This is a genomic window from Mucilaginibacter sp. (genome assembly GCF_965277465.1).
GTDB lineage: Bacteria > Bacteroidota > Bacteroidia > Sphingobacteriales > Sphingobacteriaceae > Mucilaginibacter.
The window spans coordinates 230685-461370 of record NZ_CBDICW010000001.1; the positions used below are offsets into that span (position 1 = coordinate 230685).

Here is a 230686-nt window from a genome sequence, read left to right on the forward strand (position 1 = left end):
CAGCAGCCTTCATCATTACTTTTGCAAACAATGGATTTTAGCAATGAACTGGTACAATGGTATCAAAAAAATAAACGTGATCTGCCATGGCGTAAAACTTATGACGCTTATGTGATATGGCTTTCTGAAATAATTTTGCAGCAAACAAGGGTTGAGCAGGGCATGCCTTATTTTAACCGCTTTGTTGAAAAATATCCTACCGTAAGCAGCTTTGCCGCTGCTGATGAGGATGATATACTTAAACTATGGCAGGGTCTGGGTTATTATTCAAGAGGGCGCAACATGCTTAAAACGGCACGAATGGTGCAGGAGGTTTATGATGGAAGGTTTCCGCAAAGCTATGAGCAGCTAATTAAACTAAAAGGGATTGGCGAGTACACAGCTGCGGCCATATCCTCGTTTTCGGCAAACGAGGCAAGGGCCGTAGTTGATGGTAACGTGTACCGCGTTATAGCCCGCTATTTTGGTATTGATGAGCCCATAAACAGCACCAAAGGCAAAAAGATGTTTCAGCAAACTGCCAATGAGTTGCTTAACACACAAAACCCCGGCCTCCACAACCAGGCAATGATGGAGTTTGGCGCCATGCTTTGCAAGCCCAAAAACCCGGCCTGCGGCATTTGCCCGGTGCGGCAGGGGTGTTATGCCTTTTTAAACAATGCCATAAACAGCCTGCCCGTAAAGCTAAACAAGGTAAAAGTACGCGAACGGTATTTTAACTATTTTTTAGTGGCCGATGAGCAGAGTATATTAATGAACAAAAGGGATGATAAAGATATATGGGCAAACATGTATGATTTGCCGATGCTGGAAACCCCATCACTGCTCACACCTGAAGAATTACTTTTATCGCCTGAGTTAAAAGAATTTCTTGGTGATGAAATTATTATAAAAGAAATATCAGAGGTAAAAAAACATGTTCTGACGCACCAGAAGCTATATGTACGCCTTATAACACTGCAAAACCGCCCTGTTAAACTAAAAGAAATGTGGCATTATGTGCCAGTTGAAAATCTGAAAAAATTAGCAATACCAAAAATCATTTTTATATTTATAAAAAATATTTTTAATTTGTAATACAATTTTTGTTGATTTAAAATATATGTCAGGCGTAAATAAGGTAATATTAGTGGGCCATTTGGGAAAAGATCCTGAAGCACGCTCCTTAGAAGGTGGTGTGTCTGTGGTGAGTTTCCCATTAGCTACTTCAGAATCATTTAATAAAGATGGCCGCAAGGTTGAACAAACCGAATGGCACAACATTGTAATGTGGAGGGGGCTTGCTGATGTTGCCGCCAAATTTTTACAAAAGGGAAAGCTTGTTTACATTGAAGGTAAATTACGCACACGATCATTTGAAGATAAAGAAGGAGTTAAAAAATATACAACCGAAGTGGTTGCCGAAAACTTTACCCTGCTTGGCCGCAAAACTGATTTTGAAAATGACGGCGCACCGCTTAGATCTTCATCAAAAGCTACTACCGATGGTACTGATCTAATGTCTTACTAAACCAATTATAAACCTATAAACAGAAGCCACGCAGAGATCATCTGGTGGCTTTTTTGCTTTTTATATCTATTGCTAAAGCCCTGCAACCAGGTATTTTAAACAACCTGCAAAATCCTTTCAATCAATAGCTTTCAAGCCTTTAATTATCAGAAAAATGTCAGCCAGTAGTGGTTTAAACACATGTTTGTAAAATATAGATGTTTCAACGCTTATAGCTCACGCTTTCCAATAATTGAGCTTATTTTTGTGGCGGATTCAAACATACCACTACCGTCATGAGCATACATAACCTCATCCCCGAAAAAATAATAAGCAAAGCGCCGCATGCCCTTGGATGGGTTATGCAATCATTAATTGCCGCTGCCCTGCCGGAGATATATGAGAAAATGCCCAGGAATTCAATATGGATGTATATTGGCTTAACTCCCGAAAACCTGAGCAGGCTAAAATACTTTACCCCAGCCTTGTTGGCTACATTGGTTTATTATATAGAACAATTGCCAGCTAAGTTCAGTACCGGCGCTTTAAAAAACCAAAACGAAATGAATTGCTGCCCTTGCAGTTAATATTACATAGTTACTATAAACAAAAAAGGTGCTTACCAAATGGTAAGCACCTTTTTTGTTTAGGTATAAGCCTATCTGCCTCCCGGAGGGCAATGATCTTTTAAATACTGGGTATATAATGTACGTAAGTGCAGGCTTGTACCAGGCCCCTCGTAAATACCATGCGACCTGTTAGGGTATGACATTAGCTGGAACTGCCTGTTATACTTCACCAACTCGTTGATCAGCATTTCGGCATTTTTATAGTGTACGTTATCATCGCCTGTACCATGTACATAAAGCAAATTACCTTTCAAGTTTTTTGCATAGGTAATTGGCGATCCTTTTATAAATACGGCGCGGCTTGCATCATCAATAGGTACGCCCATGTAACGCTCCTGGTAAATGTTATCATACGTTAACTGCCAGCCTACAGCGGCCACCGCAATACCTGTTTTATAAATTTCAGGATGCTGGAACATCAGGTTAAGCGTACATGAGCCGCCGCCGCTCCATCCCCATACTGCTACGCGGGTTGAATCAACAAAAGACCATTTCATTATTTCTTTGGCTCCCATTGCCTGGTCTTCAATGTTTACTATCCCTATTTTTTTGTAAATAGATTTACGCCACTCGCTGCCCTTGGGTGCAGGTGTGCCGCGGTTATCTAAAGAGATATAGATATAACCATCATTAGCCATATTACCTACATATTCGCCGTTCATGCCTGTGCCGTAGCTATCCGTAACGGTTGCACCTGCAGGTTCGCTATAAACATAAAATACAACAGGGTATTTTTTAGCCGGGTCAAAATTGGTTGGTTTTACCATCCATCCGTCCATCTCAACACCATCAACCGTTTTTACTTTAAAAAACTCAGGTTTATTTTTGGCATCTTCTTTTACCTTTATCTCTGTTCCGCTCAGATGCTTATGATCCGGCAGGCTGATAACCTCACTTTGATAAGGTGTGTAGATGTTTGAAAAGTTATGCAGCGCTATCTTCCCGTTAGGAGAAATCTCGTAACCATGCGTTCCGGGTTCATCGGCTGGCGTAACACGCTCAGCCTTGCCACCGCTGATTTTTATGCGGTAAAGGTATTTTTGTGTAGCATTATCCGGCGAAGCCATAAAATAAAGATAGCCGCTGGCCTCATCAATCAAATCTAAAGTGATCACATCATAATTCCCTTTGGTTATCAGGGTTTCTTTACCATCACGGTCTATTTTATAAATATGCCTCCAGCCGTCTTTTTCACTTACCCAAATAAAGTCTTTTCCTTTATTTATCCATTCCCAACCGGTAGGGTCGCCGCCGTTCCAGCGGGACTTGCCATCAATCCATGCCTTGTCCTGTTCTTCGTGGATCACCCTTGCTGTACCGTTTGATACATTCCCAACAAAAATCTTGCTCTCATTTTGGGCCCGGTTTAACTGCTCTAAAATAATTTCGTTTGAGTTGGCTGCCCACTCCATACGTGGTATATAATGTTGTTTAGTATCGCCAGGAACATTTATCCAGGTAATTTTACCGGTGCTAACGTCAACCACGGCAATTTTGCAGGCGCTTGGATCTTCGCCCGCAACAGGGTACTCAACCGGCACTACATAAGGATATATAGAATCGGTAGTGTTGAGCATTAAATATTTTTTGGTGTTAGCCGCATTGATCTGCCAGTAGGCTATGCTATGGCTATCAGGCGACCAGCGGAAGCCATCGCGGCAATCAAACTCTTCTTCATAAGCCCAGTCAAACGTGCCGTTAATAAGCGTTGTGCTGCCATCGTTTGTTAACTGTTTAACAGTACCTGTAGCTAAATCCTCGGTAAAAACATTATGCTCGCTTACGTAAGCCGCCTTTGTACCATCCGGCGATAGTTTTGCAAACATTAATGATGATGCAGGCCTGTCTTTTCCTATTTGCTTTAAGGTTTTGGCTGTAAGGTCATACACCCAATAATCGCCTTTGGTATTGTAGCGCCACACCCTTTTGGTATTGGTAAAGATCAGGATCTTTGTACCATCGTCAGATATAAAGAAGTTGGCTACACTAAGTGGCTGCTTGCCTGCTGGGGTAAGCATCTCTTTGGTAACCAACACCGTTTTTTTGCTAGCATCGCGGGTATCCAGCTCATCAATTTCTGCACCACCGGAGCGGTAGTACTGGTATCCGTCTGTAGCCCAGTGAGTTCGCCTGCCCTGGGCATTCGTTGCCTGGTGCGAAAACATCAACAGCAAAAACAAGGTCGGTATGAATGCTGATCGGTAAATTTTAATGTTCATTGCTTAAGTTTTATAGTTTTCCTTTTTATTTTTCCTTTAGATATTCCTGCTGTAAATTTTCCGTTAAATTAGCATTTTAAAGCCTTTTAAAAACCCCAGTAATGAAAAAAATACTTCTTGTTTTAGTTTGCTTTTTTTTATGCGTTACACTAAGCCATGCGCAGCATATTGACAGAAGTAAATTTGTTAAGGATAGTATTGACTTTTATATAAATAAAGCACTTACCAACTGGCGCATTCCGGGTGCGGCTGTATGTATTGTTAAGGACGGCAAGGTAGTAATGATGAAGGCCTACGGCATAAAAGAGCTTGGCCTGCCCGCAAAGGTTGATATTAATACCTTGTTTATGATTGGCAGCAATACCAAGGCTTTTACTGCTACTGCTTTAGCTATGCTGCAGGCCGATAAAAAGCTATCGTTAGATGATAAGGTGACCAAGTACCTGCCCCAGTTTAAATTGGAGAACCGCCCTGCCGGCGAAATGGCCATAGTGCGCGACCTGCTTTGCCACCGTTTGGGCTTGCAGACCTTTCAGGGCGATTTTACTTTTTATAATACCAACTTAACCCGTGGCGATATTATTGAAAGGCTTGGCCAGGTTAAAGCTGCCTACCCTTTCCGTACCAAATGGGGTTATACCAATGCGGCATTTTTAACCGCCGGCCAAATTATACCCGTAGTTACTGGCAAACCCTGGGAGCAGTACCTTAAAGAAAACATATTTGCACCGCTTGGCATGAGCAATACACTGGCTTTAACCGCCGATATGCCAAAATCATTAAACAGAACGGTACCGCATACTTTGATTGACGGGCGCCTGTCGGCCATTCCGTATTGCCAGATAGATGCCCTTGCCCCGGCTGGTGGTATTTCATCATCCATAAATGATATGAGCAAATGGGTAATGGCCCTGCTTAATGATGGTAAGGTGGGCACAAGGCAGGTTATCCCTGCCGCAGCTATCAAAGCCACACGCGAGGCACAGGATATTGTAGGCAGCGTAAAACATTTAAACGGCGAGCTTAATTTTGAGCTTTACGGCCTGGGCTGGTTTATACAGGATTATGATAACCGCCGCTTAATAATGCACGATGGTGGCGTTAACGGTTATGTATCATCAGTTACATTAGTGCCGCAGGAGCATTTGGGTATTGTGATATTGACCAATACCGATCAGAACGAATTTTTTGAGGCCCTTAGATGGGAGATAATGGATGCCTACTTTAAAATGCAGTACCGCGATTACAGCGAGGTTTACCTGGCCAATTACAAAACAGAGGCCACTGCAGAACAGGCAGCCGACAGGAAACTGCGCGACACGGTAGCCCTTAACCGCATCCCTGCATTAAGCCCGGTAAATTATACCGGCAAATATATAAATGACCTTTATGGCAGCATGACCGTTACCCAGGGCGAAAACAACGATCTTGAAATGCGCTTTGAACATCATCCGCGTATGTATGCACATTTACAGCCATTGGGCGGTAACCGCTTTTATGTAACCTTTAGCGATGCTACATTGGGCAAAGCTGTTTTTCCGTTTGCGGTACAAAATGGTAAGGTAACCGGCGTAAGGGTTAAGGTAGCCGACTTTGTTGAATACAATCCTTACGATTTTAGAAAGGTGCAATAGCTTTAAAGCATTAAAAAAGCCCCGGGCACTACTCCGGGGCTAAACTAAAATTAAACTATAAAACTGAACACAAAACGCCAATTTATTTGAGTTATCAGGTTATTGTCCCATAGTCATAATCTATACCTTTTAACTCTTTACCCGCAATATTACTTTAGCTGCAGCCCATTAAATTACCGCACTTGAGGCATTATAGCATGTACCCGAACTGATGGTTGTATAAACCATCGGCAAGGCGAAAACCTGCCTTGCGGAAATATTTTTGTGCTAAACGTCAAAAACACTGATCCCATTTTTGGTAAAATGCATTTTAACCTTTAATCGCGCTTATTTTTTGAAGGTGTTTTTTGTAGATATCTTTTTCCATATCAATACATTATAGTAAAATTAATAAGGCGGTTAAAAAAAATAACAGTGGGTATTACTCAAATCTATTATTCGTAATTATGGATTTCAATTCAGAGTTTTCCACACCAGGCGCGCAAGCAGCGGCATATACGCCAACAGGCTCCAATTAATTAGTTTACAATGGCTTAATACTGTTGATAACGTGTTTTTTAGTTCATTTTGGCATATTAAAATTTTCAACCAAATAAACCGTGTAATTGCTACATTTATGTTCTTAAATATATATCCATGAAAAAACTATTGTTCATAGCATCATTTGTTATTATAGGCTTTGGCGCAAAGGCCCAAACCGCAGCTGTTAAGTTAACTGATACGGCCAAACTGTATAACCCTGCTGCTGATGCAAAAGAAGAGATTGCCGGCGCCGTTAAACAGGCAGCGGCATTGCATAAAAATGTACTGTTGCAAATTGGCGGTAACTGGTGCATCTGGTGTATCCGTTTTAATAACTTGGTAACACAGGATCCGGAGCTGAACAAATACGCGCGCGATAATTATGTAATAGTGCATGTTAATTACAGCAAAGAAAACACCAACGAGAAGTTACTTGCGCAGTTGGGTTATCCGCAACGTTTTGGTTTCCCGGTTTTTATTGTGTTAGATGATAAAGGCAACCGCCTGCATACCCAAAACTCAAGTTACCTTGAGGATGGTAAAGGCCATAGCAAAGAAAAAGTGATGGGCTTTTTTAAAGATTGGGCCCCGGCAGCTATTGACCCTAAAAGCTATGAGAAAGCTAAATAACCTGTTAAATAAACAGCACCGCAATACTTATGGCGCTTAAATTATTTTTGATAATAAATTAAACTATTGTTTCGTTATCATAGTCCAAATAGAGTATAACAAAAAAGTTACAATATGAAAACGCTAAGGATTTATTGGGACTACTACTTTACCAGCCTTGACAATTTAATTGAAAAGGTTTGCCTGGCCGAAGTATATTAAGGGTTCCGGAAAGAGTTGTTGTTAAATAAAAAAGGTTTTAATGGCTGTGCGGGTATTTCACCTCATCAGCCATTAAAACCTTTTTAAATTTATAAGCTTTCAGCTATTATTCAATAACTGTAACCTTAAGCATATTTGTTTTAGCTTGTTTTGAAATTGGAACCGAAGCGGTATTAATTACAACATCGCCGGGCAATACAAGGTTTTGAGCCTTTAAAATACTGTTTACATCGCTAATGGTTTGGTCAGTACTCTCTAACTTATCGTAATAAAAAGTACGTACGCCCCATAGTAAGCTCAATGCATTTAACAAATGCTTGTTTGATGTAAATATATAAGTACTGGCTTTAGGCCTGTAACTTGATATTTCAAAAGCTGTGTAGCCTGATGTTGTCATAGAAACGATCCCGACAGCATTGGTATGTTCAGCTAAATATACAGCTGAACCGCAAACAGCATCACTTAAATAATCAGGAGATGTGGTATCGCTGTTAGCTTCTTTATTGGCGTTGAACGGATAACCTAAATCTTCAACATTACGCACAATTTTAGCCATAGTTTCAATAACAATAACCGGGAAATCACCAACTGATGTTTCGCCGCTTAGCATTACCGCATCGGCACCATCCAATACAGAGTTAGCAACATCATTAACCTCGGCACGCGTTGGGCGCGGTGTAGTGATCATTGATTCAAGCATCTGTGTAGCTACAATTACAGGTTTTGAAGCTTCGCGGCATTTGCGGGCAATCATTTTCTGTAATAAAGGCACTTCTTCTAATGGCATTTCAACACCCAGATCGCCACGGGCAACCATTACGCCATCGGTAGCGGCAATAATTTCGTCAATGTTATCAATAGCCTCTGGCTTTTCAACCTTGGCAATTACTTTGGCAGCTTTACCGCTTGCAGCAATAATGCGTTTCAGATCCATAATATCCTGCCCGGTACGAACAAAAGAAAGACCGATCCAATCTACATCCCAATCCAAAGCATATTTAAGGTTCTCTAAATCTTCTTCGGTTAAGCTTGGGATGGATACCTTGGTATTTGGCAGGTTAACGCCCTTGCGCGAGGTTAAGATACCACCATGCATAATTTCACAAACAACGGTATCAACACGGTTGGTTTCAATAACGCGCATCTGGATCTTTCCGTCATCCAGCAAAATAATTTCATTTGGCTCAACATCCTGCGGAAAAGTTTCATAAGTGATGTAAATCTGGTTATCATCACCAATTAGCTCATGCGTAGTTATATTAATGCGGGTACCGTTTATTAAATGGATACCACCATCTTTCACTAAACCAATACGGATTTTTGGTCCCTGAAGATCGGCCAGGATTCCTACATTGGTTTTATATTCTTCATTTATTTCGCGGATAGTATCAATCACTGCTTTGTGATCCTGTGGTTTTCCGTGTGAAAAATTTAGGCGGCAAATATTTACGCCAGCTCTAATCATAGCTAACAAAACATCTTTTTTTGCCGATGCAGGGCCCATTGTGGCAACAATCTTAGTCCGGTTATAATTTAATTTCATACTTATCTGGTTAATACAGGCTGGAATTTGTTACAATAGTGTAACATTTACGCTTAAAAATTTGCGCTAAAATAATAGATTTTCGCGTGATTTTATTTTTTTAGGATCAATCTTTACTGCGGCAACAATTTCAGGTATCTTATTTATAGCTGAAACAAGGCTGTCAAGGTCATTCTCGTCTATATAATTTTTTATCAACAAAAAATAATCGGCCTTTTTCATTTCGGGTATTAAGTACCCGTCAGAGCCTTTATTAGCTATAAAATAAAAATTTGTTTCGGTAGATTCCCACTGATACTGGTATAAAGAGAATAAAACGGGCGCTTCGCCCTGGTTTATATCCACTGAAAGATCGTCACTTTTTATAAAATTAAAGTTTAAAGATTTGTTGATAAGATAACAAACCCGGTAATCTTTTAGTGACGTTGTTACTGCTATAAGTACAAAATCGAGGTCGATCTCAAACTTTAAATATTTCCTGTTCAAAAATTACTACTTTTGCGGCGGTAAAAATACAAATCGAAACTCTTGCAATAAAATATTGTTGAACATAATGCAAAAGTATTTAGATTTGATATTTAACAGAATTTATTTTTCTTTGCACAGAATTTCTATTAATCATTAAAACTATAAAACTATGTCTGATATCGCTTCAAGAGTAAAAGCTATTATCGTAGAAAAATTAGGTGTTGACGAAAGTGAAGTAACACCGGAAGCAAGTTTCACCAACGATCTTGGTGCTGACTCGTTAGACACCGTGGAATTAATCATGGAGTTTGAAAAAGAATTTAACGTAGCTATTCCTGATGATCAGGCTGAAACTATCGGCACTGTAGGTCAGGCTGTTGCTTACCTTGAAAAAAACGTTAAATAAGAACTCCCCCAAAACTATTAAATGGAGTTTAAAAGAGTTGTAGTAACCGGGCTTGGAGCACTCACCCCAATTGGCAATACCGTTCCTGAATATTGGGAATCATTGATAAATGGTGTGAGTGGCGCTGCCTTGATCAAGAGTTTTGATACTGAGAAGTTCAAAACCAAATTCGCATGCGAAGTGAAAGGCTTTGATGCAGATGGCTTTTTGGGCAGAAAGGACGCAAGAAAACTTGATCCTTTTGTTCAATATGCGCTGTTTTCGACCGAAGAAGCGGTAAAAGATGCAGGATTAGACTTTTCCAAGCTGGATACCAGCAGGATAGGTGTTATCTGGGGATCAGGTATTGGTGGTTTAAAAACGTTTTTAGACGAGGTTGTGAACTTTGCCAAAGGCGATGGCACACCACGTTTTAACCCGTTCTTTATCCCTAAGATGATTGCGGACATTGCGCCGGGCCATATTTCAATTAAATACGGCTTGCGCGGACCAAATTTTTCAACCGTATCTGCCTGTGCATCATCAAACAATTCGCTTATTGATTCATTTAACTATATCCGTTTGGGTAAAGCTAAAATGTTTATAAGCGGAGGGTCTGAAGCTATTATTAATGAAGCCGGTATTGGTGGATTTAATGCTATGCACGCTTTATCAACCCGTAACGAAGATCCTGCAACGGCCTCACGTCCGTTTGATCTGGACCGTGATGGATTTGTAGCCGGTGAAGGTGCAGGAACCATAATTTTAGAAGAGCTGGAGCACGCAAAGGCCCGTGGCGCTAAAATTTATGCTGAAATGATTGGCGGCGGCATGAGTGCCGATGCTTACCACATGACAGCCCCACACCCCGATGGGCTTGGTGCCGCATTAGTAATGCGCCATGCTTTGGAAGATGCCGGTTTAACACCTGCTGATATTGATTATGTTAACGTACACGGTACATCAACCCCAATTGGTGACCCGCAGGAAATAAAAGCAATTCAGGATGTTTACGGTGATGAGATTTACCGTATAAATATCAGTTCAACCAAATCAATGACCGGGCACTTATTAGGTGCTGCTGGTGCAGTTGAGGCAATTGCTGCTATTTTAGCGCTGCAAAACGATATTGTTCCACCAACTATTAACCATTTTACTGACGATCCGGCATTTGATCCTAAAATTAATTTTACGTTCAATAAGGCACAGAAAAAAGTAGTAAGAATAGCTCAAAGCAATGGCTTTGGCTTTGGAGGGCACAATGCTTCTGTGATATTTAAAAAGTACGAAGAATAATTATACTGGATGCCCATAAGTCGTTTTTATAAGCTATACATATCCCCTAACAGAAAATACGTAAAGGTTTTAAAAAATTTGCTCGGTTTTGTACCGGGCAATTTGTCGTTATACAAACTGGCATTCCGTCATAAATCAGTAGCCCAAAACATAAAAAAAGGAGTAAAGAACAGCAACGAACGCCTGGAGTTTTTAGGCGATGCTGTTTTAGGCAGCGTTGTTGCAGAAGTTCTTTTTAAACTATACCCTTATGAAGATGAGGGCTTTTTAACCGAGCTGCGCTCAAAAATAGTAAGCCGTGTAAACCTTAACCAGCTGGCACGCAAGCTGGGCTTTGATAAGCTTATTGAGTACGATAGCCGCATGCTTAACTCATCAAGGCAGGGCTCATTATTGGGTGATGCCTTTGAAGCTTTGATTGGCGCAGTTTACCTGGATAAGGGCTATGATTTTACCCGCAACTTTTTGGTGAACCACATCATCAAATCGCACGTTGATATTCATACCCTGGAGCAAACCGAAACTAACTTTAAAAGTAAACTAATTGAATGGTGCCAGCGCCACAGCAGGGATATTGCCTTTGATTTGGTTGCTAACCAGGAAGGCGAAAACACCAAGCTATTTACCGTACAAGCCCTTATTGATGGCGAAGTAATGGGACTTGGAAAAGAATACAGCAAGAAAAATGCTGAAAAATTAGCTGCCGAAAAAGCCTGCGAGAGCTTAGGCATTTAAGCCACCCGATTAATTATCACCCTTTATCGTATCCCTTTTAGGATCAACAAACGTTGGGGCATTTATGCTTTGCAGCTTTTGCTTATCGTCTGATTTATCGTAGTAGGCATACGATGCCCGGATATGCTTGATCAGCTCATAATCATTCCAGCCCTTTAAATCTTCAAAGGATGGGGTATAATATTCCATAAACTTTTTGGCAACTGTATCGGTCGTATTGGTTACCCGTTTTACAATGTTAATGTTATAGCGTCTGCGAACTTCGGCATACTCAAGCTCACTTTTTGTATCCCTTGCAAAGCGGCGTGCCTGCCCCGGTGTTTTTCCAAATAGCTCATAGATACCTGTAAGCGGCGATGTTAAAAAGGACAATACCGGTGGCTTACCATCATAAAAAGTTCCTTTTTTACGATAATCGCCCATAATCTCGTTCAGTTCCTGTTTTTTTGATTGCCCGTTAACCCTTACTTCGTTAAGTGTGATAACCGGTGTCATGTAAACGGGGATGTCCTGTTTGGCGTTTATAGTGATCCGCAGATCTGCATAATCCCGCTTTTTGAAAAGGATGGTATCGCCAACGGCAGCTTTAATGGTAAACCATCCCAACTGATCGCTCATCATTATATCCTTGCTGCGTAAGTTGGTTATAATTACCTGTGCTAATCTTTCAGTACTGATATTGCGCGAGATCACACCCTGCAAAGTAAATGTTTCCTGAGCTGATGCCTTAAAAGTAACACAAAGGCAAACTATAAATAATGTATAACACCAATACCGCATTGTTCACAAATTTAAAGATTGTATTTTACAGTAGATGTAAAAAAATGTTAAAGCTTATAGCCCTACTGTTTTAAACAAGGAGATGAGCTGCTATTGACCCGATTATAGCCCCGGTATTAGCTGCCTCGCATTTTCGGACAAAAAACCTATCTTTGCGCATGATAAAATCAATGACAGGCTATGGAATTGCCAGTTTCGATTCCGAAAGCGCAAAATATACTGTTGAAATAAAATCCCTTAACAGTAAATTTTTGGAGCTATCCTTACGCCTGCCAAAACCCTTTGCCGAAAAAGAATTTCAACTACGTAATGATTGCAGCAAGCAAATTGAACGCGGCAAAGTAAGCCTGTCTATCAATGTTGAAAAGGCCAGCACCCGGGTTAGTGCCGCAGGTATTGATAAGGACCTGCTAAAGCATTACTATGAGCAGCTAAAGGCCGTTAGCATTGATCTTAATGAACCAACCGGTAACTTATTGCAATTAGCCCTGGGCTTGCCCGAAGTGGTTAAATACGATGAGGAAACCGTATCAGAAGAGGAATGGAAGGTTGCCGAAAAAACATATCAGCACGCACTTGCCGCATTCCAAAAATTCAGGAGCGATGAGGGTAATGTATTAGAGCAGGATGTTAAATTCCGCATTGGTATCATCATGCAAAACCTTGCCTTGATCGAGATAGAAGAACCTAAACGTGTACCGCTGATAAGAGAAAGGCTGAACCAGTTTTTAAGCGAGGCCGCCGGTCGCGAAGCCATTGATCAGAACCGTTTTGAGCAGGAACTGATCTACTATATTGACAAGCTGGATATTACTGAAGAAAAGATCCGCCTAAAAACCCATTGCGATTATTTTATTGAAACCCTTAAAAATGCCGATGCCAATGGCAAAAAGTTAGGTTTTATTTCGCAGGAGATCGGTCGTGAAATAAATACATTAGGTTCAAAGGCCAATGATGCCAGCATCCAGAAACTGGTGGTAGGCATGAAAGAAGAGCTTGAAAAAATAAAAGAACAACTGTTAAACGTATTATAGCCAATAGCCATTGGTAGATGCTCATTTTGCTTGGCGTAATGAACAACTACTAATGACCAATGACAAAATGGAAGGTAAACTCATCATATTTTCAGCCCCATCAGGCGCCGGTAAAACTACCATAGTACATCACTTGCTTTCAAAAATACCTGATCTCGAGTTTTCTATTTCGGCAACTACCCGCCAGGCGCGTGGCGATGAACAGCATGGAAAAGACTATTACTTTATCAGTACGGAGGAGTTTTTGCACCGCATTGCCAAAAAACAGTTTGTTGAGTTTGAAGAAGTATACACCGGTACTTTTTACGGTACCCTGCGCACCGAGATTGAGCGCATCTGGAAAAAAGGCAAAACCGTAATATTTGATATTGATGTTGAAGGCGGCCTGCACCTTAAACGCAAGTATGAAGACCAGGCATTAGCCATATTTGTGCAACCCCCATCCCTGGAGGTACTTATTGAGCGTTTAACCGGCCGTGGCACCGATAGTGAAGAAAAACTAAAGGAACGGTTTGCAAAAGCCGAAAAAGAATTGAATTATGCGCCTCAATTTGATATTATCCTTAAAAATTACGATCTTCAAACGGCATGTGATGAGGCAGAAGAATTAGTAAGCACTTTTATTGCTAAAAAGCAATAGCTTGCCGAGCGCTAAACACCCAAACACAACAGCTACTGACACTGCTAATTGCGAAATGAAATGAAAATAGGACTTCTATTCGGTTCATTTAATCCCATACATATAGGTCATTTAATTATAGCCAACTACATGGCTAACCATACTGCGCTTGATAAGGTATGGCTGGTAGTATCGCCCCAAAATCCACTAAAAAAATATGGCGACCTGATCAATACTTACGACAGGCTGGAGATGGCTAAACTGGCTACCGATAACTCTACCCATATTGAAGTGAGCGATGTAGAGCTGAAGTTGCCGCAGCCATCGTACACTATTGATACTCTTGCCCATTTAAAAGAAAAATACCCGCAGCATGAGTTTGTTTTAATAATGGGATCAGATAACCTGGTATCTCTGCCTAAATGGAAAAACTATAAGCTGATACTGCGCGATTACCATATATACGTTTATCCTCGCCCGGGATACGAAAACACTGACCTTGCTACCCATCCATCAGTAACCATAACCATGACGCCGCTGATGGAGCTGTCGGCTACCTTTATACGGCAGTCGTTAGCTAAAAAGAAAAACATCCAGTACTTTGTGCCCGATGCTGTTTTGCAGTTTATTGAGAACAAGAATCTGTACAGGTAAATAATTTAGGGCAACTGCTTAAACAGTGTTGCTATGCATTAATCCTAATAACATTTATCTTTGCTCCCGTGAGCGAAAAAACCATCCTGAAACTGCAATTGCCTACCGACCCGCTTTGGGTTAAAAACGTTGTTGAAAGCAATATTGAAGAGCTTTTAACCGATCATGCTTATTGCGAGCAAAAAGCGGCTACCAATGGCATCACCTTAATTATCCAGAACCCTAATCTTTCAGACCTGGTGCAGGAAATGATCATGCTGGTGCAGGAGGAGATGGATCACTTTAAGCGTGTTTATGAAATTATATTGGAGCGCGGCTATGTATTAGGTAAAGAACGCAGGGATAATTACGTGAACGAACTGCGTAAATTTATTATTGTTGGCGGCAGCCGAACAGATCAGTTAGTGGACCGCTTACTGCTTTCGGCTATGATAGAGGCCCGCAGCTGCGAGCGCTTTAAAGTACTGTCTGAAAACATTAACGACGAAAAACTATCTGCCTTTTATCATGAGCTGATGATCAGCGAGGCTACCCATTACGCGATGTTTATCCGCCTGGCAAAAAAACACGCAGGCGATATTGATGTTGATAAGCGCTGGGCAGCGTTCCTGGCATATGAAGCACAGGTGGTGCAAAACTACGGCAAGGGAGAAACCATCCACGGTTAATTACTACTATCAAGCTGATTTACAAACAACTTATCCCAAACCCCAATTATTTATCGGCACATAAGTACCATTCGCCGACACCCTTTTTAATAAGCTGTACAACCAACATAAATTTACATCAGTTAATAGAATTATTAAGCCTGATTAATTTTTGTGTTTATGGAACGGAAAAACTTTTTAAGAACCTTTGCCTTAGCGGCAGCCGCCGGGCCAATGATTCTGGATGGTTGTAAAAAGGAGGCATCAACCAAAAGCAGTACAAGCACAACTACCACAACCACCGGAACAACTACTACAATCGCCGGAAGCTGCGTGGTAACACCAACCGAAGAAGAAGGCCCGTATCCATACGTAGGCGGCGAAATAACCAACCCCCTTAACCGCAGCAATGTAATTGACAGCCAACAAGGCGTACCGCTTGCTGTGAGCTTTGTAGTGGTTAATACCAATGATAACTGCAACGTGGTTGAAAACGTACGGGTTGATATATGGCACTGCAATAATAATGGCTACTATTCTGGCTATGCCAGTCAACCGGGCATTTTAGGCACAAAAAGCTATACCGGCGAAACCTGGCTAAGAGGCTACCAGGTTACCGACTCATCAGGTGTGGTAAAGTTCAGCACTGTTTACCCGGGGTGGTACAGTGGCCGCGCAACCCATATCCATATTGAAGTATTTATAAACAGTGTTTTGAAAAAAACCGGGCAGATCGCTTTTTCAGAAACCATATCTGATGCGGTGAATGTTTCAACCCTTTACGTAGCGCATGGGATAAACCCGACAAGAAATGCCAGTGACAGCGTTTTTGGCAATTCAACTACAGACCTGGCTAACGAAACCATATCATTGGTTGGCAGTATTGCGGCAGGGTATTCGGGAACTTATACCATTGGTCTGGTATTATAACTCACCTAAAGAAAACACATTATGCATAAAGCAAAAATAAAGCTGGTTTTTAAACAGGTGATAGATGCAAGCGCCGACAGCGGTTTTGAAAAGGCCATTTTAAACGCATCGTACCAGGAGTTTCTGCTGAAATCACAGGCTTATAATCTTAACTGTGCGTTTAAAACCTTTAGTGATATTAAGGCAAATGATGGCCGGTCTAATTCGCTGCATTATAAACTGGGTTTTTCGGTAGGTCATTTCATATCCCGCTTAAATAATAATATACCACTGTTAAAAGATAACCTTGGCAATAAAATCAGCTTTGAAACCATGAGGTTTGAGCTGATAGAATCGCACATGGAAGATATTGCCCAGCACAAGGTAGCATTGAACTACGAAACCGGATTTTTTACCCTGGTTGAAGTAATGGGCGAATATATGCTGCTAACAAAATCTGACCTGAATGAGTACACGCTAGCCGAAACATTTATCCTGCGGATGCAGCCAGATCTTTCAATAATCAGCTACCACGAAGTAGCACAGCCACAATTAGTTTAAAATTTAATGTATTGCCCAGGCCATACAGCACGATCCCCTTTTCATAAATAAATGTTTAATTAAAGCGCCGGCATAGTAATGTGCGGGCGCTTGGTTAGTAAAGTAAATAACCCTGATGCTAAGCCTTTACCCCGGCAAAATATTTCTGATTGGTGCCATTACCGCGCTGTCAATTACACTCACTATCCAAACAGGCCATGCACAAAGCTTAGGTGATCCTGTTGTGCATATTACTTTTGGCTCAGGGACTACTACCCATGCCGGGGCCCTGCCCGTGGATTCAGGAACAACGAGCTATAGTTATACCTCGGCAGATTTCCCTAACGATGGCTCCTATACCATTGAAACCACTACCAACACACCAAATACCTGGTGGACTACTACTGACCATACAGGCAATACCGGTGGCTACATGATGGTGGTAAACGCAAGCCTTTCAAAAACAGATTATTTTTACAAACGCGAGGTTGATAATTTATGCGGCGGCACTACTTACCAGTTTTCGGCGTGGATAGGCAACCTGCTCCGTTATAATGACATCAGCCCGCCTAATATTACCTTCTCTATCGAAACTACAGATGGCACGGTGATACAGAGTTACACAACCGGCTCAATAGCCCGGCAAACCAGCGGCTTTAAATGGATCCAGTTTCCGTTCAATTTTACTTTGCCTGCAACGGTGTCAAACATCATCATAAAAATGACCAATAACAGCAGTGGCGGTGCCCCGGCTAATGACCTGGCTTTGGATGATATTACCTTCAGCCCTTACGGGCCATCATTAGTGGCTACTTTTAGCTCCATATCGGGCTCCACATCCGAAGTGGAATGTGCCGGGCAAAACAAAGCTTATACCTTAAATGTGGCCAAACCTACAGGTTACACTAACCCGGCCTATCAATGGCAGTTAAATACGGGCAGCGGCTGGGCAGATATTACCGGAGCTACCGCATTAACTTACACAGCAAACCCAACTACAGCCGGCACTTACCAATACCGTTTGGTTACTGCCGAAGCTGCTAATATCAGTTCGGCAAGCTGCCGGATAGCCTCGAATATATTAACGCTTACCGTGAGCACAGCCCCGTCATCAACAGTAACGGCTAATACTCCGCTCTGCATGGGCAACACTTTAAATCTTGCAGCATCAAGCGGCACAACCTATAGCTGGACCGGGCCAAACGGCTTTACATCAACTGTTCAAAGCCCATCAATTACCAATATAAAGGCAGCTGCGGCCGGAGATTATACTGTGACGGTTACCACGGATAATTGCTCGGCAACGGCATCTGTGACAGTAAATGTATACGCACAGCCCGTAGCAAATGCAGGCAAGGATGTTACCATTTGCGAGGACGATAATACTACCCTAAGCGCATCCGGCGGAACAAGCTACAGGTGGTTACCCACAACCGGCTTATCTGACGCAACCATTGCTAACCCTGTTGCCAGCCCTACTGATACTACCGCTTATATAGTTACCGTTAGCAACAGCAATGCCTGTACCGCCACTGATACCGTAATGGTAAATGTGCTTAAAAAGCCTACCGCTAAAGCCGGGGCCAATAAAGAAATTACCCAAGGGCAAAGCATAACCCTTAATGGTAAAGCCAGCGGTACGGGTATAACTTATTACTGGACACCCAATACCAATTTAAGCAGCGATACGGTTTTAAACCCAGTTGCCAGTCCATTGGAGGATATTACCTATACACTGCACGTAGTATCGGGCGTGGGCTGCGGTACCGAAGCAACAGATGATGTATTTGTGCGGGTTTACAAAGCTATAAGTATCCCCAACACCTTTACCCCAAACAGCGATGGCATAAACGACACCTGGGATGTTAAGGCACTGGATACTTACCCCACCTCATTAACACAGGTGTTTGATCGTTATGGCAGTTTGGTATTTAAAAGTACAGGCTATACCACCGCGTGGGATGGGCGGTATAATAACAAAGAAGTACCTACCGGCACCTATTATTACCTGATAGATCTTAAAAACGGCAAGAAATTTTCGGGATGGTTATTGGTTGTCCGTTGAGTTACCGGGTGCTGGCGGGCCGTAAACTTTAGTAAAAGCCATTTCGGGATCAACAGGAGGTGGATCATTAACCACGAATGGCGCCACCGGGCTGATTATACCTGCTACGTTTTTTAAATAATTATCCATCAGCACCATATCAACCTTATCATTTACAAAGCCTATATACATATCTGGCCTTACAATTAATGATTTTCCCTGATCCTTACCCACCTCAAAGGCATCAAACACATGCTGGTTTTTTGCTGATTTTGGCAGATAAAAGAAATTAAGCACAACCGGGTAGTTTTGGGTGATCCATTTGGCAAGTGAAAACAGATCAAGCTCTGATAGTTTGCCTAATACAATGAGTGTAAAACCTGGCTTGCTGCACCATTCGTGCAGGTCGGTTTCTGCTTGTTTCTTTTCGTCAAAAACCTTCAGGTAAGGGAGCCTGTCGCCTGCCTTTATTTTTGTTGCTGAGCTGATATGCAGGTTAATTGCACTATCGCGATAGTTGATATTGATCTGCGAAACCCGTTTAAAAAACTCCTCTCTCCAGGTTTTTTTACTCCATATAAATTTAAGCAGAGCAGGCATTACCCATTTTTTGAATAAGGCGGTATACCATCTGTCTGACATGATGATGCTGAAAACCTTATCTGTAGTGCTCAACAGATCCTTAGCAACCGGCATCCGCTCGGCGGCATAGCTATCCAATATTTTTTCGCTAAGCTGCCCGTTGGCTACGCCGGCTAATTTCCAGGCAAGATTATAGGCATCCTGCAGCCCGGTATTCATCCCCTGCCCACCAACCGGCGAATGGATATGCGCGGCATCACCCACTAAAAAGCAGCGCTGCTGCCTGAAACTATCTGCCATGCGGTGGTGCAGCCTGTAATTAGTGAACCAATAAGTTTGTACTATTTTTATGGATAGGCCGCTTGTTTTTTCAAGCCCGGGTAAAATATCTTCAACCTTAAGGTCATCTTTATTACTCAGCTCATCAGGCAGGTTGCCTAATGCGCGATAGCGGTTTGCCTCGGGCATTGGGAAAAACGCGGCAAAGCCTTTTTTGGCTAAATATAAATGTACCTGGTCATCATTCAACTCGGCATTTGCCAGCTCAATATCAGCCAGGTAAAAATTATGTCCGTACGTTTCGCCTTTAAAGGGAATCTGCAATTGCTTACGAACGGTGCTGTGCGCACCATCGGCACCCACAAGCCAGTTGCAGTTAAGCGTTGATAGATGAGTGCCTTTTTGCAATTGCACCGTAACCTGCCCCGCCGTTTGCGTTAGTGACACTAAATTGGTTTCCCAATATACAGGGCAGCAGTTAAAGGTTAAAAAATCAAGCAGCAAGCGCTCATTCTTACTTTGCTGGTATAGCAGGATATACGGGAATGGCGTTTGCCCCTCGCCTACGCTGGCTAATGATAAGGCAGCTATCTCCTGCTGATCCTCGTTAAAAATAACACCGCCTGCCTGTTTACCGTTTTCAATAACCTTATCTATCACCCCCATCTGGCGATAGATCTCCAGCGAACGGGCCTGCACTGCCAATGCTTTTGAATGGCTGGTTGGCCCCTGCCTGCTATCAATAATTATTGGCTGAAAGCCATACCGTAATAACTGGGCAGCTAACATTAACCCGGATGGGCCTGCACCAACTATCAGTACTTTGGTATGCGTTTCAGTAATTACCATTTACTACGGATGAAAAAGTAAAAATATGGTTGGCCGTTTATGCAGTTCGGGTACTTTCTTTTGCCATTCGGCTATGCTTTTGGTTTGCACAAACTCGGTAGCAGCTGTTAGGTCTGTTGCTATGCAAAGCCTTGTTTTTGAATTGGCTGTTTTTAGTATCTCTTCCAGCATTGGGTTATTGCGGAAAGGCGTTTCAATAAATATCTGTGTCTGGTCGTTCTTTTCTGCCAGGCCTTCCAGTTCTTTGATCTTTTTGCTGCGCAATATTTTATCTATGGGCAGGTAGCCATAAAAGGTAAAGCTTTGCCCGCTAAAGCCGGATGCCATAAGCGCCAGTAAAATAGAACTTGGCCCAACCAAGGGCACTACCTTTATACCCATACGATGGGCTTTCTCCACAATCTCGGCACCCGGGTCGGCAATGCCCGGGCAACCTGCTTCGCTCATCAGGCCAACATCATTACCGGCTTGCAGTCCTTTAAAAAACTCGGCAGTGCCGTCGCTGCGGTTATGTTTACCATAATCATGCATCAGCAATTCGCTTTGCGGGGTTTTAAGCCCGGCCTCTTTTAAAAACCTGCGGGCGGTTTTTTCATTCTCAACAATATATTCCTTAATGCTGTTAATGGTATCAACCAAATAAGGGGTGAATGACTTTGCCGCGGCTTCGTCGGCAAGGGGTACGGGTATCAAATAAAGGGTTCCTAAAGGCATATTGCAAAATTGCGGTTTTTTGTTTAATTTAAGCTATCGAAAGGAGCTTGAAAAATGAAGGAATTAGGGATTAACTGGTTTATTGAGGGTTCAATTGATTTTGAATATAAAAAATACGTTCTGCTCGACTATCTGCAGGAGATAAACCGCCATTTTGACAAGAGCAAGCTCTACCCCAATCTTGCCGACCTGATCTTCCATTTCAACAATCTTTTATATTTTAAAAAAAATAAAAGTATGATGCAGCAGGCGTTTCCGCAGCGCCTTACTAAGGCCGATGTGGAAGCCGTAAAGCTCACCTACCAAAAAATAGTAGATGATGACCCGTCGATGCAGCAAATTGAGCAGATAATTAGCTATGCCCTGCAAAAAATGGACCCGGCAATACAAACTGGTAAAGAGATTTATGATTTTGTGGAAAGCCGCCTAAATATTGACCCGGTTGGTATAGTGCCCCTAATGCCGTATCAGGGCTATTTTTCCCTGCGTAACGGCAAGGATCGAACTAATTGGATTTACGAGTACCAGATCACTATTTTTGAGAACAAGGACGACAGATACCGGGGCATCAACATTAATTTTATAGAAACTTACGAGCAAAGCATTACAAAAACGCCCGAATCTGTAAAGTTAGAACTGATCCGCAGGAATAAATACATGCCAAACCCGGCCGTTTATTATGTACATAGCGATATTAACTTCCCATTAGAACAAACACTGTTGCCGGTGGCTAAAAGAAGCCTGGTTAAATATATTTCGAGCGCAGCCTGATAACCTGTTTATATTAAAGCTTATTAACTATTTTCTTCCCAAATCATGCAAAGGTGCAAAATGGTTTCAACCGCTTTTTGCATATCCTGTACCGATACCCATTCCTGCTTGCTGTGAAAAGCATGCTCGCCAGCAAAAATATTGGGGCAAGGTAATCCCATAAATGAAAGGCGCGAGCCATCAGTACCACCGCGTATACTACAAAGCTTTGCGTTTAAGCCCGCCCGTTTCATGGCCTCCATAGCATAAGCAACAATTTGCGGTTGTTTATCCAGTACGCTTTTCATATTACGGTATTGCGGCTTAACCGCTAACTGGTAGGATGAGTTTTGGAAATTGATCATTACCTGATCAGCTATTTTACGGATAGCGTCAGCATGATCGGATAACTTTTCATCTACAAAATCACGGATAATAAACTCAATACTGGCGGTTTCTACATGACCTTCAATAGCTACTGGGTGCACAAAGCCTTGCATACCGGCAGTACCCTCGGGCGATAGCTCATCAGGTAATGCGGCTACTATTTGCCCGGCTATTTTGATAGCGCTTTCCATTTTTCCTTTGGCAAAACCCGGGTGCGAGCTTACACCACTAATGGTAAGTTTAGCGCCATCGGCACTAAAGGTTTCATTTTCCATATTGCCAGCGCTTTCGCCATCCATGGTGTACCCTACATAAGCGCCCAATTTTTTAATATCAACTTTATCTACTCCCCGGCCAATTTCTTCATCGGGGGTAAACAATATCCGGATAGTGCCATGTTTTATTTCGGGATGATTGATCAGCTGGTAACAGGCATCCATAATTTCGGCAACGCCTGCTTTATTATCTGCACCCAGCAAAGTGGTGCCACTGGCGGTAATTAAATCATTACCCAATTGGTTTTTTAAATCGGCATGCTCACTCAATTTAATAATTTGCGAACTATCATCAGGCAAAATAAGATCGGCACCGTTGTAATTTTTATGCACTAAAGGTTTAACGCCTGTTCCGCTGCAATCAGGCGCGGTATCCATGTGCGAGCAAAAACAAATAACCGGTACATCATTTTTACCGGTGTTTGCAGGTATAGTTGCATAGATATAGCCATACTCATCAAGCTCAGCATCAGTAATCCCAATGGCCTGTAATTCACTTATCAACACTTTGCCAAGATCTTTTTGCTTCTCTGTTGATGGAAAAGACAACGATAATGGGTCTGATTGCGTATCAATGGTAACATAGCGCAAAAAGCGTTCGGTAACGGTATGGTGGAGTGTGGAATTAATTGTCATGTATAATATCAGTAAATTTTCTATTTTTGGAAGAGCTGGTAAACGCTGCCCCTAAAATTGTAATTATTGATCAACTTTTAGCATTGAGAAAGTATATTTTATTTTTTGCTGTACTATTTGCAGCAATCGGTGCAAAAGCACAAGCCGGATACAACTATTATGAAATGGGAGTTGGTACAGATGTCAGCTACGTTCGCGGCTTTACAAACATACCACGACAGGATAATCACTTGGCTGTAGCTTTAAATTTTATTTATAACTACAATCCCTACTTACCTATAGAAGCCGAAATTCAAAAAGGAACTTTATCGGGCGGTGACACAACCGTTGCTGTAGACAGGTATGGCCGCAAGTTTAAAAATAATTATTTAGCATTTGCTTTACATGCCGATGTACAGTTAGGTGCCGCTATTGATTATGAAGGCAGCTGGTTTTTAAGTGCCGTAAAAAACTTTTATGTAGGTACAGGTGTAGGCTTTATATCAAACAGCAATAAGGTTCAGCGCACCAACCTAATACTTGCAAATGGGCCACTCACCTATGTTTTTCCGGGGAAAGATAACAGTATAAACTTAATGATCCCCATTAGGGTTGGTTACGAGTTCAGGATATTTGACTATTATAATGAACCAAGCTTCGCCATTGACATTGGTTATATCCATAACATTGTATTTGGCGAAGGACTTGACGGTTACAACGACCCTACCAACAAATTCAAAAACAATGCGGTTGATCAATACAGGCAGTTTGTAGTTGGCTTTAAATACTATTTCGGTAACACGGTTTCGTACAACAAACTGGTTAGAGATTTCAGATAATTAAATTGAACTTAGAAGAACTACGCGATTATTGCCTCAAAAAGCCCGGCGCTACCGAGGGTTTACCCTTTGGCGAGGATACGCTTGTTTTTAAAGTTGGCGGTAAAATATTTTTATTAACCGGCATTGAAACAGGAGACAGGTTCAATGTAAAGTGTGACCCTGAACTGGCCATTGAGCTACGCGAACAATTTACCGAGGTGCAGCCCGGTTTCCACATGAATAAAAAAATGTGGAACACCGTTTTTATGAATGGCTCGCTTTCCTATAAACAGCTGTTTGACATGGTTGACCACTCCTATAATCTGATAGTGGCCAGCCTTCCAAAAAAACTTCGCGACGAGATAACACAGGGTAACTAATAAGATACATTTTTATTTACCCGGCATAATTATATTTGTCAAAACCCTATTAGCATGAAACTACTTTTATCAGCATGGTTAACCTGTTTTGTTTTTTTTACCGCGCAGGCACAGCTAACGCCTTTTGAACTAAATAAGGATAAAAACTATACCGCCAACTATAGCGAAATTATAGCCTACTACCAAAAGCTGAGCAAAACAGAACCGCAGATGAAGCTATTCAACTACGGTATTACGGATGCTGGTAAACCGCTTACGCTTATTGTACTGTCGCGCGATAAAGTTTTTGATCCGGCGATGATCAAAAAGCAGAACAAAAGGGTATTGCTGATCAACAATGGCATTCACCCCGGCGAGCCGGAGGGTATTGATGCTAGCATGATGTTTGTGCGCGATCTGCTTAAAAAAAATGCGCTGCCTAAAAACATAGTGATATGTTTGGTGGCCGTTTATAATATTGATGGCTGCCTTAACCGAGGCCTAAGCCGGGTGAGCCAGAACGGGCCGCGTGCCTATGGCTTTAGGGGTAATTACCGTAACCTTGACCTTAACCGTGATTTTATTAAGGCCGACAGCAAAAACGCGCTGGCTTTTGAGCAGATAGTGAACACCTGGAAACCCGAAGTATTTTTGGATAACCATACAAGCGATGGCGCCGACTACCAGTACGTAATGACGCTGATTGAAACGCAAAAAGACAAACAGAACCCTATCCTTGCCGATTATACTTCCAAAACCTTAACGCCCGAGCTTTATAAAAGAATGAAGAAAAGTGGGTACGAAATGATCCCTTATGGTGCAGGCGAAAGGGGCTTACCGGACTCGGGTATTGTGAGCTTTTTAGAAACACCGCGTTTTGCAACCGGTTATACCGCGCAGCGCAACATCATCAGCTATATTACTGAAACGCACATGCTGAAATCATTTGATAAAAGGGTTTACGCCACTTATGATTTTATGCAGCACCTGGTCGATATTTATGAGCGCGATGCCCGGCTGATAGGCAAGCTAAAGCATAAAGCCGATGAAGAAGTGATCAACCAAAAAACTTTTGCACTAAACTGGGATGTGGCTTATGATAAGGTTGATACCATCACCTTTAAAGGCTACGCCGCCATGTACAAAACCAGCGAGGTGAGCGGCTTAAAACGTTTGTATTACGACCGCGAAAAGCCTTATACCAAGGTTATAAAATACCTGAACACGTATAAGCCTACCGAAAGTATTGATAAACCCATTGCTTATGTAATACCACAGGCATGGGGTAAAATTATTGAGTTGTTTAAACTTAACAGTGTTGTAATGCACCGCCTAACTCATGATACCACGCTCAATTTGCAAATGTATTATTTAGGCGATTTTCAAACTCCGCAAAAACCGTTTGAGGGCCATTACTTGCACAGCAACGTAAAGCTTAACCCGGTTGATATGAAGGTTAAATTTTACGAAGGCGATTATGTGGTATACACCAACCAGGCCCTTAACCGTTATATTGTTGAAACACTGGAACCACAGGGCGTTGATTCGTTTTTTGCATGGAACTTTTTTGATTCGGTATTGGGCGAAAAGGAATATTTTTCGAACTATGTGTTTGAAGATATTGCCGCCGACCTGTTAAAGAAAACACCGGAACTAAGGAAGAAGCTGGAAGATGAGAAACTGAAAGACCATAAACTGGCTAACAGCGCCAATGCGCAATTAAACTTTGTTTACCGCAATTCTATCTATTTCGAAAAAACATATCTTCGCTACCCTGTTGGCAGAATATTAACCGATACTAAATTAGATCTGAAATGATGGAATTTCTGATGGTAGCACCTGTTGCGTCTGCCATATTTTTATTAACTGTACTTACCTCTGTTTGGGCGTTTTATAACGATAACGCTTACAGCAATATGATACTGCACCCGTATAGCGTTTCGCGGGGGCAGCGCGTTTATACGGTTATTACAAGCGGCCTGATCCATAACGACTGGATGCACTTGTTTTTTAACATGCTATCCTATTACTTTTTCGCATTCAGGTTAGAAACCTATTTAGGGCACTGGCAATTTGGCTTGCTGTACTTAGTGAGCTTAATACTGAGCGACCTGCCAACAGTTTATAAACATAAAAACGACGACTGGTATCATAGCCTTGGTGCATCGGGGGCGGTGAGTGCGGTAATATTCAGCTTTATTTTATTTAACCCGATTGATAAAATGTACATTATGCCTATCCCGTTTGGAATACCGGCGGTATTGTTTGGCGTACTGTACCTGGTTTATTGTAACTATGCGTCAAAATACTCGCGCGATAATATTAACCACGATGCGCACCTGTTTGGTGCACTGAGCGGGTTGCTGATCACCATTGCATTAAATCCACACATTGTAAACCTGTTTATTTTACAGGTTACCGGGGGAGTTCAATCGTTGATTCACTGATCAGGCTGCCGTCATCATTAAATAAAAAGCTCATCGGTTTTTCAGGGTTCTTGATGATCTCGAGCAATAGGAAGCCCCAGTTTTTCCAAAAGCTTTCCAGTACCTGGCCAAAGGTTTTGTTCATCCAATCATCAAATAAAGGCTTGCTGCTCAAACCACGCAGTGGCATGGCTTCTATGTATATATCATCCCCAACAGGTAAAATATTATATTCGGGCAGGCGGTTAAACAGGTAGGCTGAGTAAAATACCCTGCCGCTAAATTCCTCGAACTGAATAGGGTGTAAAAGCTCGTTCTCTATTTTTTGGAATATCTCCTGGTGGTATCTTTTGTTTGAGCCATTATCCTGCAAACAAATAATCAATCCAAAATCCCTGATGCGCAGCGAAAATGTTAAGGTATTGATCTCATCGCGGTAGCCAAACTCCTCCTGGTTATTATCTACCTTAAATAAAAAAACGCTGTAAGGTTTAAAATCTTCAAAGTTTACCGACAAATTAAGGCTCTGCAACATCAGGTGCAGGTTGCTGAACTTATGGATAATGGAATTGGAGATATTAAATTCCTCGCCTTGCGAATGCTGGAGCTTTATCCCGCTTTGGATCTCATTAAAAATAATACCGTACAGCAGTTTACCTGCCCATTGAAATAATTTTAAATCGTCAAGCTCTTTTATGGCATCGTAGCCTTTTTCAAAAGCGGCGGCTATTTCCAGCTCAAGGGGCTCCAGATATTTCTCGTTAACAACTGCACTGCAAGGGATTTTAAGATCCTTGTAGGTAGCCATGCTTTCGTCAAGCAATTTAAAGGGCTTGTCTTCCAAAGCGTAACGGCTCATAAGCCATTGTGGGAAAACCTGGATCTTTTCTTCTTCGGTAGTGAGGGCCTGGCCGGTTAAAAAGCAATTGCGGTTACTGAAATTGAAGGCTTCGAAAGGAGAATAAATTTGTTCCGGCATGGCGCAAAGATAAGCATCATTTTCTGCGAGAAAATTTTAGCTTTGAATTTAACATGAAGCTGACTTATCAACCCTTTGAACTTTTGCTCAGGCATACTTTTACTATCGCTAAATTTTCGCGTACCTCAACCCCTGTAATGCTTATCCAGGTTGAGCACGAAGGAAAAGTTGGCTATGGGGAAGCATCAATGGTGCCTTATATGGGCGAAAGTTTTGAAACAGCCAACGCATTTTTGAGCAAAGTAGATGCCGGTGAGTTCCAGTACCCTTTTGATTTTGAAATGATAATAGCTTACCTGGATAGCATAGCACCCGGCAACCCGGCCATAAAAGCCGGAATTGATATTGCCCTGCATGATTTAGACGGCAAGCTGCAAAACAAGCCCTGCTGGCAATTGCTGTGCAGCGATATTACCAAAATGCCGGCAACCAGTTTTACCATTGGGATTGATACAACGGAAGTGATTATCCAAAAAGTAAAAGAAGCGCCGGATTGCCAGATTATAAAAGTAAAATTAGGCCGCGACAGCGACAGGGAACTGATAAAAACAATTCGATCAGTAACCGATAAGCCGCTGTTTGTGGATGCCAACCAAGGCTGGACAGATCTTGAACAAAGCCTTGATCTTACCTACTGGCTGCATGAGCAGGGTGTTTTATTGATTGAACAACCTATGTTAAAAACCGATATTGACAGCAATGCCTGGCTTACCGAACGCAGCCCCATCCCCATTATTGGCGACGAGGCCGTGCAGCGTTTGCCTGATGTGGCGAAGGCAAAAGGCGTATATCATGGTATCAATATAAAGCTGATGAAATCGGCAGGCATATATGAGGCTCACCAGATGATATTAAAGGCCCGTGAGCTTGATTTAAAGCTGATGATTGGCTGCATGAGCGAAACCAGTTGTGCTACCCTGGCGGGAATTGCCTTTGCCCCGCAATGCGATTGGGCCGATCTTGACGGTCCGTTTTTAACCAGTAATAATCCTTATAAAATGCCGGCCTTTGCCAATGGCCGCTGGATATTGAATAATGATGCCGGGTTAGGGATAAAGCTTGAGTAATAATAATTGAGCTGATTAATACAAATACACTTACATAAAAAGCCCCCTTAAACGCAAGCTTAAAGGGGCTGATTTTTTTGAGCAGATAGAAGAATACTATTTATCGCTCAGCATGATGGGGTTACCACCTTTGCCACCCATTATAATAATTTTTGTATTTGGCGATAAGGCAATGTCCTTTTGTGCAAGGATAGATTGGTACTGAAGCTGTTTATCCGTTAACCCTGTTGAAAGGATTTTTTGATAATCGGCTATACCTTGTGCCTCTACGCGTTTACGGTCGGCTTCCTGGCGTTCTTTTTGTAAAACAAACTGCATTTTTTGTGCATCCTGCTCGGCCTGGATCTTTGATTCAATACTTGCACGCACGGTAGCAGGTAAGGTTATGTTACGAACCAGGATCTGCTGAACCTGTAATCCGTTCTTTGCAAAGTTATCGGTAATGGATTTATTGATCTTGAATTGAAATTCTTCGCGTTTGGTTGAATACAGATCAACGGCCTGGTAATTTACTGCATTATCACGAATTGCGGTACGTGTAACCGGGCGAACGATCTTATCCTCATAGTTTACACCTATATTTTGGAATATGAACGGCGCCCTTAATGGGTTTACCTTGTACAATACCGAAAGATCAATGGTAACTTCCAATCCATCCGAAGATAAAACACGGATAGCATCATCACCTGTAACTTGCCCTTCGCCGCTTTTGGCGCTCATGGTATAGTTTTCAGTTTGTACGCTAAAGGTGGTTACATCAACAAACGGGTCGATGATGTGCAGGCCGCTTTCTAAAACTTCATCCTGTACCTTACCAAAAAGTGTTTGCACACCTACTTTACCTGGGTCAATAACTTTTACCGCCGAAAGCAGCATACCAACCAATGTGGCGGCAATACCTATTTTACTAAGTAAATTACCATAACGGCTCTCCGGGCCGGGAGAACGCCTGAGCATTATACCTGCTACGAGGATAATGATACCTAAAACTACAATAAGCATGTTGTGTGGGGTTATTTTTTATAATTGTTCTTTATGTCCTTTAAGATCCTGATCTTAAGAACAATAAAGATAGCAATCATTACCAAAGCCCCGAAAAGAAATCCATACTGCTTTTGCACAATACCATACTGATAACCGGTTATCAGGCATAGAAAGATCCCAATGTTATATAAAACGTTGGGTAATACCTTTTTCCACATAATTAATAAACATTAATGGTAGGGTCAATTGCATCAACCCAGGCTAAAATACCGCCCTTAAGGTTATAAAGGTTGGTATAGCCATGCTGCTCTAGCTGCATAATAGCTGCTGCGCTGCGTTTTCCGCTGCGGCACATTACTACAACAGGCTTGGTTTTATCTACTTTATCGGCTTCAATTAAAATGCCGCCCAATGGGATTGATAAACCACCCAGGTTTGACATTTCGTACTCAAAATCTTCTCTAACATCAATTAATTGAAAATCTTCGCCTTTATCCTTTTTGTCTTTTAGTTCCTGTACGCTAATTTCTTTCATAATAAATATAAATATGAGGTAAAGGTATATTTTTCATCATAATTATTTGTTGTTTAAGGGTAAGGAATACATCAATGCTAAATTATTTAATATGCTGATTACTTTGCCACGATGGTTAGTAGCAAATATTTAGGCCTATTTTTTGTAACAATCACTATCTAAGTGCGTTTATTATATGTTTGCAGTTAGTTATATAAATATTAATGAAAAAAGTAACCCGTTTTTTTTGGTTCTGCTCGGGAGCACATATAGGTACATTAAAGAAATATCCCCTTGAACATAATAAATATGTAGGTATTGGGGCCACCATATTTTTCACCGCATTATTTGCCTCGCTATCTGGCGGTTACGCCATGTATTTTGTTTTTGCAGGTAATGATCTTGCCGCTGTTTTTGCCATCCTTTTTGGGTTGATATGGGGTACCGCCATATTTAATATGGACCGCTACATTGTTTCAAGTATTGATAAACAGGGCTCAACCAATCAGCAGATATTACAGGCATCGCCCCGTATCCTGCTGGCTATAATGATAGGTATTGTTATATCAAGGCCGCTTGAATTAAAAATATTTGACAAAGAGATCCGCCAGAAATTAAAGACAGCCTACCTTAAAGGGCAGCACCGCAAAATAGATACCCTCGAGAAAACATACAACGATAAGTATGCGATGGAACTGGGTAAAAACAAAGATCTTAAGCTTGAAAAAGATTCGCTCGAAAAAGACATTAACCGTTCACGCTTCCAGCTGAACCAGGAGGTTTTTGGTGATAAGAGCAATCAAACATCGGGCATTTCGGGCTATGGCACTTATGCCAAACAAAAACAAGCCGTATTGCAGGAAAAGGAAGACCGCCTGAAAGCCGTTACCGATAACCAGGCAAAAATGGACCAATACCTGAGCGCCCGTAAAAATTATGAGGGGGTGAATGATATCCGCTTATTCAGCGATCATCAGTTAGATAGCTTATCGAATGTGGCAGGATTCTCTGACCGTAACTGGGCATTGGGGCAGCTATCATATAACGAGAATGGTACCCGCGATCTGGATACTTACCTGGCCGAATCATTTATCAGCTACCTGTTTATTTTGTTTGAGTGTTTACCGGTATTTGTAAAACTGATGTCGCCCAAAGGGGCCTATGATGTTGCCGTTGGAAAAACCAACGAAGCAGATATTCACTTTGCCGAAAGGGACAAGGACCGCCATATACAAGTAACCGACAGCGTTTACGACCACCAGTTAGAGCGCGATATTGACAAGCAGAAAAAGATCATCACCGCCCAGTCGGACTATGATATTGAGCGGCATAGTTATGATTAATGGGCTCGTGTAATTTTAATTTTATAAAACCTTTTATTGAAAACTATAAAGTTTTGATATATGAAAGGTAGGCTTGCCATTAACACTACTCCGTAATAACATTGATATGCTACAATTGCCAATTTTATAGTAATTTGAGCGCTGTAATTGATATCAATGAAAAAACTATTTTTATTTGCGGCGGCATCATTTTTGGCATCGGCTGTTATTGCCCAGGATGTTAAACAAAAGGCAATTTATTATACCATCTCATTTCCTAATGCTGTTCACCATGAGGCAGATATAGTGATGACCATACCACAGGCCCCTGATGGGAACTTTAAGGTACGCATGAGCCGATCATCAGCCGGGCGATATGCTACCCATGAGTTTGGTAAAAACATTTATAACGTACAAGCTACCGATGCCGGCGGAAAAACACTCCCTTTAAAACAACTTGAAGGCGATGTTTACGAGGTTGGCATGCACACCGAAACCGTAATTATAAAATATACCCTTTTTGCTAACTGGACAGATGGCACTTATGCCAGTATTGATGGCAGCCATGCGCACCTCAATATGCCCGCCGTTTTTATGTGGGCACCGGGCCTTGAAAAAAGGGCTATCAAATTCCAGTTTGATGACATTGATAAATACGGATGGAAAATTGCCACACAGCTAAAGCATATTGATAAAAACGTTTACAGCGCACCCGATATGCAATACATGATGGATAGCCCAACCGAGCTATCTGAATACAAGGTAAACAGCTGGGAAGTGGTAAATACAGATGGTAAAAAAGAGACGATTAATTTAACCATACATTCGGACGATAACCAGCAGGTGATTGATAATTTCAGTAAGATGGTTCAGAAAATGGTGCTGGAAGAAAAGGCCGTTTTTGGTGAACTGCCAACCTATGATTATGGCGAATATACTTTTTTAGATGATGTTTACCCAACCGTATCAGGCGATGGTATGGAACACCGCAACTCAACCTGCATTGTGCAGCCGGCTAATAAAGTTGAAGGCAATGAATCAGACTTGCTGGGTACTTTTGCACACGAGTATTTCCACAGCTGGAATGTAAAGCGCATCCGCCCAAAATCATTGGAGCCCTTTAATTTTGAGCATGCCAATATGAGCAGCGAACTTTGGTTTGCCGAGGGCTTTACCCAATACTATGGTGAATTAGTGCTGGCACGCGCCGGTTACCGCCCGCTGGATGAATATACAGGCACCTTAGGCGGCCTTATCAACGCAGTGCTTAACAAACCTGCATCTGCAAAGTATCCACCTACGCAAATGAGCCGCTATTCGGTGTTTGCCGATGCCGGGGTATCTATCGATCCAAACAATAATAACAATGTTTTTACCAGCTATTACTATTATGGCGGTGCAACAGCATTAGCGCTCGACCTGCGTTTACGCAGCGAGTTTAACCTGACGCTTGATGATTACATGCGCGAAGTTTGGCTTAACCGCGGCAAGGTGATGAAACCTTATACCATTCCTGACTTGCAAAGTGATTTGGCTAAAGTAACCAAGAACTCCAAATTTGCCGCTGAGTTTTTTGACAAGTATATATACGGAACCGATAAAAACAATTACGAAGCATTGCTTGCCAAAGCCGGTTTATTGTTGCGTAAGGCACAGCCGGGTAAAGCATGGGCAGGCCCGCTGTCTGTTACGCAAAACAGGGGAAAAGCAGGACAAGCACGCACTACCGGCAACGATGGTGGCATCCCTATATTGGCAAGTACCGTACAGGGAACCCCCGTTTATAAAGCAGGCTTAGATGCCGGCGATATTATTGTTAAGGCCGATGGCAAAGAGGTAAATGATATTAAAGCACTTACTGAAATTGTAGCCGGAAAAAGCATTGGCGATAAGCTAACCATCAGCTATAAAAACCGCACCGGCAACCACGAAACAACCGTAATACTTGAAGAAAGCCCTTACCTTGAAGTGGTACCCTACGAAAAGGCAGGGAAAGAATTAACAAAAGATCAGCAAACGTTCCGCAACAACTGGTTATCATCAAAAGTTCAGCAATAATTATATGAAAAAGATCATCGCATCAATTGCCCTACTGGCGGCATCGTTTTACAGTTTTGCGCAGGATGTAAATAAACTTATTAAGCAGGACGAGGTAGAACGCGTTATTAAAACCCTGGCTGCCGATGATATGCAGGGCCGTGCTACCTTTACCCCCGGCATTGAAAAAGCTGCTAAATTTATTGAGGGCGAATATAAACAGGCTGGCCTTGTACCCCTAACCGGCAATACTGGCTATCGCCAAAACTTTACCATGACCCGCATTTTGCCGGGCAAAACACTGGTAAACATTAACGGCAAGCTCATCCCGCAGGATAGCGTTTTTACCAATACAAGCGCAGGCGCTTTAAACTGGACTAATAACAGCGACGTACAGATCGTTAAATTAAGTGTAGATAAAAACTTCCGTAAAGAATATTCGGGCTATAGCAAAAGTGGCAAAAAAATGCTGATACTGGTTGATCCGCAATTTACGGCCATTTTTGGTCAGCTTAAAGAGCGCATAAGCAAAGGTATTATTGCCAATAAAAGCAATGATGAGCAGCAGCTGGTATTTGTATTGGGCAACCATGATGACATTAAATCGTTTGATGTGAGCTATACGGGTAAAAAAGAAGAGCTGCCCCTGTTTAACGTAGCCGGAATGATCCCCGGTAAAACCAAGCCAAACGAGTATGTGATCTTCTCTGGTCATTATGATCATTTAGGGATTTTAAAACCTGTAAAAGGCGATAGTATAGCTAATGGTGCCGATGATGATGCATCGGGTACTACAGCGGTAATTACATTGGCTAAATATTATAAAAAGCTTAACGACAACGCCCGTACGCTGATATTTGTAGCCTTTACTGCCGAAGAAATAGGCGAATATGGTTCAAAGCATTTTGCAACCACAATGGATCCTGATAAGGTAGTGGCAATGTTTAACATCGAGATGATTGGCAAGGCGTCAAAATTTGGTGAGAACTCTGCCTTTATTACAGGTTTTGAGCGGTCTGATTTTGGAACTATCCTACAAAAGAATTTACAGGGTACAGTGTTTAAATTCTATCCCGATCCATATCCGCAACAAGACCTATTTTACAGGAGCGATAATGCTTCACTTGCAGAGGTAGGTGTGCCCGCGCATACCATATCAACCGATCAGATAGATATTGACAAGCTTTACCATACCGTTGGCGATGAGTTCAGCACGCTGGATGTAGCCAATATTACGTCAACCATCAGGGCTATTGCCCTAAGCTCGCGCACCATAGTATCCGGACAGGATACACCTAAACGTGTGCCTAAACTAGAGAAATAAGTTTTAAAAAAAAGCAGTCACCCATTTAGGGATGGCTGCTTTTTTACGTTTGCGTTGCTGTTAACCTAACCCCATGAACAATACACATCCCCTAATACCAGCCACTGCCGTTAAAGGAATTGCAAGCGGAATGGTTATGATGGCCGCTTTTACCACTATATGGGCCATACTGGCTTATAATGGCTTAAGCAATAACCCTGCAAGATTTGCCCTTGTTATATTCCCAATACTTAGTTTAGTTTTTTTGATTAATGCTTTAAAGCTATTTCGTATGGCTAAGTATTATCCGCCTTTAACATCAGAGGCCGATATTGCCGAAGAAAAGCGGGTAGGCAAATGGTTCGGGATCATTTTTGGAGCCGAAGGTTTGGGCATATTTATAGCCATAAATATTGTGATCAATTTGGGGCACCCTGAACTTACCATGCCAGTAATAGCATTAGTAGTGGGGCTGCACTTTTACCCGCTGGCTAAAGTATTTAAACGCACTATTGATTATTACCTGGCCACATGGAGTACCCTGATAGCTGTTTTAGCGATCGTTTTTTCGCTGAATAAAACCCTTACACAAAATGGCGTGTTCACACTTTTAGGAGTTGGCATTGCCTTAGCTACCGCAAGTTACGGTACTTATATGATGCTGAGCGGATGGAAGATTCCAAAAACTGCGGAGCAATTATAGCTGCTTGCGCATTACATAATCATTCATCCAGTATTTGCCAATGGCTATATCCTCTTCGTAAGCTACTGCAAAGCCCATTTTTTCGTAAAAGCTTTTGGCTTTGTTATAACGGTTCACGTTCAGGTCAAGCGTGTGTTTGCCGGCTGCTATGGCTTTATTGGCCACCTCATTGATCAGTACTTTTCCATAACCTTTTCCCTGGGTTTCGGGCAGACAATAGAGTTTGTGCAGCTTATAAATTTCGGGGTCTTCTTCGCGGGGCGAGTAGGCAGCAAAGGCCACAGGCTTGTCGTCCTCAATTAATAATAAATAGGTTTGGGTGTTGTTTTCTAATTGAGAAGTGATCTTTTCTACCGAATAGATCTCACCTAACATATAGCTGATCTGTTCCTTCTCAAGTATCGGCGAATAAGCGTTCCACCATGTTTCATCGGCTATTGCGCGGATGGTTTCTACATCCGCAGGGCTTGCTGTCCTAATAAAATACATGGCCAAATATATGTATTACAACAAAAAATCCGGCAGGGCCGGATCAAGATAACAAGCAGTCGAAATAATATTTACTAAAACACCCTGATGGTAAATTAGATGAAAAGGGTGCTAAGGTAAACAGAGATTACCGCTCGCAGTACAGTAATTTGCATTATGCTATTTGTCCTACACCAAAATATTCTTCCAGTTCTTTCAGGGTTGATGAATTGGTAGCCATATCTTTTATGATCACCCCTTTTTCCATCAGCAATATCCGGTCGCACACATCGGTAATGTGGTTAAGGTCATGGCTGGAGATCAGGGTGGTTACGCCTTTGTTTTTATTCAGATCTTTGATAATACTTTTTAAACGGAACTGGGTGCTTGGGTCAATATTGGCAAAAGGCTCATCCAGCATCAGCAACTCGGGGCTTTGCAATAAGCAGGAAGCTACGCCAACCTTACATTGGTTACCTTTAGACAGGTCGCGGATATATTTTCCTTTTTTCAGGATCTCTCCATTAAAAAACTCCGATAGTCCTGATAAAAAATCATCCACATGCGCGCTGCTTTGCTGGTGCAGGCCGCCAATGAAATAAAAATATTCTTCGGGTGTAAGGTAATCTATCAAAAACCCCTCATCTAAGTATGATGCGGTATAGTTTTTCCAGTTCTCGTGACCGGCAACCGGTTCGCCGTTCGATAATACTTCTCCTTTTTCGGGCCTGATCAAATCAAGCATCATGCGGAACAGGGTAGTTTTACCTGCACCATTATTGCCCACAAGGCCAATACTTTCGCCCTTTTTTATTTCAAGGCTGGGCACATTTACTACGGTAGCACCACCGTATATTTTTTTCAGGTCTGTAATTGCTATCATGTTATTTGTTTCTGAAGCCTTCGGCTATGGTGTAACGTTTGGTATAAAAATCGGCCTCCAGTTTTTTGATCCAGAAGCTGCGGGTAAAAATAAATGTCAAGCTAACTACCGCTAATAAGGCAATGCCAATATTAGCATGGTGCAATAGCGAAAAAGGGCCGTAAATTAAAAATGGCGCTATCATTAAAGGCAATGAAAGTATCCACTGGTTACCACTCATGCCCTCCCAGTTAAAGGCGGCCCCTTTTGAAAGATCCATGCGCTTATAGTTCCTGTTGGCAAAATACAACACCAGCGTGGTATTTATCCCAATGTTCCACAGGTACATCACCGTCTGGATCATCAGTACCCGCCAGCCGAAGTACACATAAGGAATGGTAAGTACAAAAAACACGGTTGATATAATGGTGAACAGCAGGTATTTTGCCTTTATAAAATCGGTAAAGCTAATTTTACTTACCAACAGGCCATCAAAATGCGAGGCCTGCCAGCTGAACATAAACTGCCCGTAATTGATAATGAAGATACCTGTCATAAACATGCTTGCAAATACCTTATAGCCTTCCATTTTTTTAAATGCTGGGTTGGTATAAAATATAAGCCCGTAAAACAGGATGAACATACCCATTATTAAGGCCGACCGCGAGCGTTTATTGCGCAGTATCAGCTTAATTTCGTTAGCGGCAAGGTCGCCAATGCTGCCAAAACGGTTAAGGAAAGGGTACTCCGTACTGTTTTTATAAGATGCTGCCTTGTGCGAACCTAATTCTTCAAGGTAAAGGTTTTGTTTAAGGTATAAGAAGTTGAGGTAATACATCAGCACTCCTAAAAAAAGCGGGACCAATGCTAATAACGGGTGGCTAATTAACCGCCCGAAAAACATATAGGATATTGCCCTTACAGAGAACAAGTGCCAGTAAAAATCGCCAAGGCCTATTAATATCAGTACTGCTGCCGCCACCAAAAATATCCACCCGTTTAAGTTTGATTTCCGTTTGATATACAGCGCCAGGTAATTGTTAAATACGGCAAGCCCCGCTATGGAGATTATAAATGCAAATGCTACTGCAGCACCCGAATCAGTTGCTATTACTTTAACAACAAATGGCACAAAAAGTATAAAAGGCCATAAATTAAATACAGAGAACAAGCCTGTAAAGGTAAGGTACCTGATAAGCGAATTGCGTTTTACCGGTAATTGCAGATAAGGCTGAATGCGTAAGGTAGGCAGCTCCTGCAACTGTAAACGCATAAACAAGTCGAACAGGTAATAAAACAGGATAATGCCGCAATAGGAGATAACCAGATCATCCTTTGGGAAAATGGCTTCTAAAAGTTTATCTAAAAAGATGCCTAAAATGAACAGGTTAGCTAACATATACAGGATGAGCAAACCCATTACTATACGAATGGCAATACTTTTACCTGTATTTTTTGATCGCCAGAAAGCTTTTAACTCATGCTGAAGGAAAGTTATGGTCATGTTTAGGCATTAATTTATTTAGAGTAATGATACTCAAAAAATTACATTTTAGGGTAACATTAGTATTTATACCTGCTGCCCCAAAGTTTTTTTAACTTCTCTTTTGATTCATTTTCGCGGGCATTGTTACCGGGCTCGTATAATTTTGTCCCTTTAATTGCATCGGGTAAAAAATCAAGATCAGCAAAATTACCTTCATAGCTGTGGGCATACTTATAATCCTTACCGTAACCTAAGTTTTTCATAAATTTGGTTGGGGCATTGCGCAGGTGCAGCGGCACAGGTAAATCGCCGGTAGCCCTAACCATTGCTATTGCCGCACCAATTGCCGTAGTAGCCGAATTACTTTTAGCCGATGTTGCCAGATAAATGGCCGTTTGCGATAAAATAAGCTGCGATTCGGGCATCCCTATTTTGTTAACCGCCTCAAAGCAGCTTTGTGCCAGCAACAGGGCATTAGGGTTGGCATTGCCAATATCATCCGATGCCAGGATCAGCATGCGTCGGGCTATAAAAAGCGGGTCTTCGCCGCCAACTATCATGCGCGCCAGCCAGTAAACTGCGCCATTAGGGTCGCTGCCCCGCATTGATTTTATAAATGCCGAAATAATATCATAATGCTGCTCCCCGGTTTTATCATACAGCGCCATGTTTTGCTGCACATGCTGCAGCACGGCATCATTGGTGATCACTATCTTTTTACCATCAAAAGCATTTACCAGCAGCTCAAAAATATTGAGCAGCTTGCGGGCATCCCCACCCGAAAGGCGCAGCAGGGCTTCATTCTCTTTGATGTTGATCGGCCGTTTTTTTAATACCTCATCCTCCTTCATCGCCTTGTTAAGCAGGCTCACCAAATCATCCTCACTTAATGGCTGCAGGATATAAACCTGGCAGCGCGACAGCAAAGCCGAGATCACCTCGAAGGATGGATTTTCGGTAGTGGCACCTATCAGCGTAACTATGCCACGCTCAACAGCACCCAATAAAGAGTCTTGCTGCGATTTGGAGAAACGATGGATCTCATCAATAAATAAAACCGGCAGTGTCTGGCCTTCGGCCTTTAATATGGCAGCCTTTTCAATAACCTCGCGCACATCCTTTACACCCGAATTGATGGCACTGAGCGAAAAGAAAGGCCTGTCCAACGATTGAGAAATGATATAGGCCAGCGTAGTTTTGCCCACACCCGGCGGCCCCCAAAATATCATGGATGGCAATGAACCCGACTCAATGGCCTTACGCAATACCGCGCCCGGGCCAACCAAATGTTTTTGCCCCACATAATCATCCAGTGTTTTTGGGCGCATGCGTTCGGCTAATGGGGGCAGGTTGTTCATAACAGTAAAATTGAGAAAAGAAAATTCTAAATCCTAAAAATATTAGTAAGTTTAAAACAACAAAATGACCAATAAGTTTAACCGGAGTTTATTGCATCTTGTTAAGACTAAACCACCTAAGAAAGATGATTTACCGCCATCGAAAGAAGATAAGTAATTTGCTATTTGTAAATAAGGTTATATATTTATAATAACCTTATAGCGCAATAATGAGCAGAAGCCAAGGCACCCGTCACCACCAACAACCTAAAAGCCACACGCCACCACCTATTAATATCGGGGATGCAGAAACAAATCCAAGTATACAGGAAAGCGAGTCCCGATATAATAGCGCTAATACCCCCAAGCCAAAACCAAATATTTTTAAAAGGGGCATAGCTTTCATGTCCAAAAAGGATAATCAACCCATTATAGCAAACGGCTTGACTTTGCTTATGTTCGTGTCCACGGCTTTTTTGGTTCTTTATACAATAGGTCTTTACAATTCCTCTATAAATGCTAATATAACCACTTCTGACGCACTTAAACATCAAATCACTAAAGATAGTAATGATAATGAGATAAGAATTCGAAAGGATACTGTTGATTCTATTGCAGAGAGTAAAAAACTTAAAAGAGATACAGATTTTATTAATAAACAAAAGATAGGGATAGATGCCCAAATAAAAGCTATTGGTGTAAACCAAAACGAGTTTGAAATTGAAAATAGACCATTTATCGCTGTTGGTAATATGAATACAGATTTGCCGACAGTAGGTAAGAAAATGACCTTTTCTGCTCTTATAGGAAATGCCGGAAAACAACCTGCTTTTATTATTGATGCTAAATATGAATTTGTTACGTCTTTTGACAGTCTTTATAATGATACAACCCACATAAAAATACAAGATGGGCTTAAGAATGACTATATCCCTAATAACAGTACTGTACCAGTCTTTGGTGAGGGAAGAGAGGTTATTTCTAAAGCAGATTCCACCTATCTGAAAAAAAATAACTATTATCTTTATTTTAGAATGATAATAAATTATAGAGGCCTCGACAAAAAAAAGAAATACCACATAGCACTCATTTACAGGGAGAGTATTGACGAAAAAAAAGAAGGTAAAACAGTTCTTTATAAAATCGATTAAAAAATACTTAGTATAACATTGTATATTAATGCCATTGAAAAAAGAAAATTCTAAATCCTAAAAATATTAGTGCGTATAAAACTACAAAATGACCAATAAGTTTAACCGCGCCAATTATCATAGCATTTGCGATACCCTGGCGAGCGTTGATCCTGACCTTGCCGCCATTATCGAAGCATATGGATATCCGCCGTTATGGTCGAGGCCCAATACGTTCGAAACTTTGGTACATATTATTTTGGAGCAGCAGGTTTCGCTGGCATCGGCGCTATCAGCCTTAAACAAATTAAAGGAGCGGGTGCAGGAGCTTAGCCCGGCAAGGATTCTGTTACTAACCAACGAAGAAATGAAGGCTTGTTATTGCAGCCGCCAAAAAACCAGCTATATTAAATATTTGGCAGAGGCCCTGCTAAGCGGCCAGCTAAATTTAGCCGAATTGGAGGATGAATCCGATGAGGTGATCCGGACAAAATTATCAGCACTGAAAGGGATTGGCAACTGGACGGTTGATTTATATGTAATGTTTGTATTACAGCATGCCGATATATTCCCGGCGGGCGATCTGGCAGCTGTTAATGCGCTAAAACGGGTAAAGAATTTACCTACTAACACCCCAAAAGAAGTGGTAATAGCCATAGCCGAACAATGGAAGCCTTACCGAACGGTTGCTACCATGTTATTGTGGCACTATTATTTATCGGCACCCAAAAAGAAGTAATTGGCTTAAGGTTGCTGGCTGTTTGCCAGAACATTTTCCCAGCCCATAATTCCCAGCATTTTTAAAAATTCACTTTGCAGCGGCGCCTCAATATGAACAGCTGCATTTGTAACCGGATGGGTAAATGATAATTGCGAAGCGTGGAGCAGCATGGTATCAAACTCCCAGCGCTCTTTAAACATTTTGTTCTGCTTATTGCAGCCATGTGTACGGTCGCCAATTATGGGGTGAAATATATGTGCAAAGTGCTTGCGCAACTGGTGCATGCGCCCGGTAGAGGGATGCGCCTCAACCAATGAATACCTGGATGTAGGGTGACTGCCCAGCGGTATCTCAAGCTCGGCGCGGGCAAGCGTTCTGTATTCGGTAAATGCTTCCTGCAGGGTTCCATTCTCTTTGCGTAGGGGATAATCTATCGCCTGTTCGTCAGCGGTATGGCCGCGCACGATGGCCAGGTATTTTTTGTCGACCTTGTTATCCGAGAACTGTTGCTGCATCAGCTTCTCTACATCTTTACTCAAAGCAAACAACAGCACACCACCTGTTTTACGATCAAGCCGGTGAGCCGGGAAAACATGTCGGTTAAGCTGGTCGCGCAGTAATTGCAGGGCAAACTCCTCCGCATCCATAGCAATAGACGACCGGTGAACCAATAAGCCATGCGGTTTATTAATGGCTACAAGGTCATCATCCTGAAATACAATATCAAGTAAGGGCATATTGCCGCAAAGGTACACTTTTAGGCAAAAGCATTTTTATTGGTGAATATGATGTTAAGCTGTAAGCTTAACAATGCAGCCCACGGGTTAAAAACCCGCGGGCTGCATTTAGTATGGTTAATATTTATCTCAGTTACACATTAAATGTGCCGTTTCTTTCCTGTTCCTGGTAGTTTTGTACCGTTTCAATGGCGTTATCAATAACATCGCTGAGAGCTACAATAAAGGTACCGGGGCGGGCAAGGCTCATGGAGTGTTTAATAGCATCAACCTCGTTCGGGATGATCTCATATTTCTGCTCCATATCAACCGATTCTATCCCTTCAATCAACAGGGTAAGGATATTTTCGGCAGTACGGCCGCGCAGGTGCTTTTCCTGGCGGAGGATGATATAATCAAACATCTCTGCCGATAGTTTACCTAATTCGCGAATATCTTCATCGCGCCTGTCGCCGGTTCCGGCTATGATACCAATTTTTAGCGGCGAATCAATATGCCTTAAAAACTCTTTGATCCCCTGAAAGCCTGCCGGGTTATGGGCAAAATCAATCATAAAGCGGAAATCTTTAAAGTTAAAGATGTTCATCCTTCCCGGCGTTTGCGCTGCCGATGGGATAAAGGTTTCCAGTGCCATTTTAATATCTTCCGTTTTCAGGTCGTAAAGAAAAGTTGCCAGCGTTGCAGCCAAAACATTCTCAATCATAAACGGCACAGTACCGCCAAAAGTAATAGGGATCATAGTGGTGCGCTGCACCCTTATCTTCCAATCGCCTTTTTGTATGGTGATAAAACCATTTTCGTAGATACAGGCAATCCCGCCTTTTTTGCAATGCGATTTAATGATCGGGTTATTCTCGTTCCGGCTAAAATAGGCAACCTTGCAGGATGCACTTTTACCCATCTGCACACAATATTCGTTATCGGCATTTAATACCGCCCAGCCATCTTTTTTAATGGAATCAACCACTACGTTTTTAACGCGTTTAAGGTCATCCAGTGTATGGATGTCAGCCAAACCAAGGTGATCTTCCTGGATGTTGGTTACTACACCAATATCACAAAAGCCAAAGCCTAAACCCGCGCGTAAAATACCGCCGCGGGCAGTTTCAAGCACGGCAAAATCAACCGTTGGGTCTTTTAAAATAAACTCAGAACTTACCGGGCCGGTAGTATCGCCCTTCAGCATCATGTGGTTTTGCACGTAGATACCATCGGATGTGGTGAAGCCTACGCGGTAGCCATTGTTTTTTACAATATGTGCTATTAAACGGGTGGTAGTGGTTTTACCATTAGTACCCGTAACCGCTATAATAGGGATCCTTGCCGATTTGCCCGGAGGATAAAGCATATCAATCACATGCCCGGCCACGTTGCGCGGCAAACCTTCGCTTGGCGCAATGTGCATCCGGAAGCCCGGTGCGGCATTTACTTCCAGCACCACACCACCATTTTCGGTAAGCGGTTCAGAAAGGTTCTCGGCCATAATATCAATGCCGCAAATATCCAGACCGATGATCTTGGAGATCCTTTCGCAGATGAACACATTTTGCGGGTGCACATGGTCCGTCACATCAACTGATGTTCCGCCTGTACTCAGGTTGGCGGTTGATTTTACAAACACCTTTTCGCCTTTGGCAGGTACGGTTTCTAAAGTATAGCCTTTCTTTTCCAGCAGGTCGAGCGTATCACGGTCTATGGAGATCAGGGTCAGCACATTTTCGTGCCCGTATCCGCGGCGCGGGTCTTCATTCTCTTTATCAATCAGCTGTTGTATGGTCAATACACCATCGCCTTTAACATGTGCCGGATCGCGCAGGGCGGCGGCCACCATTTTATTATCAATTACCAGCACACGGAAATCATACCCGGTAATAAAGCGCTCCACAATTACCCGGCGTGAAATTTTCGCGGCAAACTCATAAGCGGCAACCGCATCTTCATAATTCCTGATATTGATGGATATACCACGCCCGTGGTTACCGTCCAATGGTTTAAACACCAGCGGAAAGCCTACTCTGCTGATGGCTTCTTCAACCCCTTCAAGTGATGATATGGTAATTCCCTTTGCAACTGGGATAGCCTGCTCCTGCAACAATCGTTTGGTTTCGTCTTTATTACTGGCAATATCAACGGCAATGCTGCTGGTTTTCTCGGTCATGGTGGCACGGAAACGTACCTGGTTTTTACCGTAACCTAATTGAACCAATGATTGGTTGTTCAGCCTGATCCACGGAATATCCCTTGCTATGGCTTCTTCAACAATTGATCCGGTACTTGGGCCCAGGCGGGTATTTTCGCGGATCTCGCGCATTTTCTGAATATCATATTCCAGGTCGTAATCAGTCCCGTTTATCAGTGCCTCGGCAATTTTTACTGATGCTTCAGCAGCAAATACGCCTACCTTTTCTTCTAAATAAGTAAAAACTACATTATAGGTACCTGGTGTTTTTGTTTCGCGGGTACGGCCAAAACCGGTTTCCATACCGGCCAGGGATTGGATCTCTAAAGCAATATGTTCAATTACATGGCCCATCCAGGTACCGGCAACTACCCTTTGAAAAAAGCCCCCCGGTACACCAGGCGAACAACGGTGACTGTACAAGCTCGGCATCAGTTTCTCCAGCCGCTCGTAAAAGCCTTCAATAGTGTTGGTTGGCCTGCCTTCCATGTCCTCTAAGTTCAGGCGCATCTGGATCAGTTTTTTCCGGCTAACACTCCAAATGTTCGGGCCGCGCAGTACTTGTATATTTTCTATCTTCATTTGGGATAATCTGTTATTGGGGGTAATTTCTTCTAAAACTAAAAAACTTAATACGCTAATGAAATTTTTAACGCATTATTATTTATAACAGCCTGCCTTTATGGTGGTTTTTATTTTAATTTGTATTGTGTTAGGTTAATTGGGCCTTTAAGTTAATGGAACGTGTAGTTATTAAGGCTATAATTCATAAACTTAACAGTTGTTCAGGCAGCCGGCTCTAATTTAATTAAAAAAAGATGAGTGTCCCTAAAGGTAAATTGATAATAATTGGTGGTGCTGTTGATATGAACACCAATTTAGGCAGCCAGGAAAATATTGTAAAACCTGATCATCTTAAATTTTTTGAACAAGGCATTTTAAAACGGATCATTACCGAATCTGCAAAGCAGGCAGGCTCAATTGTTGAAGTAATTACTACTGCATCACAAATTCCAGACCTGGTTGGCGTTGAATATATCGAAGCTTTTAATTATTTAGATGTAAAGCATATTGGTGTATTGGATATCAGGAAGCGTGAAGACGCCTCAAACCCGGAGTACCTTGAACGTATCCGCAAAGCCGATGTAGTCATGTTTAGCGGTGGCGATCAATTGCGCTTAAGCTCCATTTTTGGTGGCACTGAATTTTTGCAGATCCTGAAAACGCGTTACGAGAATGAGAATTTTGTTATAGCAGGCACATCAGCCGGTGCGGCGGCGGCATCAACCAACATGATCTATCGCGGGCAAAGTAACAAAGCGCTGATAAAGGGCGAAGTGCAGATCACTGCCGGCCTTGGTTTTATTGATTCGGTTATTATTGATACCCACTTTGTGCAGCGCGGCCGTATTGGCAGGCTGTTATATGCTGTAGCCAGCAACCCCGGTATGTTAGGCATTGGCCTGGGCGAAGATGCTGGCTTGCTGATTACCGAAGGCACCACCATGGAAGCCATAGGATCGGGATTGACCATTTTGGTAAATGGCCGCAAAATGGCCGAAACCAATATTTACGATGTGGAAATGGGTTCGCCGGTATCTATAAAAAATATGCGGGTAAGCGTTATGTCTATTTTTGATAAATATGATCTGTTGCAAAACCAGTTGGCCATTAAAAAAACTGTAAAGGTTGAAGACGGCGTATTTATAACCGCCCCGGGAAGCTGATCTTATATAGTCAATATCCTGCATTTTCAATATGCAGACTCAATAAATCCATCTAAAATGAAACTAATCATCCACGGAGGTTTTTTTAGCGAATCGCTGACTAACCAGGAAATAAAAAAAGCTAAGCAAGATGCCCTTGCAGAAATAGTAACGCTTGGCCATAAATACCTGCAAAGCCATACCGCTGTTGAAACCGTGGTTTATACTGTAAGCTTACTGGAAGACTGCGACCTGTTTAACGCAGGCACCGGCTCACAAATACAAAGTGACGGTAAAATACGCCTCAGCGCTTCGTTAATGGATGGTAAAACACAAAAGTTTTCGGGCGTTATCAATATTGAAGATGTGAAGAACCCTATTTGCATAGCCGAAAAGCTAATGCCCTTTGACGACCGCGTACTTAGCGGCAAGGGCGCACAGGATTTTGCCCGCGAAAACGGCTTTAACCACTACAGCCCCGAAACACCGCAACGCCGCAAAGAATATGATCAAAAACTAAGCGATTCCATTCGCTTAGGTACTGTTGGCTGTGTGGCGCTGGATGTTTTCGGTAACCTGGCCGCCGCTACCTCAACAGGCGGTAAAGGTTTTGAAATCCCCGGCAGGGTGAGTGACTCGGCAACTACGGCCGGTAATTTTGCCAATGCATTTGCAGGTATTTCATGTACAGGTGTAGGCGAGGATATTGTAAGCGGTGCAGTTGCTTCGACGATAGTGATCCGTGTTACTGATGCCATGCCCTTAGCTTTGGCTACTGAAAAAACCCTTAACGAGTTAAAACCCTTTGATGGCTTTGCAGGCATCATCGGCATATCTGCCGCAGGCGAAGTTTACCATGCCGACACACATCCCTACATGGTTTGGGCCTTGTATGATGATGGCGTAGAAGTATTTGCCTGATAACGAGTTTTTGCCCTCTAAAAATTTCTTTAAACAATAAATTTTTAATTACGTAAAAGCCATTATCATCAACATAAAATTGAAAATTTCTGCAATTTGTTGAAAATGATTACTTTTACACATTAAATTAATTTAAACAGGGACAAGAGATTAGATGAGATACATCCTGCTTATTTTTTGCTGCATCATGAGCCTTTCGGCTTCTGCGCAGTGGTACCGGGTTGACTACCTTATAAAAAAACCACAACGTTTTCCCGAATTGGTACAAACCCCGGTGATTGACCATTCAATTGCACGCCTGCATAATGCAACTTTAAAGCCTATTAAAATTCATTCTTTTTCTTTGGACCGAAGCGAATACAGCTACCAGGCCGCAGAAAATTTAGTGATGCGTACCGCTCAGCACAATATGCGTTTCAGGGTTTATAACGATGCCAGCTATAACTTTACCGAACTTGCACACCTGTATATAAAACAAAACAGGTACTCAGAAGCTAAGTGGTATTTACTGCAAAGTAATATCATATCGCGCCAGCAAAACGACGATAAGCATACCATAGCCAATCTAATGGACCTTGCGATTATAAAATCAGATCTGGGCGATTATACCCAGGCACAGCAGGACCTTACCGAGGCGCATGATATGGCTAATTTCCGTGGGTTTAAAGAAGATGTTGCCGCCATTGAAAAAAAGATGAAGTACATCAAACTCAATAAAAACAACGCGCCAAAATCAGACATCCGGTATGCCGAAGCTCCGCTTATTTCGGCCAAAGGCGAGTAATAAAATAGTCACTTAATTTACAGCCCGTTAAATTGTAACTCAACCGTAAAATGCAGCGGGTTTTGTAAAACAAATAAAACATTATTGTAATATTGTTATTGATATACAGGAGACAGCGTTTGACTGTCTCTTTTTATTTACATTAGCAAATTAATTTTAGGCACAAGTATTGATGTTTTATATAAACCCCGATTTAAAGAGTGTAAAAGATATGTTCAAAAAATTATATTTAGTGCTGGTGCTGGGTGCCACACTGGCTTGTACAGCCAAACCACATAAGCCCATTAAAGTTGCCGGCTCAAATGATATACAGCCCGATGAACAGCAAAGCATAGTATGTAAAACAGTTGCCCAGCTTATATCAAGCTACAACTACAAAAAAGTGGAGCTAAACGACTCCATTTCGGCAGTAGTTTATAACAGGTATATTAAGGAAATGGACGAAAGTCATAACTATTTCCTGGCATCGGATATTCAGGATTTTGACAAGTACAAAATTATGCTTGATGATGATGTTAAAGAGGGCAACCTGAACGATATATTTTACATTTTCAACGTTTATCAAAAAAGATACATTGACCGTATCAAGTTTTCAATTACACAGTTAGATAACAATTTTGATTTTTCGACCAACGAAACCTTTACTTATGACCGCGACAATTTGCCATGGGTAACATCAGAGGAGGAAATGAACAAGATTTGGACGGCTCGTGTAAAATACGATATGCTTAACCTTAAACTGGCTAACAAGGATATGGCCAAGAATAAGGAAACTTTAAAAAAGCGCTATCTTGATCTGTTGTCACAAGCTAATAAGCTAAACAACCAGGATGTTTTCCAGATTTTTATGGATGCATTTACGGAAGCTATTGATCCGCATACCAATTACTTTAACCCTGCCAATGCAGCCAATTTCAATATTGAAATGTCGCGCCAGGTTGAAGGTATAGGCGCTGGCTTATATACATCAAATGAGTTTATCAGCATCCGTTCGGTTACCACCGGCAGCCCTGCTGACAAGAGCCATCAAATTAATATTGACGACCGTATTGTAGGTGTTGCACAAGGCAAAACCGGCGAGTTTCAGAATGTGGTAGGCTGGCGCATTGAAAATGCAATCGCCCTGATCCGCGGCCCTAAAGGAACCGTTGTAAGGTTAGAGATATTACCAAAAGGAAGCAGCGTAGGCAGCAAGCCTAAAGTTGTTGAAATGGTGCGCGAAAAGATTATCCTGAAAGATGAATCCGCTAAAAAAGAGATCCGTAGTTATAACAGCAATGGTAAAACCATTAAAATAGGTATTATATCTGTACCTGCTTTTTACATCGATTTTAACGATTATAAATCAGGTAACCCTAACTATAAAAGCACCACACATGATGTGAAGCTGCTGATAGACTCGTTAAAACTTGAAGGCGTTGATGGTATAGTAATGGATATGCGCCAAAACGGTGGCGGTTCATTATTGGAAGCTGTTGACCTTACCGGCTTGTTTATTAAAACCGGCCCGGTAGTACAGGTTAGAAACTCAAACGACCAGATTGAAGTTGATAAAGATGAAGACCCCTCTGTAGCATACAGCGGCCCCTTAGCTATCTTGGTTGACCGTTTCAGCGCATCAGCAACCGAAATATTTTCGGGAGCGATACAGGATTACGGCCGTGGCCTTATAGTAGGTACCCAAACTTATGGTAAAGGTTCTGTACAAAACGCCATTGATCTGGATAGGGTTATCAGTCCGTCAATTACCGAGCGCATTGCCTCGCTTACCAAAAAGGATACCAAGGTGGTACGTACAGGCAGTCAGAGTGTTTTTGGCCAGCTAAACTTAACTATTGCTAAGTTTTACCGCATAACCGGTAACTCAACCCAGCATAAAGGTGTTATGCCCGATGTGCAGTTCCCGTCTATCATTCCTTTGGATAAATATGGCGAGGATACAGAACCATCGGCTATGCCATTTGATATTATTGCAAAAAGCAGCTATACCAAGGTTGGCGACTTTAGCACAGTGATTCCACAGCTTAAAAAGCTACATGATACCCGCATGGACAACAGCGCAAACTACAAGTTTATGCTGGAAGACATTGCCGAGTACAAAAAACGCGAGGCTGAAAAAAGCATCAACCTTAACGAAGATAAATTGAAGGCACAGCGTGATGCCGACGAAAAGAAACAGTTTGAAGATAACAACCTGCGACGTGTTGCAATGGGCTTACCTGCTTTGAAAAAGGGACAAGTTAAACCACGTAACGAAGACCTTGATTTTCTGAAACGTGAAGCCGGCCAGATCTTAACTGATTATATCACTTTAGATAACAAGCTAACCAGCGCTCCTTTAAACAGCCCGGTTAATAACAAATAAAAACACTTTGATTTTTTTCAAACAACAGATCCTGGCCATAGCCGGGATTTGTTGTTTAAAACCAATTGTTTAAATCGGCGTTATTGTATCATTATGCCTAAAAAACCACTGCTCGAATTTACCGACAAAGGGATTTACTGCGCCAAGGGTAAATTTTACATCGACCCATGGAAACCCGTTGACGATGCAGTGATAACCCATGCCCATGCCGACCATGCTTATGCAGGGCATAAACATTATTTAGCCCATCATTTTTCGAGGGAGGTTTTATTTTACCGCCTGGGCGAGATCCAATTGCAAACGGTGGAATATGGTGAAACCTTTATGAAAAACGGGGTAGCTATCTCCCTCTTCCCCGCAGGGCATGTAATAGGCTCGGCACAGATAAGGGTTGAATATAAGGGTGAGGTTTGGGTAGTATCCGGCGATTATAAAACAGAAGATGATGGTATTTCCACTCCTTTTGAGCCGGTAAGATGCCATCATTTTATATCCGAATGCACATTTGGGATGCCGGTTTACCAATGGAAACCTCAGGTTGATATTTTTAATGATGTTAACAACTGGTGGCACAGCAATGTGGAACATGGCATAGCAACAGTAATAGTTGGCTATTCGTTAGGTAAGGCCCAGCGCATTTTGCAAAACCTTGATCTTTCAATAGGCAAGGTATATACACATGGGGTAATTGAAAACACCAATGAGGCCTTAAGGCGAAATGGCATCATACTAAACCCTACCGAAAGGATCACTTTTGACTCGCCTAAGGAGGAAGTTAGGAAAGGGATCATCATTGCACCGCCATCATCAGTAGGTACACCCTGGATGCGCAAGTTTATGCCCTACAGCTTTGGATATTGTTCCGGATGGATGGCTATCCGCGGGGCCAAGCGTCGCCGGGCCGCCGACCGTGGCTTTGTATTATCGGACCATGCCGACTGGGATGGCTTGGTTAGTGCCATTGATGCCACCGGCTGCGAAAGTGTATACCTTACTCATGGCTATACCGCCACCTTTACCCGCTATTTAAGCGAAATAGGTTTCGACGCCCATGAAGTGCATACCCTTTATGGCGATGATGAAGGCGAATCGCCCCAGGCCACGGCGGATGAAACTGAGTCCGCAACCCTTACCACTGAAGCAAAGAAGGAGGAGGAAACTATATGAAAGCTTTTGCCCAGCTCTTCCTCTCGTTAGATGAAACCAATAAAACCAACGAAAAGGTTAAGGTTTTAAAGGATTATTTTACCAGCGTACCCGATACCGATAAAATGCACATGCTGGCCCTGTTTGCAGGCCGTAAACCCAAAAGGCAGATCAATTCTACATTAGTCAGGAACTGGGCCATAGAGGCATCCAATATCCCGGCATGGCTGTTTGAGGAAAGCTATCATGTGGTTGGCGACCTTGCCGAAACCATGTCGTTATTAATGCCGCAAAATATTGGCGACAGCAGTAAAACCCTAACCGAATGGATAGCCGAAATAAATGCACTTGGCGATAAAACAGAGGATGAAAAAAAGCAATGGCTGCTGAGCTCATGGGCCATGCTGGATAGCAGCGAACGTTTTGTATTTAACAAACTGCTCACGGGCAGTTTCAGGGTTGGAGTATCGCAAAATTTGGTGATCAAGGCCCTGGCAGAGATCTCCGGGATTGAAGCCCCTACGCTAACCCATCGTATTATGGGCAGTTGGATGCCGGAAACTTACCAATACGCCGAGCTTGTACAGGAGTCGGGCGCATCTGATGATATTTCACGGCCCTACCCTTTCTTTTTGGCTTATCCCATACAGGAAACTTCCGAAAAACAGAAATCGGCCACGGAACTAAAGGCATCCTTAGGCAATGAAGATGAATGGCAGGCCGAATGGAAATGGGATGGTATCCGCGCGCAAATGATTAAACGCGATGGTAAAATATTTATATGGAGCCGTGGCGAAGACCTATCGACAGAGAAATTTCCTGAACTGCACCCCTTTTTAAATGCACTGCCAGACGGTACCGTTATTGATGGCGAACTGTTAAGCTTTACCAATGGTTTACCCATGCCCTTTAATGTACTGCAAACCCGCATTGGCCGCAAAAACCTGAATAAAAAAATATTGGAAGAAAGCCCCGTTGCCGTGATAGCTTATGATTGCCTGGAATATAAAGGGCAGGATATCCGCAGCAAAACACAGGCGGAGCGCAGGTTGATATTAGAAGAGTTACAGGCGGCAACCCCGTTCCCGGAACTATTCCGCATCTCGGCATTGATCCCTTTTGAGAGCTGGCATGAGCTGGAAAAAGTAAGGGAACAATCGCGCGCCATGATAGCCGAGGGCATTATGCTGAAACGCAAAAGTGCTGCTTACCAGGTTGGCCGCAAACGCGGCGACTGGTGGAAATGGAAGATAGACCCGCTATCGGTTGATGCCGTGATGATCTATGCACAAAAAGGGCATGGCCGCCGTGCCGATTTGTATACCGATTATACCTTTGCCGTTTGGGATGGTGATAAGTTGGTGCCCTTTGCTAAAGCGTACTCCGGCTTAACAGATGCCGAGATCAATAAGGTTGATTATTTTATAAAGCGCAACACGCTCGAAAAATTTGGCCCGGTACGAACGGTAAAACCCGAATTGGTTTTTGAGATCGGTTTTGAGGGGATCAATAAGTCAACCCGGCATAAATCGGGCATTGCGCTGCGTTTCCCCCGCATCCTGCGCTGGCGGCAGGATAAACCAAAGGAAGAAGCCGATACGATAGAGAGTTTAAGAGCTTTATTGGGAGAATGAACACACAGCATTGCATAATCACAATACACTGACCAAACTATAAAACATCTTATTTAAATTGCTCAATGAATATCCTCCATGTACTTAATGGTGATGCAACTTTAGCGGGTTTTGAACAAACCGGACTTGATGGCGATGTAGTAGTTTGGCGCGGCGTGCTCTCTGAAGGGCCGCTGGAAGAAAACATTGCATCGGCCCATTTTTGGAAGGCCCGTGCCGAATGGGTAATGATACCTTTTAATGAAACAGCCGAAGGGTATCAGAAAAATATGCTGAATGTGCTGACCAAATTAGGTGAGCCTTATGATGAGATTAACCTTTGGTTTGAGTTCGACCTGCACTGCCAGGCTAACCTTTTAGGGATAATGACTTACCTGAGCAAGCAAACAAACCTCTCTGAACCGGCCGTTTACCTCATTTGCCCCGGTGAGTATCCCGGCAAAGCAGATTTCAGGGGCATGGGCGAACTGAATGGTGAGGAGCTGGAATACCTGTACGATAATATACGCAGCAGGCTTAGCCAGATGGATTTTATTATAGCTGTGGAAGCCTGGAATATTTATGCAAGCCGCAATGCCGATTTGTTAAGCGATTACCTAAATAAAACAACTTTTTGGGCCAGCTTGCATTTATTAAAACCTGCTTTGCAGGCGCAACTTAAACGCCTGCAGGTAAACGATAAGGGTTTAAATCATATTGAACAAACCTTGCTAAATATTTACAACAGCGGCATTACCACCAAAACTGAGATTCACAGTGCATTTTGGCAAACAGAAAAAATTTATGGTATGGGCGATTTAGAAATTGATATTTATCTTAGCAACCTATCAGCAAAAGGGCTGATCTCTCTATAGCATTTATCATGGCTAAAACATATCTTATCAGCGGGGCCGGCAGTGGCATAGGCCGTGCAATAGCACAAAAATTAAGCAGCAATGGGCATACTTGCCTGCTTTTAGGGCGTAATGCTGCTAATTTAACAGAAACGCTGGATACGCTTGATTCCGGCAATCATCAATTGTTTACTGCCGATATTACAGATAAAAAAAGCCTTATTCATGTTGCGCATCAACTATCGGCCATACCAATTGACGGGCTGATAGCAAACTCGGGCATTGGCGGCGAAAACAATTGGGGCGAAAACGACCGCTGGGACGAGATCATTGCCACCAACCTTACCGGCACCTATAACTTTGTAAATACTTTTTTACCTTATTTAAACCAGGCTGGCAGCGAAAAACATATCCTGATCATATCCTCCGTTTTAGCACGCCTGGGTGTAGCTAATTATTCGGCCTACTGTGCATCCAAAGCAGGCTTGTTGGGTTTAATGCGTTCATGGGCGGTGCAGTTTGCACCTGAAAAAATATTGGTGAATGCGGTTTGCCCCGGCTGGGTTGATACCGATATGGCACAGCAGGGCTTGCAAGGCATAGCTGATAATATTGGCATCAGCAAACAGGAGTTTTATGATATAGCCATGCAAAGTGTACCACTAAAGCGCATGAGCCAGCCCGGCGAAATTGCCGACTTGGTTGCTTACCTGTTAAGCCAGGCATCAATTACAGGGCAAACCGTTGATATAAATTGCGGTGCGGTGATGAACAGTTGATTTATCTTGCTTTTCCTTATTTTATTATAGCGGCTACCGTTGGCGATGGCTCACTTTCATTCTTGAGCCTGTCTAAAGCTGTAATTACGTATAAATAGGTTTTTCCTTTTTGGGTGGTGGTATCTTCAAAAAACGGTTTATCATTATACTGCATGTGCAGGATATATTTTGGATCGTTAAGATTCACCTTTTCATCCCCGTTAAAACGGTAGATAACATAGCCGTAAACGGGCTCTTTATCTTTAGCCGGCAATGGTGCTGCCCATTTTAACTCCACGCCTTTTAAAACCGGCGTGACTACTACATTTTGAGGGGCATTAGGTGGGATAGAATCCAGCCAGAGCATTACCGGTGGTAATGCAGGGTGCCTGTAATAAGTTTGCTTTAATGAATCGGTAAAACCAAGCGGATTATTCAATAACGATTTTGAGCTAAAGTAAACGCTACCCTGCACGCGCGGATTGTTGCGCAGGTATTTTATCTGATCTGGCATTTGCTGCGGGTCTTTAAACTTGTTCTTAGTGCGCTCATTGATCCGGTAGGCAGCCATACCGATGTACAGGTGCCTGTCAAATGTATTATTGCTCCACCAGTCTAATAATTTATTAAAAGCGGCTGAGCGGCCGTCAATGGGCCAGTACAGCTGCGGGTTAATATAATCAACCCAGCCCTCTTCTACCCATCTGCGGGTATCAGCAAACAATTCGTAATAAGATGATCCTCCGTGGGTATCAGAACCATCAGGATTCTGGTATTTATTAGCCCAGATGCCAAACGGCGCTATACCAAACTTAACCCTTGGGTTATGGGCCTGGATACTATCGCTTATCATTTCAATAAGGGTATCAACATTGTGCCGGCGCCAATCTTTTATATTATTGTATCCTTTACCATATTGTGCATAAGTATTGGCATCGTCAATATGTTGCCCATCTATCTGGTACGGATAAAAATAATCGTCCATGTGTATGCCATCTATATCGTAATTGTCAACCACATCTAATATCACCCTAACAATATAATCGCGCACTTCAGGTATGCCTGGGTTAAATAGTTTTATGCCGCCGTAAATAAAAAACCATTCGGGCTTTATCCGGGTAATATGTGTTGGTGCCAGGGCACCAAAGTTACCATCGTTTGTGGCACGGTAAGGGTTAAACCAGGCATGCAGTTCCATATTGCGTTTATGGGCTTCAGTTATGGCAAATTCCAGAGGATCATAAGCCGGGTCGGGTGCTTTTCCTTGTTTCCCGTTAAGCCACTTTGACCAGGGCTCGCGGCTTTTAGCATAAAAAGCATCGGCAGCGGGCCGTATCTGGAACATTATGGCATTAATACCGGTTTGCTGGTGCGCGTTAAGCTGATTAATCAAATCAGCCTTTTGCTGATCGGTAGATGAATGAGGGGCGGGCCAGTCAATATTGTCAACGGTAGCTATCCATACCCCTCTAAACTCGCGTTTAGGATCAGCTTTGGGGGGCTGCGGTGTAGTTTTTACCTGCGTTTGTGCCTCAGCCTTTATAACAGTAAGTAGCGTAAAAATTAAAAAAATTGCCTGGCGGTAAATGCGCATTAAAGAAATCATTAAAAGTTGCAAAGATATAAACTCATAGCTTAGCTGTTTTAGTATTGCGTATAATAATTGCCCTTATTTTGTGTTTTAACCATATTGTGTTTACTTTTAACCCGGCACACGCCAATGTTTCAGAACAAAAAGGCCTAAATCTGCGTTATATTTTTTTCACACTATTATTTGTATTAATTGGAATAGTTAATGATTATTTGCTCGTATTATAAGGTTATAAAACTAAAAATGCACAAAGTGTAGTATTTATTATTTATAATCGGGCCGCATTTAGCTATATTAAAAACTTTAAATTAATTGCTATGGAAAACCAAACAAGCCAGTCCCCTAAAAAAAATTCTAATGTCATTTACTTCCTGATTGTGGTTGTATTGGCTTTGCTGGCTACAGATGTGTATTTATATCTGCAAAAAAATAAGTCTGAAGAAAGGGTTGTGTACCAGAACGACGAAAAAACAAAGTTACAAACCGAACTTGACAGCCTTGAAGCACAGATTGAGCAGGTAAATGCGGGTAAAACCAAAATGTCGGCCACGCTGATGGCAAAAAACGACTCGTTGAAATCCAAGATCAGGGTTTTACGCAGTGAGCTTGCCAAAGGAAAACTAACCGTTGCCGAGCTTTCAAAAGCACAGGAAGATGTGAAACAGTTAAGGTACTTTGTTACCAAATACACTGCTGATATTGAAGAACTAAAGAAACAAAACGCTACGTTAACAACAGAAAGGGATACCTTAAAAACTAACCTGGCTACCGTAAATGAAAAGGCCACAACCTTAGAAAAGAAAAACCAGGATCTGGATACCAAGGTTAAAGTAGCATCAGCCTTAAAGGTTGCTACCGTTGATGTGGTTGCCTATAAAATAAAAGGCAGTGGTAAGGAAGTTGACGTTAAACGCGCCAGCCCTGCTAAAAAAATAAAGATAAACTTTACCGTAGCAAGCAATGCAGTAGCCGAAAAAACCATGCATGATGTGTATGTACGCATTATTGACCCAACCGGCAACCTGATAACCGGAACGGATTCAGGTACATTTAATGCAGACGGGCAAGACTTGCAATTTACCTACAAAACATCAATTGATTTTAAGGATGATGGAAGTGGTTACACTATTGATTGGGTTAACCCGGTTGCTTTTCAAAAAGGCACTTATACCGTATTGCTTTATGCTGATGGATACACCATGGGTAAAACAAGCTTTATGCTGAAATAAGAAAACCATATTAAGCAAAAAAGAGCGCCATTGTTTAATAAACAGTGGCGTTTTTTTATGACTCTTTTACTCCTTTAAGGTATCCTTAAATTATTTGCCGTTTATAGGAACGATTGGTGGAATGCCTCCTGCTAATTCGGTGATCTGCAATTAAAATCCTATTTTTGTGGTCCTGATTAATGCCTATGATGAAAGTCTACCTAAGCTTACTATGCACTTTTATTACCGTTGCAGGTGTTAATGCGCAAAACAAGCCTGTATCTTCAAAAAAAGATTCGGTAAAACAATTACAATCCGTTACTATCAGAGGCTATTTATCACAGGAGCAGCCTGTACTAAGCGTTCCGGCATCGGTAAGCGTTATCAGTAAAGCGCAGTTAAGCCTACAGCCAGATAATTCATTTGTTTCTGCACTAAACAGTGTTCCGGGTGTAAGGGCCGAAGAACGGTCGCCGGGCAGTTATCGTCTATCTATACGCGGCAGTTTGCTGCGCTCACCTTTCGGCATCCGCGATGTTAAAATTTATTATGACGAAATTCCGCTTACTGATGCCGGCGGTAATAGCTATTTGAACGCCATTGATGTAAACAGCATTAACCATATTGAGATATTAAAAGGCCCTGATGGCAGCTTATTTGGCGCTAACTCAGGCGGGGTTGTTTTGCTGAGCCCGGTTAACCTTCATGCGGATAGTAATTATATTTCTGCCGGGTTAAACGGTGGTTCGTATGGTTTGCTGCATGAAAACACGGCTTTACAGAACCGGACAGGCAACTACCAGCTAAATTTAAACCAGGGCTATGAAAGTTATGGTGGTTACCGCCAGCATAGCTACATGGACCACCACTTTATACAAGCCGTAAACCGGTGGACCTACGCCAAAAAAGATGAACTGCGGGTATTGGGCTTTTATTCTGATCTTAATTATGAAACACCTGGCGGCTTAACCTTGAACCAGTACCAGGCAGACCCAAGTGCCGCCCGGTTAGCAACCAAATTTGTGCCGGGTGCTATTGGTCAAAAAATTGGGATCAGCACAAAAATGCTGTTAGGCGGCGTAGTGAATGAATTACATATTAACGACAGGCTGCGCAACGTTACCTCCATTTTTGGTACTTATGTAGATTTTTCGAACCCTTTTATTACCAATTTTGAGCAGCGTTATGAAGGTACTTATGGTTTACGATCGTACTTCGAGCTAAGCGGCAAAAAGCAAAAGAATTATAGCTATAAACTTAACTTAGGGTTGGAATGGCAGCAAACCAATGCCGATATTAATAACTACGGTAATAAGCAGGGCGTTAGGGATACCGCCCAAACGCTTGATAAGGTAAACACGAACCAGCATTTCTTTTTTACCCGCTACGCGGCTGATATTTTTAAACACCTCCATGTTGAAGCCGCCCTGAGCCTTAATTTTTATGATTATAAATTCAGGAACGTGTATCCTAATGATGAGGCGGCTTTTACCAACAGGCATTTTACGCCACAGCTAATGCCAAGGATCGCCCTATCCTACCAGGTTACCAATGATTTTATATGGCGGGGTTCAGTAAGCCGGGGATATTCAACACCGACTACTGCCGAGATCAGGCCGACGGATAATATCATTAATACCAACCTGGCTGCCGAAAGCGGCTGGAACTATGAAACAGGTTTCCGCCTGCGTAATAAGGATGAAAGTATGTTTTTAGATGCTTCCGTATTTTATTATGTACTGCAAAATGCCATTGTATTGCGGCTTAATCCGGATGAAACCGAATACTATATCAATGCCGGCGGAACGCACCAGCCAGGCTTTGAATTGTATTTCAGCGATTGGGTTATCCGCCAAAACAATGCAAACTTTATCCGCGGGCTGCAAATCAATGAGTCGGTAACGCTTAACAAATTTAGCTTTAGCGGTAATTATCATGATGCTACTGCAAGCTATGCAGGTAACCAGCTAACGGGCGTACCCGGGCAGGTAATTGTTACCAGTATGCAGGTTAAGTTTCCGCAGCACCTGTATTTATTTGCACAGCATAACTATACGGCCCGCATCCCGCTTAATGATGCCAATACCACTTTTGCATCGCACTATAACTTAATACAGGCAAAAGCCGGCTGGCAGCATACGCTAAGCGATAAAGTTAAATTTGAAATTTATGCCGGGGCAGATAACCTGCTGAACGAAAAGTATAGCTTAGGTGATGATCTTAACGCAGTGGGTAACCGCTACTTTAATGCAGCGCCGTTGCGTAATTATTTTGCCGGCTTTAACGTGATATTTTAATTTGGAAAGCAATGGGGGCGACCTCAAAACGCCCCCGTTGCTATATTTATGGAGTAACTGGTTCTGAAACGTTGCTGCCTCGGCCTTTAGTATCAAACGCGCGGAACTTTAAGGTGTTTCCGTTATTTGTAACAGCATCGTTATATAGCTTGCTGCTTGCATCAGGATCCTTACCGTTGGTGGTATAACGGATCACTATGCCGGGGAATTGTTCATTAGCAACATACTTACCATCCTGCAAAATAACACCCGGTTTGGGTATGCGGTAATTGTAACCGCCGCTGTAATAGCTTAAGCGCGGCAGTTCCCTTTTACCTAACACATTTAAAAATTTAATCCATTCCTGCTGGTAAAGCGAATCGCTTTTTGTCGTATTTTTCTCGGTTGCCCATTCCGGATCCTTGCTCCATGCCCGTTCGGCAAAGCCTAATAATCGCGGCAGCAGCATATATTCCAAACGGCCGGTGCTTTTAATGTTTTCGCCCCAAACGGCACTTTGCAAGCCTATAATATTGGTTTTACCATAATCGGTAAGGCGCTGCTTACCTATAAATATATTTCGGTTTATAGGCAGGCCGTTTTTATCCACTTTTGAGTTTTTGAAATAATCAAACGGGATAAACGAATATGGTTTATCAATATCGGCAAATGCCCCCCAGTAATATCCCGGTTCATCAAACGATTTATAGTTAGCCATATCAAAATATAAGTTGGTGACACAGGTCAACACAGTTTTATAACCTGCATTAGCCAGTTTGTACGCAAGATCCTCATTCCCATCGCCAAGGGTATTGTTCCAAACTTCGGCCTGTAAGTGTTCCGGCATAAAATCAGGATTAGGCACATAATAAGGGTTGCCATCCACCGTGGTTTTACGCAGCGTCATCTCTTCCCAGCCTGAAAGATAAAGGCCCCTGGCTTTTACTAACTGGTTAACCCTGCCGTAAAAGTAATACCACAGATCGGCAGTGCTTTGAATTTCGGGATGGGTAGCTTTCAGTGTTAAATACGCAGGTGATTTTTCCCAAACATGGGCGGGTACTTCGTCGCCGCCAAAGTTGATGGTTTTAAAGGGTACGCCTGCATCTTTGTACATGCTCACCACATCGTTTATCACGGTTTGAACAAAGTTATAGGTTGACGGCATGGATACATCAATGATATTATCTGTCCAGTATTGGTTGGAACTGTATACCGATTTGTCATTCGGATCGTAAAGCAGGTAACGTTCAGCTTCATCCTTTTTACCTTCGGCCATCAAGCGTACGTAACGGGCATTCATGGCTTTAATAGCGGCGCGTGCATGGCCCGGTGCTTCAATTTCGGGCTCCACCATAATATGCAGCTTGCTGGCATATTTCAGGATCTCGATAAAATCGGCACGGGTATAAAAACCTGTACCTGTTTTATTGTCAATTTCGCCACCTGATCCGTGAGATGGCGGTAAAAAATGTTTGCTATCTAAAGTATGGCCACGTTTGGAGCCTACTTCGGTTAGTTCGGGTAGCGAGGGTATCTCTAAGCGCCAGCCCTCATCCTCGGTCAAGTGCATGTGAAATACGTTGATCTTATACAGGGCAAGCACATCCAGTACTTTAAAAATTTCACTTTTGGGCTGAAAGTTACGGCTAACATCAATCATAAAGCCACGGAAACCAAAGCGCGGTTCGTCTTTTACTTCTAAACAAGGTATGGAGATCTCTTTCTGCGGATGCGCCCATGCTGCCGGTGGTATCAATGTTTTTAATGATTGGATGCCATAAAATGCCCCTGCCGGTGTTGACGCACTGATAATGATATTGGCTGAAGTTACTTTTAACTCGTAAGCTTCGGCTCCCAATCCGGGTATTTTGGTTATGCTAATATCATTTGCAGCCGGCTTGGCTGTACCTGTCAATAATGGCTCTTTTTTACCAAGCAGCGGTTCAAGCTGTTTGCCCAGGTAATCTTTTTCATAGTAAAAATCCTCACTTGCAGTTATCGTTGTTTTGGCATCAATCATAAACATTCCGCCGGTTTCTGTATAACTTACAGGTGTGGGGAATATTTTGGTTAGCTGCTGCTCAGGTATATCTTTTATTATTTTATTCTGATCGTAAATAGTAGCGGGGGTTACCAGGCCTATATAGGTTGGCTTAAACGCAGTATGCGTAAACTCGCCTGTGTTGTATCCTTTATCGGGTTGGTTATCCCAAACTACATAAAACCCTTCGGGGCCATCGGTAATATTAACTACGGGTTCTTCATCTAAAAACTCAATACGTACCGATGCCCCAGGTTTTAATGCGGTAAACGTATTGGTGGGTGTAAGACTAAAAAGATCGCCGTTTACAAAATCTATTGTTGCATTGCCGGTAACTGTTGCTTTGGCCACTAAGCGGGCCGAGTTAAAATACATTTTCCACCCGGTGGCAGGGAAAGTGCTTTTACCTGTATTGGTAATTGTAACGGCATTTAATGATTCCTGCTTTTGATATTCATTTTTTACGGGTTCCCAGTTTATGGTGAGGTCGTGAGCGTTAAACTTTGGCTGGTTGTTTGTTTGCGCTGCCGCCTTTGTAAAAGCAACCGCTATCAGCATAACAAAAAAATAATACCGCATAGATCAATAATTTAGGTGATTGAGTTAGCTAATATAGATTATTTATGAAAATTAAATATACTTTTTAAAATATTTTAAAAAGTATATTCTGGAGATAAAATGTGTCCTATAGCCGATGATAAGCAACTGCTAACCGATAAATCCGTCATTTTAAACGATAGAGCTTAGGTAAATGGCCTGTAAATCAATTTTATAGCTTTTGCCGATTGTGATGATCCTTTTGTCTATACCTTAGCTCGCACGGTCTATTTAGTTTTTTGGAGTGCTAAATAGGTTGTTGTTTTGGATATTAAAATTAACAAACACAACAATCACACAAAAAATATTAAGACCATGAAAACTACCATTTTAACCATCGCCATTTTATTCGCATCATTATTCGGTTTCCGCCAATCATCATTTGCAGCAACCAACAACGATCAGGAAGTTAGTACTGTATTAACAGACGTAAACAAGATAACCGATATTGAGGTACACGGCAACGTTGAGCTTTACATATCAGACGGCAGTGAAGACCAGGTAAAGGTTTACAATAAATATTACGGCGAAAGCGCATTGGTTCAGGATCAGAACGGCGTTTTGCGCATATCATCATACACCGCACAAAAATTAAAGGTTTGGGTTACCGTTAGCGATTTGCGCAACCTGGAGGTTTATGATAATGCCGAGGTAAAATCATTCGGTAAACTTTCAGCAATTGAGCTTGATGTTAAATTATACAATACTGCATCAGCCAAATTGAGTATGGACGCATATACAGCCAGCATCAGCCTTAATGACCGCGCCAAAGCAGATTTGACCGGCAGCATTACTGATGCACAGTTTAAATATGATCATTCATCCTTTTTAAACACCACCACTCTTTTAACTGCCCGTCAAACTAAAGCAGTAAATCCGCTTGCTACAGATAATGATGACATCGCAGAACTTGCCTCGCTTTAATCCCTAATTCATTATAATGTTGAGCCGCTCCGGTAATTTGGGGCGGTTTTTTTATTTTGCTCCCGCGAGTTTATAAGCGAATGGGTAATAAGGTTAGCTTGATTTCAAGATGGAGGTTGTTAAAAAATACGACAGCGAATAATAGTAAGATAAATAGCCTACAAAATAGGCTCTTGCCTGTTATCCCAAAAGAATAATACTTCAATATGTTCTGCCTTAACTTCGTAAAAAACTGAACAATTTTTATTGATCATTCCCTTTCTAACATTCGGATTTTGAGTTGTAGCTGGATAGATTAAAGGCGATTCAGCAATAAGGTTGAGAACCTTAATAGTTTTTTGTTCAAATTTTGCCAACACGCTTCGATTCCATCTATCAAGTATTTGTGATTGAATGGACGCGTAAGTTTCTTTAGCTTCCCTTGCAAATATAAGTGTCAAGCTCACTTAGAAACAGACAATTGCTGCTTAAATTCTTCAAAAGTAAAAGTGTCTCCGTTTTTTATATCACTCTGTCCTTTTTTTATGCCAGATAATACATGATGCGGTAATACCTCTTTCTTTTTTTCAAATTGCACATTTAAAGCCTCAAGAAACGCAGTAACTACTTTTTCTTGCTCTTTAGTGGGATAAACAATTAATGTTTCCATATATTCAAATTTACAAAAATCCAATATATTATTCAAATGTATCTATAAGGTAAACTTTATCCAGCCATCGCCTTCGTAACCAAAAATAAATTGTTTGGGGTGAATGATCTCGGCAAGGATCTCGATGGAATCCACTATACGGGGGCCAGGGCGGTTAAAATATTGGTTGCCATCGGCAATATAAACCCGGTTGTTTTTTACGGCTTTCAGCTCGTTAAAGCCGGGTAGTTGCAGCAATATATCAATCTCTTTTAAAGTGCGCTCAATAGCAAAACCGCAAGGCATTACAATTAATATCTCGGGGTTTTGCAGGCGGATATCATCCCACTGTACATAAGGCGAATGTTTGCCGGCTTCGGTCAGTATGGATGTTGCCCCGGCTATGTTTACCAGCTCGGGTACCCAATTGCCCGATAGCATTAAAGGGGCGAGCCATTCAATACAGGCAATGGTAGGCTTACTATCGGCAAATTTTAATTTATGGCGAATGATGTCAACCCGCTCCTGTAATTCTTCAATCAGTATATCCCCTCTTTCGCTCACATGCAGTGTAGTGGCTACGCTTTTAATATCATTAAAAATATCTTCAAGGCTGTTGGGCTGAAGTGAAATGATCTGCGCTTGTTTATCCAGATAGTTTTCCAATGCCTCTTCTACCTCTGTTAATGATACGGCACAAACCTCGCATTGTGCCTGGGTAATTACCACATCAGGAGATAGTTTTTTGATCTGTTCGCGGTTTACCGTGTAAACTGATAAGGCATCGGCCAGGATCTCTTTTACCTTTACATCAATGGCGGCGCTGCTTAAGCCATTGGGAAAGTTAGCTTCAGAGCATACCGGCAATTGCTTTACCGACTCCGGGAAATCACACTCGTGCGATCGTCCAACTAAATTATCTTCGAGGCCAAGGGCGCAAACTATCTCCGTAGCAGCCGGTAACAGGGAAACTATTTTTGTGTGCATATTTTGAATGTGCAAATGTAATTCAATGTGAATTACTTACAGGCTGCTAATGGTAAATTGATGTAGAAATTATAATAGCAGATAATTGGAATGTTACAGAAGCGCGATCAATTCAGTTTAATTTATTGTAAACCACAGGTTACCATAAATTTTTAGGCAAACAAAAAGAGTTTATAATCATTCCATTTAAAACCTGTTACTTTGAATTATGTTGTTGCTGACTTTTTTTATCGGGGTAATTGCCAATTTTATAGGTTATATCCCACCCGGAAACATAAACCTTACTTTAGTTCAAATAACCATCAACCGTGGCTTAAAGCAAGCGCTGATATTTATCATATCGTTTTCGTGCGTTGAGTTTTTTTTCACCTACTTTATTATGCATGCCGCCAAGTGGCTGTCGTCCGAAGTCAGGTTGGATACTATTATTGACTGGGTGATGGTGGTGCTGTTTGGTGTATTAGGGGCCATTACGTGGGTAAACCGTAATAAACCACCCGAAACCAATTACTCGGAGCACGAAAGCATTAAATACGGAATTTTGCTCGGTTTTTTAAACCCCATGCAAATCCCCTTCTGGATGATAACAGGTACATACCTCATCACCCACCAATGGATAGTTGACGGGCGTGTTGCTTTGGTTATTTTCAGCATAGGTGCCGCTGCGGGTGCATTTTTGGCCTTGTTTTTATACGCCAAGTTTGCCAAATATATTCAGGAAAAATTTACGCTAAGCAATAAGTTAGTTAACACAGCTATAGCTATATTCTTCTTTTCATTTGCAGCTTATCACGTAGTTAAACAGGTTTATTTGGCTTTTTTTAAGCACTAAGTTAATTGCCAAGCAAGGCTTTTACATTGATCTTATCCTGGGCTATCTGTACCTTTAATTCATCAAGCGATGAAAGTTTCATATCGCCGCGCACAAAATTTTGAAAATCAACCCGGATCGGCTGATTGTAAATCTCCTGGTCAAAATCAAAAATATTAACTTCGATATTGCGCGTAGTGCCGTTAATAGTGGGCCGGGTGCCTATATAAGCCATGCCTTTATATGCACCATCTTCGGTTTTTACGGTAACTGCAAATATGCCGTCTGCCGGGATCAGTTTATACCTTTCCTGTATCACAATGTTAGCCGTAGGAAAACCTATTTGCCTGCCAATCTGATCGCCGCGGATAACCGTTCCGTTAATAAAAAAGGGATAGCCTAAAAAAGTATTGGCCAGTTCAATTTCGCCGTTAAGTAGTGCTGCACGGATACGGGTTGAGCTAATGGCAACGTCATTAATATCCTGCTCGGGTATTTCAACCACTTCAAAGCCATAAACGGGACCAAGGCGCTGCATATCCTGCAAGCCGCCCAACCTGTCTTTACCAAAGCGGTGGTCGTAACCTATCACTATTTTTTTTGTGCCGATCTTATTAACCAATACTTCGCGGATATACTCTTCGGCGGTTTGGTTAGAGAAATCTCTTGAAAAGGGAGTAATGATTAAATGATCTATCCCTAATTGTTCTAACAGTTCAGCCTTTTCAGTAATGGTATTGATCATCCTGATGCTTTCATCTTCAGGATGCAATATCATCCGCGGATGCGGAAAAAAGGTTAGCAGCACCGTTTCACCTCCCGAACTTGCAGCAAGATCTTTTATGCCTGAAATAATTTTACGGTGGCCGATATGTACGCCGTCAAAAGTGCCAATGGTAACCACAGCATTGTTTAAACGGGTAAATTCATCAATATGATGATAGATGCGCATAGGTATTTAAAAAAACAAAGATAGTTTTGATTTTGAATATCGTGCTACCATAGCATAATTGTTATTGTTCGGTTTGGGGTACGGGCGTTTTTAAATCGCGGATGGTGTTTACCAGCTCCATAACCTCCCATGCATCGTCAACTTTATAGTGGCCGCTGCGGGTGCGCCTTAGTTTTGAAAGATAAGCGCCATTGTTAAGCGCCTTGCCAAAATCATTCACCAAAGAACGGATATAGGTGCCCTTACTGCATACCACCCTGAAATTAATTTCGGGCAGGGTTATGCCGGTTATTTCAAACTCGGTTATGGTAACATTGCGCAGGCGCAGTTCCACTTCCTCGCCGCGGCGGGCCTTTTCGTAAAGCCTTTCGCCATCAATTTTAATGGCCGAATGTGCCGGGGGATATTGCTGTATGTCGCCTGTAAACTGCTGGCAGGCGGCTTTGATTTGTTCTTCAGTAATACTGCTGATGTCAAATTTTTGATCAGCCTCGGTTTCCATATCGTACGATGGGGTGGTTTCGCCCAATATCATGGTTCCGGTATATTCTTTTTCCTGTGCCTGAAAGGTATCTATCTGCTTGGTCATTTTCCCGGTGCAGATGATCAGCAGGCCGGTTGCCAGCGGATCGAGCGTGCCCGCATGCCCAACCTTCAGCTTTAAGGGCTTAAACGAATTACGGATTTTGCCAACCACGTCAAAGCTGGTCCAGTTATAGGGCTTGTTGACTAACAGCAGCTGCCCCTCGGCAAATTCTTCTATTTTAGTATATGGATTATTCAAATTCCTTTTATTGGTCCGGCATTGCGGAGAGTAAAATGCAAAGATAGTCTTAATCAAACATTTGAGTGATTAATTTGATTGCACCGTCTTCTTCCTGCCGTTTATTTAAACAGCAGAAAGAAAATATCGCTGGCTATTACTCAACCGCATTCAATTCATCCCAGTACTCAACGGCCCTGCGGTAATGTGGTATCACAATAGAGCCGCCAACCAAGTTGGCTATCATAAACACTTCGTTCATTTCATCGTGATTAATGCCTGCTTCATAGCATTTACCTAAGTGGTATTTAATACAATCATCGCAGCGCAATACCATTGATGATACCAGGCCCAGCATTTCTTTTGTTTTTACATCCAATGCGCCATCGGCGTATGTGGTGGTATCCAAGGCAAAAAAACGTTTGATATTGGTATTTGACGATTCCATTATCCGGGCGTTCATTTTGGTTCGGTATGCTTCAAAATCTTCAATTAATTGTCCCATTGTTTATATTTTTTTATGTTTTAGTATGATGGTAGTAGGGGTTTTAAAAGTATAAATCTTTAATTTTATAACCACCTACTATTTGTAATTTTTACCGCTTTATTAAAAACCGATGGAAAGTTTATCACCCAATATTTTTGTTGCCAGCATGCCAGATACGATCGCCTTTTATGAGTCGATAGGGTTTCAGTTAGTTATGACTGTGCCCGAAACCGGCGACAACCTGGTATGGGCCATGATGATGAACGGCAATGTTACTTTCATGTTCCAATCTTTTGAAAGCTTAGGCGATGAGCTGCCGCAAATAAGCCGCAATAACGGCGCTTCGCAATTGCTGTATATCAAACTAAAAAAGATAAGGGAGTTTTTTGAACTGATAAAAAATAAGGTTACCGTTATAAAAGGTTTAGAAACCACCTTTTATGGAGCTACAGAATTTTCAATTATTGACAATAATAATTATGTATTAACCTTTGCCGAAGACGAATAATGATTGAATTTGTACGTGCCGACCATATCCATATTTGTGTGCCGCCCGAACGGCTGGAAGAAGCTCGGCAGTTTTATACCAATATTTTAGGCTTACAATTAATTGAACGGCCAAACCACTTGTTTACTACCACCGGGTACTGGTTTAACATTGGTGATATACAGCTCCATATAGGCATTGAGCCATTTTTAGGGCGCACCATAAGGCACACGGCTTTTGAGGTGAAAGATGTTGATGCAGCCGTGAAACTTTTTGAAAAACACAACGTACAAATGTTTAAGGAGCCTGACATTCCGGGACGTAAGCGGTTTGCTTTTGCCGACCCCTTTGGCAACAGGATGGAGCTGCTACAAATACTTGATTAATAGTTGTTACATTAAAAAACTTACAGTTATGAAATTCATTACACCTAAAATTCACGGAATTATTGACCTGCTGGTAGTTGTGTTTTTGTTGGCTTCGCCAATAATTTTTGGTTTTACAGGTTTGTTAGCTGTGTTTACTTATGCTTTGGGCATTATACATTTATTGATGACGGTTTTAACCGATTTTAATTTGGGTGCTGTTAAGCTTATCCCCTTTAGCATTCACGAAGCTGTTGAGTTTACTGTAGCTGTAGCCGTAATTATACTTGCCTACACACTTTTTAATAACAATGCCGACGGTAAATTATTTTATGTAATTTTTGGTAACTGTTTGTTGCTTACCTGGCTGGTTACTGATTATAAAGGCGAAAGTGTACACAGCTTAAGCTAATTTCTTTTTAATTACAAGGCCAATTCTATCGATGGATCCCAGAAATGGGTCTTAAAGTCCTGTACCTGATCGTCTTTTACTTTTACACCTTCGCTTTCGAGCAAACGCTCCATCAAATCGCCACCGAAATGAAATTTTGCGGTAAGTAAGCCATTGCGGTTAACCACGCGGTGTGCCGGAACCGGCGGATGAACCCTGCCTGCCGCCTGCATTGCATAACCCACCATCCGCGATGAGCCCTTTGTGCCCAAATAAGCAGCTATTGCGCCATAGGATGTTACCCTGCCGGCAGGAATTAACCTTGCAACCTGGTAAACGCTATCATAAAAATTAGGATCGGGCATGGGTATCTTTAAAAAGAGAACTTAAGGTAGTTAATGTTTTTATTAACCTTTAAATATTTCTTTTCATAATAGGTTTTGATGCACAGTACCTCATCGGCAAATTCAGAATGGTAAAGGTCTTCCGTTTTTGCATGTAAAGGTAATTTCAACTCTTCTATTTTTTCGGCGGTGTAGGCATGCAGGCCATCGTTATCTGTTTTTAAATTCACAAAACCACCCGGTTTCAGCAGGGGTTTGTACATATCTAAAAAGCGGGAAGAGGTAAGTCGCTTTTTTTCGCGGCTTAATTGTGGCTGCGGATCAGGAAAGGTTATCCAGATCTCGTCAATTTCACCCTCGCCAAAATAATCCAACAAGGTTTCGATCTGGATCCGCAGAAAGCCTACGTTATTTACGCCATCTTCTAATGCGGTTTTAGCGCCGCGCCAAATCCTGTTGCCCTTATAATCAATCCCGATAAAATTTTTCTCCGGAAACATCGTAGCCAGGTTTACGGTGTATTCGCCTTTTCCACAGGCCAGTTCAAGTACAACTGGGTTATTATTCTTAAAAAATCCGGTATTCCACCGCCCCTTAAAAGGCTTGCCGGCATCTAACTGCAAAACGTTGCTGAAGGTATCTATTTCGGCAAAACGCTTTAATTTATCTTTTCCCACTCTAAATAATTAAAATGCAAAAATAGCTTTTCTGCTAATTTAATGCACAGTAAGTTTTAATGGGGTATTCAAATGCAATTAGTGATTAATGCCGGTAATCAGTGCAATCAAAAAATCAACCTAAATCAGTGATCCCGTCAGGAAAATATCTTCTTTAATCTGCGGAATAATATGTTTCTCTAACGCGGTATCAAAAAGCAGTTTAATGGCTTTTTTACCTTCGGCACCTAAATCGACAGAGTATTTATTTACATACAGCTCAATATGCTTGTACATTACCTCTTCGCTCATTTCCTGTGCGTGCGATCGGATAAATTCAAGCCCTGATTTGGGGTCGGCAAAGGCAAACTCAACCGAGCGGCGGATCACCCGGTTTATTTTATGCTGCACATCGAGCGATAAACTGCGGTTAGCAACAATGCCGCCAAGGGGTATGGCACAGCCAGTTTGTTTTTCCCAGTAATCGCCAAGATCAATGATCTTTTTTAAACCTTTATCCTGGTAAGTAAAGCGGTTTTCATGAATAATAAGGCCTATATCAACTCTGCCCTCTAATACGGCATCCTCAATATCCGAAAAAACAAGCTCCACCTTATTGGTCGCATTTGGAAAAGCAGTACCTAATAAAAAATTAGCCGTAGTGTATTTACCGGGGATACCTATTTTAGGCTGGGCGCCATCGGCCAAAAGCAGGGCATGCAGCTTTTCAGGATCATCCTTACAGATCAGCATGGGGCCCACACCAAAACCTAAGGCGCTGCCTGCATCAAGCAATACATATTTATCGGCAACGTAGGCAAAGGCGTGGTAACTTAATTTGGTAATATCCAACTGGCCTCGCATGGCCTTTTGGTTAAGGGTTTCCACATCATCATAAAACACTTCAAAGTCTAAACCTTCGGTGTCAATTTTATGATGAATCATGGCATCAAAAATAAAGGTATCGTTAGGGCAGGGCGAAAAACCAAGTGTTAGTTTCATAGTAATATTAAGCGTACAGCTGTAAAAACATCACGGCAAAGGTATTCAGATTTTTTATGGCCAGCCCTATTTTCCAATTGCCGCGGTTGCGCTTTTCAACATAATTTGACACTGCCCTGATTTGCAGACAGGGTACATTAAGCTGGCGGCAGGCATAAAAAAATGCGGCCCCTTCCATACTCTCTAACTGGGGGTTTAAGCGGCTGGCTATTTTTTGAATAGATGCATCATTACCATGTACCGTATTTACAGTTATGGCAGTAGCAACCCGCAGGTTAAAGTTATTAAAAAGGTTATACAGGTCTATCAGCTTGGTTGTTGGGTGATATTTGCTTACCCCAAAGCCCATGTTTTCGATAGATAAAAATTCGGTGTCATCTTCTGCGCCTAATTCGGCAAAAGTATCTTCGGTAACTTCAAGTACTTCACCAAGGGAAATGCTGCGGTCAAGGCTGCCTGCAATTCCCAGGTTAACAACAAGATCGTACCGGTTAGCTGAAAGATGCATGCCTAATGCAAAGGCTGTGGCTACCATACCAACCCCCGTTATAAGTACCTGGCAGTTGGCTGTTTGCAGTTGGATAACTGAAGCGGTAGATGCCTCACCTTTTCCAAACTCAGCTATTAATGGTTCAATTTCCTTAATAGTGGCAGCAACTATCAATATCCGCATTTTGCTTTTTTTTAGTTCGCTAAGATAAAGCATAACGCCTGTTTTTGTTTTGTATATTTGCAGCAATATTTGTTATGATGATATACATTACGCGTAAGGAACATTTTAATGCGGCACACCGGATGTACCGTGAGGAGTGGAGTGCAGAGAAAAATAACGAGGTTTTTGGCAAATGTGCCAACCCTAATTGGCACGGGCATAATTACAACCTGTTTGTAACGGTTAAAGGGCAGATTAGCCATGCCACCGGCTATCTGATAGACCTTAAAGACCTTAAGGTAATTATTAATGATTATGTGATTGAAAAGCTTGATCATAAAAACATCAATAAGGATGTTGATTTTATGGCAGGTAAAATGGCTTCGACAGAGTTACTTTGTATCGAGATTTTTAACCAGTTAAAAGGCCCGATTGAAGCTCATGAGGGTGTGTTTTTACACTCGGTTAACCTATACGAAACGGAAAACAACTCTGCTGAATATTTCGGTGATTAAACCTATAACATGAGTAATGCAAACTATATCCCGGGCAGGGATGACGATGATGACGAAATTGAGGGTTACGTTAAAATTGACCGGTATAACACGGGGCTTATTGAAAACCTATCAGGGCATTATCACAATATTTTAAAGCAAATTGGTGAAAACCCCGAACGCGAAGGCCTGCTAAAAACACCAGAGCGTATTGCCAAAGCCATGCTGTACCTTACACAGGGGTATGACCTTAATGCCAAAGAGATCCTGAACTCGGCTATGTTTACTGAGGAGTACAGCCAGATGGTGATTGTGAAAGACATTGAGGTTTACTCCATGTGCGAGCATCACATGCTGCCTTTTTTTGGTAAGGCACATGTGGCTTATATCCCTAATGGGCATGTAGTTGGCTTAAGTAAAATACCGCGCGTGGTTGATGTTTTTGCCCGCCGCCTGCAGGTACAGGAACGCCTAACCAACGAAATAAGGGACTGTATACAGGAAACCCTTAACCCGATTGGGGTGGGTGTAGTAATTGAATGCCGCCATTTATGCATGAGCATGCGCGGTGTACAAAAGCAAAATTCAGTAACTACCACATCGGCATTTACCGGTGCATTTTTGCATGACAAAACCCGCACAGAATTTTTAAATTTGATTTCAGCAAAGCTGAGTTAAGCTGAATCTTTTGCTTGCTCATTTATTCATCGGTTAAATACTTCTGTATTTTATTCTGTTGTTTATGATGAGGATAGCAGTAACATTCGGCTAATAAATTAATGAACCAATAAATCATAATGAAAGCATATATTTTTCCAGGACAAGGCGCCCAGTTTGTAGGCATGGGTAAAGATCTATACGAAGCATCTGAACAGGCCCGCGCTTTATTTGAGCAGGCTAATGAGATCCTTGGCTTCCGCATTACCGATATTATGTTTGACGGTACTGTTGAAGACCTTAAACAAACCAATGTTACCCAACCGGCCATATTTTTACACTCGGTAATATTAGCCACCGTTTTGGGCGATGATTTTAAACCCGAAATGGTAGCAGGACATTCGCTTGGTGAGTTTTCAGCTTTGGTATCCGTAAAAGCATTGTCGTTTGAGGATGGTTTACGTTTAGTAGCTGCACGTGCCAATGCCATGCAAAAAGCCTGCGAGCTGCAGCCATCAACAATGGCAGCAATTATAGGGCTGGATGATTTTACAGTTGAAGATATTTGCCACCGCATCAGCGATATTGTAGTACCGGCAAACTATAACTGCCCTGGTCAGTTAGTAATTTCAGGTACTATTGCCGGCGTTGATAAAGCCTGCGAAGAGCTTACCGCTGCGGGTGCTAAAAGAGCATTAAAGTTAAATGTTGGCGGTGCCTTCCACTCGCCGCTAATGGAGGCTGCAAGGGTTGAGTTGCAGCACGCTATTGTAAATACCGAAATTAAAGAACCTGTTTGCCCTATATATCAAAATATAGATGCAAAACCATATACCGATCCGGCACAGATAAAGCATAACTTGATAGCTCAGCTTACTGGCCCTGTACGCTGGACACAAACTGTTAAGCACATGCTTGAAGATGGCGCAACTTCATTTACTGAAGTAGGACCGGGCAGTGTTTTACAGGGTTTAGTGAAAAAAGTTGACCGGCATATACCTACCGAAAGCGCGGCCATACAATAATTTAGAAAGCCATCCGTAAAACAGATGGTTTTATTTTTGGTTACATTTACATCAGTTAAAAAAATTCATTGGCTACATCCGGAAAAATACGCTTATTGCTGGTTTTGTTATGCGCCAGCTTACTTCTTACAGCTATTGTAATCCGGAAAACATATACCCCTGTAAACAACCTTGATCAAACAGCCAAGATACTTGAAGACAATCTTCATCAAAAGGAAAGCCATATCAATGAATGGCTCGATAATAAAAATAATTTTGAGCTTTTAAAGCAATTGCCTGACAGTGCCGATGCCGCTTTAAACCTGATTGATGAGTTTACCCGCAAAAGAAGTATCTGGATCACAACATTTAAGGATGATCGTTTACAATTTTGGAGCGGTACCAAGATAATTCCCGATCACGCAGCAGCTATAAAAAACGGGTACTCCTTTATTAAAGAGGCTAACGGTTATTATGAGGCTATAAAAAGGACTCAGGGTAACTTCTCGGTTATATTTTTTATCCCTGTAAAAGTAAACTACGCGTTTCAGAACGAATACCTGCAAAATAAGTTTGCCGCCGACCTTACCACCGACGATAACATTGAAATAGCCGATTTTACCGACAAGAACGTTTACGACATAAAGAGTATTCATAATGATTACCTGTTTGCCGTTAAAATAAAACCGGGGGAGATTAATCACACCTTTTTTTATTACGAGATAACTATATGGCTGTTAACCTTGTTGTGCTTTTGCATATTAACACATAATATATGCTGCTATATAGCTCATAAAGGGTATTTACTGGTATCGCTTGTTGTTTTGGCTGCATTTATATTTTTAGTGAGGTTTATTAACCTTCATTATAACTGGCCCGAGTTTACCTATAAGCTCGATGTTTTTAACCCTACGTTTTATGCATCCAGCGTTGCCTACCCTTCCCTTGGCGATTTTTGCATCAATATATTGTTTATATGCTGGTTTGTTTGCTTTTTATATGTGCAGCGCCGCAGGCTGTTAAGGCAATCCCCCGGTAAATTGGTAAGCTATGCCATTTTAGTTTTTGGTATTGCAGTGCTTATAGCAGTATCAACGGCATTGGTTAATCTTTTTTATGGGCTGGTCATCAATTCAAAAATAAGTTTTGATGTAAGCAATGTGCTAAACCTTTCGCTTTTTAGTGCGCTTGGTGTGCTGATGCTCTGTTTCAGCTTCCTGATCTTTTACTTGTTGAACGAGGTTTTTTTAACTGTTACGGTAAAGCTTCCGGTTCCAAACTTAAATAAGGCTTTATTATTATTAGCCGGTGTAGTTTTAGCTACTATTGTTGCAACACACTACCAGGGCTTCACCCTGTTTTATTTGCTTTGGTGCATCCTTGTATTTATAAGGGCATATGCATACAGGTATGAGAGTGGTAAGATCAATGCCCTTTCGCTAACATTTGTGATTTTAATATGTGCACTGATATCGTCTATTAAACTAAACTATTTCGAATCAATAAAAGAAAGTGACACCCGCAAAGCATTTATTCAAAAGCTGGAAGTGCCCGATGATGTAAATGCCGATGTAATATTTAAAAAGGTTGAAGGGCAAATAATTGCCGACACTTCAATTATTCAATATTTTAACGATAGCCAGCATAATGTTAACTATATAAAAACGCGGCTGCAAAAATTGTATTTTAATGGCTACTTGTCAAAATATAACCTTGATGTACATGAGTTTGACAGCAAAGATCAGCCATTGTCAGCTGATAAGAGTTATGAGCTAAGTGTTTTTAAAGACCTGGTACTCTACAGCTCATTTAAAGTTTCAGCTTATTTTTACAGGGTAAATGAATCATTTGGCTTTCAAAACTACTTTGCCATATTGCCGGTAAACCAAAACGGTAAAAGTTTGGGTACCATTGTGGTGGAGCTAAAGTCAAAGCCCCTGCAATCATTTGTATCATTTCCTGACCTGCTGATTGATGGGCAGATCAATTTTGAGGATGAATTTAAAGGCTACTCTTACGCTTTTTATAACGATAATAAATTACTTAGCCAAAGTGGCAATTATATATATAACCTGGAAAATACCGACTTGCAGGGCGTACTTAAAAAGTACATAACCAAAACCACCAACAATGGTAATAAAGAATGGTACCTGCGTTTTATAAGCTATAGCCATTTGATTTACAAGCCCAGCGAGCGTAACCTTATTGTGGTAAGTAAAGAGGAGAACATGCTTTTTACGGGGATAACCTCCATTACGTTTTTCTTTGTGGTTTTCCTGGTGTTTAGTGTTTTGATTATACTGGCAGGATGGTTGTGGGTGAGGATAAAAATATATAACATAAAAAACAACCGCCTGGGCTGGACCTTTAAGCTAAATTTTGACCTGATACTTTATAAAACTCGCATTCAGTTCTCTATGATATTTGCCGTAGTGGTTACATTAATGGCCGTTGGGTTTATAACTTTCTTTTCAATAAGTACCCAATACCAAACCCAGCAGGAAAAAACCATCCGGGAAAAAATAACCCGTATTGTAACTGCATTTGAAAACAGCCCATACAGCAAATACATAAATAACATTAACGAAAGCAGCCAGGTTGATTTTAACGAATTTGCCAATACTTACTCTGCCGACCTTACCCTTTATGATTGTAACGGGGTAGAGCTGATCAATACGCAGCCTAAAATTTATGAGTTTGGCCTGCAGGCCCGCCGGATGAATGGCAGGGCATTTATTTACTTGAGCAAGCACCAAAAATCGGAAGTTGTTAATGACGAAATTATAGGAAAGCTAAATTATAAAGCAGCCTATATGCCTGTGCGTAACTCCAAATATCAAACTATAGCTTATTTACAGCTGCCCTATTTCTCTAACGAGGCTGATTATAAGGAACGGATAGGCTCATTATTAAACATAATGATCAATGTTTATGCGCTTATTTTTATTGCCATAGGTTTGTTTGCAGTAATTATTGCAAGGCAAATTACAGCACCCTTAAGCTTTATACAGTTTAGCTTAAGTAAAACTACTTACGGCAAAAAGAACGAACCCATTACATGGAACCGTAACGATGAGATTGGTGCATTGGTTAAGGAATACAACAAGATGATTGCCGAGCTGGAAACCAGTGCTACAAGGCTGGCACAATCAGAAAGGGAAAGTGCCTGGCGCGAAATGGCCAAGCAGGTTGCTCACGAAATTAAAAACCCGCTAACACCGCTCAAGCTTGGTTTGCAGCTGCTTGATAAATCGTGGAAGGATAAGGACCCTAAGTTTGATCAGAAATTTGAGCGATTCAGCAAATCATTTGTTGAGCAGATCGAGAGCCTGTCTAACATTGCATCGGAGTTTTCGGCATTTGCAAAAATGCCGGATACCAGGTTGGTGCATTTAAATATTTTTGAAATTATAACCCAGGCCGTTACCATTTTTAAACAGATGGATAACGTAAAAATTATTTACCAGGCACCCGAAACGCCATTCATCATTAATGCAGACCGCGACCAATTACTGCGCTGCTTTAATAACCTTTTAAAGAATGCCATTGAGGCTGCGCCTGCCGATAGGTTTGGGGTTATTGAGATAAACTATCTCATAACCAGTAAAAATATCCTGCTCACGCTAAAAGACAATGGCAACGGCATCCCCGAAAACCTGCGCGAAAAAATATTCGAGCCTAATTTTACTACCAAAAGCTCTGGTACTGGCCTGGGGCTTGCCTTTGTTAAAAACTCTATTGAAAATGCGGGCGGTAAAGTATGGTTTGAAACCCTGGTGGGTGAAGGTACTACCTTTTACTTCAGCTTGCCATCGGCATAGATAGCTTATCGGTTTGCCTTAACAGGGATATTCCTGAAGAGTGAATTATGTTAATCCCTGTCTATCATGCCTATGTATGATATTATTTAATCAGGAGACTTGTTGCTTACCAAAAATCACAAAGCCGATACACGCCATATCTTGTTGCTTGTATCATCAGCTACAAGGATTGAACCATCGGGCATAACGGCAATACCTACGGGGCGGCCATAAACTTTTCGCTTTGCGGCATCAGCAATAAACCCGGTTAAAAAATCTTCGATGATACCGCCTGGTTTCCCGTTAACAAATGGCACAAAAACCACTTTATACCCAACTAATTTTGAGCTGTTCCATGAGCCATGCTGCCCGATAAATGCACCGCCCTGGTATTTTGCCGGGAATTTTTTACCCGTATAAAACGCCAAGCCTAAGGATGCCGTATGCGAACCCAAGGCCAGATCAGGCGTGATCGTCTTTTTCACCATATCAGGCCTTTCGCCCACATGATCCGGATCCTCATGCTGGCCGAAATAAGCATAAGGCCAACCATAAAATCCACCTTCCTTTACGCTCGTTAGGTAATCGGGCACTAAATTATCACCTAAGCCATCGCGTTCATTAACTGCTGTAAATAAAACGTGGGTTAGGGGTTCAACATCTATGCCTGCCGGGTTGCGCAAGCCACTGGCTAAAATATGTTCATGCTTACCATCAGGATCTATTTCCAAAATATCAGCTCGTCTGATTTCAATATCCATCCCTTTCTCCGCATCATTAGTACCAGAGCCTACCGAAACATATATTTTTGTACTGTCACTGTTTATGCGCAGGTTGCGTGTCCAGTGGTTATTATATCCGCCTGCGGGCAGCGTTAAAATCATTGTGCCTTTTCCTGTAATTTTTGTTTGCCCTGTATGATAAGGGTACCGCCACAGGCCATCAGTATTGGCAACATAAAACCAATTCTTTAATACCAGCATCCCGTAAGGATGATTTAATCCGCTCAAAAAAACAGATCGCACATCGGCAATTCCATCGCCATTGATATCTCTTAATAAAATTATCTTATTGGCACTTTTGCCCAGATCCTGCGATGCACTTGCACCAATAATATTGGCGCCTACCTTCATAATACCTTTAATTTCGGTATTGGCCTCTGATACCAGCACATCGCCATTGGCTGTCAGGTATATATTACGCGGATTATCTAATCCGTCGGCATATAAATTTACTTTAAAACCTGCCGGGGCAATTGGCATTTTCCCTTTCGGCCAGCCAATAACATCGCAAAAAGTACGGGTTGAGCGTGTTGCATAAGGCGGCGCCAGTTTTACCTGCTGCTTTGCAGATGTAGTTACATTATCCGCCTTTGATGGATCAGGCTGCTTAAAGGAACAGGCCGAAAGCAACATTGCTGCTGTAGTAGTTGCAAGTAAAAAAGCTTTGTTGATCATGTTTGTGTTGTTCCTTTAAATATTAACGCCCTTTAATATTCTTTTGTTTTATACTAATAAGAACGCAATCTATTTTAAATAATGCAAGTTTTTATAAATTATACCCTAAGCATCAGGTAAATAAATTATTTTTGGAATTAAAGCCGCCTGCGTGCGGTTACCTGTTAATGCAACCAATTAAGTTTAAATTATCAATACTGGTAATTTGTATCCTGTTTTCTGTAAGCGCTTATGCCCAATCCTGTTCCGGCAGCCTGGGCGATCCGGTTATTAACCAAAATTTTGGTTCGGGCGCTAACCCGGGTGCTCCGCTTGCCTCAGGCATTACCAATATGAACTATACGGCAGGCAACTGTCCCGACGATGGTTTTTACACTATTGCCAATAGCATAACGGGCCTTGGCAACTGCCATCCAAATACCTGGCAAGATGTATCAAGCGATCATACCGGCAACCCCAATGGGTATATGATGATCGTTAACGCCTCAAATCAACCGAGCGTTTTTTTTACACAGGCAGCCAATGGTTTATGCCCTAATACTACCTACCAGTTTTCGGCCTATATATTAAACCTGATAACCCTTGCGGCAAGTGGCCCGGGCGTTAGCGAACCAAATATTACCTTCTCTATAGAAACCTCATCGGGACAGGTACTTGCCACAGATACTACAGGTACCATATTACCAACGCGAGCGCCTACGTGGAACTTTTATGGCATTTACTTTACCACCCCTGCAAACGTAACCGATATTGTTGTTAAAATGACCAACAATGCCCCCGGCGGTAATGGCAATGATTTGATTTTGGATGATATTGTATTCAGGGCCTGCGGCCCGCTGATTCAAACAGGATTTGGATCAACCATGGGCCAATCCGGCCAAAATATATGTGAGCACAGCAATGCTACCTATACATTAAAGGCAAAGGTTTTTGCTCAAAACCCCATTTACCAGTGGCAATCTAATTATTACGGGGCCGGCTGGGTTGACATTGCAGGCAAAACAACCGATTCATTAAACATTGGTTTTGTTGATGCAAAAACAGGCATTTATCAATACCGGCTTGGGGTTGGTAACGGCTCAAACATTGGCGCTGCTGATTGCCGTGTTTATTCTCCCACGCTCACAGTAACTGTCGACTCGCTGCCGGTAGTGCCGGCCATTCCACCGCAAACCTTTTGTGAAGGCTATACGCTTACCTTAACTGCATCGGGCGGGGGTACTTATAGCTGGACCGGGCCTAACCTGCCAGCAACCTCACAAAACCCATTGATAATAAATAATGTTACGCCAGCCAACGCGGGCACTTACACCGTAGTAGTAACATCAGGCAACGGCTGCCCCGCTGCCCCGGTGCAGGTTCCGGTTAGCATAGTACCCAAGGTTGTGGCAAGCATAAATAACGATGTATCCATTTGCGCCGGTGATGCAACACAACTCACGGCATCAGGCGGCTTATATTATAAATGGACCCCATCAACCGGGCTCGACCATGATGATATTGCCAACCCTGTTGCTACCCCCTTACAAACCACTATCTATAATGTTAACGTTAGCAATAATGGCTGCAGCGATGATTCAAAATCAGTAACCGTAACGGTAAGGCAATTGCCAGTTGCAAATGGCGGTGGCGATAAAAAAATATTTGAGGGGCAATCGGTAAAATTAAATGGTACGGATAAAGGTGATGAAATTACCGGCTTTTACTGGACGCCCACAACAGCCCTTGACAACCCTAACTCATTAACCCCTGTTGCCAGCCCTACCGATAATATCACCTATACACTTAATGTAGTATCTCAAAATTGTGGTACATCAACCAGTAATGTATATGTTAGGGTTTATAAAAAAATCACTATCCCCAATACCTTTACACCCAACGGCGATGGTATAAATGACACCTGGAACATTGATGCATTAGTTACCTATCCAGAAAGCTTTACCCAGATATTTGACCGTTATGGCCAAAGGGTTTATCAAAGCCAGGGCTACTCAAAAGCATGGGATGGTACCTACAAAGGTTCAGCATTACCTACAGGTACTTATTATTATATTATCGATCTGAAAAATAACACCCCCAAATTATCAGGCTGGGTTTTTATAATTAAATAGACGCCCTGCCTAACCATACTTTTTGTTATAGAATGGTTTTTATTTGCCGAGAAGATAAGCAAGGCCTACTTGTATCTGTTTCTCATTCAACTGAAAAAAGGCATCTTCCGAAATCAATACACTGTTTAAATAATTGGCATAAATTTCAAACCTTTTATTCACCATCACTCCTGCTTTCAATAATATCTGGTCGGTATTGTGAAAAAAGTAAAATGGGTAAGCAGACGTAAGCTTTGTATTACTACCATCGTTGGCTTTAAATACTTCTGCTGTATATTCGCTATAGTTAAGAGCGAGGCCTGCACCTATAAAAAACTTCAGCTTATCGGCATTATAAATATTATAAATAACTTGAGGCGTAAGCGAAATATTTATCTGCGTAAACGAATAATTAATTAATATATAAGGATATACCTGATTATTGTATAATGACTCATAGTGACTGCCCCCTACCGATAATTCAGCGCGGAATATAATCCTTTTTGTATTTGGGTTAGCATACGCATTTAATGCAAATAAGGCTTTTGGCAAATACGAAGTATAATGCTTGGCCCCGGCAGCCTCATAAGCACTACCGCTTGATGGCCCCGTGGCTGATGCATTGATGCCTGCGCCAACCATAAATTCAAAACTTGATTTACCCCCGCTTTTTTTATCCGCTTTATAATTATTGATCTTGCTGACAATGTATAAAATATCAGATGCGCTGTAATCCGATTTTTCAAATGTCCGCGATAAGTTATCATCAAGCACATTATATTTAATAGCAAGGGCAAAAAGCTGTTTCAGGTAAGTATTTTCATTAACCGTACGGCTTTCGTTTTGTAATAAAGTGCCGCTGTTATAATAAACCCGGTATATTAGTTCAACCGGCAAATTGGTCTGAGAGTCCTCGATATAAAAGCGTGTTTTAATATTATCTGTATAAGAAAAAAGAGAAACGTTATTTCCTTTTTGCAATACCTTAAAAAAAACGCTCGCAACTCTATAGCTCGAATCCTTACCGGTACCTATACGTGCAATATTTGTTACATCCGTACTTATCGGGCCGGTATATTTTTGATAGGTTTCAAACGTACCAATACTAAAGCTGTTAATATCATCAACCGTAAGCTTTTGTACTTTACTATCACTAAGATTATTTTTAAAGGATATAGAAACGGGGCTCACATCCCATTCCCTGTAATCAATATATCCTCGCAGCGTATCACCTTTTAGTGTTACAGCCTGGCCGGGTTTATAATTTGATTGTGCAAACGAAAAAAAAGGGCATAAAAAGCCAAGGATGAGTAATTTGTAAAAAGGCTGCATTGGTTTTGTGTGATATGGTTTAAGCTCCAAGATAGGATTTTAAAAGTCAACCCCGTAATAAGACTAATAATAAACTGTCTTTTTTTAACGGATACTAATTTGCATAGCGTTAATTTTAAACCATGCACCATGAACATCATTTAAAAAGCTCCGATACCATTCGGGATATAGTAATCGGCATGTCCGACGGGTTAACGGTTCCATTTGCACTTGCCGCAGGCTTAAGCGGGGCCGTAAATTCGGCCGGGATAGTGGTAACCGCCGGTATTGCCGAAATTGTTGCCGGCTCAATTGCGATGGGGCTTGGCGGTTTTTTAGCGGGCCGCACAGAAAGCGATCATTACGAATCAGAACTAAAACGGGAATATGAAGAAATTGACCGCGTGCCTGAACAGGAAAAAGCCGAGGTAAAAGAAGTATTTGCCCACTTTGGCTTATCGGCAGTTTTGCAGGATCAGATTGCCGATGAAATGGCTAAAGATAAAGATAAATGGGTTGATTTTATGATGCGCTATGAACTTGGGCTCGAAAAACCCCAAGCTAACCGCGCCACTCAGAGTGCAATTACCATAGGTGTATCCTATATTGTAGGGGGCATTATTCCTTTATCACCTTACTTTTTTGCTTCAAGCTCTATAAATGCTTTATACTATTCGTGCGCTATTACCATGGTTTGCCTGTTTGTATTTGGTTATTTTAAAAGCAGGGTAACCGGGCAGCCTGCATTTACGGGTGCACTCAAGGTTTTATTTATAGGTGCACTTGCAGCAGCTGCCGCATTTACAATGGCAAAACTTATTAATGGTGGCTTTTAAGGATAAATAAGCACAGCTTAAAAAGCAATAAACTTATCTATTTGCTCATTGGTAAACTGTACGGTATCCTTATTGAAAAGATTGCCGTCAGCATCTAACTCTTTATTGATGGCCGCTATATGAATTTTTAAAGGCAGCACGTGCAGGTGTACATAGTTGCAGATACCGGTAAAGTGATCAATACCACGGATGTTACCGTATTTGCCCGATGAAAGACCTACTAAAGCTGCCTTTTTCTCGTAAAAGCTTTCGGGGAAACTACAGGCATCAATAAAAACCTTCAGCACGCCGGGGAAGCTGCCATTATATTCCGGGATCAGAAAAAGAAATTTATCGGTTTGCGTAACTATATCCTGTAGCGGCAAAAACTCATCGCTTCTTTTACCATACAAATCACTGGTTATTAAGCTGGCAGGTAATTGTGAAAGCGATAGTAACCCGGCTTCACCCCCCTTTTGCTGCAACTGTTTCTGGTAGTATTTTGCAAGTTTAAGTGTTGAGCTTCCGGGTCTGTTGGTGCCTGATATAATAGTGATCATTTATTTTTTAGTTATTAATTACGTTTATGACCGGGCACGTGTACGTTTTATTTACAAACAATAAAACCTCATTAAACACCTGCAAACCATAAAACTACGTAAGTGGCAAAAGTAAATCAATAATTTAACAAGTAGCTAATTGAACCGCTTAATATGACTAAAGCAAGGCTATAATCGTACAAACTTGTTTGTAAATAGGGCAAACCTGTGGATTTCTGAATTATTAAAATATGTATCTTTATCCCGGAGAAAAAACTTTGCACATGCAGAATTTTTTACCACCCGGTTTCGTTGTTACTGAAATCCCTTTTATAAATATTTTTAACATATAAAATGAGTAAAATTATTGCTTTAGCCAATCAAAAAGGTGGTGTTGGTAAAACTACATCATCCATAAACCTGGCTGCAAGTTTGGCCGTATTAGAGTTTAAAACATTATTGGTTGATGCTGATCCGCAGGCCAACTCAACATCGGGTATCGGGTTTGATCCGCGTAACATAAAGAACAGTATTTACGAGTGTATCATTAACCAGATTGATCCGCGCGAGGCTATTCAAAAAACCGAAACCCCGAATCTTGACCTGCTACCAGCACATATTGACCTGGTAGGTGCCGAGATTGAGATGATAAACCTTACCGACCGCGAATACAAAATGAAGGCGGTTTTAAACAGCATCAGGAATGATTATGATTTTATAATTATTGACTGTTCGCCATCATTAGGGCTTATCACCATCAATGCTTTGACAGCTGCCGACTCGGTAATTATACCCGTACAGTGCGAGTATTTTGCATTAGAGGGATTAGGCAAGCTTTTAAATACCATTAAAATTGTTCAATCGCGCTTAAACCCGCAGTTACAGATTGAGGGCATACTACTAACCATGTATGATGTAAGGCTGCGCCTTTCGAACCAAGTGGTTGAAGAAGTGAGAAGCCATTTTGAAGATATGGTTTTTGATACTATTATACAACGCAACACCCGCCTAAGCGAAGCACCAAGTTTTGGTATATCGGTAATTATGCACGATGCAACCAGCAAGGGTGCTATAAACTATTTGAACCTTGCCCGCGAGATCATCAGGAAAAACGGTTTGATAAAAACTGAAACCACAGAAAACACAGCAACAGTATAACACAAATGAGTACAGAGAAAAGAAACGCTTTGGGAAGAGGATTAAGCGCATTGCTGAATGATTCTGAAAATGTACATACCAATAATGACAGGCCCAAGAATAACGTTTCCGAAGATCCTGAAGTTAACAGCTTGGGTTCAGTAAATGAGATAAAATTAGCTGAAATTGAGGTTAACCCTTTTCAGCCCCGCACAGATTTTGATCCGGAAGCATTGGCCGAATTAGCCGATTCAATAAAATTACAAGGCCTTATACAACCTATTACGGTTAGGCGATTAAATGCACACAGCTTTCAGTTAATATCGGGCGAACGCCGTTTCCGTGCTTCAAAATTAGCCGGTTTAACGCAGATACCCGCCTATATCCGTACCGCTAACGACCAGCAAATGCTGGAAATGGCGCTTATTGAAAACATTCAGCGCGAAAACCTGAATGCGATTGAAGTAGCCCTTAGTTTTCAGCGGATGATTGACGAATGCAGCCTTAAACAGGAAGAATTAGGTGATCGCGTGAGCAAAAACCGTTCAACAGTTACCAACTACCTGCGTTTGCTAAAACTGCCGCCAGCTATCCAGAAATCGCTGCGCGATGCCGAGATCAGCATGGGCCACGCCAAAGCACTGATAAGCATTGAAGACCCTGCAAAACAAATATATATACATCAGCATATCATTGAGCAAGGTTTATCCGTTCGTAAGACAGAAGAACTGGTGCGTGATATGCAAAGGGCCCCTGTAAAAAAGGAAGGCAAACAACCTGAACCTATATCGTTCCAAATTCAAAAAATACAGGATGACCTGGCCTCAAAGTTCAGCACGCGTGTTAAGCTTAAATTTGGCAGCCAGGGCAAAGGATCAATCGAGATACCATTTTTATCAGAGAACGACCTTAGCCGCATCCTTGAAATTATGGATTGGTAAACTGTAACTCCTTTTAATTACGGGGTTTTTAAAGTAAAACATGTATAAATATTTGCTCTTGATTTTTTTGCTCACCGGATGTGCCTTTACTGCCATGTCGCAAAATCCGGATGAACCGCCTCCGGCACCGTTAAGAACCGATACCCTGGTGGTTGCCAAGGCCGATACTGATATTTCGCCCATCTACAAGCCCAAAAAGAAAAAGGAAAAAGTATACCACCCCGATAGCCTGCACAGTCCGCATAAAGCTATAATACGCTCCTTAATTTTACCCGGATGGGGCCAGGTGTATAACCACCGCTGGTGGAAAGTGCCAATTATTTATGGCACACTGGGCCTTTTAGGCGATGCCATTTTATTTAATGCCAAATATTATAAAGAATTTTTAGCCATATCGGAGTATAGGTATCATGGTATTGTACCTGTAAAAGGTGCTAAATATTATGCCGAGTATACGGCCCTCAGCAACCCCAATAACTTTGTAAGTGACCAGGCCATATATGATGCCAAGGATGGCTACCGCCGTAACCGCGACCTTTCTATATTAGGTTTTGCCGGTTTTTGGGGTATCAACGTGGTTGAGGCCTATATTGACGCCAAGTTTATCAACAGTTATACAGTTGATAGCAACCTGTCAATGAAGGTGGCCCCAAGTTTAATTACGCAGCCTATGTATGCGCTAAATACTGCGGGTAGCTATATTCCGGGTATAAAAATTACCTTTACAATCAGATAATACTTTAACGCGATGAAACCCTGCGGCATTAACAAGCTGCAAGTTTTGGCACCACTTTAAAACAACATTAACCAGTAATGAAAATTGCATTGTTAGGGTACGGAAAAATGGGTAAAATGATCGAAAAGATCGCCATTGACCGTAAGCACGAGATCATACTCAAAATTGGCAGCAGCAACCAGCATGAGCTTACTATAGAAAACCTGCAGCTGGCTGATGCCGTAATTGAATTCAGCACCCCCGATACCGTATTGGATAACATTGAGATCTGCTTTGCAGCAGGCATACCCGTAGTGGTTGGCACTACAGGGTGGCATAACCAATTGCCGCAACTAAAAGAACAATGCGAGCAGGGTAACAATTCGCTCATCTACGCATCTAACTTTAGTGTGGGGGTAAATATCTTTTTCCATGTTAACAAAGTACTGGCCAGGCTGATGGGCAATTACCCGTACTATGATATACAGGTTGAAGAGATACATCATACCCAAAAGCTGGATTCGCCAAGCGGAACTGCCATAACCATTGCCGAGGGTATTATTGAAAACAATAGCACCAAAAAGGAATGGGTGAATGTGCTTACCGCAGATGGCGAAGAAACAGCCGATGATAACGTAAAAGCCGATCAGTTACTGATCGAGTCGTTCCGTATTGACAGCATCCCGGGTACCCATACCGTGATCTATGATTCGGAAGTTGATATGATAGAGTTCAGGCACACGGCCCATAACCGCAATGGTTTTGCGCTGGGTGCTGTGTTAGCTGCCGAATGGATCCAAAATAAAAAAGGATTTCACCCGGTGCAGGATATGTTTGATTTTAGTTAAATAAGTAAAAAGCAAAATAAATTAACACCAGCGGCAGGATAAGATCATAAACAGGGCGTTAAGCGCTTTTATTTTTTATCCCGGCTCTGATAATAAATTTATTATTCCCAATATTGTAGGTATGAACTGGAAATTCTGGAGTAAGAAAAAAGACACCCCTAATAAAAAGAAGAAAAGCGCAACCCGTGAGTGGGCTGACGCCATAGTTTTTGCTGTAATAGCAGCCACATTGATCCGTACTTTTTTTATTGAAGCATACGTAATCCCTACCCCATCAATGGAAAGATCGCTGCTTGTTGGCGATTTTTTATTTGTAAGCAAGGTTAACTATGGCGCCCGCACCCCCATGACGCCTATTGCCTTCCCTTTTGCCCACCATACCATGCCATTGATCAATACAAAAGCATACTGGGACGGGCTCGAACTGCCTTACTACCGTTTACCCGGTTTAAGCGAAGTTAAAAAAGGCGATGTGGTAGTATTTAACTATCCTGCCGATACCATTAATAACCGCCCTGTTGATAAACGCGAAAACTATATTAAAAGGTGCCAGGGTGCACCCGGCGATACATTAAGCGTAGTTGACGGACAGGTGTATGTAAACGGTAAGGCAATGCCTAACCCGCCAGGCGAGCAGATGGAATACAACTACAGCACCAACGGTGTTGATATTAACCCGCAGGCGCTGGACGATCTGCATATTACTTTATACGAGGGGCATCAATACCCGGCCATGACCAAGGAATCTGCCGATGTTTTAAAAGGATACTCGAACGTAAAAAACCTGATGCCGGTGATAGCACCAAAGGCAAAAGCAGGTGCAGACGGACCAGTATTCCCGGTAAAGGATGTTTCGCATGTATTGCTTAACGGAAAAGTTCCTGATTATAAATGGAACGAGGATAACTACGGACCAATCATTATCCCTAAAAAAGGATGGACCGTTAAATTAGATAGCCTAACCTTACCTATTTACCAGCGAGCTATACAGGTTTATGAAAATAACAAGTTAGAAGTATCGGGCAACGACATACTGATCAACGGTAAAAAAACAGATACTTATACCTTTAAAATGAACTACTACTGGATGATGGGTGATAACCGCCACGACTCTGAAGATTCACGTTACTGGGGTTTTGTACCCGAAGATCACATTGTAGGCAAAGCATTATTTATATGGATGAGCTGGGATGATAATGCATCATTCTTCGGCAAGATCCGTTGGAGCAGGTTATTCAGAGGGATCCACTAATTTTGGAAACAGGTAATTATATAGGGCTGTATATTATTACGGCCCCTTTTATTATTTTAATATTAGCCGGCTACTGGAAACTATTTAAAAAAGCAGGCCGCCCGGGCTGGGAAGCCCTTATCCCTGTTTACTCAGCCTATATAATGCTTAAGCTAAGCGGCAGGCCAACCTGGTGGCTCATCTGGCTGTTTATACCGGTAATTAATATTATAGCAGGCATCGGCATCTATATTGATTTTATAAAGTCGTTCGGAAAATTCAGCATCCGCGATCAGGCTGCGGCCATTCTTTTAGGTTTTATCTATCTGCCCAAATGGGGCTTTGAAAAAAATACAACCTACCTTGGCCTGTCTGCAACGGCTGAGTTTAAGGAGCAGTACCAAAAAAGCTTAGCAAAATCATCAACCCGCGAGTGGGGCGAGGCCATCCTTTTTGCCGGCGTAGCTGCAACCCTTATCCGCACCTTTTTTATTGAGGCTTACGTTATCCCCAGTGGATCAATGGAAAGCTCCCTTTTAATCGGCGATTATTTATTTGTAAGCAAGGTTAATTACGGCGCGCGCATTCCTATAACTCCGCTTGCATTTCCATTTGCGCACCATACCATGCCCTTATTAAATACCAAGGCCTATTGGGATGGTATACAACTACCTTATTTTCGCCTGCCGGGATTAAGCAAGGTAAAAAAAGGCGACGTGGTGGTATTTAATTTCCCGATGGATGCTGACTCGCCGCTTTACCGCCCGGTTGATAAACGCGAAAATTTTATCAAACGCTGTCAGGGTGCCCCCGGCGATACCATCGCCTTGTTAAATGCACAGGTTTATGTTAACAGGTATATGGCTAAAAACCCAACGTACGAGCAGCCATCGTACATGGTACGTACTGATGGTACCGAAATAGACCCCGATGTGATCCGCGAGCTGCATATTGATGCCCGGCAGCAACTGGGTGCAACTGATTTTGAAATGCTGATGACCGCACAATCGGCAGCCAAACTAAAAACTTACGCCCATATTAAATCGGTAACAGAATATATTCAGCCAAGAAATGAATATGACCCACAGATATTTCCGCATGACAGCCACTATAAATGGAATGTAGATAATATGGGCCCTATCATTATACCCAAACAAGGCTGGACGGTTAAGTTGGATAGCCTTACCATTCCTATCTATAAAAGGGCAATTGAGGTTTATGAGAAAAATAAGGTAAAACTATCGGGCAATGATATTTTTATAAACGGACAAAAGGCCAGCACCTACACTTTTAAACTTAACTATTACTGGATGATGGGCGATAACCGCCATAACTCCGAAGATTCGCGCTTTTGGGGCTTTGTGCCCGAAGATCATATTGTGGGCAAGGCTTTGTTTATTTGGATGAGTACTGACGACACGGCCCCTTATTTACACCAAACACGCTGGGACAGGATCTTTAAAATTATAAGGTAGTATCCTATTTTATAAAAACTATCCGGTTAAACGATCCCCCATTCACAATATCAAGCTGTATTGTCTTGATTTCCTGATTTAAAATGCTGAATTGCTTCGCTGCCTGTTAGTGTATTGCAATGCACGTCAAATTCGCCTTAAATCCTATTTATAACGAATTGATAACCAACTGTCAATTTTTATCAAATATTTTTAGAATTTGAAACACATTTTTCAAATAATGTGTTTGTTCATATAGGTAAATGTTTAGTACCTTAATCCATTCATAAACCTAAATGAGAATATTCCATCTGAGTGCCGAATGTTACCCCGTTGCTAAGGTAGGCGGGCTTGCAGATGTTGTTGGTGCGCTTCCCAAATATCAAAATTTGGCAGGCATGCAGGCAGCTGTTGTAATGCCTTACTATGACCGTAAGTTTGTTCGCGAAAACGAGTTTGAAACCGTTTTTAGCGCGGCTACCCTTTTGGGTACAAGGCGCCTTTATTTTGAGATCCTGAAAGAAAAAACCGATAAGCTTGGTTTTGAACTTTACCTGGTAAAAATCCCCGGATTGATAGATCGCGAAGAGGTATATAGCTATCCCGACGAAAGGGAGCAGTTTATTGCCTATCAGCTGGCCTTTTTAGATTGGATCAGCTATTCGCAGCAAACGCCGGATATTATCCACTGCCATGATCATCACTCAGGCCTCGTACCCTTTTTAATGCAATACTCCAAGCTTTACACCAGGTTAGCGCGTATACCTACTGTATTTACTATACACAACGGGCAATATCACGGTGCTTTTGGCTGGGATAAGCTATCCTACCTGCCAGAGATCGACCTGAGCAAAACCGGGCTGCTGGATTGGGCAGGTGGCATTAACCCGCTTGCTGCTGCCGTAAAATGCTGCTGGAAATATACTACCGTATCGCCAAGTTATTTAGAAGAGCTTACCACCAACTCAAACGGGTTAGAGTACCTTTTCTATTTAGAACATGCTAAAGGCTACGGAATAATTAATGGCATTGATACAGAAGTTTGGGATCCTAAAACAGACCCGATGATAGCCGAAAACTTTTCAGTAAAACTCCCGGCAAAAGGCAAGGAAGCCAATAAGGTAGCTTTGTGTGCCCGTTTCGGCCTCTCGTTAGATAAACCTCTTGTTGCATTTATAGGCCGGTTGGTAATTGAAAAAGGAGCCGACCTGCTGGCAGCTGCCATGGAGGAAAGCTTTAATGAACATCCCGGGCAATTTAACTTTTTGCTTTTAGGCGCCGGCGATAAGGATTTAGAGCAGGAACTGTTACAACTGCGGGATTTTTATCCCGATCAGTTTAACGTGTTTATAGGATATGATGAGGCTTTGGCCCACCTGGTTTATGCCGGGGCTGATTTCCTGCTGATGCCATCGCGTGTGGAGCCTTGTGGCCTTAACCAGATGTATTCAATGCGTTACGGCACATTGCCAATGGTACGCAGCACAGGCGGCTTAAAAGACACTGTAGTTGACTTTGGCGACGAAGGTGGCTACGGCATCCGTTATGATAATGCAAGCGTTGAGGACATTTGTGGTGCCGTTAGCCGCGCCATAGTGTTATATGATAATAACAAGCACCTGCAAACGCTGCGCAAAATAATGATGGCCCTTGATTTTTCGTGGGATCGCTCTGCAAAAGAATATATTAACCTTTATGAAAGTTTAAATCCAGTAATATGACCTCTAACATAATTTGTATTGTACTTGGCGGTGGCCAGGGAAGCCGCTTGTCACCATTGACAGCAACACGTTCAAAACCTGCGGTGCCAATTGCAGGTAAATACCGACTGGTTGATATTCCTATCTCTAACTGCCTCCATTCGGGTATTGACAGGATCTACGTTTTAACGCAGTTCAATTCTGCGTCGCTAAATAAGCACATAAAAAACACTTATCACTTTAGCAGTTTCAGCGAGGCTTTTGTTGATATTTTAGCAGCAGAGCAAACACCATCAAGCGGATCATGGTACCAGGGTACTGCCGATGCGGTTAGACAAAGTTTACATCATTTGGCTGTACATGAGTTTGATTATGTGCTTATCTTATCAGGCGATCAGTTATATCAGATGGATTTTGCTGAAATGATGGAGCATCATATAAAAGCCAATGCCGAAATTTCAATTGCCACCATACCTGTACATGCCAATGATGTGCCGGGCTTTGGTATTTTAAAAACTGACGAAAACAGCCTGGTAAGCGCATTTATTGAAAAGCCTAAAACCAATTTTGAAAACTGGGCCTCAGATGTGAGCCCGCAAATGGCCGCTGAAGGAAGATTTTACCTGGCATCAATGGGTATATATATATTTAACCGCAAGCTTTTGTATGAGTTGTTAGAAGGTAATGACCGTACAGATTTTGGTAAAGAGATCATCCCGCAATCAATAAACGAGCATAAAGTACTAAGCTACCAATATGAAGGTTACTGGACAGATATTGGTACCATCCCATCATTTTTTGATGCCAACTTAGGCTTAACTGATGATATACCACAGTTTAACCTGTTTGATAAAAATTTTATTTATACGAGGGCGCGCATGCTGCCACCGTCAAAAATGTCGGGCACGCACGTTGAAAAGGTTATTATTGCTGATGGCTGTATTATTAATGCCAGTACCATTAAGCGTTCAATTATAGGCATTCGTACCCGTATTGGTTTTGACTCTGTTATTGAAAACTGTTATGTGATGGGAAGCGATAACTACCAAACGCTGGAGCAGATAGCAGAATCGCACGAAAGCCAGTCGCCTATTATGGGTATTGGCGACAGGTGCCATATCAAAAATGCCATTATTGATAAAAATACTTACATAGGCGATGATGTTAAGATCAACGTTGAAGGCAACCTGGAAAATGGCGATTACGGATCGTACGTTGTTCAGGATGGTATCGTGATCTTAAAAAAACGCGCTATTATTCCTAACGGAACGGTTATATAACAATCCAGTTAACTGCACCTAAAAGGGTCAGGAATTTATTCTGTTTAAAGCTGTAGTATTCAGCCAAAACAAAATAAGTTCCTGACCCTTTTTTATTGCTGTTTTCTCATTTTCAGCTTTGCGTATACTTATAGATAATGCAAGTTCCTTATCACACTTTTTCACTTAAGATTAACAGCTGATGTGATTTTATTAAAAGAATATAAAACAAATATTAAAAGAAATAGTTATACATATAGATTACATAAATTAATCTATAATTAATCAACTAATTTTAATCATAAATCTTAAAAAAATGAAGAAGCTAATTAGTATGATTGCCTTAGCAGCGATCTCATTTGGAAGCGTTTACGCGCATAGTACAGTAAGCACGGTAAAATCATCAACAATGCAAACCGATACTGTTAAAAAGAAAAAGATGAAACCGATGAAAAAGGATTCGACCAAAAAGAAAGACTCAACACTAATGAAACAAAAATAGTGGTCACATAAAACAAAAAACCCCGGAAATTCCGGGGTTTTTTGTTTTATAAGTTGATACTTTCGCCTATTTCAAGAAGCTTAATATTGATGCCTGCTTTCACAAATTTTTCAACCGCAGCTACCTTATCAATCTTAATAGCCGGGAAGGTATCATAATGCATCCCGATAATATTTTTACAGTTGATAAAAGCGCTGGCTTTAACGGCATCATCAACACCCATTGTATAATTATCACCTAAGGGTAAATAAGCCCAGTCGAGGTTATCATCAGCCAATAATTTCATATCATAGGTAAGCGCGGTATCACCTGCATAGTAGATGGCTTTTCCTTCGGCATATATTACAAAGCCTGCAGGGTTACCACCTGGTGTACCATCAGGCAAGGTGCTTGAGTGTATGGCATTCACCATTTTAACGCGGCCAAAATCAAAGTTAAAACCACCGCCTATATTCATGCCGTGTGCATTGTTTATGCCATGTTTACCCAGCCAGTTTGCAATTTCGGCAATACAGATAACGATGGCGCCACTGCTATGCTGAATCTGGATCAAATCGGCTATATGATCGCCGTGGCCGTGTGATATTAATATAAAATCAGGTTTAAGGCTATCAATGTCAATATCCTTAGCCATTGGGTTTGGTGAGATAAAAGGATCGAACAGCATTTTTTTGCCGCCGGTTTCTATCATAAAGGTTGATTGTCCGTAAAAGGTAGTTTTCATAGCTTATTTATATAGGTGTTTATTAAAACCGATGCCAATATTAGCTTAGCATCATTAACGCGTTTACCCAAAAGTCGATATTATGCTACCAACAATTGTAATATTTATTTCATTTTTAATACGGCTAAAACAAACCGCCAAGGCCGCCAAACATATCTTTTGTCATGGCTGCCATTTCACTTTGGCTTACATTATCGGCTTGTTCCATTGCCTTGTTTATGGCAATAACCAAAAGCTCTTCTAATTGTTCTTTATCACCGTCGGCCAAAAGCTCATCGGCAATGGTAACTGATTGAATAACCTTATTGGCATTAGCTTTAACGGTGATTTTACCACCTTCGGCAACGCCCGATACGGTTATACCGTCAAGGCGTTGTTTTACTTCGCCAGCCATTTGCTGGGCCTGCATTAATTTATCGAACATAATTTTTTAATTTATTGTTTATAAATAACCATTAATCATCACTGGTATCGCCATTGCCTTTGTAAGCACTTTTGCGTACAATCGGCATCCCGGCAAGTTCAAACAAGCCATCAAGTTTTAATAAGCTGCCATTTGACAGGTTGCTTAAAAGCACAATAGTTATATCATCTTTAATATCGCGAAGGTAAATATGCCTGAAACCGTGCCACCAGCCAGTATGGTATATTACCTGTTTACCCGGTGCCTCAAAAATGCGCCAACCGTAGCCATAGCTAAAGTGCCCGTGCAGCATAGGATTGCGGGCCACGTAGGCCGAATCCATAGTTGCCTGTTTTAATAAACGACCTGCGCGCAATGCCCTGTCAAATAACCAAAGATCGCCAACGGTGCTATAAATTCCTTTATCGCCCACGGGGCCATCTAAAAAGTTTTGTGCTACAGAGTATTTCCATTGGCCCCTATCATGTCCAACCACATCAACCGGAATTTTTTCATAAACCGCTTTTGAATACACCTCGGTATGCGCCATGCCTGATGGTGTAAAAATATTTTGCTTCATGAATTGTGCGTAAGGCATCCCTGTTACTTTTTCAATAATTGAGCCAAGCACCATAAAGTTTGAGTTGTTGTACAAAAACCTAACGTTTGGTTTATTAAACGGATGTGGTTTGTACTGGGCAATCAGCGCCATTTCTTCGGCATTGGTTAGGCCCTTTTTTTGATTGAGGTGCTGGCTGCGGTAAAGATCATCAGTAAAGTAAACATAGTTCATCATACCTGAGCGATGCGTTAGCAACAGGCGAATGGTTATACCATCGTAAGGAAAATCAGGAAAAAACTTTTTTACATTATCATCAAGCGATAGTTTTCCACGCTCAAGCAGCATCAGTATGGCAGTTGAGGTCATGGTTTTAGTAACCGATGCCAGCTCAAACTGCGAGTTTATTTTAAGGCTGTCGCGGTGCAGGTAATCGGCCCAGCCAATAGCATTTTCATAAATTATTTTTCCATGTTTGGCCACCAGCACATTGCCATTAAAGCCGCGGGTTCTGTGCAGTTCCTGCATAAAACTATCAATTCGTTTATCAGCATTTTTAGGGTTATAAGCCATCAAAGCCTTACTATCAAAGGGCGCACTGTTTACAGCTGCCGGAGGTTTGGTACCGTTATCGTTTTGTTTTGACGAGCAGGAGGCTAAAAAAAACACCGAAATAGTAAACGTTAATACAATTTTATACACAAAATTCATAGGTAAATGCCCGCTTGGTAAACAACTGCGAAAATCAGAAATTATACATGAGTTATAAAGTAATGTTTTAATTATTTTTTCTTTTAGTTAATTGCTCTTCCTAATTTTAGGGAATGAAATATCTTAAATGCCTGTTAATGGCCCTGTTTCTGGTTGTAATTTTAAGTAAAGTAAAGGCGCAGAACGCTGCTGATGCACATACACTTATTAAGGAAGGAATTGCGCTGAACGACGCTAAAAAATATACCGAAGCCATAAGCAAATACACAGAAGCCTTAAAGCTTGATACCGGGAATTTATTGGCCGATTACCAAATGGCGCTTTCATTATACGGTTTAAATAAAGGTACAGATGGCCTTCCTTACCTGCAAAAGGTAATTAAAGGGAATTCGCCGTTTGCGGCGGCAGCTTATGACCTTTCGGGGTTGATCTGTTTCCGTAATAAACAATATGCCGAAGCAGAAAAATATGCAGTTGAAGCCATAAAGCTCGACCCAAAACATGCCGGCAGCCAGCGGATGTATGCACTGGTTTGTTTTCATCAAAATAAAAGGGCAGCCGCATTACTTGGCTTTTGCAGTTTTATTTTGTTAGAACCCAACACCGTCCGCAGTACCGAGGCTTTGGGCAACATACAGCATATTTTACAGGGCGGCGCCCTAAAACCCGAGCCTGGCGAAATGGCATCGCACGCTGTAGATGCTGCCAATAACGAGTTAAACCATGCCATTACCAAAGCCGTTGCCGAAATGGCCAGCAGGCGGCGGTACGCATCCCCGGCTGATCTGCTGGCGGCACAGCTGAAAGCCATATTTATTAATATCGGCACAATAGCGGGTAAACAAAACAATAATGATTTTTTCAGTAAATACCTGGCGGCATATTTTTACCAGCTGGCACAATCGCCAAATATGCCGGCCTTTGCAAGGTTTATCAATTCGGCTAACCCTGATAATGCTAAATGGATAAAGGATAATCCGCAGCAAATGACCGATTTGGATAACTGGATAAAGGCTACCGCAAGAGATTTTAATTGAGCTGGTTATTGCTCTTATAGTTTTACAGGGCTGCTCTTATCTCTTCATCCGGCAAGTGCTGCTTTTCTCCTTTCGCCCAAAACAACTATCTTAGCCAAACAACATAACCATTGCAATGAAAACTTTAACCTGTTTATTTACGGCTGTTTTACTTTGCAGCTTTGCTTTTGCTCAACAAATGGATACAAAACCTATAATTTACCCTGCAACCAAAAAGGTTGATACCACTAACACTTACTTCGGCACTACCGTGCCTGATCCTTACCGCTGGCTGGAAGATGACCGCGCGGCAGACACCAAAGAATGGGTTAAGGAAGAAAACAAGGTTACCCAAAATTACCTGGGCCAAATCCCCTACCGAGATGCCATGCACGCACGCCTTAAACAATTGTGGAACTACGAAAAATACAGCGCCCCGTTTAAAGAGGGCAAATACACCTATTATTATAAAAACGATGGCTTGCAGAGCCAGTCGGTTTTATGGCGGCAGGTTGGCGAAGGAACACCGGAAGTATTTCTTGATCCTAATAAATTCTCGAAGGATGGCACTACCTCTTTACAGGGAATAGACTTTACAAAAGACGGCAGCATGGCCGCCTACCAGCTATCAGAAGGCGGCAGCGACTGGCGCAAGGTGATCATCATTAAAACTGATGACAAAACCACTGTAGGCGATACACTTACTGATGTAAAATTCAGCGGGATAGCGTGGCGGGGTAATCATGGTTTTTATTACAGCAGCTACGATAAACCAAAGGCGGGCAGCCAGCTGGCCGGGATAACCCAATACCATAAACTGTTTTACCATGAATTAGGTACACCACAAAGTACAGATAAGCTGATATTTGGCGGCGATAAAACACCACGCCGGTATATAGGTGCAGGCCTTACGGAGGACGAACGCTTTTTAGTGATCTCGGCCGCAAAGGAAACTACGGGTAATGAGCTTTACATTCAGGACCTCAGCATTCCTAACAGCTCCATAGTTACCGTGGTAGATAATTTTGATAACCAAAACAGCGTGCTTGATAATGTGGGCAGCAAGCTTTACATCATTACTAACCTGTATTCGCCAAACTTTAAAATAGTAACGGTTGATGCCGCTAACCCAAAGCCTATTAACTGGAAAGATCTGATCCCTGCCACATCAAACGTTTTAAGTGCCTCAACCGGCGGCGGAAAAATATTTGCCGAATACCTTAAAGATGCTACCTCATTTGTACAGCAGTATAATATGGATGGCAAGCTGGAGCGTACCATCACCCTGCCATCGGTAGGTACAGCTGGTGGTTTCGGCACAAAAAAAGAGGAAAAGGAAACCTATTACACCTTTACCAATTACGTTTACCCAACCACTATTTTTAAGTATGATATTGCTACGGGCTTATCAACGGTTTATAAAAAATCGGGGGTCCAGTTTGATCCGGAACAATACGAGAGCAAGCAGGTGTTTTACCCGTCAAAAGATGGCACAAAGATCCCGATGATCATCACCTATAAAAAAGGCACCGTGCTTAATGGCCACAACCCTACTTTATTGTATGCTTACGGTGGTTTCAGTATCAGCCTTACCCCGGCTTTCAGCACATCGAATATTATATTGATGGAGCATGGCGGTATTTATGCAGTACCCAACCTGCGTGGCGGTGGTGAGTATGGCGAAAAATGGCACAAAGCCGGTATTAAAATGAAGAAACAGAATGTGTTTGATGATTTTATTGCTGCTGCCGATTACCTGGTTAAGCATAAATATACCTCGAAGGAATACCTTGCTATTTCGGGCGGATCAAATGGCGGTTTGCTTATAGGTGCCACCATAACCCAGCGCCCTGATATTTGCAAAGTAGCATTCCCGGCCGTAGGGGTAATGGATATGCTGCGTTACAATAAATTTACCGCAGGCGCGGGATGGAGCTATGATTATGGCACTGCCGAAGACTCGAAAGAGATGTTCGATTACCTGTATAATTATTCGCCCTACCATGCATTAAAGCCCAATAATTACCCGGCAACTATGGTTACCACTGCCGATCATGATGACCGCGTAGTACCTGCACATTCGTTTAAATTTGCTGCCCGTTTACAGGAATACCAGAAGGGCCCTGCCCCGGTATTGATCCGTATTGAAACCAATGCAGGCCACGGCGCAGGCCAAAGCACCGACCAGGTTATAAACGGACAGGTTGATAAATGGGCGTTCATGTTCTGGAACATGGGTGTGAAGTATTAAGAGATGATGCGATTTAAAAGAAACATCCTGCTAACAGCGGCTACCTTGCTCATCAGCATCAATATGCTGGTGGCGCAATCATCCAAACAAAACATCAACCTGATATTTATAGGTAACAGTATTACCTATGGAGCCGGGTTGGCTGATCCAAAAACGGAGGCTCCTCCTGTTATAGCCGCTGCATATTTAAGGCAGCAAGCCAACATTGGCAATGTAGATTTTTCAAACCAGGGGCATAGCGGTTACACCACGCTTGATTTTTTGCCTTCAAACACAGCATTTAAAGGTGTTGAACAAGCGACCCATGCTTTTGCTGATAAACAGGCGCTGTTGATCTTCAGCCTTAAGCTGGGCACTAATGATAGCGCCATATCAGGCACGCATGGCTCGCCGGTATCACCTGCGGACTATAAGCAGAACTTAAAAACCATAACCGATAGCTTATTAAAGGAGTTTCCGGGATGTATAATTGTGTTTGAGCACCCGGTTTGGTACAGCCCCAATACTTATAACGGCGCCAAATACCTTGCCGAGGGCTTGGCAAGGCTGCAGACCTATATCCCTATGATTGATCAGTTAGTGGCAGATTATGCCACAAGCTACCCAAAACAGGTATTCACCGGGGATAAAAAGGCATTTAACTATTTTAAAAAGCATTACTTAACCACCCTGCAGGCTGAACCGGGTAACCAAGGCACATTTTATCTGCACCCTAACCAACAAGGCGCTGTAGCATTGGGTACCTTTTGGGGTAAAGCAATTGAGCAGATACTAAAGAGGCGGAGATAATATAGCTAAGACTTATAAACTCGCGGGAGCGATGGAAGTGCTTTAAACAAAAAGAGCCCCGGTAAATACCGGGACTCTTTTTGTTTAATTTATTAATGATCGCCGTGGCCACCATGATCACCGTGGTCGCCGTGACCTCCACCATGATCGCCTCTTCCGCCTCTGTCACCATGATCACCTCTATCACCACGACCATTACCCTGTCCAAAATGATTGCCATTGTCGTGCCAGTGGTTTTGGTAACGCGCATCGCGGCTATCTCTTATAATTGCCTGATCTCTGCGCCCCCTGTAACTTGCATACCTGGTGTGGTAAACATTGTGACGTTCCCATGGGTTACGGTCATTTACTACCACTTTATAACCGTGGTACATATCATAGTTACGGTATCTTACCGGCAGGTAAGCGCGGTGTACCCATACATTATTTTCACTATAAACATATTGATGTGCCGGTACATCATAATAAGCATCAATATCGGGCATATAATAATAATTGGCGCGGTCGTAACCTACGGGACCCCAATCAGGCTGGCTGCCAATGTTTACGCCTAAACTAAAATGTACCTGGGCATCGGCTATTTTAACTGATAAACAGCTAAATATTATTGCTGTTATAAAAAGTAACTTTTTCATATTATACGGTTGTTTGGAATGATAGACAAATATTATTGATAATAGTTTAGTTTATTTTTCAAACTAATAGCTAAATACCTGTTTAGCTGAACTATTTATACCGGAAAATTGAAAGATTTTAAAGCCTTATCCTTTATTAAAGCAGGATAAGGCACTTATTTATGCTATTTATCGTCGCTGTCTGGGTCAGCTGTTTTTTTAGCTATGGCTGCCAAAACGGGTTTACCAATAACTTTATAATTGCCATCTCCTTTAAGTATGGAGCTGGTCATTTCTTTATCCTGCATTACTTTTACAGCCTGAGCAAGCTCTTTATCATATTTAAAATTGGTTTCATACCGGCCTTTTTCAAAATAATAGCGGGATGAAATTTCATCCTCAAGCACTTGTTTTATTTCGTCCTTGTGCAATTGCAGATCGTTTTTTTTGCTGGCCATCATTTTGGCTTTCAGCGCATCATATTCTGTTTGGATCTCGCCAAACTGTTTCTCTTTGGTAGCTTCTGTTTTTAAACTGGCCAATACTTTTTCTGATGCGGTGTTGTAGCTGTAATTTTTACCATCAAGATATTTTACAAAATCGGCATAATCAGCATCGCTCAAAACAAATTTATGCGCTTCGTCAATAGATGGATGTGTAAGCCTGTAATGTGTGGCGTAATCAAATATCATCAATTTGCCAACCAATGCCTGGGTAACATTGGCAAAACGCTCCTGCTTAATAAATATATCAGGGTAAATACCACTGCCGTCATAAACCGAACGGCCATTTTTTGTTTTAAACTCATGGATCAGCGAGTCTGCCACCTTAACCACGCTGCCATCGTCCTTGCGGTGTGTGTAGTCTATTTCCTGGATACACCTGCCCGACGGAACATAATATTTAGCAATTGTTATTTTAACCAGGCTATTATAAGGCAGGTTAAACGTTTGCTGCACCAGGCCCTTGCCATAGCTGCGCTGCCCGATGATTATAGCACGGTCCAGATCCTGCAATGATCCGGCAACGATCTCAGATGCCGAGGCCGAATGGTTATTAACCAATACCACCAATGGTAAATTTGGCGCCATTGGGTTGCTTACCGTATTATAGGTAAAATTCTTTTCTTTTATTTTTCCTTTTTGCGATACAACCTCCACATCCTTAGGTACAAACAGGTTCACTATTTTTACAGCTTCCTGCAATATACCACCGCCGTTTGAGCGCAGATCAAGAATTACGCCGTTGGGATTGTTCTTTTTAATAGCTTCAAGGGCATTGGTAACTTCATCAGCCGAGTTTTCGAGAAACTTATCCAGCTTAATATACCCCATGTTACCATCAACCATGCCGTAGTAGGATACGTTTGGCTGTTTAATCTCATCGCGCACCAGGCTTTTTTCAACCGGCTGTGCATTATCGCGTTTAATCAGCAGTTTAATAGCAGCGCCTTTTGCACCTTTAAGCAGCAGGCTAACCTGGTCGTTGTTCTTACCTTCAAGTACTACATCATTGATCTTTACTAACTGATCGCCGGGTCGCACATCAGCTTTTTGTGCAGGAAAGCCCGCAAATACGTCAGATACATAAACTTTTCCATTACGTGCAAAAATGCCTGCACCAATGCCACCGTATTGTGTACTTACATAGTGTAGCTTATATTCTTCAATTTCTGATTCGGGGACAAACTCAGTATAGGGGTCAAGGCCATCCAGCATGGCATCAACGCTGGTCTTTATCATTTTTCCCGAGTTAATATCATCAACATAGTTAATGTTAACCTCTTTGTATACCGATGCAAAAACGTCAAGGTTTTTTGAGATCTGGAAAAGATCGTCCTTAAAGCTCCAGGTACCCAAAGCCAGCAAAAATATCCCGGCAAAAAAGAACGGCCTTTTATATTTACTCAATAGCACTTTACCCTTGTTCATTCCTACAATATTAAAAATATAAAGCTACAAAAAAGTGCTGTAGTTTTTTGTGTTAGCGCTTGCCTTACAAACGGTTATTATCAATATTCACTAACGCTTTTTTCAGTGTGAATAGTACATAATTCCTGTCGCGGTTAACAAGGGCCATTAATTTAGTAATAAGGCTTTCTTCCTGGCCCTCGGTATATTGCAGTTGCTCGTCGGTAAGGTGGTTGTATTTACGTTGTACTTTAATTTTAACGCGCTCCCATTCTTTATTAGTGATGCTTATTTCAGCCATGATCAAATTATTTTCAACAAAAATATAAAATTAAGGTTGGCTTGCAGCTTATTTTTTGGCAAGGCTATTGTTAACTTATTGTAATTTATTTACCAGTTAACCGTTTGGTTACAAAAAACCATGAAAATTATGAAGAAGTATTTAATCAGTGCCGTATTGCTTTTAGCAATAAGCATCAGTGCGAAGGCACAATTTTCTTTAGGAATAAAGGGAGGTGTCAATTTTTCAAAAATCAATACCGATAATTTAAGCTCATCAAGCCGCACAGGTTACCAGGCAGGTATATTTGCCCGCATTGGCAGCGGCCTTTATTTACAGCCCGAACTTTATGTAAGCGGTACCGGCGGCGATTTTAAATCGAGCGATAATTCCGTAAGCGGTAATGCCCATTTTACTAATTTAAATGTACCGCTGTTATTAGGTAAATCATTCGGGGCAAAAGATCTGAACTTCAGGTTAATGGCCGGGCCGGTTTATACATCGGTGCTGAGTAAAAACCTTTCAGAAAATTTAAATAATGCTTATGCCGATTTTGGGCATTATAAAAACAGCACGCTGGGTTTCCAGGCCGGGGCAGGCGTTGATATTGGCGCCATAACTGCCGATTTAAGGTATGAGGGCGGCCTCACCAAAATAAATTCAGACTTTGGGCAAAGGCAAAACCTGTTTGCCTTAAGCATTGGCTTTAAAATACTGTAAGTATAAAGCACTTATAATCAGTATAAAGCAAAAAAGTCCCGGCTAATAACCGGGACTTTTTTTGTATGTTGTAACAATAAATAAAAAGCTTATATATAAGCAAAGCCCCTGATGGGCAGGGGCCTTTGCTAACCAATTATAAACCTAAATTATGAGAAGAGCTGTAGGAGAAGGAGTCGAACCTTCACGAAGTGGTTATTCTTATTGCTAAGAGTTTCCCAGAGCCTTCGCCACCGCGACAAGGAGGTGTGTCTGCCAAAAATTTCACCATCCTACAGGATTGTATTAAGCCTAGTGCCATTTATTATCAGTTTTCAGTTGTTTTATCAACATTCAACTAAAAATTAGCGGCTTTTAAACTTAAAAGCTGTTGGGGAAGGGATCGAACCTTCAAAGAGTGGTTAGCCCGCTTCGGGTTTTCCATGATCTCCGCCACCGGGACAAGGAGGTGTGTCTGCCTAAAATTTCACCACCCAACATTATTTTTTAAATTAAAGAACGATAAACAATTGTCATTTGCTTGATACAAATCTAACAGACCTATCAATTTATTGCAAATATTTCAATAGAATATTTTTATTTTTATCAGATTTTAATTATTCTTGTATATAAATATAATTTTTCGAATTTATGTCCCACAGAAAAGCTCAAAATTTAGAAATTGATAATCTCGACATCCAAATTTTGTCGATATTAATGAAAAATGCTACTACTCCGTACACGGAGATAGCTAAAGAGTTGATCGTTTCCGGCGGAACTATACACGTAAGGATGAAAAAGTTGGAAGAGATGGGCGTGATAAAGGGTGCGAGCCTGGAGGTTGATCCTCAAAAATTAGGCTATGATATTACAGCTTTCCTTGGTATTTTCCTTGAAAAAGGTTCGCAATATAACGATGCCGTAAAGCAGCTAAAAACCGTAAAGGAGATAGTTGAGCTGCATTATACTACCGGCAGCTATAGTATTTTTGCCAAAATTGTATGCCATGATACCACCCATTTACGTGAGGTTTTGAATGAGCAGATACAAGGGGTTAAAGGCATTCAGCGTACTGAAACCTTTATCTCATTAGAGGAAAGCATCCGCAGGCAGATCACTTTAGAATAAGACCCAGGCGCAGAAAAGACTTACGGAGTTTTTAAACTTCGTAAGTCTCACAAGCAATTATCTACCTAAACTTATCTTTTAGCGCTGCCAGTTTAGTTTGCAGGTCGCTCTCAGGCTCAGGGATGGGCTTTCTATTAGCAATTGGTTTTTGAACCGGCCTTTGCACATTCCCGTTTTCTCTTTTTTCTTTTTCAGCAGGCTTAGCCTCATTATCTTTCATTGATAGTGCAATACGTTTGCGGTTAATATCCACATCGGTTACCGTAACTTGTACCTTTTGGTGCACTTTCAGTATTTCGTTAGCATCCTTAATAAAACGGTTGGTGATCTGGCTTAAATGCACCAAACCATCCTGGTGAACGCCAATATCAACAAAGGCGCCAAAATTGGTTATGTTGGTTACTATACCCGGTAGTTTCATACCTACTTTAAGGTCGCCAATGGCATTTACACCATCGGTAAAACTAAATGCCTCAAACTGCTCACGCGGATCGCGGCCCGGTTTAGCCAGCTCGGCCATAATATCATTAAGCGTAGGTAAGCCTGCATCTTCCGAAATATATTTTTGCAGCGGGATGCTTTTGCGCAGCTTATCATCATTCATTAACTCTTTTACCGAGCATTTCAGATCCTTCGCCATTTGCTCAACCAAAGTATAACGCTCCGGGTGCACCGCACTGGTATCCAGCGGATTTTCGGCATGGTGAATGCGTAAAAATCCCGCGGCCTGCTCAAATGCCTTATCGCCCAAACGCGGCACCTTTTTTAACTGGCTGCGCTGTTTAAATGCACCGTTCTGATCGCGGTAGTCCACAATGTTTTGTGCCAGCTGTGGCCCAAGGCCCGATACATAGGCTAATATTTGTTTCGATGCTGTATTTAACTCAACACCTACTGCGTTTACGCAGCTCATCACGGTATCATCCAATGATGTTTGCAGCTTATTTTGATCAACATCGTGCTGGTATTGGCCAACACCTATTGATTTTGGGTCAATCTTAACCAGTTCGGCTAAGGGGTCCATCAGCCTGCGACCTATAGATACTGCGCCACGTACGGTAACATCTTTATCCGGAAACTCCTCACGAGCCACATCGGATGCCGAGTAGATGGATGCCCCGCTTTCGTTAACCATTACAATGGTGGCATTGGGTAAATTAAGATTACGCACAAACACTTCTGTTTCGCGGCCCGCAGTACCGTTACCAATAGCTATGGCTTCAATATTATATTTTTCAAACAGGTGTTTGGTGGTTTTTTCGGCTTCTTTTGCCTGGCCCGGGCCGGTATGCGGAAAAATAGCGGTGTATTCCAAAAGTTTCCCCTGTTCGTCAAGGCAAACAACTTTGCAGCCCGTGCGGAAACCCGGGTCGATTGCCATAGTACGTTTTTGCCCAAGAGGCGCTCCTAATAAAAGCTGGCGCGCATTCTCTGCAAATACGCGGATAGCTTCCTCATCGGCCTTCTTTTTGGTAAAAAGACGTACTTCTGTTTCCATCGAAGGTTTCAGCAAACGTTTATAGCCATCGGTAACTGCTTGTTTAACCTGGTCGGCACTTGGGTTGTTCCCGGTAATAAATGCTTTTTCGAGCAGGCCAACAGCTTCGTCTTCTCCAGGTTTAAGATCGAGCCATAAAATCTCTTCCTTTTCGCCGCGGCGCATAGCTAATATACGGTGCGATGGTGCCGATTTTATAGGTTCGGCCCAGTCAAAATAATCTTTATATTTTATTCCCTCCTGCTCCTTACCCTCAATAACTTTTGACTGAAAAGTTCCCTTTTCTATAAACAAGCTGCGCATTTTTGTGCGTACCTCTGCATTTTCACTTACAAACTCGGCAATAATATCCCGGGCACCGGCCAATGCTTCTTCCAGGCTCTTTACACCTTTTTCTGCGTCAATATATTTTGTGGCCTCGCTTTCAACATCAATTCTTTTTTGCTCCAGCAAAAGATCGGCCAGGGGCTGTAATCCTTTTTCGCGGGCTGTAGTAGCGCGGGTTTTTCTTTTGGGGCGATAAGGCAGATAAATATCCTCCAAAGCAACCATTGTTTCGGCCTCATTGATCCGCTTTTCCAGCTCGGGCGTAAGCTTACCCATATCCGTTAGCGATTTAAGGATAGCCTCGCGGCGTTTATCCAGTTCGCGCAATTGCTGTACCCGGTCACGAATGGCGGCAACCTGTACTTCGTCCAATGTTCCGGTAACTTCTTTACGGTAACGTGAAATAAACGGCACGGTAGCACCTTCATCAAGCAGGGCAACGGTAGCAGCTACCTGTTTTTCGTTTATGGAAAGCTCGGCAGCTATTTTTTTATGATGGATATTCATATACTTATTTGGACTGCGAAGTTGAGTAGAAATGCCCGAAAATTCAAGCGAAGATTATCAACAAAGGGTAATCAGACCTATATTATATGAAAATCTATTAGTAGGAAGCCGGTTATTTTTTTAACCTGAAAAAAGCCAGCTCCTCATCATGCCTGAAATAATTGCGCTCCCTTTGCATCCCTACCTTTTCAAGCACCCGCTGCGAGGGTAGGTTAGCCAAATCAGTAACGGCAACAAACTCTGCATCGGGTGCTATATTAGCTGCCCAGGCTAAAAGTGCTGCTGCCATTTCAGATGCAATTCCTTTACCCCAATAATTATGATGCAGCACATAGCCTAATTCAATACTATCCGTACCATCGTCAAAGTGGCGCAGCAGGCACATACCTATAAAATCACCATCGGTTTTATTGAAAATGCCCCAGCGGCCCATCACGCTCCCGGGTACTTCGGCCAGGTGATGCCTGAAAATAGTAATATGCTCCTCCCGCCCACGATCAGGAATATAAAGCAGCACCCTTTTATCCTCAAACAGGCTTAGGTAGATCTCTTCTTCCCCGGCTTTAAATAAGCGGACAATTAATCGCGGGGTATCAACTATGGCATTCATATTTCAAATATTATTACAATCCTTATCTAAAGTAAATTTATTTAATATACAGATTGTCATTTTTAAATTTAATCAGCATTAGCATACAGTTTAACCACACTATTATAAGATGCTGAGTAAATAAGTAAAGATTAGTGTAACAGGGCCGGGGCGTACTAACTATACAAACTACTGAATCAAAAATGTATTTTTGCAATCATGCTTAATAAAAACAATTTATTTACAGGCGTTTTGGCCGCCCTTATATTCCCGGCAATTGCATGTTTAGTTGCTTTTTTACTGCGCACCAATGTTGATATTATTAACCGGCCGGCATTACCCTACCTTGTAGCTATAGCATTGAACCTTATTTTAGTGCGCATTGGTCAAAAAAAGGGACTCGATCAAACCATCAGGGGCATAATGCTGGCTACCTTTGCCATTATGCTGGTTATATTTTTACTTAAAGTTCACCCTATCAGATGAAGTATTACCTGGTAGCCGGCGAAGCTTCGGGAGATTTGCATGGGGCTAATTTAATGAAGGCCTTAAAGGAGCATGATCCACAGGCAGAATTCCGCTTTTTTGGCGGCGACCTGATGCAGGCAGAAGGCGGCACATTGGTTAAGCACTTTGCCGATATGGCTTTTATGGGCTTTTATGAGGTAGCCGCTAACCTGAAAACCATATTAAAGAATCTTAAATTTTGCAAGCAAGATATAGCCGCCTGGCAGCCCGATGTTTTGGTGCTGATAGATTTCCCGGGCTTTAACTTAAAAATAGCCGGGTTTGCCAAAAGCAATAACCTTTTGGTTTGCTACTATATATCGCCCAAAGTTTGGGCATGGAACCAAAAACGCGTACTCAAAATAAAACGGATAGTTGATCATCTTTTCTGCATCCTCCCTTTTGAAGTTGACTTTTATAAGCAATGGGGAATGAAAGTTGATTACGTAGGCAACCCGCTGCTTGATGCCGTGGCCGCCTTTAAGGCCGATGAAAAATTCATTATAAACAATAACCTAACCGGTAAAAAGATCATTGCCTTACTGCCAGGCAGCCGCAAACAGGAGATAAGCCGTTTACTTCCCGATATGCTTGCCGTTGCAGATCAGTTTACTGCTCATCAGTTTGTTATTGCCGGTGCACCATCTTTCAATAAAACTTATTACGATCAGTTTTTAGGTGGCCGGGAGATCCCGGTTGTGTTTAATTCCACTTATGATTTACTAAGCCATGCCGAAGCCGCTATTGTAGCATCCGGAACGGCCAATTTAGAAACCGCTTTATTTAATGTACCGCAGGTAGTTGTTTATAAAGGGCACCCGGTATCAATAAGCATAGCCCGCGCAGTGGTTAAAATAAAATTTATATCGCTGGTAAACTTAATTATGGATAAACTGGTGGTGAAGGAACTGATACAGCAGGATTGCTCGCCTCAAAATATAGGTACAGAGCTTGACCTCATCATTAATAATAAAGCTTACCGTAAAAACATGCTGGATAATTACGATCAGCTTGATGTGCGGATGGGCACGCCCGGTGCATCCGCCAAAACAGCGGAGCTTATTATAAAATACACCACAAAAAAATAGAGCCCTGCAATGTGCAAAGCTCTATCGTTTTCATAGGTTAGATGATGTTCTTATAGGTAGATGGTAGTTTTATGCTTAAGCCACAGAAAGCGTTTGTTCCATTGCAGCCTGTTTTTTGTTCCTCAAAAATGGGTTTCTGTCCATAAATTCTTTCAAATCGTTTGATAATAAGCTTTTCAATTCGTTATCAAACTTTGCTAATAATTTACTTGCCGCTGGTTTTTTATATGTTTTCATAGAAGTGGTGCTTTAGTAGTTAATAGTTTATTTAGTTTTCTCAGTTTCGTTATCGTCTTCGGTCAGGTTATCCTTCCTGCGTTTGGCCTCTTTGTATTGGCGTAACAATTGTTCTTTGTCGCGCTCGTCTGAGGTTTCTGCAGGATGTATTGGATTTTCCCACTCTTTTTCTTCGCTCTCGCGATTCTTTTTGCTTTCAAGTTCCATACTGTACTGCATTTGAATAGTATTAGTCCAAATCAGTGCCAAAAATTTTAACCTAACCGAAAATAGTCATCGCCAACTCAGAATTATTTTACAATAAGCTGAATTACAGCAAAAACATAAACCATAAAAAAACCACAAACTAAATAGTGTGTGGTTTAGTGTATAAAATTACAGTACAGTTGTTGTAAACAAAGGTCAGCCTATGCATTCAGAGGTTTAGTTTCGGCTTTTGGGTTATTAGCAAAGTGAATAATGAGTGTAATTACTGATAAGGTGATGCCTGTAATACATACCCCGTTCCACTGGTAATTGTTCCAAAGCTGAGTAGCAAACAGTGTACCTACCGAGCCGCCCATAAAATAGGATACCATGTAAACCGTATTTATGCGGTTACGCGCTTCGGGCTTTAAAGTAAAGATGATGGATTGATTGGAGATGTGCGTTGCCTGCACCCCCATATCTAATACAATAACACCTATTATTAAGCCGATAATGCTATGCCCCGAAAAAATAAAGATGATGAACGAAACCAGGATGAGCATTAAAGTAAAGCCCGATAATTTATAAGCATCCATCCTGTCGCTTAAGCGGCCCATCATCCCGGCGGCAATGGCACCAAAAGCACCAACCAGGCCAAACTCGCCCGCTACTGCACTGCCCATATCAAAATTTTGTTTCAGCAGGAATACGATGGTTGTCCAAAAAGCACTGAAACAAGCAAAGCATAAGGCACCACGTAAGGCAGCTAATCTTAATTTAGGCTCTTCTTTTACCAGGGTAATTAATGAACCCATTAGCTTTTTATAGCTGCCCTTGTAATCGGGCTCCACCTCGGGTAAAAACAAACCGATCATCAGCCAAAGTACCAGCATTATTATGGCAGCAGCATAGAACACGGCACGCCAGCCAAAATATTCGCCTATATAACCGCTCACCGTTCGCGACAGTAAAATACCTATCAGCAAACCACCCATTACCACCCCTATTTTTTTACCCCGCTCGTGCGGTTTAGCCAAATGCGCAGCCATGGGCACCAGTAACTGCGGGATCATTGATGATGCTCCTAAAAAAAAACTGGCAATTATCAGCACATTAATGCTTGGGGCCATTGCCGTTATAATAAGCGATAACACAATAAAGGCAAATACAATAACCATAAGCCGTTTGCGCTTAACCATATCTGCCAATGGCGCTAAAAAAAGCATCCCAGTGGCATAACCTACCTGCGTTAATATAGATACCTGCCCGGCTTTACCCTTGGTTGTGTGAAAGGTGCGCGCAATATCCTCCAGCAAGGGTTGGTTATAATATAAATTAGCTACTATAAGCCCGGTAGCTATAGTCATTATCCAAAGGGTAAGTGTAGTAAGCTCCGGATGTTTTTTTGCAGGGGATGCAGCAGTAGTCATAAGCAGATAAAATTTCTGCAAAGGTGTTAAAGCATTTTTATAATGATGTTTTATTAAAGCAATTTTTCATTACGCTGGCTCAAAAAAAACAAACATATATTGCAGCTTATATAGAGCATTAGCTGTTTTAATAGTCTAACAGGCTATACTGTAACACCCTTAATAAATCATTTAAATTTTTTTATAAATGTTTTGGGATTAGAAATATTTACACACCTTTGAATTGTCTACTATATCTATATACAAACTATATTAAATGAATAAACCAACAAATACAGCTGCAGCATTTACCATGCTAACTCGCCGGCCTAAAAAAGCGATGTGTATTTGTTGTTGCTGTAAATGATCATTCAGCACGCTCTTATCACTATAATCTTTCTATAAATAATTTTAATTTATAACCAATGGTTACCAATCCGCATTCGCCGCAAAACGGCAGTCTTATCCATCAGCAGGTGCTCGGTGCAAAATGCTGAGTATGTTAAACACTTTGGTAACAAGGCAGAGTTGGCTTTACCACCTGCAAGGCAGTTTGCCATACTCACCTGTATGGATGCGCGCCTTGACCCTGCCAAATATGCTGGACTGGCCGTAGGCGATGCCCATGTGATCCGCAATGCAGGAGGACGCGCAAGCGACGATGCCATACGGTCCCTTATTATTTCGCATAAATTATTGGGGACCAAAGAGTGGTTTGTAATTCACCATACCGACTGCGGGATGGAGTTATTTACAAATGAAACAATACAGGACCTGCTGGCTAAAAGTTTAACAACGGCCATTGTTAATGAAAACGGGTGGCGCAATGTAAAGGAAGAAGGCGGATCGGGCGAAGCGCGGTTCATCAACTTTTTAACCATCAAAAATTTAGAGGCGAGTGTTGCCGAAGATGTAGAAAGGATAAGAAAGCACCCGCTGGTAGCACCCACAATTCCTATCTACGGATATATTTATGATGTAAAATCAGGAAAGTTAATTGAGGTGCCCGCAGCAACAGAGGTTGGAAAAGTTCCTAATTAGATTAAAAATGACAGGTAAAATAGATAGTCTATAGGTAAAATAGCTATAATTTGACTAAAAAACAGGTTGCTTCACTCACAATAATAACCGTTAAGCAGACGTTTATTAAGCGTTAAAAACAGAGAAGATCACAAAAAATTAAAAACAAACGGGTAATTTTCCATAAAAATCACAAAAAATCAACATTTTTTTAAAAACACCACGAAAACATTAAATAAAAAAGGAGTAAGAACCTTTTATTTTAAGCTTTTATTCAATTTTGATGAAAAAAAATTAACAAAACCTATTAAAAAAATATGTTTTGTTAAAAATGTGCAGAAATTTCAAATTATTTGAATTGAAATATCAGCAATTTGAAAAGAAATAAAAAAAAATAGAAAAATTAGTATATTCTTAATAAAATCTTTCTATTTTTGTGAATCGAATGGCAGTAAATCGGTTTTTTACAAAAAATTTACAAAAAAATGCCATTAATGTTAAAACATAGTGTTACCTTTACACCGTAATACATACAAAAAAGTCTTCTCATAATTTAGGTTTATAATTGGTTAGTAAAGGCCCCTGCCCATCAGGGGCTTTACTTGTTTTATAGCCCGGCCGCGAAAATACACCCTGCAGATTTTGTTAATGAATAGTTTAAGTAAACTTTATGTTTAATACCTTGGTTTAGCCGGTTTTGGGATTTATATAGAAATATTTATAAGCAGCCGCATTTTCTGCAGGATTAGCATTTGCTATTGTTTAACTTTTTACTACTTTTGCCATCCACCAAACGGGGGATTAGCTCAGCTGGCTAGAGCGCTTGCATGGCATGCAAGAGGTCATCGGTTCGACTCCGATATTCTCCACGCAAAATAAAACCCTCTAAAATTAGCTTTTTAGGGGGTTTTGTGTTTTATGGTGTGAACATTTTGCTTTACCCCCCTCCCCGCATTTCTGTATCATAATCCCCCACTTTTGTATAAATCCGTGTGAAGTGGCGCCTATACCTTTGTCTTATTATTAATTCAACAATTAAAATAATGTCAAAGACAATTTTTATAACAGGCGCTTCCCGTGGATTTGGTAAAATCTGGGCCGAAGCATTTTTAAAACGTGGCGATAAAGTAGCCGCCACAGCAAGAAACCTGGATACCTTAACTGATTTGGTTAAGCAATATGGTGATGCTATACTCCCTATCCAACTGGATGTGAACAATCGCGAGGCTTGTTTTGCAGCTATTGAAAAGGCAAAGGCACATTTCGGTACTATTGATGTATTGATCAATAATGCAGGTTACGGCTTATTTGGTACCATTGAAGAAACCAGCGAACAGCAAGCGCGCGAGCAGATTGAAACCAATGTTTTTGGTTTATTATGGATGACGCAGGCAGCATTACCCGTAATGAGGGCACAGGGAAAAGGACATATTATACAGGTATCAAGTGTGTTAGGTATAGCTACTCTACCTGTTTTGGGTATTTACAACGCATCAAAATTTGCGGTTGAAGGCTTAAGCGAAACATTGGCAAGCGAGGTTAAAGGCTTCGGCATCAATATCTCATTGATTGAGCCAAATGGTTTTGCTACAGATTGGGCCGGTGCATCAGCATTTAACACCACGCCACTGCCAGAATACGATGGCGTTAGGGCTGCATTCCAGGCTGGTTTAACAGATGATGCTTTTGGCATACCCGAAGCTACTGCCGATGCCGTACTTAAATTGGTTGATGCAGAAAATCCGCCGCTGCGCTTGTTTTTGGGCAAGGTTGCATTACCCTGGGTTAAGCAGGTTTATGAAAGCCGCTTAGCAACCTGGGAAGAATGGGCCGATGTGGCAACAGCCGCTCACGGTAAATAAATTAAAGCTAAATTGCATTAGCAAACAAAACATTACAGCCATGCGGTTAATTAAACTAACTGCATGGCTTTAGCATTTGACATACATGAAACACTTTAAAACCATCAGTGAGCTGCACCGTGCAAACGGATTTGCCCCTCCCGAAAACCCTTTGCTTAGCCTTGTTTTATGCAAAAACGTGTGCTCTATCAGTGTAGATGAGTTTACTACCGATTTTTTTATGATCGGGTTTAAAAAACTAAGATCGGGTATTTTCAGGTACGGGCGTACCAAATACGATCATGAAAATGGCTCTATGTCGTTCATTAAACCGCACCAGGTAGTTCAACTGAAGGATCTGGAGTTTGAAGAAGATGGCTTTATTATTTATTTCCATGAGGATCTGTTAAACGGACACCCGCTGCATGCTGAAATTAAAAAGTATGGTTACTTTGATTACGAAGCCAATGAGGCGCTGCACCTGTCGCCCAAAGAAGAACAGATAGTTTGGGAGCTTTTCCGCAAAATTGAAACCGAATATTACAATAACCAGGATGAGTACAGCAGGGGTATTATGCTGGGCCATCTTGATTCGATCTTAAAATACTCGCAGCGGTTTTATAAAAGGCAGTTTATTGATCGTAATATACTTTCGGGTAAAACAGTTTCTAAATTTAACGAAGCCTTGAGCCGTTATTTTGAGCAGGGTGGTTTGCAGGCAAAGGGGTTGCCTTCCGTTCATTTTATGGCCGATGAACTTAACATATCATCCCGTTACCTGAGCGATATGCTGAAACAGGAAACCGGCAAAACAGCTATTGAGCTGATCCATATATTTTTAATATCCGAAGCAAAGAACCTGTTAAAAGGATCAGACAATAACATTGCTGAAACGGCTTATGCCTTAGGTTTTGAAAACCTGCCTTATTTTTCGCGTTTATTTAAAAAGGAAGTAGGCATCAGCCCCAATCAGTTTAAAAAACAGCTAATAAACTAACCGTAATTTATTTTGCCTGTAAATAAACGGTAGTGTCTCAGTTTGAATTTATTTTTCTTTTTTTTATATAACTGTAAACTATCAACCAGAAAATAACAAAAACTATAGATTGGGTTATAATTACCGGAATAAAGGCGTTTTGTTCTGAAAATTCTATTCCAAAAGAAATGATACAGACTGGGAAAGTTAAGAGAACACAAGGCAGCGACCACATACCGTATGTTGGTGAATTTGGATACATTGATAAAACACTTAAAGTACCCAGACCTACATAAATTATCGAGATAAGTAAAGAAATTTTTAATGCAGGTGTGTTTATTGCGCTCATAAATTAATAAAAAAGCCACTTGTTAGGTGGCTTCAATGTATGAATAAGTTTTTATTAATTAATCCGCTAATCTTACAATATCTTCAATTGTCATAACGTCCTTAGTTAATTTCGCTTCCATTGCAGGGGTAACACGTAACGTTTTATGAATTTTACCAAAGTTGTAATAAACAAAGTGCAATGCAATAGCGTAGCAGTGATTTTCCATTTTTTTACTAAACGCGTTTGTTAATCGTGTAAACCTGCGCATGTGCATACGCATGGTTAAGTTTTGACGCTCAACATAAGAAGTACTTACCAAATCAGCTTCGGGCTTGCCTAATATTCTTTTCTTTTCAAAGCCTGTGCAATCACCTGGGCTGTATTTTCTTTCAGAAGCATTTGCGCCAGTAGGTTCGCCGTAAATCTTAATAAGCATCGCATAGTCAATCTTAGAACCGAACGCATCAGGTACAGCGTTTAAATAAGCCTTATGCCCGTCTGTGGTTAATTGTACCCGATTATTTAAACGGCTTTTAACATCGCTCATAAATGTGTAAGCCGATTGTGCATCTCTATCACCAACAAACCAAGATACAATCATTTTGCTATCGGCATCAATGGCAGTCCAAGTCCATACATCACCCGCGCCCTCAACCTCGACAACGTTCTTTTCAACGTTACGTTGTTTGCTGTAAACGAAACTCCAAATTTCATCTGCTTCAATACGTTTGCTGTTTAAGCCGTGTACAGTTTCATCATGGAAGTTTTGGCAAGCTTTACCTGTATCAACTAACAATTTTGTAACCGTGTTAATTGAGCAACCTGATATCCGCGAAGCGGCTCTTAAACTCATACCCTCAACAAGCATGCTGATGATTTGTACTTTTTTGGCGATTGGTAACTTATTCATACACAAAGATAATGAATTATCTGAATTGTCAAGCATATAATTCATTTTAATGTGTGTTTTTTAAACGTGGCCATTAAAATAAATTAAAAGGACAACAAATGTAATAGTTTTATACTTATATTTGGAGTGAAAGTAAACAGATATGAAAATCAAATTCTTTAACGTACAGCAATTAGACAGAAATTTGAAGGCAACGGTCCATCAAACAGGCAAGACCGGCTTCACAATAGAGGCTTCTGATAAGATGGCATTAACTACAGAAAAAAGTATATCCATTGGCATGAATGAAGATGACGAAACGGATACCAACTTATATGCTGTTGTGAATCCTGATAAGAGAAGCGATAGTTTTAATGTTTTAAAGGCTGGTTTATACTACTACATAAACACAAAACCATTATTTAAGACTTTAAAAGTGGATTATGAAAAAGGAAATATTGTTTATGAGATAACCAAAGATGAAATAGATGGGACAGAGGTCTTTGTTTTTAAACAAAAAGAAAAAGACAGGAAACAGAAAGAGGAAACTGAATAGTTTCCTCTTAAAAGTATTGATAGCCATTTGAACGGTAGCAGGAGCAAGTTTGACAGACCCTCTTGCTATCCTCATTGGCAGATTTGCTTATGCTAATATAACAATTATATAGTAGCTACGCAAATTTTATTGTTCAAAAAGCGACTAAAATTTAACTAAAAACTATATAAATATGCAACAATTAGAACTTTATAAATTTGATGATGGATCTCATCAGTTTTCCAATATTAGAAGCATTATCATAGATGATGTTTTATACTTCGTAGCGGCAGACGTAGCACGAACATTAGGATACGCCAAACCCAGCAATGCAGTATCTACTCACTGTAAACCAAAGGGTACCCTGAAACAGGGCATCCTTACTGCTGGTGGTATGCAGGAACTTACTTTTATTACGGAAGCGAATGTTTACCGATTAATTTCAAGGTCTCAACTCCCGAGTGCAGAAAAGTTTGAAAGTTGGTTATTTGAAGAGGTAGTACCATCTATCAGAAAAAAAGGTTTTTATGGAAATATAGATAGGTCTGCACTTTCTAATTTTGCAGAAAGGTTTAGGGATAATTTTCACAAAGTAGATAGTAATTACTTTTCAGTCATTACTGAGATGTATATTAGACTATATTCAGCACTTGAGGGAGTTGGTTATGTGATACCAGATGTAGGGAGTCATAAAAAGAAAATGATGCCCGATATAAGCGTAGGAAGAGGTTTTGCCGATTTTTTGCGTTTTAATGCTCCTGAATATATAAATACATGTAAAACATATACGCATTCATTCCCTGACGGGCGTGCTGTTGAGGCAAATATGTATCCCATTGATGCCATTCCTATATTTATAAGATATATAAATGAAGTATGGTTACCAACTAAAGCACAGGCATATTTTAAGGATCGCGATGATTTAGCCTTGGAATTCTTACCTAAGCTGCTTCAAGCTTAAGTAGCCAGTTTTCAATAGCCAATTCGTATTTTAATTGTTCTTGAGGTGTAAACATACCCTCGTGAAAAAAATCATCTAAAGGTAAGCCATTACAGTAGAATTGTTCATTAACTATTCTTATGTCAAAGGAATAACCATCTACTGTAATAACCCCTTTCACGTCGGGATGATTAAATGTTTTAGCGAACTGACTTTGACGGTATAATTCAAGAATATTCATTTTGTAAAAATAAAAAAATGATATAATCTAAATTTTAAACTTACCAATGAGCATTTGTAACATTTGTTGATAATTTAAGCACTTTTGCCCCAACGTGATGCTGCTGCCTTTTCAGCAATCTCTTTGCGCCTTTCTGGTGTCATACTTTCCGCGCGTGCCTTACCGCCGACAAGTCCGCCTGAACGACCTATAACTTTATTTTTTTTATCTTTGTTAGGGTCTTCAATTTCGCCAGTTGCTATATCGGCTATAAACTTTGCCAACTGGTTTAAATCCTTTTTTGCCATGACACAAAGTTAATTATAACTTGTCAAGCATAAAAATTATTTATTTTCAAACTGAGACACTACCAAATAAACAGTTTACCATTAATTAAGCTAATTTAGTTCAACTTTATAAACCTTAACAGAAATGGAACCAGTTAACAATTTCGGCACCTCATCAGATAGCGGCAAAACCGCGGGCATCATCAGTTATTTAACTATTATTGGCTGGCTTATTGCCTACTTTGCCATGCATCAAAATAACAAAACAAGCCTGGGTAGTTACCAGTTAAGGCAAACCCTGCTGTTTCATTTAGCATTAATGGTGGTGAGGTATGGTTTAGGAATTGTTTTTGGGGCGATATGGCTTTCAACAGGTTTTGTATCCTTATATAATTTAACCAGATTAATTGACCTTGTTTTCTTTATCATCTGGATAATTGGGTTTATTGGTGCCGTACAGGGCCAGAAAAAGCCAATGCCAATTTTTGGCGACTGGGCGCAAACCATGTTTCCCTCTATCTGATCAATTCCGGTAAAATTTTAAAGCAGCAGCGCATCTACATAATGGGCATGCACTATGTTTTCGCAGGGCGACCAGGAAAATATAGTGAATCGCCCGTCTTGTGAGGATACCAGGGCAATTGCATCGCGCTGATCAAATACAAACTGGGCTGCGGATAGGTGCCTTGTGCCGCCATTTTGTGATGGATGTACAATCAATGCCGAACTGCCTACAATAGGCTCGGTGGTCATCATTTCTTCAACAGGCATCCCGTTTGATGAAAGGCCTATTTTGGCTCCGAAGGCCAGTAGCTCTAATTCGTTATTTATAATGGTAGCGCCATCAACAGCAGTAAGGCCGGCAACGCTATCAACCGTGCGGTTAACTTCATCTTGCCATAGCGACATGCTTTGTTCATTTACTACCTGGCTCATCAGTTTTTTAAGCTCGCTAAAGGCGGGGTCAACCGGATAGGTTATAGGGTGAATGATAGAATCGCGCCAGGCATCACTATCCGATGGTACAACCAATAAAGTACCACCATGCCCATGCAGTCGCATAGATGCCGCTAACTGTACCAGCACGTTTACTGAATCGTTCCAGCCGGTTGGCGAATTATAATCAAGCAGCGAAGTAAGCATAGCCGGGCAATCGGGCAGGCTTTTGCTTAGTTCATCAATAATTTTAACCTCATCGCCTTTAAGCACTGCAACGTTTATAAACTTACCAAAACCTTTTATTCTGCGGTGTTTAACAACCAACAAACCGGGTTCAATAACCTCCAGCACAAAACAGCAATCAGGAATTGAGCGCGTGGTGCCCCAAACATAAAGCTCACCATCCTGATCCCAAACCCCTAAATGGATGCCTGAACGCTCAACCGCGGGTGCCAGTTTATTAAGCACATGCGGGGTTAGGAGTATCCGTTCTTCAAAAAGAAGTGGCTGCCCAGCTAATATTGGCGGCAGGTAAGCTAATGATACCTTTGGCGACCGGCCTTCTTCCCTGCGCAGGCTTGCCCAAAACGACACATCAATTATGGCTTCTATCACTTTTAATGATGGCTCAGGCGCCAGATCCTCTCCGCCCTGCTGCAATGCCATAGCCAAAAGCTTTGAAAAATGCTTTTCAATAGCCGGCGCTACTACACTTGCACCCTGGTATGTTGATCTGTAGGTCATTTTTAAGCTTAAAACATTTTTGATGGGCTAAAGTACAGCTAATATATTTTTTGCAAACACAATAGCGCAAGTATTACATAAAGATTGAAAAAGTATTTAATTCAAGCACTTCATAGTATTAAAATATATCTCTGTCGGTATTTATATTATATCTGCCTATTTCTCTTGCTATTGTAAAATATAATATCTACAATTGTGTAGTAATGACACAATGAAAATTGCACCTTTACTAACCAGTTACCAATAAACCATTTATTAATAAATCATGAAGATAAGTTACAAGTCTGCGGCTTCGGCGGCTATGTTTGTGCTGTTCAGTTCGGCTATACTAACTGCAGGCGCACAAGGTAAAAAGCCCGTTCCCCAATTAGGAAAAAGCACTTTAAAACAGGTGATTGATGCCATGACCCTGCAAGAAAAATCAAAACTTGTGGTAGGTATGGGCTTTAAGATGCCTGGCTTTCCTCCACCGGTTAAAGGCAAAAAGGCCGCAGCTATAGATATTGGCGGGTTTACACTTCCTCCGTCTGACCCGGAAGCTTATGAGATTCCTGAAAAAGTACCCGGAGCAGCAGGCCGCACACACGCTATTGCGCGTTTAGGTATCCCTTCTATCACCGTATCAGACGGCCCTGCTGGTTTAAGGATTGAACCTAAAAGACCCGGCAGCGATAAAACTTATTATGCAACTGCTTTCCCGGTAGCTACATTATTAGCATCAACATGGGATACCGCTATGGTTAAAAAAGTAGGTGTTGCCTTTGGTAACGAAGTACGTGAATATGGCGTAGACATTTTATTAGCGCCTGCATTAAACATTCACCGCAACCCGCTGGGTGGCAGAAACTTTGAATATTATTCTGAAGATCCCTTAGTTGCCGGTAGCATGACAGCTGCTATTGTTAAGGGTATCCAGTCTAACGGTGTGGGTACTTCTATCAAGCACTATGCTGCCAACAACCAGGAAACCCAGAGAAACAGCATCAATGCCATTGTGAGCGAACGTGCCATGCGCGAGATCTATCTTAAAGGATTCTCTATCGCCGTAAAAGCTTCACAACCATGGACAGTGATGTCATCATACAATAAACTAAACGGCACATTTACTTCGCAGCGCCACGATCTTTTAACTACTATTTTGAAAGATGAATGGGGCTTTAAAGGTTTTGTAATGACAGATTGGTTTGGCGGTAAAGATGCCGTTGCCCAAATGAATGCTGGCAATGATTTGCTGATGCCGGGTAACCCTGATCAGTCGGACGCGATAGTTGCCGCTGTTAAAGATGGCAAACTAAGCATGGCACAATTAGATGCCAATGTGGAGCGGCTGTTGAAGATCATCCTTAAATCGCCAACATTTAAAGGTTACAAATACTCTGATGCACCTGATCTGGAAGGCCATGCTAAAGTTGCCCGCATGGCAGCTGCTGATGGTATGATCCTGCTAAAAAATGATGGTAATGCCTTACCTGCTTCTGTTGGTAAAAGGATAGCAGTTTTCGGTAATACATCCTACAATATTATTGCTGGCGGAACAGGCAGCGGCGATGTAAATAAAGCTTATACCATCAGCTTATTACAGGGCCTTAACAATGCCGGTTACAAGGTGCAGGAAACTTTGAGCAAAAACTACCAGGATTACCTGGCCGATGCCAAAATGAAACAACCAAAACCTAAAAACTTTTTTGATCACCCGGCTCCTATCCCCGAAATGGATGTAACCTCAATTGCAGGTACAGAAGCTGAAGGTGCTGACGAAGCTGTAATAACCATTGGCAGAAATGCAGGTGAGGGTGCTGACCGTAAAGTAGAGAACGACTATAATTTAACCCCTAACGAAAAAGAACTGATCAACAATGTATCAAACGCTTTCCACGCTAAGGGTAAAAAGGTAGTAGTGATATTAAATATTGGCGGTGTTATTGAAGTAGCCAGCTGGCGCGATGCGGTTGATGGTATTTTATTAGCATGGCAACCGGGCCTTGAGGCAGGTAATGCCATTGCCGACCTGATAAGCGGAAAGGTTAACCCATCAGGCAGATTAGCTACCACATTTGCAATGAGCTATGCTGATGAGCCAACCGGTAAAAACTTCCCGGGCGTGCCTGAGAAAAAACCCGACCATGTAATTTATGAGGAAGGTATTTATGTTGGCTACCGTTATTTTGATGCCTTTAAAGTTAAACCTGCCTATGAGTTTGGTTACGGCCTATCGTACACTAAATTTAAATTCAGCGATGTAAAAGTTAGCTCGCCTGATTTTAAAGGAAATATCAGCATTAAGGTAACTGTTACCAACACTGGCGATGTTGCCGGAAAAGAAGTGGTACAGCTTTATTTAGCTGCCCCTGTTAAAACTATTGAGAAACCAGAGGATGAGCTGAAAGCATTTGCCAAAACAGGCTTATTGGCACCAGGTGAATCACAGTTTATGGTATTTACCTTACATGCAAGTGATTTAGCTTCATTTTATACCGATAAATCTGCATGGATAGCCGACGCAGGTGAGTACAAGGTTAAAATAGGTTCATCATCAAGAAACATTGAGAAAACAGTATCTTTCAATTTAGCAAAAACAATGGTTACCGAAAAGGTACACAAAGCCCTTGTACCACAACAGGCCATTAATGAGCTGAAAAACAAATAACAAACCTAATAACTATATAAACGGAACCCTGTAGCTAATTAGCTGCAGGGTTTTTTGTTGCCTTTATTTGGCAGATAAAAAGCCGAGCCCAAAAGCAATTCCCCTCTTGAGAGGGGGAAGGGGTGCGTTAAGCAACTAAGTTAAAAAAGGGCATTAACCCAATAAAACTAATTTTATTTTCAATAATTACTGAAAGTTTAAAATATTACATATATTTGTATCGCGTAAGTAACAAACAGCATAATATCAGATCGATATAGATTCGGTTTGTTTTTCGATCATAAATTTCATAAATAACTGAAACTATGAAAACATTAGAAAATCATGTGATCCTATTCGATAGCGAATGCCCCATGTGTAAGGCATATACAAATGCATTTGTAAAAAGTGGCATGCTGAACGATAACGGCCGTGCAGCCTATCAGCAAATGCCTGAAAACATTTGTCCCGTGATTAACAAACAAAGAGCAGCCAATGAAATTGCACTCGTAAATATTGAAACTGGTGAAGTAACCTATGGTATAAAAAGTTTGTTCAGGGTAATTGGTACTGCGCTCCCTGTTTTTAATCCCCTATTCGCTTTTGAGCCTTTTATATGGTTGATGAGTAAGATCTATGCGTTTATAGCTTTTAACCGCCGGGTAATCATTCCTACAGGTAAAACGAATGATAGTTTTGCTTTTCAGCCCGAATTCAAAAAACATTACCGGATTGCATACTTACTGTTCACCTGGTTTTTTACTGGCTATATTCTTACTGCCTATGCGCATTTGCTTGTAGGTATTGTACCTTTAGGAAATCCGTACCGCGAATATATGATTTGCGGTGGACAGATCATTTTCCAGGGTATTGTTATCAGCACATTTGCCCGGGATAAATTATGGAACTACCTGGGCAACATGATGACCATATCTTTCGCTGGCAGCTTATTGCTTTTACTGCTATTGGGGATAAGTTGTTTGTTTAGTATCCCTCCGCTCTTAGCTGTAATGTATTTCTTGGCTGTTGCCGGACTGATGTTTTTGGAGCACATCCGCAGATCAAAACTTTTAAACCTCGGCTGGATAATGACTATAACATGGGCGCTATACAGAGTTGCGATTTTAATCATGATCCTGGAAATGAATTAAGTTTTAAATTACCATTTTACAATAAATGAAGATTCAGAGATTATATAGATCCAATCCAATCAGGTGATAAACAGAAAATCAGGTAAAGATCTCAAAAATGAGCATTGGCCTTTATGGATTAACTAAAATAAACCAAAAAAATGAAATACAAAAAGATAGTGTTAGCAGGTGGTAATGGTTACCTGGGCAACGTGCTGACTGAGTATTACAAAGACAAAGCGGAAGAAATAGTGATACTAAGCCGCCATGAAAAATTTGCACAGCATAACATACGTACAGTTGTCTGGGATGGAAAAACACCAGGCAGATGGACCGCCGAATTGGTGAACGCAGATATGTTGATTAACCTGTGTGGCAAAAACGTTAACTGTCGGTATACTGAAAAAAACAAAGCCGAGATCATAGCATCAAGGGTGCAACCTACTGAGTTACTTGGCGAAGTTATCCGCGACTTAGTTGAACCGCCAAAACTTTGGATTAACGTAACATCGGCAACTATATACCGCCATGCGGAAGATCATCCACAGGATGAAGAAACCGGGGAGATCGGTACTGGCTTTTCAGTAGATGTATGCAATAGTTGGGAAGCCGCGTTTAACAAATATGAAACACCTAAAACCCGTAAAATCACTTTACGGATGGGTATAGTATTAGGGGCTGGTGATAGTGTTTTTCCAAGGCTGCTAAACCTGGTAAAGCTGGGCATGGGTGGCATGCAAGGAAACGGAAAACAATTTGTTGCATGGATCCATGAACGTGATGTGGCCAGAAGTACAGAGTGGTTTATGAATAATTCACAATTACAGGGTGTATTTAATGGTACAGCACCGAACCCGGTAAAAAATGAAAAGCTAATGCAAACCATCCGCAAGGTTTATGGCAATCCAATCGGTTTACCCGCACCGCAGTGGCTACTGGAAGTTGGCGCATTGTTTATCGGCACTGAAACGGAACTAATATTAAAGCCGGTGGGTAATACCTAAAAACTTATTAAACAGTGGCTTCATTTTCAACTATGAAACCATAGAAGCCGCTGTAACAGAAATATTGAGCACTAAATAAACCCTAATTAATTTTTAAATCCGCATTCCTTACGCAGGGGTACATATCCTTAATGTAAAAAACACCATCATATATCAGGTTCCATTTGCCTTCGTAATCCCTGTGCCCCAGGCCCATCATGTAAAAATCTTCCTGCGCGTTGGGGTTTAGGGAATTAAACTGATCAAAATCGACAAAAGCATATTTGTAATTTTTGTCGATCCAGTTTTCAAAGGCATTGCTGCGGGGTGGATTCAGCTTGTATGCCTTATTGCCAAGCCTGCCTGCCGTACCCTGATAGGAGGTAAAGCCAAGCACATATACCGGGTATGCTTTATCGAGCGCCTTAACCAGGTTATCGCCCATTGTTTGCTGGTTACTAAAAAACGCCTGTTTCATGTTGGTTAATGATTTGGCTACATGTGCACTTGCGGCCCATACAATTATTTTTTGCCCCTTAAATTTATGCTCTATCAGCCATTTAAGGTTCTTCGCCATCTGGATGTCCCTTTCATTGTTAGCTGGCTTACCAGTTTTAAAGGTGATCAGCACGGCCTGTGTTTGCTGTATCAGGTTGTCCAAAACCAGCGTCCAAAAGGTATTGGATTTATCTGCGGAAACTAATTCAGTTCTCATCTGCAGCAGATCGCTCATGCATTTGTTAACATTCACGGTATCCTTAGGCGGGAAAAAGATCCATCTTTTAGGCGAATCTATAAACGGCAATAGCGTTGTACTGTAATTGGCCTGCCTGGTAATAGGCAGGTTGTAGCTTTTAAACAAGCTATCCAGCCGCTTAGGCAAATTATAATAGGAGTAGTTTAAATATTGCTGACTATCAAACCCACTGATAATTAAGGGTTAGCTGGTTTTATAAGTAGCCGGGATGTAGTTATAAAACAAATTGCTGCAGGTATTGCACACCGTCCAGATGGAGAAAACATTTTTGAGCAAAAAATCATCCATTTCAGGTTTGGTCTTTTTCAGTTTATCCCAGCCATCATTCATTCCAAAAAAGTCGGATTCAAAGGCAAGCACGTTAAAGCCCTTTTTTTCGTGCAGGTATTTGATCAGCCGTGTTTTGGCCAAAAAGGTGGGCGCATCCCCATGATCCTGCTCACCCAACATCACTACACTGGCATTGCCAATGGCATCACCTATAACTTGCAGATCGCTGTAATTGATTGAATCGGGTTCAATAGTAGCAATAGCTACGGTTTTTGCTTTTACATAATCCTTAATCAATTTTTGTGCATTGGCTTTTGGGGCTGCAAGCAAGGCAGCAAAAACCAGCAATACTGTAAATAGTTTAACCGGGTAAAGGCGTTTAAAGCCGCTGTTTTTTAGGCTGAAGTTTAGTTGCATGTATAAAAGGCTTATAACAAACATAAGGTATCTGTAACAGATTATGATGTATTGAAATTAACAGATTGTTAAAATACCGGCCCGAAAACCTGCAAATTGCGGCTATTTCGATTTAAAATCGACCATGAATTTAACACAATTATGGTTTTTTTCGGGTTAAATTCCGTATTTTTGCAACCTCTAAAATTTGAGGTGAACACATTGATGTACAAGGAATATAAGCAGTTAAACTTATCGCAAACAGGCAAGGATGTACTCGACCATTGGAAGAAGAACAACATCTTTGAAAAAAGCATCAGCAGCCGTCCGGCAAATAACCCGTATACATTTTACGAGGGGCCGCCTTCTGCCAATGGTATGCCCGGCATTCACCACGTTATGGCACGTGCTATAAAGGATATTTTTTGCCGTTACAAAACATTAAAGGGCTACCAGGTAAAACGCAAAGGCGGATGGGATACCCACGGCTTGCCTATTGAATTAGCAGTTGAAAAGGCCTTAGGAATTACTAAAGATGATATTGGCAAAAAAATATCGGTTAAGGATTATAACGATGCCTGCCGCAAGGAGGTAATGCGCTATACTGATATATGGAATGACCTTACCGAAAAAATGGGCTACTGGGTTGATCTTGAAGACCCGTATATCACCTACAAAAACGAATATATTGAATCGCTTTGGTGGATTTTGAAAGAACTGCACTCCAAAGATCTGTTATATAAAGGTTATACCGTTCAGCCTTATTCACCAAAATCAGGTACAGGCCTTAGCTCGCATGAGCTGAACCAGCCGGGTACTTATAAAATGGTTAAGGATACCAGTATCACCGCGCAATTCAAGCTAAAAAGAGATAAAGATTCTGAATTTTTATTTGCTAACGTAACTACTGATCTGTATATACTGGCATGGACCACCACCCCCTGGACACTGCCTTCAAACTGTGCATTAGCCGTTGGCGAAAAAATAAATTACGTAAAGATCAGCACTTTTAACCCTTATACTTTTGAGCCGGTTACGGTAATATTAGCTAAGGACCTTGTTGGCAAATTCTTTAAACCCGAAGGTAAGAACGCACCGTTCGACGCTTATAATGGCGGCGATAAGATCATCCCCTGGGAAGTTAAAGGCAGCTTTACCGGCACGGAGCTTTTGGGCCTGCATTATGAGCAGCTGATGCCTTATGTAACTAACGAAGAGCTGGAAAAAAATGCATTCCGCGTTATCCCGGCTGATTTTGTTACAACCGAGGATGGTACTGGGATTGTTCATACCGCATCTGTTTTTGGTGCCGACGATTTCAGGGCCTGTAAAGAAAATAATGTGCCATCGGTAATGGTGAAGGACGAATTTGGCAAGGATGTTCCGCTGGTAAACAAGCAGGGCCGCTTTGTTGATGAAGTTACCGACTTTGCCGGCCTATACGTTAAAGAAGAATATTACAGCGCCGAAGAACGCGAAGTACCTGGCTTTAAAGCAACCGATGTACTGATCTCTATCAAACTAAAAACAGAGAATAAAGCTTTCGACGTAAAGAAATACGAACACAGTTACCCGCACTCATGGCGCTCAGACGAGCCCATTTTATATTATCCTTTAGATAGCTGGTTTATAAAAACCACTGCCGTAAAGGATAAAATGGTGGCGCTTAACAAAACCATTAACTGGAAACCGGAATCAACCGGAACTGGCCGTTTTGGTAACTGGCTGGAAAACCTGGTTGACTGGAATCTTTCGCGCTCACGCTTTTGGGGTACCCCGCTGCCTATCTGGCGCGAGGAGAACGGCGGCGAAGAAATTTGCATTGGTTCAATTGCCGATCTTCATACAGAGATCGAAAAATCTATCGCAGCAGGGCACATGCCTGCCGGCTTTACTATTGATGACCTGCACCGCCCTTATGTTGATGATGTGATATTAACCTCATCAACCGGTAAGCCGATGTACCGCGAGCCCGACCTTATTGATGTTTGGTTTGACAGCGGTGCCATGCCTTATGCACAATGGCATTTCCCGTTTGAGAATAAAGACGAGTTTAAAAATGCCTACCCGGCTGATTTTATAGCCGAGGGTGTTGACCAAACCCGCGGCTGGTTCTTTACCCTGCATGCCATTGCGGTAATGCTGAGCGAAACCAGCGACGAGGTTAAAAAGATAAATGCCGAAGTTGGCAATCCAGGCGTAGCCTTTAAAAATGTGATCTCCAACGGCTTGGTGCTTGATAAAAACGGCAACAAAATGTCAAAACGCCTGGGTAACGGCGTTGATCCGTTTGCTACCATTGAGCAGTTTGGTGCCGATGCCCCGCGCTGGTACATGATTAGTAATGCAGCACCCTGGGATAATTTAAAATTCAATGCAGAAGGGATAGATGAGGTTCGCCGTAAATTTTTCGGTACCTTGTATAACACCTATACCTTTTTTGTGATGTATGCCAACATTGATAAATTCACTTACAGCGAAGCCGAAATTGCGATAACAGACCGCCCGGAGATTGACCAGTGGATCATATCACTATTGAATACCCTGAGTAAAGATGTTGATGCTTTTTATGCTGATTTTGAGCCTACCAAAGCCGCCCGCGCCATACAGGAATTTGTTGACGCACACCTGAGCAACTGGTACGTTAGGTTAAGCCGTCGCCGTTTTTGGCGCTCAGATAACTCTGATGATAAACTATCGGCCTACCAAACATTGTACACCTGCTTAACTACTATTGCTAAGCTGATGTCGCCCATTGCGCCGTTTTTTGCCGAGCGTTTGTATACCGATTTAAACAGCGTTACCAAAAAGGAAACCTATGAGTCCGTACACCTGGCCTATTTCCCGGAGTATGACACCAACCTGGTAAATGCCGCGCTGGAAGAAAGAATGCAGATGGCACAGGATATATCATCGCTGGTATTATCGCTGCGTAAAAAGGTAGGCATCAACGTAAGGCAGCCATTAAGCAAAATATTGCTGCCAATACTTGATAAAAACTTTAAGCAACAGGTTGACCAGGTTAAAGAGCTGATATTATCAGAAACCAACATAAAGGATATTGAATACATAACCGATACTGCAGGTTTCATTAAAAAGAAGATCAAGCCAAACTTTAAAGCCTTAGGTGCAAAAGTTGGTAAGGACATGAAAGCCGTTGCCGAAGCGATAGGAAATTTAACACAGGACGATATTGCACAGTTAGAAAGCAACGGCAGTATAACACTGGCTACCAGCCACATAATAAGCCATGCAGATGTTGAAATAATTGCGGAGGATGTTCCGGGATGGCAAGTTGCAAATTTAGGCAAACTAACGGTGGCTTTAGATGTTACGCTTACCGACGAACTGAAAGAGGAAGGGATATCGCGCGAATTGATCAACCGGATTCAAAATATGCGTAAAGCAGCCGGTTTTGAAGTTACTGATAAAATTAGTGTGAGGTATAAAACCGAGAGCCCTCTTATCATAAAGTCGGTGAATAATAATTTATCATATATTTGCGCCGAAATTTTGGCGGTAAGTATACTGCTTGATAATGAGCTAAATGAAGGCGAATTAGTTGAGATTGATGGAAAAGAAATTTTGATTGCTATTAGTAAAATATAAATGAAACAAGAAAACGAAAAAACAAGATACTCTGAGACAGATCTGCAAGAGTTTAAAGGCATATTACTTGATAAATTACGTAGTGCTAAAGAAGAACTAAGCTCTTTGGCAACCTCGTTAAGCTCACCAAATGCTAATGGCACTGATGATACTGCAGGTACATACAAAACATTGGAAGATGGATCAGCTACGCTTGAAAAAGAACAGATAAACCAGTTGGCTGCCCGTCAGAAAAAGTTTATTGAGCAGTTAGAAGCCGCTTTGGTACGTATTGAGAACAAAACTTATGGTGTTTGCCGCGAAACCGGGAAACTGATCCCTAAAGAGCGCTTACGCGCAGTTCCGCACACTACCTTAAGCATGGAAGCAAAACTTAGGCAATAAATGAAGGCATCTTACCTCAGACCTTTCCTTGTTGCTACCATTATTATACTTATTGACCAGATTATAAAAACCTGGGTTAGGACACACATGGATTTCAATTCCGAGATCCATTTCCTGGGAAGCCACGGGATGCTGCGCTATACTGAAAATAACGGTATGGCCTTTGGCTGGGAAATTGGCGGCGAAGCAGGAAAGCTGATCTTAACACTTTTCCGCATTGTTGCTGTAGGTGCTATAGGTTACGGGCTGGTTTATTTAATTAAACACAAATACCACCGGGGCCTTATTATGTGCGTAGCATTGATATTTGCCGGTGCAATGGGTAATATTATCGACTCCACCTTTTACGGTCTGCTGTATCAGCATGGTAATTTATTTGAAGGGCGCGTGGTTGATATGTTCTACTTCCCGCTGGTAAAAGGCACTTACCCCGCATGGTTCCCGGTATGGCACGGCCAATATTTTGAGTTTTTTCAACCAATATTTAACCTTGCTGATGCGGCAATATCAGTGGGCGTTATTGCTATCCTGCTATTCCAGAAACGTTATTTTAAGCACGAAACTCCTGAAGCCAGCACGCCTAACAGCGAAATGGTTGAGGAATAATCCCGCATCTTTGCGCGGAGTTTAACAATCCCGGGCTATACAGACAGGCTATTAAACTTTAACTTTTAACCAGTCTGTGTATCACGGGATTTTTTAATTTTATCCAGTTGTAATCACAACCTACTTTATACTATCATTAATAGCATCAATGGCATCCAGGTGCGCCTGCAAAATAGGCAGTGTTTTTACCGCGAACGATTTCACATCAGGGTCAACACAATTCTTACCTGCTTTTTCAAACACCTTTATATCCTGTTTATGATCCTCAATCATATTGCTGATATAAGCCTTATCAAAATCGCGGCCTGATTTTTCAGCAAGCTTTTTGATCATTTTTTGCTCATCAGCCCCCGGTACTTTAGGTATCGAAATGTTTTTAGTAACCGCAATGGCCCTGATCAGATCGTTAAGCTTACCGTGATCGGTTATCATCATGGTACCAAAGTTTTTTACCCGGCGGTTAAAGCCCTTTTGGCGGGCAAGCTTACCAAGCTCCACTTCGGCCATACTACCGCTGGCGGCTTCAACAATAAACTCGGCATCAACTTTTTCAACTGCAATGCTCAACTTTTTAGTGGTATCCTTTACCGCATTTATGCTGTCTGCTTTTGCTTCACTATCATCGGCAGGTTTGCTTTTACAAGCTTGCATCAGTGTTAATCCTAATAAGGCGGCAATTAAAAAGCCTGTTGTTTTCATGTTAATTATTTATTGTTCAATCACTTATTAACAAGTTAGTTAATGTTTAGTTTCTGCCGCAAAGCAGGTTTATCTTTAAAAAAACTTTAATACATGGCTAATGTATTGCGTTAGCTTAAAGTTTTGCTATTTTTGGGCTTATAAAATCAAAATTTATGGATTTTCCGGCAGCATTAAAATACACCAAAGACCACGAGTGGATAAAAGTTGAAGGTGACGTAGCCTATATAGGCATTACTGAGTTTGCACAGCGCGAACTGGGCGATATTGTTTATATTGATATTTCTTCGTTAGGAAAAGAAGTTGCCAAAGACGAAGTTTTTGGTACGGTTGAAGCCGTTAAAACAGTATCAGACCTGTTTATGCCGGTTGCCGGAACTATTACCGAGCTTAACCCAGCTTTAGACAAAGAGCCCGAATTAGTAAACTCAGATCCTTATGGTGACGGATGGATGGTTAAAGTAACTTTAACTAACGCCGCTGATGTTGATTCATTATTATCTGCTGAAAGCTACCAATCGCTGATCGGCGTTTAAAATGCAGCGATCAATTTTTAAATATTACGGGCCCGCTATTTTGTGGGCCTTATTTGTTTTATTTATGTGCAGCATAAAACTGGGCAAAATTACGCAGTCGCCACTTTTTTTCCCTGGTTTTGATAAGCTGGTACATTGCGGTTTCTTTTTTGTAATGGTTGTATTTGGTGCAACGGGTTATATCAGGCAACAATTACCCCAGGCATTATCGTATAAAGCAGTACTGATAATTATTTTGATTTCTGTTTTATATGGCGGTATAATAGAAATATTACAAGCATATCTGTTTACCTGGCGCAGCGGCGAATGGGATGATCTTTTTGCCGATATTGTAGGGGCATTAATGGGGGCTTTCAGTGTTATGATAACAGTTAAAGCGGTTAGTTATGATAAAAAGTAAATTTGTACTCTTAGGCTTATTGGGCATGCTGGCCCTTTCATCATGCGGAATTTTCCACAAAGGCTGTGGTTGCCCAACATTCGGCAAGCTCAAAGCCCACTCAACTCAAAGCAATACTTACTTTATTGCCTGATGGCACGATTTAATAATAAGTAAAAAACTTTTGCAACAACCTGTTTTTAAAACACCCCGAATATTATTAAACAGGTTAAAATATTCCTAATGTAATTTAACTGTTCTTATTTGGATTTAATTTAAATAAGCTATACATTTGATCGAGTTAAAATATAGATATGACGCTTTCTGAACTTGAAATAGGAGAATTTGGTATCGTAAAGGAATTTACCGATCTTGAAATGTCAGTAAAATTGATGGAAATGGGTTGTTTACCCGGCGAAACGATCTCTGTTTCGCGTATTGCACCGCTTGGCGATCCAATAGCCATCAATGTATCCGGTTACCAGTTAAGCCTGCGCAAATTTGAAGCATCAACTATTATTTTGCAGTAGCCCGATAACAATTGAAAGCCGATATAAGAGTTGCACTTGTAGGAAATCCTAACACCGGTAAATCAACACTCTTTAATACATTAACCGGTTTAAATCAAAAAATAGGAAATTTTCCGGGGGTTACTGTTGATAAAAAAACAGGCTTCTGCCAATTACCCGATGGCCGCACTGCGGAGATCATTGACCTGCCCGGCACTTACAGCATCTATCCAAAAAGCCAGGACGAATCCATTGTATTTTCTGTATTAGCCGATAAGGCAAACCCACTTACACCCGATTTGGTTGTGGTAATATTGGATGCCACCAATCTAAAAAGAAATTTACTGCTATACACCCAGGTTGCCGATCTGAAGATCCCGGTAATTGTGGCATTGAACATGATCGATCTCTCGAAAAAGTCGGGGATCATTATCGACATTGATCTTTTCGCCAAAAAGCTTGGTGTTCCGGTTGTACCTATTTCTGCCCGTAAGGTTGAGGGGATTGATAAATTAAAAAGCACCATATCTTTCGCCAATAAAATTGCCCTGCAGGAGCCTTCCATTGATGTGGAAACCATTGCCCCGCAACTGATAGCGCAAATAAGCAAGGAACTTATTTTAGATAACCCCTACTATGCCCTGCAATTGGCTCATCAGCACGAAACGGTAAAGTTTTTATCGCCGGCACAAAGCGATCGCATTGAAGAGTTGGAAAAAGAATTTTCATTTCACTCGCAAAAAGCACAGGCAACAGAAACCATTGCCCGTTATAATTTTATTAACGACCTGCTTTACGATACTATAAAAATCCCGGAAACGGCAAAGGACGAAACCGTCAGCAATAAAATTGACCGGGTATTAACCCACAAAATATTTGGCTTTATTATCTTTTTGGCAATATTGCTGTTTATGTTCCAGTCTATTTTTTCATGGTCGGCCTACCCGATGGAAAAAATTGGCGATCTGTTTGCCTGGGTACAAAACACCCTGCATAGCCTGCTGCCAGCCGGCCCATTAACTGGTTTAGTGGTTGACGGCGTGATTGGCGGCCTGAGCGGCGTAATGGTATTTATCCCGCAGATAGCTATCCTTTTTGCCTTTATCTCAATATTGGAAGATACGGGCTACATGTCGCGCGTTACGTTTATGATGGATAAGCTGATGCGTAAGGTTGGCCTCAACGGTAAATCGGTAGTGCCGCTTATTGGTGGTTTTGCCTGCGCAGTGCCATCTATAATGAGCACACGTACCATTGAGAACTGGAAAGACCGCATGATCACCATAATGGTTACGCCGCTGGTTACCTGTTCGGCACGTTTGCCTATATATGTCTTATTGATAGGCCTGGTAGTACCCAGCCGCAATGTATGGTGGATATTCAACCTACAGGGATTAGCCCTAACGGGGATGTATGTGTTTAGCTTAATATCGGCCATTATTGTTGCCTTTGCTTTTAAGCTGATATTAAAAGGCCGCGAACGCGGTTACTTTATAATGGAACTGCCAGTTTACCGTATGCCCCGCTGGAAGAACGTAGCTTTCAGTATGTATGATCGTTCAAAGGCCTTCGTTTTGCAGGCAGGGAAGGTTATTATAGCAGTATCGGTAATTTTATGGGTATTGGCTTCCTATGGCCCGGGAGATCGTTTTGAAAAGATAGAAAAAAAATACAAGCAAGCCCAATATACGCAGCACTTAAAACCCGATGAGATCAGCAAAGCCATAGGCTCAGAAAAACTGGAGAACTCCTACGCCGGAGTTTTGGGCCATGTGATTGAACCGGTTATTAAACCATTGGGGTTCGACTGGAAGATAGGTATCGCACTTATCACTTCCTTTGCCGCCCGCGAGGTATTTGTAGGCACTATGGCTACCATTTATAGTGTTGATGGCAATGCCGATAAAATAGAATCCGTTCAGCAAAAAATGAAAACGGCAACCAACCCGCAAACCGGGAAGCCGGTATTTTCATTGGCCGTAGCATTTTCGTTAATGATGTTTTATGCCTTTGCCATGCAGTGCGCCAGCACCGTGGCCGTAGTTTACCGCGAAACAAAAGACTGGCGCTGGCCAGCCATACAATTTGCCTATATGACGGTGCTTGCCTACGCAGCAAGTTTATTAGCGTATACTTTGCTTAAATAAGTATAAAACCGTTAAATGCCTTTCCATTTTTTCCGTTTATAAACACTTGTTTTATGCCCCAAAATTGGGTTAAAACACCTGTTGTAACTTTCATGTGTATATGTTAAATTGAACCATTCACCTACACCTATAACAGCATGAAAAAGAGCATTTCCTTACTCACGTTTCTTTCTTTCATCCTGCTTCCTCATTTAGCTGTTTACGCTCAAACGGCCAACATCAGCGCCAAACTAAAGGCTTACACTACAGATCATAATATTGAGAAAGCTTACCTGCAATTCGACAAACCCTTTTATATCACGGGGGATACCATTTATTATAAAGCCTATGTAACATTGGGTACCGGGCACAAGCTATCAGCATTGAGCGGCATCCTTCATGCTGATTTAATAGGGCCCGATAATAAGATTAGCCAATCGGTAAAGCTCCAGATCATCGCAGGTACAGCCTGGGGCGATTTTGTATTGCCCGATACCCTTAAAGGCGGCAGTTACCGGGTAAGGGCTTATACCAATTACATGCGCAATGAAGGTGATGATTCATTTTTTGAGCAAACTATTCCCATTGGATCAGCAAAAGCGATCGTTAAAAAGATCCCTGAAAGTGGGGAGCCAAATAAATTTAAGATTGATGTAAAAACAGTCAATCGCAAAACTGATGTGCAGTTTTTACCCGAAGGCGGCAGCCTTATTGTTGGTAATTATTCTAAAATAGCTTTTAAAGCCGTGGGGGCCGATGGATCAGGAGCGGAGGTAAAAGGAACAATTACAGATGATACAGGCGTTGAGGTTTGCACGTTTGCATCTACCCATTTAGGAATGGGGGCATTTGATCTGGTGCCCGAAAGCGGAAAAACCTATCAGGCCCATATTGTGTATGCCGATGGCAGTAAAGGTACAATTGATCTACCGAAAGCAATTGCTACAGGCTATACCATTAGTGTTAACAATACAGGTGCCGATACCTTACGCATCAGGGTAACCGGCGGCAGCGGCACTTCTTTAAATAAACTAAGCCTGGTTGCACAAGCCGGGGGAACTATTTATTACCAGGCAGAGAACCAATCGGATTATAAGTTCTTTTCGGTGTTGATCCCTAAAACTACGTTCCCTACTGGCATTATGCAGCTTACTTTATTTAATGAAGCAGGTGAGCCGCTTAATGAAAGGTTAGTCTTCATCAATAATAATGATCAGCTCAAATTAAGTGTCAGCTCAAAAGATGTTTATGCGCCAAGGCAAAAACAAAACATAGCCTTCAGTATAACCGACAAAAATAACCAGCCTGTTACCGGAAGCTTTTCTGTAGCGGTAACCGACGAAACAATTGTAACGCCTGATACCCTTAATGAAAATAATATACTGAGTAACCTGTTGCTCACCTCCGATCTGAAAGGTTCCGTTGAACAGCCTGATTACTATTTTAGCCATATAACCGACAAAACAAATGCCGACCTTGACCTGCTGATGCTGACCCAAGGGTACCGCCATTTTGAATGGAAACAGGCTTTAAGCAATAATCCACCTATAATTTATCAGCCCGAAAAAACTATGGAAATCTCCGGCACAGTAAAAAAAGGAAGTAACGTTTTACCCAATGCCAAAGTAACCCTATTTACTAAATCAGGCGGGGGACTTTTAAGGGATACCTTAACAGATGCAAGCGGAAGATTTGCCTTTAAAGACCTTGTATTTGCCGACAGCACCAAGTTTGTGGTACAATCAAAAGTGGCCAAAGGGCAGGATGCTGTAACATTAGAATTAGATACCGTTTTAGCGCCGCAGGTAATCCCTCAAAACCGGTATCGTTCATTAGCTAAAACAACGCAGAATGCGGATATGGCTGCTTATGTTATCAATCAAAAACAGTTTTACCAGGAACAGCAGAAGTATGGAATTAATAAACATGCACTTGTTTTAAAAGAAGTACATATAGAGGCAAAAAAAGAACCTTTGATTCCCCATTCAGAAAACCTCAATGGATCTGGTAATGCTGATCAGGTAATTACAGCTAAAGAGTTAGAAATCTCCGGATATACAAATCTTTACGACGCCGTAAGAGCTAAGGCAAACTTTATCAGTTTCACAAAAGACCATAAAATAATTTCAGGCCATGCAGTTCCTTCATTTACGGGACCGGATTTGATGGAAATAATAGTAGATGGCCTGCCTATGCAACAATCGGCCAACCCAAACCCTTTAGAAGAGTTAAACGCCGCTGATATTGAAGGGGTTGAAATTGGACTTGGCGCTCATTATGGTGCTATTTATGGGAGCAGAGCAGCAGGGGGTTTTATAATAGTAACAACCAAAAGAGCTCAAAAACAAAACAATTATTACCGCTACGCCCCTGGTGTAATAACCTATATGCCCAAAGGCTTTTACAAGGCCCGGGAGTTTTATTCGCCGCAGTATGATAACCCTAAAACCAACCAGAAAATGGCCGATCTGCGGAGCACCATTTACTGGCAGCCCAATATTATAACGGATAACGAGGGCAAGGCCTCCTTCAGCTTTTTTAATGCCGATGGCAAAGGCACTTACCGGGTAGTTATTGAAGGCATTGATACCGATGGTAATTTAGGCCGGCAGGTTTTTAGGTATAAGGTTGAGTAAAGCTTTAATTTGATTAATAATAACTATATTGTATCATCATAGATGATTGAAATCGTTATTTTCAGATTAATTTAAATCTGTACCTACACCTTAAACCCATGCTGAAACATGAAAAATAGCTTGCTTCTTTTCATTTTGTTATTTCCAATTACCGTTTTGGCGCAGTATGGTGTAAGTGGGCGCATCATTAGCCAGGCAGATACCAAACCTGTGGCTAATGCAAGTGTATTTTTAAGCAATACTACTATTGGCGGCAAAACAGGTGCCGACGGCTCATTTAAACTACTCAATGTAAAACCCGGCAAATATGAGCTTGTTGTATCTGTTGTTGGCTTTGACAATTTTACGCAAACGCTTACCGTTAATAGCAGCGATTTAAATTTAGCTGACATAACCATTTATCCAAAAGTTATAGCCTTGAACGAAGTGACAGTAAAACCCAATACTGATCCAAACAGGCAAAGAAATTACGATTGGTTTAAAGATGAATTTTTAGGAAAAACTGCCCTGGCCAGAGAATGCCGGATAGTTAACCCCGAAGTACTTGACCTGGAGTATAATGAAAGAAGCGGCGTACTCACTGCTTCAGCTGTTGATTTTTTAATTATCCGGAATAACGCGTTGGGTTATAATATAAAATACCTGCTCAAAACGTTTACACTCAACAATGCCGATGAACAAAACAAAGCCTTAAGTTATGCAGGCATTATTCAGATGGAGCCGATGAAAGGCTCAACTGAAGAACAGGAACAATGGCAAAAACGCAGGCTGGAGGTATACGAGGGTTCGCAAACACATTTTTTACGCTCAGTAATTGCCGGGAATATTGATGAAAATGGTTTCCGCGTACTACGCCTGCTTACCAATCCCAGCCGGCCCGCAGATAGCGTTATAAACGAAAAACTACGGGTTTTTGGAGCATTAAAAAAGGATAAAAATTATAGGGATTCCCTGATCTATTGGACAAAAAAAGAATGTCTGCCCAAATATGCTAACAGTCCTATCTATAGTCCGCTAACAAAGAGCGATCTCATAACAGGCCCAGACAAGCAAGGCATTTACACCCTTAATGGAACTAAAGGCGCCTTATATGTAACTTACAATAAATACCATCATTATAACAGGAGTGCGATGAGCAAGTTGTCTGATGCAGAAAACACAGATAATGCGCTGCTCAGTTTTAACTATGGCTATGCGCATTTTGACAGAAACGGAATAATAACAGATCCGCAAAGTTTGGTTTACGATGGGGTTTGGCTCCGCAACCGCTTACCTGGGTTATTACCCTCAGATTATGAACCTCAACAAGATAACAGCCAGCCAACAGACAGCACTCTAATAAAAAGAATAACTAACAGGCTTAATGCGTATACTGTAAATAATATTACTGAGAAAACATACCTACAGTTTGATAAGCCCTTTTATGCTACCGGCGATACTATTTATTTTAAAGCCTATGTAACAGGAGGCCCAAAACACATACTTTCACAATTGAGCCGGGTTTTATATGCACAGCTTACTGACGAACAGGGCCATGTAAACCAATATATTAAATTAAAGCTTACTGACGGACTGGCCTGGGGCGACTTTGCATTGGCCGATACCTTAAAGGAAGGCAACTACCATATAAGCGCATTTACCAATTGGATGCGTAATGCAGGAAGCGAATATTTTTTTAAACAGACAATCCCTATAGTAAGTACACAAAATAAAAAAGTACCCGAAGGCGGGGACATCTATAATAAAACAGCAACTGTTGCAAGTGCTAAACCAGATATTCAGTTTTTTCCTGAAGGCGGAACGCTAACCGAGGGTTTAAAAACAAAAATAGCTTTTAAGGCCGTAGCCCCAGATGGAGCCGGAATTGATGTAAGCGGGATAATAACCGATAACGAAAACAAAACGGTAAGCAGCTTTACCGCTACACACCTGGGCATGGGCTATACTGAATTTACACCTAAAAAAGGAAAAACCTACCAGGCTGTAATAAACTACACCGACGGTAAAAGCAATACCATAACATTGCCACCCGCACAAAATACAGGCTACCAGTTAGCTATTGATAACACTACAGATAAAAATAACATCAAACTAAATATTGCTGCAGTACCCAATAATAATGCTGAGCCTATAGTTCTTATCGGTCAAAATAATGGGGTGATCTATTATTCCGGCTACATTACCAATACAAAAAGGTTTAGTGCAATTATTCCAAAAAGCGATTTTCCTACGGGTATAATTCAATTTACGCTTTTCACCAAAGCTGGCGAACCCTTAAATGAAAGATTGGTGTTTGTAAACAATAATGACCCGCTTAAAATAAGTCTTAAAACCGATAAAAACTCATACAGCGGCCGTCAAAAAGCAACTATAAGCATTGGCGTAAAAAACAGTTTAAACAATCCATCCACAGGGAGTTTTTCTGTTGCAGTAACAGATGAGAGCAATGTCCATGCAGCTGAAATGCAGGAAACCAGCATCCTCAGTAATCTTTTGCTAACATCTGATCTGAGGGGAAACATTGAGAACCCTGATTATTATTTTAACGATACAAACCAGCAAACAGAAAAAGACCTTGATCTGCTTTTAATGACCCAAGGGTATCATCGTTTTGAATGGAAGCAGGTATTAACCGATAGCAATAAAAACCTGCCAGCTTATCAGCCGGAAAAAAACCTGCAAATATCGGGGCATATTAAAAGCCAAAATGGCAAACCCATAGTTGGTGGCAAAATAACGCTATTTACAACAACCGGGGGTGCTTTTTTTACCGATACAGTAAGTGATAATAAGGGGAATTTTATTTTTAAGAATCTTAACTTTAATGATAGCACCAAATTTGTAGTACAGTCGCGGGTTGCAAAGGGACAAGACAATGTGGTGCTTGTATTAGATAGTTTAGAAAACTTACCGGGTGTTGAAATAAACAGTAAAAAAGCAACCCTGGTTAAAGTTAGTTTTGATATGATGGCCTACCGGCAAAAAAGTAAACAGTTTTTTGATGAACAATTAAAATATGGCATTAACAAACATGCCCTGGTTTTAAAAGAGGTTGTAATTAAAGATAAAAAAGCCGATCCTTTACTTGCCCATTCAGAAAACCTGAATGGAAAAGGCAATGCCGACCAGATTATCACATCAAAATGGTTAGAAACTTCGGGGTATTTAAGTCTTTATGATGCATTACGGGCTAAGTTGAATGGCGTACAATTTAATTTTAAGCATCAGCTAATTTCTAATCGTACAGGCACATCGCTTATACCGATGAAATCAAGCGACTATAGCGAACCAAGAGATAAAAAAGGCAGCTACCAGGATTTGATAGAGATAGTAGTTGATGGCTCCCCAGTAACACAACCACGTGTTGAAGGGCAGCCAAACATTTTAGAATTTTTAAGCACCAACGAGGTAGAAAGTGTTGAAATGCTTAACGTACATTATGCAGCAATGTATGGTAGTCGCGGTTCGGGAGGCGTGCTTGTTATCACAACCAAAAGAGCTAAAAATCAAAACAACTATTACCGTTATGCCCCCGGTGTAATAACCTATATGCCCAAAGGCTTTTACAAAGCCCGGGAGTTTTACTCGCCGCAGTATGATAACCCTAAAACCAACCAGAAAATGGCCGATCTGCGGAGCACCATTTACTGGCAGCCTAATATTTTAACTGATAGTGACGGCAAGGCCTCCTTCAGCTTTTTTAATGCCGATGGCAAAGGCACTTACCGGGTAGTGATTGAAGGCATTGATACCGATGGTAATTTAGGCCGGCAGATTTTTAGGTATAAGGTTGAGTAAACAATGACAAATAGCAGCTGGCCGCTGCTTTAGCTTTCCGCCTAAACCCTTATCTTTGTGCTGAGGTAAAAATTGGATAAAGTAAAAGTTCTTGAAAGGTATCTTCCGCCCGATGCAGCACCGCTTATAGGCCGCTGGATCGACTACTTTAAATGCGAGTTTAAAATTTCGCGCAACCGCAACACAAAGTTTGGCGATTACAGGCCGCCGCACTCCGGTAAAGGCCACCGTATATCTGTAAATTTTGATCTTAACCCCTACGCTTTCCTGGTAACAACCGTGCATGAATTTGCGCACCTGCATACCTGGAACGAGCATAAGCATAAAGCCAAACCACATGGCACCGAATGGAAGCTGAACTTTAAAAAAATGATGCAGCCATTTTTTGAACAGGATATTTTTCCTGCCGATGTTAAGCACGCCATTACCAATTATTTAAATAATCCGGCAGCATCCAGCTGCTCTGATCTTAACCTTTACCGCTCACTAAGGCTTTATGATGCCCCAAAAGAATCTGTAGTAACCGTTGAGAAACTCCCGCTAAAAGCCGTATTTAAATTAAAGGATGGCCGCATTTTTCGTAAGGAAGAAAAACTGCGCAAGCGCTATAAGTGTATTGAGGTAAGTTCAAAACGTGTATATCTTTTCAGCCCGGTTGCAGAGGTTGAGGTAATTGAGGAATAAAAGCATGATTAATAATTCGGCATTGATTGATAAAACAATAGCGTTTGTAAAAGAAACCCTTAAAAATACAGAGGGCGGGCACGACTGGTGGCATATTCACCGGGTTTGGACCAATGCAAAGCTGATTGCAAAAACAGAGCAATGTAACCTGCTCATTGTTGAGCTTGCTGCTTTACTGCATGATATTGCCGATAGCAAATTTCATAATGGCGATGAAGAGATTGGCCCCAAAACAGCCGGCGACTTTTTAAAAAACATTAATGCTGATGCGGATACGGTAGAGCACGTTCAGCAGATCATCAGGCACATGTCGTTCAAATCAGGCTTTGATAAAGCTTCGTTTCGATCTAAAGAAATGGAAATTGTACAGGATGCCGACCGCCTTGATGCGCTTGGTGCAATAGGAATAGCAAGGGCATTTAGTTATGGTGGTTTTAAAGGCCGGGAGATTTACGATCCTGAAATAAAACCCAACCTGAACATGACCAAGGAGCAATATAAAAATAGCACCGCGCCTACCATTAACCACTTTTACGAGAAACTGCTGCTGCTTAAAGATAAAATGAACACCCCAACAGGTAAAGCATTAGCCAATCAGCGTCATGCCTTTATGCTGGCCTACCTTGATCAGTTTTATTCGGAGTGTTAAAAAACTAACCTTACTTTTGCAGGTAGATATTAAAAGCATGAAACCAATAACAGAGCAAAAGCTGGTTAATAAAAACATCAACCCAACAGCGATGCGCATTTTGGTTTTAAACTTGCTTTTAGAACAAAATGCCGCTATCAGCCTCACTGATATTGAAAAGGGCCTTGCCCCTGCCGATAGGATCACCATATACCGCACGCTAAAAACTTTTGAAGAAAAGGGCCTGGCTCATGTAATTGATGATGGTACAGGCTCGCCCAAATACGCTCTTTGCCATGATGACTGCGATGCCAATGAGCACCACGATATGCATGTGCACTTTTACTGCATTACCTGTAAAGAAACCTTTTGTCTGCCCAACTCAAAAATCCCTGATATTTCATTACCCGGTGGCTTCAGCTCTATGGAGATGAACCTACTGGTAAAAGGCATCTGCCAAACCTGCCAGCATTAATGCAATTCCATTGCATTGTTTAAAGTCCTTACTTTGTAAAAATAAATTAAGCTTATAGCTTTGCTATTTTCATTAAATACTCATTAATAGCAGATAAACAAAACTAAATGGCTATATGCTTGTAAAGTAATCTGATACACTTTTAAATTAATATTATTTAGACAAGTCTAAATTTATTATTAGATTTACTTAAAATTTAAGATTGTGTGCTTCAGTCTTTATCTACAAGCAACATTCACTTAAAATTGATAAGCTAATTTGTTACCCAACTAAAATGAAAAAAAACTTACTCCTCTTTATTATAATAAGCAGCACTATAAAAATGGCTGCCGCCCAGGATACCGTTAAGCAGGAACGCTTTAGCTTCCACTTTCAGCAAACTATTATAACGCAGTATAAACCAGCTTTCAGTGCTGATTATAGCGGATTGAACAGTTTATCACCCCGTTCAGAAACGCAAAGCTCCATAACTTCAACTTTTTTTGGAGCCGCACGTTTATGGAAAGGTGCTGAATTTTATTTTAACCCCGAGATCTCAGGTGGCGCCGGTTTAAGCAAAACATTAGGTGTTGCCGGTTTCCCAAATGGCGAAACCTTCAGGGTTGGGAGTGCCGAGCCAAAAATTTATATTGCCCGCCTCTATTTTAAGCAAAACTTTGAGTGGGGTACTGAAAAGGACACCATTGCACCCGATGCCAATGTTTTAGGCGGATTAAAAAGCAAACGTTACTTCTCAGTAGCTGCGGGTAAATTTGGTATGGCCGATTTTTTTGATGGCAATAATTTTAGCCATGATCCGCGTGGGCAGTTCATGAACTGGGCCTTGATGGATAACGGTGCCTGGGATTATCCAGCCAATACCCGCGGTTACACCATTGGTGTATATACCGAATTAGGACAACCCACCTGGACACTCCGCTTTGCCCTTACTATGGTGGTTACCAAGGCCAACTCATCCATCTGGGATTCAAAAATTGCTAAAGCCAATACCCAAACGCTGGAGTACGAAAAGCGCTATGATATTGACGGACAAAAAGGAACCTTACGACTCTTAGGTTTCCGTAACAATGGCAAATTTGGTAATTATAACTTAGCTGTTGCGCAGAATCCAACGGCCCCAAATGTAGATACCACACAGGCTTATGGCCGCCACAAATACGGTTTCGGTATTAATGCTGATCAATATTTAAGTAAAGATTTTGGCGTGTTTGCAAAAGCAAGCTGGAACGACGGCCATACCGAAACATGGTTTTTTACCGAGATTGACCGCTCCATTACTTTTGGCGGTGTACTAAAAGGCACCAAATGGAAACGCGATGATGATGAGCTGGGCTTAGCGTTTATTGGCAATGGCCTGTCGGGCCCGCACCGCAATTACCTGGCAGCAGGTGGTTATGGCTTTTTAATTGGTGATGGCAAACTAAACTATGCACCCGAAATGATAGCCGAAGTATATTATAAGATAGATGCTTTCCAAAAGAAATTTTTTATCACGCCCGATTATCAATTTATCCTGAACCCGGCTTATAATAAAGACCGTGGGCCGGTAAATGTATTCTCGATAAGAGCACATGTGGAGTTTTAGGTATTTTGAGCATTCGCCCGGCAATGCCGGGTGAATGTATATTCTGCTAAGTATTTATTAACCTTTTACAATTTTTATAGTCCAACCTAAAATATTTAATGTAAAACCCGTTAATTAGTACCATGAAGAAGTTTATTATCGCCATATTATTTATCATCATAGCCGGCACGGCAAACACCTTTGCGCAAAGTACTATCAGCCGATCAACCATAACATTCCACATAAAAAACATGGGAATAGGTACCAGCGGAACATTTAGTGGTTTACAGGCCAGCGTTAATTTTAATCCTGCCGATCTGGCCAAAAGCACCATCGATGCTTCGGTAGAAACCAGTACGCTTAACTCTAATAACTCAAGCCGCGATGAGCATTTAAAAAGCGAAGACTTTTTTGACATTGCCAAATACCCTAAGATCACCTTAAAATCAGTTTCATTTACCCATAAAAGCGGTGATAATTATACGGGCAAGTTTAACCTTACCATAAAAGATAAAACCAAGCTGATAGATATGCCATTTACCTATGTTCAAAAGGACAATAAAATTGCATTTAAAGGCACCTTTAAAATAAACAGGCTTGATTATGGTATTGGCGGCAACAGTTTAATATTGGCAGACCAGGCCACTATTGATATTGATGCAGAGGCAACCAAATAAATTGTTTGGATTGGCATAAGACAATAAGCACACTATCGCCCTAAAAAAGCATCCTTAACAATTTAATAACTATGTGCCGATTGCCAAACACTACGCACTAATCGTAACTTTACAAGTATGAAACTCAGGATACTTGTATTAATAAACGCAGCGGCGGTTGCTATTACCCTATCGGCCGTTAACTTCTATTTTCAGCATAGCTGGTATGGCGTGCTAATCACCTTTACGGTTACCATAATTACCAGCTTTTTAGTTTTCTATTACCTGATAGAAAAATATGTGTACTCAAAAATAAAGCTCATTTATAAGCTGATCCATAACCTAAAGTTAGGCCGCGATCTGCGCGATGCTTTGGGCGAACACGTAAGTGCCGATCCTATTAACGATGTGGAGCACGAGGTAAAAGAATGGGCCCGGGAAAAGAAAAGCGAGATTGACGAACTGCGCAAACAGGAAAAGTTTCGCCGCGATTTTTTATCCAATATCTCGCACGAATTTAAAACACCCCTTTTTGCCATACAAGGCTATATTGAAGCCGTACAAGACGATGACCTGGAGGATAAGGACATGGCCCGCCAGTTTTTAGCCAAAGCCTCAAAAAATGTTGACCGGCTAAGCTACCTGATCAAGGATCTGGACGAAATTTCGAAACTTGAATCAGGCGAGATCCCCATCAACCTTACCCGTTTTAAAATAAACGACCTGATAAAGGAGGTTTTTGAGTCGTTAGAGATCAAGGCTAAACAACATAACATTAAATTAATATTCAAACAGAAGTACGACGAGCCGCTTTTGGTAAACGCCGACCGCGAAAAGATCCGCCAGGTGTTGGTTAACCTTATTGACAACTCTTTTAAATACGGAAACGAGGAGGGCAGCACATCCGTTAGCCTGTTTGAACTGCACGACCAGGTATTGGTTGAGGTGACAGATAATGGCATCGGGATAGAAGAGAAATACCTTCCACGCCTGTTTGAGCGCTTTTTCAGGACAGATTCCAGCCGTTCAAGGCAAATAGGCGGCTCGGGTTTAGGGCTTGCCATTGTAAAGCATATTGTGGAGGCCCATGAGCAAACTATTAACGTGCGCAGTACCGAAGGATTAGGCTCAACTTTTGGCTTTACTTTACAGCGATCAAAGCAAACTTTACATTTGCCTAACATACCTGTTCTAAAAAGTTAACATTAACTTAACATTGCTAAGTTATCTTTGTCCAAATACCCGAAAAAAATGTCATTAAACAGCATCTTTCAATACTTTGTACCTAAAGACAAAAAGATATTTTTCCCCTTATTTGAACAGGCCGCTGCCAATGTGGTAACAATGGCAACTATATTGGTTGAAGCTGTTAATACCGATAACTCAACTACCCGCGAAGAACTATTTAAACAAATAGATAAATTAGAAAATAAAGGCGACGAAATAACCCACCAGGTATACCTTGAATTGGGTAAAAACTTTATTACCCCGTTTGACCGCGAGGATATACATGCCCTGGCATCAGCAATTGATGATGTTGCCGATTATATACAAGGTGCTGCAAACAGGATGAGCCTGTACCGCATTGATGATTATAACGAGCACATCCGCAAGCTATCTGATCTAACCTTGCAGGCAAGCATTGATCTTGAAAAAGCAGTTAAGGAATTAAAGGACCTTAAAAACGTACGCAACATTGCCGATTCATGCATCAGGATAAACAGCGTTGAGAACCAAGCCGATTATGTTTTTGACCGTGCCGTTGCCGATCTTTTTTTATACGAGAAAGATGCTATCCGCCTGATAAAATACAAAGAGATATTATCGGCATTGGAAACAGCTACTGATATGTGCGAGGATGCAGCCGACGTTATGGAATCAATTTTAGTTAAAAACGCATAACGCTAAATGATTACACCTGTACTTATTGTTGTGGTTTGCCTTGCACTGATATTTGACTATACCAATGGCTTTCACGATGCAGCTAACTCTATAGCCACAATTGTATCAACCAAGGTATTAACGCCATTTCAGGCGGTTATGTGGGCTGCATTCTTTAACTTTTTAGTATACTTTTTTGCCAAAGAATATAAGGTAGCCGATACCGTATCAAAAATTGTGGTTGAGCATTATGTTACGCTTAATGTAATACTTGCCGGCCTTATTGCCGCCATTACCTGGAATTTGGCCACCTGGTGGTTCGGTATCCCTTCAAGTTCATCGCATACACTTATTGGCGGTTTTGCAGGTGCGGGTATAACCAATGCTTTATATATGGGTGTTAACGGCCTTAATGCAGTTAATATGCACTACATACTTACCATATTGGCTTACATAGTGCTGGCACCCTTCATCGGTTTGTTTATATCCTATGTTATAACTGTATTGATCTTACATATATGTAAGCGCGCAAGGCCCGCCACTGCCGAACGCTGGTTTAAAAGGCTGCAGCTGGTTTCGTCTGCCGCACTAAGCTATGCACATGGTGGTAACGATGCACAAAAGGTAATGGGCATACTTTACGTAGCCTTGTTTACAGCACATATTATTAAAAGCGGTGCACCTATGCCAAACTGGATCCCCCTTTCCTGTTATTCGGCAATTGCGTTGGGCACCATGTCTGGCGGGTGGAAAATAGTTAAAACAATGGGGTCAAGGATCACAAAAATAACCCCGCTTGAAGGTGTAAGTGCTGAAACAGCCGGTGCTTTAACCTTGTTCTTCACTCAAAAATTTGGTATCCCGGTTTCAACAACCCATACTACTACTGGTGCTATAATTGGTGTTGGCTTAACCAAAAGGTTATCAGCCGTACGCTGGGGCTTAACCATAAATATACTTTGGGCCTGGATAATTACCATCCCGGTATCTGCCTTAATTGCAGCAGGCACGTTTGCTTTATTAAGGGTTGTGTTATAGTATTATAATTAACACAACGCTTGGCGTACATTATTCTTTAATATTTTTTCTGCCGGAATTTTCTTTTCTTTGACTGAAGAAATTATTGACCTCATGAAAAAATTATTATTGCTGATCCCCGCTTTTGTAATATTGCTTACGCTTTCAAGCTCTGCACAAATTTCAGACCTGGATATGAACAAGGGCCTTAAGCAAGCCTTACAGCAAGGTGTTTCAAAAAGTGCTGATCAGCTTTCGGCTGTTAACGGCTTTTTTGGTAATGCAGCTATAAAAATATTGTTTCCGCCGCAGGCGCAAAAAGCCGAAAAAACCTTACGCCGTATTGGCTTGGGTAAGCTTTGCGATAACGTGATCCTGTCGTTAAACCGCGCTGCCGAAGATGCCGCCAAACAAGCAAAACCCATATTTATTGATGCCATTAAACACATGACACTGGAGGATGTATCAAATATTTTATTAGGCGGACAGGATGCCGCTACCCAATATTTTAGACGGACCACCACGCCGCAACTTACCGCATCATTTACCCCGGTTGTAAAAGGAAGCCTTGATAAGGTAGGCGCAACCAAATACTATGGCGATGCTGCAAACGAGTACAATAAAATTCCGTTTGTAAGTAAAATGAACCCCGATATTAATGCCTATGTAACCCAAAAGGCAATTGATGGGTTATTTTATGAGATAGCTTTAGAGGAACTTAACATCCGTAAAAACATTGGTGCCCGCTCAACCCCGCTTTTGCAAAAGGTATTTGCTTTTGCTGATAAGAATAAATAGTTGATTACTCCTTTGCGTATAATCTATTCGTTGCCACGAGTTACGCAGCACAAAACTCGCGGAAGCTTAGAAAATAGGTTTTTCAGGCTATTGTATAACTTATAAACCTATTTCCCGAACTTTATTTTCAGGATAATTTTTTCGGGCTTGCCGCTGGTACTGGCCGCCCAGTCGGGGCCGCTGTTTATCAGGTCTACCGCTTTTTGATCGGTTAATGGGCTCAGGCCCTTAATAACTTTAATATCGCTTATATTACCGCTGTTGCTCACCATAAATGACAGCTTAACTATACCGCTTTTACCATCTGGCGATATTGCTTTTTCTTTCAGGTATTTTTTGAAGCTTACCCAGCCATCCTGCGGGCGGGCATCTTTATCCACGGCATAATCATCATTGCTTTTTGAGCTGTAACCCGAAACCACAACTTCACTTAACGAACCGATGTTAGGCACCATTGCTATCGTTTTTAACGAATCGCGGTTACTGGCCGTTAGCTTAATTGGCTGGTAACCTATGTATGCAATAAGTAGTTTGGCTTTGCTGCTATCAGCCGGCAGGCTAAAATAACCGTTCTCGTCAGTAAGCGTACCCGCAGCTTTACCCTGTATCTTTACCGAAACCCCGGTTAAAGGCATGCCATCATCCTTACCAATAATTCTACCCCTTATGCGTCCATTGCCTGGGGCCGAAAATATACTTTCCTTAACTGCCACTCCGGCAACCCTGCCTTGTAATTGCCTGCTTATTCCGGTATCTGTTTTAGCTATAACATCTTTTTTCTTTGCTTCCATCCCCATCACAACCATTTCGTCCATTGGGGTGCTTTTAGCGGTATCTGTCTTCGCATCACTATTCCTGTTGCTGGCAAATATATTATCAGCCACTAAATTAGCTGTTGCATTTTTAGGCGATACAATAGGTTTCTTATCCGTGCTATTTACTATTGCTTTTTGAGGCGCGGCAGGAATTACAGCCAATGTGCTGCTATCCGTTTTAGGTACCATAGCAACAGGAACATTAAGCCGGGCCCTTATTTCGGGTTTAACAATCGCGGCCATTTTAGGGGGCGGCGTATTTTTATTATTCGCCAGCCATAACCAGCCAACGGTAAACAGCACTAATATGGATGCTGCAATGGCAATTACCCGGAATGGAATAACACGGGCCGGCCTGCTTTCAACCCTTTGCTGCAAGCGTTTGCTAAGCTCATCCAACTGCGGCTGGCTATCAGCACCGCTATGCCCATAGCCTTCAAGGGCATCCATCAAAAACGGATCGCTTTGCGCGCGCCTTTCCAGCTGGTGCATAGCAAGGGCATCAAGCTCTCCGTTCAGATACTTCCTTATCAGCAATATGTCGGTTTCTTTTTTACTCACTAACTTTTTCAAGGCAGATTTTAAGGTTCCGCTTCCCGTTTTGAATATAACTTTTCACATCGTTAAGGCTAAATCCGGTAACTTCGGTTATTTCTTTATAACACTTCTCATCTAAATAAAACAAGCTCACACTTTGTTTTTGGTTACCGGGCAATTTATCCATGCAATTATCCAGCGCTTTCATCGCTTCCTCGCGGTTGTTTTCATCAGGATGCAAAAGCGGGGTAAATTCCATAAAATCATCCAGGTTTACCATCTCCATCTTTTTGCCGGCCCTTAATTGCATTAAACAGTAATTACGGCTCAAAACATACAGCCAGCTTTTAAAATGTTTAATATCATGTTGCTTAACCTTTACAATCAGCTCTTCAAATATGGCCATAACGGCATCTTTAGCCTGCTCCGCATCATTCAGGTACTTTAAGCAAACTCCATAAACCAAAGGCATTTGTTTTTCATATAAACGGCCCAAAATGGCCAGGTCACCGCTTTCGCGATAGCTGGTGAGCAGTTTTTCATCAGCTGCATCAGTGGGTTTATTTGGTTTATAAAAAAGGCTCATTATGGGGCGGCTAAAATAATTTTTTTAACTGGCTTATGGAAATCAAGTTATTACAGAAAAACCAACTGCAAATTATATAAATAGCCGCTTTTATATAAAGATAATATTTCCTTCATTTTAACAGATATTCCTTTAAGGCTATGCCTTATTTTCAAAAATGGCAACAAAATTCAATCATCACAAAACCTATTGCACAACGCATGTATTGTGTTGATAATAAAGGATATAAACCGCTTTTTGTAACGGAAATGTTACAAATAATATTGCATCAAAAACCTACTTTTAAAACAATTATTTTAACCGGTAATTTGAAACTTAAACGTTATGTGCAAACTTATAGTAATTGATGATAACCCAACAGATCACTATATTATGCAACGCTTACTGCATAATAATTGCAATTGCAGGCAAGCTACTTACACCTTTGATGGCCGCTTAATTTTAGATTACCTGGAAGAAAATAAAGAATCAGGTACCATGCCCGATCTGATCTTTCTGGATTTAGATATGCCGCAGCTAACCGGATGGGAGTTTTTAGAACAGTTGGAAACCTTTAATGCCGACGCTAATAAAAATGTGCGTGTACACATCATGAGTTCATCAATCCGCACAGCTGATCTTTACCAGTCGAAAAAATATGCCTGTGTTAATTCCTTTTTAACCAAGCCCCTGTCAAAAGACCTGGTTAACCAGGTTTGTGAGCAGGCACGCCCTATAAGGCCACAACCGTTAGACGTAGCTTCCTGACCTGTTAGCGCGATCAATACCGATTTGCACATCTGCACATTATTAGCTTATTTTTACAGCTATAATGGCCATCCGTAATAAAATATACTTTGCTTCCGATTTTCATTTAGGCACCGGCACTTATGCCAGCAGCAGGCAGCGCGAAGACCGCTTGGTACGCTGGCTTGACATGATAAAAACAGATGCCGCCGAAGTTTTTTTGATGGGCGATGTTTTTGATTTTTGGTTTGAGTATAAAACGGTGGTACCTAAAGGATACGTCCGCTTTTTGGGCAAGCTGGCCGAGCTATCCGACTCGGGCATAAAGCTTACTTTTTTTAAAGGCAACCACGATATGTGGATGTTTGATTATTTTGAACGCGAGCTTGGCGCAACCATTATAAGCAATGAGTTAGAGATTGAGCGCAACGGCAAAAAGTTTTACCTGCACCACGGCGATGGATTAGGCCCAGGCGATACTTTTTACAAGTTTTTAAAACGATTTTTCAGGAGTGGATTTTGTCAGTGGCTGTTTGCACGTATCCACCCGAACTTTGGGGTAGGGCTGGCCAACTACTGGTCGTCAAACAGCAGGATAGCCAACGAAAAAAAGGAAGATCATAAACCCGGCGAGCAGGAATGGCTGGTTATTTTTTGTAACGATTTGCTTAAATCCCATTTTTACGATTACCTGGTTTTTGGCCACCGCCACAAACCGCTTGATATTGCCCTCAACAACAAAAGCCGCTACATTAACCTTGGCGAATGGGTGCATGCATCCAGCTATGCCGTTTTTGATGGCGAAGATATACAGCTGCATTACTTTGAGAAATAATGTTTGCTTTAATCACCCCTCAATAAAATCAGCGCACATTCTTCAGCAAGCATTTCAAAGCTTCAAATAATTTCTATAACTTTCGCTTTGAATAAACTTTATCATCGTGTTAGTTAAAACTTTTGGGAGCGCGGTTTACGGGATCGAAGCTATCACAATCACCATTGAAGTAAATATTTTGCCGGATACTAAGTCCTTTTGGTAGGCCTGTCTAAATAAAATATAATAATGATACCAGCTAAATATATTCCATTGATCTTGGGGATTTTACTTATAAGCTCATTTATCGCAACAGCACAAGATTCCGTTCGTTATATTAAAAACAATGACAAAACAGTTGGTATTCAAATTTCAAGGTCAGAGTTTGACAAAAGAGTATCAAAGTACATTAATTTAATGAGCAAATGGACAGACTTTCAAGCAAATGATTATATAGAAATGGTACGACTATATAATACCATCGGCGATTCAGATTTAATACAAACAGATTACTATCGAATGTATTATCACGTGTTTACAGTAATGTATCTCCAGCGTGCACATCTGATATTAGATCTACACTTGATGAAAGGCATGTCGTTGTATTCTAAAAAGTATAACATTTGGATTGGTGATAGACCATATGGTAACAACAATAGCATTTTCAAAATCGATACGTTAAAATGATGTTAGTTTCTTGGATTAGTAGAATGCTACTTCGAGAACTGGTACACAAAAAGTATAATAAAGGTGTATTTTTTAGAAATGGTGGTGCTGATATTAATATCTTAAACACAGAAAATGGCACAGCATTTCAAAGCTTCAAATAATTTCTATAACTTTCGCTTTGAATAAACTTTATCATCGTGTTAGTTAAAACTTTTGGGAGCGCGGTTTACGGGATCGAAGCTATCACAATCACCATTGAAGTAAATATTTTGCCGGGTACCAAATACTTTGTAGTTGGCCTGGCTGATACCGCCATAAAGGAAAGCTATTTCCGGATTGAATCGGCTTTAAAAAGTTGCAATTTCCGGATGCCGCGCCAGCAGGTGGTGGTTAATATGGCCCCTGCCGATATTCGTAAAGAAGGCTCGGCTTATGATCTCACCATAGCGATGGGGGTACTGGCAGCATCGGGCCAGATAGAAAATGAGCACCTTGATAAATACCTGATAATGGGCGAGCTTTCGCTTGATGGTAGCCTGCAACCCATAAAAGGGGCCTTGCCCATTGCCATACAGGCACGCAAGGAGGGTTACAAAGGTTTTATACTACCCAAACAAAATGCCCGCGAAGCTGCCATTGTAAATGAGCTTGAAGTTTATGGCGTTGAAAGTATCAAAGAGGTGGTTGACTTTTTTAACGGTACCGCCCAGCTTACCGCCGAAGTAGTAAATACCCGCGACGAATTTTTTAAAAGCCTTACCGCATATGACAGCGATTTTAGCGAGGTACGCGGACAGGAAAACATAAAGCGCGCGCTTGAAATTGCCGCCGCAGGAGGGCATAATGTGATCCTGATCGGTCCGCCGGGGGCGGGTAAAACCATGCTGGCGCGCAGGCTGCCATCTATTTTGCCACCCTTGAGTTTATACGAATCGTTAGAAACTACCAAGATCCATTCTGTTGCCGGCAAACTGGCTGCGGCTGATGCTTTGGTTACTACCCGGCCGTTCCGCTCGCCTCACCATACTATTAGTGACGTAGCCTTGGTTGGTGGTGGAAGCAACCCGCAGCCCGGCGAAATATCCCTGGCCCATAACGGCGTATTGTTTTTGGATGAATTGCCTGAGTTTAAACGCAGCGCCCTTGAAGTAATGCGCCAGCCTTTGGAAGAGCGGCGGGTAACTATATCACGCGCTAAGTTTACCATTGATTACCCGAGCAGTTTTATGCTGATAGCCAGCATGAACCCCTGCCCCTGCGGTTATTTTAATCACCCAGAGAAGGAATGTATTTGTCCGCCGGGTGTGGTGCAGAAATATTTGAGCAAGATCTCGGGCCCGCTGCTTGATCGTATCGACTTGCATGTTGAGGTTACCCCCGTAAATTTTAACGAACTGGCATCAGACCGCCTTGCCGAGAGAAGTGAGTTTATCCGCGACAGGGTGATCAAAGCCCGCGACATACAGGCCCAACGTTTCGGCAACAAGCCCGACCTGCATGCCAACGCCCAGATGAGCCCGCAGATGGTACGCGATATTTGTAAAATAAGCGAAGCCGGACAAAACCTGCTAAAAAGAGCGATGGAAAAACTTGGCCTATCTGCACGGGCATACGACCGTATCCTGAAAGTTTCCCGGACCATTGCCGATCTTGCAGGCAGCGATGAGATCCAGTTAGAACATTTAGCCGAAGCCATTAATTTCAGAAGCCTGGATAGAGAGGGTTGGGCGGGGTAAAGACAACTACTAATTGCCACACAAGCTGGTGCTGTAAATATTCCTATATAACTCTATATAAAAAACCATGAACGATTTTTTGAATAGAATTAAAGAAAAGACTCAAAATTTATCCCTCGAACATCTTATATTATTTTGTAATCTAAACTGTGAGAAGATGCTTGAAGGATATCTTCTTTTTTCAGAAAAAGAAGAATGGGGAGATATTACTTTTTTTCAAGATACAATAAAAGAAATTTATGAGCAGCTGATAAAAAAAAATAAGCAACTTGATTACATAAAAACTCGTGAAAAATTACTGGTTAATTCTCCTGATCTTGAGGAGTTCAACAGTGTCATCGCATCATACGCTTTTGACACATGTTGTACATTTGACGAGTTAATTCAATTTCTAATAACATTAGATAAAGAACATGTGTTAAACAACTCTCAATATTGCATTAATACAGTTGATATGTTCGTTCAGCAAAAAGAAGGAATAACCTATGTAGAACTTAATAAAATACAAGACTTGGAAAGCATTATCGAACAAGACTTGTTTATGCAAAAAGAAAAAAACAGGCAATTGTTATTACTTAATGAAATTAGTAAAATAGATATTATTAATATGGAGGTATTGGAATCTTTGAAAAACCTAAACGCTAGTTTTGATTCTTTGGTTGATTACGATATGTTGTTTTAATAGTTGGTAGCACCTGCTCCCGCGAGCTTGCAACACTTTGTTAGCATAGGAAAGCTTAAGTATAATAGAAAAATCATTTATATAGTCAGTTTTTCCCTTTAGATAGAAGAACTCTATTATGAAATTATTAATTAACAGGTAGTTAAGCAATATTATTACTCAAATAAGCATATTTCTAAACTTGAATAAACCATTGTAGTACATAAATATGAAAAAGAATATAGGATAATAGTTAGAGCATTTAGCCGAAGCCATTAATTTCAGAAGCTTGGGCAGAGAGGGTTGGGCGGGGTAGTATTTGCTATAATAGTAGTACTCTTTATATACTAATCATTTGTAATATCCATATGACAAAGACAATTTCAAAAAATATTTACTTAGGCTTTATTTTTCTTTCAACCGCCTGTATTCCGAAATTTTCGTGTGATAAGTTGGCCGAAGACTTTAAGAATAATAAAACGTTTAATCTGGTTTTGCACAAGAAATATAATAATTATAACAGCAGGGACGCATACCTCTACGGATCTGACATACAGACCGGCTATGATACAGAATTTTATGATGGAACGGGCTACATAGCCCATAATCTCGATAAATTCATAGTCTGCGATACTCTAATTAAAAAGGCAGGACAGTACTCAATAATAATAAAGAGGGGTAGCAAAACTATCCTCCTTCCTTTTTCGTGCGTAGATAAGGTTTACAAAGACAGCATTTAGTAATAAAAATCCAAAATAGTTCTGAGTTTTTAAAATATCCATAAAACTAACATGATAAAAAAGATGAGGTACCAAATACTCTTTTGCATATTTCTTATATTATCTTCATGCACTTTAACAACTAATTACATTAATCGAAAAGAGGACATTCATGATGGAAAAACCAAATTGTTCCAATTCTACAATTTAGTTCAAAGTAAAAACTTTGATGATTTAGATAACATGGTAAGCGATTCGTTAAAGAAGTTGACAGATTCAAAAACTATAAGTCGTATGGCAAAAACGACATTTGACAAAATGGGGCCCTATCAAGACTTCGTAATTAGCAATACATTTACTGTAAGGCGAGAATCCGGTACATCTTCCGAAACCCTGTACAGGTTCGCAATCAAGGCAGTGTATGAAAAAGGCAGTAGAAATGAAGAGATAGACTTCATAAAGAATAACAATTCGGCTATAAAAATCACAACTTACATTATTCCGTTTTAACCCGCTACCGCAAACTTGCAACTCGTGGTTAGCATAGTAAACCTTTCAACTTAACCATTTTTAAGTTTACCAATAAATTATCAAAAGCTAAGCGGCTATTGCTATTGGTTATTACATTTGCAGCCACCAATTTAAAAGGTGCGCATACTAACAAATGGAGCATATACTTGATAACCCTGCCTACAACGCCTTAACATCGGGCAATAAAAACTTAGCTAACGGCACCGAGCATGCTAAGTATTTCGACAGGGAGGTATCGCCGTTTGTTGCGGTAAGGGAACCATCGCAGGCAAACTTTCAAAGCCTGTATGATTGCATTCCGTATGCCGGTTATTTTGCATTGGTTAGTCCAACTGAAATAAACATCCCGGCACCCTGGGCAGTTGTACGCGATATAAAAGTATTCCAGATGATATTTGAAGGTAATGCGCCTGCTATAACCGGCAAGGAGGAACTTGTGCCTTTAAATGAGCAGCATGTACCTGCTATGCTGACCCTCACCAAATTAACCAATCCGGGGCCGTTTGCTGCTAAAACCATCCATTTCGGTAACTATAAAGGCATATTTAAAAACGACGAATTAGTAGCCATGACCGGGCAAAGAATGCACCCCTTTGCGTACACCGAGATCAGCGCCGTTTGTACCCATCCCAATTACCTGGGTAATGGTTATGCCAAACAACTCATCACCGATCAGATCAATGATATAAAAGCCGCCGCCGGCATCCCCATCCTGCATGTGTTAACGGCTAATGAGCGGGCCATTAAGGTTTACCAATCCTTAGGTTTTGCCATCCGCAGGGAGCTTATTATTTATACCATCCAAAAAAACTAACTCAAAGTACTTCAGCGTTCAGGCTATCTGCCATAAAAATTAAAAATTTATTTAATTTACTGTCGCGAAGTGCGTTGCGGCTCCGTAATACCTGTAAACCAATTATTGCTTTACCCGTAAGGCCTTGTGTTATATTAAATCAAAAACATGAAAACGAAACCTGTTATTGTTTTATTTGTTGTAGCTTGTTTAAGCTGCATAATGCTATCCTGCAAAAAAGATCAAAACACAAACAAGACAATGGTACAACTTACCGCACAGAATAACGGCAAAACAGAAACCCTTGCAAAGGGCCAGGTATTTACCGTAAACTTAGGTAACCCCGGTGATGGCGGCTACGCGTTTGATGCACCGGTGTTTGATACCAACGTATTAAGTATAAGCAACCATGTGCACACCCCATCAACCACCAATGCCATTGGCGATTTTGGTACCGATACCTGGACCTTCGCCGCAATAAAGACAGGCACCACTACCCTAACAGTAACTGCCACCCGCCCTTTTGATAAAACCAGTACGGTTAAAATATTCAACGGCACGTTCACTGTTTATTAAACCAGCCATTCTCGCAAGCCCTTTATTTCGCCATCTGCAATTTGGGCAGTCAAATAAATGTCATCTAATTTTTATTAATTGGTATATCGGGAAAATCCGATATACCTTTGTACTATGGATCAGGTAGACATTTTTAAAGCACTGTCAAACAAAACCCGTTTACAGATTTTAAACTGGTTAAAAGACCCCGGAGAAAACTTTCCGGAACAGTTAGCAGTAGGCTTTACCGATGGCGTATGCGTTGGGCAAATCCAGGTAAAAGCCGGTTTAACACAATCAACCGTATCCGAATACTTAGCGATGCTGCAGCGCGCCGGCCTGGTTATATCAACCCGCAAAGGGCAGTGGACCTATTATAAAAGAAACGAGGAAGCCTTTGCTGCCCTTAGCCATCTTATTCAATCAGAAATATAAATATTAAACAGATAAATATGAATACTGACGTTTTATTCAGGCCGTTCAGCCTGAAATCATTAAATATAAAAAACCGCATTGTAATGGCGCCTATGACGCGCTCATTTTCGCCGGGTGGTGTTCCAACTGCTGAAGTTGCTGCTTACTACCGTAAACGTGCCGAAGGCGAAGTTGGCCTGATCTTATCTGAAGGTACGGTGATTGACCGTGTTTCTTCATCAAATGATGCCAATATCCCTCATTTTTATGGCGAGCAGGCATTGGGCGGGTGGCAAAATGTAATTGATGGCGTGCATGCTGCCGGTGGCCAGATGGGCCCGCAGATATGGCACATGGGTATTATGGATAACCACCATTCAGGCTGGGTACCATCACAACCCTTTGAAGGACCATCAGACCTGAACAGGCCCGGCTTTAGTAACGGCAAGGCCATGACGGAAGCTGATATTGCCGATACGATTGCCGCTTTTGGCCGTGCTGCCGCTGATGCAAAAAGATTAGGCTTTGATTGTGTTGAAATTCATGGGGCACATGGCTACCTTATCGACCAGTTTTTTTGGGATGCTACCAATAACCGCACCGATATTTATGGTGGTAAAACCTTAGCCCAACGCAGCCGTTTTGCTATTGAGGTAATTAAAGAAGTACGCAAACAGGTTGGCGAAGATTTTGCCATCATTATCCGCTTATCACAATGGAAACAGGCTGATTATACTTTACAAATGGCCAAAACCCCAGCCGAAATGGAAGCATGGTTAAACCCGATGGCTGATGCCGGGGTTGATATTTTCCATTGTTCACAACGCCGTTTTTACGATCCGGAGTTTGAAGGTTCAGACCTTAACTTTGCGGGCTGGGCTAAAAAGATAACCGGTAGAGCAACCATATCAGTAGGCTCAATAGGCTTAAGCGGCGACTTTTTTACTGCTTTTGCCGGTGAAAGTTCAGAGGTAAGATCATTAGATGAGTTGATCCGCCGTATGGATCGTGGCGATTTTGATCTGGCTGCTGTTGGCCGTCCGCTATTGTCAGATCCAAATTGGGTACAAAAGATCCACGAAAACCGCACCAGCGAATTAAAAGGATTTACTAAAGAGGCCCTTGCTAAATTAGTGCTTGCATAAGTAAACTATTATAACAAAAAGCCCTGCTGAGGATAAAAACTTAGCAGGGCTTTTTATTATTCTGTGATCACCAAAACCATTTCCTGCTTTGCGGCTAAGGCAATGCTTTTTAAGCTCACCTTGCCATTTACCAAAGTCAATCCGTTTAAGGTTTCATATTGCCGCGTAGCGGGATTAAAGGATTGCCCCTTTACCGCTTTAGCCGTACCCGTAAATGAAATAGGGCTAATAATTTTTTCATCGGTATTGTTAAGCAGGTAAATAAAATATTTATTGCCGCATTTAACACCATAGCTTTCTATTTGGCTGGCAGTTACTGTAAACGGCTCAAAGCTTCCTTTCCCGGCCTTCAGCATTTGGTCGCTTATCTGGCGTACCCCGTTAAAATATGGGGTCATACCACGTGTATCAAAAAGCTCCCACCACCAGGTCATGGGTAAAAGCGGTGTGGGGCTAAAAAGGCCATACCATAATCCGCGTTTATAATCGTAATCAAACCCTTCGCCGTATTGCGGGTTGTCATCTTCCCACCTAAAGCCAAATTCACCAACCACATAAGGCTTGTTATAGTAATGTATATAGTCAGGGTAAATAGCAGGAATTTTTTCGGTATGCTTATAAATATGTTTCTGGTTAAAATCAATATAAGCCAGTGAATTCATGCCGATTATGTCCCTGTGCGATACACTGGTGGTAACCATGTGGCGGTAAGGGTCAATATCCTTTAGGTAGCGGCTCATTTCATCGTGCCACTGCACAATTGCACTATGCGGAATAATAATGCTGTCAGCGGCGTTAAACGCGGCGTTATCAATCTCGTTAAAAAACTCAAAGGCGGCAATATTAGTACTGTAACCCCAGCGCGCAATTACATAGCGCAGCTTGTTTTTGTACTTGTCGCGGGCACTGCGCATCGTAAAAAAGTCAACCGGCGTTTTAGCCGGGCCGCCATTTAATACGTTATAGGGGCTGTTTTTCCAGCCGCCGGCTTCCATCAGGTGGCCGTGCCAGTCCAAGGTCAGCATAAAATATAAGCCCAATGAGTCAGTAAGGTTTACTAACTCATCCATCCGCTTAATAGCCCCGGGGTTAAAGTATTTATCTGTATTTGTGTAGCGTTTGGTATGGTCAACCTTTTGCCACTCCAAAGGCATATTCCAGTAACACATCCAGGTGCGGAAAAAATTAGCCCCGTTTTTTGCGAGTGTAGGCAAAAGGTAATCATAGGTCCACTTCGGGTCCTCGAATGATCGCGACTCCCATCCAACGTTTTCGCCAATGCCCCTAAACAATTGCCCGTTATCAAACTTAAAGGTCCAAAAAGAGTTTTTGTGCAAAAATCCAGGCTTTGAGGACGGTGCTGCTACAAAGTACCCGGCTGCGGATGTAGCCTCCCCTTTTATATTGTGAACACTGAATGTGTAGCTATATTTCCCGGTTTCCTGCGGTGTAAAACGGGCTTTCCATAAAGCCGAAGTTGTATCGCCATTTTCGTAATAACAAGGCAGTACTATTGGTTTTCCCGACGGTGAGGTAAGCAAAAGGTTTAAAGTAATATCTTTTTGATCGTATGGGTTAATGTATGCCGCTGATACTTTTATATCCCACTCTGCTTTTTCATATACTTTTACACTTCTGCTTAATAGTTTAAATCCGTTTATTTTTGGCTGCGCATGCAAACAAAGGCTGCTAAATAAACCTATTAAAAAGCAGGCAGTTATAATTGGTAATTTCATTGGTTTGATAAAATTAAGAAAAATAATTACAGCATTAAGTAAAGTAGGCTCAACATTATGCCTGCAATTACCGTTTACAAAAACATAGGGTATCAGATATTATAAAACAGTTTAAACGAAAAATATTTAACTAATAAATTATTTGTTTTTTTTATGAAGAATATATAGTTTCACGTATCAATATGCCCATGAATAACCCCGATAAAAAGATCATTATTTTTGACGATGATGAAGACATCCTATCTATCTGCAGTTTTATTTTAGAAGAGCAAGGGTGGACTGTTTTTGCCTATACCGATTGCAATAATATTATTGAAAGGGTAGCAGCCATTATGCCCAGTGTAATATTAATGGATAACTGGATACCTGATGATGGCGGTATAATTGCCACGCAAACGCTTAAAAAGAATGACGAGCTTAAAAACATACCGGTAATTTATTTTTCGGCCAATAGCGATATTGAGCTGCTTGCAGGCCATGCGGGTGCCGAAACATACTTGGCCAAACCATTTGACCTGGAAGAGCTGGAACGCGTAATAAATACAGTATTATTACCCGCTGGGAAATAACCTGATTTAAAAAAAATTATAATAGTAAAAGGGCCTTGATTTAAAATCAAGGCCCTTTTTATGTACTGTATTTGTTTTAGTTTATGGTTGGACCGCCGCCAAAACCGCCGCCGCCAGGGCCGCCCGGACCATCGCCACGGCCACCGCCGCCGCCATCTCTTCTGAAACCACGTGTTGCCGGATCTTGTGTTGGTGCTTTACCTGCAAATTTCTGTAAGCGCAGGGTAAAGGTTGCCAGGTAATAACGTGCAAGTCTGTTAACATGTGTTTGTGTTACTGAACTTGCAGTGGTTGTTGATGAGAAACCGGTATTTTCATTAAACAAATCATACGCTGCAATACGGAAGGTACCGCGATGATCTTTCATAAACCTGCGCTCCACATACATGTTCAGCGTGTTGGGGTTGGTTACCTTTACGCTTGATGCATAACCATAGTTGTTAGCTTTTGAGTAATCGTAGCTTACAGTCCAGTCGCCAAAGTAGTTTTTACCATTAACGCCGATGTTCCATGTCCTTAAATTCGAAATTCCATCCACAAGGGGATTTTGTACCGAGTTACTGGTTCTGTTTATTACATAGTTGGTAATAAACTGCGCATCAACCTTATCAGTAATATCAACCCTGAAACGAACCTCGGGCGTTAAGGCCAAGTTTTTTGCAACGTTCTTTTCGGTAGTTGATGTATAGGTTGTTGAATCAATGTTGGTTAAATAACCTATGTTGTTGGTATAGGTAACGGTACCATTTAAGGTTAATGAGAATTTACGGTTTTCCCACGGTTTAATGTAGTTAACACGTGCTGATGTGGTATAATAACCATCGGCATTGGTGTATTGCGTTAAAATCGTATTCTGGAATCTTGGGTCTAACAAATACCTGCGCGGGTAGGTAATGGTATTGGTAACCACCTGGTTTTGGATTGATTGATAGCTTAAGTTAGCAAAAAACACATCGCCGGTAGCAAAGCTAAAGTTGTTATACCTTATTGATATGTTATTGGTAAACTGTGGTTTCAGGTTTGGATTACCCTCAACCGGGTATAATGCGTTTGAAAAATCAACAACGGGCTGCAGCTGTGCAAAAGTTGGCTGGGTGCTTGAACCGTTATAGTTTACACTAAATGATTTGCTTCGTGAAAAGTTATAGATAAACCTTGCAGTAGGGATAACGTTAAAGGTTGACACATGGGTGGTAACACCTGTTGTAGGCGAATCACCATCCAATACTGCCGGCTGAAAGCCAACACCTACTGTATAGTTATATTTCTTTTGAACAAAGCGATAGTTTAAACCAACTTTGTTGGTAGTAAAACTATAATTGTAACGGGTGCTTAACGCGCTATCACTCCTGAAGGTGTAGTTAGCGGCATCGTATAAAGTATCCGTTTCCTTATTGTTTGTTGTGTTTGATCGGTTAAAGGCGTAGTTTAATTCTAAGTATGAGAATTTACCAAGCGGCTGTAAGAATGATAAATTAACACCATAGCTGGTTGTGCGGCTATCGGTATTTATTACCTGGTTTAACGGTGCTGTTGGTACACCAATAGTATAATTGTAGGTTGGGTTTTGATACGAATCGCTTTTGCCCGAGCTTACTGTTGCATTGATGCTTAAGTTACGGCGGTGCTTAAATTTATGATTATATAAAGCGATAACTCCATAAGTTGGCGCCTGCGAATCGCCATTGGTAAGCGAAGTATAGGCTGAGCTTACTGCATTGTTGCGCAAAAAGGTATTGTCTTCAAAATCATTGGTATTGGTACCCGCGTATGAAAAAGTTGGGGTAACCTTTAAATAGTTTGAGGTATCGGGCTTATACTCCATGTTCCAGGTAAATCGGTGGTTGATATTCTCATCCTTTTCGTTAGTATTTTGCTGCTGCTGGGTAGGATTAGTTGGAGATGTATTTTGCTGCAAAATGTTGTTTACTGTATTTACTGTATTATCGGCAAAGCTATAGCTTCCATAAACGGATAGTTTTTTACCCCACTGATCGCGAAAGTTAATACCTATTGAGTGTGCATCAGTGATACCATTTTGTGTTGTGGTAAGGCTACCACTGTTACCGCCTGCTGCTCCACGACCGGCATTACCCCTGCCGCCACCGCCGCCGAAACCGCCGCCGCCACCTGCAGTGCTACCAAACGAAAACGTGTTTACGTTGGTATTGTTAATGCTTCCTAAAACAGCTATCTGCTGGTCGCCATTAAATTTAAATGCATTTATTGAACCTATATAACGGTTTTTATCGGCTATGCCCTGGCTTTGCGGTAAGGCATCTTCACCATCACCAACGGTTGCCTGACCAAAATAGCCGTAGTTTTTATCTTTACGGATTGTAATGTTCATGATCTTATCAGGCTCACCGGTTTTAACACCTGTTAAGTTGGCCTGATCGCCATAGTCATCAATCATCTGGATGTTTTCAATTACATCGGCAGGCAGGTTTTTGGTTGCGCTTTGTACGTCGCCGCCCATAAAATCTTTACCGTTTATACGCACCTTGGTAACCTGTTTACCCTGTGTGGTAATGTTACCATTAACGTCAACATCAACACCCGGCAGTTTTTTGATCAGATCCTCGGCAGGTGCATTTTCACGAACCTTGTAGGCACTGGCCTGGTATTGAACAGTATCTTCCTTTATAACTACCGGTACAGAACCAACAATGGTAACCGTATTCAGCATGTTTGATTGTATTTTAAGTACAACGTTACCCAGATCGGCAGCGTTATTGGTATTATCAAGCGTAAAATGTTTTCTTAAGGCCTGGTAGCCTATTGAGGTAATAGTAACGGTTAATTTAGTACCCTTTATACCCTGAAAGGAAAATTTACCATTAATATCTGCAATACTAATCGTGCTGTCGCCCTTGTCAGATATTAGTTTGACGTTGGCCGATGGTACGGTTTGTTTTGTAGAATCAATAATAGTTCCATGCACTTCCCGGCCGCTTTGCGCGAATGAATAAGTAATGGTTAAAAGAAAAATTGTTAAGGCGGTTAGTAGTGATTTCATTGTGATTTTAATGTACGTATTATTTTTGAATAATATATAGACATAATTCAATCACAAATGTTCAATTAAAAAGCCGCTAATTAATTAATAATCATAGCATTGTTACACATAAACAGGTTTGTTACATATAAAAGAAAAAGCCCCCGGTTTTAGCCGGGAGCTTTTATTATATAAAAAGAATATGAATCTTAAATATTAGTTGGCCGATATATGTAATGCTTTAGCAACTGCGTTAAAGTTTTTAAGGTTTAAGTTTGGATTGGTAGCACTTAATGTAGTGATTCCGCTTCCAGAAATTACAACCACCCTGAAATCAATACCGCTTGCCTGTGTAAAGTTTGCTTTAAGATCGATGTAACCAACACCGTAATCAGAAAGATCAATAGTATTACCCAGTTCGGCATAAGGTAAAGCATACCAGCCACCTGTTGAACCTGTGTTTCTTAAGTAAACCAATACTGTACCTTCATCAACTATGCTTTGCGTAATTGCAGGGATAGAAAATTTAGTTAAGCCGGCTACAAAAACACCTTTGTTTAACAGTAAGTAGTTTTGAACGTTTGCGTTACCTGCTGCACCTGTAGCTCCAGTTGCGCCTGTTGCTCCGGTAGCACCTGTAGCTCCGGCTGCGCCAGTAGCACCCTGTGCACCTGTTGCGCCTTGCGGTCCTGCTGGGCCGGTAGCACCTGTTGCACCGGTAGCCCCTGTTGCGCCATTAGTTCCATTGGTACCATTAGCACCTGCGGCTCCTGTAGCACCCGTTGCACCTTTAGCTCCGGTAGCACCTGTTGCGCCAGCCGCTCCAGTGGCACCTGTTGCGCCTTGCGGTCCGGCAGCTCCGGTTGCACCCGTTGCACCCTGAGCACCTGTTGCGCCGGTAGCACCTGTTGCGCCAGCGGCTCCGGTATCACCTTTTGGTCCTTGCGGGCCGGTAGCTCCTGTTGCGCCTGTTGCTCCGGTATCACCTTTTGGTCCTTGCGGGCCGGTAGCTCCTGTTGCGCCTGTTGCACCCGTTGCGCCTGTTGCGCCAGTATCACCTTTGGGTCCTTGCGGGCCGGTAGCTCCGGTTGCGCCGGCAGCACCTGTTGCGCCAGTAGCACCTGTTGCGCCAGTAGCACCTGTTGCGCCAGCAGCTCCGGTATCACCTTTTGGTCCTTGCGGGCCAACTGGTCCGCCTGCAGGGCCTTGTGGTCCTGTTGCACCAGTAGCGCCGGTTGCGCCAGTGGCTCCGGTTGCACCTGTTGCCCCGGTATCGCCCTTAGGCCCGGCGGTTTTGTCTTTTTTACAAGCAGTGATGCTTAAAAAACTTATGAATAAAATAGGTAATAAAAGTCTGGTTGTTTTCATATTCACGTATGATATTTTGTTGTTGTACCGACTTTCTACGTAACTGCTAAAAATTTGGTTACAATTGTTGCACAATGAAAACCATTTTCTTGCTGTTTTATAAATTTAAGCGATAGGAATATGAACATAGACGACTAACAAATGTTAAGAGTTAAACTATTAGGCATTTATTACTGGCATAATTTTCGTTGAAAATTAAAAAACATTAACTTATGGCTAATATTAATTTGTCATTACACTCAAAAGTTCATCATTGGATCGATGCCATCGGCTTTCGCCTTAATGGCTCACAAACCAACTATAAAAATAATGTAACCATCAATCATTATTTTTTCGAAACCTTCAACTTTTTTGAAAAGGCTAAGAACAATGATCTCAAAAACTCTAAGTTTTTGTGTTTTGATGCCTATGGCGAAAGCATCAATGTGAAGTCGTTATTAGATCTGCAAACTGCATTTTTCGAGAACATCAGCCAGCTGTAATCAAAACCCTTTTCACTCGTCTGTATATATAAAAACAGCCCTGCTTTTTAAAGGCAGGGCTGTTTTAGTTTCAGGCGGCGTGTGTTTTAATATACACTTGTATTATTTTATATACGGTTCCATGTCCTCCTTTTGAGGCAGTTCATCTGTTAAGCCTCTTCCGCCGGTTGCTCCGGGTAAATTTACAACTGCCCTTGTTGGGTTCAGTGCTTCTTTAATCCGTTGGTGCAAATCAGCAAAATGTGCTGCGGTTAATGCATCACCACCTTTTGGCAAACGCGAATCAATTAATTTTAATTCGGCACGTACCATCGGCCTTATGTCAGACAGGGCCATATTGATAGGTGTTAAGCCATAGCTTGCCAGTGTAGCAGCCGGCACACCCGGGATCCCTCTGAAATCATCATTCAGCAAACCTTTTAAATCTTCAATATAACCGCGCTGCAGGTTGCGCTTAAATACATCAGGTTTACCTGCCGTAAATATGCCGGCACGCAGATCGGTAAACAGATCTGCAACGGTATATGCTTTCGCACCGTTCTTTGATTCGTTATCATACATACGGGCAAGCCTCGATGCCGATAGTACCGAACCTAAAGTACCTGTTTGTACGGCCTTAATACGGTTTATCATTACCCCATTATCAAACTTGCTTAGTTCCTTGCTGTCAATTAACCATAACGGCGTTGTAAATAATTGTTTGTTAAAGAACAATACCGCATCACGCTGACGGTCTTTAGCCACAAAATCATACACGGCACCTTTTTGATCGTATGTTTTAAAGTTCTCGTTCATACCGCCAATATTGGTAACCACGTGGCCCATGTAACGGTAATACTGTGTTAAAACTTCACCATATATATCTTGTAGGTCGCTATAATCTTCTCCCTTTTGGTAAGTCCATTTTTCAACATTTGGTAAAATTCGTTTCAGGTTGGCAATACCATAGGTGCTTGCTTTCATGGCGTTATCGCCCAAATCTTCGCTTTGCAGGCGCGGGTCAATGCTTGTACCCTGGCGACCATAATAATAAAGCGGGTTACCGGCTTTTTCTTTTGTCCATACTGCTAAGGCTTCTTTTTCTTCTTTGGCTGATTTTTTACCCGGGAACCAGGTATAGCCCCACTTAATGGCCCAAAGATCGTACTCGCCTATCTGCGGATAAAAATGCGTTATGCCATCGCCTGGCTGGGCAATATAGTTAAAGCGGGCATAATCCATAATGGATGGTGCAGTACCATGTTTATCAGTAAATGATTTTGAACGCAACGAATCAACCGGGTAAGCATAGCTGGAACCAAAGTTATGCGGCAGGCCCAATGTGTGCCCAATCTCGTGCGATGAAACAAACCTGATCAGTTCGCCCATTTGCTCATCTGTAAACTTAGCCTTACGTGCATCCGGATTAGCCGCTGCCGTTTGAACAAAGTACCAGTTGCGCAGCAGTTCCATCACGTTATGGTACCAGCCAACGTGGCTTTCTAAAATTTCGCCGGTACGCGGGTCTGATATATGCGGACCATAGGCATTCTCCACATTTGATGCAAAATACCTTACTACACTGTAACGTGCATCTTCGGTACTAAAATCAGGATCCTGTTTTTCTGTTGGGGCCTCTTTACCTACAATTGCATTTTTAAAGCCTGCGGCCTCAAATGCTTTTTGCCAGTCGTTTATACCTTGTATAAGGTAAGGCACCCATTTTTTAGGCGTAGCTGGGTCTATATAAAAAACAATTTGCTTTTTAGGCTCAACCAATTCACCACGGGCGTAAGCAGCCTCGTCTTTAGGCTCTAATTTCCAGCGGTGTATGTAGGAGGTAACTTCGGCTTTTTGAGCGTCGGTACCATAATCTGTTTGGCTTTGACCAAAAAACCCAACCCTGTCATCGCTTAGGCGCGGCTTCATTGGTGTTTTTGGTAATAATAACATAGAGGTATTTAACTCAAATGTTATTGCCGCATTGGTGTTATCGGTAGGTGACTCAGCCGCGCGGAAGGTTTTTAAGGTACGGGCCTCAATATTTATCGGGAAACTTTTAATGGTATCAATGTATGATCTTGAATTATCAAGCCCAGATATTTTATAGGCTTTTTTTAACTCATCAGATATACTGATGGCTGCTATATCGCCATTATAAAAATCAGTTACATCAATCATTACGCCCGTGGTATCTTTATTAAAGGCTTTGATGTCAAACGATGCCATTACCACATCAAGATTTGAGTTTTTAACCGAACGGTACATATCGCTGGTGCTATCAGCCCTTATTGAAAAGCTGGGCACACGGATAAATACCTGTTTGTCGTGGCGCTCCCATTTCCAAACCTGGTCGTTCTCTTCTTCGCCGCCATATTGCTGGTTTCCAACTTTTACATTAGCGGGTGTTTTAGCTAAACGGGTAACTACCAGCATCTCGCGGTTCAATAATGAATCCGGGATTTCGAAGTAATATTTACCGTCAACTTTGTAGGTGTTAAAAAGCCCCTTATCTACCTTGGTTTTTGCGGGGATAAGATCACCAAATTTTTTGATACCTTCTTTTTTAGCGGGGCCGATGGTTGCCGTAGCACTTGAGCCCGTAGCAGTAGAGGTAGTTTTTAACGTTACCGTTTGTGAAGCGGCAACCTGTTTTTTAGTTTTACACGACCCTGCAATAACAGCAATAATTATTGTTGTTAAGCATAGGTAATAATTTACGCCTAATCGTTTAATCATATATCAATACTTAAATAGTTTTGGGTATAAGCTGTAAACTTATGGAAAATAGGTCTTTTTTAAGTAAAGCAACATTTTTGTTACAAAGTGTTAAAGATATTTAAATTACAATAGGATAAGCTTTTAAAACAACCTGTAAATGTTGGTATTAATTATACCGGGCATTAAACCAGGTAGTTTTGTGCTTATAGCAGCTAAGCCTACTGATACTGATTGATAAAAAATATAATACATTCACAATAAAATACGTTTCAAGTACAGATACTTTTTAAATCAAACAAATTCACATTTATTATGAAACAATTAACCTTCCGGTTCTTTTTATTAATCACAGTAGCTTCAACACTTGCCATACAATCCTGCAAACCCAAAAAAATAGTTCAAAAACCGGCGCCGCAACCTGTTACAGCAGTGCAGCTTCCACCACCGGTACAAAAAACGCCCGACCCGGCTCCGGCACCACCTCCGCCGCCTGTTGTTCAAAAACCTGATTATAATTTTAACAATATCCAGTTTGAGTTTAACTCGGGCATATTAAAAACAGATGCTTATCCAATTTTAGATAAAGCCGCCACCGAAATGAAGAAAGACCCATCAGTTAAATTTATACTGAACGGTTATGCATCTGCCGAAGGAACAGCCGACCATAATATGGAGCTATCGGCACAAAGAGCAAATTCAGTAAAAATATATTTGGTTAACAGTGGAGTAAACGCTGCCAGCCTTGCTACTAAAGGCTACGGCGAAAGCAACCCTATATCAGAAAACACTGACGAAGCCGGCCGTGCGCTAAACCGCCGTGTAGAGATCAAAAAGCAATAAGCTTATTATTTATTGTAAATAGAAAATCCCCGGTTAGTTTAAATACTACCGGGGATTTTTTACTTTTAAATCCGCCGCTTAAGGGTCAGTATCACATCATCGCGTTTATTATCATGCGCAATTTGCAGCAGCAGGGTGCGGCCATTTTGCGATTTAAACATATTATCAATTTCTTCAATCGTCATTTTTGATACCATCTTAAAATTAATGCTCAGAATCTCATCATCCTTTTCCAACCCTACCTCATCTCCTGGCGAGCCGGCTTCAACACGGCTGATAATTACACGGTTATAATCTTTACCTGTGGTATAATATTCTAACCCGCTCATATCATGCTCAAATACATCTTTCATATGCATGTTGGGTTTCAGGTAAATAACACTATCCGGATAATCAATTAACAAGGTAAATCTTTTCAATATGCCTATACCAAGGTTGCCATCGCGCTTTATGGATAAGGCATCATACTGATCGCCCTCGGGGAAGGAGGCAATTACATTTTTTATCCGGTATTTGCCTATCTCAAACTCTTTTACCCTGCCCAAAAAACCGTTAATAGGCCCGGTAATGCCAATACCCAAATTAGCGGCAACAAATTTTTCGGGCAGGCCATGTTTTTTAATCGCATTTTCGAGCGATAGTGAGTGCCCGGCGCCCAGGTCAACCACCAGTTTATCATTGATGTGCGCATCATCAGGAAAAGTAACTTTTCCTTGTACATAAGGTTTTCCGTCCTCAATAGTTAGCGCAATCTTATTCCCTTTTTTAAAGGTATGCATATCCCTGGGCCGGGATACAGAAATGGTACTGTCTGAAAAATCAATCTTAACAGCCATGTTATTAAAAAACTCATAACCCAGTAAACCATGTATAGGCATACCCGCAAAGTTTGACAGCCCAAAATGATCTGTTTTTAATATAGCGGCAACTACATCATAACTAATAAGTCCGGGTATTTTAATATCCAGTGCCGATGTAACATAGGCTTCATAATCATCCCCCTCGCCAAGGCCCGATATTTTGAGAGTGCGCTTATTAGCTATATTGATGGAATCAACAAGTTTTGGATCGGTGATAAGCATAAGGCCAACGCCGGTATCAATTATAAAATTAAAAGGACCTTTATTATTGATTTTAAGCTGTATAATTATCATATCCCTTATCATGCGAAAAGGAATGGTTACATGCTTTTTATTGCGTTCCAGATCAAAATATTGCGCCTTTGCAGGCAAATGGCAGCAACATAGTAAGGTTAAGAGCGCTATAACACGTAAGTGTTTTACGATATGAAATAGCTTAAACAACAATGGTTTATATTTGGTAATTAAATATACAGTATTAATAGCAAAAAATATATGCCGATACAACGAAAAGCGTATTTGTTAATCGCCTTGTTGCTAAGTTTTAGCCTGATACAACAGGCACATGCCGGGCATATCCGTAAAAGAAAAATTAAAAAACTGTTTAAGCACTCGCAGATATTGGGTAATCATTTTACAGGCTTTGCGCTTTACGATCTGGATAACCAAAAGATGATCTATGAGCTCAGCGATGATAAGTATTATACCCCGGCATCAAACACCAAACTTTTTACTTTTTATACCTGCCTTAAAATGCTTGGCGATTCAATCCCGGCATTAAAATATGTTGTTCATAATGATTCGCTGATATTTTGGGGCACCGGCGATCCTTCCTTTCTGCACAGTGATTTAAAAGGGATAAATGGCTACACGTTTTTAAAGAACAGCCATAAAAAGCTTTTCTTTGCTACCGGGAATTATACCGGCCAATTTTACGGCAGCGGCTGGGCCTGGGATGATTATAACGACTATTATCAAACTGAAATAAATGCTTTACCCTTATTGGATAATACAGCCATTTTGTATGCTGATAAAAATGATTCGCTGCGAATAAGGCCTGCTTATTTAAAGTCCTATTTAAAATGTGATACCACTTACCGCCCATCTAACTTTAGGGTAAAGCGCGATTTTTTGAGCAACACCTTGATTTATCCGTTTATGCCACTGCCTAAAAACTACAGGCAGGAAATTCCGTGGAAAACCAGTACCGCATTAACTTTAGCACTGCTGCAGGACACTTTAAAACTGCCCGTAACCGAAGTGCATTTGCCTTTACCAGCCGATGCCAAAACCATTTATAACACCAACACAGATACCGTTTATAAACACATGCTGCAACCCAGCGATAACTTTATTGCCGAACAACTTTTATTGGTTTGCTCGACCACCCGGTTTAAAACATTGAACGCCGATTCGGTGATCAGCTATTCAAAGACGCACTTTTTAAACGACCTGCCTGACGCCCCTCAATGGGTTGACGGTTCGGGGTTATCACGCTATAACCTGTTTACACCACGCAGTATTGTTTTTTTGTTATGCAGAATACTGGATGAGGTTAAAAATGAGGAATTGCTTCATAGCCTGATGCCGGCAGGCGGAGTTACGGGTACCATTAAGAAAGCTTATAAAACAGATAACGGGCAGCCCTTTGTTTGGGCCAAAACAGGATCATTATCCAATAACTATAATCAAAGCGGTTACCTGGTCACCAAAAAAGGAAAACGACTGGCCTTTTCCTTTATGAACAATAATTTTGCAGGCCCTGTTGCACAGGTTAGGGACGAAATGGTAAGGATCATCACTTTTATACATGATAACAACTGACGCTTTTGCCTTTTAAAATAGTTAATCAGGTTTTTTATCGGGCCGTAAATTACCTTGCAGCTGCGGGTTTTGCGGGGGCAGGTGGCTCACTACTTTTTCTATTTCAGTTTGTTGTACGCTAACCGCATATTCGGCAGGTTCAATGCGGCTACCAATGGCTTCGGCATATACCTGTGTAAACTCGGCACCTATATATAATATGGCTGCCGTGTAATAGATCCAAACCAAAATCACCAAAATAGACCCGGCTGCACCATAAGCCGAACTTTTAGCCGTGTACTCGATATATACATTGATGAGGTACTGCCCGCCCATAAAAAGAACAGCCGTAAAAATAGCCCCCGACCGTACATCTTTCCACTTGATCTTTACATCGGGCAAAAACTTAAAGATAATACCGAATAGCACCGAGATCACTATCAGTGTTACCCCGAGATTTATGCCCTTTAAAATTAAGCCCGTGATCTCCGGCAAAAAATGCTGGATCTTGGTACTCAATGCTGTTAAAAGCAAATTGACTACTAAGGAGGCCAGCAGCAAAAACCCCAGACTTATAATTAATGAGAACGACAGAAACCGGTTTTGGATGAGCTTTAGCCATCCTTTTTTAGGCTTGGCCTTTACCCGCCATATCATGTTTAATGAATCCTGTATCTCCACAAAAATACTGCTTGCGCCTATCAGCAGGGTAATAACACCTATAACAACTGCTGTTGCCGATTTGCCCGAAAGCTGCAGGTTTTTTAATGCATCCTGAATTTGTATAGCCGGGCCCGACCCTACATAATGTGCAATTTGCGGGTATAGTTTATTGTTGGCCGCATCGGGCCCTAATACTATACCTGCTATTGAAATTATTAAAATCAGGAGCGGTGCTATTGAAAAAACGGTATAATAAGCCAATGATGCGCTCAACTTTAACCCGTTATCGTTAATAAAGCCCATAAATGTGGCTACAACTATCTTCCAGAGTTCCTTAAAATATGCTTTGCTGAAAACTTTCATGCTTGAATTAAAAACCATTGTAAATTATATTGCTGTCACTATCAATTCAATTATCTATTGTATTAATAGTAAACAGCTAAAAATGTTTGCCGGGAATTTAAACCTTTGTTAATCAACCGCTGCAAAAGAGATGTCAAGCAGTGGAAATTTTTGCCATCCGTTAAAATCAAAGTGCCACCACTCTGTTGCTATTACCTTAAAGCCATGAGCCTGCATTGCATTTTTCAGGATCTCGCGATTAGTAATTTCCAACGCGGGCAAATCGGGATAGTTAGCGGCGGCTTTCCGGCTAAAGCTATCAAAGCCGGTGGGCATATCAAGGTCTTTACCGGTTTTCAGGTTAATAAGGCCCAAATCAATGGCACAGCCCCGGTTATGTTTTGAGCCGCGGCGCGGATCGGCTACAAAATTAGTGTCGGGTGTGGTTTCGTAAAACTTTACGGTAATGGAGTACGGGCGATAGGCATCGTAAATTTTTAATCCAAGGCCCTGCGCTTTTAAATCGTCCTCAACAGCTTTTAAAGCCAACACCACGGGTAAGCGGGCAAATGCCTTTGCCTGCGGGTACATACGCTGGTGGGTAAAATTATTGGTAGTAGCATACCGGATATCGAGTGCTATACCGGGAATATATTTTTTGATCTCAACCAACCGCGATTCCGGCTGCTCTTTTACCTCGCGCCTGTAGCTTCTTAAACCCATCACCTTTGCGCTGTCAATGTATTTATAATGCTGGGCTGTGGCCGTATTATAAACAACAATAAAAAGGCTTAAGGCAATAAGGTATCTCATGTTTTATTGTGCGATACGATCAACAGATCAAGCTCCTTGCAGGGGATTGAAAAACGTTCGCCAATGTGCTTGTCGGTTAAATGGCCATTATAAACATAAACCGCATCTCGCATGCCTTGTTTTTGCCATATCAGGTTCTTTAAGCTGCCATGTTCGCCAATATCAAGCAATATGGGGGCGAATATATTAGTGAGGGCATACGTAGCGGTACGCGCTACCCGCGATGCAATATTTGGCACACAATAATGGATAACATCATACTTCCTGAAAACCGGGTGGGTATGGTTGGTTACTTCGGATGTTTCAAAACAACCGCCCTGGTCAATACTTACATCAATAATTACCGAGTTGGGTTTCATTTTGCTTACCGTAGCTTCTGATACGATACAGGGGCTGCGGCCATGTTCGGCACGCATAGCGCCAATGGCTACATCGCAGGTGGTAATAGCTTTTTCTAAAACAATGGGCTGCACAACTGAAGTAAATACCCTGCTGCCAATATTATTTTGCAAGCGGCGCAATTTATAAATTGAAGGATCAAAAACCTTTACTTCGGCACCTAACGATATGGCGGTGCGGGCTGCATATTCGCCAACGGTACCGGCACCTAATATTACAATTTCGGTAGGTGGTACGCCAGTTATGCCGCCAAGCATCAGGCCCTTGCCGTTAAATATATTGCTTAGGTATTCGGCAGCTATTAATATGGAGGTTGCGCCTACTATCTCACTCATAGCCCTTACTACGCTTAGGGAGTTACCTTCATCGCGTAAATGCTCAAAACAAAGTGCCGTTATCTTTTTATTAAGCAGGGCATGGATAGTTTCGGCTTTAAGGGTTGAGAGTTGCAGGGCCGAGATGAGCGTTTGCCCCGGCTTCATCATTTCAATTTCGCCCAGGGTTGGCGGGGCAATTTTTATAATGATGTCGGCCTCGTAAACTTTTTGGGTATCGTAAACTATCTGTGCCCCTTGCTCGCTGTAATCCTTATCCAAAAAGTTGGCGGCCTGCCCGGCATTGCTTTCCAGCATTACCTCATGGCCATTATTAACCAGCAAGGCTACGGACAAGGGCGTTAGCGGAATACGGTTTTCCTGAAACGAGATCTCTTTGGGGATACCGATGTATAACTTCTTCTTTTTATTTTTAACCTCCAGCACCGACTCCTGGGGCTGCATCATAGCCTGCTTGGCTATGTCCGAAAATCCACTGTATTTCCCTGAACTCATTGGCTATTTATTCTGCGATGATGAAGATAAGTAAAAACCCTTAGGTTTATATTAAATCTTATCAATAATTATCTCCCGCGTGTTATCATTCAATACCCTGATCTTCACGTTCACGTAATGCGCTGGCAACAGGTCGGGAATCCTTTCAGGCCATTCAATAAAGCAATAGGCATCAGAGTAAAAGTATTCTTCATACCCCATGTCAAATGCTTCGCTTTGATTTTTGAGCCTGTAAAAATCAAAATGGAAGATCCTGTTATCAGTACCGATGTATTCGTTAACGATAGAAAACGTAGGGCTGGTAACCGTTTCTGTTGTACCTAAACATTCGCAAAGTGATTTGATCAGCGTGGTTTTCCCGGCGCCCATATCGCCATAAAAAAGAAAAATCTTATTGCTGCCGGCCTGCGCAATAATGGCTGCTGCTGCCGATGGAAGATCTGAAAGTGAAGGAATAGTTAGTAACACTTTTTTTTATTTTTATCCGATTAATCAACCCCGCAATTGTAATGGTGAACAAAGAAGCAATCGCTAAACTTACAGAAAGGCTGCAAAAGTTTGAGCTTTTGATACCGCTCTGTAAAGTTGGCGATTGCTTCGTACCTCGAAATGAAGCGTGGATTTGTACAAAAATAAATAATTAATAATTATTTCGGCCCATAAACAGCTATCGGGATAAGCACCTCTTCAAGTGAGATACCTCCATGCTGAAACGTTTCGTTATAAAAATTAACAAAATGGTTATAGTTATTAGGGTACACAAAATAGCTGTCTTCCTTAGCAAACACAAAGCTTGAGCTTACGTGCAGCTTGGGCAGCATAGCATCGTGCGGGTTACGTACATGGAAAACTTCTTTAGGGTTAAAGTTTAAGTTTTTACCTTGTTTGTAACGCAGATTGGTATTGGTATTTCTGTCGCCTACTATTTTACTTGGATTTTTAACACGGATGGTACCATGATCGGTAGTGATCACCACCCTTACCTGTTTAGAAGCTAAAAACTTAAGCAGATCAAACAAAGGCGAATGCTCAAACCATGATAAGGTTAATGAACGGTAAGCGGCATCATCGCTGGCCAGCTCACGGATCATCTGCATATCAGTACGGGCATGCGACAGCATATCAACAAAGTTGTAAACCACTACGTTCAGGTCATTCGTCATCAGGTTACTAACCGAATCGTTCAATGCGCGGCCTTCGTCAATATTCAGAATTTTGTGGTACGAATGTTTAATATCCTTACGCAGTACACGTTTTATCTGGTCGGTAATAAATTCGCCTTCAAATAAATTCTTTCCGCCTTCATCCTCGTCGTTCTGCCACATCTGCGGATAGCGTTTTTCCATATCCAAAGGCATCAGACCCGAAAATATAGAGTTACGTGCATACTGGGTTGCTGTTGGTAAAATGCTGTAATAAGCATCCTCTTCTTCCAGCCTGAAATATTCGGTAAGTATCGGGTTAATGATCTTGAACTGATCGTATCTTAAATTATCAATCAGGATAAAAAACACAGGCCCCTTACCATCTAACAAAGGGAAAACCTTCTTTTTAAATAACTGCGATGAATTGATAGGTGCATTTTCAGGCTCCTTTAACCACCTGATGTAATTACGCTCAATAAACTTGCAAAACTGTACGTTGGCTTCGGCCTTTTGTAAGGTCAAAATTTCGTGCATACCTGCATCTTCCAGGCTCTCTAATTCCAGTTCCCAGTAAATAAGCTTTTTGTAAACATCAACCCATTCCTGGTAGCTCAGGTTATCATTCAGCGTCATCCCCAGGGTCCTGAAATCCATCTGGTAGGCCATAGTAGTTTTTTCGGTTACCAGGCGTTTGTTTTCAGTAAGCTTTTTGATGGTAAGCTGTATCTGTTTAGGGTTTACAGGTTTTATCAGGTAATCATCAATTTTTGATCCGATGGCATCTTCCATCAGGTATTCTTCTTCGTTTTTGGTAATGAGTACTATCGGCACATCGTTGTTGATGCTTTTTATTTGCGATAGTGTTTCCAGTCCGGTTAATCCGGGCATGTTCTCATCTAAAAAAACAAGGTCAAAGTAGCCGTTCTTAAAAGCTTCAACAGCATCATAGCCATTGGTTACGGTAGTTAGCTTGTAACCTTTTTCGGTTAAGAAAAGTATATGCGGTTTTAAAAGATCGATTTCGTCATCGGCCCATAAAATGGTGGTATCTTGCATGGTATATATAAATTAGGTAGATGTATTATCAGAACTATAATTTAATGAATTTGAGGTAGTACATTAATGAGTTATTAATTCTGTCAGTTCGTAAATTAGCTGGATCTTTGGTCAGACAAAAAGGTATTAACCACAAAGCACGGGCTTTTGTTGCAGATAATTAAAGGTATTAACAAAAATTAACAATAAAAAGACCCGGCTTTTACCATTATTTAACATTTTTGCACCGTTTATAAAGCACATTGAATAAAAAGAAAATAATTAACGACCCCGTTTACGGCTTTATCAGCATCCCTACCGATCTGATATTTGACCTGATTGAACACCCTTATTTTCAAAGGCTAAGGTATATCAAACAATTGGGGATGACGCACCTGGTTTATCCCGGGGCTCTGCATACCCGCTTTCATCATGCACTGGGCGCTATGCACCTGATGGGGCTAGCCATTGAAACCCTGCGCAATAAAGGGCAGGAGATCTCGGACCAGGAAGAAGAAGCCGTTACTGTTGCTATATTATTACATGATATTGGCCACGGCCCTTTCTCGCACGCGCTGGAAGAAAGTATTGTTGTAAATATCTCGCACGAGGATATTTCTGCCATGATTATGCAAAAGCTGAACATCCAGTTTAATGGGCAGCTCACTATGGCCATCAGTATTTTTGATGGTACTTACCACCGCGCATTTCTGCACCAGTTAGTATCGAGCCAGCTTGATATGGACCGTATGGATTACCTTAACCGCGACAGTTTTTTTACCGGCGTATCTGAAGGGGTGATCAGTTCAGACCGGATCATCAAAATGCTTAACGTGAAGGATGATCATGTGGTGGTTGAAGAAAAAGGCATCTATTCTATCGAGAAATTCCTGATAGCCCGAAGGCTGATGTACTGGCAGGTATACCTGCATAAAACCGTAATAGCTGCCGAGCAAATGCTGGTGAAAATTTTGAAACGCAGCCGCGAGCTTGCCTTACAGGGCGAACAAATTTTTACTACGCCTGCGTTAAGTAAGTTTTTAAAAGAGCCGATAAGCCGGGAAGCTTTTATGAACGAGGACCATTACCTGGAAACTTTTGCCACATTGGATGATACCGATATTATGGCCGCAGTAAAGGTTTGGGCCATGCATGATTGTGCCATATTATCAAAACTATGCCGCGATTTGGTTAACCGCGATCTGTACAAGGTTGATATTACCAATGAGCCGCCCGATCAGCAATTTATTGCCGAACTTACCGCAGCAGCAATTAAAAAATACGGGATTAGTGAAAAGGATGCAGCCTACTATGTTTTTGAAGATACCATACGTAATAATGCCTATAAACCAGGCGATGGTAATATAATGATCCTGATGAAAAATGGATCGGTTAAGGATATTACCGCTGCCAGCGATAATTCAAACCTGGAGGCATTAGCAAAAACCGTAAAAAAATACATACTTTGCTACAAAAAAGAGCTGATTTATAAATAGTGGGCATACACTATCCGTATGAAAGGCAGATCAGCATATTTTATATAAATAACAAATTCAGTTTAGCAAAAAATTAGTAAATCAGGGTTCGTTTTCAGGGATTTTCCGGGCTCCGGAACTGGCCGCCAGCCGCCAATTATTAGTTTGCTGCTTTTAATATTAACATTTAAATTTGCCCATGCAATTTACCGCACAGCAACTTGCTACGATACTTAATGGAACAGTTGAAGGTGACCCGCTTGTATCGGTAAATCAACTGGCTAAGATAGAAGAGGCCCAGGAAGGCTCCTTATCTTTTTTGGCTAATCCTAAATATGAGCAGTATTTATATACTACTGGCGCATCGCTGGTAATAGTTAATAACGACCAGATATTGGCCGAGCCTGTAAAGGCAAGCCTGATAAGGGTTGAAAATGCATATATAGCAATTACCGTATTGCTCGAAATGTATAACACCTTAAAGCTCAACAAAAAAGGCATTGAACAGCCCAGCTATATACACCCATCGGCAACACTTGGCGAAAACGTGTATGTTGGCGCGTTTGCCTACATTGGGCCCAATGTTAAAATTGGTAATAATTGCAAAATTTACCCGCAAACCTATATTGCGGATGATGTAGTTATAGGCGATAATGTGGTTTTGTACGCCGGGGTTAAAATTTATTTCGATTGCAAATTAGGTAGTAATGTAATTATCCATTCGGGCACTATTATAGGTGCCGATGGGTTTGGATTTGCCCCTGTTGGCGATGGCACTTACAGCAAAATAAGCCAGATAGGCAATGTAATTATTGAGGATGATGTTGAAATAGGCTCAAACACTACCATTGACAGGGCTACAATGGGTTCAACCATTATCCGCAAGGGGGTAAAGCTTGATAACCTGATCCAGGTTGCCCACAATGTGGAGATCATGTCAAACACGGTGGTGGCAGCCCAAAGCGGCATATCAGGCAGTACCAAAATTGGCGAAAACTGTATAATTGGCGGCCAGGTGGGTATTGTTGGGCATGTAAGCATTGCAAAAGGCACACAGATACAGGCCCAGGCAGGCATAGGCCGGTCATTAAAAGAAGAAGGTAAAAAGTGGGCCGGTTCGCCTGCTATAGGGTATACTGACAATATGCGGTCTAACGTGGTTATAAACCGCTTGCCTGCACTTGAAAAAAAGATAAACGAACTCGAAAAGATAATTGCAGAATTAAAAAAAGAAGCGCATTAGTTCGCCGGCTCATGATTGAGCTATACACCAATTTACAATTTGAACTAATGGACAATGAACTGTTTTGATGATATGAATGTAAAGCAAAAGACTATTAAGGCACCGGTTTCAGTTTCGGGCACGGGTTTGCATACCGGCCAAAGCGTAACTCTTACCTTTAACCCCGCTCCAGAAAATCATGGGTATAAATTCAGGCGGATTGATATTGCAGGCTCGCCTGTAATTGATGCCGACGTTGATAACGTAACTGATACTTCGCGCGGTACTACCATTACCCAAAATGGTGCCAGTGTAAGCACTATTGAACACGTATTAGCAGCCCTTGTTGGTTTGGAGGTTGATAATGTGCTGATAGATATGGACGGCCCCGAAACTCCTATTATGGACGGCAGCTCAATCCAGTTTGTTGATGCTATTAAAGACGTAGGCTTTGTTGAACAGGAAGCCGACCGCGAATACTACCATATCCCTTATAACATTCACTACTCTGAGCCCGACCGTAAGGTTGAAATGGTAGCCATGCCTTTGGATGATTACCGCTTTACCTGTATGGTTGATTATAACTCACAGGTACTGGGCAGCCAGCATGCAAGCATATCAACCATTGCCGAGTTTAATAAAGAAATAGCATCGTGCCGTACCTTTTGCTTTTTGCACGAGTTAGAAATGCTTTTAAAGCACGACCTGATAAAAGGCGGCGACCTTAACAATGCCATTGTTGTGGTTGATAAGGATGTTGATGACGAAGAATTAGCCCATTTAGCAAAAATATTTAACCGCAAGGATATTAAAGTTGCCCCGCAGGGAATACTAAATAATATTGAGCTGCGCCACCAGAATGAACCGGCCAGGCACAAATTACTGGATATGATCGGCGATCTTGCTTTGGTTGGCGTTCCTTTACGCGGGCATATCATGGCTGCAAGGCCTGGCCATGCAGCTAATGTGGCTTTTGCAAAAAAGATAAAATCCTTAATAAAAAAAGAAAGAAGCCGTAAGCACATAAAAATTTACGACCCTAATGCTAAACCGGTATATGATACCGTTCAAATAATGAACATTCTTCCGCACAGGCAGCCGTTTTTGATGATCGATAAGATCCTTGAACTTACTAAAAGCCATGTGGTTGGGTTAAAGAATGTAACCATGAACGAGGATCTTTTTAAGGGTCATTTTCCGGGTACACCGTTGTTTCCGGGCGTAATGCAAATTGAGGCGATGGCACAAACGGGCGGTATATTGGTATTAAATACAGTTCCCGATCCTGAAAATTATATTACCTTGTTCCTTAAAATAGAAAATGCACGTTTCAAAGCACCGGTGGTGCCTGGCGATACAATTATATTCCATTGCAGTTTGCTGGCGCCTATCCGCAGGGGCATAGCACAAATGAAGGGTGTAGGGATGGTTGGCGAACGTATAGTTGTTGAAGCCGAACTGATGGCACAAATAGTAAAAAGACAAAAAACAGAAGAAGAATGATCCAGCCCTTAGCATACATACATCCGCAGGCAAAAATTGCCGATAATGTGGTAATTGAGCCATTTGTTACCATTCATAAGGATGTAGAAATTGGCGAAGGCACCTGGATAGGTTCCAACAGTACCATAATGGATGGTGCGCGTATAGGTAAAAACTGCCGCGTATTTCCGGGTGCAGTAATATCGGCCCCGCCACAGGATTTAAAATACCGTGGCGAGCAAAGCACAGTATCTGTTGGCGACAATACCGTTATCCGCGAATGTGTAACCCTTAACCGCGGTACTGCTTTAGATAAAAACACCACCACCATAGGCAGCAATTGCCTGCTGATGGCTTACGTACACGTAGCACATGATTGTGTTATTGGCGATAACGTGATCATTGCAAACTCGGTACAGCTTGCTGGCCACATCAATGTTTATGATTATGCCTTTATTGGCGGCACATCAGCAGTGCACCAGTTTGTTGAGATAGGCGCCCACAGCATGATCTCCGGTGGTTCACTGGTACGTAAGGATGTTCCTCCGTATACCAAGGCCGGTCGTGAGCCATTATCCTATATCGGGATAAATTCTGTAGGCCTGCGCCGCAGAGGATTTTCGGCAGCAACCATTAACGAGATCCAGGAAATTTACCGCATCATATTCCTTAAAAAATATAACATGACCAAGGCCCTTGATATTATTGAGGCCGAGTTTAACCCAACTGTTGAGCGCGACGAGATCATCAACTTTGTGCAAAACTCGCAGCGTGGTATCATGAAGGGATTTGGAAATTCATAAATTACCGGGCAAGCATTAAGATTTAGAAGGATTTACTGAATAAAATTCAATAGATCCTTTTTTCAAATCCAGTAAACGCCGTTTTTCACACAAAAATGAAGATCATCCTCGAAAACATTGGCCGCCGTTTTAACCGCGACTGGATATTCCGGGGGGTTAACCATACTTTTATTGCTGGTAAGGCCTATGCTATTTTAGGGCCTAACGGTTCTGGAAAATCAACCTTGCTGCAGGTTTTAAATGGTAGCCTGTCGCCCTCAACCGGGAAGATCAATTATTTTTTTGAAGACAGCTTAGTAGCTATTGAGGAGGTTTACAAACACCTGAGCCTTGCAGCACCTTACCTTGAACTTATTGAAGAGTTTACCTTAAGCGAAGTGATTGATTTTCATTTCAAATTTAAATCCTATAAAACAGGTATTGATAAACCGGCGGTAATTGATCTGCTGGCTATGCAAACCAGTAAAAACAAGCTTATCAAATATTTTTCATCAGGTATGAAACAACGGCTTAAGCTGGCACTTGCCTTTTGTTCTGACACCCCAATGCTGATGCTGGACGAACCAACATCTAATCTTGACACACAAGGTGTAGACTGGTATTTGAATCTTGTACAGCAGTTTGCAGCCAACCGGCTAACCATTGTATGCTCTAACCAGGAACATGAATATAGTTTTTGTGATGAAAGGTTAAGTATAGTTGATTTTAAGGGAGCCGGGGTGAAAGGTATTGAGGCTAAGGGCTAAAAGTGAAAAGGTAAAGGGCGAAAGGCCTTATCTTTTTTATAAGGAGAAAGACGAATGCAAAACAAAAGGCTTAACAGAAAAATCTGCTAAGCCTTTAATATTTTATAGAATTGCTCCTGTTATATATAAGCTTCTCTGAGCTTTATCAGGCGTATCCAGTGCATAAACTTCATTATCGGGTAAACGGGATCAAACTCAAACCAGCGGGCTGCAAAGTTTGCATTGTTTGGGCGTTTATGGTGATTATTCTGGAACAATTCGCCCAACATAAAAAAGTCAAATGGGGTTGTGTTTTTTGATTTATCGCCGTTATCAAAATTGGAGTAGCCATATTTATGACCGCACCAGTTAACAATAGCACCATGAACAGGCCCCATCATAAAATGGATAGGCAGCAATAAGAACATCCACCAATGTGTAGCAAAAAACACGTAAAATGTTATGTACAAAGCACCAAAAACCAATCTCGAAAAAATGGTTGATCCCCAGTAATCAAGCAGGCGCCATTCCGGATAGCTGCCTTTAAACTGCGCATCAGGCTCTTTTAAGCGTTTTTCGTACAGCTTATAACTTTGTGCCGTGCGCCACATCATCTGGAAAACATCGGTAAAAAAATATGGAGAATGCGGATCTTTTTCAGTGTCGCTGTAAGCGTGGTGCTCACGGTGCATAATGGCATACGCCCTTGGATTTAAAAATGACGAACCCTGGCAAATAAAAGTTAACAGGTGAAAAACACGTTCATTAAACTTATTGGTGCTGAACATTTTATGTGATGCGTAGCGATGCAGATAAAATGTTTGGAAGAACAAGGAAAGGAACCAGTGTGCAAGAAAGAATATTAAAATTATCACGCGGTATTATATAATGGGTAATGGAAATGCTTTTTATTTTCACCAAAGATACAATTAAAATTATTTGAAGGGCATAAAACAACAAAGAGGGCATTGAATTGACAATAGCAACTGGCCTTAATATTTTTTGATATGGAGCAGATAGGATTATTAAACGCCTTTGTTCATCAGCTCCTGGAAGCAATCAATATATTGCCCAACGTGCAGGCCATCAACCAGTGCATGGTGTACGTGGATTGATACAGGCATTGACTTTATACCGTTACTATCGGTCATTTTACCAAAGGAAATACGGGGGCAGCTGTCTTTTACCGAAAACATGCGCGCATGTGATACCGAGGTAAAATCTATCCATGGTAATGCCGAGCAGCGGATCACATTTGCAGCCGGCGACCGCACCAGGTCGGTACGGTTTTGAACCCGTTCAATCTCTTTACCGGCCTCAGTATTAAATTCTTCAAACGTTGGGTAATACTTATAATAGCCATATCCAAAAGTTCCGTTGCTGCGCCCCACGGTTGATCCGGCATCTATCTCATCATATATAAAAACATCCTCCCCTTCTATGCGGAGCTTAAAGGGCACTATCCTGTTTGAGGCCACCAAGGCCAGGTACAGGTAATACACAAAAAAGGAAACCTTATTTGCTTTTGCAAACTTATAAGCCGCGGTGCAGTCAACATTTACGCATACGCCATAAAAGGGCTCTTCGAACTGGTTAAAAAAGTTAAAATGCTCTTTACGGTCCCAGGTATTTATGTCAAGTTTTTGTTTCATTATCTGAGTGCAAAAATAAGATTAAGCAATTAAAAACAGGCCCTGGTTTTAACTGATTATTGCTTATAAAAGCTATTCATACTCCGCTATTTGAATAGAAATTTAAAAAGCGTAACTTTGCAAAAAATTATCACCTTGAATAAAGCGCTTAATAATCAATTGCTTTCATCATTAACGATAATAAATTAAGACTTAACGTTATGAAAAAGATAGTTGATTACAGGAAGCTTTTAGGTGTTAATGAGGCGGTTGAACTACAGGAACTAAAAACCATTTACCGTAGTTTGATGAAAACCTGGCACCCCGACAAATTTCAGGATAGTGTTGAAAGCAGGACCGAAGCCGAAGAAAAAAGCAAAACCATTATTGAAGCCTACCACTTTTTGGTAAGCATAGCACCAGAGACACGCAACCAAACTATTGCGGAGTATGGCGAAACTACCGGCAATGCCGCCATTTTAGATTTTGAATTTAAATCGCAGGTGTTAACCGTTCATTTTACTGACGGTAACTCGTACGAATATTTTGATGTGCCAAAGGCTGTTTATGTAAAACTGATCAATGCGGATTCGCCGGGAAGATTTGCCCGCAGGCATATTTTTAACGCTTATGTATACCGCAGCATCAGCAAGCTTACTGCAAGCGCATAAGTTTAAATATTTGTAATGTGCCCGAAGAGAGACCCGAACTCTCAAAAGGAAAATATTGGTGATGATGGGCGTGGGTTCGAGCCCCATCATTTACCCAAAAAGAGGTAGTCAAAATTGACTACCTCTTTTTTTATTTGATATAACTTTTATAAACTAAAGCCTTATCAATCATTGAAAGTCACCGTCACTAAAAACCATACATACCACCTGAAACGGAAATTTGTTCTCCGGTGATCCAGGCCGCATCGTCGGAAGCAAGAAATACTGCAGCTTTTGCAATATCTTCGGGCTTACCTCTGCGGCCAAGCGGTGTATTGGCTATAAACATTTTTTCATATTCACTGCCGGCAGTAACGCCCGCGCTGGCTGCACCTTCTGTGTCTGTAGCGCCAGGCAAAATAGAATTGATCCGAACATTTTTTGCGCCAAGTTCTTTCGACAAGGAGATCGTTATGGCATCCAAAGCAGCTTTAGTTGCAGAATACAATGAGGCCCCCGGAAGCGGGTATTTGCTGGCACCCGAACTGATATTGATGATATTGCCGCCTTTATTTCCAAACAGTTTTAAAGCTGCCTGAATAGTAAGTATAGGGCCCAGAACATTCACGTTGAAGTGCTGATGAAAGGCTTCTTCCGATACCTGTTCAATGGGTAAGTATCCCTGATGGACCGCATTGTTTACCAAAATATCCAATGAGCCGAAAGCTATATTTGCTTCCTCAAACAGCCGGGTTACATCTCCTTCTTTTGATACATTAGCCTGTACCGCAATAGCTATGCCTCCGCCGTCGGTTATGGCTTTCACCACTTTATCCGCTCCTTCTTTACTTGAAGCATAATTTACAACAACTTTTGCACCTTCTGCCGCAAAATATTTTGCTATAGATGCACCTATTCCTTTTGAAGCACCCGTAACTACGGCTACTTTGTTTTTTAATCTATTCATTTTTGTGAGATTAATTATTTAGCTAAATAGGTCATACCGCCATCAACCAGAAGTTCAGCACCAAGCATAAACGAAGAATCATCAGATGCCAGGAAAACTGCTGTTTTACCAATGTCAGCCGGTTGCCCGATCCTGCCTATCGGCATTTGATCTGCAAAGTGTTTTTTAACTGCTTCCATTTGTTCCGCCGGAACAAACTTGTCAAATGCCGGGGTATCTGTTGTGCCTGGTGTGATCACATTTGCCCTGATCTTTCTATCTAAAAGGTCGCTTGAAAATCCTTTTGCTAAATAGATAACGGCCGCTTTTGCAGCGCCATAAAGCGTAAAATTGGCATAGGCCCTGTGTGCAGCATTTGACCCAATCAAAATAATAGAACCACCATCATTCATATAAGGCAACGCTTTCTGAACCGTGAAATAAACACTTTTCAGGTTCAGATCAATTGCCTGGTCAAACGCGGCTTCGTCAAAAGTTGCCACAGTTCCTACCGCTCCGGCACCTGCATTGGCCACAACCACGTCTATTTTACCAAATTTTGCAGCTGTCTCTTTAAACACCCTCTCTAAATCGGTAAGGTTGGTTACATCGGCATTTACGGCTATAAAATCATCTCCAAGCTGCGCCACAGCACTATTTAGAGTATCCTGATTTCTGCCAACGATAGCGCCTACAGCGCCTTCATTTTTAAACTCCAGGGCAATTCCAAACCCAATGCCACTATTACCACCTGTAATAACTGCTACTTTATTTTTTAATCTATTCATGATTTCTTTTTTAAAGACTGAGCGACAAAGGTAGACTACTAAAGTTACTATTAGTAACTTTGTACTGAATAATAACAGTAACATCGGTGTAACCAAGTAACATTATGCAGTGTAAAATAGCAGAGTTTCAGCAGGAACAAAAGAAAAGGATGAGAGCCGTTCAAGACTCAATGGACGCGCTGAATGGGAAGTGGAAGATTTCCATAATATCATCTATTTGCTGTTACGGTAAAAGACGGTTTTCGGATATTTTGAATGATATAGAAGGAATTTCTAACAGGATGTTGAGCAAAGAATTAAAGGAACTGGAAATAAACCAGCTGGTAAAACGAACCGTTTTAGATACACAACCCATATCGGTTCAATATGAATTAACGGATCACGGCAACACGCTACAAACCATCATCACTAATTTGGCAGACTGGGGAACGCTACACCGGAAGAAAGTTGTCGGGCCAGGCTCAGGAATAAACAAAGATTGATTTAGGAATATTAAGGCATAGAACCGTTATGATAACATCTACCCAAAATGCTGAACATTATAATTGGGGCAATCAATGTGATGGCTGGCATTTGCTGCGCTCTGATAGCTTAAGTGTTATACAAGAATGCATGCCGCCTGCAACCAGCGAAAATCTGCATTATCACGAGCGCTCACAGCAGGTGTTTTATATCCTGAAGGGTACAGCAACTTTTGAGGTTGAAGGAGAGTTAAAAACCGTTTTGGCCGGAGAATCAATCCATATCAGCGCGCCTACCAGGCACCGTATCTTAAATAATGGGGCTACAGATCTGCATTTTTTAGTGATCTCGGAACCTAAAGCACATGGCGACAGGGTGAATTTATAGCTGTACTTTATATTGACTTGGGTTGATGCCCGTATGCCTTTTAAAAAACTTGCTGAAAAAAAACTGATCGCTAAAATGAAGCTGTGCCGCAACATTGGCTACAGATTGCCCCATGTCTTCCAATAAAATCTTAGCCTCGGTTATCACCATCTCATCAATCAGTTCGCTGCAGGTTTTATTGGTAATTTCCTTTAACGTTTTGCTCAAATGTTTTGGTGTAATAAAAAGGGCATCTGCATAAAACTGAACCCCTCTTTCTTCCTTAAAATGTGACGAAAGCATTTTGATGAAAGAGATTGCAATATCTTCTTTACGGGTTAGCTTTACGTTTTCATTTGGCCGGTGCTTTTTTAAAATGGCGGCCATTTCATACAGAAAAAGGTTAAAGCCATGATAAATGATCTCGTTTTTGAAAGGATGTGCTTCATCGGCATTGTCTTTCTCCTTTAACAGCAGCAACAAATCTTCCATAATTTTAGCTTCCATATCACTCAAAAAATATTGGGGTTTGCTTTGGGAAGAAAAAAAATCGAACGCGTCTATGTGTTTTTCAGATATATGGGCCTGTCCCATAAAATCATGAGAAAAGCTCATGCCGATTATATAATAATCATCTACAGGCCTTTGAAACTGGTGAACCACATGCGGGGTGATAATGAACAAACTTTTTTTAGGGAGAATATAATCGATCAGGTTATGCTTTATCGCGGCTTCTCCCCTTACTATCAGGACTACCGTAAAATGGTCAGAACGTACCGGCCTCCCTACAAAATTATCACTGATTTTTCCCTCATCGCTTTTAAAAACACGAAAATCCGTAGCGTTACTGCCAGTTCCCAAATCTGCACTCAAATCGCCGATAGAATAACGCTGAATAAAGGGTGGTATTGGCGGCATATTAGCAAAATGACGTTTTAAAAACTAATTAAAAGTAGGCATAAAGATAGCTAATCGTGTTCTGCGGCGTGTAAAATTAGCGTTGCCCTTAAAATTTAATTTTTTATGCTTCGTTTATATGTATCAAACAGCTACTGTTATTTACGCTGGGGTATGTGTAAAAACAAATCGCTTTTAGCAGGTATTCCCGTTTCAAATAACTGGCGCACAAATGGGCCTGCGCTTTCGGCATCATCTTCTTTTTCAACTAACAAATGATAAAACCGGATACCGAAGTTTTCAAGTTCATCAAAAAACATCCCGGCCATTTCCTTATGGATACTTTTTGATAATTGCGCCAGTTTTGATGAGTGATGAGCGCAGTCCGTTAACCGTTCATGGATACTTACAAACAAGCCTTGCCGGTTTACTTTCATGGCCTCAAAAACCGACCGTACGGCAACGTAATAGGCAGAAATATTCAGCTCCACCATCTTTTCCCAATCAGTAATATCTGTATCCAGCAGGTGAACTTCAATTGCCGGCGATTCGAAATAGAAGATGCAGGCGTCTATGCGGCCAAATGATTCTGTGATCTCGTCAACAATTTCAACGGCTTTATAATAATCAGGATAGTCGACCAAAATAGTAACCAGATTGGCCTCATCGTTGGCCGCTTTGATCTCATTTATAAAATCCAGATCGGATGCGCTTTTTGCAACCACTATGATGGTAGCTTTTTCATTTAAAAGCATCTTTACTATGCTGATCATGGCTATGCTTTTACGCCCGGCGATCAGCACTATTTTTTTTTCTAAGGACATCTGATAAAGATTTACAAAACCTGATAATAATAAACCTGCGCTAAGCACACAACAAAGTAACAGGAGATTAAAGCGCATAAGAATGTTTAAATGTGGGCGTTTTATGTCATCTGCACGCTTTTTCAATTAAAGGCGCAAAAGCTCAAAAACCGATTGAGGTGCTCATATTGCCCTGTTTATTGTAGCTTTTATAATAAACAGGCATTAAGCAAAACAATACACCGCATACAGGCTTACTTAGGTAAGGTATATTAAACCAGCGGCTTTTGTTTATACACTTAACAAATGCTGCCAGGTTCCATTTTGCGCCATATAGACATATTTCTTCCCCCTTTCAACATTTTTTGGGGTTCTCATTTATCCAACCTTTGCTTAATTAATTGGTAAACGGCTTTATCCGCGTTTATGCGGGTAGCTGAGCTGCCCGTTACAAAATTTAAAAATAGCCTGAATAACTCAGGCTATGTATAGTTAAGATTTTAATTAAAACATTCATGGTAACGATCAAATCACTCCAAAAACATATAGCGTTTACAATGCTATCAACCTTCCCCCTGTTATTTGCAGCTTGCCATAGCGGGGCTAAACCGGGTGCAGGTGCCGGCGGCCCGGGTGGGCCAGGTGCCCCAACAGGGCCTGCACCTTATAAAACCGCAGCCGTTTACTCAGGCGCGGCCACTATGTACAATACTTATCCCGCAACCATTCAAGGCGAACAGGATATTGAGATACGCCCTAAAGTTGACGGCTATATTGAAAAAATATTTGTTGATGAAGGTGCGGTGGTGCACAAAGGGCAGCCGCTTTTTCAACTCAGGAATCCGCAATATGATGCAGCCTTAAGAAGTGCAGAAGCATCGGTAAAAATAGCTGAAGCTGATGTAATGACCGCCCAGATGAATGTAGAGAAGGTAAAACCGCTGGTTGATAAAAATATCATCAGTAATTACGAACTGAAATCAGACGAATATACTTTACAAGCAAAACAAGCATCCCTGGCATCGGCAAAAGCCGACTTACTAAACGCGAAAGTGAATGTGGGTTATACCTATTTAACCAGCCCGGCCGACGGGGTGATCAGTACCATACCTTATAAAGTTGGCAGTTTAATAACCAGCACATCTACTAATCCGCTTACCACTGTGTACAATACGCAAAACGTATATGTATATTTTTCATTAAACGAAAAGCAACTGCTGGAGTTTTTACGAATCACCAAAGGAAAAACGCTTAAAGATAAGCTGGCCACAACCGCAGATGTATCGCTCATATTAGCAGATGGCACCGAGTACCCGGTAAAAGGCCGCATAGTAATGGCAAGCGGTATGGTAAGTACCGAAACCGGTTCAGTAAGTTTAAGGGCCAATTTCCCAAACTCCCTTGGGTTGATAAGAAGCGGGAACAGCGCAACCATCAGTATACCTGTCCCTTTAGATACGGCCATCCTGATCCCTCAAAATGCTACATATGATTTGCAGGGTAAAAAATTTGTGTACGCCGTTAGCGATAAAGACAGCACAGTAAACACCCCCGTTCAATTATCTCAAAATTCCATAGGCAACTTATATATAGTGAAGGGCGGTTTAAAACCAGGTGACAGAATTGTGATAGAAGGCGTTGCAAATTTAAAACCTGGCATGGCTATAAAACCCATGCCGGTTAATGCCGATACCTTGTATGCCGCAGCTAAACACCCGGCTAAGAATAGCTTAAAACAAAAATAAGGAACCGGGCAGTCTGCCTGAAATTAAGAAACATTATTATGCTTAAAATATTCATAGAAAGACCGGTATTATCAACAGTAATATCAGTTATGATAGTGATACTGGGCGTATTGGCCTACCTGGGGCTGCCCGTTTCGCAATACCCGGAAATAGCCCCGCCTACGGTTGTGGTATCTGCAACCTATACGGGTGCAAGCGCAGGGGTAATACAACGCAATGTGATTGTTCCGCTCGAAGAGCAGATCAACGGTGTTGAAGGAATGACCTATATTACCTCATCGGCAACAAACGATGGCGGAGCCACCATAACCATTTATTTTAAACTGGGCACTAACCCCGATATTGATGCGGTAAACGTGCAAAACAGGGTATCAATTGCCAGCCCGGTATTACCCGCCGAGGTTACCAAAGCAGGCGTTACCGTACAAAAACAACAAAGCAGCAACCTGCTTATTTTCTCGTTAAAAAGCGATAACCCCGCTTACGACCAAACCTTTTTAAACAACTATGCCAACATTAACCTCATCCCCGAAATTAAAAGGATAAATGGAGTTGGCAGTGTAACGGCATTTGGCGCAAGGGATTACGCCATGCGGATCTGGCTTAAACCGGATGTAATGGCCAGCTATGGCATAACCCCCGGCGATGTAAACAATGCCCTGGCCGAACAGAATATTGATGCGGCACCGGGTAAGTTTGGCGAAAACAGCAACCAGGTTTTTCAATACACCATTCAATATACAGGCAAACTGATTGATACCGCCCAGTTTGGCAACATCGTAATGAAATCAAATGCCAATGGCTCGGTATTAAGGTTAAAAGATATAGCAAGGCTTGAATTAGGTTCACTTACTTATTCAACCGCGCTGAGCACAGATGATAAACCGGCCTCTGTTATTGCGGTAACCCAGGTTGCGGGCTCAAACGCCCAAACCATTATTAAAGAAACTGTTGCCGCGCTTGATAAGGCTTCCTTAACATTTCCAAAAGGGGTTAGTTATGTATCCCTAATCAATGCCAATGATTTTTTAGGTGCATCTATAAACAAAGTAGTTGAAACGCTTATTGAAGCTTATATCCTGGTGTTTATTGTGGTATTTGTTTTCCTTCAGGATTTTAGGTCAACCTTAATCCCGGGTATTTCTGTATTGGTATCTATCATAGGTACATTTGCCTGCCTCAGCCTTTTCGGCTTTACCATTAACCTTTTAACCTTATTTGCCTTAGTACTGGCCATTGGTATTGTGGTGGATGATGCCATAGTTGTGGTAGAGGCGGTACACGCCAAGCTGGATGAGGGCTATAAATCTGCCCATGATGCATCGGTTGATGCTATGAGTGAACTGGGTGGAACCATCGTAGCCATTACTTTGGTTATGGCAGCAGTATTTATCCCGGTATCATTTATCAGCGGCAGTTCAGGTGTGTTTTTTAAGCAATTTGGTTTAACACTGGCTTCGGCAATTGTTATTTCGGCTATTAATGCCCTAACGTTAAGCCCGGCGTTGTGTGCTTTGTTCCTTAAACCGCATGATGAGCACGAATCAAAAAAGAAAAACCTGTTGCAGCGTTTTTATGCAGCCTTTAATGTTGGGTTTGATGCATTAAAGAAAAAGTACCAGACATCAATTGGCTTTTTAAGCAAAAAACGATGGATTGTACCCGTAGTTGTGCTTGGTTTTTTAGCCATGCTGGTTTACACCATGAAAACAACCCCAAGCGGCTTTGTGCCCAACGAAGATCAGGGTACCATCATTGCTGATATTAGCCTGCCGCCTGGTTCATCGCTTGAACAATCGCAGGCTGTGGCAACTATGGTAAACAACATGTCGTATAAAATACCTGTAATTATACATTCAGCGGCGGTAACGGGCGTAAGTATTATTAATGGCAATGGCAGCAACTTTGCACTCTTGTTTTTTAAACTAAAACCCTGGGATGATAGAAAAGGGGTAAAAATTGATGATGTTATTGGTCAGCTTTTTGGGATGACCGCAGGCATAAAAAATGCGAAGATCCTGTTTTTTACTCCCCCAACTGTTCCCGGCTTTGGTAACTCAAGCGGTTTCACTATTGAATTGCAAGATAAAACCGGCGGCAGCATACAGGATTTTTACAAAGTTGCAGGTGGCTTTTTAGGCGCATTGAACCAAAGGCCCGAGATATTGTACGGCGCTACAGGTTTCAACCCTAATTACCCGCAATACCTTATGTCGGTTAATGTGCCAAGGGCTAAGCAAGCCGGTGTACTGGTAAGCGATATTACCAGCACCATGCAGGGTTATTATGGCGGCCTTTATGCTTCTACCTTTAATGAGTTTGGCAAACAATACCGGGTAATGGTGCAGGCCGACGACAAATACCGGAGCAACATGCAGGGCCTTAACAATATTTACGTTAAAAATTCATCGGGCACTATGGCTCCTGTGTCTGAATTTGTTACGCTTACGCCAATTAACGGGCCTCAAAGTTTATCCAGGTTCAATTTATTTAATAATATATCGGTATTAGGCAGCCCAAAAGCTGGCTTTAGCAGCGGCGACGCCATTAAAGCCGTACAGGAAACTGCGGCCAAAACCTTGCCTGCAGGTTATAGTTTTGATTACTCCGGCTTATCGCGGGAAGAAGAGAGTGCAGGGAGCCAAACCATATTCATATATGCCTTGTGCGTAATATTTGTATTCTTCCTGCTAAGCGCATTATATGAAAGCTATATCATCCCGTTATCGGTATTGTGTTCCTTACCCGTTGGATTATCAGGCGTATATCTTTTCGCCAAAATAATGGGTATTGATAATAATATCTACATGCAGATCTCGGTAGTGATGCTGATCGGCCTTTTGGCCAAAAACGCCATCCTTATTGTACAGTATGCAGTTGCAAGGCGCGAAAAGGGAATGCACATAGTACAAGCCGCTATTGAAGCAGCTACCGCCCGTTTGCGCCCTATATTGATGACCTCACTTGCCTTCATCTTTGGTTTAATGCCGCTAATGTTTGCATCAGGCGTTGGCGCAATAGGCAACCGCTCAATAGGTACAGGCGCAGTTGGGGGTATGTTGGTGGGTACGGTATTCGGTGTATTCGTAATCCCGGTGCTGTATATTATTTTCCAAACCCTGCAAGATAAGTTTAGCGGAAAAGCAAAAGATGATGAATTAACCGATGGCATGGTACCCAATAAATAAAATGTTTATGAACTTAAAATATTTAGCAAGGCTTGCTGTAATAGTTGCAGCAGCCATCATCCTGTTGCCATCGTGTAATTCGCGGCAAAAGTATGTTCGCCCGCAGGTTAAAACGGATAGTTTATACCGGGGTACAAACCAGGGGGATACGGCATCAATGGCTAATATCTCGTGGAAACAAATGTTTACCGATCAAAAGCTACAGGCTTTACTACAGGAAGGCATAAACAACAGCTATGACCTTAAAATTGCTGTTACCCGGATAAACCAGGCCGAAGCAAATTTGCGCCAGAGCAAAGCGGCTTACCTGCCAACACTTAGCATTGAACCGCAATATACCAGGCAACGTACATCTGCTTCGGAAGGGGGCTCATTAGGGATCTTCCCCAATAACCTTTACGAACTATCGGGTACTGCCAGCTGGGAAATTGACTTATGGGGCAAATTAAAAGGTGCCCAAAAAGCAGCACTGGCCTCATTACTGCAAAGCTACGCCAACAGGCGGGCCGTGCAAACACAACTGATAGCCAATATTGCTACTGATTATTATAATTTACTGGCTTATGATAAGCAACTGGCCATTACCAAAGAAACAGTTGAAAGTTATAAAAACGATGTAGAAACCAATAAAGCGCTAAAACAAGCTAACCGCGTTAACGAAGCATCGGTAGCACAAAGTGAAGCCAACAGGTACGCTGCGGAAGTAACCATCCCCGACCTGGAAAACAACATCAGCCAAACCGAAAACGCGATATGTGTTTTAATAGGCAGGCAGCCGGGTGCTGTTCAACGCGACTCACTTGGGGTGCAGCAGCCCGATACTTTGATGCAAACAGGTTTACCTGCACAAATATTGAGCAACCGCCCCGATGTGCAGGCGGCCGAGTTTAACGTACGCTACTATTTTGAGCAAATAAATGTGGCAAGGGCTTATTTCTACCCTTCGCTTACCATTACCGCACAGGGTGGCTGGCAAGCTGCTACCATTGGCAACCTGTTTAATACCGGCTCCATATTTGCAAATGTGGTTGGCGGGTTAACGCAACCCATCTTTAATCATGGGCTTAACAAGCAACGCTTGCAGGTGGCAAAAGCACAGTATGACGAATATGTGCTCACCTTTCAGCAAACGGTTTTAGGTGCAGGGCAGGAAGTTTCAAACGCGCTGCACAGCTATCAGTCTGCAAAAAACAAAACGGTTACACGCGGGCTGCAATTGGATGCCTGGAAAAGATCGGTTGATTATAACCGCCTGTTGTTAAAAGGAGGTTATGTTACTTACACCGATGTATTGACATCAGAACAAGGCTATTTAGCGGCACAATTAAGCAGCGTAGGCGATAAGCTGCAGCAGTTAACCGCAATAGTAACCCTTTACCAAAGCCTTGGCGGCGGTTGGAAATAAACAACCGGTATATTATAAAACGACAATGGAAAAGCAAACAGCAATAATTAATAGTGAGCTAAAAACAATAGGATTCAGGTACATATCCAATTGTTTGCACTGGATTGATATTGCTGTTTTTAAAATCATGATTGATTATATCGTAAGAAACTTTGATCCAACAGGAATAAATATTGGCGGATTGATCGACTCGTTCTGCAGTGTTTTAATCAAGCCAAAACTTTCATCGTTTTATAAAAGGGTTAAGCACGTTATCAGCTACTATCATGAATCTGTTATTCACCTTCGCAAATCATCTGTGGAAACAATATTATATGCTACCAAAGCCTTATGCTACAAGCATGGGGGTGTAAAAAAATAGTTTATATAAATTTTAATAACCAAAATATGAAAGCAAATTTCAAAGCTCCTGTTTTATTTGAATCCGGGTACATTGATCTTTCGGAAAAATTGCGCGATGAATTGGAGTTAAAAATTGACACCCTGTATAAACAGAATTGCTTTACCCTGTATGTTAATAACACTGATGCCCGTGAAAACATCATTAAAAACGATTTTTTAAGCGCATACCTGTTAAGCAAAGTACCTAAAGACTATGTGCTTTCGGGCAAGCTATTGCAAGGCATAAAAACCTGGTTCAATATGTATTATGACGACAGGCTTTCGGTGATTGATAAGTTTAAAATATGCTATCAAAACACGGTATCACCCAAAAATATAAATGAAAAGCAGGTGGTTACGATTGCATTTTGCAAGTTTTTAATAAATGAGCTGCTGGGCACATTGGTGGATAGCCGCTGGCAGCATTTAGTATACCCTGCTGACTAATCACCGGCGAATCATACATCAATAAAATTTAAGCTTAATTAAAACATGGAAACTCCTGCAATAATAGCCCAAAAGGCACATGAGCTTTTCCTTAATTACGGCCTCCGGTCTGTTACTATGGATACTATTGCTACTGAACTGGGCATTGGTAAAAGTACCATTTATAAATTTTTTGAAAGTAAGGACGCCTTAGTTGAACATTTTGTTGAACAGGCAATTCAACAAAATACCGGCAACTGTAAAGCATTCATTAAACAAGGCAAGGACCCCATTATTGAATTATTTTTCACAATGATTTATGTGCAGCAGCTGTATCAGGAATTAACCCCTGCTATTTTGCACGACCTGGAAAAAAACCATCATAAGGCCTATTTAGCGGTGATACAGCACAAGGAAGGCTTTATTATTGAAACAATAAAAACAAGTATTGAAAAAGGGATTAAGCAGCAGCTATACCAGGATGATTTTAACGTGGCAGCCATGTCAAGGTTTTTTCTGGAAAGCTTGTTGTTAATTTCGGATAAACAAATATTTTCTGCAACGGCTTATAAATCAATTGATTTAATGGAAGAAATATTCGGACATTTGATCAGCGGGATAGCTACTCCGGCCGGAACAGATGTAATTACCCATTATAAAAATCATTATCGGTTTACAAGTGTAATACCCGCATTGAAACAGCCTTTTTGGGAAGATTAATTTTTTGAGCACTTCTTACTTAATCAGGATCCACAATATTAAATTATCTTACCATGAAAATCATCATCATCGGCGGCGGATTTGGCGGGGTTAACCTGGCACTGGGTTTAGCAGGCAATAAAAGTTATGAGGTTACCTTAGTTGACCGCAACAACTATAATTTTTTCCCACCATTGATATACCAGGTTGCAACCGCATTTTTGGAACCTACCAGTATTAGCTACCCCTTCCGCAAATTATTTTATGGTAAAGCCAACCTGCATTTTCGTTTAGGAACGTTAAAAGAAGTGATGGCCGCCGAAAACAAAATTATACTTGAAGATGGCGAACTAAGCTATGATTACCTGGTTTTTGCCACCGGTGCCGAAACCAGCTATTTTGGTATGGAGAATGTGCGCAAAAATGCCATACCCATGAAAACGCTGAACGACGCGGTTGAAATGCGCAACACCCTGCTGCAACAAATGGAAGAAGCCGCTATAGCACCCAACGATGTTAAAGACAAATACCTGACCATAGTTATAGCCGGAGGAGGCCCTACTGGGGTAGAGGTATCGGGGATGTTTGCCGAGATGAAAACCATTATTTACAAAGAATACCCCGAGCTGGCCGGCCTGGATACTAAAATTTATCTTGTTGACGGTGGGAAGGCATTACTGAAACCGATGAGCGATGCCTCCCAGCAATATGCCTATAATACGCTGACCAGACTTGGGGTGACCGTTAAATTAGGTGTACATGTAAAAGATTACACCGGCGATATGGTTTACCTTGATAATGGCGAGGTTATTGAATCTAAGACCCTGATCTGGGCGGCAGGCGTATCTGCCAAAAAATTTGAGGGCATCCCTGATTCTTGTTACAGCGCAAGCAAAAGAATGATGGTAGATGAGTTTAACCACGTTAGCGGGACAGCAAACATTTATGCTATTGGCGATACCTGCATGCAAACAACTGATAAAAACTATCCCGGTGGCCATCCGCAGGTAGCACAGGTTGCCATACAGCAGGGGAAAACCCTGGCTAAAAATTTCACCTTAATGGCTAAAGGACTTACCATGCAGCCATTTAAATATTTTGACAAAGGCTCAATGGCAATTATTGGCAAAACCAAAGCCGTTGCTGATCTCCCTAAACCTAAAATACATTTTTCGGGCTTTGTAGCCTGGTTAATGTGGCTGTTTATCCACCTTGTATCGCTTATTAAACACCGTAACCGTGCAAAAACTTTCTATAACTGGATGGTAGCCTATTTCACAGGCGATCAATCCTTACGGATGATTATACGGCCTTCTTCAACAAAAACTGGGAATTAGTTTAGAAAATAGCTTTGCCTTGTGACTCTATTTAATCGGCCAATATCCTTTTACTTTTTTGCGTTACGCATCCGGATGAGTGAAAAGTTAAGGCTTGATGCACTTACTTTGGCAGCAATTTCAATTAGCGAGGGCGTAAAACGCAATTCAATATCCCTGGTAAGCAATTCGGGGAGTATGTTTTCTATTTTCTTAACGTTTACAGGTTTTAAAGGCTCATACGAAATGTAATAACCGGCACATTCATCTATCAAAGAAAAGGTATCCGGAGAAAACTCATAACAATATAAAGTTGTTGCCCTGATGGCCTCATACCACCCGGATTCAACTATAATAACATGCCCTGCACTAATACCTCCCATAAACCTTTCTTTATCCGCCGGGCTTGTGGCAGGTGATTGATAAAAAGTTACCCGGGGGCAATTCCGTGGCAATAAATAATTATGCAGCAAGCTTTCAGTAATGGCAAAAACAACATCGCCTTTAATGCCTTCAATAAAAAATAGCGAAGGCCTTGGTATAAACTCCTTTATACCGGACTCTTCGCTAACGTGAAAAAGCCGTTCAGGCCTTTTTAATGAAACCATCGCTAACTGGTTTTCAAATCTTTTGTAAAATACTTTCTTGTTTCTTTAAAACCTTGTCGCTCATAAAACCGGTGTGCATCTTCGCGCCTGATATGGCAGTGCACCTGTATCCTGTCGCATTTGCGTTGTTTGGCCAGCTGGATGCAATGCGCTTCAAGTTTAGCGCCGATTCCTTTACTGCGATAAGCTTTATCAATAGCGAAGTAACAAATAATAGCAAATGCACCCTGCAAACCTATTTGTGGTACAAAGTGGAGCGAAACAAAGCCTGCAACATCCTCGCCTTGCTGATATACCAGCAACTCCTGATCGGGGTGGGCCATCATTTCGGGTAGTTTACCCGCCACAAACCCGTCTTCCGTTGGGTAATCCAACTGATCAAGTAACAACCGGATCGCCGCTGCATCTGTTATCATCGCATTTCTGATCATCTTATGATATTAATAACGCTTAAAAATAAATATTTACTCTAAAAATTTATTTTTAAGCGTTTGCCTTTTTTGCGCGTCAAGGCCAACCTCAACCGTCAAAAAATTATCTACAGATCCATAACGCTTTTTAAGCGCGTTAAAGGTAGCATCCAAGTATTCCTTTTTAGCTTGCAGCATATCTGTGGCTACATCCTTATCCATGTGCATCATGCCTACCATTCCCGAAATCATTTTCTCGTTTTCGGCAGTACGGTAATAATTGGTAGCCAGGTAATCCTGCATTATAGTATTGTAAGGAACGCCCAAAGTATACAACAATAAAGCTGCACCTATGCCAGTACGGTCTTTACCGGCTGTGCAATGGAACAGCAGGCTTTTATCTGTTGGCAAATCAAGCAGTTTACTAAAAAACGGTTTGTACCGCGCAGCAAGCGAATCGGTATTACTATAATAGGCTACCATTACAGAATCGCCTGCGTTGCCTTTTAATTTGGCAATGCCCTTCATCCAATCGTTAAGGCCATCGCTTCCGGCAGGACTCAATATATAATCAACTCCGGGGATGATGCGATCCGGGGCTTTTGCCGATTCCTGGTGCCCGCGCAAGTCAACATCGCAACTGATGCCCTTGTTTTTTAAAACCAAAAGGTCGGCATCGGTAAGTTTACTAATGTCGGCGCTCCTGTAAATCTCTCCCCATTTAACATGGTGGCCGTCGACTGTTTTGTATCCGCCTAAATCGCGAAAATTTGCAGCCCCCTGCAAAACTACATGTCTTTTTACACTATCTGCAACTTGTGCAAAGGTGCTTCCTGCTATCAGCAGCGCACCAAAAAATAATATCCTCTTTTTCATAATTATTAAAATTAAAAAAGCAGGGGCCCCGGCTAAAGTCCCCTGCTCGTTAAAAAAAATTTATTTATCCATTATTTTGTAAGCCAGGTATCTTTAGTCGGGTCGTCGGTACCACCAAATTGTGAACCTAAAGCCGATTGGTAATTTGCTGTATTATAGGCCGATTCGGTAGCAGGATATTGCCAGCGGCGCGGTATTAAATTGTTAGGCGTACCAATACCCGAACCACCTTGTGCAAGTGCCGGAACACCCGTGCGGCGGTAGTTGTAAAATGCTTCCCAACCAGAGTTGTTGTTTAACGAGATATACTTTTGCGTTAATATTTGTTTAAGGCCGGCAGCAGTATTACCTGCATAAGCTACGCTGGCGTAAAAGGCCGAAAGATTAACGGTTGCTGTTCCCCAAACATCGCCTTGTTTTAGGCCCTTAGGGTTAAGCACCGCGCTGGTTAATGAAACCGGGTAGGTAATGGTTAACACTTTCCCATCAGTTATGCCATAATTAGCTAAAGATGCATTGATACCATTTGTGTACCATGTTGCAGCACTTTGGCCTGATACCCATCCAAGGTTTACAGCTTCGGCAATGTTAAAGCACATTTCTGAGTAACCGATAAATACAAACGGCTCGGCATTTACACCAATGTTTGAACTGTAATAACGGGTAAAGTTTGAAAACGAATAACCACCGGCTGTTGATGTTGTTAACAAGGCAGCCTGAGAGATATCAGGATCTGAACCAACAAACGCTGTAAAATCATTTACATTTTTACCACCGGCTACCTGTGCAGGTGCAGGTGTTGCAACTGCAAATATGCGCGGATCGTTAGTTGACGACATCAGGTTGATATAAACACTGCCTACGTTTGCATAGTTGTTGTAAGGATCATAACCCTGTGCAAATGTGGCATACCTGTTTACAGCATTATACTTATAAACCAGGTTATCATTATTTGACGTCATGATTGGATACTGGGTTGGGTTATTGATGATTGTTGCAAATTGGGTTGGTATTGCCAGATCTGAATTATCAGCAGCGCGTTTGCTTAAGCTGATAAGTACCCTTAAACGGTAGGTATTGATCAGTTTTTGCCACTGCAAATAGGTAAAACCATAAATATCGCCCGAATCAAGTACCTGTGAACCCAGTGAAGGATTAGCGGTTATAAGAGCCCCCAATAATGAATTAGCATTATCAAGCAACGCAAGTGCGCTTTTATAAACATCGTGCTGGGTATCATACTTAGGGGTTAAGTTGCTTACACTGCCTGCTGCTGAAAAAGGAATATCACCAACACGCTGCGATAACCATATACCTGAATAGGCCTTAAAAAACTGACCTAATGCATAATATTTATTAGTTTGATTACCCAACTGTGCTGTTGTTTGCTGCTGTAGCTTTAATGCATATTTTAAAATGTCATAGCTATCAGTAGTATTACCAAAGTTGTAGCTGTTGCTACCTCTGTAGTAAGAGTAATTGGCTATGTCAAACTGTGCGGCAACCTGCGATTGTGCAAAAGGCTGCTCTGCCGATCTGATTAAGTTTGCTGTTAATGCATTCAGTAATAAAGTAGGTGGAACTATTGAGCTGGCACCTGCCACATTCGGGTTGTCGATCAGATCTCCTTTCTGACAACCTGTTATAGATACCATGCCTATTGATAACAATAGAGCGAATGGAATTATTGATTTTATCTTCATAAATTTTCTTTAAAATCGATTACACAATTAGAATGTTAAATGGATGTTGAAACCGTAACGACGTGAGGTTGGGCTTTCAAGATCGCTGCCTCCGTTGGTACCAACCAGGGTACGGTCTGAAGCGTTGTAACCCGAAGCATACTGGTCAAGGTCAATGTCTTTACGTGCTGCAAAGTACAGCAGGTTACGCCCAACTATAGATACACTCACTTTTTTGATGAACGAACCTTTCAACATGCTTGCAGGCAGTGAATAGCCAATAGTAGCTTCTCTTAATTTTGCATAAGAGCGGCTGATCATGTAATACTCATCAAAGTTACCTGCGATGCCGCTTGAAATATAACTCTGTACTGTAACAGGCGTTACGTTTGGCGCAAAGGTTAACTGGCTAAGGTTAGTGATCTGTCCGTTAGCATAAGTAGGTGTTCCGCTTACAATATGTACACCCGGGCCAACAAATGCCGGCGTTGCAGATTGTGTACCTTCTTTTGTACTGTTCCATTCAGCTAAACGTGCTGCACCATAAGCGCCTGTTGCTGTTTCAATTGCTGTACCACCATTCATTGCCTGGTAATAAGTTCTGTCATAGATCTTACCGCCTATACGGCCATCAAACTGGAAGCTTAACGAGAAGTTTTTGTAACGGAAGCTGTTGGTAATACCGAATGAAAAATCAGGATTAGCATGGCCCAGGAAACCGTTATTTGCAATACCACCTGGTGATGAGATAGGCAAACCACCGGTTACTTTACCAGTTCCATCAACCGAATAACTGTTAATGATGTTTCCGCTTCCGTCCCTTACAAATTTAGTTCCGTAGATATCATCTAACCTGTCACCAACTTTGTAGTTGTGACCATTTTGCTGCAATAAAGTTTGCGCGCCGTAAATCTCTTTAAGGGTTTCTTTATAGGTAGAATAGTTGGCGTTAATATCCCAGTTTAAGCCATCAGCATTTTTCAGGATACTTCCCATCAATTCAATTTCGAAACCTTTTTTAAGTGTAGTAACACCGTTTACCAACTGGTTGCTAAAGGTTGTTGCTGACGATACCGGCAACTGGAAAATATTAGGACCATTGGTTGTAGTAAAATAAGTTGCGTTTAAACCCAACCTGTTACCTAAAAATTTCGCGTCGAAACCAGCCTCGTAAGATTGAACATCATAAGGCTTGATCTTAGCATTTGCAATGGTATTAGATAAGGAAACCGATGCAGTACCATTGTAATAAGTGGTTGATGCATTTGGCGATTCATTTACATAAGTTGGACCATTATACGGGGTATAAAGTTCTGATCCGTAACCTAATAAACCACTAACTGGTTTTGAGTTCCAGCCGGTACCTAAAGCTGTTGATTGCAAAGCATTGTACGAGCTTCCGATAGTTGGTGAAGTTAAACCGCCTTTTACGTCAGCAAATGAACCACGAATTTTCAGGAACGAAATAAATTCAGGTAATTTAAAGTAATCAGTTAATACACTGCTTAATGAAACAGATGGGTAAAAGAAGGTGTTATTACCTGAAGGAAGCGTAGAAAGGTGATCTACACGGCCAGTAGTATTGATGTTGAAATAGTTTTTGTAACCAGCATCAAATGAATAATAAGCGCTGTTAACCTGCATTTTCGAATCAAAATTGTACGAATATGGCTTTGATGCAGAGTTATTCAGGTTATAAACACCAGGTAATGACAGGTTTTGAGTAGTAGCCCACTCAGAATTGTAAGTAAATGAACGTTCGTTAGCACCACCTAAGGCCGAAACATTCCAGCTACCAAATTTATGGTTGTAGTTTAACAACACATCTGTATTGTTTTCCAGCAAATTACGGCGGTCTTCGCGATAATCACCATACCAGCCAAACTTATACCATGGTAGGTATTGGTTAAGGTTGGCACCTGCAGGTACATCCTCCGTATTGGTTTCGTTATAAGTATCCAGGGCTGAACGTACGCTTAAACTCAAATCCTTAGTGAATTTGTACGTCAGCTTCAATGATCCGTAAATAGTTTCTTTTGTTCTACCTTTTAACCATTGGTCGGCAACAAAATAAGGGTTATTCAAACGGCCGTATTCCTGTGCATATTGGGTTAATCCGGGTACGCCTTGTGGACCCTGGTAAACATTTTTTAATGATCTTACATCATAATCTGCCGATCCATAAACCTTAAACATGTAAACATAGCTTTGCGGGCTATAATCAACATCCGGAATGTTTGGCGAATATTGCTCATTAAGGTTTAAATCTGCATCCACACGAAGTTTAGGCGAAATATCATACCCGGCAGATAATTTAAAATTATCAATGTTTAATTTAGTGTTAGGGAAATCGCCCTGCTGATAGGTGTGGCCGTATGACGTATGAATATCATAGTTCGATCCGCTGGCTGCTACCGATAATGTATTGGTAGTAGTGTAACCGGTTTGAACAAAATTATTGAAGTTGTTGGCACCACGGGCAAGCCAAGGTGTTTTTTGTCTTATACCTGTTACCAAATCATAAGGGCTGTCATACTGCTGTGTTTGGAACACGCCATCAAAACGTGGACCCCACTCAGGTAAACGCTGGGTGTTATCATACAATACGTTACCGTAAGTGTAAGCAAAACCTGTTCCGCGGCCATATTGTGTTTGGCTTTGTGGCAATACTAAAAAGCCTTTTTCAGCTTCGGTTGTGCTGTTAAAATCAATTTGCCAGCCTTTTTTATCTTTAGTACCTTTTTTAGTAGTGATAATAATGGCACCGTTAATACCTCTAAAACCGTAAAGAGCCGCCGCATTTGGGCCTTTCAAAACAGTATAGGTATCAATGTCATCAGCGTTGAAATCGTAAGTGTCTGATTCCACCGGCTCGCCATCTACTACGTAAAGGATGTCTTTACTACCACGTAAAACAACGGTTGGTGCGCCGCCAAATTCAGCATTGGCACCAATATTTAAACCGGCAATTTTACCCGATAAGGAGTTTAAAGGATTTGCATCCCTTGCGGTGGTCATCTCGTCGCCTTTAACCTGCGATTGTGAGTAACCAAGTTTTTGAAATTCTTTTTTTACACCTAAGGCTGTAACTACAACCTCGGTTAGCGCTTTGCTATCCTGCGCAAGCTGGATAGATACAAAGGCATCATTAATAACAGACTCCTGGGTTACATAACCTATTGATCTGAAAACAAGCGTTTGCCCTTTTTCAACAGCTATGGTAAAACGCCCTTCAACACCTGTAACAGTGCCTTTAACGCTACCTTTTATAACAACTGTAACACCTGGTAAAGGCTGGTTGTTGTTGTCTAAAACAATCCCCCTAACCGGTATGGTTTGGGCAAAAAGACTGCCGCAGAGCATAAGCAAGGCCACCATTAATAGTAGCGACCGTGAATTTTTAAGTAAGTTTCTTTTCATTTGCGATTTATTTATCGCACAAAATTACCCCCGCGTTGTTATCGTAACAGGCGTGTTACAATATCAAAAAGTTAACAAATTCTAAATAAACAGGCCAAAATCCAACAAATATTAACGTTATATAACCCTTATATTATTAAATAATCAGTAAGCAATATTTTAGCTTTTACGCAAACCGGATTTTATTGCATTCCATCTATTAAATATTATTAATCATATATTATTCAGTATTGCTCCTAATATCAATGTGGCGCCAGCCTGTTATACTATTTAATTTCGCGGTTAAACGGATATTTTTTTAATGCCAATTCCGTATCGGTAACTAATTTATAATTCCTTAACAATTCCTTATTCCTATACCTATGTATGTTTAATAAGTTAGCCAGCGGTAAACTATTTTTTAAATACCCCTTAAATAATTACGCATGAAACGCAGAGATTTTGTTAAAAATGCCGCTTTAACGGCCATAGGTACCTCTTTGGTAGCACCGCTAAGCGCATTAGCTGAAATGCCGGTTACACATTTAAGCAGCGACGACGTAACTCCGCGTGCCGCACTAAGCAATGATTTCCCCTTAAATTTTATGGCCGTTGGCGATTGGGGGCGCAATGGCGAATATGATCAGCAGGAGGTTGCCAAGCAAATGGGCTTATGGGGAGCGGCGCATCCCAACAATTTTGTAATTTCAGTAGGCGATAATTTTTACCCTTTAGGCGTAATCAGCGAAAACGATCCTCAGTTTCATTATTCGTTCGAAAACATATATACAGCACATTCTTTGCAATGCGATTGGTTCCTGATTTTAGGTAATCATGATTACGGGACAGACCCGGATGCCCAGGTGAGGTACAGCAAAGTAAGCCGCCGCTGGAACATGCCGGCTAAGTATTATACTAAGGAAGTGGCGCTTGGCAGCGAAAATGATAAGGCGCTTTTTGTGATGATAGATACCGACCCCGTGCTGTTTGAAACAAAAAAAGACTATGTTGCCAAACAACTCGACTGGATAAATGATACCCTGGCCAACGCCGCCGCAAATATAAAATGGAAAATTGTTGTGGGCCATCACCCTTTTTACACTGTAGGCCCGCGTATAAATAACTATGATACATTAACCGTAAGAAAAGTAATGGCCGATGTGTTTGAAAAGCATAAGGTTGATGTTTTTCTTTCGGGGCACGATCACTCTTTACAGCATTTAAAGCCCGAAGGTTACACGCATCAGTTTATATCAGGCGCCGGTTCGGAGCTTACCCCGGTACATACCGGCATTCCTTATAGCCGCTTCCAGGCCTCAGAACACGGCTTTATGTATTTTTCGGTAGATAAAAACAGGTTCCATGCTAAAGTGATCAACATGCAGGGAACGGTGCTGTATGAAACAGAATTGAAAAAAGCCTGATCGAAAATGATCAGGTAGAAAGCCTTGCGGTATAACGCTGTTTAATTACGAGTTGAAAACTCGCGGGAGCGGAGAAGGACAAAAGGATAAACCGAAAACCAAATATAGAAATCAATAACTATGACACCAGAAACAGGATTGATAATTTGGTCGATAATAACTTTGATAGTTATAATATCTATCTTTTGGCTGATTGGGAAGATCGTCAAAAAAAGAAAAGCAAATAAAATATAATTAATAGTTTGGTCTAATACGTATATAGCCTCTTAATTAGACTACAAAACTCGAACTCTTTTATGGCTGATTTGCATTGTGAGACAGGTTTAGAGGATGATTATCAGCAATTTTTAGTATTTGTTTTTTTGATAATTATTTATATTCTTTAACTTTCGAAACATCAATTTCAAACAGTATTGGATCGACAGTTTGTTCTTTTACAGCTATAACATCATACGTTTTAATTGATAAAATATTTTTGTGCGAACTGCCATAATGAACTGCTTTAAATTTCAAATAAAAGGCACCCGACTCTTCGGTGACTTTGTTAAAGAATCCAAGATTCCAGTTTTTAAAATGTTCTTTATCAATATTTAAATAGCCTCTTGAAAATACAAAGACAAAATCTGTGTAAGTGGTGGAGTCTTTTCCGGGATACTTGGAGCTTAATTCGATGCTTTCACACTTTTTTGAAAATATTTGATCATTAATCTTTTTTACTTTAAAGTTGTCCAGCTTTTCAACTGGAAAATTCAGGTTGACTTGATATAAGGTATCCGAAGTATTCAGCATAAATAAGCGTAATGGCTTCTCTCCAAAATAATAATCTTTAACTATGTGAGGCATTGGCGATGCGTCTGAATGAATGTTAACATAATTTCCGTTAGCATAAAACAATTGCACAGTATCATCTATATTAATATGCCCATCACTGATTTTGCTAATTTCATGATAAGTAACTACCCCTTCAAATTCTTTTTTGCCCGTGTTGTGCTGTTGTTCTTTTTTGAATTTACATCCAAATTGGAAAACAAGAATTATTGATGAAAGCAATATTGCAATTAAGGTTTTAAGCATAATACTATGCTACAAAAGAAAAATAAAAAGGCCCTGACTTTAATCTAAAGGCTTTCTAATCTTTCCCATACCGCTCCTATGGATGGGTGTAAATGTGGCCCTTAGACTACTAAACTCGAACTCTTTTATGGGTGATTTGCATAGTGCGGCGGGATTGGAGAATGATTTTTAATTCAATCCGTAACACTATTATTAATTAGCATTTTTCGTCGTAAGTTTTCTTTTGTAAAAGAAAGTAGCTGTAAATAAAATGGGCAACAACAAAATTATTACTCTGATTATTTTTTGACTTTCAGATATACAAGGTGGGCATGGCGATCCTACTTTACAGGGTTCACACAAAGGTTGTGCATAAAAATATAACCAAATTAAAAACGCCTCTACCACTAAAAAAATATTAAAATATTTTTCCTTTTAATCGGTTTGTCATGCATGGTTTACTAAGTTATAATAAATTCAACAAAAAAGCCTCTAGATTTTCATCTAAAAGCTTTTAAATAATATTTCCCATGACGTTCCCATGGATGGGTATAAATGTGGTCGCGACCAAAAGGAGGTAACTCTATGTAGAATTTAAAATTTTAAATTATCTGAGTTGAATTTATTTATACCTTATATTAGGACTAACTGGATGCTTCGGTAGGCTATAGAATAGAAATCAAACAGGCAAAATGGAATCAACATTACTGATATGAAAACTCGTTTTAAAATATTGATGAGAATTGCCTCACTGAACTTTAAAGCAGTTAATAAAATTTTTATCATCATTTTTTGTCTTTCAGTTAGCCATCATGTCGCTTTAAGCCAGTCGAAGCAATTGCACGACACACTTTTAAAGATAAAAACCTCGTACGATAGCCTTAATAAAATAGCCCCTAATGAAAAAATCTACTTGCAATTTGACAAACCTTATTATGCCATTGGCGATACCATATGGTTTAAGACGTACCTTTTAAATTCTTTTTTAACTGCATCCGACAAAAGCGGTATCATCAATATAGACATAGCCAACGACAGCAGCACGTTGATTAAACATTACAGGATACCTGTACAAAACGGCCTTGGTTGGGGAAACCTGAGCCTTAGCGAAAAAGAAGGTTTTATCCCGGGGTCTTACACTATCCACGCCTACACAAACTGGATGCGTAATTTGGGGCAGGAGCACTTCTTTAGCAAAAGCTTTTACATCGCAGGTAGCGGCGAAAACGAATGGCTGATAAATAAGCAGTTGAATGAACCAACACGTAACGGTGATACTGTAAAAGTTAAGTTATTGCTTAACGATATAAACAAAATACCGGCTGCCAACAAAACAGTACGATTGCAGGTAATGGCAGGCGAAAAACACCTGTACAAACAAGTTATGCAAACTGATAATAACGGTTTACTAAATGTAAATTTCAAGGCCCCAAACAAAGCCCGTAACTTAAGTATTATTGCCGAAAGTATACCTGCTGGTAAAAAGGCAGTTATACCCGTTATTTTAAATTTACCACAAGATATAGACGTTCAATTTCTGCCAGAAGGAGGATACCTTGTGGCCGGTTTAACTGCACATGTAGGTTTTAAAGCCATTGGCGAAGATGGTAAAGGGATCGCTGTTTCGGGTATAATTACCACGCATGACAAAAAACAGGTAGCCGAATTCAAAACCTTTCGCTATGGCATGGGCAGCTTTGACCTGGCCGTGCAAAATGGCGAAACATATACAGCAAAAGTAACCCTTCCCAATGGTACTACTAAAGAATACCCTTTACCAGTTATAAAAGCTTCTGGTACTTCCTTAAGAATAGGAAACCTACTGCAAAGTGATTCATTGGAAGTATCTGTTTTTGCCACCAATGACCTCACTCGTCACAACAATAGTTATTTTTTAATTGGTAAAGCGCGTGGTGTTATATGTTATGCGGCTATTTTCAACTTTAATGATGGTGGCTTTATCAAAAGAAAAATTGCGAAAAGTCTATTTCCAACTGGCATAACACATTTAGAGGTGATGACTGCCGACAAACGACCATTGCACGACCGGATGATTTATATCGATCATCATGATAATTTTAATATAGAATTCAAACCAGACCAATCAAATTACGCTCCCCGGGATAGTATAGCGCTAAAAATAAACGTCACAGATAAAGCGGGAAAACCAATTGCCGGAAATTTTTCGATGGCTGTTACTGACGATGCATTGGTTAAAACAGATACATTAAACAATGCAGATATATTCACCCAAATGCTACTAACTCCGGAATTAAAGGGATATATTGATCAGCCCGGCTATTATTTACTATCAAAAACCGCCGAATCCTGGCAAGCACTTGACAATCTGCTGCTAACACAGGGTTGGGTAGGATATGATTGGGAGCTTAAATTTAATCCACACACCTTAACATACCAACCCGAGCATGAAATTGCAGTAAACGGACACGTTTTTAACTTGTTTCATAAGCCTGTTAAGGGAACTAATGTACTTTTATTTTCAAAATCCCCGTCCATCTTAATGGACACAATAACTGACAACTATGGCAGGTTTACTTTTCATCATTTCCCAAGAGCTGATACACCAATATTCGTATTGAAAGCAGTAAATAAAAATGGAAAAAGTTTTAATGTTGGCATTGCTATAGATGAAACGGAACCGTTTATTTTTCCCAAGATAAATACACCTGCAATAATACCCTGGTATATAGATACTGACACCACCCTGCTTACCTATTCTAAAAATAATTCATTAGTTACACAACAAGAATATTTGCCTTTGGGCGGGCACATACTGAAAGAAGTAAAAATATCAGAAAAGAAAATAGTCAAAGGCTCACAAAATTTAAATGGACCAGGCAGTGCAGATATGGTGATGGATGAGAAAGATTTGGAAAAAGCACTAAAGAAAAATTGGTTTCAACTACTTGAAGAAAATGTTAAAGGTTTCAGGGAAATGGAATTACCACCTCACTATCCGCGTTGGTTTTATATCCACTTTCAAAAAGTGTTTTTTTCAATAGACGGAGTATTTTTAAATAACATATACCCATCGCTTGATTTCACGACACTCAAAACTTATTTGCAATCACATAATGCTGAAGATATAAAAGGAATTGAGCTAATGTCATCATCGCAATACAGTGCAAAATATAAAGGACGGTTCCTTCCAACTGCACTATTGATGGATATGGATCTTACACAAAATGATGTAGCATTTGTTGAAATAACTACCCGCTCGGGTCACGGCCCGATTATAGATAACACACCCGGCATGTATCTTTATAAACCCTTACCCCTTAGCTGGCCTAAACAATTTTACAAACCAAAATACAGTGTTCAAGATATGCTTAAGCATTCGCCGGATTTACGGTCAACGATCGACTGGGAGCCAAATATAGTGACAAATGCTAATGGGGAAGCGAAAGTATGGTTTTGTGCAGCCGATAAACCAACAACTTATACGATCATTATAGAGGGCACAGATATGAATGGCGGCCTTGGATATAAAACAAGAAAGATCACAATAGCCACAAAAAAGGATAAGGCGAAACGAACTAATTAAAGCGTAAAGTTTAATAGAATAAACGTCAAATTGGCTTAAATAAAATCATTAGAACTCAATTTGAAGCGTTAAAATATCCCCTATTACGCAAAAAACCCAGTAATTATGAGGGATTACTGGGTTTTTAGTGGTCCCGACGAGAATAACCTTGTACTCTCAATACCGTGACTTTCAATATTTTATAGTGGCTTAAATTACGTACTCACCGAATTACTCACCGCTTTTTTGATACAGATTAATTGCAAATTTTAGGTTGTAAAGATCGCTATTTTGCCATCATTTCCCAAAAAAAAAGCACATATATTGTACAATAGTTTTGCCGAGAACCTTCGTGGGCACTTTCCAGCTTTAGAAACTCCCGATTTAAAGATGAAAATATTCGAATGCTTTTTCTAAATTTTTATAGCTTAAAGTTTTTGTTTATATAGCTTTGTACAACAATACACTTGCAGAAAAGTTGCATAAATTAATGCTGGTAATACTAAGCTATTTTTGAACGTAGTGACTTCTGACCCGGCTCAGCGTCTCTCTTGAAACGCCAAGATACGAGGCTATCATATGCAAAGGAATACGATGAAAAATATCCGGAAAGCGGGTGATGAAATTTTGATATTTTTCTTCTGCTGTGTAACTAATATTGCTCATAACCCGATTTTGAATGGCATCATAGCTCTTCGCTAACAGGCTGTCGACAAATTTCTTGAATTTGGGTATGGTTGTCAATAGATTGATAAAGTCCGGTTTATTAATCAAAATAACCTCGCAGTTTTCCAGAGCATCAATATTACATTTGGACGGCGTACCGTTATTAAAACTTTCCCGGTCGCTCATCCACCAGTTTTCCACGGCAAAACGGAGGATATGCTCCACGCCATTGTCCCCCACACCGTACATACGCAGGCAACCTTTTACAATAAAGCAGCTATAATGGCATACATCACCTTCCTGAAGAAGATATTGTCTTTTTCTAATATTTCTTTCGATACAAACCACCCGAATAGCTTCAATTTCATCCGCATTCAGATCTGCTCTTTCTCTTAAATAATTTTCGAATGCTTTAAACATGCCCATTTGTATTTTACAAAAATATTTAAAATTGCCCTAAAGCGCAATAAAACTGAATGTACAGTTATTAAAGCAATTGATTCGGTTATCAAATAATCGATCTTTTCAAGTCTGTAGTTGTCAATTGGCAATACTACGTCGAAAAGGAATAACCGTGACATTTATCACGCGTATTTTACGTCATATCTCCTTGTCCCACATGAACTCATTAGTCGACCTTTGTCCCAAATTAAATATTAAGATCATGAGACTAAAAAATAAAGTAGCCGTTATAACCGGCGGAAATAGCGGCATCGGATTTGGTATCGCTAAAGAGTTTTTCTTAGAGGGAGCTAAAGGAGTAATTGTCGGTCGCACGCAGGAAACCCTGGACAGTTCTTTAGCACAGCTTGGCGATAGCTTTATCGCAATTAAAGCGGATGTGACCAATCAGAAAGATCTTGACCGTGTATTTAAGCAGACACATGAAAAATTCGGAAAGATAGATATCGTGGTTGCCAATGCCGGCGGTGCGGCCACCGGGGCAAAATTGGGATCAGTAGCGGAAATTGGTGAGGCCGATTATGACAAGACGATGGACCTGAATTTGAAAAGCGTTTACTTTACAATTCATAAAGCGCTTCCTTATATGAATGACGGCGGCTCGGTCGTAATGATCGGTTCGAACGCGGCACACATTGGTTTACCTGCATTATCGCTATACGGCGGTGCAAAAGCTGCGCTCATTGCGTGGGCCAGGGGCTTTTCACTTGATCTGCTGGAACGCAAAATAAGGTTTAATGTGGTTTCTCCTGCTGCTATTGACACACCGGTATTCGAGAAGTTTGTTGAGCCAGATCAGGTTGAAGCCGTTAAAAAGCAGTTAGTGCAAGGCATCCCAATGGGCCGTATAGGACAACCCCTCGATGTCGCAAAGGCAGTTGTGTTTTTGGGTTCAGACGAATCATCATTTGTGCTTGGCACCGAGATTCTTGTCGATGGAGGCTCGGTTAACCTTCAGCCGTTTAAGTAAGATCATAACCCTACAAAGAAGTGACAGATTCCGTTTGCTTTAGGAAGTTTAGCGCAGGGGCAATTGAGTGTCTTTGCGCTAATGTCCTTATCAACTTAACCAACTTGCAAGCGTATTTGCATTTTAAAAAGAATCCTAAAATGAGATTAAAAGATAAAATAGCCGTTATCAGCGGCGGCACAAGTGGCATTGGACTTGCCATTGCCAAACGTTTTGTAGAAGAAGGCGCGGAAATATTTATTTTCGGCAGAAGAAGAGATGCCTTAGATGAAGCGGTCAGAGTTATCGGCGGCAATGTTACAGCCATTCAGGCCGATGCCTCGAATCTGAAAGACCTTGATCATGTCACTGATGTTGTCAGGAAAGCAAAAGGTAAAGTAGACATTTTGGTGTCGAATGCAGGATTTACTGAGCAAGTCCCGCTTCGTGAAATTACAGAGGATCATTATGACCGCACATTTGATTTGATGGCCAAAGGCCCTCTATTCCTTACGCAAAAAATGCTACCGCTAATGGATAGCGGAAGTTCAATCATTCTCGTTTCTTCGGCGATGCATTATATGGGCCTTGCCAACCACTCTGCTTATGCCGGTGCTAAAGCGGCGCTGCGGTCATTTGTACGTACCTGGGCAGCAGAGTTTAAAGATAACGGTATTCGCGCCAACCTTTTAAGCCCGGGTCCATTTCCCACTGCAATTATGGAAGCCCAGGCAAATACTTCTGAAGAGCTTGACGCTCTTCAGAAGTATTACGCAAATTTCGTCCCAATGCTTAGACTTGGGCGTGTAGAGGAAGCAGCGGCAGCAGCAGTTTTTCTTGCCTCTGATGAGAGTTCTTTCATGACTGGATCTGATGTGGTTGTCGACGGGGGAATCAGTAATGTTTGATATCTGCGGAATATGATAAGTAAAAGAACTGAATAAAATGGAAGCTTAAGGATTGATAAACAGTAAGGCTTACGCAACCGTTACGCCCACTGTTGAAAATTCCCTAACTGAAAAAAGTCGGGCGCTAAAAGATGTCATTGCAGAACTTGAAAAGTGGGCTGAAATATTTTTATCGTAGTCGGTCCTATGCTCAGAAAATTATCTTTAATTGTTAATTTTTGCAAATGGTTTGCAAATCTGTATTTGCGTTGGTCAAAAATTAGAAATCCGGACCAACGCAAGCGATAAAGATTGTCATCTTGTCTTAAATCTGCTTTAATATTAAAAAATACGGGGGAATAATTGACCTGTATGGGCTTTATAATTTGCAAAACCGTCATGCCTTGACATGGATTGATCCTTCTTATTCATATTGTAAAAGAAATAAATTATCCACCCGCCCAGGTTCAATAACGGAAGCCAGTGCCAGGATAATAAGGTTAGACCTAGGTAAATCAAGATTTCACCCAAATAATTGGGATTTCTTGTTGTGGTGAAAAGACCATCTTCAATCAGTCCTTTTTGAACCTTTAAAACAAAGTACTTTTGTGCATCACCCACATAATGGAAAAAGATGCCAATTACGAAAATACAGGGAGCGACCGCAAAAGCCCATTGCGGAACTTCGCTATGTTGTGAAATTAATAAATAGGGTGCAAGGCAATAGCCTTCCAGAAGTATAAATAGCACGATGGCCGCTCTTAACGGTATTTTTTGCCCGAAATTTTTGTCAGGATAAATGTTTTGCTTGACAAGCCATAACATGGTATAAGTCCCGTGGAGACTAAGATATAGAAACGCTGCTGCGCTCCAGTTATTAAAATACCACATCATTAATAATACGAGCGGAGTAACTAATATTTTATGGGTATTGATTGTTGCATTAACTGATACTTTCATTTGATTTTAAGATGAATGATTTTGAAAAATATTTTAACTTATAATTAGTACGTGATCTGTTTCTTTTTGTTAAATCAAATGTAGTGCACCGCAGAGGTACTCACCCGTAACATATGTTACAAAGCATAAGGCCTGCATTGAATTAATTATCCCTCGCATATTGATCAATATCGGCATAGCCTGCCATTCATTCCAGAAGACACGCTCGCCTTCTTTTATATAATGGGGTGTTTAGTCAGGCAAAAAAATTATATTCATCCCATGGAACCGGATATTGAGATTTACAGGAAAGTAATTAATGAGCTAAATCCAAAAGTTTCGGCAGATGAATGGGATTATTTTAAAACCGGATTAGCGGTACAGAAACTTAAATCCGGTGAATTTTTTATTGAATCCGGAAAAAGAAATCATTTGCTTGGGTTTGTAACGAGCGGGCTTATCAGAGCGTTTTATATCAACGATCTGGGCGAGGACATAACGACATTATTTATCAAAGAATTCGAGTATGCCACTGATTATCCGTCTTTACTGGTCAAAAAGCCGAGCCGCTATAATTTTCAATGCCTGGAACCTACGACGGTAGTTACCATGTCCTACCTCCATATTCAAAACGGATATGAAAAATTTATTGGTTTTGAACGTAATGGACGTTTGATAGCGGAAGACGTTTTAAAACGGCAACAAAGCCGGATTGAAAGCTTTCAGTTTGATAACGCAGAGCATCGATACCTGGAATTTGTAAAAAACAATCCTGAACTCTTCAACCGGATATCGCTAACTCATTTATCTTCCTATTTGGGCATAGAGCGACCATCTTTAAGTCGCATTCGAAGAAAAATTGCCGGTTTATAAATAAAAGATATATGAAAGCCTGAAGGAATAGTATGTCTTCTCGTACAGTATTATCTTCTATAAAAATATGCAATTGCAGATTCCATTGTAAAGTCATCGTTCGATTACTAATAACATTAATGCTAAAAACCTGTAGAGTTTCTTTTGGTTATAGCTTCTTCAGTTCTGGGTATAAAATTTTCTTTTAAATTCAATTCAGCTTGGGCTTGAACTTCCTCAATAAATGGCCGTAAATTGTTGTTATAAGCCTGAAAAGCCAACTCAAAGTCTCCGTTATATTTTTGCAAAGCATCCGCTAATGCCCCGGCCCCGCTTACTGCCAATGAAGCACCCATCCCCGCAGCGGGCGAAGCGCAATAGGCTGCATCCCCGACCAAGGCCACCCTCCCTTTTGTCCATGACGGCATTTTAATCTGGCAAAATTTATCAAAGTAAAAATTTTTAGAATGTTGCAGTTCTTCCAGTAATTCTGCGGTTCTCCAGCTTTGACCGTCAAACTTTTCCAGAATAATATTTCTTTGCTGGTCTGTATCACGGTAATCGTAAGTTATTTCTTTTTCTGAATTGAAACAAAAAATAATATCGGTCTTATTATTGTAAGCGTTTAGCATAATAGCCTTGTTTGGCACATTGTACATTTGCATGGTGTTTTGTTTTATTAGCAATTTGTTTAGAATGGTAATAGATGAATAAGCTCCCAGAAAATGTGAGTATTCATTTTCGTGACCAAACCATATTCTTCTCACGACGGAGTGAATACCGTCACAGCCAATCACTAGGTCAAAAGTCCGCTCAGGGCTACTTTTAAATACAACCTTAATGCCGTCCTTTGTTTCGTTTAACGCGGTGACGCTTTCATTAAAAATAAATTCAACTTCATTATTCAACTTGTCTAATAGTATACGCACGAATTTATCCCGTTCAATTTCTATTTCATCAATTGCATTTTCATCCTTTTCGCCCTTTACCGAAATTGAATTTTCTGTTACATCGGTAGCATTTTTAAACTCAATCAATTCCACACTCAAAGCGTTTGATTTCAATTGCTCATAAATCCCCATTTGCTTAACCACATCAACGGTAGGCCCCTTTATATCAACCGCGCCGCCGGCAGTTCGGGGTTCGTTAGCCATTTCAACAACAGTTACATTGTATCCTAATTTGTTCATCCACAAAGCGGTTGAAAGGCCTGCCATACTCGCACCTGAAACGAGCACATTATTTTCTTTTATCGATCCCATTTTATAAGAGTTTGTTTTGCAGTTCAAAAGAACAACCTATAATCTGGGTAACCAATGTCAATACAAAGTAGGTATTGTACTAATCGAGGTTTTTATTCCGGAAAACTAATGGCGGCATCCCGACAGCTTTATGAAAAAGTTTTGAAAAATAAGGATAATCATCGTAGCCCAGTTGAGAAGAAATTTCTTTTACAGACTTATCGGAGTGATAAAGCAAACGTTTTGCTTCTAAAATAATACGTTGCTGTATGTGATTGGAAACGGGGTAGCCTGTCGCATTTTTCACGCATTCGTTTAAATAGGGAGTACTTATGTTTAGTTTTTGAGCATATGCTGCTGGGCTCTTGATGCTGATATAATTACTTTCCAATAATGATTTAAAGGCATCTGCAACAAGTTTAAATCGTGATAGCGATTCCGCCGATTTACCTAATGCCAAATATCGTGAAATAACCAGTGAGATTAATGCGTTGCAGCTATCTTTTAAAGATGAATGATAAAGTCTATCGTTTTTACGTTTTAAAAATTTGATACAAAGAGATACCGCTTCGGAAATTAAGGAAAACGTCTCCTGCTCCAACACTAAGGGTTTTGCCGGCGTGAAGCTTTCCAGCAACCTCAGATATTCCGGATGCAGACTTTCATTATTGATCGCCCAACTGGTAACTGTTACATTTTCAAATCTTAAAACACGATGCACCTGGTCGGGATGCATGTATACTATTGAAAACGGCTTAATTTCGAATTTTTGAAAATCAATTTCAACGACAACTGTTCCCTTTTCAAGTAAAAAGAAGGAATGACGATCTTCCCTATGCGCTATCCTTGCTTCGTCTGAAGAATTTAATATCGTTTCTTCTGATTTGCTAAAGTTTAATCTTTCAAACGCAATACCCGAATCGAAATGATCGGCAATTGTATTTACCGGAATAACCCTATTTTTCTTAGCCATATTTTAATTTATTTGTTCTCACTTAAAGATTGTTTTATGCTTGCTCAAACCAAGAATTATAAATCACTGAATAGTTTGTTTTCTGAAATCCTGTTGATAAATTATTTTCTGACGGTTGCCAAGTTTAATAGACTTGATTTCACCTGCTCCTTCAAACCCAATTCCAATTCCGACAATTTTACCAATATCCTGAGCAATTAATCCCGAATAAACGACTCTATCATTGAGCGATATTTTTATATGGCTATTTTGAATGCTACAGGAAAGATGCTGAAAAGAATTAAAATCACATCCAAATGCGCTAAGATCGTGGTCTTTACCATCTATTGTCACTCTGCCTAAAGACAGGTTAAGTGTGGCAATACAGCCTTTGTCTGAAAGCGGGATGGATATCTCGTTTTCCGTTCCAACAATTTCGACCGATGCTTTCCGACAGGACGATTGTTCAGGAGCGGATGTATTTCGTAAAGTACTCTCAAAATTAAGATCATGCCCGCTAACCCCTTCAAAGTAGCGGAAATTATACAAGTGCACCCAGGAATCGTTTAAAACGCTTGATCCTTTCAGTTTTATAAATGTTTGGCTCTTTATCCCCAAACCATCGGGCAATTTGGTCGAATCGGTATTGACGTAAATAGGTGTAGGACTTTTGTCAATAATTTCCATCCAGCCCGCTGTTTTTATAAACACGCTTGTCGTTTTCCTTACCTGTCCATCGGCTACCAGCTTTGCATTGAAGTATCCCGGATAATAATACACAGAAGTGTGTTGTTTCTTATTTTTATCCAACTTTTCAGTACGCTTCGGGTCCCAGCTTTGCTGCAGATATATCTCGTTTGCCGGATCAGTAGAAGCGTCATAATTGAAAACAACGGAATTGGGCATTTGATCGGAAACGACCCTGCTTTCAAAAACTTCCTTCATCGCGTCATATTTATTTGTATTGACCGAAGTTTTAAAAAGTTTTGTTATGAACAATATCATTAACCCTGCGCACACTACGACCATCGTGGTAAGAAGTGGGCGTCTATAAATCATGTAACTACTTCGTATTTCATGCGCTGAACGTTTACCCTCAAAACTATTTTCGTCCATCCTTTTTTTGAAGGCTCTCCAATCTTCCAAATCCAGCGCATGGGCTAAAACATTAAGGGTAGCGATTGTTGGTGTACTCTTATATTGCACCTTACCCCATAACCTCTTTAAAGTCGATAAGCTTAAGCGGGTATTAGTTTTGGAAAAAATAATTTCACTCAATTTTTCAAAATCATACTCACTCCAGGTATCACTGCTTTCCCAGCCTAAAGATTTTTCAAAAAGTTCCCGCCATAAGCGAATGTATGGCTCTTCTTTGCCCATGCTAATCTGTTATATTAATTCGCTGATGTTACCAATCTGGTATAATTCAAAATTAGCGAAACTACACCGTCCCGGCAATATTATAAGTAACTGGCAAATAATGCGATGGAACTTGAACCGAAGTTGAACACTGCTTGAATTGCCGCAGAAAAAAGGAAACTCGAACTTTGCAGCATGAAAAATAATTCAATGCTGCGCACGGTAGAAGTCCGTTATATGATGATATTAATGCTATTGATTGTATTCGCTTTTAAAAGCTCTGCAACAATGGGTCAAACCCTTTACATAGATGCTTTAAAAGGAAAAAACAATGCCAAAGGAACAGTTAATGATCCCCTACTATCCCTTGACGAGACTGTGTTAAAAACAAATAGTTTTAAAGGCAATGAACCTGTGACCATAAAGCTGAACCCCGGTTTATATACGGTTACCCACAAACTTATCTTAAAAACAGCCGGATCGGCTGCCGGTAAGGAGCCGTATACCATCGAGGCTGTTACTTTGCCTGACGATAAAGCATGGCAACCGACCAGTATGCCGGTGATCCTTTGTATATCAGGCAATAATGCCGACTACGAATTTGCTCATTGCGAGGGAATGTCTGTCTTCCAAAACAATATAAATATTAGAGGTCTGAAATTTGTCGGTAATCCAAATACAAGCGTACATTACTACTATCCAATAGGCCGGCACGATAAAACGTTAAGCGGGTTGAATGTTACGCAATGCCTTTTTATCGGCGAAGCGAATTCTTCAGCAATTCAAAGTGCGTTTTGGGTCGCCGGCCAGGGAATCCATGTAGACCATTGTATCTTTCATAATAGTAAGATCGCTTTTGTGCTCAGCGGGAATATCAACGGCTTTTCGTTGACGCATTCCATCATTGACGGTGCTTATAATACTGCTATATGGTATGGATTTGACGGAACGCAGCCAAAATTTACCTTCAAAAATAACATTGTTACCAATTGCTATTATGTGATGGTCTATCCTGTAGAAAACGGGCAACCTGCTTACACATTCAGTGATTCTTATATTACCAATAATAAAAACTACTTGGGTTATTATCCAAAGGCACAGGATAGATTTTTTTCCGAACCAAAAAAGCACATAAAAGAAATCAATATCAAAAAAACAGGGATATTAGAACTTGCAGATGTCAAAGATGACGGAATTACCAAGGACAATCTTAATCCGACCAAAAATTCAGCAGGGAAAAGTACTGGTGCCGGAATATTTATGAAATAAATGATATAGCGGTAAGACGATGCCTGAAGCGTTTTACTCTTACTTTTCAAAACAAAATTATTTCCTGTTTTCAATTTCAGAAATAACCAAAAAAGGGCGGGTTGAATTGTTTAAGTTTATATAAAATAAGGTCAAGTCCCTTTAATTGATCTTATTTCATTCCAAGGGCTGCCTGATTTCATAAAATAGTTAAGGCCCGTATCAAGCAACAAACATGAAGTTAACCTACAAATTTTTCCAACTGCTAGCATTTATTTTATTATGTGTATCAGTTTCAGCAGTTCATGCTCAGCAAAGCCTCCGATGGATGCAACAGCCTGCCGTATCACCGGATGCTAAATGGATTGCTTTTGAATATAGAGGAAATGTTTATAAGGTTTCTTCACACGGTGGTAAAGCGATTCCATTGACGAAAGAAATTTCTTATAATGGTTACCCGATATGGAGTCATGATGGTTCCAAGATTTCTTTTGCTTCAGATCGAAATGGGAATTTCGATGTTTACATCATGTCCTCTTCAGGTACCGAACCAAAACGATTAACATTTAACTCCACTAAAGACATCCCTTATGAATTTTCAAATGATGATGTTTCCGTCTATTTTGGAACTACCCGTCATGATGTTTATTCATCGGTCCGCTCTCCGCAGGATAGATTTTTTCTAAAACTTTTCAAAGTTCCTGCATCAGGAGGAGCCAGTTTGATGGTCAATAGCGCCGGAATGGAATTCGCTCATTTTAACCATCAGGGAGACTTAATTATTTTCCAGGATAACAAAGGTAGTGTTGAAGACAGCTATAGAAAACACGCGACATCTTCGGTTACCAGAGATATCTGGAGTTTCAATACTAAGACGAACGTCTATTCTAAATTGTCGCCTTTTCCTGGTGAGGACCGGGAACCATTGTGGGGCGACGGTGATGATTTTTACTATTTAAGCGAGCGAAACGGCAACCAAAATCTTTTTAAATCTTCAACTGCGGATACAGGCAAAATTAAACAACTCACGTTTTTTGAAAAAAATCCGGTTCGTAATCTTTCCAGGTCAGCAAACGGCAGTTTTGTCTTTACTTATAACGGCGATTTGTATACCTTTTCAGAGGGACGCATTCCGCATAAAATTATTGTCAAGTTTAGTGAGGCCGCCAAAGACAGCATTATTTCAATCCCGGTAAAAGGCTCATCCGGTGATTTCGATGTTTCTAAGGATGGAAAACAAATCGCCTTCGTAATGCGCGGAGACGTATATGTAACCTCTACAGATAGTAGCAGTATTACCCGGAGAATCACCAATACCCCTTATGTCGAAAGTATGGTGAATTTCAGCCCTGATGGTAAAAAGTTACTTTATTCCGTTGAACATGCAGGCTCCTGGGATATTAATCAGGTAACCATTGCAGACCCAGCTGAAAAATACTTTTACACTGCAAAAGCCCTAAATACAACCAGTATTATCGCCGGGCCGCAAGATGAATTTCAAGGGGTTTACTCACCCGACGGAACAAAAATCGCTTACCTGGAGAATAGGGAAATTCTGAAGAGTTACGATGTAACAACCAAAGCAATACATACGCTGCTTCCCTATGGCATCAATTTTTCCATGAGAGATGGCGACCAATCATTCACCTGGTCACCAGACAGCAAATCTATTTTAGTGCAACATGGACATCAAAATATTATCCTGGTCAGTGATGATGGGTCTGGTAGGCGAATAAACGTAACAAAAAGCGCATTTGAAGATAAACTGCCGCATTGGGGACCTTCAGGCAGTACCATGTATACACTTTCTGCAAAAAACGGACTAACCAACTTCACCCGCGATCAGAGTCAGTTTGATATATTAGAAACCTTTTTTGATAAACGGGCGTGGGATGATGACCGGCTCGATAAAGCGGAAGATAAGTCTTTAAGTAAGATCGAAAAAATATCGACTTTATTTTCAGACACCACCTATCATACGAAGCAGCTTACATCCTCTCCGGCGAAAATTAACGACTTTGCAGTATCCAGGGACGGCAAACTGATTTATCTGCTCGCCAGCTATGAAAACAATTTCGACCTCTATACACTGGATATAAAGTCCAAAGAAATTCATCTTTTTTCAAAACTTAATGCACAAAATCCGAAGATGAAACTAACCAATAATGGAAATACCATAGTATTAATTGGTGACGACAGCCAGTTTAAAACGATTGACGCTATTTCGGGGAAAGAAGTCGCTGTGACGATAAATATGAAATCGGAAATTAATATTACCCAGGAGCGTAATGGAGTTTATGACCATATATATCTATTGATAAAGAAGCGATTTATGGACCCGAAGTTAAACGGTGTTGACTTTGAGTATTATTACACCAATTATAGGCAGTTTCTTCCATACGTCAATAATAGTTACGATTTTAAAATCCTTGTATCCGAGTTGCTCGGCGAATTGAATACTTCACACCTGGTTCCTCAATTATCCGTCTCTATTCCCCATGCGCAATACACGGCCTCTTTGGGTTTACTATATGACCTGACGCGAACAGACGACGGCCTTTTGGTAAAGGAAGTGATCGCCGGAGGTCCATTTGATAATGAAAGCACCAAAATGCGCACGGGCATGATTATCGATCAAATTGACGGTCGAAAAATAACTATTGACGACGACTGGACTAAATATCTAAATAACAAAACAGATTCTACCGTTAGGGTCAGTTTTCATGAGTTGAAGACCGGGAAACAATACAAAGAAAAAATTCGCGCAATTGAGTTGCGAGACGAGACCTATAACTTAATGCAAGCACGCTGGGTGAAACAAATGGAACACTTAACGGATAGTCTTTCCGGCGGTAAAATTGGGTATGTTTACATTAGCCAGATGGATGATGATAATTTCCGCTCCTTTTATGATAAAGTGTTAGGGGGCTATGCCGATAAAAAAGCTTTGATCGTTGATACCAGGTTTAATAACGGCGGCGATTTATTGGACTTACTGACATCCTTTTTGAGTGGTAAAATTTATTTGACTGAAAGAAGGCAGGGACAAGTGACTGAAGGCGGTGAGCCAGACACGAAATGGACCAAACCCAGTTGCATCATAATGAATGAGTCCAACTATTCCGATGCTTTCAGGGTGCCTTTTATTTACAAATATTTAGGATTAGGTAAAGTTATCGGTATGCCCGTACCCGGAACAGGAACTGCCGCAGTAGCTGAAAGGCAATTGATTCCTGGTTTTGCTATAGGAGTTCCACAGGGTGGCACTTATCGTCCCGGCGATGTTCATCCTTCGGAAAATCACCAGTTGATGCCTGACATATTAATAAACGATGATTATTCAACCATACTCAATGGCAGGGATCAGCAAATAGAAGCTTCGGTTAAGGAGCTTTTAAAAACAATTAAATAACTACCCATCATGGAAATAATGCAGCATAAATTAATGGTTCCTCTTTCGCTGCTTTTACTCTTTTTTGTCTATGCGGATCTATCAGCACAGGATCAAAAGCCAATTCAAAAAAGCTTAAAAATAAAAGACTATTCACCGCTGATCAGGCAGTTGGATAGCCTTATAAAGAAAAGAATGGCTCAATACAACATTAAAGGTGTTTCCATATCCCTGGTTGATGACAAATCGGTAATTTTGCAAAAAGGTTTTGGTTTTACCGATAAAACTCAACAATCTACAGTAAATGAAAAAACCTTATTCAGCATACAATCTATTTCAAAGACTTATTTAACTACTGCATTCCTGATGGAGGCATCTAAAGGGAATTATAAGCTTGACGATCCGCTTACTAGATACTATCCGTCATTTTCTATAAAGTCGAGGTTTGGGACCAATGAAGCCCAAAAAATAACGCTTCGGCAATTATTAAGCCACCGGGCCGGATTTTGTCAGGAAGCGCCTGTTGGAAGCAATTATGATACTGTACACTGCACCTATAAAGAACATATCAAAAGTATAAGTGATGGTTGGCTGAGGCTTCCGGTGGGGAAATTTTACAGTTACTCAAATGAAGGACTAGATTTAATTGGATTTGTGCTATCAAAAAAGGCAGGGATTTCTATCGGCGATTACCTGAAGCAAAATTTATTAACCCCGCTTGGGATGAATAATAGCACCTATAACCAGGATGAGGCCTATGACTATGGTAATATAGCCAAAGGTTATTACAGGAACAATGAATTAAAAAAGACGTACATAGCCGATGTGGCAGCCGGCGGACTTTACTCCAATGCCGCAGATATGGCTAAATTTCTTCGATACCAATTTAATGATTGTAAGATTAACGGGAAGCTAACCATATCACCTGCATTACTCACTCAAATGCATACGGTGCAGTTTAAACTTGGTGAACAAAAGGCGGGATATGGCTTAGGTATTATGATAAAACCTTATCATGGGGCCACTTTATTATATCATCCGGGAGGTGGATACGGATACAGTGCAGAGCAAGCATGGATTCCGGGAGCTAAATTAGGCGTTGTAATTTTAACAAACAGTGCTGACGGGTACGCATTTAATCAGGAAATCTTCAATGAGGCATTGGAAGGGATGCTAAGCGTCAAATTCGGATCGCTAAAAGCTGACAAACAACACGTTCACAAACCTGTTATTCAATTAAGCGATAGGTACCTAAAGAAATTAACAGGAACTTATAAAACGGGAAGAAGCCTGGCAGAAATTAGGTATTCAGCTAAAAAACTATTATTAATTTCCGGTTCCGACACATCTTTTTTAACTGCAAACAGCAACATAAAATTTTCAGATGCTAAGGGCAATGAACTCATCTTTCATTTCAACAAAAATGGCACGCCTGCCTATTACATAAATGTGAATCAAAACGATGCTGATTTTTACATCTTTAATGACGCGGCAAACGATAAACCCGGGGCCAATAAGGCATCCTGGAGGGCCCTGACAGGCACTTATAAAGGATATAATGACAGGCAGGAAGAAATTATCAAGCTATTTATGAAGAACGGTTACCTGTATTGTTCAGCGGGCGGCCCAACAAGGGTGAGCGAATATAAGCCGGGTTTACTTTTTACAGCAGACGGAGAGTCAATCTTTAAAAGGAACAGCATCCTGTATCTTGGAAACCGCAGCTATTATAAAAAATAACTATCACTGATTTGCTTACCTGCTATTTAAGCCGATAGTGTTATTGATTTCATTTAAATTCTATGATAATAGTTTTACAGCATAAGTTAAGATTGACAATAAATTCAGATAATTTCGGCTTAGAATTAACAGATATTAAAATGTGGCATGTTCAGTAAGCTAAACAAGTGGGCAGGGGTAGCGATTTTCGCTATAGCGATGATGGTAGTCTCCTGGTATAGTCTGAAGGGCCATGGGTTAACAGATTCCGGAAGGGTCGTCCAATGGATGGCCGGAGACCTGCTTTTTATTTTGATGTATTGGAGTTTATACCGTTTAGCCTTTAGATCGATTAGCAAAAAATGGCCATTGGCTTTCCAGGTCAGAAAGCGCTTATTCTTCCGGCTACTATGGGTCATCGCTTCGATTTTGATCATTGGCGCCGCTTTGGATACCTTAAATTACGGCTTGCCTTATTTTTTTAAGGTTGGCAACAACCTCCAGAATTTTAATCACCTGGTGGAAAATAGCCTTTTATTTATCGCGCCGCTTATCCTTATTTATAACATTTACCTTTTTTTTCGTTTATATGAGCAAAATATTATTGAGAATGAACAGCTTAAGAAAGAGGCCCTGGTCGCTCAGTTTGAGATCCTGAAAAATCAAATAAGCCCGCATTTTTTATTTAACAGCCTGAATGCTTTGATTGCACTGATACCCAAAGATGAAATGATGGCAGTTTCTTATACGCAAAAGCTGTCTAATGTCTATCGGCGATTATTGGATAATACCGGAAGACAAACGATCAGCCTGTCAGAGGAATTAATTTTCCTGGCTGATTACATCTTTATTTATGAAAGGCGCTTTGGGACTAAAATGGCGGTGAATATGGTTTTCCCTGATGATATCAAGCAACAGTTGGTCGTGCCGTTTGCGCTGCAAATGCTGGTTGAAAATGCAGTTAAACATAATACTATTTCGCGGAATAATCCGCTGACCATCCGGCTTTTTATCGAAGACGATCATATTGTGATAGAAAACAATCTCCAGGTTAGGAAAGCGCCCGTTGTCTCTACCGGTATAGGTCTTGAAAATATCATTAACCGCTACAATTTGTTAACCGGGAAACAGGTGATCGTTCTAAATACAGGCACCCATTTCCGCGTGTCATTACCGCTGATCCTTAAAGAAGATATTTATGAAAGTAATTATTATTGAGGATGAGGAACTCGCAGCAGAGCGGCTCGCCGGTATGCTCACGCAACTTGATCCAACGTTAGAAGTTATCGATGTCATAGAAAGTGTAGATGATGCAGTACGGCGATTTTCAGGCGGAATCCAGCCCGACCTGGTATTTATGGATATCCGGCTGGCCGACGGCGAATCTTTTGAAATATTCGACCAGGTAAAAATAACCACACCGGTGATCTTTGTCACCGCCTATGACGAACATGCCATCAGGGCTTTCCAGGTCAACACCATAGATTATTTACTCAAACCGGTGGAGGTAGCAGCGCTCGAAAAGGCACTTGCCAAGTTTCATGCATATGCGCCTGTACCTTTGAATATTATGGCGCTCTTGAAATCATTGAATACCGGTTCTACAACTTCCGAACCACCTCGGAAATTCAAAGCGCGTTTTTTGGTCAGGTCTGGCGATAAATTTATTCCGGTAAGTACAAATGATATCAGCTATTTCAGCTTCGAAAACAAATTGTCCTTTCTGCACCTGGCAAACGGGACGCGTTATATGTTGGATCAAACCATGGACGAACTGGAGGCCACCCTCGATCCCGGCCTTTTTTTTCGCATCAGCCGCCAGTATATCGTTTCCTTTGAATCGGTTAAAACGGTGCATAATTTTTTTAACGGCAAACTTAAAGTATACCTTCACGCGTTGCCTGAAGATGGCATCATGGTCAGCCGCTACCGTGCTAATTTGTTAAAAGAATGGTTGAACCGGTAGTGGCCGTCTTTTGTCTCCCATTCTTAAATTCACTTTCATTTCAGTCAGTCTAATTAACCACTCGTACCTAAATTCCCGCCCTTGGGATACATTATGATTTCCTTACGAGGGTTTGCCTATTACTATTGCAGGAAATAATCAACGAAAGACATGACCACAACCCTAAAAACGCTGGCAGTAATGATCACCCTGCTGATTGCCCGTACCCAAATTGATCAGAAAAGTCCCCTGCTGATCGGTAGCTGGAAGGTAAGCGATATACACGCGGAATACCCGGCAACTTTGACAGCCATGGAAAAGATGAAAGCGGAACAATCCTTTATGTCAATGCAAAAAATGTTCGAATCTTCACCTTTTATTTTTGAGAAGAACGGTGACCTGACCGTTATGCAGAAATCTGCCAGCTGGGAATTAGCCAAAGATGAAAAATCTTTCAAGATCATCCTGATGAAGAATGAGGGCCTCGACGCCAACATAGTTTCTCTCAGTGCAAAAAAACTGGTCTTCACCGTATTAGACCACGACATCAAAGAGACTTTTGATCTTGAAAAAATCAAATAATAAACTAATTGCCAGTTATTTATATCGTTTATCAACAAATTTAATAGGTTATGCTTAAAAAGATATTGACCCTGAGCCTTTCTGTCGCTTGCCATTCCTGCTTTGCGCAATCAGGGCCTCCACCCGCTGAAGGGCCGGATCGCGGTTATATTGTTAAAGTCGGCCAGGAGGCCCCGGACAATTTCATTCTCAAATTAACGGATGGGACAACCACATCACTTAAGGCACTTCGCGGAAAAGTTGTTGTACTGCAACTGACGGCCAGTTACTGCACCGTTTGCCGTCTGAAATTTCCGCACTTGGAGCATGAGCTGTGGTTGCCATTAAAAGACAAAAACTTTATGCTGATAGCCTTAGACCGGGATGAGCCACT

Annotated in this window: 213 protein-coding genes and 2 tRNA genes (1 of these 215 running past the window's edge); 135 read left to right on the forward strand and 80 right to left on the reverse strand. The window is 41.3% G+C overall.

Annotation, left to right across the window (positions count from 1 at the left end; all coding sequences use genetic code 11):
* The first annotated feature begins 30 nt into the window (after positions 1-30).
* The 3 genes from mutY to ACQY4U_RS00995 all read left to right on the forward strand — a co-directional run bounded on the left by mutY (position 31) and on the right by ACQY4U_RS00995 (position 2076).
* Positions 31-1077 carry an A/G-specific adenine glycosylase gene (gene mutY / locus ACQY4U_RS00985; RefSeq protein ID WP_428327491.1) on the forward strand — a complete coding sequence of 349 codons (1047 nt, stop codon included), beginning with the start codon at positions 31-33 and terminating at the stop codon, positions 1075-1077.
* Between the two features lie 25 nt (positions 1078-1102).
* Positions 1103-1510, forward strand: a complete 408-nt coding sequence (locus tag ACQY4U_RS00990) for a single-stranded DNA-binding protein (protein WP_428327492.1) — start codon at positions 1103-1105, stop codon at positions 1508-1510.
* Between the two features lie 275 nt (positions 1511-1785).
* A complete protein-coding gene (locus tag ACQY4U_RS00995) occupies positions 1786-2076 on the forward strand; it encodes a hypothetical protein (RefSeq protein WP_428327493.1) in 291 nt (96 codons plus the stop codon).
* A gap of 71 nt (positions 2077-2147) precedes the next feature.
* On the opposite strand, the gene ACQY4U_RS01000 is transcribed toward ACQY4U_RS00995, so the two are convergent.
* Positions 2148-4337 carry a DPP IV N-terminal domain-containing protein gene (locus ACQY4U_RS01000; protein WP_428327494.1) on the reverse strand — a complete coding sequence of 730 codons (2190 nt, stop codon included), beginning with the start codon at positions 4335-4337 and terminating at the stop codon, positions 2148-2150.
* 101 nt (positions 4338-4438) lie between these two features.
* Here ACQY4U_RS01000 and ACQY4U_RS01005 point away from each other — a divergent pair, with 101 nt between their 5' ends.
* Positions 4439-5971: a serine hydrolase gene (locus tag ACQY4U_RS01005; protein WP_428327495.1), complete on the forward strand. Its 1533-nt coding sequence runs from the start codon at positions 4439-4441 to the stop codon at positions 5969-5971.
* 636 nt (positions 5972-6607) lie between these two features.
* A complete protein-coding gene (locus ACQY4U_RS01010) occupies positions 6608-7123 on the forward strand; it encodes a thioredoxin family protein (protein WP_428327496.1) in 516 nt (171 codons plus the stop codon).
* Between the two features lie 307 nt (positions 7124-7430).
* Here ACQY4U_RS01010 and pyk read toward each other — a convergent pair whose 3' ends face one another.
* Together pyk and ACQY4U_RS01020 are read right to left on the reverse strand one after the other, a co-directional pair.
* Complete coding sequence (gene pyk, locus ACQY4U_RS01015) at positions 7431-8867, reverse strand: pyruvate kinase (protein ID WP_428327497.1); 1437 nt, start codon at positions 8865-8867, stop codon at positions 7431-7433.
* A gap of 66 nt (positions 8868-8933) precedes the next feature.
* Positions 8934-9353 carry an IPExxxVDY family protein gene (locus ACQY4U_RS01020; protein WP_428327498.1) on the reverse strand — a complete coding sequence of 140 codons (420 nt, stop codon included), beginning with the start codon at positions 9351-9353 and terminating at the stop codon, positions 8934-8936.
* Positions 9354-9504: 151 nt separating this feature from the next.
* On the opposite strand from ACQY4U_RS01020, the gene ACQY4U_RS01025 reads away from it, so the two are divergent.
* From ACQY4U_RS01025 to rnc, 3 genes are read left to right on the forward strand one after another with little or no spacing between them, the layout of a single operon-like run.
* Positions 9505-9741 carry an acyl carrier protein gene (locus tag ACQY4U_RS01025; protein ID WP_031266521.1) on the forward strand — a complete coding sequence of 79 codons (237 nt, stop codon included), beginning with the start codon at positions 9505-9507 and terminating at the stop codon, positions 9739-9741.
* Between the two features lie 21 nt (positions 9742-9762).
* Positions 9763-11016 carry a beta-ketoacyl-ACP synthase II gene (fabF, locus tag ACQY4U_RS01030; protein ID WP_428327499.1) on the forward strand — a complete coding sequence of 418 codons (1254 nt, stop codon included), beginning with the start codon at positions 9763-9765 and terminating at the stop codon, positions 11014-11016.
* Between the two features lie 9 nt (positions 11017-11025).
* Positions 11026-11751, forward strand: a complete 726-nt coding sequence (rnc, locus tag ACQY4U_RS01035) for a ribonuclease III (protein ID WP_428327500.1) — start codon at positions 11026-11028, stop codon at positions 11749-11751.
* A 9-nt stretch (positions 11752-11760) separates the two neighbouring features.
* On the opposite strand, the gene ACQY4U_RS01040 is transcribed toward rnc, so the two are convergent.
* Entirely contained in the window at positions 11761-12531 is a 771-nt protein-coding gene (locus ACQY4U_RS01040; RefSeq protein WP_428327501.1) for a hypothetical protein, read from the reverse strand.
* A 158-nt stretch (positions 12532-12689) separates the two neighbouring features.
* Here ACQY4U_RS01040 and ACQY4U_RS01045 point away from each other — a divergent pair, with 158 nt between their 5' ends.
* The 7 genes from ACQY4U_RS01045 (at position 12690) to ACQY4U_RS01075 (ending at position 18999) form a co-directional block, all read left to right on the forward strand.
* The gene (locus ACQY4U_RS01045; protein WP_428327502.1) at positions 12690-13565 is read left to right on the forward strand and encodes a YicC/YloC family endoribonuclease; all 876 of its coding nucleotides are present in this window, start codon (positions 12690-12692) and stop codon (positions 13563-13565) included.
* Positions 13566-13632: 67 nt separating this feature from the next.
* On the forward strand, positions 13633-14205 hold the full coding sequence (gmk, locus tag ACQY4U_RS01050; RefSeq protein WP_428329711.1) for a guanylate kinase: 573 nt from the start codon (positions 13633-13635) through the stop codon (positions 14203-14205).
* Positions 14206-14265: 60 nt separating this feature from the next.
* A complete protein-coding gene (gene nadD / locus ACQY4U_RS01055; protein ID WP_428327503.1) occupies positions 14266-14838 on the forward strand; it encodes a nicotinate (nicotinamide) nucleotide adenylyltransferase in 573 nt (190 codons plus the stop codon).
* Between the two features lie 68 nt (positions 14839-14906).
* On the forward strand, positions 14907-15506 hold the full coding sequence (locus ACQY4U_RS01060; RefSeq protein WP_428327504.1) for a tRNA-(ms[2]io[6]A)-hydroxylase: 600 nt from the start codon (positions 14907-14909) through the stop codon (positions 15504-15506).
* 159 nt (positions 15507-15665) lie between these two features.
* A complete protein-coding gene (locus ACQY4U_RS01065; protein ID WP_428327505.1) occupies positions 15666-16415 on the forward strand; it encodes a hypothetical protein in 750 nt (249 codons plus the stop codon).
* Positions 16416-16436: 21 nt separating this feature from the next.
* A complete protein-coding gene (locus tag ACQY4U_RS01070; protein ID WP_428327506.1) occupies positions 16437-16955 on the forward strand; it encodes a hypothetical protein in 519 nt (172 codons plus the stop codon).
* 115 nt (positions 16956-17070) lie between these two features.
* Positions 17071-18999 carry a gliding motility-associated C-terminal domain-containing protein gene (locus ACQY4U_RS01075; RefSeq protein ID WP_428327507.1) on the forward strand — a complete coding sequence of 643 codons (1929 nt, stop codon included), beginning with the start codon at positions 17071-17073 and terminating at the stop codon, positions 18997-18999.
* On the opposite strand, the gene ACQY4U_RS01080 is transcribed toward ACQY4U_RS01075, so the two are convergent.
* Both ACQY4U_RS01080 and ACQY4U_RS01085 read right to left on the reverse strand, forming a co-directional pair.
* Positions 18982-20688, reverse strand: coding sequence for an FAD-dependent monooxygenase (locus ACQY4U_RS01080; protein WP_428327508.1), 1707 nt, complete (start codon positions 20686-20688; stop codon positions 18982-18984). The two genes, ACQY4U_RS01075 and ACQY4U_RS01080, sit on opposite strands and share 18 nt — an antisense overlap.
* Positions 20689-20691: 3 nt before the next feature.
* Positions 20692-21402, reverse strand: coding sequence for an SAM-dependent methyltransferase (locus ACQY4U_RS01085; RefSeq protein ID WP_428327509.1), 711 nt, complete (start codon positions 21400-21402; stop codon positions 20692-20694).
* Positions 21403-21456: 54 nt separating this feature from the next.
* On the opposite strand from ACQY4U_RS01085, the gene ACQY4U_RS01090 reads away from it, so the two are divergent.
* Positions 21457-22173 carry a hypothetical protein gene (locus ACQY4U_RS01090; protein ID WP_428327510.1) on the forward strand — a complete coding sequence of 239 codons (717 nt, stop codon included), beginning with the start codon at positions 21457-21459 and terminating at the stop codon, positions 22171-22173.
* Between the two features lie 23 nt (positions 22174-22196).
* Here ACQY4U_RS01090 and pepT read toward each other — a convergent pair whose 3' ends face one another.
* Positions 22197-23450: a peptidase T gene (gene pepT, locus ACQY4U_RS01095; protein ID WP_428327511.1), complete on the reverse strand. Its 1254-nt coding sequence runs from the start codon at positions 23448-23450 to the stop codon at positions 22197-22199.
* A gap of 26 nt (positions 23451-23476) precedes the next feature.
* On the opposite strand from pepT, the gene ACQY4U_RS01100 reads away from it, so the two are divergent.
* The 4 genes from ACQY4U_RS01100 to ACQY4U_RS01115 are packed head-to-tail and all read left to right on the forward strand — an operon-like array spanning position 23477 to position 27056.
* Entirely contained in the window at positions 23477-24268 is a 792-nt protein-coding gene (locus ACQY4U_RS01100; RefSeq protein WP_428327512.1) for a hypothetical protein, read from the forward strand.
* Between the two features lie 5 nt (positions 24269-24273).
* The gene (locus tag ACQY4U_RS01105; RefSeq protein ID WP_428327513.1) at positions 24274-24630 is read left to right on the forward strand and encodes an MmcQ/YjbR family DNA-binding protein; all 357 of its coding nucleotides are present in this window, start codon (positions 24274-24276) and stop codon (positions 24628-24630) included.
* 54 nt (positions 24631-24684) lie between these two features.
* On the forward strand, positions 24685-26427 hold the full coding sequence (locus ACQY4U_RS01110; RefSeq protein WP_428327514.1) for a M14 family zinc carboxypeptidase: 1743 nt from the start codon (positions 24685-24687) through the stop codon (positions 26425-26427).
* Entirely contained in the window at positions 26427-27056 is a 630-nt protein-coding gene (locus tag ACQY4U_RS01115) for a rhomboid family intramembrane serine protease (RefSeq protein ID WP_428329712.1), read from the forward strand. The genes ACQY4U_RS01110 and ACQY4U_RS01115 overlap by 1 nt, the downstream gene beginning before the upstream one ends.
* Here ACQY4U_RS01115 and ACQY4U_RS01120 read toward each other — a convergent pair.
* Complete coding sequence (locus ACQY4U_RS01120; RefSeq protein ID WP_428327515.1) at positions 27025-28014, reverse strand: hypothetical protein; 990 nt, start codon at positions 28012-28014, stop codon at positions 27025-27027. The two genes, ACQY4U_RS01115 and ACQY4U_RS01120, sit on opposite strands and share 32 nt — an antisense overlap.
* Positions 28015-28067: 53 nt before the next feature.
* Here ACQY4U_RS01120 and ACQY4U_RS01125 point away from each other — a divergent pair, with 53 nt between their 5' ends.
* On the forward strand, positions 28068-29081 hold the full coding sequence (locus tag ACQY4U_RS01125; RefSeq protein ID WP_428327516.1) for a dipeptide epimerase: 1014 nt from the start codon (positions 28068-28070) through the stop codon (positions 29079-29081).
* A 96-nt stretch (positions 29082-29177) separates the two neighbouring features.
* Here ACQY4U_RS01125 and ACQY4U_RS01130 read toward each other — a convergent pair whose 3' ends face one another.
* From ACQY4U_RS01130 to ACQY4U_RS01140, 3 genes are read right to left on the reverse strand one after another with little or no spacing between them, the layout of a single operon-like run.
* Positions 29178-30083 carry a prohibitin family protein gene (locus tag ACQY4U_RS01130; RefSeq protein ID WP_428327517.1) on the reverse strand — a complete coding sequence of 302 codons (906 nt, stop codon included), beginning with the start codon at positions 30081-30083 and terminating at the stop codon, positions 29178-29180.
* A gap of 11 nt (positions 30084-30094) precedes the next feature.
* Entirely contained in the window at positions 30095-30283 is a 189-nt protein-coding gene (locus tag ACQY4U_RS01135; RefSeq protein ID WP_428327518.1) for a DUF6358 family protein, read from the reverse strand.
* A 2-nt stretch (positions 30284-30285) separates the two neighbouring features.
* On the reverse strand, positions 30286-30600 hold the full coding sequence (locus tag ACQY4U_RS01140) for a rhodanese-like domain-containing protein (protein ID WP_428327519.1): 315 nt from the start codon (positions 30598-30600) through the stop codon (positions 30286-30288).
* Between the two features lie 203 nt (positions 30601-30803).
* Between ACQY4U_RS01140 and ACQY4U_RS01145 the strand changes: the two genes are divergently transcribed.
* The 4 genes from ACQY4U_RS01145 to ACQY4U_RS01160 all read left to right on the forward strand — a co-directional run bounded on the left by ACQY4U_RS01145 (position 30804) and on the right by ACQY4U_RS01160 (position 35944).
* Complete coding sequence (locus tag ACQY4U_RS01145; RefSeq protein WP_428327520.1) at positions 30804-31922, forward strand: DUF4407 domain-containing protein; 1119 nt, start codon at positions 30804-30806, stop codon at positions 31920-31922.
* Between the two features lie 156 nt (positions 31923-32078).
* Entirely contained in the window at positions 32079-33959 is a 1881-nt protein-coding gene (locus ACQY4U_RS01150) for a M61 family metallopeptidase (protein WP_428327521.1), read from the forward strand.
* A gap of 4 nt (positions 33960-33963) precedes the next feature.
* Positions 33964-35262 carry a M20/M25/M40 family metallo-hydrolase gene (locus tag ACQY4U_RS01155; protein ID WP_428327522.1) on the forward strand — a complete coding sequence of 433 codons (1299 nt, stop codon included), beginning with the start codon at positions 33964-33966 and terminating at the stop codon, positions 35260-35262.
* Between the two features lie 73 nt (positions 35263-35335).
* Positions 35336-35944, forward strand: a complete 609-nt coding sequence (locus tag ACQY4U_RS01160) for a hypothetical protein (protein ID WP_428327523.1) — start codon at positions 35336-35338, stop codon at positions 35942-35944.
* Here the strand turns inward: ACQY4U_RS01160 and ACQY4U_RS01165 are convergent.
* The 4 genes from ACQY4U_RS01165 to ACQY4U_RS01180 form a co-directional block, all read right to left on the reverse strand.
* Complete coding sequence (locus tag ACQY4U_RS01165) at positions 35939-36433, reverse strand: N-acetyltransferase family protein (RefSeq protein ID WP_428327524.1); 495 nt, start codon at positions 36431-36433, stop codon at positions 35939-35941. The genes ACQY4U_RS01160 and ACQY4U_RS01165 overlap by 6 nt on opposite strands.
* 154 nt (positions 36434-36587) lie before the next feature.
* The gene (locus tag ACQY4U_RS01170) at positions 36588-37295 is read right to left on the reverse strand and encodes an ABC transporter ATP-binding protein (RefSeq protein WP_428327525.1); all 708 of its coding nucleotides are present in this window, start codon (positions 37293-37295) and stop codon (positions 36588-36590) included.
* Position 37296: 1 nt separating this feature from the next.
* Positions 37297-38778: a DUF5687 family protein gene (locus ACQY4U_RS01175; protein WP_428327526.1), complete on the reverse strand. Its 1482-nt coding sequence runs from the start codon at positions 38776-38778 to the stop codon at positions 37297-37299.
* 59 nt (positions 38779-38837) lie between these two features.
* Positions 38838-40118 carry a replication-associated recombination protein A gene (locus ACQY4U_RS01180; RefSeq protein ID WP_428327527.1) on the reverse strand — a complete coding sequence of 427 codons (1281 nt, stop codon included), beginning with the start codon at positions 40116-40118 and terminating at the stop codon, positions 38838-38840.
* 209 nt (positions 40119-40327) lie between these two features.
* Between ACQY4U_RS01180 and ACQY4U_RS01185 the strand changes: the two genes are divergently transcribed.
* Positions 40328-41248, forward strand: a complete 921-nt coding sequence (locus tag ACQY4U_RS01185) for a hypothetical protein (RefSeq protein ID WP_428327528.1) — start codon at positions 40328-40330, stop codon at positions 41246-41248.
* A gap of 88 nt (positions 41249-41336) precedes the next feature.
* Positions 41337-41966: a DNA-3-methyladenine glycosylase family protein gene (locus tag ACQY4U_RS01190; protein WP_428327529.1), complete on the forward strand. Its 630-nt coding sequence runs from the start codon at positions 41337-41339 to the stop codon at positions 41964-41966.
* A 5-nt stretch (positions 41967-41971) separates the two neighbouring features.
* Here the strand turns inward: ACQY4U_RS01190 and ACQY4U_RS01195 are convergent, their stop codons facing one another.
* Positions 41972-42685: a pseudouridine synthase gene (locus ACQY4U_RS01195; protein ID WP_428327530.1), complete on the reverse strand. Its 714-nt coding sequence runs from the start codon at positions 42683-42685 to the stop codon at positions 41972-41974.
* Positions 42686-42818: 133 nt separating this feature from the next.
* Complete coding sequence (gene cphA / locus ACQY4U_RS01200) at positions 42819-45446, reverse strand: cyanophycin synthetase (RefSeq protein WP_428327531.1); 2628 nt, start codon at positions 45444-45446, stop codon at positions 42819-42821.
* 236 nt (positions 45447-45682) lie between these two features.
* Between cphA and ACQY4U_RS01205 the strand changes: the two genes are divergently transcribed.
* From ACQY4U_RS01205 to ACQY4U_RS01240, 8 genes are all read left to right on the forward strand, one after another.
* A complete protein-coding gene (locus tag ACQY4U_RS01205; protein WP_428327532.1) occupies positions 45683-46591 on the forward strand; it encodes a cyanophycinase in 909 nt (302 codons plus the stop codon).
* 57 nt (positions 46592-46648) lie between these two features.
* A complete protein-coding gene (locus ACQY4U_RS01210) occupies positions 46649-47491 on the forward strand; it encodes an isoaspartyl peptidase/L-asparaginase (RefSeq protein ID WP_428327533.1) in 843 nt (280 codons plus the stop codon).
* A gap of 154 nt (positions 47492-47645) precedes the next feature.
* Complete coding sequence (locus tag ACQY4U_RS01215) at positions 47646-48275, forward strand: tetratricopeptide repeat protein (protein WP_428327534.1); 630 nt, start codon at positions 47646-47648, stop codon at positions 48273-48275.
* Positions 48276-48486: 211 nt separating this feature from the next.
* Positions 48487-50640 (forward strand): carboxy terminal-processing peptidase, encoded by a 2154-nt coding sequence (locus ACQY4U_RS01220; protein WP_428327535.1) that lies wholly within the window; start codon positions 48487-48489, stop codon positions 50638-50640.
* Positions 50641-50733: 93 nt separating this feature from the next.
* Positions 50734-51807, forward strand: coding sequence for a ligase-associated DNA damage response exonuclease (locus ACQY4U_RS01225; RefSeq protein ID WP_428327536.1), 1074 nt, complete (start codon positions 50734-50736; stop codon positions 51805-51807).
* Positions 51804-53420 carry an ATP-dependent DNA ligase gene (locus ACQY4U_RS01230; protein WP_428327537.1) on the forward strand — a complete coding sequence of 539 codons (1617 nt, stop codon included), beginning with the start codon at positions 51804-51806 and terminating at the stop codon, positions 53418-53420. The genes ACQY4U_RS01225 and ACQY4U_RS01230 overlap by 4 nt, the downstream gene beginning before the upstream one ends.
* A gap of 65 nt (positions 53421-53485) precedes the next feature.
* Positions 53486-54274, forward strand: a complete 789-nt coding sequence (locus tag ACQY4U_RS01235) for a DUF1835 domain-containing protein (RefSeq protein WP_428327538.1) — start codon at positions 53486-53488, stop codon at positions 54272-54274.
* An 8-nt stretch (positions 54275-54282) separates the two neighbouring features.
* Positions 54283-55032: an SDR family NAD(P)-dependent oxidoreductase gene (locus ACQY4U_RS01240; protein WP_428327539.1), complete on the forward strand. Its 750-nt coding sequence runs from the start codon at positions 54283-54285 to the stop codon at positions 55030-55032.
* Positions 55033-55048: 16 nt separating this feature from the next.
* On the opposite strand, the gene ACQY4U_RS01245 is transcribed toward ACQY4U_RS01240, so the two are convergent.
* A complete protein-coding gene (locus tag ACQY4U_RS01245; protein ID WP_428327540.1) occupies positions 55049-56617 on the reverse strand; it encodes a glycoside hydrolase family 10 protein in 1569 nt (522 codons plus the stop codon).
* A 302-nt stretch (positions 56618-56919) separates the two neighbouring features.
* Between ACQY4U_RS01245 and ACQY4U_RS01250 the strand changes: the two genes are divergently transcribed.
* The gene (locus ACQY4U_RS01250) at positions 56920-57831 is read left to right on the forward strand and encodes a hypothetical protein (RefSeq protein WP_428327541.1); all 912 of its coding nucleotides are present in this window, start codon (positions 56920-56922) and stop codon (positions 57829-57831) included.
* 185 nt (positions 57832-58016) lie between these two features.
* Complete coding sequence (locus tag ACQY4U_RS01255) at positions 58017-60107, forward strand: TonB-dependent receptor (RefSeq protein ID WP_428327542.1); 2091 nt, start codon at positions 58017-58019, stop codon at positions 60105-60107.
* 46 nt (positions 60108-60153) lie between these two features.
* Here the strand turns inward: ACQY4U_RS01255 and ACQY4U_RS01260 are convergent, their stop codons facing one another.
* Positions 60154-62709: a family 20 glycosylhydrolase gene (locus tag ACQY4U_RS01260; protein WP_428327543.1), complete on the reverse strand. Its 2556-nt coding sequence runs from the start codon at positions 62707-62709 to the stop codon at positions 60154-60156.
* A 333-nt stretch (positions 62710-63042) separates the two neighbouring features.
* On the opposite strand from ACQY4U_RS01260, the gene ACQY4U_RS01265 reads away from it, so the two are divergent.
* Positions 63043-63651 (forward strand): GIN domain-containing protein, encoded by a 609-nt coding sequence (locus tag ACQY4U_RS01265; protein WP_428327544.1) that lies wholly within the window; start codon positions 63043-63045, stop codon positions 63649-63651.
* A gap of 158 nt (positions 63652-63809) precedes the next feature.
* On the opposite strand, the gene ACQY4U_RS01270 is transcribed toward ACQY4U_RS01265, so the two are convergent.
* From ACQY4U_RS01270 to ACQY4U_RS01280, 3 genes are read right to left on the reverse strand one after another with little or no spacing between them, the layout of a single operon-like run.
* Positions 63810-64091: a type II toxin-antitoxin system RelE/ParE family toxin gene (locus ACQY4U_RS01270; RefSeq protein ID WP_428327545.1), complete on the reverse strand. Its 282-nt coding sequence runs from the start codon at positions 64089-64091 to the stop codon at positions 63810-63812.
* A 2-nt stretch (positions 64092-64093) separates the two neighbouring features.
* On the reverse strand, positions 64094-64300 hold the full coding sequence (locus ACQY4U_RS01275) for a DUF2683 family protein (protein WP_428327546.1): 207 nt from the start codon (positions 64298-64300) through the stop codon (positions 64094-64096).
* 42 nt (positions 64301-64342) lie between these two features.
* Positions 64343-65266 carry a cobalamin-binding protein gene (locus ACQY4U_RS01280; protein WP_428327547.1) on the reverse strand — a complete coding sequence of 308 codons (924 nt, stop codon included), beginning with the start codon at positions 65264-65266 and terminating at the stop codon, positions 64343-64345.
* Positions 65267-65474: 208 nt separating this feature from the next.
* Between ACQY4U_RS01280 and ACQY4U_RS01285 the strand changes: the two genes are divergently transcribed.
* Entirely contained in the window at positions 65475-66098 is a 624-nt protein-coding gene (locus ACQY4U_RS01285) for a LysE family transporter (RefSeq protein WP_428327548.1), read from the forward strand.
* A gap of 1 nt (position 66099) precedes the next feature.
* Here ACQY4U_RS01285 and ACQY4U_RS01290 read toward each other — a convergent pair whose 3' ends face one another.
* The 3 genes from ACQY4U_RS01290 to ACQY4U_RS01300 all read right to left on the reverse strand — a co-directional run bounded on the left by ACQY4U_RS01290 (position 66100) and on the right by ACQY4U_RS01300 (position 68297).
* The gene (locus ACQY4U_RS01290) at positions 66100-67029 is read right to left on the reverse strand and encodes a bifunctional riboflavin kinase/FAD synthetase (protein WP_428327549.1); all 930 of its coding nucleotides are present in this window, start codon (positions 67027-67029) and stop codon (positions 66100-66102) included.
* Positions 67030-67090: 61 nt separating this feature from the next.
* Positions 67091-67813: a tRNA pseudouridine(55) synthase TruB gene (truB, locus tag ACQY4U_RS01295; protein WP_428327550.1), complete on the reverse strand. Its 723-nt coding sequence runs from the start codon at positions 67811-67813 to the stop codon at positions 67091-67093.
* Positions 67814-67949: 136 nt separating this feature from the next.
* Positions 67950-68297 (reverse strand): carboxymuconolactone decarboxylase family protein, encoded by a 348-nt coding sequence (locus ACQY4U_RS01300; RefSeq protein WP_428327551.1) that lies wholly within the window; start codon positions 68295-68297, stop codon positions 67950-67952.
* 112 nt (positions 68298-68409) lie between these two features.
* On the opposite strand from ACQY4U_RS01300, the gene ACQY4U_RS01305 reads away from it, so the two are divergent.
* Genes ACQY4U_RS01305 through ACQY4U_RS01315 form a run of 3 tightly spaced genes read left to right on the forward strand, consistent with a single transcriptional unit; the run spans position 68410 to position 69543 of the window.
* Complete coding sequence (locus ACQY4U_RS01305; protein WP_428327552.1) at positions 68410-68787, forward strand: VOC family protein; 378 nt, start codon at positions 68410-68412, stop codon at positions 68785-68787.
* Complete coding sequence (locus ACQY4U_RS01310) at positions 68787-69152, forward strand: VOC family protein (protein WP_428327553.1); 366 nt, start codon at positions 68787-68789, stop codon at positions 69150-69152. Before ACQY4U_RS01305 ends, ACQY4U_RS01310 begins: the two co-directional genes overlap by 1 nt.
* 28 nt (positions 69153-69180) lie before the next feature.
* Positions 69181-69543 carry a hypothetical protein gene (locus ACQY4U_RS01315; protein ID WP_428327554.1) on the forward strand — a complete coding sequence of 121 codons (363 nt, stop codon included), beginning with the start codon at positions 69181-69183 and terminating at the stop codon, positions 69541-69543.
* Positions 69544-69554: 11 nt separating this feature from the next.
* Here the strand turns inward: ACQY4U_RS01315 and ACQY4U_RS01320 are convergent, their stop codons facing one another.
* The 4 genes from ACQY4U_RS01320 to mqnB form a co-directional block, all read right to left on the reverse strand.
* Positions 69555-69887 carry an MGMT family protein gene (locus ACQY4U_RS01320; protein ID WP_428327555.1) on the reverse strand — a complete coding sequence of 111 codons (333 nt, stop codon included), beginning with the start codon at positions 69885-69887 and terminating at the stop codon, positions 69555-69557.
* Positions 69888-69895: 8 nt separating this feature from the next.
* Entirely contained in the window at positions 69896-70543 is a 648-nt protein-coding gene (gene trmB, locus ACQY4U_RS01325; protein ID WP_428327556.1) for a tRNA (guanosine(46)-N7)-methyltransferase TrmB, read from the reverse strand.
* Between the two features lie 120 nt (positions 70544-70663).
* A complete protein-coding gene (locus tag ACQY4U_RS01330) occupies positions 70664-71524 on the reverse strand; it encodes a menaquinone biosynthesis family protein (protein WP_428327557.1) in 861 nt (286 codons plus the stop codon).
* A 7-nt stretch (positions 71525-71531) separates the two neighbouring features.
* The gene (gene mqnB / locus ACQY4U_RS01335) at positions 71532-72230 is read right to left on the reverse strand and encodes a futalosine hydrolase (RefSeq protein WP_428327558.1); all 699 of its coding nucleotides are present in this window, start codon (positions 72228-72230) and stop codon (positions 71532-71534) included.
* A gap of 44 nt (positions 72231-72274) precedes the next feature.
* Between mqnB and ACQY4U_RS01340 the strand changes: the two genes are divergently transcribed.
* The 4 genes from ACQY4U_RS01340 (at position 72275) to ACQY4U_RS01355 (ending at position 78152) form a co-directional block, all read left to right on the forward strand.
* Positions 72275-72691: a 6-pyruvoyl trahydropterin synthase family protein gene (locus tag ACQY4U_RS01340; RefSeq protein WP_428329713.1), complete on the forward strand. Its 417-nt coding sequence runs from the start codon at positions 72275-72277 to the stop codon at positions 72689-72691.
* A 9-nt stretch (positions 72692-72700) separates the two neighbouring features.
* Positions 72701-73348 carry a GTP cyclohydrolase I FolE gene (gene folE / locus ACQY4U_RS01345; protein ID WP_428327559.1) on the forward strand — a complete coding sequence of 216 codons (648 nt, stop codon included), beginning with the start codon at positions 72701-72703 and terminating at the stop codon, positions 73346-73348.
* 119 nt (positions 73349-73467) lie between these two features.
* Positions 73468-74352, forward strand: coding sequence for an ACP S-malonyltransferase (gene fabD, locus ACQY4U_RS01350; RefSeq protein WP_428327560.1), 885 nt, complete (start codon positions 73468-73470; stop codon positions 74350-74352).
* 68 nt (positions 74353-74420) lie between these two features.
* Positions 74421-78152 (forward strand): ATP-binding protein, encoded by a 3732-nt coding sequence (locus tag ACQY4U_RS01355; protein WP_428327561.1) that lies wholly within the window; start codon positions 74421-74423, stop codon positions 78150-78152.
* 116 nt (positions 78153-78268) lie between these two features.
* Here the strand turns inward: ACQY4U_RS01355 and ACQY4U_RS01360 are convergent, their stop codons facing one another.
* On the reverse strand, positions 78269-79588 hold the full coding sequence (locus ACQY4U_RS01360; protein WP_428327562.1) for a PQQ-dependent sugar dehydrogenase: 1320 nt from the start codon (positions 79586-79588) through the stop codon (positions 78269-78271).
* A gap of 167 nt (positions 79589-79755) precedes the next feature.
* Between ACQY4U_RS01360 and ACQY4U_RS01365 the strand changes: the two genes are divergently transcribed.
* On the forward strand, positions 79756-81699 hold the full coding sequence (locus ACQY4U_RS01365) for a gliding motility-associated C-terminal domain-containing protein (RefSeq protein WP_428327563.1): 1944 nt from the start codon (positions 79756-79758) through the stop codon (positions 81697-81699).
* Between the two features lie 39 nt (positions 81700-81738).
* On the opposite strand, the gene ACQY4U_RS01370 is transcribed toward ACQY4U_RS01365, so the two are convergent.
* Entirely contained in the window at positions 81739-83010 is a 1272-nt protein-coding gene (locus tag ACQY4U_RS01370; RefSeq protein WP_428327564.1) for a hypothetical protein, read from the reverse strand.
* 122 nt (positions 83011-83132) lie between these two features.
* Here ACQY4U_RS01370 and ACQY4U_RS01375 point away from each other — a divergent pair, with 122 nt between their 5' ends.
* Positions 83133-83825: a VIT1/CCC1 transporter family protein gene (locus ACQY4U_RS01375; RefSeq protein ID WP_428327565.1), complete on the forward strand. Its 693-nt coding sequence runs from the start codon at positions 83133-83135 to the stop codon at positions 83823-83825.
* A 17-nt stretch (positions 83826-83842) separates the two neighbouring features.
* Here ACQY4U_RS01375 and ACQY4U_RS01380 read toward each other — a convergent pair whose 3' ends face one another.
* A complete protein-coding gene (locus tag ACQY4U_RS01380) occupies positions 83843-84364 on the reverse strand; it encodes an NADPH-dependent FMN reductase (protein ID WP_428327566.1) in 522 nt (173 codons plus the stop codon).
* A gap of 333 nt (positions 84365-84697) precedes the next feature.
* Between ACQY4U_RS01380 and ACQY4U_RS01385 the strand changes: the two genes are divergently transcribed.
* The 9 genes from ACQY4U_RS01385 to ACQY4U_RS01425 all read left to right on the forward strand — a co-directional run bounded on the left by ACQY4U_RS01385 (position 84698) and on the right by ACQY4U_RS01425 (position 94130).
* A complete protein-coding gene (locus tag ACQY4U_RS01385; RefSeq protein WP_428327567.1) occupies positions 84698-85501 on the forward strand; it encodes a ParA family protein in 804 nt (267 codons plus the stop codon).
* A 5-nt stretch (positions 85502-85506) separates the two neighbouring features.
* Positions 85507-86421, forward strand: coding sequence for a ParB/RepB/Spo0J family partition protein (locus tag ACQY4U_RS01390; RefSeq protein ID WP_428327568.1), 915 nt, complete (start codon positions 85507-85509; stop codon positions 86419-86421).
* Between the two features lie 40 nt (positions 86422-86461).
* Positions 86462-87157, forward strand: a complete 696-nt coding sequence (locus ACQY4U_RS01395; RefSeq protein ID WP_428327569.1) for a DUF5683 domain-containing protein — start codon at positions 86462-86464, stop codon at positions 87155-87157.
* A 77-nt stretch (positions 87158-87234) separates the two neighbouring features.
* The gene (gene dapB, locus ACQY4U_RS01400) at positions 87235-87984 is read left to right on the forward strand and encodes a 4-hydroxy-tetrahydrodipicolinate reductase (RefSeq protein WP_428327570.1); all 750 of its coding nucleotides are present in this window, start codon (positions 87235-87237) and stop codon (positions 87982-87984) included.
* Between the two features lie 121 nt (positions 87985-88105).
* Entirely contained in the window at positions 88106-89236 is a 1131-nt protein-coding gene (gene lepB / locus ACQY4U_RS01405) for a signal peptidase I (protein ID WP_428327571.1), read from the forward strand.
* Between the two features lie 2 nt (positions 89237-89238).
* The gene (gene lepB, locus ACQY4U_RS01410; RefSeq protein ID WP_428327572.1) at positions 89239-90690 is read left to right on the forward strand and encodes a signal peptidase I; all 1452 of its coding nucleotides are present in this window, start codon (positions 89239-89241) and stop codon (positions 90688-90690) included.
* 275 nt (positions 90691-90965) lie between these two features.
* Positions 90966-92390: a glycogen synthase gene (locus ACQY4U_RS01415; protein WP_428327573.1), complete on the forward strand. Its 1425-nt coding sequence runs from the start codon at positions 90966-90968 to the stop codon at positions 92388-92390.
* Positions 92387-93649 (forward strand): glucose-1-phosphate adenylyltransferase, encoded by a 1263-nt coding sequence (locus ACQY4U_RS01420; protein WP_428327574.1) that lies wholly within the window; start codon positions 92387-92389, stop codon positions 93647-93649. Before ACQY4U_RS01415 ends, ACQY4U_RS01420 begins: the two co-directional genes overlap by 4 nt.
* 295 nt (positions 93650-93944) lie before the next feature.
* Positions 93945-94130, forward strand: coding sequence for a hypothetical protein (locus tag ACQY4U_RS01425; protein WP_428327575.1), 186 nt, complete (start codon positions 93945-93947; stop codon positions 94128-94130).
* A 46-nt stretch (positions 94131-94176) separates the two neighbouring features.
* On the opposite strand, the gene ACQY4U_RS01430 is transcribed toward ACQY4U_RS01425, so the two are convergent.
* The 3 genes from ACQY4U_RS01430 to ACQY4U_RS01440 all read right to left on the reverse strand — a co-directional run bounded on the left by ACQY4U_RS01430 (position 94177) and on the right by ACQY4U_RS01440 (position 96527).
* Positions 94177-94854: a metal-dependent hydrolase gene (locus ACQY4U_RS01430; protein WP_428327576.1), complete on the reverse strand. Its 678-nt coding sequence runs from the start codon at positions 94852-94854 to the stop codon at positions 94177-94179.
* Between the two features lie 124 nt (positions 94855-94978).
* Positions 94979-95278 carry a YbaB/EbfC family nucleoid-associated protein gene (locus ACQY4U_RS01435; protein ID WP_428327577.1) on the reverse strand — a complete coding sequence of 100 codons (300 nt, stop codon included), beginning with the start codon at positions 95276-95278 and terminating at the stop codon, positions 94979-94981.
* A gap of 31 nt (positions 95279-95309) precedes the next feature.
* On the reverse strand, positions 95310-96527 hold the full coding sequence (locus ACQY4U_RS01440; RefSeq protein WP_428327578.1) for a serine hydrolase domain-containing protein: 1218 nt from the start codon (positions 96525-96527) through the stop codon (positions 95310-95312).
* 113 nt (positions 96528-96640) lie between these two features.
* Between ACQY4U_RS01440 and ACQY4U_RS01445 the strand changes: the two genes are divergently transcribed.
* The 3 genes from ACQY4U_RS01445 to ACQY4U_RS01455 all read left to right on the forward strand — a co-directional run bounded on the left by ACQY4U_RS01445 (position 96641) and on the right by ACQY4U_RS01455 (position 100583).
* Positions 96641-97564: a tetratricopeptide repeat protein gene (locus ACQY4U_RS01445; protein ID WP_428327579.1), complete on the forward strand. Its 924-nt coding sequence runs from the start codon at positions 96641-96643 to the stop codon at positions 97562-97564.
* Positions 97565-97742: 178 nt separating this feature from the next.
* A complete protein-coding gene (locus tag ACQY4U_RS01450) occupies positions 97743-99794 on the forward strand; it encodes a prolyl oligopeptidase family serine peptidase (protein ID WP_428329714.1) in 2052 nt (683 codons plus the stop codon).
* Between the two features lie 3 nt (positions 99795-99797).
* Positions 99798-100583: a GDSL-type esterase/lipase family protein gene (locus ACQY4U_RS01455; RefSeq protein ID WP_428327580.1), complete on the forward strand. Its 786-nt coding sequence runs from the start codon at positions 99798-99800 to the stop codon at positions 100581-100583.
* Positions 100584-100675: 92 nt separating this feature from the next.
* Here ACQY4U_RS01455 and ACQY4U_RS01460 read toward each other — a convergent pair whose 3' ends face one another.
* The 3 genes from ACQY4U_RS01460 to ACQY4U_RS01470 all read right to left on the reverse strand — a co-directional run bounded on the left by ACQY4U_RS01460 (position 100676) and on the right by ACQY4U_RS01470 (position 103408).
* Entirely contained in the window at positions 100676-101218 is a 543-nt protein-coding gene (locus ACQY4U_RS01460; protein ID WP_428327581.1) for a hypothetical protein, read from the reverse strand.
* Positions 101219-101382: 164 nt separating this feature from the next.
* Complete coding sequence (locus ACQY4U_RS01465) at positions 101383-103128, reverse strand: S41 family peptidase (protein ID WP_428327582.1); 1746 nt, start codon at positions 103126-103128, stop codon at positions 101383-101385.
* A gap of 64 nt (positions 103129-103192) precedes the next feature.
* Positions 103193-103408, reverse strand: coding sequence for a hypothetical protein (locus ACQY4U_RS01470; RefSeq protein WP_428327583.1), 216 nt, complete (start codon positions 103406-103408; stop codon positions 103193-103195).
* Between the two features lie 129 nt (positions 103409-103537).
* Here ACQY4U_RS01470 and ACQY4U_RS01475 point away from each other — a divergent pair, with 129 nt between their 5' ends.
* Positions 103538-104107: a porin family protein gene (locus ACQY4U_RS01475; RefSeq protein WP_428327584.1), complete on the forward strand. Its 570-nt coding sequence runs from the start codon at positions 103538-103540 to the stop codon at positions 104105-104107.
* 367 nt (positions 104108-104474) lie between these two features.
* Here ACQY4U_RS01475 and ACQY4U_RS01480 read toward each other — a convergent pair.
* Positions 104475-104586 (reverse strand) — tRNA-Asp (locus ACQY4U_RS01480).
* A gap of 151 nt (positions 104587-104737) precedes the next feature.
* Here ACQY4U_RS01480 and ACQY4U_RS01485 point away from each other — a divergent pair.
* Positions 104738-105214, forward strand: a complete 477-nt coding sequence (locus tag ACQY4U_RS01485; RefSeq protein WP_096356414.1) for an Lrp/AsnC ligand binding domain-containing protein — start codon at positions 104738-104740, stop codon at positions 105212-105214.
* A 61-nt stretch (positions 105215-105275) separates the two neighbouring features.
* On the opposite strand, the gene ACQY4U_RS01490 is transcribed toward ACQY4U_RS01485, so the two are convergent.
* Positions 105276-107546: a Tex family protein gene (locus ACQY4U_RS01490; protein WP_428327585.1), complete on the reverse strand. Its 2271-nt coding sequence runs from the start codon at positions 107544-107546 to the stop codon at positions 105276-105278.
* A gap of 112 nt (positions 107547-107658) precedes the next feature.
* Positions 107659-108156, reverse strand: a complete 498-nt coding sequence (locus ACQY4U_RS01495; RefSeq protein WP_428327586.1) for a GNAT family N-acetyltransferase — start codon at positions 108154-108156, stop codon at positions 107659-107661.
* Between the two features lie 198 nt (positions 108157-108354).
* On the opposite strand from ACQY4U_RS01495, the gene ACQY4U_RS01500 reads away from it, so the two are divergent.
* Positions 108355-108621, forward strand: a complete 267-nt coding sequence (locus ACQY4U_RS01500) for a hypothetical protein (protein ID WP_428327587.1) — start codon at positions 108355-108357, stop codon at positions 108619-108621.
* Positions 108618-109730, forward strand: a complete 1113-nt coding sequence (gene lpxB / locus ACQY4U_RS01505) for a lipid-A-disaccharide synthase (RefSeq protein WP_428327588.1) — start codon at positions 108618-108620, stop codon at positions 109728-109730. Before ACQY4U_RS01500 ends, lpxB begins: the two co-directional genes overlap by 4 nt.
* Before the next feature lie 75 nt (positions 109731-109805).
* Here the strand turns inward: lpxB and ACQY4U_RS01510 are convergent, their stop codons facing one another.
* The 3 genes from ACQY4U_RS01510 to ACQY4U_RS01520 all read right to left on the reverse strand — a co-directional run bounded on the left by ACQY4U_RS01510 (position 109806) and on the right by ACQY4U_RS01520 (position 111583).
* Positions 109806-109967, reverse strand: a complete 162-nt coding sequence (locus ACQY4U_RS01510) for a hypothetical protein (protein ID WP_428327589.1) — start codon at positions 109965-109967, stop codon at positions 109806-109808.
* A 27-nt stretch (positions 109968-109994) separates the two neighbouring features.
* Positions 109995-110174 (reverse strand): hypothetical protein, encoded by a 180-nt coding sequence (locus ACQY4U_RS01515; RefSeq protein ID WP_428327590.1) that lies wholly within the window; start codon positions 110172-110174, stop codon positions 109995-109997.
* Between the two features lie 200 nt (positions 110175-110374).
* Positions 110375-111583 carry an MFS transporter gene (locus tag ACQY4U_RS01520; protein ID WP_428327591.1) on the reverse strand — a complete coding sequence of 403 codons (1209 nt, stop codon included), beginning with the start codon at positions 111581-111583 and terminating at the stop codon, positions 110375-110377.
* A gap of 462 nt (positions 111584-112045) precedes the next feature.
* Between ACQY4U_RS01520 and ACQY4U_RS01525 the strand changes: the two genes are divergently transcribed.
* From ACQY4U_RS01525 to ACQY4U_RS01540, 4 genes are all read left to right on the forward strand, one after another.
* On the forward strand, positions 112046-112603 hold the full coding sequence (locus tag ACQY4U_RS01525) for a beta-class carbonic anhydrase (protein ID WP_428327592.1): 558 nt from the start codon (positions 112046-112048) through the stop codon (positions 112601-112603).
* 774 nt (positions 112604-113377) lie between these two features.
* A tRNA-Ala gene (locus tag ACQY4U_RS01530) sits at positions 113378-113451 on the forward strand.
* A gap of 174 nt (positions 113452-113625) precedes the next feature.
* Positions 113626-114444, forward strand: a complete 819-nt coding sequence (locus ACQY4U_RS01535; protein ID WP_428327593.1) for an SDR family NAD(P)-dependent oxidoreductase — start codon at positions 113626-113628, stop codon at positions 114442-114444.
* Between the two features lie 85 nt (positions 114445-114529).
* Entirely contained in the window at positions 114530-115420 is an 891-nt protein-coding gene (locus ACQY4U_RS01540) for a helix-turn-helix domain-containing protein (RefSeq protein WP_428327595.1), read from the forward strand.
* Between the two features lie 386 nt (positions 115421-115806).
* Here ACQY4U_RS01540 and ACQY4U_RS01545 read toward each other — a convergent pair whose 3' ends face one another.
* Positions 115807-116640, reverse strand: coding sequence for an IS1 family transposase (locus ACQY4U_RS01545; protein WP_428327596.1), 834 nt, complete (start codon positions 116638-116640; stop codon positions 115807-115809).
* 142 nt (positions 116641-116782) lie between these two features.
* Here ACQY4U_RS01545 and ACQY4U_RS01550 point away from each other — a divergent pair, with 142 nt between their 5' ends.
* Both ACQY4U_RS01550 and ACQY4U_RS01555 read left to right on the forward strand, forming a co-directional pair.
* On the forward strand, positions 116783-117175 hold the full coding sequence (locus ACQY4U_RS01550) for a hypothetical protein (RefSeq protein WP_428327597.1): 393 nt from the start codon (positions 116783-116785) through the stop codon (positions 117173-117175).
* A gap of 172 nt (positions 117176-117347) precedes the next feature.
* Complete coding sequence (locus ACQY4U_RS01555) at positions 117348-118115, forward strand: BRO-N domain-containing protein (protein WP_428327598.1); 768 nt, start codon at positions 117348-117350, stop codon at positions 118113-118115.
* Here the strand turns inward: ACQY4U_RS01555 and ACQY4U_RS01560 are convergent.
* Positions 118096-118335, reverse strand: coding sequence for a hypothetical protein (locus tag ACQY4U_RS01560; protein ID WP_428327599.1), 240 nt, complete (start codon positions 118333-118335; stop codon positions 118096-118098). The genes ACQY4U_RS01555 and ACQY4U_RS01560 overlap by 20 nt on opposite strands.
* Positions 118336-118409: 74 nt before the next feature.
* Entirely contained in the window at positions 118410-118622 is a 213-nt protein-coding gene (locus ACQY4U_RS01565) for a hypothetical protein (protein WP_428327600.1), read from the reverse strand.
* A 124-nt stretch (positions 118623-118746) separates the two neighbouring features.
* Here ACQY4U_RS01565 and ACQY4U_RS01570 point away from each other — a divergent pair, with 124 nt between their 5' ends.
* Positions 118747-119124: a hypothetical protein gene (locus tag ACQY4U_RS01570; protein ID WP_428327601.1), complete on the forward strand. Its 378-nt coding sequence runs from the start codon at positions 118747-118749 to the stop codon at positions 119122-119124.
* Between the two features lie 17 nt (positions 119125-119141).
* Here ACQY4U_RS01570 and ACQY4U_RS01575 read toward each other — a convergent pair whose 3' ends face one another.
* A complete protein-coding gene (locus tag ACQY4U_RS01575) occupies positions 119142-120284 on the reverse strand; it encodes a putative sensor domain DACNV-containing protein (RefSeq protein WP_428327602.1) in 1143 nt (380 codons plus the stop codon).
* 265 nt (positions 120285-120549) lie between these two features.
* Between ACQY4U_RS01575 and ACQY4U_RS01580 the strand changes: the two genes are divergently transcribed.
* The 4 genes from ACQY4U_RS01580 (at position 120550) to ACQY4U_RS01595 (ending at position 125123) form a co-directional block, all read left to right on the forward strand.
* The gene (locus tag ACQY4U_RS01580; RefSeq protein ID WP_428327603.1) at positions 120550-122931 is read left to right on the forward strand and encodes a glycoside hydrolase family 3 C-terminal domain-containing protein; all 2382 of its coding nucleotides are present in this window, start codon (positions 120550-120552) and stop codon (positions 122929-122931) included.
* A gap of 305 nt (positions 122932-123236) precedes the next feature.
* Positions 123237-124061: a DUF393 domain-containing protein gene (locus ACQY4U_RS01585; protein WP_428327604.1), complete on the forward strand. Its 825-nt coding sequence runs from the start codon at positions 123237-123239 to the stop codon at positions 124059-124061.
* Between the two features lie 140 nt (positions 124062-124201).
* Positions 124202-125044 (forward strand): TIGR01777 family oxidoreductase, encoded by an 843-nt coding sequence (locus tag ACQY4U_RS01590; protein ID WP_428327605.1) that lies wholly within the window; start codon positions 124202-124204, stop codon positions 125042-125044.
* On the forward strand, positions 125037-125123 hold the full coding sequence (locus ACQY4U_RS01595) for a hypothetical protein (RefSeq protein WP_428329715.1): 87 nt from the start codon (positions 125037-125039) through the stop codon (positions 125121-125123). The genes ACQY4U_RS01590 and ACQY4U_RS01595 overlap by 8 nt, the downstream gene beginning before the upstream one ends.
* 3 nt (positions 125124-125126) lie before the next feature.
* Here the strand turns inward: ACQY4U_RS01595 and ACQY4U_RS01600 are convergent, their stop codons facing one another.
* Positions 125127-125906 carry an erythromycin esterase family protein gene (locus ACQY4U_RS01600; protein ID WP_428327606.1) on the reverse strand — a complete coding sequence of 260 codons (780 nt, stop codon included), beginning with the start codon at positions 125904-125906 and terminating at the stop codon, positions 125127-125129.
* A gap of 57 nt (positions 125907-125963) precedes the next feature.
* A complete protein-coding gene (locus ACQY4U_RS01605; RefSeq protein ID WP_428327607.1) occupies positions 125964-126467 on the reverse strand; it encodes a hypothetical protein in 504 nt (167 codons plus the stop codon).
* A gap of 204 nt (positions 126468-126671) precedes the next feature.
* Here ACQY4U_RS01605 and ileS point away from each other — a divergent pair, with 204 nt between their 5' ends.
* Genes ileS through ACQY4U_RS01620 form a run of 3 tightly spaced genes read left to right on the forward strand, consistent with a single transcriptional unit; the run spans position 126672 to position 131045 of the window.
* Positions 126672-130055, forward strand: a complete 3384-nt coding sequence (gene ileS / locus ACQY4U_RS01610; RefSeq protein ID WP_428329716.1) for an isoleucine--tRNA ligase — start codon at positions 126672-126674, stop codon at positions 130053-130055.
* Positions 130056-130439, forward strand: a complete 384-nt coding sequence (locus tag ACQY4U_RS01615; protein ID WP_428327608.1) for a TraR/DksA family transcriptional regulator — start codon at positions 130056-130058, stop codon at positions 130437-130439.
* Complete coding sequence (locus ACQY4U_RS01620; protein WP_428327609.1) at positions 130440-131045, forward strand: lipoprotein signal peptidase; 606 nt, start codon at positions 130440-130442, stop codon at positions 131043-131045. It begins immediately after the preceding gene.
* Between the two features lie 120 nt (positions 131046-131165).
* On the opposite strand, the gene ACQY4U_RS01625 is transcribed toward ACQY4U_RS01620, so the two are convergent.
* Complete coding sequence (locus ACQY4U_RS01625) at positions 131166-131744, reverse strand: DUF4142 domain-containing protein (protein WP_428327610.1); 579 nt, start codon at positions 131742-131744, stop codon at positions 131166-131168.
* A 155-nt stretch (positions 131745-131899) separates the two neighbouring features.
* Here ACQY4U_RS01625 and gcvH point away from each other — a divergent pair, with 155 nt between their 5' ends.
* From gcvH to ACQY4U_RS01700, 15 genes are all read left to right on the forward strand, one after another.
* Complete coding sequence (gene gcvH / locus ACQY4U_RS01630) at positions 131900-132280, forward strand: glycine cleavage system protein GcvH (protein ID WP_428327611.1); 381 nt, start codon at positions 131900-131902, stop codon at positions 132278-132280.
* 64 nt (positions 132281-132344) lie between these two features.
* A complete protein-coding gene (locus ACQY4U_RS01635; RefSeq protein WP_428327612.1) occupies positions 132345-132680 on the forward strand; it encodes a VanZ family protein in 336 nt (111 codons plus the stop codon).
* A gap of 293 nt (positions 132681-132973) precedes the next feature.
* Complete coding sequence (locus tag ACQY4U_RS01640; protein WP_428327613.1) at positions 132974-133189, forward strand: FeoA family protein; 216 nt, start codon at positions 132974-132976, stop codon at positions 133187-133189.
* Between the two features lie 11 nt (positions 133190-133200).
* Complete coding sequence (gene feoB, locus ACQY4U_RS01645) at positions 133201-135315, forward strand: ferrous iron transport protein B (RefSeq protein ID WP_428327615.1); 2115 nt, start codon at positions 133201-133203, stop codon at positions 135313-135315.
* A 137-nt stretch (positions 135316-135452) separates the two neighbouring features.
* Positions 135453-137930 (forward strand): TonB-dependent receptor plug domain-containing protein, encoded by a 2478-nt coding sequence (locus ACQY4U_RS01650; RefSeq protein WP_428327616.1) that lies wholly within the window; start codon positions 135453-135455, stop codon positions 137928-137930.
* A 108-nt stretch (positions 137931-138038) separates the two neighbouring features.
* Positions 138039-141728, forward strand: coding sequence for a carboxypeptidase regulatory-like domain-containing protein (locus tag ACQY4U_RS01655; protein ID WP_428327617.1), 3690 nt, complete (start codon positions 138039-138041; stop codon positions 141726-141728).
* A 72-nt stretch (positions 141729-141800) separates the two neighbouring features.
* Positions 141801-142412, forward strand: coding sequence for a SprT-like domain-containing protein (locus tag ACQY4U_RS01660; protein WP_428327619.1), 612 nt, complete (start codon positions 141801-141803; stop codon positions 142410-142412).
* A 4-nt stretch (positions 142413-142416) separates the two neighbouring features.
* Positions 142417-143061 (forward strand): HD domain-containing protein, encoded by a 645-nt coding sequence (locus ACQY4U_RS01665; protein ID WP_428327620.1) that lies wholly within the window; start codon positions 142417-142419, stop codon positions 143059-143061.
* Between the two features lie 37 nt (positions 143062-143098).
* Complete coding sequence (locus ACQY4U_RS01670) at positions 143099-143515, forward strand: Fur family transcriptional regulator (protein WP_428327621.1); 417 nt, start codon at positions 143099-143101, stop codon at positions 143513-143515.
* 274 nt (positions 143516-143789) lie between these two features.
* Complete coding sequence (locus ACQY4U_RS01675) at positions 143790-145100, forward strand: carbohydrate porin (protein ID WP_428327622.1); 1311 nt, start codon at positions 143790-143792, stop codon at positions 145098-145100.
* A 122-nt stretch (positions 145101-145222) separates the two neighbouring features.
* Positions 145223-145756: a YceI family protein gene (locus ACQY4U_RS01680; protein WP_428327623.1), complete on the forward strand. Its 534-nt coding sequence runs from the start codon at positions 145223-145225 to the stop codon at positions 145754-145756.
* Positions 145757-145873: 117 nt separating this feature from the next.
* Positions 145874-146938, forward strand: coding sequence for a sensor histidine kinase (locus tag ACQY4U_RS01685; RefSeq protein ID WP_428327624.1), 1065 nt, complete (start codon positions 145874-145876; stop codon positions 146936-146938).
* A gap of 48 nt (positions 146939-146986) precedes the next feature.
* On the forward strand, positions 146987-147637 hold the full coding sequence (locus tag ACQY4U_RS01690; RefSeq protein WP_428327625.1) for a DUF47 domain-containing protein: 651 nt from the start codon (positions 146987-146989) through the stop codon (positions 147635-147637).
* Between the two features lie 6 nt (positions 147638-147643).
* Entirely contained in the window at positions 147644-148654 is a 1011-nt protein-coding gene (locus tag ACQY4U_RS01695; RefSeq protein ID WP_428327626.1) for an anion permease, read from the forward strand.
* A 93-nt stretch (positions 148655-148747) separates the two neighbouring features.
* Complete coding sequence (locus ACQY4U_RS01700; protein WP_428327627.1) at positions 148748-149431, forward strand: DUF4197 domain-containing protein; 684 nt, start codon at positions 148748-148750, stop codon at positions 149429-149431.
* Positions 149432-149538: 107 nt separating this feature from the next.
* Here the strand turns inward: ACQY4U_RS01700 and ACQY4U_RS01705 are convergent, their stop codons facing one another.
* On the reverse strand, positions 149539-150819 hold the full coding sequence (locus ACQY4U_RS01705; protein WP_428327628.1) for a carboxypeptidase-like regulatory domain-containing protein: 1281 nt from the start codon (positions 150817-150819) through the stop codon (positions 149539-149541).
* Positions 150800-151369, reverse strand: coding sequence for an RNA polymerase sigma factor (locus ACQY4U_RS01710; RefSeq protein WP_428327629.1), 570 nt, complete (start codon positions 151367-151369; stop codon positions 150800-150802). The genes ACQY4U_RS01705 and ACQY4U_RS01710 overlap by 20 nt, the downstream gene beginning before the upstream one ends.
* Positions 151370-151693: 324 nt before the next feature.
* Here ACQY4U_RS01710 and ACQY4U_RS01715 point away from each other — a divergent pair, with 324 nt between their 5' ends.
* The 10 genes from ACQY4U_RS01715 to ACQY4U_RS01760 all read left to right on the forward strand — a co-directional run bounded on the left by ACQY4U_RS01715 (position 151694) and on the right by ACQY4U_RS01760 (position 160132).
* The gene (locus tag ACQY4U_RS01715; RefSeq protein WP_428327631.1) at positions 151694-152116 is read left to right on the forward strand and encodes a response regulator; all 423 of its coding nucleotides are present in this window, start codon (positions 151694-151696) and stop codon (positions 152114-152116) included.
* A gap of 64 nt (positions 152117-152180) precedes the next feature.
* Entirely contained in the window at positions 152181-152930 is a 750-nt protein-coding gene (locus ACQY4U_RS01720) for a UDP-2,3-diacylglucosamine diphosphatase (RefSeq protein WP_428327632.1), read from the forward strand.
* Between the two features lie 228 nt (positions 152931-153158).
* Entirely contained in the window at positions 153159-153596 is a 438-nt protein-coding gene (locus ACQY4U_RS01725; RefSeq protein WP_428327633.1) for a hypothetical protein, read from the forward strand.
* Positions 153597-153775: 179 nt separating this feature from the next.
* Positions 153776-155314 carry a YifB family Mg chelatase-like AAA ATPase gene (locus ACQY4U_RS01730; RefSeq protein ID WP_428327634.1) on the forward strand — a complete coding sequence of 513 codons (1539 nt, stop codon included), beginning with the start codon at positions 153776-153778 and terminating at the stop codon, positions 155312-155314.
* Between the two features lie 67 nt (positions 155315-155381).
* Complete coding sequence (locus ACQY4U_RS01735; protein ID WP_428327635.1) at positions 155382-155996, forward strand: DUF416 family protein; 615 nt, start codon at positions 155382-155384, stop codon at positions 155994-155996.
* Positions 155997-156766: 770 nt separating this feature from the next.
* The gene (locus ACQY4U_RS01740) at positions 156767-157204 is read left to right on the forward strand and encodes a hypothetical protein (RefSeq protein WP_428327636.1); all 438 of its coding nucleotides are present in this window, start codon (positions 156767-156769) and stop codon (positions 157202-157204) included.
* A 154-nt stretch (positions 157205-157358) separates the two neighbouring features.
* Positions 157359-158039 (forward strand): GNAT family N-acetyltransferase, encoded by a 681-nt coding sequence (locus ACQY4U_RS01745; protein ID WP_428327637.1) that lies wholly within the window; start codon positions 157359-157361, stop codon positions 158037-158039.
* Between the two features lie 147 nt (positions 158040-158186).
* Positions 158187-158594 (forward strand): protease inhibitor I42 family protein, encoded by a 408-nt coding sequence (locus ACQY4U_RS01750; RefSeq protein WP_428327638.1) that lies wholly within the window; start codon positions 158187-158189, stop codon positions 158592-158594.
* Between the two features lie 114 nt (positions 158595-158708).
* Positions 158709-159008 (forward strand): ArsR/SmtB family transcription factor, encoded by a 300-nt coding sequence (locus ACQY4U_RS01755; RefSeq protein ID WP_428327639.1) that lies wholly within the window; start codon positions 158709-158711, stop codon positions 159006-159008.
* A 17-nt stretch (positions 159009-159025) separates the two neighbouring features.
* Positions 159026-160132: an NADH:flavin oxidoreductase gene (locus tag ACQY4U_RS01760; RefSeq protein ID WP_428327640.1), complete on the forward strand. Its 1107-nt coding sequence runs from the start codon at positions 159026-159028 to the stop codon at positions 160130-160132.
* A 56-nt stretch (positions 160133-160188) separates the two neighbouring features.
* On the opposite strand, the gene ACQY4U_RS01765 is transcribed toward ACQY4U_RS01760, so the two are convergent.
* Positions 160189-161868, reverse strand: a complete 1680-nt coding sequence (locus ACQY4U_RS01765) for a DUF5060 domain-containing protein (RefSeq protein WP_428327641.1) — start codon at positions 161866-161868, stop codon at positions 160189-160191.
* Positions 161869-162050: 182 nt separating this feature from the next.
* Between ACQY4U_RS01765 and ACQY4U_RS01770 the strand changes: the two genes are divergently transcribed.
* Positions 162051-162437, forward strand: a complete 387-nt coding sequence (locus tag ACQY4U_RS01770) for a response regulator (protein ID WP_428327642.1) — start codon at positions 162051-162053, stop codon at positions 162435-162437.
* A 76-nt stretch (positions 162438-162513) separates the two neighbouring features.
* On the opposite strand, the gene ACQY4U_RS01775 is transcribed toward ACQY4U_RS01770, so the two are convergent.
* A complete protein-coding gene (locus ACQY4U_RS01775) occupies positions 162514-165456 on the reverse strand; it encodes an outer membrane beta-barrel protein (protein ID WP_428327643.1) in 2943 nt (980 codons plus the stop codon).
* A 195-nt stretch (positions 165457-165651) separates the two neighbouring features.
* Positions 165652-166803 (reverse strand): hypothetical protein, encoded by a 1152-nt coding sequence (locus ACQY4U_RS01780; protein ID WP_428327644.1) that lies wholly within the window; start codon positions 166801-166803, stop codon positions 165652-165654.
* A 212-nt stretch (positions 166804-167015) separates the two neighbouring features.
* Between ACQY4U_RS01780 and ACQY4U_RS01785 the strand changes: the two genes are divergently transcribed.
* Positions 167016-167285: a hypothetical protein gene (locus ACQY4U_RS01785; protein WP_428327645.1), complete on the forward strand. Its 270-nt coding sequence runs from the start codon at positions 167016-167018 to the stop codon at positions 167283-167285.
* A gap of 102 nt (positions 167286-167387) precedes the next feature.
* Here the strand turns inward: ACQY4U_RS01785 and ACQY4U_RS01790 are convergent, their stop codons facing one another.
* Positions 167388-170003, reverse strand: a complete 2616-nt coding sequence (locus ACQY4U_RS01790) for a zinc-dependent metalloprotease (RefSeq protein ID WP_428327646.1) — start codon at positions 170001-170003, stop codon at positions 167388-167390.
* A gap of 294 nt (positions 170004-170297) precedes the next feature.
* On the opposite strand from ACQY4U_RS01790, the gene ACQY4U_RS01795 reads away from it, so the two are divergent.
* Entirely contained in the window at positions 170298-170825 is a 528-nt protein-coding gene (locus ACQY4U_RS01795; RefSeq protein ID WP_428327647.1) for an OmpA family protein, read from the forward strand.
* 65 nt (positions 170826-170890) lie between these two features.
* On the opposite strand, the gene ACQY4U_RS01800 is transcribed toward ACQY4U_RS01795, so the two are convergent.
* A complete protein-coding gene (locus ACQY4U_RS01800; RefSeq protein WP_428327648.1) occupies positions 170891-172129 on the reverse strand; it encodes an aspartyl protease family protein in 1239 nt (412 codons plus the stop codon).
* A gap of 51 nt (positions 172130-172180) precedes the next feature.
* Here ACQY4U_RS01800 and ACQY4U_RS01805 point away from each other — a divergent pair, with 51 nt between their 5' ends.
* Positions 172181-173509 carry a D-alanyl-D-alanine carboxypeptidase/D-alanyl-D-alanine-endopeptidase gene (locus ACQY4U_RS01805; RefSeq protein ID WP_428327649.1) on the forward strand — a complete coding sequence of 443 codons (1329 nt, stop codon included), beginning with the start codon at positions 172181-172183 and terminating at the stop codon, positions 173507-173509.
* Between the two features lie 21 nt (positions 173510-173530).
* Here ACQY4U_RS01805 and ACQY4U_RS01810 read toward each other — a convergent pair whose 3' ends face one another.
* From ACQY4U_RS01810 to ACQY4U_RS01830, 5 genes are all read right to left on the reverse strand, one after another.
* Positions 173531-174514, reverse strand: a complete 984-nt coding sequence (locus ACQY4U_RS01810) for a YihY/virulence factor BrkB family protein (RefSeq protein ID WP_428327650.1) — start codon at positions 174512-174514, stop codon at positions 173531-173533.
* A gap of 108 nt (positions 174515-174622) precedes the next feature.
* Positions 174623-175306, reverse strand: coding sequence for a M15 family metallopeptidase (locus tag ACQY4U_RS01815; RefSeq protein ID WP_428327651.1), 684 nt, complete (start codon positions 175304-175306; stop codon positions 174623-174625).
* Positions 175303-176535, reverse strand: a complete 1233-nt coding sequence (locus tag ACQY4U_RS01820; RefSeq protein ID WP_428327652.1) for an alanine dehydrogenase — start codon at positions 176533-176535, stop codon at positions 175303-175305. Before ACQY4U_RS01820 ends, ACQY4U_RS01815 begins: the two co-directional genes overlap by 4 nt.
* A gap of 51 nt (positions 176536-176586) precedes the next feature.
* The gene (gene tsaE, locus ACQY4U_RS01825; protein WP_428327653.1) at positions 176587-177003 is read right to left on the reverse strand and encodes a tRNA (adenosine(37)-N6)-threonylcarbamoyltransferase complex ATPase subunit type 1 TsaE; all 417 of its coding nucleotides are present in this window, start codon (positions 177001-177003) and stop codon (positions 176587-176589) included.
* Positions 177004-177182: 179 nt separating this feature from the next.
* Entirely contained in the window at positions 177183-178736 is a 1554-nt protein-coding gene (locus tag ACQY4U_RS01830; protein WP_428327654.1) for a PglZ domain-containing protein, read from the reverse strand.
* Between the two features lie 242 nt (positions 178737-178978).
* Here ACQY4U_RS01830 and ACQY4U_RS01835 point away from each other — a divergent pair, with 242 nt between their 5' ends.
* The 5 genes from ACQY4U_RS01835 to ACQY4U_RS01855 all read left to right on the forward strand — a co-directional run bounded on the left by ACQY4U_RS01835 (position 178979) and on the right by ACQY4U_RS01855 (position 184443).
* Positions 178979-180211 (forward strand): HD domain-containing protein, encoded by a 1233-nt coding sequence (locus ACQY4U_RS01835; protein WP_428327655.1) that lies wholly within the window; start codon positions 178979-178981, stop codon positions 180209-180211.
* Positions 180212-180389: 178 nt separating this feature from the next.
* Positions 180390-181433 carry a UDP-3-O-(3-hydroxymyristoyl)glucosamine N-acyltransferase gene (gene lpxD / locus ACQY4U_RS01840; protein WP_428327656.1) on the forward strand — a complete coding sequence of 348 codons (1044 nt, stop codon included), beginning with the start codon at positions 180390-180392 and terminating at the stop codon, positions 181431-181433.
* Positions 181434-181505: 72 nt separating this feature from the next.
* Positions 181506-182915 (forward strand): bifunctional UDP-3-O-[3-hydroxymyristoyl] N-acetylglucosamine deacetylase/3-hydroxyacyl-ACP dehydratase, encoded by a 1410-nt coding sequence (locus tag ACQY4U_RS01845; RefSeq protein WP_428329717.1) that lies wholly within the window; start codon positions 181506-181508, stop codon positions 182913-182915.
* Positions 182912-183697 (forward strand): acyl-ACP--UDP-N-acetylglucosamine O-acyltransferase, encoded by a 786-nt coding sequence (gene lpxA, locus ACQY4U_RS01850; protein WP_428327657.1) that lies wholly within the window; start codon positions 182912-182914, stop codon positions 183695-183697. Before ACQY4U_RS01845 ends, lpxA begins: the two co-directional genes overlap by 4 nt.
* A gap of 95 nt (positions 183698-183792) precedes the next feature.
* Positions 183793-184443, forward strand: coding sequence for an ABC transporter ATP-binding protein (locus tag ACQY4U_RS01855; protein WP_428327658.1), 651 nt, complete (start codon positions 183793-183795; stop codon positions 184441-184443).
* A gap of 119 nt (positions 184444-184562) precedes the next feature.
* On the opposite strand, the gene ACQY4U_RS01860 is transcribed toward ACQY4U_RS01855, so the two are convergent.
* Together ACQY4U_RS01860 and ACQY4U_RS01865 are read right to left on the reverse strand one after the other, a co-directional pair.
* Entirely contained in the window at positions 184563-185297 is a 735-nt protein-coding gene (locus ACQY4U_RS01860; protein ID WP_428327659.1) for an acyl-CoA desaturase, read from the reverse strand.
* A gap of 150 nt (positions 185298-185447) precedes the next feature.
* A complete protein-coding gene (locus ACQY4U_RS01865) occupies positions 185448-186074 on the reverse strand; it encodes a CatA-like O-acetyltransferase (protein ID WP_428327661.1) in 627 nt (208 codons plus the stop codon).
* A gap of 200 nt (positions 186075-186274) precedes the next feature.
* Here ACQY4U_RS01865 and ACQY4U_RS01870 point away from each other — a divergent pair, with 200 nt between their 5' ends.
* Positions 186275-186724, forward strand: a complete 450-nt coding sequence (locus ACQY4U_RS01870) for a KTSC domain-containing protein (RefSeq protein ID WP_428327663.1) — start codon at positions 186275-186277, stop codon at positions 186722-186724.
* Positions 186725-186911: 187 nt separating this feature from the next.
* Here the strand turns inward: ACQY4U_RS01870 and ACQY4U_RS01875 are convergent, their stop codons facing one another.
* Both ACQY4U_RS01875 and ACQY4U_RS01880 read right to left on the reverse strand, forming a co-directional pair.
* Positions 186912-187670 (reverse strand): SDR family NAD(P)-dependent oxidoreductase, encoded by a 759-nt coding sequence (locus ACQY4U_RS01875; RefSeq protein WP_428327665.1) that lies wholly within the window; start codon positions 187668-187670, stop codon positions 186912-186914.
* A gap of 14 nt (positions 187671-187684) precedes the next feature.
* The gene (locus ACQY4U_RS01880) at positions 187685-188437 is read right to left on the reverse strand and encodes an SDR family NAD(P)-dependent oxidoreductase (protein ID WP_428327666.1); all 753 of its coding nucleotides are present in this window, start codon (positions 188435-188437) and stop codon (positions 187685-187687) included.
* A gap of 149 nt (positions 188438-188586) precedes the next feature.
* Here ACQY4U_RS01880 and ACQY4U_RS01885 point away from each other — a divergent pair, with 149 nt between their 5' ends.
* Positions 188587-188919, forward strand: a complete 333-nt coding sequence (locus ACQY4U_RS01885) for a winged helix-turn-helix transcriptional regulator (RefSeq protein ID WP_428327668.1) — start codon at positions 188587-188589, stop codon at positions 188917-188919.
* A gap of 28 nt (positions 188920-188947) precedes the next feature.
* Entirely contained in the window at positions 188948-189286 is a 339-nt protein-coding gene (locus ACQY4U_RS01890) for a cupin domain-containing protein (protein ID WP_428327669.1), read from the forward strand.
* Here ACQY4U_RS01890 and ACQY4U_RS01895 read toward each other — a convergent pair.
* Positions 189281-190183, reverse strand: a complete 903-nt coding sequence (locus tag ACQY4U_RS01895; protein WP_428327670.1) for a helix-turn-helix domain-containing protein — start codon at positions 190181-190183, stop codon at positions 189281-189283. The genes ACQY4U_RS01890 and ACQY4U_RS01895 overlap by 6 nt on opposite strands.
* A gap of 137 nt (positions 190184-190320) precedes the next feature.
* The gene (locus tag ACQY4U_RS01900; RefSeq protein ID WP_428327671.1) at positions 190321-190986 is read right to left on the reverse strand and encodes an SDR family NAD(P)-dependent oxidoreductase; all 666 of its coding nucleotides are present in this window, start codon (positions 190984-190986) and stop codon (positions 190321-190323) included.
* A gap of 494 nt (positions 190987-191480) precedes the next feature.
* On the opposite strand from ACQY4U_RS01900, the gene ACQY4U_RS01905 reads away from it, so the two are divergent.
* From ACQY4U_RS01905 to ACQY4U_RS01935, 7 genes are read left to right on the forward strand one after another with little or no spacing between them, the layout of a single operon-like run.
* Positions 191481-192710 carry an efflux RND transporter periplasmic adaptor subunit gene (locus ACQY4U_RS01905; protein ID WP_428327672.1) on the forward strand — a complete coding sequence of 410 codons (1230 nt, stop codon included), beginning with the start codon at positions 191481-191483 and terminating at the stop codon, positions 192708-192710.
* Positions 192711-192748: 38 nt separating this feature from the next.
* Positions 192749-195898, forward strand: coding sequence for an efflux RND transporter permease subunit (locus tag ACQY4U_RS01910; RefSeq protein ID WP_428327673.1), 3150 nt, complete (start codon positions 192749-192751; stop codon positions 195896-195898).
* Positions 195899-195905: 7 nt separating this feature from the next.
* The gene (locus ACQY4U_RS01915; protein ID WP_428327674.1) at positions 195906-197303 is read left to right on the forward strand and encodes an efflux transporter outer membrane subunit; all 1398 of its coding nucleotides are present in this window, start codon (positions 195906-195908) and stop codon (positions 197301-197303) included.
* A gap of 25 nt (positions 197304-197328) precedes the next feature.
* A complete protein-coding gene (locus ACQY4U_RS01920) occupies positions 197329-197664 on the forward strand; it encodes a hypothetical protein (protein WP_428327675.1) in 336 nt (111 codons plus the stop codon).
* Positions 197665-197690: 26 nt separating this feature from the next.
* On the forward strand, positions 197691-198131 hold the full coding sequence (locus ACQY4U_RS01925) for a hypothetical protein (protein WP_428327676.1): 441 nt from the start codon (positions 197691-197693) through the stop codon (positions 198129-198131).
* A 45-nt stretch (positions 198132-198176) separates the two neighbouring features.
* Positions 198177-198830, forward strand: coding sequence for a TetR/AcrR family transcriptional regulator (locus ACQY4U_RS01930; protein ID WP_428327677.1), 654 nt, complete (start codon positions 198177-198179; stop codon positions 198828-198830).
* Between the two features lie 53 nt (positions 198831-198883).
* Positions 198884-200146, forward strand: a complete 1263-nt coding sequence (locus ACQY4U_RS01935; RefSeq protein WP_428327679.1) for an NAD(P)/FAD-dependent oxidoreductase — start codon at positions 198884-198886, stop codon at positions 200144-200146.
* 50 nt (positions 200147-200196) lie between these two features.
* Here ACQY4U_RS01935 and ACQY4U_RS01940 read toward each other — a convergent pair whose 3' ends face one another.
* From ACQY4U_RS01940 to ACQY4U_RS01960, 5 genes are all read right to left on the reverse strand, one after another.
* Complete coding sequence (locus ACQY4U_RS01940; RefSeq protein WP_428327680.1) at positions 200197-200733, reverse strand: DUF6886 family protein; 537 nt, start codon at positions 200731-200733, stop codon at positions 200197-200199.
* Between the two features lie 2 nt (positions 200734-200735).
* The gene (locus ACQY4U_RS01945) at positions 200736-201164 is read right to left on the reverse strand and encodes a GNAT family N-acetyltransferase (RefSeq protein ID WP_428327681.1); all 429 of its coding nucleotides are present in this window, start codon (positions 201162-201164) and stop codon (positions 200736-200738) included.
* Positions 201165-201197: 33 nt separating this feature from the next.
* The gene (locus ACQY4U_RS01950; RefSeq protein WP_428327682.1) at positions 201198-202019 is read right to left on the reverse strand and encodes a tyrosine-protein phosphatase; all 822 of its coding nucleotides are present in this window, start codon (positions 202017-202019) and stop codon (positions 201198-201200) included.
* A gap of 71 nt (positions 202020-202090) precedes the next feature.
* Complete coding sequence (locus ACQY4U_RS01955) at positions 202091-203722, reverse strand: SusD/RagB family nutrient-binding outer membrane lipoprotein (RefSeq protein WP_428327683.1); 1632 nt, start codon at positions 203720-203722, stop codon at positions 202091-202093.
* 27 nt (positions 203723-203749) lie between these two features.
* Entirely contained in the window at positions 203750-207121 is a 3372-nt protein-coding gene (locus tag ACQY4U_RS01960; RefSeq protein WP_428327684.1) for a SusC/RagA family TonB-linked outer membrane protein, read from the reverse strand.
* Between the two features lie 425 nt (positions 207122-207546).
* On the opposite strand from ACQY4U_RS01960, the gene ACQY4U_RS01965 reads away from it, so the two are divergent.
* Positions 207547-208524 carry a metallophosphoesterase gene (locus ACQY4U_RS01965; protein ID WP_428327685.1) on the forward strand — a complete coding sequence of 326 codons (978 nt, stop codon included), beginning with the start codon at positions 207547-207549 and terminating at the stop codon, positions 208522-208524.
* 369 nt (positions 208525-208893) lie between these two features.
* Here the strand turns inward: ACQY4U_RS01965 and ACQY4U_RS01970 are convergent, their stop codons facing one another.
* The gene (locus ACQY4U_RS01970; protein ID WP_428327686.1) at positions 208894-209598 is read right to left on the reverse strand and encodes a hypothetical protein; all 705 of its coding nucleotides are present in this window, start codon (positions 209596-209598) and stop codon (positions 208894-208896) included.
* 691 nt (positions 209599-210289) lie between these two features.
* On the opposite strand from ACQY4U_RS01970, the gene ACQY4U_RS01975 reads away from it, so the two are divergent.
* Positions 210290-213142, forward strand: coding sequence for a hypothetical protein (locus ACQY4U_RS01975; protein ID WP_428327687.1), 2853 nt, complete (start codon positions 210290-210292; stop codon positions 213140-213142).
* A gap of 486 nt (positions 213143-213628) precedes the next feature.
* Here the strand turns inward: ACQY4U_RS01975 and ACQY4U_RS01980 are convergent, their stop codons facing one another.
* Positions 213629-214207: a Crp/Fnr family transcriptional regulator gene (locus tag ACQY4U_RS01980; protein WP_428327688.1), complete on the reverse strand. Its 579-nt coding sequence runs from the start codon at positions 214205-214207 to the stop codon at positions 213629-213631.
* A 244-nt stretch (positions 214208-214451) separates the two neighbouring features.
* Here ACQY4U_RS01980 and ACQY4U_RS01985 point away from each other — a divergent pair, with 244 nt between their 5' ends.
* From ACQY4U_RS01985 to ACQY4U_RS01995, 3 genes are all read left to right on the forward strand, one after another.
* Positions 214452-215219: a glucose 1-dehydrogenase gene (locus tag ACQY4U_RS01985; protein WP_428327689.1), complete on the forward strand. Its 768-nt coding sequence runs from the start codon at positions 214452-214454 to the stop codon at positions 215217-215219.
* 140 nt (positions 215220-215359) lie between these two features.
* Positions 215360-216106, forward strand: coding sequence for an SDR family NAD(P)-dependent oxidoreductase (locus ACQY4U_RS01990; protein ID WP_428327690.1), 747 nt, complete (start codon positions 215360-215362; stop codon positions 216104-216106).
* 52 nt (positions 216107-216158) lie between these two features.
* Positions 216159-216284 carry a winged helix-turn-helix transcriptional regulator gene (locus ACQY4U_RS01995; RefSeq protein ID WP_428327691.1) on the forward strand — a complete coding sequence of 42 codons (126 nt, stop codon included), beginning with the start codon at positions 216159-216161 and terminating at the stop codon, positions 216282-216284.
* A 143-nt stretch (positions 216285-216427) separates the two neighbouring features.
* On the opposite strand, the gene ACQY4U_RS02000 is transcribed toward ACQY4U_RS01995, so the two are convergent.
* Positions 216428-217045, reverse strand: coding sequence for a DUF1295 domain-containing protein (locus tag ACQY4U_RS02000; protein ID WP_428327693.1), 618 nt, complete (start codon positions 217043-217045; stop codon positions 216428-216430).
* A gap of 261 nt (positions 217046-217306) precedes the next feature.
* Here ACQY4U_RS02000 and ACQY4U_RS02005 point away from each other — a divergent pair, with 261 nt between their 5' ends.
* Positions 217307-217897 (forward strand): Crp/Fnr family transcriptional regulator, encoded by a 591-nt coding sequence (locus tag ACQY4U_RS02005; protein ID WP_428327694.1) that lies wholly within the window; start codon positions 217307-217309, stop codon positions 217895-217897.
* Between the two features lie 122 nt (positions 217898-218019).
* On the opposite strand, the gene ACQY4U_RS02010 is transcribed toward ACQY4U_RS02005, so the two are convergent.
* From ACQY4U_RS02010 to ACQY4U_RS02020, 3 genes are all read right to left on the reverse strand, one after another.
* The gene (locus tag ACQY4U_RS02010; protein WP_428327695.1) at positions 218020-219138 is read right to left on the reverse strand and encodes an FAD-dependent monooxygenase; all 1119 of its coding nucleotides are present in this window, start codon (positions 219136-219138) and stop codon (positions 218020-218022) included.
* A gap of 79 nt (positions 219139-219217) precedes the next feature.
* Positions 219218-220090, reverse strand: a complete 873-nt coding sequence (locus ACQY4U_RS02015) for a helix-turn-helix domain-containing protein (RefSeq protein ID WP_428327696.1) — start codon at positions 220088-220090, stop codon at positions 219218-219220.
* A 63-nt stretch (positions 220091-220153) separates the two neighbouring features.
* Complete coding sequence (locus ACQY4U_RS02020; protein ID WP_428327697.1) at positions 220154-221449, reverse strand: hypothetical protein; 1296 nt, start codon at positions 221447-221449, stop codon at positions 220154-220156.
* Positions 221450-221623: 174 nt separating this feature from the next.
* On the opposite strand from ACQY4U_RS02020, the gene ACQY4U_RS02025 reads away from it, so the two are divergent.
* From ACQY4U_RS02025 to ACQY4U_RS02055, 7 genes are all read left to right on the forward strand, one after another.
* Positions 221624-222697 carry a hypothetical protein gene (locus ACQY4U_RS02025; protein WP_428327698.1) on the forward strand — a complete coding sequence of 358 codons (1074 nt, stop codon included), beginning with the start codon at positions 221624-221626 and terminating at the stop codon, positions 222695-222697.
* A 214-nt stretch (positions 222698-222911) separates the two neighbouring features.
* On the forward strand, positions 222912-226088 hold the full coding sequence (locus ACQY4U_RS02030; RefSeq protein WP_428327699.1) for a S41 family peptidase: 3177 nt from the start codon (positions 222912-222914) through the stop codon (positions 226086-226088).
* Between the two features lie 9 nt (positions 226089-226097).
* Positions 226098-227807, forward strand: coding sequence for a serine hydrolase domain-containing protein (locus ACQY4U_RS02035; protein ID WP_428327700.1), 1710 nt, complete (start codon positions 226098-226100; stop codon positions 227805-227807).
* Between the two features lie 147 nt (positions 227808-227954).
* Positions 227955-229004, forward strand: a complete 1050-nt coding sequence (locus tag ACQY4U_RS02040) for a sensor histidine kinase (protein WP_428327701.1) — start codon at positions 227955-227957, stop codon at positions 229002-229004.
* Positions 228985-229752, forward strand: a complete 768-nt coding sequence (locus ACQY4U_RS02045) for a LytR/AlgR family response regulator transcription factor (RefSeq protein WP_428327702.1) — start codon at positions 228985-228987, stop codon at positions 229750-229752. The genes ACQY4U_RS02040 and ACQY4U_RS02045 overlap by 20 nt, the downstream gene beginning before the upstream one ends.
* A gap of 150 nt (positions 229753-229902) precedes the next feature.
* A complete protein-coding gene (locus tag ACQY4U_RS02050) occupies positions 229903-230313 on the forward strand; it encodes a hypothetical protein (RefSeq protein ID WP_428327703.1) in 411 nt (136 codons plus the stop codon).
* Positions 230314-230363: 50 nt separating this feature from the next.
* Positions 230364-230686: the 5' portion of a TlpA family protein disulfide reductase gene (locus tag ACQY4U_RS02055; RefSeq protein ID WP_428327704.1), read on the forward strand. Its footprint extends 226 nt past the window's final position; the window shows 323 of its 549 coding nt (coding positions 1-323); it begins with the start codon at positions 230364-230366; the stop codon falls past the right edge of the window.

What these genes read in the sequence shown, in the direction of transcription:
- folE (WP_428327559.1), top strand. Translation starts at nt 72,701, where the DNA reads ATGAGTAATGCAAACTATATCCCGGGCAGGGATGACGATGATGACGAA.
- ACQY4U_RS01910 (WP_428327673.1), top strand. Translation starts at nt 192,749, where the DNA reads ATGCTTAAAATATTCATAGAAAGACCGGTATTATCAACAGTAATATCA.
- ACQY4U_RS01455 (WP_428327580.1), top strand. Translation starts at nt 99,798, where the DNA reads ATGATGCGATTTAAAAGAAACATCCTGCTAACAGCGGCTACCTTGCTC.
- fabD (WP_428327560.1), top strand. Translation starts at nt 73,468, where the DNA reads ATGAAAGCATATATTTTTCCAGGACAAGGCGCCCAGTTTGTAGGCATG.
- ACQY4U_RS01760 (WP_428327640.1), top strand. Translation starts at nt 159,026, where the DNA reads ATGAATACTGACGTTTTATTCAGGCCGTTCAGCCTGAAATCATTAAAT.
- ACQY4U_RS01510 (WP_428327589.1), bottom strand. Translation starts at nt 109,967, where the DNA reads ATGAAAACATATAAAAAACCAGCGGCAAGTAAATTATTAGCAAAGTTT.
- ACQY4U_RS01545 (WP_428327596.1), bottom strand. Translation starts at nt 116,640, where the DNA reads ATGAATAAGTTACCAATCGCCAAAAAAGTACAAATCATCAGCATGCTT.
- ACQY4U_RS01670 (WP_428327621.1), top strand. Translation starts at nt 143,099, where the DNA reads ATGAAACCAATAACAGAGCAAAAGCTGGTTAATAAAAACATCAACCCA.
- ACQY4U_RS01390 (WP_428327568.1), top strand. Translation starts at nt 85,507, where the DNA reads ATGAGTACAGAGAAAAGAAACGCTTTGGGAAGAGGATTAAGCGCATTG.
- gcvH (WP_428327611.1), top strand. Translation starts at nt 131,900, where the DNA reads ATGGATTTTCCGGCAGCATTAAAATACACCAAAGACCACGAGTGGATA.
- ACQY4U_RS01985 (WP_428327689.1), top strand. Translation starts at nt 214,452, where the DNA reads ATGAGACTAAAAAATAAAGTAGCCGTTATAACCGGCGGAAATAGCGGC.
- ACQY4U_RS01940 (WP_428327680.1), bottom strand. Translation starts at nt 200,733, where the DNA reads ATGGTTTCATTAAAAAGGCCTGAACGGCTTTTTCACGTTAGCGAAGAG.
- ACQY4U_RS01780 (WP_428327644.1), bottom strand. Translation starts at nt 166,803, where the DNA reads ATGAAAACAACCAGACTTTTATTACCTATTTTATTCATAAGTTTTTTA.
- ACQY4U_RS01360 (WP_428327562.1), bottom strand. Translation starts at nt 79,588, where the DNA reads ATGATCAACAAAGCTTTTTTACTTGCAACTACTACAGCAGCAATGTTG.
- ACQY4U_RS02035 (WP_428327700.1), top strand. Translation starts at nt 226,098, where the DNA reads ATGGAAATAATGCAGCATAAATTAATGGTTCCTCTTTCGCTGCTTTTA.
- ACQY4U_RS01590 (WP_428327605.1), top strand. Translation starts at nt 124,202, where the DNA reads ATGAAATACAAAAAGATAGTGTTAGCAGGTGGTAATGGTTACCTGGGC.
- ACQY4U_RS01010 (WP_428327496.1), top strand. Translation starts at nt 6,608, where the DNA reads ATGAAAAAACTATTGTTCATAGCATCATTTGTTATTATAGGCTTTGGC.
- ACQY4U_RS01485 (WP_096356414.1), top strand. Translation starts at nt 104,738, where the DNA reads ATGTCCCACAGAAAAGCTCAAAATTTAGAAATTGATAATCTCGACATC.
- ACQY4U_RS01540 (WP_428327595.1), top strand. Translation starts at nt 114,530, where the DNA reads ATGAAACACTTTAAAACCATCAGTGAGCTGCACCGTGCAAACGGATTT.
- ACQY4U_RS01475 (WP_428327584.1), top strand. Translation starts at nt 103,538, where the DNA reads ATGAAGAAGTATTTAATCAGTGCCGTATTGCTTTTAGCAATAAGCATC.
- ACQY4U_RS01945 (WP_428327681.1), bottom strand. Translation starts at nt 201,164, where the DNA reads ATGATCAGAAATGCGATGATAACAGATGCAGCGGCGATCCGGTTGTTA.
- ACQY4U_RS01255 (WP_428327542.1), top strand. Translation starts at nt 58,017, where the DNA reads ATGATGAAAGTCTACCTAAGCTTACTATGCACTTTTATTACCGTTGCA.
- ACQY4U_RS01175 (WP_428327526.1), bottom strand. Translation starts at nt 38,778, where the DNA reads ATGACCATAACTTTCCTTCAGCATGAGTTAAAAGCTTTCTGGCGATCA.
- ACQY4U_RS01195 (WP_428327530.1), bottom strand. Translation starts at nt 42,685, where the DNA reads ATGCCCTTACTTGATATTGTATTTCAGGATGATGACCTTGTAGCCATT.
- ACQY4U_RS01550 (WP_428327597.1), top strand. Translation starts at nt 116,783, where the DNA reads ATGAAAATCAAATTCTTTAACGTACAGCAATTAGACAGAAATTTGAAG.
- ACQY4U_RS01515 (WP_428327590.1), bottom strand. Translation starts at nt 110,174, where the DNA reads ATGGAACTTGAAAGCAAAAAGAATCGCGAGAGCGAAGAAAAAGAGTGG.
- ACQY4U_RS01775 (WP_428327643.1), bottom strand. Translation starts at nt 165,456, where the DNA reads ATGAAATCACTACTAACCGCCTTAACAATTTTTCTTTTAACCATTACT.
- ACQY4U_RS01240 (WP_428327539.1), top strand. Translation starts at nt 54,283, where the DNA reads ATGGCTAAAACATATCTTATCAGCGGGGCCGGCAGTGGCATAGGCCGT.
- ACQY4U_RS01715 (WP_428327631.1), top strand. Translation starts at nt 151,694, where the DNA reads ATGTGCAAACTTATAGTAATTGATGATAACCCAACAGATCACTATATT.
- ACQY4U_RS01980 (WP_428327688.1), bottom strand. Translation starts at nt 214,207, where the DNA reads ATGTTTAAAGCATTCGAAAATTATTTAAGAGAAAGAGCAGATCTGAAT.
- ACQY4U_RS01415 (WP_428327573.1), top strand. Translation starts at nt 90,966, where the DNA reads ATGAGAATATTCCATCTGAGTGCCGAATGTTACCCCGTTGCTAAGGTA.
- ACQY4U_RS01000 (WP_428327494.1), bottom strand. Translation starts at nt 4,337, where the DNA reads ATGAACATTAAAATTTACCGATCAGCATTCATACCGACCTTGTTTTTG.
- ACQY4U_RS01230 (WP_428327537.1), top strand. Translation starts at nt 51,804, where the DNA reads ATGAAAGCTTTTGCCCAGCTCTTCCTCTCGTTAGATGAAACCAATAAA.
- ACQY4U_RS01205 (WP_428327532.1), top strand. Translation starts at nt 45,683, where the DNA reads ATGAGTGTCCCTAAAGGTAAATTGATAATAATTGGTGGTGCTGTTGAT.
- ACQY4U_RS01145 (WP_428327520.1), top strand. Translation starts at nt 30,804, where the DNA reads ATGAAAAAAGTAACCCGTTTTTTTTGGTTCTGCTCGGGAGCACATATA.
- ACQY4U_RS01565 (WP_428327600.1), bottom strand. Translation starts at nt 118,622, where the DNA reads ATGGCAAAAAAGGATTTAAACCAGTTGGCAAAGTTTATAGCCGATATA.
- ACQY4U_RS01855 (WP_428327658.1), top strand. Translation starts at nt 183,793, where the DNA reads ATGAAGATCATCCTCGAAAACATTGGCCGCCGTTTTAACCGCGACTGG.
- ACQY4U_RS01445 (WP_428327579.1), top strand. Translation starts at nt 96,641, where the DNA reads ATGAAATATCTTAAATGCCTGTTAATGGCCCTGTTTCTGGTTGTAATT.
- ACQY4U_RS01810 (WP_428327650.1), bottom strand. Translation starts at nt 174,514, where the DNA reads ATGAAAGTTTTCAGCAAAGCATATTTTAAGGAACTCTGGAAGATAGTT.
- ACQY4U_RS00995 (WP_428327493.1), top strand. Translation starts at nt 1,786, where the DNA reads ATGAGCATACATAACCTCATCCCCGAAAAAATAATAAGCAAAGCGCCG.
- ACQY4U_RS01090 (WP_428327510.1), top strand. Translation starts at nt 21,457, where the DNA reads ATGAAGGAATTAGGGATTAACTGGTTTATTGAGGGTTCAATTGATTTT.
- ACQY4U_RS01605 (WP_428327607.1), bottom strand. Translation starts at nt 126,467, where the DNA reads ATGCAACTAAACTTCAGCCTAAAAAACAGCGGCTTTAAACGCCTTTAC.
- fabF (WP_428327499.1), top strand. Translation starts at nt 9,763, where the DNA reads ATGGAGTTTAAAAGAGTTGTAGTAACCGGGCTTGGAGCACTCACCCCA.
- ACQY4U_RS01320 (WP_428327555.1), bottom strand. Translation starts at nt 69,887, where the DNA reads ATGCCCGATCCTAATTTTTATGATAGCGTTTACCAGGTTGCAAGGTTA.
- ACQY4U_RS01975 (WP_428327687.1), top strand. Translation starts at nt 210,290, where the DNA reads ATGAAAACTCGTTTTAAAATATTGATGAGAATTGCCTCACTGAACTTT.
- ACQY4U_RS01750 (WP_428327638.1), top strand. Translation starts at nt 158,187, where the DNA reads ATGAAAACGAAACCTGTTATTGTTTTATTTGTTGTAGCTTGTTTAAGC.
- ACQY4U_RS01950 (WP_428327682.1), bottom strand. Translation starts at nt 202,019, where the DNA reads ATGAAAAAGAGGATATTATTTTTTGGTGCGCTGCTGATAGCAGGAAGC.
- ACQY4U_RS01430 (WP_428327576.1), bottom strand. Translation starts at nt 94,854, where the DNA reads ATGAAAACTACCTTTTACGGACAATCAACCTTTATGATAGAAACCGGC.
- lpxB (WP_428327588.1), top strand. Translation starts at nt 108,618, where the DNA reads ATGAAGTATTACCTGGTAGCCGGCGAAGCTTCGGGAGATTTGCATGGG.
- ACQY4U_RS01680 (WP_428327623.1), top strand. Translation starts at nt 145,223, where the DNA reads ATGAAGAAGTTTATTATCGCCATATTATTTATCATCATAGCCGGCACG.
- ACQY4U_RS01490 (WP_428327585.1), bottom strand. Translation starts at nt 107,546, where the DNA reads ATGAATATCCATCATAAAAAAATAGCTGCCGAGCTTTCCATAAACGAA.
- ACQY4U_RS01225 (WP_428327536.1), top strand. Translation starts at nt 50,734, where the DNA reads ATGCCTAAAAAACCACTGCTCGAATTTACCGACAAAGGGATTTACTGC.
- ACQY4U_RS01025 (WP_031266521.1), top strand. Translation starts at nt 9,505, where the DNA reads ATGTCTGATATCGCTTCAAGAGTAAAAGCTATTATCGTAGAAAAATTA.
- ACQY4U_RS01425 (WP_428327575.1), top strand. Translation starts at nt 93,945, where the DNA reads ATGAAGAAGCTAATTAGTATGATTGCCTTAGCAGCGATCTCATTTGGA.
- ACQY4U_RS01220 (WP_428327535.1), top strand. Translation starts at nt 48,487, where the DNA reads ATGTTCAAAAAATTATATTTAGTGCTGGTGCTGGGTGCCACACTGGCT.
- nadD (WP_428327503.1), top strand. Translation starts at nt 14,266, where the DNA reads ATGAAAATAGGACTTCTATTCGGTTCATTTAATCCCATACATATAGGT.
- ACQY4U_RS01385 (WP_428327567.1), top strand. Translation starts at nt 84,698, where the DNA reads ATGAGTAAAATTATTGCTTTAGCCAATCAAAAAGGTGGTGTTGGTAAA.
- ACQY4U_RS01745 (WP_428327637.1), top strand. Translation starts at nt 157,359, where the DNA reads ATGGAGCATATACTTGATAACCCTGCCTACAACGCCTTAACATCGGGC.
- rnc (WP_428327500.1), top strand. Translation starts at nt 11,026, where the DNA reads ATGCCCATAAGTCGTTTTTATAAGCTATACATATCCCCTAACAGAAAA.
- ACQY4U_RS01085 (WP_428327509.1), bottom strand. Translation starts at nt 21,402, where the DNA reads ATGCCTTTAGGAACCCTTTATTTGATACCCGTACCCCTTGCCGACGAA.
- ACQY4U_RS01370 (WP_428327564.1), bottom strand. Translation starts at nt 83,010, where the DNA reads ATGCAGCCTTTTTACAAATTACTCATCCTTGGCTTTTTATGCCCTTTT.
- ACQY4U_RS01500 (WP_428327587.1), top strand. Translation starts at nt 108,355, where the DNA reads ATGCTTAATAAAAACAATTTATTTACAGGCGTTTTGGCCGCCCTTATA.
- ACQY4U_RS01555 (WP_428327598.1), top strand. Translation starts at nt 117,348, where the DNA reads ATGCAACAATTAGAACTTTATAAATTTGATGATGGATCTCATCAGTTT.
- ACQY4U_RS01815 (WP_428327651.1), bottom strand. Translation starts at nt 175,306, where the DNA reads ATGAGATACCTTATTGCCTTAAGCCTTTTTATTGTTGTTTATAATACG.
- ACQY4U_RS01770 (WP_428327642.1), top strand. Translation starts at nt 162,051, where the DNA reads ATGCCCATGAATAACCCCGATAAAAAGATCATTATTTTTGACGATGAT.
- gmk (WP_428329711.1), top strand. Translation starts at nt 13,633, where the DNA reads ATGGAAGGTAAACTCATCATATTTTCAGCCCCATCAGGCGCCGGTAAA.
- ACQY4U_RS01275 (WP_428327546.1), bottom strand. Translation starts at nt 64,300, where the DNA reads ATGGAAACATTAATTGTTTATCCCACTAAAGAGCAAGAAAAAGTAGTT.
- ACQY4U_RS01560 (WP_428327599.1), bottom strand. Translation starts at nt 118,335, where the DNA reads ATGAATATTCTTGAATTATACCGTCAAAGTCAGTTCGCTAAAACATTT.
- ACQY4U_RS01330 (WP_428327557.1), bottom strand. Translation starts at nt 71,524, where the DNA reads ATGAAACTAACACTTGGTTTTTCGCCCTGCCCTAACGATACCTTTATT.
- ACQY4U_RS01820 (WP_428327652.1), bottom strand. Translation starts at nt 176,535, where the DNA reads ATGAGTTCAGGGAAATACAGTGGATTTTCGGACATAGCCAAGCAGGCT.
- ACQY4U_RS01395 (WP_428327569.1), top strand. Translation starts at nt 86,462, where the DNA reads ATGTATAAATATTTGCTCTTGATTTTTTTGCTCACCGGATGTGCCTTT.
- ACQY4U_RS01685 (WP_428327624.1), top strand. Translation starts at nt 145,874, where the DNA reads ATGAAACTCAGGATACTTGTATTAATAAACGCAGCGGCGGTTGCTATT.
- ACQY4U_RS01440 (WP_428327578.1), bottom strand. Translation starts at nt 96,527, where the DNA reads ATGAATTTTGTGTATAAAATTGTATTAACGTTTACTATTTCGGTGTTT.
- ACQY4U_RS01120 (WP_428327515.1), bottom strand. Translation starts at nt 28,014, where the DNA reads ATGCCGGAACAAATTTATTCTCCTTTCGAAGCCTTCAATTTCAGTAAC.
- ACQY4U_RS01185 (WP_428327528.1), top strand. Translation starts at nt 40,328, where the DNA reads ATGAGCAGAAGCCAAGGCACCCGTCACCACCAACAACCTAAAAGCCAC.
- ACQY4U_RS01210 (WP_428327533.1), top strand. Translation starts at nt 46,649, where the DNA reads ATGAAACTAATCATCCACGGAGGTTTTTTTAGCGAATCGCTGACTAAC.
- ACQY4U_RS01990 (WP_428327690.1), top strand. Translation starts at nt 215,360, where the DNA reads ATGAGATTAAAAGATAAAATAGCCGTTATCAGCGGCGGCACAAGTGGC.
- ACQY4U_RS01640 (WP_428327613.1), top strand. Translation starts at nt 132,974, where the DNA reads ATGACGCTTTCTGAACTTGAAATAGGAGAATTTGGTATCGTAAAGGAA.
- ACQY4U_RS00990 (WP_428327492.1), top strand. Translation starts at nt 1,103, where the DNA reads ATGTCAGGCGTAAATAAGGTAATATTAGTGGGCCATTTGGGAAAAGAT.
- ACQY4U_RS02025 (WP_428327698.1), top strand. Translation starts at nt 221,624, where the DNA reads ATGAAAAATAATTCAATGCTGCGCACGGTAGAAGTCCGTTATATGATG.
- ACQY4U_RS01740 (WP_428327636.1), top strand. Translation starts at nt 156,767, where the DNA reads ATGATAAAAAAGATGAGGTACCAAATACTCTTTTGCATATTTCTTATA.
- ACQY4U_RS01955 (WP_428327683.1), bottom strand. Translation starts at nt 203,722, where the DNA reads ATGAAGATAAAATCAATAATTCCATTCGCTCTATTGTTATCAATAGGC.
- ACQY4U_RS01620 (WP_428327609.1), top strand. Translation starts at nt 130,440, where the DNA reads ATGAAGGCATCTTACCTCAGACCTTTCCTTGTTGCTACCATTATTATA.
- ACQY4U_RS01110 (WP_428327514.1), top strand. Translation starts at nt 24,685, where the DNA reads ATGAAACTACTTTTATCAGCATGGTTAACCTGTTTTGTTTTTTTTACC.
- pepT (WP_428327511.1), bottom strand. Translation starts at nt 23,450, where the DNA reads ATGACAATTAATTCCACACTCCACCATACCGTTACCGAACGCTTTTTG.
- ACQY4U_RS01930 (WP_428327677.1), top strand. Translation starts at nt 198,177, where the DNA reads ATGGAAACTCCTGCAATAATAGCCCAAAAGGCACATGAGCTTTTCCTT.
- ACQY4U_RS01720 (WP_428327632.1), top strand. Translation starts at nt 152,181, where the DNA reads ATGGCCATCCGTAATAAAATATACTTTGCTTCCGATTTTCATTTAGGC.
- ACQY4U_RS01700 (WP_428327627.1), top strand. Translation starts at nt 148,748, where the DNA reads ATGAAAAAATTATTATTGCTGATCCCCGCTTTTGTAATATTGCTTACG.
- ACQY4U_RS01250 (WP_428327541.1), top strand. Translation starts at nt 56,920, where the DNA reads ATGGAAAACCAAACAAGCCAGTCCCCTAAAAAAAATTCTAATGTCATT.
- ACQY4U_RS01920 (WP_428327675.1), top strand. Translation starts at nt 197,329, where the DNA reads ATGGAAAAGCAAACAGCAATAATTAATAGTGAGCTAAAAACAATAGGA.
- ACQY4U_RS01300 (WP_428327551.1), bottom strand. Translation starts at nt 68,297, where the DNA reads ATGGGACAATTAATTGAAGATTTTGAAGCATACCGAACCAAAATGAAC.
- ACQY4U_RS01435 (WP_428327577.1), bottom strand. Translation starts at nt 95,278, where the DNA reads ATGTTCGATAAATTAATGCAGGCCCAGCAAATGGCTGGCGAAGTAAAA.
- ACQY4U_RS01690 (WP_428327625.1), top strand. Translation starts at nt 146,987, where the DNA reads ATGTCATTAAACAGCATCTTTCAATACTTTGTACCTAAAGACAAAAAG.
- ACQY4U_RS01885 (WP_428327668.1), top strand. Translation starts at nt 188,587, where the DNA reads ATGAGAGCCGTTCAAGACTCAATGGACGCGCTGAATGGGAAGTGGAAG.
- ACQY4U_RS01165 (WP_428327524.1), bottom strand. Translation starts at nt 36,433, where the DNA reads ATGTATTTTATTAGGACAGCAAGCCCTGCGGATGTAGAAACCATCCGC.
- ACQY4U_RS01080 (WP_428327508.1), bottom strand. Translation starts at nt 20,688, where the DNA reads ATGGTAATTACTGAAACGCATACCAAAGTACTGATAGTTGGTGCAGGC.
- ACQY4U_RS01340 (WP_428329713.1), top strand. Translation starts at nt 72,275, where the DNA reads ATGATATACATTACGCGTAAGGAACATTTTAATGCGGCACACCGGATG.
- ACQY4U_RS01125 (WP_428327516.1), top strand. Translation starts at nt 28,068, where the DNA reads ATGAAGCTGACTTATCAACCCTTTGAACTTTTGCTCAGGCATACTTTT.
- ACQY4U_RS01675 (WP_428327622.1), top strand. Translation starts at nt 143,790, where the DNA reads ATGAAAAAAAACTTACTCCTCTTTATTATAATAAGCAGCACTATAAAA.
- ACQY4U_RS01625 (WP_428327610.1), bottom strand. Translation starts at nt 131,744, where the DNA reads ATGAAAACAACAGGCTTTTTAATTGCCGCCTTATTAGGATTAACACTG.
- ACQY4U_RS01130 (WP_428327517.1), bottom strand. Translation starts at nt 30,083, where the DNA reads ATGCTTATTGTAGTTTTAGGTATCATTATCCTCGTAGCAGGTATAATG.
- ACQY4U_RS01310 (WP_428327553.1), top strand. Translation starts at nt 68,787, where the DNA reads ATGATTGAATTTGTACGTGCCGACCATATCCATATTTGTGTGCCGCCC.
- ACQY4U_RS02045 (WP_428327702.1), top strand. Translation starts at nt 228,985, where the DNA reads ATGAAAGTAATTATTATTGAGGATGAGGAACTCGCAGCAGAGCGGCTC.
- ACQY4U_RS01160 (WP_428327523.1), top strand. Translation starts at nt 35,336, where the DNA reads ATGAACAATACACATCCCCTAATACCAGCCACTGCCGTTAAAGGAATT.
- ACQY4U_RS01795 (WP_428327647.1), top strand. Translation starts at nt 170,298, where the DNA reads ATGAAACAATTAACCTTCCGGTTCTTTTTATTAATCACAGTAGCTTCA.
- ACQY4U_RS01265 (WP_428327544.1), top strand. Translation starts at nt 63,043, where the DNA reads ATGAAAACTACCATTTTAACCATCGCCATTTTATTCGCATCATTATTC.
- ACQY4U_RS01785 (WP_428327645.1), top strand. Translation starts at nt 167,016, where the DNA reads ATGGCTAATATTAATTTGTCATTACACTCAAAAGTTCATCATTGGATC.
- ACQY4U_RS01520 (WP_428327591.1), bottom strand. Translation starts at nt 111,583, where the DNA reads ATGACTACTGCTGCATCCCCTGCAAAAAAACATCCGGAGCTTACTACA.
- ACQY4U_RS02010 (WP_428327695.1), bottom strand. Translation starts at nt 219,138, where the DNA reads ATGGGATCGATAAAAGAAAATAATGTGCTCGTTTCAGGTGCGAGTATG.
- mqnB (WP_428327558.1), bottom strand. Translation starts at nt 72,230, where the DNA reads ATGCTTTATCTTAGCGAACTAAAAAAAAGCAAAATGCGGATATTGATA.
- ACQY4U_RS01970 (WP_428327686.1), bottom strand. Translation starts at nt 209,598, where the DNA reads ATGCTTAAAACCTTAATTGCAATATTGCTTTCATCAATAATTCTTGTT.
- ACQY4U_RS01875 (WP_428327665.1), bottom strand. Translation starts at nt 187,670, where the DNA reads ATGAATAGATTAAAAAACAAAGTAGCCGTAGTTACGGGTGCTTCAAAA.
- ACQY4U_RS01280 (WP_428327547.1), bottom strand. Translation starts at nt 65,266, where the DNA reads ATGCACACAAAAATAGTTTCCCTGTTACCGGCTGCTACGGAGATAGTT.
- ileS (WP_428329716.1), top strand. Translation starts at nt 126,672, where the DNA reads ATGTACAAGGAATATAAGCAGTTAAACTTATCGCAAACAGGCAAGGAT.
- ACQY4U_RS01135 (WP_428327518.1), bottom strand. Translation starts at nt 30,283, where the DNA reads ATGTGGAAAAAGGTATTACCCAACGTTTTATATAACATTGGGATCTTT.
- ACQY4U_RS01460 (WP_428327581.1), bottom strand. Translation starts at nt 101,218, where the DNA reads ATGAAAAAGTTACTTTTTATAACAGCAATAATATTTAGCTGTTTATCA.
- pyk (WP_428327497.1), bottom strand. Translation starts at nt 8,867, where the DNA reads ATGAAATTAAATTATAACCGGACTAAGATTGTTGCCACAATGGGCCCT.
- ACQY4U_RS01695 (WP_428327626.1), top strand. Translation starts at nt 147,644, where the DNA reads ATGATTACACCTGTACTTATTGTTGTGGTTTGCCTTGCACTGATATTT.
- ACQY4U_RS01895 (WP_428327670.1), bottom strand. Translation starts at nt 190,183, where the DNA reads ATGCCGCCAATACCACCCTTTATTCAGCGTTATTCTATCGGCGATTTG.
- ACQY4U_RS02030 (WP_428327699.1), top strand. Translation starts at nt 222,912, where the DNA reads ATGAAGTTAACCTACAAATTTTTCCAACTGCTAGCATTTATTTTATTA.
- ACQY4U_RS01290 (WP_428327549.1), bottom strand. Translation starts at nt 67,029, where the DNA reads ATGCGCATCTATCATCATATTGATGAATTTACCCGTTTAAACAATGCT.
- ACQY4U_RS01365 (WP_428327563.1), top strand. Translation starts at nt 79,756, where the DNA reads ATGCAACCAATTAAGTTTAAATTATCAATACTGGTAATTTGTATCCTG.
- ACQY4U_RS01710 (WP_428327629.1), bottom strand. Translation starts at nt 151,369, where the DNA reads ATGAGCCTTTTTTATAAACCAAATAAACCCACTGATGCAGCTGATGAA.
- ACQY4U_RS01900 (WP_428327671.1), bottom strand. Translation starts at nt 190,986, where the DNA reads ATGTCCTTAGAAAAAAAAATAGTGCTGATCGCCGGGCGTAAAAGCATA.
- ACQY4U_RS01755 (WP_428327639.1), top strand. Translation starts at nt 158,709, where the DNA reads ATGGATCAGGTAGACATTTTTAAAGCACTGTCAAACAAAACCCGTTTA.
- mutY (WP_428327491.1), top strand. Translation starts at nt 31, where the DNA reads ATGGATTTTAGCAATGAACTGGTACAATGGTATCAAAAAAATAAACGT.
- ACQY4U_RS01905 (WP_428327672.1), top strand. Translation starts at nt 191,481, where the DNA reads ATGGTAACGATCAAATCACTCCAAAAACATATAGCGTTTACAATGCTA.
- ACQY4U_RS01005 (WP_428327495.1), top strand. Translation starts at nt 4,439, where the DNA reads ATGAAAAAAATACTTCTTGTTTTAGTTTGCTTTTTTTTATGCGTTACA.
- ACQY4U_RS01070 (WP_428327506.1), top strand. Translation starts at nt 16,437, where the DNA reads ATGCATAAAGCAAAAATAAAGCTGGTTTTTAAACAGGTGATAGATGCA.
- ACQY4U_RS01155 (WP_428327522.1), top strand. Translation starts at nt 33,964, where the DNA reads ATGAAAAAGATCATCGCATCAATTGCCCTACTGGCGGCATCGTTTTAC.
- ACQY4U_RS01495 (WP_428327586.1), bottom strand. Translation starts at nt 108,156, where the DNA reads ATGAATGCCATAGTTGATACCCCGCGATTAATTGTCCGCTTATTTAAA.
- ACQY4U_RS01380 (WP_428327566.1), bottom strand. Translation starts at nt 84,364, where the DNA reads ATGATCACTATTATATCAGGCACCAACAGACCCGGAAGCTCAACACTT.
- ACQY4U_RS01235 (WP_428327538.1), top strand. Translation starts at nt 53,486, where the DNA reads ATGAATATCCTCCATGTACTTAATGGTGATGCAACTTTAGCGGGTTTT.
- ACQY4U_RS01570 (WP_428327601.1), top strand. Translation starts at nt 118,747, where the DNA reads ATGGAACCAGTTAACAATTTCGGCACCTCATCAGATAGCGGCAAAACC.
- ACQY4U_RS01890 (WP_428327669.1), top strand. Translation starts at nt 188,948, where the DNA reads ATGATAACATCTACCCAAAATGCTGAACATTATAATTGGGGCAATCAA.
- ACQY4U_RS01315 (WP_428327554.1), top strand. Translation starts at nt 69,181, where the DNA reads ATGAAATTCATTACACCTAAAATTCACGGAATTATTGACCTGCTGGTA.
- ACQY4U_RS01180 (WP_428327527.1), bottom strand. Translation starts at nt 40,118, where the DNA reads ATGAACAACCTGCCCCCATTAGCCGAACGCATGCGCCCAAAAACACTG.
- ACQY4U_RS01735 (WP_428327635.1), top strand. Translation starts at nt 155,382, where the DNA reads ATGAACGATTTTTTGAATAGAATTAAAGAAAAGACTCAAAATTTATCC.
- ACQY4U_RS01040 (WP_428327501.1), bottom strand. Translation starts at nt 12,531, where the DNA reads ATGCGGTATTGGTGTTATACATTATTTATAGTTTGCCTTTGTGTTACT.
- ACQY4U_RS01075 (WP_428327507.1), top strand. Translation starts at nt 17,071, where the DNA reads ATGCTAAGCCTTTACCCCGGCAAAATATTTCTGATTGGTGCCATTACC.
- ACQY4U_RS01375 (WP_428327565.1), top strand. Translation starts at nt 83,133, where the DNA reads ATGCACCATGAACATCATTTAAAAAGCTCCGATACCATTCGGGATATA.
- lepB (WP_428327571.1), top strand. Translation starts at nt 88,106, where the DNA reads ATGAACTGGAAATTCTGGAGTAAGAAAAAAGACACCCCTAATAAAAAG.
- ACQY4U_RS01465 (WP_428327582.1), bottom strand. Translation starts at nt 103,128, where the DNA reads ATGAACAAGGGTAAAGTGCTATTGAGTAAATATAAAAGGCCGTTCTTT.
- ACQY4U_RS02015 (WP_428327696.1), bottom strand. Translation starts at nt 220,090, where the DNA reads ATGGCTAAGAAAAATAGGGTTATTCCGGTAAATACAATTGCCGATCAT.
- ACQY4U_RS01960 (WP_428327684.1), bottom strand. Translation starts at nt 207,121, where the DNA reads ATGAAAAGAAACTTACTTAAAAATTCACGGTCGCTACTATTAATGGTG.
- ACQY4U_RS01865 (WP_428327661.1), bottom strand. Translation starts at nt 186,074, where the DNA reads ATGAAACAAAAACTTGACATAAATACCTGGGACCGTAAAGAGCATTTT.
- ACQY4U_RS01765 (WP_428327641.1), bottom strand. Translation starts at nt 161,868, where the DNA reads ATGAAATTACCAATTATAACTGCCTGCTTTTTAATAGGTTTATTTAGC.
- ACQY4U_RS01045 (WP_428327502.1), top strand. Translation starts at nt 12,690, where the DNA reads ATGATAAAATCAATGACAGGCTATGGAATTGCCAGTTTCGATTCCGAA.
- ACQY4U_RS01285 (WP_428327548.1), top strand. Translation starts at nt 65,475, where the DNA reads ATGTTGTTGCTGACTTTTTTTATCGGGGTAATTGCCAATTTTATAGGT.
- lpxA (WP_428327657.1), top strand. Translation starts at nt 182,912, where the DNA reads ATGATCCAGCCCTTAGCATACATACATCCGCAGGCAAAAATTGCCGAT.
- ACQY4U_RS01790 (WP_428327646.1), bottom strand. Translation starts at nt 170,003, where the DNA reads ATGATTAAACGATTAGGCGTAAATTATTACCTATGCTTAACAACAATA.
- ACQY4U_RS02050 (WP_428327703.1), top strand. Translation starts at nt 229,903, where the DNA reads ATGACCACAACCCTAAAAACGCTGGCAGTAATGATCACCCTGCTGATT.
- ACQY4U_RS01655 (WP_428327617.1), top strand. Translation starts at nt 138,039, where the DNA reads ATGAAAAATAGCTTGCTTCTTTTCATTTTGTTATTTCCAATTACCGTT.
- ACQY4U_RS01580 (WP_428327603.1), top strand. Translation starts at nt 120,550, where the DNA reads ATGAAGATAAGTTACAAGTCTGCGGCTTCGGCGGCTATGTTTGTGCTG.
- ACQY4U_RS01880 (WP_428327666.1), bottom strand. Translation starts at nt 188,437, where the DNA reads ATGAATAGATTAAAAAATAAAGTAGCAGTTATTACAGGTGGTAATAGT.
- ACQY4U_RS02040 (WP_428327701.1), top strand. Translation starts at nt 227,955, where the DNA reads ATGTTCAGTAAGCTAAACAAGTGGGCAGGGGTAGCGATTTTCGCTATA.
- ACQY4U_RS01615 (WP_428327608.1), top strand. Translation starts at nt 130,056, where the DNA reads ATGAAACAAGAAAACGAAAAAACAAGATACTCTGAGACAGATCTGCAA.
- cphA (WP_428327531.1), bottom strand. Translation starts at nt 45,446, where the DNA reads ATGAAGATAGAAAATATACAAGTACTGCGCGGCCCGAACATTTGGAGT.
- ACQY4U_RS01650 (WP_428327616.1), top strand. Translation starts at nt 135,453, where the DNA reads ATGAAAAAGAGCATTTCCTTACTCACGTTTCTTTCTTTCATCCTGCTT.
- ACQY4U_RS01665 (WP_428327620.1), top strand. Translation starts at nt 142,417, where the DNA reads ATGATTAATAATTCGGCATTGATTGATAAAACAATAGCGTTTGTAAAA.
- ACQY4U_RS01150 (WP_428327521.1), top strand. Translation starts at nt 32,079, where the DNA reads ATGAAAAAACTATTTTTATTTGCGGCGGCATCATTTTTGGCATCGGCT.
- ACQY4U_RS01965 (WP_428327685.1), top strand. Translation starts at nt 207,547, where the DNA reads ATGAAACGCAGAGATTTTGTTAAAAATGCCGCTTTAACGGCCATAGGT.
- ACQY4U_RS01935 (WP_428327679.1), top strand. Translation starts at nt 198,884, where the DNA reads ATGAAAATCATCATCATCGGCGGCGGATTTGGCGGGGTTAACCTGGCA.
- ACQY4U_RS01450 (WP_428329714.1), top strand. Translation starts at nt 97,743, where the DNA reads ATGGATACAAAACCTATAATTTACCCTGCAACCAAAAAGGTTGATACC.
- ACQY4U_RS01830 (WP_428327654.1), bottom strand. Translation starts at nt 178,736, where the DNA reads ATGCAAGATACCACCATTTTATGGGCCGATGACGAAATCGATCTTTTA.
- dapB (WP_428327570.1), top strand. Translation starts at nt 87,235, where the DNA reads ATGAAAATTGCATTGTTAGGGTACGGAAAAATGGGTAAAATGATCGAA.
- ACQY4U_RS01925 (WP_428327676.1), top strand. Translation starts at nt 197,691, where the DNA reads ATGAAAGCAAATTTCAAAGCTCCTGTTTTATTTGAATCCGGGTACATT.
- ACQY4U_RS01305 (WP_428327552.1), top strand. Translation starts at nt 68,410, where the DNA reads ATGGAAAGTTTATCACCCAATATTTTTGTTGCCAGCATGCCAGATACG.
- ACQY4U_RS01065 (WP_428327505.1), top strand. Translation starts at nt 15,666, where the DNA reads ATGGAACGGAAAAACTTTTTAAGAACCTTTGCCTTAGCGGCAGCCGCC.
- ACQY4U_RS01725 (WP_428327633.1), top strand. Translation starts at nt 153,159, where the DNA reads ATGATACCAGCTAAATATATTCCATTGATCTTGGGGATTTTACTTATA.
- ACQY4U_RS01585 (WP_428327604.1), top strand. Translation starts at nt 123,237, where the DNA reads ATGAAAACATTAGAAAATCATGTGATCCTATTCGATAGCGAATGCCCC.
- ACQY4U_RS01915 (WP_428327674.1), top strand. Translation starts at nt 195,906, where the DNA reads ATGAACTTAAAATATTTAGCAAGGCTTGCTGTAATAGTTGCAGCAGCC.
- ACQY4U_RS01470 (WP_428327583.1), bottom strand. Translation starts at nt 103,408, where the DNA reads ATGGCTGAAATAAGCATCACTAATAAAGAATGGGAGCGCGTTAAAATT.
- lpxD (WP_428327656.1), top strand. Translation starts at nt 180,390, where the DNA reads ATGCAATTTACCGCACAGCAACTTGCTACGATACTTAATGGAACAGTT.
- ACQY4U_RS01170 (WP_428327525.1), bottom strand. Translation starts at nt 37,295, where the DNA reads ATGATAGCAATTACAGACCTGAAAAAAATATACGGTGGTGCTACCGTA.
- ACQY4U_RS01115 (WP_428329712.1), top strand. Translation starts at nt 26,427, where the DNA reads ATGGAATTTCTGATGGTAGCACCTGTTGCGTCTGCCATATTTTTATTA.
- ACQY4U_RS01140 (WP_428327519.1), bottom strand. Translation starts at nt 30,600, where the DNA reads ATGAAAGAAATTAGCGTACAGGAACTAAAAGACAAAAAGGATAAAGGC.
- ACQY4U_RS01635 (WP_428327612.1), top strand. Translation starts at nt 132,345, where the DNA reads ATGTGCAGCATAAAACTGGGCAAAATTACGCAGTCGCCACTTTTTTTC.
- ACQY4U_RS01215 (WP_428327534.1), top strand. Translation starts at nt 47,646, where the DNA reads ATGAGATACATCCTGCTTATTTTTTGCTGCATCATGAGCCTTTCGGCT.
- ACQY4U_RS01245 (WP_428327540.1), bottom strand. Translation starts at nt 56,617, where the DNA reads ATGATTTCTTTAATGCGCATTTACCGCCAGGCAATTTTTTTAATTTTT.
- ACQY4U_RS01535 (WP_428327593.1), top strand. Translation starts at nt 113,626, where the DNA reads ATGTCAAAGACAATTTTTATAACAGGCGCTTCCCGTGGATTTGGTAAA.
- ACQY4U_RS01870 (WP_428327663.1), top strand. Translation starts at nt 186,275, where the DNA reads ATGAAAAAGATAGTTGATTACAGGAAGCTTTTAGGTGTTAATGAGGCG.
- ACQY4U_RS02005 (WP_428327694.1), top strand. Translation starts at nt 217,307, where the DNA reads ATGGAACCGGATATTGAGATTTACAGGAAAGTAATTAATGAGCTAAAT.
- ACQY4U_RS01190 (WP_428327529.1), top strand. Translation starts at nt 41,337, where the DNA reads ATGACCAATAAGTTTAACCGCGCCAATTATCATAGCATTTGCGATACC.
- ACQY4U_RS02020 (WP_428327697.1), bottom strand. Translation starts at nt 221,449, where the DNA reads ATGGGCAAAGAAGAGCCATACATTCGCTTATGGCGGGAACTTTTTGAA.
- ACQY4U_RS02000 (WP_428327693.1), bottom strand. Translation starts at nt 217,045, where the DNA reads ATGAAAGTATCAGTTAATGCAACAATCAATACCCATAAAATATTAGTT.
- ACQY4U_RS01805 (WP_428327649.1), top strand. Translation starts at nt 172,181, where the DNA reads ATGCCGATACAACGAAAAGCGTATTTGTTAATCGCCTTGTTGCTAAGT.
- ACQY4U_RS01420 (WP_428327574.1), top strand. Translation starts at nt 92,387, where the DNA reads ATGACCTCTAACATAATTTGTATTGTACTTGGCGGTGGCCAGGGAAGC.
- ACQY4U_RS01260 (WP_428327543.1), bottom strand. Translation starts at nt 62,709, where the DNA reads ATGCGGTATTATTTTTTTGTTATGCTGATAGCGGTTGCTTTTACAAAG.
- ACQY4U_RS01575 (WP_428327602.1), bottom strand. Translation starts at nt 120,284, where the DNA reads ATGACCTACAGATCAACATACCAGGGTGCAAGTGTAGTAGCGCCGGCT.
- ACQY4U_RS01845 (WP_428329717.1), top strand. Translation starts at nt 181,506, where the DNA reads ATGAATGTAAAGCAAAAGACTATTAAGGCACCGGTTTCAGTTTCGGGC.